Genomic DNA, 225,285 nt, shown 5'->3' with positions numbered 1-225,285 from the left:
TGACACCGAGGCGCCGGTAGCACGAACCTAGAACAGCCCTGGGTGTGCACGGCGCGGGGCGCGGCCTGCCGACAAGGGGGTTACCTGTGGAAGACCTGCATTTCGACAGCACGGACCTGGCAGAGACCGAGGAATTTCTGATCAAGGCCTATACCACCATGCGGATCGGTGGGCGCAGTGACCACGCTCGCACCAGGATTGACCGCAAGTGGCTCGGGCCTGTCAGCATGGACACCCTGTCGTTCGGCTTCGACATGCAGTTCAACGTCCGGCCGCTGAGAAAGGTCACCATCGGGCGGGTGCACTCCGGCAGGATCGAGTCGCGGTTCGCACAGGTTCGCGACGTGTTCGGTCCCGGTGACACCATACTGATTGCTCCGCCGGATGAGCCCTATGCCGGTCAGGTTTGCCACGCGACCTACGACGCCACCATGTTCGACACCGAACACCTCAATCGCGCCGCCTCACCCGCTGCCGGCGCCGAAGGCACGAACGTGTTACTCACAGGGCACCGGCCGGTGTCGAAAGAGGCCGGCGAGCGGCTGAGCGGACTGATCGGTTATCTGCGCGACAGCGTGCTGGCCAACCCGGACCGCCACCGCTCACCTCTCGTCGCCTCGACTGCCACAATGCATTTGGCGAGCGTGGTACTGGAGACCTTCCCCAACAATGCCCAGCTCGACACCACGGCCGCAGATCGCCAAGGCGTCAAGGCCGCCGTGCTGCGCAGGGCCATCGCGTTCATCGACGACAACGCCCACACCGACGTCTCGATCGTCGACATCGCCCGGCACGTGAACATGACACCGCGCGGGGTGCAGTACATGTTCCGCCGCGAACTCGACTGCACGCCCATGGAGTACACCCGGCGGGTTCGCCTCGGCCATGCCCACCGCGAACTGACGGCCGCCAGCGCCGACACCAGCACGGTGGCTCAGATCGCCACCCGCTGGGGCTTCGCCCACAAGGGTCGATTCGCCCGGAGCTACCGTCAGGCCTACGGGAGATCGCCGCACGAGACACTGCTGGGCTGACACCTCACCGCGGAACATCCGGCGGGGTGATCGATCGCGGTGAGAGTCCGAGCCCACGAACGTGTTCGGCGATCTCGCCCAGGTTCGTCACCCAGACCTCGTCGTGCTCGAGGACGTAGCGCATCAGGTCGTCGAGCTCGGCGGCCCGGGAGGGGCGGCCCGACAGGAACGGATGGTTGGTCAGCACCCAGCAGCCGCCGGCGCGGCGCAGCCCGTCGAACTCCAGCTGCCACAGCTCGCGTGCCTTGCGCGGACTCTCGATCAGTCCGCTACCGCTGATATCGGGCAGGAAGCAGTACTGCTCCCAGTCGTCGAGCGCCCACTGGATCGGAATCTCCACCAGAGATACGCCCGGCGTCACCGCCAGTTCGTAGGGCGCATCGGCGTCCATCAGGCTGGAGTCGTAGAGGAATCCACGGTCGGCCAGCAATGCCGGGGTGCGCCACGACAGGTCCCACATCGGCGCGCGATATCCCACGGGCCGTACCCCGGCGACCTCCGCCAACGCCGCCAGCCCGCGGTCGATGACGTCGATCTCCTGCTCGAGGGTCAGCTGGGTGGGCTGTTCGTGCAGATAGCCGTGATGGGCGATTTCGTGGCCGGCCGCCACCACGCTGCGGATCGCCTCCGGATAGCGGTCCGCGGTGTGCCCGGGCACGAAGAACGTCGAACGGATCTGGTGACGCTCGAGCAGATCGAGGATCCGCGGAATCCCCACCAACGGACCGTAGGCCTGATGGCTCATCACACTCATCCGGGCGCCGACGCTCTCGTTGCCCCAGAGGACCGCCGATTCGGCATCGACGTCGAAGGTGAAGGCGGCGGCCGCGGTTTTCCCGGCGGGCCAGCTGAATTGGCTCATCACCCGACCATAAGGGTGATCAGCTCGTAGGCGATGTTCGCGCCGGCGACGGCGGTGACCTCGGCATGGTCGTAGGCCGGAGCCACCTCCACCACATCGGCTCCCACGATGTTGAGCCCACGCATGGCCCGGAGCACCGCGATCAACTCCCGACTGGTCATCCCGCCGATCTCCGGAGTACCGGTGCCCGGCGCGAAAGCCGGGTCCAGCACGTCGATGTCGATGGACACGTACACCGGGTGCGCACCGACCCGTTCCAAGACCCGCTCGATCACCCCGTCCACCCCGATACGGTCGATGTCGCGGCAATGCACCACGGTGAAGCCGAGTTCGGCGTCGTCGAGCAAGTCCGCCCGGTCATAGAGCGAGCCCCGGATGCCGACGTGCGCGGAGTGGTCCTTGACCAGCAGCCCCTGCTCGGCGGCGCGCCGGAACGGGGTGCCGTGTGTACACGGCGCGCCGAAGTAGGTGTCCCAGGTGTCCAGGTGCGCATCAAAATGGACCAGCGCCACCGGGCCGTGGATCTCGTTGGCCGCCTGCAACGCCGGAAGCGCAATGGTGTGGTCACCACCGAGGAGCACGAATCGCTGGGCGGGACGGCCGATCACGCCCAGTATCCCGGTGCGGATCTGATCGACGGCCTCGCCGATGTCGAAGGGGTTGGCCACGATATCGCCGGCGTCTACCACCTGGGCGGCCGCAAACGGTGCCACATCGAGCGCGGGGTGGTACGGCTTGAGCAGGCGCGACGCCTGCCTGATGGCCGACGGGCCGAACCTGGCACCTGGCCGGTAGGTCACTCCGCTGTCGAACGGGACTCCGACGACGGCGACGTCGTAGTCGCCGACGTCGTGGCGTTGCGGTAGACGCGCGAACGTGCCCAGGCCCGCGTACCGCGGAACCTGTTGCGCATCAACCTGTCCGAGAACACCGGATTCCGACCGCACGTAGGGTTCGCTGGGCAACACAATCTCCTTCTCTAGACCCGGCTGCGGGTGGATCCGCCGTTGCACGAGATCACCTGACCCACCACAGCCTCGAGCTCGAAATCCGAGAGCATCTCGACGGCGGCGGAGATCTCGTCCGCGATGCCGATGCGACCCAACGGGATCGCTGCCGAGTAACGCTGGTGGATGACGTCGAGTCCGACACCGGCGGCGTCGGCGTCGATCTGCAGTTGCGGGGTGTCCACCACACCGGGCGCCACCGCGTTGACGATGATGTGCTCCGGCGCCAACTCCCGGCCCAGCGTCTTGACCAGAGAGATCAACCCCGACTTGGCTGCTGCGTACGCGGTGGCCTCAGGCCAGCCCGTCACCCCCCACTCACTGGCGATGACGACGATGCGCCCGGCACCGACGGTACGCATGTAGGGCAGCACCGCCTGCACCAGATGAAAGGTACCGCCGAGGTTGGTGTCGACCACCTTCCACCAATCGGTGTCGTCGTGCTCGAGCAGGGGCCCCATGGTCATGTACGCATGGTTGGCGACGAGGATGTCCATCCGGCCGGTGATGGATCCCACTTCGCCTGCGATGCGGCGACATTCGTCCGGATCGGAAACGTCCCCTGCCGCGGTCACGCCGCCGACCTCGGCGGCCAGTGCGTCCAGTTCGGCCGTGTCGCGCAGGTCGTTGACGGCGACGGTGGCGCCGGCGGCGGCCAGCCTTTTGGCGTGCGCCGCGCCCATCCCCTGCGCCGCTCCGGTGACGAGCGCGACCCGGCCGTGCAGATCGGTACTCATATCACCGCTCCCGAGTTGACGTTGACCACGTCGCCGACGCTGAAAGTGGCATCGCAGACCAGGTATTCGACACAGCGCGCCACTTCACCCGGCTTCGTGAGCCGCCGCAGCGGTAGCGTCGCCAGGTAGTCGGGCGCCCGCCAGGGTGAGTCGGCCGCCAGCAGCGGCGTATCGGTGGGGCCGGGCGCCACGGCGTTGACCCGCACTCCCCTGTCGGCCACCTCGGCGGCGAGGCTGCGAACGAACCCCAGGATGGCGCCTTTGGCCGCGGCGTAGTGGGCGTCCTGGTCGCCTCCGCCGACGGCCAACTCACTGGCCACCGCAACCAGGCTGCCCCGGCTGCCGATGAGATCGGGCAGCGTCGCCCGCGCGACGTTCACCAGTCCACCCAGGTGCACCCGCAGCATCCGCCGCCAGGCCGCTGTGCTGATCTCGGCGACCGGGGCCATCTCGTAGTAGCCCGCCGAGGTCACCACCGCACTGACCGGGCCCAGGCTGTCCCGCAACTGGGCCACGGCGTCGGCCACCGCGGCGGCATCGGAAACATCCACTGCCCAACCATTTTCAGAATCCCGGGGGTCGAGGTCCAGACAGCCGACGGTGAACCCGCGCGATGTCAGCGCGTCGACTACGGCGGCGCCGATGCCGCTGGCCCCACCGGTGACCAGCGCGACGCGGCGCTCAGTCACCGGCCACGGCCCGTTGCTCGTCATAGTCGTCGGTGGGCGCGGCGATCCGCGACCGCACACTGGCCAGGATCAGGGTTCCCAGCACCGCCAGCGCTGCGACACCGATCCACACCGACCAGTCCAGGAAACGCTGCTCGAAAGCGGCTCTGGGCCAGGCGATGTTGAGGAACTGCAGCACCGCCCACACCACCGCCACCACGGCCACCGGCACGGTGAGCCGTCGCAGGTTGAACGCGGCGGGCTGCCAGGCGCGGCGGAGCACCACCACCAGGAAGCCGATGAGCGGGAACAAGAAGGCGAGATAGAAACCGCCCGCGGTGAAGTTGACCATCAGCGAGTAGACGTCACCGGCGACGATGCTCAGCAGGAACAGTCCCGCCCCGATGACGGTGGTGACCAGGATGGCCACCACGGGGATCCGGGCCCGGCCGCGCAGCTGCACCAGGGTGCCGGCCGCCGGCAGTGCGCCGTCGCGGGCGTAGGCCCAGATGACCCGCGACGCCGAGGTCTGCAGCGCCAGGAAGCTGGCCAGGAAGCCGATGACGAACAGGACCTCGACGGGTTTGGCGATGCCATGCCCCAACGCGGTGGTCAGTGTCTCGTACACCGGGTCGGCCACCGCGCCTTCGGCCACGGCGTCGAGATCCGGGATGGCCAGGATGATCGCGAGGCTGGAGTAGCCCACCACCAGGGCGATGAACGCCAGGGAGAACAGCACCGCCTTGGGGAGGTCGCGGCGGGGTTCGTGGACCTCTTCGGCAATGGAGCCGGCACTTTCGAAGCCGACGAAGGACCAGCCGATGAACGCCACCGCCATCAGGAACGGACCACCCAGGTAGCTCCACGTGTCTGATGAGACTCCGGGGCCGGACCCCCCAAATTCGAACAGCACCGACAGAGAGTTCTGCCGGTGGAACAGCAGCAGCCAGGTGCCCAGCACCACCGAGCCGATCACCTCGGCGATGATGCTGCCGATCATGAAGACCTTCAGCGCGCCACGGCCGATCAGGTTGACGGCCGTGCCGGCCAGCAGGATGGCCAGTGCGATCAGGGCGAGCGTGCCGCCCGATGGTTCCTCGACGCCGGCGATGTTGGCCACGAACCCGGCCGCTCCGAGCGCGACCGTGGCCATGGCGATCACCAGCGTCCACATGTAGACCCACCCCGCGAACCAGCCGTAGGTGGTGCCCAGCAGCCGGCGCGACCACTGGTAGATCGAGCCTTCCAGGGGCCAGCGCGACACCAGGGTGGCGAACACCAGCGCCACCAGGAACTGACCGGCGAACACCAGCGCGAAACCCCACCAGAAGCTGGGGCCCGCGGACGCGATCGCCAAACCGAAGATCCCGTACAGGGCGACGATCGGCGAGATGAAGGCGAACGCGAAGGCGAACGCCGACCACAACGAGAACTCACGGCGCAGCTGCTGGGGCTGCTCGAGGGGGCTGACCGCTGACGACATGGCAGGAACTATCACGCTCGACGTGCGCAGACGCCAGGGCATCGGGCGAATACGCAGAGATCGCACCGTGGCGGGGTGCCGGTATTGCACGATCGCACAACGACGCGGCCCGTTGATGTGACGCTGACGTTACGCTCGCCTGATGTCCGACGCCCGCCCGGAGCAGGCTGCGCCGACGCTGCGCGACCTGCTCGATGCGCCCGGACTGGGGCTGTCGGTGCCCGACGGCGAGACCCAGGATCTGGACCGGGCCATCAGCTGGGCCCACACCACCGAGATGCGGGATCCTTCCCGCTATCTCCGGGGCGGCGAATTGGTGTGCACCGTCGGGCTCAGTCTGCAGACGCCGCAGGACTGTGCGGTGTTCGCCGAATCATTGGGCCGGGCGGGTGCCTCGGGGGTGTGCTTCGGCATCGGGGACGGCCACGACGACGTGCCGGCCGCGCTGTTGCTCGAGTGCCGGCGCCACGGCTTGCCGATTCTGGTGGCCCCGCCCAGTGTGCCGTTCAGTCAGGTCAACCGGTTCGTCGCCGAATTCTGGTTGGGCTCCGAGATCGCCGTGGCACGGGCCACCAATGCCCTTGTGCCCGAACTGCTGTCGTCGCTGCGGCGTCACGAGTCTGCGCGGCAGCTGCTCGACGGCGCCGGCCAGATCCTGGGGTGTTACTTCCTGCTCGAGCCTCCGGGAACCGGCGACGGCGAAGGCGTGGAGGTCGACGTGCCGGGCGTCGGCACCCTGGTGTGGGTGGGCCGCGGCGACCGCCCGGAACCGGCCCTGCTGAACCTCATCGCCCGGTTCGTCCGTGCTGCCCAGGGTGAACGCGATATCGAGGCCGCCCTTGCCCGTGAGCGGGTAGGCCAGCTGTTGTCGCTGGTGGAGCGGCGCATGCTGCTGCCGGATGCGTTGAGTCAACTGTTGTCCTGGGCCGGGTTCACCGCCGGGGAGCTGAGTTGCTCGGCGTGGCCCGCGGGCGCCGGTGCGCTGTTGTCCATGGCGTTTCCCGAGGCGTTGATCGGCGACGCTCCTGATCTGTGTCTGATGCTGACCGTCGGTGCGCTCGAGACCTCCGAAGAACTCGCGCTACCGTCCGGTCATTCGGCCGCGGTACCGCTGACCGATATCGGGTCGGCCATCGCCCAGGCCCGGATTGCGCTCGATCTGGCGCAGCACCGCGGGGGCCGCGTCGGCCCGGATCAGCTCAGCACGCTCGAGAGCCTGCTCGAGCAACTGCCGAACGCGGCGCTGGCTCCTTTCCGTCAGCAACTGGTCGATCCGCTGGCCGACCTGGATGCCCACCGCGACACCCAGCACATCCGCACCCTGCGGGTGTTTCTCGCGGCCAACGGGTCGCTGAGCGAAACCGCCAAAGAGCTGTACCTGCACACCAACACCGTTCGGCACCGGCTGGCTAGGATTCAGGAGATCACTGGCCGAGATCCTTTGCAGCACAACGACTTGACTGCATTCGCCATCGGGCTGAAGGCTCACGACCGCGACCCCGAACGGCAGTCCTGACCGCGAAATGTGAACGGCGAATTCCACGTCGTCTGATCGTTCACCAACGGTGTGTATAACGGATGGTTATTCGGGAATGACTAACCGGTGAACAGCTGGCGGAATCGGTGAGGCGGGAGTGGCGATGAATCCTTTTACAGTGGCCGTTCGAGGGGTGACGAAAGCGGCAGACGCCACCACCGCAGCGGCCGGCGCCATCAGTGGCGCCGCCATCAACGGCGCAGTCGGCGGAGTGCGCGGCGTGGCGAGCGGGGTCCGCTCCGGACTCAGCAGCGGTAGCCAGTCCTCAGCTGCGGCGGCGCTGACCATCGGCGCCATCGGCGCGGCCGGACTCGTCGAGTGGCCACTGCTGGTCGCCGTCGGCGGTGCGGTTCTGGTGGTGCATCAACTGAGCCACCGCGTGGACGGCGGTGCTCCGGCGAGCTCACCGGCCCCGACCCCCGCTGCGGCGCCCACCTTGTCGTCCGTGCCCACCGCTGCCCCGACCGCTCCGCGTAAAACCGCCCCGCGCCCAACGGCATCCACCCGTAAGCCCGCAAGCGGGGCCCGCAAGTCCACCGCTGCCCGGCGCTCCTCCACCACTAAGTGAGGGCACTGCTCGGGCGCCTGTTCGACACCGCGGTGACGGTTGCCGCCGCCCCTGTCGTGCTGACGGCTGCCTGCGCCAGCACCGGTCTCAAGCTCACGTCCTCCGCGGCAGGCACTCTCAGTGACACCTTCTCACCGAGCCTGAGGAACGGTGCACGTGCCGTCGTCAGCGAACTCGTCGGCGGGACACCCGCACGCCGTCGGTGGAGTAACAACAGCCGCTGCTGGATAGAGGTGCACGGACTGTCCGACGTACCGGCACTGGCCGACGCACTCGTCGAAGCGGTGCTGGCGCAGCCGGGTGTCTCCTCGGCGCAGGTCAACCATGCAGTCTCCCGGCTGATCGCCACCGTCGACGAGACCGCCCCCACGCTCGAGGAGCTCACCCAACTCGTCGCCGATGTCGAAGAGTCGATACTGCAACCGGATTCCAGCACCGGCCGTCGATATCCCACCGACCTCCCCGGGGACGGGGTGGTGCTGGCGGGGCGAATGCTCGCCACCGCGGCCAACGGCGTGGGGTTGTGCGCGGCGACCGCCGGTCGCCTCCTGTTGTGGCCCACCCTGCCCAGTGGCGTGGCCGCCGCCCTGACCGTGATCGATTACCAGCCCCGGCTGCGGGCCATCGTCGAGCACCGGCTCGGGGACACCGCTGCGGATACCGTCATGGGACTGGCCGCGGCAACGGTCTACACGCTGACTCAGGCACCCGCGTCGTTGGCCGTCGAATTCGTCCGCCACCTCAGTCAGGTCGGGGAACTCGTCGCGGGTGCCCAAGTGTGGCAGGAACACGAGCCCGCGCTCGCTGAGAATGCCGCCGCGCCTCACGTCGACGTCCCGCCCCGCCCGCGCCCGATGCCGCCCGGTCCGGTGGAGCGCCACGCCGACCGCAGCAGCGTCGCGCAAGGCGTCGCTGCCTCGGCCGTGGGGCTGGTGACCGGAGACCTCAACGCCGCGGCCACCGCCGCCGTGGTGACCGCTCCGAAAGCGGCTGGCAACGCTCGCGAAGGCTTCGCGACGACGCTCGGGCGAGGCCTGGCACACCGGCACAGCTTGCTCACGCTGCGTCCCGATGCGCTGCGCCGACTCGATCGCATCGATGCTGTGGTGCTCGATCCCCGAGTGCTGTTCACCGACGAACTGCGAGTCGGCCGGCTGCGGAATGTTCCGGAACGGGCACGCGCCGATGCGTGGCAGTGGGCGCAGCAGCAGGTGCGGCTGGGAGCCCTGGACGTCGGCTGGCATCACACGCCGACCAATGGCCGTAGCAATGGAAACGGTCGCGCGGCAGGCGAAGTGTTCGTCCGTCACTCTCACCACCCGCTGGCGGCGGGACTGGTCGGCGAAATCCGGCGCGCCGATATCGAGGTGGTCTCGGTGTCCAGCGACGAACTCGGCGATCTGCGTTCGTCGTTCGACGAGCTGTACGCAGCCGAGGACTCCTTGGATGCCGCGCTGCTGACCGCGGTGCAGACACAACAAGGTGACGGACGCACCGTCGCCGTGGTGTCCACTCACGCCGCCCAGGCGCTGGCGGCGGCCGACTTGTCGATCGGCGTACTCTCCGCCGGGGCCGCGCCGTGGCGGGCCGATGCGCTGGCTCCGGACCTGACCGCGGTGTGGCGGATCGTGCGGGCCATCCCGGCCGCCCGGAAGGCCAGCAGCCGCGGAGTCGAGCTCGCCACCAGCGCGTCGATGCTCGGCGGTCTGTTGATGATTCCCGGAGTCTCCGGCGTCGGGCCCGGGCCGGTGACCGCAGGCGCGGCTGCCGGCCTGGTCACGGGCATGCAGCTGGCGCGCAAGGTGCTCGCCGAAGAGCCGCCCGCGCCCACCCCGATCCAGGAATGGCACGCGATGACGGTGGAGCAGGTGCGCCAGGCGCTGCCCACCTGCGACCGCCGGCCTCCGCAGGACCGCTCACGCCTCGCGGTGTCCGCGGGCTTAGCCGGACGGGTCGCCGGCCCCACCCTGGGGTTGATCGGCGAGATGGCCAGATCGGTACGTTCGGAGCTGTCAGACCCGCTGACGCCGGTGCTCGCGGTCGGCTCGGCAGCCAGCGCGCTGTTGGGCTCGCCGATCGACGCCATTCTCGTCGGTTCCGTTCTGACCGGGAACGCGGTGCTGGCCGCTGGGCAGCAGGTACGCGCCGAGCGGCTGCTACGCCGGCTGCTGGCCGTGCAGGATCCGCCGGCACGCCGGATCGTGGGGGACGACTACGCCAGTGTCGGCGCCGACCGCCTGCTTCCCGGTGACCTGATCGAGGTGCGCCCCGGCGAGGTCGTCCCCGCCGACTGCCGTCTCATCCAAGCCGATGATCTCGAGGTCGACGAGTCGGCACTGACCGGGGAATCGCTGCCGGTGGCCAAACAGGTCGAACCCACTCCTGGCGCCGTCGTCGCCGAACGCAGCTGCATGTTGTTCGCCACCACGACAATCGTCAGTGGTACCGCAGTGGGCGTGGTGACCACGGTCGGCGCGCAGACCCAGGTGCGCCGCGCCGCCGCAGTGGCCCCGTCACAGGGCTCGGCAGTGGGTCTGCAGACACAGTTGCGTGAGTTGACCAATCGCGCACTGCCTTTCAGCTTGGCCGGAGGTGCGCTCGTCAGCGGCTTGGCGGTACTGCGCCTTACACCATTGCGCCAAGCCGTCGCCAGCGGTGTCGCGGTCGCGGTGGCGGCCGTTCCGGAGGGTCTGCCGCTGGTCGCCACGCTGGCGCAGCAGGCGTCCGCCCGCCGCCTGACCCGCTCCGGCGCGCTGGTGCGCACGCCCAAGTCGGTGGAGGCGCTGGGCCGCGTCGACGTGGTGTGTTTCGACAAGACCGGCACCCTGAGTGAGAACCGCCTGCGGGTGTCGCGGGTGGAGCCCGCCGATGGTTTCGGCGAGGACGACGTCCTCCGCCTCGCCGCCGGCGCCACTCAACCCAAGAACGGCGGCCGTCACGAACACGCCACCGACGCGGCGGTCATCGAGGCGGCGCAGGCCGACCCCCCCGACATCGGTGGTGTGACGGCACATCTGCCTTTCCGTTCGGGACGGCCGTTCTCGGCCACCCTGATCGATGACGAGCTGGTCCTCAAGGGCGCTCCGGAAGTGGTGCTGGCCGCGTGCGCCACGCGCGAGCGATCCGTCGAGAACACCGTGCACCAGATGGCCGAATCGGGTCTGCGCGTCATTGCGGTGGCGCGGCGGTCGGTCACCGCACAGCAGGTGAAAGCGGCCCGCCGTGACGATGACGCCTTCGCCGACCTGTGCGGTTCCGGCCTGCAGGTGGCCGGCCTGCTCGGGCTGTCGGACACTCCGCGCGCCGAATCGGCCGCCTTGCTCGCCGCGCTGCAGGAACAGGGCATCGGCGTGCGGCTGATCACCGGCGATCACCCGGTGACCGCCACCGCGATTGCCGGTGAACTGGGGCTGCCGGTATCCGCGGAGCAGGTCATCAGCGGTTCGGAATGGGAGTCGCTACCGCGACGCGCCCAGGAGAGGGCGGTCCGCGACAAGGTGGTGTTCGCGCGGATGACACCCGAGCACAAGGTGCAGGTGGTGCAGACGCTGGAGCACGCCGGCCTCGTGTGCGCCATGGTCGGCGACGGCGCCAACGACGCCGCGGCCATCCGTTCGGCCACCGTCGGAATCGGGGTGGCCTCTCGCGGCAGCGACCCCGCCCGCACCGCGGCCGACGTCATGTTGCTCGACGGGCGCATCGGCGCGCTGCTGGATGCGCTCGAAGAGGGGCGGCAGCTGTGGCGCCGGGTTCAGGCCGCGGTGTCGGTGCTCCTCGGCGGCAATGCCGGCGAGGTGGCGTTCGCCGTCATTGGTTCGGCGCTCACCGGTACCTCACCGTTGAACACCCGACAGTTACTGCTGGTGAACATGATGACCGACGCGCTGCCCGCCGCCGCGTTGGCGGTGAGCCCGACGATCGACACCAGCGGCGGCGGACACGGTCCGGATCAGCCGGCGTTGTGGCGAACGGTGGCCATCCGCGGTACCACTACCGCCGCCGCGGCCACCACCGCCTGGCTGCTGTCCGGATTCAGTCTGCGACCACGGCACGCCTCGACCGTTGCACTGGTCGCGCTGGTGTCCACCCAGCTGGGGCAGACGCTCTTGGACTCGCACAGCCCGCTGGTGGTGGCGACAGCGGGCGGTTCGTTGGCGACGCTGGGCGTGCTGATCAGCACCCCGGGCGTCAGCCAGTTGCTGGGCTGCACGCCTCTTGGGCCGCTCGGATGGGCTCAGGCTTTGGGCACCGCGGGGACGGCGACCGCCGCGGCGTGGGTGGCACCCCGGGTGCTCTCGCGCGTGCAGTCGTCGATGTCGACGACTCCGAGCCGCCACAATGCGGCGTACAGCTCGCGCAACGGGATTGCGATGAACCTGGCCACTACGGACACTGGATCGGACGAGCCGCTCGCGACGGATGTGGTGGACACGTCCTCCACGGTCCGGACACCGGGCGTCCTGACGCCCAACACGCCATGACCGAAAGGCAACAAATGGCCGAATCCTCGTCGAAGACGTCGCACCGCGAGGCGGTGCAGAAGGTCCGCGACGCGCAGTCCTTCGCAGTGGATCTACCGGTCGTGGGCCGGGTGCGCCTGCCGCGTCCGGAGCAACTGGCGTTCTACGGGGCGCTCGGTGTGCTGGCCGCCGTGGAGATCATCGAATGGCCGGTTGCGCTGGTGCTGGCGACGGGCCATCTGCTGCTGCACGACGAGCACAGCCGCGTCGCTCAAGAAATCGGTGAGGCTCTCGAAGACGCCTAAGCGGGCTCGCTGACCGCCTCCGGGAACCGCCGCGTCAGTGCGGCGAGCATCCGGTCGAGTTGCTGGATGTCGTTCTCCAGCTGACGGATCGTCCGCTTGATCTGATGGGCATCCGGCTGGCCGGTGGAACTCGCTGCGGTGAGTCGCCTCACCAGTGCGGCGATCTTCGCTCCGGTTGCCCGGCGTTCCTCACTCAGGAGCCGGCGCATCGACTGCGCCTGCAGCACATCGGCCTGAGCATCGGAGTCCTCGCTGAGCATCTGGTCACGATAACGGCGAATCGGTACGCCTGCGTAATCAAACGGCGTCGGCGTCGCCGGCCGTCGCCGTGAAGCAGTTCCGGTAGTCACTGGGTGTGGTCCGGAGCTGTCGGGTGAAGTGGTGCCGGAAGGTCACCGGCGACTCGAATCCCACCCGCGTGGCGATCTGCTCGATCGACAGCTCTGATGATTCCAGCAACGGCAGGCTGGCCTGGATGCGCTGCTCGATCAGCCATTTGATGGGTGTGGTGCCGGTGGCTTTCGCGAACTGCCGCAGATAGCTGCGCCGCGACAGCGCCGACCGGGCGGCCAGGTCGTCCAGCGCGATGGGTGAATCGAGGTTCTCGAGCGCCCAGGCCATTCCCGCGGCGATACGCCCGTCGGTGGACGGCTCGGGCACCGGTGTCTCGATGTACTGCGCCTGTCCCCCGGCCCGGTGCGGTGCGACCACCAGCCGCCGCGCCACATCGTTGGCGACCTTGACCCCGTGGTCACTGCGCACGATGTGCAGGCACAGGTCTATCCCCGCGGCGCAGCCCGCACTGGTGAGCACGCCGCCGGCGTCGACATACAGCGGTGACGGGTCGACTTCGACCTGGGGGTAGGACTGCTGCAACAGGTCCACGTAGATCCAGTGCGTGGTGGCTCGTTGCCCATCGAGCACACCGGCCGCGGCCAGCGCGAACGCTCCCGAACAGATGGACACCAGCCGGGCGTTGCGCTGCTGGGCGGCGGTGATCGCCTCGATGAGTCCCGGCGAGGGAGTCTCAGTGGCGTCGCGCACGCTCGGGATGATCACGGTGTCGGCGTCGGCCAGGTCGTCCAGACCGTACGGCGTACGTACCGTCGCGCCGCCGAGCATGCGCACCTCGGGCGCTTCGGCGCAGAGCTTGACGGAGTACCAGGGGCGCGTGATGCCGGCGGAGAAGCGCTCGGACAGCTCGGTGATCCCGAAGATCTCGGCGGGCGCCCCGGATTCGAAACCGGACATGCCGTCGTACGCGAGGATCGCCACGGAGTGCATGTCACTATGTTAACGAACAACGGCGCTAGTGCCACTGTTGGCCGACGCGGATCTCCACGAACATCGGAGACATGTTCTACAAGAAACCGACAAACTGGCAGAAGCTCCGCCGTCGCCGGGGCATGCGAACCGTCGCCGCCTTCCTCGCGGGCATTCACGCCGCCAACGGCATCGCCCACGGGGTGACACCCCCGCCCGACTCGGCGGCGCGTCACCCGTGACCGTGGAGAAGATGCACGCGTAGGCGGCGCCGGCGTGGATCAACTCCACACTCGCGGCGCAGGTGCCTACCAGGTCCAGACGGTCGGGTCCACCGGCGGGTAGGTCATGCAGACATCGGTGCCGTGGGCGACGACGCCCTTGTTGTTGAAGAACAGCTTGGCCCAGTTGGGCCAGTTCCACGCCAGCGTCTCGTAGAAGGCATTGGTGGCGGTTTCTTCCGAATATGCCCGGCGCCCCGCGTAATCCATGGAGAAGAACCAGGTGATGCGGTCGCGGGCCCACTTCTGCACATCGGGGGACTTGTTGTTGTAGTCGATGATGTAGCGCTCGTAGTACACCGGGTTGGTGTCGCGTACCGCGGCCATGTACTGGTCGACGGTGCAGGTGGTCTTGAGCATCCGGCTGGGGATGGGGTACTCGTCGGTGGCATCGGCGGCCGCCGGCGCTGCTGTGGTCACGAAGCCAACGGCCAAGGCCGCCAACAGGAAACGCTTCATCGCTGACTCCGTTGCTCGGCGGCGCGCTGCAGGACGGGCAGCTGGTCGGGGCAGTAGATGGGGATGCCGGCGCCGACGAACTGCCAGGCCTGATCAGTGGTGGTGCCCTTGATCAGCTGGTCGTGGACGAACTTGGCCGAGGCGAAGGCATCCGCGTCGTGGCCGTTGCGCAGCCGCTTGCACATCAGCTTGCCGATCCAGGCGTTGAAATCCTTCTGCCCGTAGATCCCGAACGTGTGCAACTGCTCGGCGAACGCCTCATCGGGATCGGCCTGCGCCACCGGTGCAGCACCCATCAACAACACCACGGACGCCGCAACGGCCACCGAGAACCTGCGAATCATCATGAACTCTGCACCAACTCGCGCTCGGGCCACGGCTCGGGTCTCGGCCGCATCCGGACGTTCTGCGGCCACCAGAACCACCGCCCGAGCAGGGCCGCGATCGAGGGGGTCATGAAGGAACGAATCACGAAGGTGTCGAACAGAAGTCCGAGACCGATGGTGGTGCCCACCTGGCCCATGATGGTCAGGTCGCTGACCGCCATCGTCATCATCGTGAAGCCGAACACCATACCCGCGGCCGTCACCGTCGAACCGCTGCCACCCATGGTGCGGATCATGCCGGTGTTCAGGCCGGCGTGTATCTCCTCTTTGAGCCGGGCCACCACCAACAGGTTGTAGTCCGCGCCGACGGCCAGCAGGATGATCACCGCCATCGGTAGCACCATCCAGTGCAATTCGATACCGATCAGGTGCTGCCAGATCAACACCGAGATACCGAACGAGGCACCGAGCGACAGGATCACCGTGCCCACGATCACCGCCGCCGCGACTACCGCCCGCGTCAGGATCAACATGATGATGAAGATCAGACAGATGGCGGCGATCCCGGCGATCAGCAGGTCGAAGGCGGTGCCGTCGGCCATGTCCTTGAACGTGGCCGCAGTGCCACCGAGGTAGATCGTCGAACCCTCCAGCGGGGTGCCCTTGATGGCCTCCTTGGCGGCCTTCTTGATCTGGTCGATCTTGGCGATGCCCTCGGCGGTCATCGGGTCACCCTCGTGGGCGATGATGAACCGCACCGCATTGCCGTTGGGAGAGATGAACTGCTCCAACCCCTTTGCGAAGTCCGGGTTGTCGAGAGCCTCCTGCGGCAGGTAGAACGAGTCGTCGTTGCGGGCGGCGTTGAACGCGTCACCCATCTCGGTGCCGTTCTCCTGCATGATCTTCTGCTGTTCCTGCATGCCGGCCTGGGTCTGCTGCATCGTCAGCATCATCGTTTTCATCGACCGCATGGTGTCGATCATCGACGGCATGATGGCCAGCATCTGCGGCATCAGCGCATCCAGGCGCCGCATCTGCGGCATCAACTGCTCCATGTCGTTGGTCATGACGTCGGTGGCGTCGATGACGTCGAACACCGAGCGCAGCGCCCAGCAGATCGGGATGTCGTAGCAGTGCGGTTCCCAGTAGAAGTAATTGCGCATCGGCCGGAAGAAATCGTCGAAGTTGGCGATGTTGTCACGCAGCTGCTGGATGTCGCCCACCGTGACCTCCATGAGCGACACCATTTTGTGAGTGGTGTCGGCCATCTCGGTGGTGATGCGCTGCATCTCGGTCATCGTGTCGATGTTGGTCTGCATGGTGTCGGCCTGCTTGAGCATGTCGGCCATCATGTCGTCCATGTACTTCTGGTTCAGGGTCTGCAGTGTGCCCTGCTGGCTCATCAGATACGGGATCGACGTGTTCTCGATCGGCTTGCCATCCGGACGCGTGATGGTCTGCACCCGCCCGATGCCCTGTACGCCGAACACCGCCTTGGCGATCTTCTCGATCACCAGCATGTCGGCAGGATTACGCAAATCCCGGTCGGTTTCGATCATCAGCATCTCGGGGTTCAACCGCGCCGGCGAGAAGTGGCGTTCGGCGGCGGCATAACCCAGGTTGGTGTTGATGTCGGACGGTAGGTACTGCCGGTCGTTGTAGCTGGTCTGGTAGCCGGGCAGCGCCAGCAGACCGATGAGCGAGGCGGCCACCGAGGTGATCAGGATGGGCCCGGGCCAGCGCACCACGGCGGCACCGATCTTGCGCCAACCCCGTTTGCGCATCGAGCGTTTGGGCTCCAGCAGGCCGAAGCGGCTGGCGATGGTGATGAGTGCGGGGCCGAAGGTCATGGCGGTGAAGATCAGCACCAGCATGCCGACGGCCAACGGCACGCCCAGGGTCTGGAAGTAGGGCAGGCGGGTGAAGCTCAGACAGAACGTCGCGCCGGCGATGGTCAGGCCCGAACCCACGATCACGTGCGCCGTGCCGCCGAACATGTTGAGGTAGGCCGTTTCCCGGTCCTCCCCGTTGCCTCGGCCCTCCTGGTAGCGGCCGATCAGGAAGATCGCGTAGTCCACCGCGATCGCGATCGCCAGGGTGGACAACAGCCCGGTGGCGAACACCGACAGCCCGATGACGTCGTGATAGCCCAGGAAGGCGACCGTTCCCCGCACCGTGGCGATGCTGATGCCCACCATCACCAGCATCAGCACCGTGGTGATGACGGAGCGGTAGATGATCAGCAGCATGACGATGATGACGGCGAACGTCAGCATCTCCACGGTGCGCAGGCTGTTGTGGCTGGCTTCCTGCTGATCGGCCGACAGTGCCGCGGCACCGGTGATGTAGGTCGAGACACCCTCGGGTGCCGGTGTGCTGTCGACGACGTCGCGCACGGCTTGGACCGACTCGTTGGCCAGCGCCTCGCCCTGATTGCCGGCGATGTTGGCCTGCACGTAGACGGCCTTGCCGTCATTGCTCTGCACACCTGAGGCGGTCAGCGGATCGCTCCACAGATCCTGCACGTGTTCAACGTGTTTGGTGTCGGCCTGGAGTTTGCGGATGATCTCGGAGTAGTACTGGCGGGAGTCGTCGCCCAGTGGCTCCTGGCCCTCCAGCACGATCATCACCGAGCTGTTGGACTTGTACTCGTCGAACACCTGACCGGCACGCTGCATCGCGATCACCGCGGGCGCCTCGTCCGGGCTCATCGACACGGACCGCTCTTCACCGACTTGCTCGAGCTGCGGTACCGAGATGTTGAGGAAGGCCGCGATGGCGATCCAGATCAGGATGATCGGGACGGACAGCTTGCGGAACAGCCGGGCCGGCTTCTCGAAGTGGAAGTGCCGCTGCTCGGCCACGCGAACCGGGCCGGTGGGCGCCTCGCTGGAGTGCGCGCTCATGCGGACTTGTCGATGCAGAAGGTCTGGGCACTCACGCCGTCGACGGTCCTCTCTTCTTTCAACTCACCGTCGACGATGATCCGGCAGGTCAGGCTGCTGCCCGTACCTTGAGCCACCACATGCGCCATCGCCGATGGGTTGGTTGTCTCCAGCCGGACCCGCCACGGCAGCGCCGCGCCGTCAACGCGCTGGGGCTTGCCCTCCAGATCCATGTAGTTCACATCGGCGGTTCCGCCGGCGCCGTTGATCTCGTATTCGACGACTTTGGGCTCGAAGGGCTCGGGATCGTCGGCGAAGTTCACGGGGGTGACCATGGGCGGTTCGGAGGCGAAGAATCCGCGGACCCGGTCGACGGTGAATCCGGCGATGAGAACCACCACCACGATGAGCAACGGCAGCCATGCTCGCCTGACCACCTGCATACCCGCGCCCCTTTGCGGCCGAACGATCGTTACGACTTGTCCTTAGTGGGGCTAAACGCTATCCACACGGCTATCTTTTTACAAGCCGAGCGGCTAAGTGTGCGTGGTCACACCGCGCCCGGGGTACAGTCGCGCAGATTGACTTCTGCGGCTGAGGGTGACGGCAGCAGGAAGGGGGTAGCGCATGACCAAGACGGCAGCCAACCGCGGTTTCGCCCGTGAAAGGGTGCTCGACGCCGCCCTCGAGCTGTTTGCCAAATACGGGGTGCACGGGACGTCGCTGCAGATGATCGCCGACCGCTTGGGCGTCGGCAAGGGTGCGGTGTACTACCAGTTCCAATCCAAGGATGAGATCGCCCTGGCGGTGGTGCTACCGATCTTCGAGGACATCGAGCACCTGATCCGCATCGCCGAGTTGCTGCCCACCCAGGACGCGCAGCGCGATGTGGCGATCAGCGGTCTGGTCGAACTCGCGATCCGGCACCGGCGCATCTCGTCGCTGTTCTACGGCGACCCGACGATCCATCAGATCGTGGAATCGCATGAGGAGTTCCAGCTCATCATCGACCGCTTTTCCGCTCTGCTGCTCGGCCCGGCTCCCGATATCAGCGCCCGTGTTGCGATGTCCATGACCACCGCCGGAATCTATGCCTGCGCAACGGATCCCGCCCTGGCTGACGTCGGCGACGCCGAGTTGCGCCAGATACTGCTGGAGTGCTCGAAGCGCTGCGCAGGACCCTAGCGCTCAGCCCCGGGTCTCGATCACCTGCTGGGCGACCTGCACCAGCGGGGTGTTGCTGTCTTGCGACAACTTGCGCAGCAACTCGAAGGCACGGACATCGTCCACCCGGAACCGCTCCATGATGATGCCTTTGGCCTGGCCGATCCGGTCCCGGGACGCCAGCGCCGAATTCAGGTGCTCGCCCTGCCTGTGCGCCATCACCGCTGCCGCGGCGTGCGCGGCGAGGACGGCCCCGGTGGTCACCGAGTCCATGCTCCATTCGGTCGGCTCGAATCCGAACAGGTTCAGCGCCCCGGCAGTGCGCTGCGAGGTGTACAGCCGGAACGACAATCCGCTGAGCACACCCAGTTTCGCCACCGCGGCCGAATACGCCGGCCACCGCGACTCCTCCCGGAAATCGTCGGTGCGCACCACCACGTCGTCCAGGGCCGCGGACATACACGGACCCTCCTGGAGAAGGTGCTGCAGTTCGTCGAGTTCGCGAGGCAGGTCGGTGGTGGTCGCGTGGGATTCGAACGTGCCGCCCTTGCCGATGAGCAGGATCCCGGCGGTGTCCACCCCGGGGATCAGCTCAACTGCGGCCGACGTCACCTCGGCGAAGATGTCCTCGGCGCTCTGGGGAACCGCGACGGCGCGCGCCAGTTCGGCCATCCGGACTGCCAGATCGTGGCGTGCGTTTTCGACCACGGTCACCAGGCTGCCCAACCCAACCAGGTTCCAAACGACCTCAGGGCAGGCGCCTGGTGGTCATCAAGCCTTTGGTGAGGTCGCGGTAGAGCTGCTCGACCATGGACCGCCGCCGAAGCGGTGGGCTGTCGGTGTGCGCCTCCTCGGCGACACCTTTGATGACGTCGGCGAGCGCTTCCGTGGACGACCACTGCGGAATCCAGCCGAGCTCGCGGCGTGCGCGCGAACTGTCCAGCAGGGGGACGGTGAACGCCAGGTCGAGCCAGCCTCGGTCGATCGGCTGCAGCCGCGCGCGCCAGCTGAGGTCGACCACTGTTCCCAGAATCCCCGAGGGCACTTGAACGGCTTTGGCCCCGAGCAGCTTCGCGACCGTGTCCCGGGTCACGGGCGGATCCGCGGCCAGGTTGAACGGCCCGCCCGCGCGACGCTCGATGGCGCTGACGAATGCGCTGGCCACGTCGTCGGCGTGGATGAGGGGGATGCACAGGCCACGATCCAGGGGCAGCACGGGCAGCAGCGGGATCAGGCGCATGGGCACCCATCCGGGTAGGGCATACCGCATCAGGCCGCTGGCCGCCGCGCGCTGGACGATGAATCCCGGGCGCATCCTGGTGATCAACACAGCGGTATCACCATGCTCGCGCTCGTAATCGTCCAGCTTCGCCTCGGCCGCGGCTTTGTCGCGGCTGTACGGTGAGGTCCGGATCCCGGTGGTGGGCCAGGTCTCGTCCACCCGCTCGCCGTAACGACCCGCGGCGTACGTCCCGACCGAGGACATGTGCAGGAGGTGGGGCACCCGGACCGCGTGGGCCGCCTCCAGCACCGCGGTGGTCCCGCCGACGCCCAGCCGCGTCAGGTAGTCGGTGTTCCGGGTGGGCTGGAAGCCCCAGGCCAGATGCACCACCGCGTCGGCGCCCTCGAACACCTCCCGCAGATGGCCGGCCACCCCGTCGCCGGCAAGATCCAAGGCATACCAACGCGCTTCGCCGTAGATCTCGTCAGTAGGTCCACGTGACTCAGGGGGCCGCCGCACCACCCCTACCAATTCATGGCTCTGGTCGGATGTTCGCAACGCCCGCAGCAGCGCCGTCCCGACGTTGCCGGACGCTCCGGTGATGACGATCCGCATGGCTTCGTTTCCCGTCTACTGATTCCCCGAGGCGGGTTGCCACGACGCCGGCGTTCAAACGCCGTTTCAGCGGTCGCGCTGTGGGTAACTCCTGTCAATGACGAAGCTGCGCAACGATCCCCACCACCACGGCGTCGACACCGCCGGTCCCTTCCCGCCGGTGACCCACGACCATCCGGTGTCCGCTGCGGGCCGGCGACTGGTGGCCGTCGACCAGCTCGGCAAACGGCGTGTCATCGAAGTGCGCACCGAGCACAAGGGGGTCCTGGCGGTCGGGATGACACCCGACGGCCGCCCGTTCGCGGTGAGCAATCTGTGCCGCCATCAGTTCGCCAAACTGGGGCGCGGTCGTGTCACCGACGATGGCCGCCTCGAATGCCCTTGGCACCGAGCCGATTACGATGTCGACACCGGCGCCATGTACTCAGGCCCCAAGGGACGTGTCTTCGGATTCAAGCCCTATTCGGCAGCTGTCTGCGCATTCGGCAGGATCGCCGGACTGCGAACCTTCCCCGTGGAACTCCGCCACGGAGCCATCTGGTTGAGCGAATGAAACCCGACATCCACTGGGAATGCGTGGTGGTGGGCGGAGGCGCAGCAGGGCTGAGCGCCGCCCTGGTACTGGGCCGAGCGCGGCGCCGGACCCTGGTGCTCGACGCCGACGAGCAGAGCAACCGGGCCGCCTCCGCGATAGGTGGACTGCTCGGACACGACGGCCGCCCGCCCGAGCAGCTCTACGCGATGGGCCGCGACGAACTGTCCCGCTACCCCACGGTCGAGTACCGCCGGGCATGGGCCCGCGAAGGCGCGCCCGCCGACGGCGGCTACTCACTGACCCTGGACACCGGCGAGACGGTGTATGCCCGTCGTGTGCTGCTGGCCACCGGGATGGATTACGAGCCGCCCAACATCCCCGGGCTGCGTGAGCTCTGGGGGACCTCGGTCTTCCAGTGCCCCTTCTGCCACGGCTGGGAGATGCGGGACCGGCGCCTGGCCGCACTGGCCAACGGCGACGAGGGCGTGCACGCGGCGCTCATGCTGCGCGGATGGAGCAATGACGTGGTGCTTCTCACCGACGACGCGGCCCAGCTCAGTTCGCAGCAGATGCAACTGCTGAACTCCGCCTCCGTCCGGATCGAACGGAGGCGGATCGCGTCGCTGCTCGGTGCCGGCGGGAGACTCACCGACGTCGTGTTCGTCGACGGAGATCGCTTGCCCCGTGACGGGCTGCTGGTCGAAGCCCCCCTGCGCCAGCGGTCCAAACTCGCCGAACAGCTGGGTGCGGTCTGCACACCGGGCCCGTTGGCCGCCGACTCCTTGGGTGTGGACCCGCTGTACCGGACGAGCGCGCCGACGGTGTTCGCCGCAGGCGACGTGTGCACGGAGCAACCGCACGTCGCGGGCGCGGTCGCCGCGGGCTCGCAGGCCGCGATGATCATCGTCCAGAGCCTGCTGGCCGACGAATTCGGCCTGCCGTACCCGCCGTCCTGACTCCTCAGAGGCGGCCCACCGCGTACGCCGCGCCCTGGCTGACCTGACCGTTGAGCGGGTAGAGCGCGTGCGACACCGTGGGTCCGCCACCGAAGACGCCCTCGCAGATGGTGTCGCCGGGTGCGCACAGGTCCAGCGTCTTGTCGGTGTAGGCGGGCCCGATCTCGATGGTCGGGGCGTTGAAGCTGCGCAGGAATTCATTGGAGGGTTTGCCGAAGAGCACCACGGCGGCCACGTTGTCGGCGACGTCCCCGGGCAGCGGCGGCGGCACCAGGTCGGCGGGGACATCTGCGGGCACAGCCGAGGAGGTGGTGAAGCCGGTCACCGCCCCGCCTTGTGAGTAGCCACCCAGAATGAGCCTGGTGTCGGGGCAGTTGGCCGCCATGTACTCGATCCGGGCTCCTTCGTCCCGCACCCCGGCGGTAACGCTGCGGACGATGTCGAAGCGGTCGTTGAAATTGCCGCTGGCCGGGTAGTTCACGGCATAGACACCTACCGAGCGGCCGCCGGCCTGGTTGCGCACGGAATCCACGAACGCCTGCCCGATACCACCGACTCCCGGGGCCTCCCCGGTGCCGCGGGCGAAGATCACCTCGGCATCAGGGCACGCCGGTTCGGCGGCGGCCACCGGCGCCGACAACCCCGCGACGGCCCCCGAAAAGCCCAGCGCTGCAGCCGCAACGGCACGCGTCACAACCCGACTCTTCATGGGACAACTCCTTCTAGCGGCAACGTCAGCGACGTTTGCCGCTAGAGCCATCAATACCCGCGGGAAGGGGGTCTTAACCGATAGTGTCACAACGGTGTCCGCCCGGGAGCTGATCGTGCTCGGTACCGCCAGCCAGGTGCCGACGCGACACCGCAACCACAACGGCTACCTGCTGATGTGGGACGGCGAGGGACTGCTGTTCGACCCCGGGGAAGGCACCCAACGGCAGTTTCTCTTCGCCGGAGTGCCCGTCAGCCGGGTAACCCGCTTGTGCCTCACCCACTTTCACGGCGATCACTGCCTGGGCGTGCCCGGCGTCATCCAGCGACTGTCCCTCGACGGGGCACGGCACCAGGTGCCGGTGCACTTTCCCGGTTCCGGGCAGGAGTACTTCTCCCGGCTGCGTCACGCCAGCCAGTTCCACGACACGGTGGACACCCCCGCCGTGCCGGTCTTCTCCGACGGCCCGGTGGCGACCGGGGAGTTCGGTGTGCTGGAGGCCCGCGCGCTCGATCACGTCGTCGACACCATCGGCTACCGGTTGACCGAACCCGACGGCCGCAGGTTCGACCCCCTGGCGCTGGCCCGGGCCGGGGTGTCCGGACCGGCTGTGGGCGAACTCCAGCGCCGCGGTTCGGTGCAGATCCAGGACCGCACAGTGGAATTGGCCGATGTCACTGAGCCGCGGCACGGCCAGCGGTTCGCGTTCGTGATGGACACCCGGTTGTGTGATGCCGTGTACGCCCTCGCCGACGGGGTGGACCTGCTGGTGATCGAGTCGACCTTCCTGCACGCCGAGGCCGACCTGGCGGTGCGCTACGGGCACCTGACAGCACGCCAAGCGGCCCAGGTGGCCCAGGCCTGTGGTGTCCGGCGGCTGGTGCTCACCCATTTCTCCCAGCGTCACCCCGACAGCCGCGCCTACCGGGACGAGGCCGCGGAGGTTTACGACGGCGACCTCGTCATTGCCGACGACTTGTCCAGAATCGCTGTCCCGCAACGGAACTGATGCTGCTCAGAGCCGGCTGACCGCGTACGCCGCGCCCTGGCCCACCATGCCGTTGACCGGGTAGAGCCGGTGAGCGGCTCGAGGTCCGGCGAGCACCCCTTCGCAGACGGCGTCACCTGGTGCACACAGCTCCAGTGCCTTGGAGGCGTACCCCGGTCCGACGGCCACCGAGCTGACGCTGTATCTGCTGACCAGCTCACCGGCCGGTTTGCCGAAGAACACCACCGCGGCGACGTGTTCGGCGACGTCGGCCGGCAGCGGCGCGGGCGCTCCGGTGGGCACCACTGAGGACGTGAGCATCCCGGTCAACGCGGCGCCTTGGGAGTAGCCGCCCAGGATCAGTCGCGTGTCCGGGCACGCCGCGACGATGGACCTCAAGTGCGCGGCTTCGTCCCGGATACCGTCGGCAACGGTGGCCGCGATCTCCGGTCGGTTCGAAAAGTTGCTGCTGGCAGCGTAATTCACCGCATACACGTCGACGGAGCGGCCCGCGGCACGGGCGCGGACGGCGTCGACGAAGACCTGCCCCACACCCCCGACGCCCGGCGGCTCACCACTGCCGCGGGCGAAGACGATCTCGATGTCCGGGCACGGGCCTGCCGACGCCGGTTGAGATGCCGGACCCAGCAGCACCGCACCGGCACCGGCCATCGCGGCGACGAGCGCTCGACCTCTCACGCACACCCTCCCCCGGTGACAGAAGGCGACGACTCCGTTTGCCCCTTTCAGGATAAGTGAGGACCCTGGACTTGCGGCAAGACCGGGGTGGTGAGAGACACTCGCTGGTCGGCGTCAACCGCCGAGGATCTAGGAGTCAGGTGTCAGACCACCAATACGAAAACGAGCTGCAGGCCGAGCAGAGCTATGTGACCGAGCTCTACACCCGGCTGGACACCGAGCGCGCCCGCCTGAAGGAGAGGTATCGCACGGCACTTCGCGGGCCCGGCGACGACCGGGAGGGCGCCACCCTGCTGGAGCGCGACGTCGAGGTGCGCGCCCTGGCCAAACAACAGCAGCGCCTCGAGGTGGCCGATCACGGGTTGTGCTTCGGGCGGCTCGACACTGTGGCCGGTGAACGGCTCTACATCGGCAGGCTCGGCATCCTCGACGAGCGCACCGACCACGATCCTCTACTGCTCGACTGGCGTGCACCCGCGGCGCGGGCGTTCTACGTGGCTACGGCCGCGAACCCGGAGGGCATGCGCCGCCGCCGGCAGTTCCACTCGCGTGGTCGCCGCATCGTGGACTTCACCGACGAGGTGCTCGGCCGCCCCGACGCCGGAGACGGCAGCCGCGACAGCGACGCCGCGCTGCTGGCCGCCGTCAACGCACCCCGCGGCGAGGGGATGCGCGACATCGTGGCCACCATCCAGGCCGAACAGGACGAGATCATCCGGCTCGACCATCCCGGTGTCCTGGTGATCGAAGGCGGTCCGGGAACGGGTAAGACCGTGGTGGCCCTGCACCGGGTGGCGTATCTGCTCTACACCCAGCGGGCCCGCTTCGAGCGCCACGGGGTGCTGGTGGTGGGTCCCAACGAGGCGTTCCTGAACCACATCAGCCGGGTGCTGCCGTCGCTCGGCGAGTCGGACGCGGTGTTCATGACCCCCGGTGATCTGGTGCCCGGTCTGCACGTATCCGCCGAAGACCACCCGGACGTCGCGCGGATCAAGGGTGGGTTGCCGATCCTGGACGTGCTCGCCGCGGCGATCGCCGACCGCCAGGAGCTTCCGGCCGACCCGATCCCGATCGAGCTGACCGACACCGAAGTGCGGATCGATGCCGCGACCGCCGAGTGGGCCCGGCAGGAGGCCCGCGACAGCGGGTTGCCGCACAACGATGCGCGGGCCAAATTCCGCGAGATCATCGTCTACGTGCTCACCGAGCGGGCGACCAGCCGGATCGCCCGGGGCTGGTTGAGCCGCGAGGACAAGAACGCCTGGGAGGATCTGCGGTCGGATCTGACCGAGGAACTCGACGACCATGAGCAGGTGAGCAAGGCGATCGACGAACTGTGGCCGATCCTGACCCCCGAGTCGCTGCTGGCCGGGCTGTACTCCTCACCTGAACGGCTGGCCGCGGCCGGCGGCGATCCGGCGCTGTTCCGCGCCGACGGGCACGCGTGGACGATCTCGGACGTCCCGCTGCTCGACGAGCTGGTCGATCTCCTGGGCCGCGACCGCCGGGCCGAGGCCGCCGCCGAGAAGGAGCGCGAAGAGGAGGAGGCCTACGCCGCGGGTGTGCTGGACCTGATGATCGACCGCGAGGATCTGATGGACGACGAGGACCACCTGCTGGCCTCTGATGTCATCGACGCCGAGAAGCTGGCGGAGCGGTTCACCGAGCGCGACAACCGGGAGTTGTCCGAACGTGCTGCCGCCGACCGGGATTGGACCTACCGGCACGTGGTGGTCGATGAGGCCCAGGAGCTGTCCGCCATGGACTGGCGGGTGCTGATGCGGCGCTGCCCGAGCCGGTCGTTCACCGTGGTCGGCGATCTCGCGCAGCGCCGGTCTGCCGCGGGGTCCACCTCGTGGGCCACCACCATGGAGCCGTACGTGGCGGACCGCTGGGTCTACAAGACGTTGACGGTGAACTATCGCACCCCGGCGGAGATCATGGCCGTCGCCGCGGCGCTGCTCGCCGAGATCGCGCCGGACGTCGCTCCCCCGGAGTCGGTCCGCGCCTCGGGCGCGCAACCATGGTCCCAACAGGTCGACGCCGACCAATTGGTCTCCGCCATCGAGGACTTCACCCGGGACGAAGCCGAGCGCGACGGCACCAGCGTGGTGATCGGCCCGCACGGTCTGCCCGGTACGGTGCCGGCCGCAGAGACCAAGGGGTTGGAGTTCGACGCGGTTCTGGTGGTGGAACCGGACGCGATCCTGGCCGAGGGCGCGCGCGGTGCGGCCGAACTCTACGTCGCTCTCACCCGGGCCACCCAACGACTCGGGGTGTTGCACACCGGTGCGCTGCCGTCCTCGCTGAGCGGGCTGGCTACTTCCAGGCGAACACCGGCTGCTCGAGGTCACTGACCGGGTCGGCGCGGCCCTCGAGGCCGAGCCAGCGCAACTGCAGCAGCACCGCTCCCGTCGGGGCGTGGATCAGGTCGCCTCCCAGGGGGATCTGCACCACCGGCCGGGGACTCTCCGGGATGTCGATGAACCGCGGGGAATCCTCGCGCTGCAGTTGATGCAAACCCACCCGGTACACCGCCACCACCTCCGCGGGTGACGGTTTCGGGTCCAGCCGGCCGCCACCCCAGAGGACCACCGGGGTGATGACGTAGCCGGACCGGGTCGGATAGTCGTCGAGCAACCCGAGCACCGTCGACTCGGGCAGCCGGACGCCGACTTCCTCGTCGAGTTCCCGCAGCGCGGCGTCCACGACGGTCTCCCCGGGGTCCAGCCGGCCGCCGGGCAGCGCCCATTGTGCGGCATGTGAACTCAGCCGAGACGCCCTGCGGCACAGAAAGAACGCCGCTCCGCCGGAGACATCCACCATGCGTCCGTCCAGATTGGCATCCGGCATCGGTCGCCCGGCGATCCAGTCGTCGACGGGCGCGGGATCCACCCGGTCCTCACCGACCTCGGAATCGACCAGGACGACCGCCACCGCGGCATGGCGTTTCGTCGGATCCGTCACCACACGGCGTTGGTGCCCGTCGAGATGGCCCCGGATCCGCTCCCGCAGTGCGTCGTCGTAGGTGATCGTCACCCATCGACCATAAGCGGGCCGATTTCACCGCTGGTCGTTGAGGCGGGCAATCCACCGCTGCAGGCTCCGGACGAAGGAGCGCGGAACGCGGTCGGGATCCATCAGGTCGTTCTCGGCCAACAGGCTGCCCTCGCCGGCGACCGTGCGCTCGGTGAAGCGGCTCAGCGTCCTGCCCCTGCCCTTGAGCGCCTCGATGGCCTTCAGCAGCGAGCCCTGCTCCGCCACGGCACGTTCGAACTCCTCGAGCGGAACGTCCAGGTGTTCGGCCACCAGGCCGTTGCGTACCGCGGCGATCGCGGCGCTGACGTTCTCGTGCCCGTCGTTCCCCGGGTGGGCCTCGAATGCCACATCGCATTCGCTGTCGAAGCCCAGGGAGCGATTGTTGAGGTTGGACGAGCCGATCCGGAGCAGCTGGTCGTCGATCACCATGACCTTGGAGTGCACGTAGATCGACTCACCGTGGGTGGTCACCGGCCAGTACACACCCAGACGCTCGTGCTTGTCGGCCGACCACAGCACATGCAGCATGCGGAAGCGGGCGCTGTCCATGGCCTGCTCTTCGAGCCGGCTCTCGGAGTGCCGTGGCATGACGATGACGACCTCGGGGCCGTCGGGCTCCTGCAGCCGGACCGCGAGTACGTCGACGATCTTGCGGGAGGCCAGATACTGGTTCTCCAGATAGATCGCCCGGTCGGCGACCGCCAGCGCCGCCAGGTTGAGAGCTTCCACCTCGCGCGCCTCGGACTGGCCTTCGAGCTCCGGCTTGGTGCGGGCGATGCCCACCTCGATGTCGCGCATCGTCGGTGGCAGATTGTCCGGCCAGACCGTGTGCGTGGCGTCCACCGGTTCGAGGGCCACCCCCGTCGCCGCATGCCAGCGTTCGCGGGCGTGCTCGGCCAGGGCCCGTGCGGCGGCACCGTCCACCGCTGCCACCACATCGTGGCGGGGACCGTACGCATGACCGACGTTCCTACGGAAGACGTTGTGGTGCAAGTGCTCCCGGGTGTCCCAGCGGTCGACGGTCAGATCGATACCGCCGCAGAACGCGATCGCGTCATCCACCACCACGATCTTCTGGTGCGGCACGGCACCTGTCGGGTGGACACCGTCGACGGCGAACTGCAGCCGGTCGCTGCTGAGTCGGTTCATCAGCGCCACCGGGGTCACCGCACCCCACATGGCCTCGAACGCCGAGATCAGCCGCACGTTGGAGCGCAGCAGGTGGATCTCCAGGTCGGGTCGGATCCGGACCAGGTAACGCAGCAACGTGCCCAGCGGGTTGGGCCCGGGCAGCGTCTTGCCGCCACGTTCGAGCAGCATCCTGGTGTCGAAATCCCAGCCGATGAGCAGAATGCGGCGCTGTGCCTGCAACATGGCCGCTTTCACGTGCCGGAAGTAGTCCTGCGCGTCGATGATGCACGCCACACGGTCGGCGTGTTCCACGCGCCAGCACGTCTGGCCTGCGACCAGCAGGCGACCGTCACGCATCTCGTGTATCTACCACAACGAAGGGTCGTCGAGAGCGCGGCGGAAGGCGCCGGCGGATGTCACGGTCGCTCCCGCCGCGCGCACGCGGTCGGCCAGGGTGCTGTCGGAGGTCACGACGGTCGATTCGCGGGGATCGTCTTGGGCCTGCACCAGCCGCACGATTTCGTCGTCGGCGGAGTTGGGAGCGGCTCGAGGCGCGTAGGTGACCTCGATGGTCGTCGACACGATGGCGGACGCGGGTGGGCGCTCGAACACCACGGTGACGGGGCCGGATCGCGCGGCCGCCCACCGGTCGAGCAGTGCGACAAGGTTCACCATGGCGCCGTGGCGGTCCTTCCACCAGCCGTCCGGCCTGCTGCCGATCACGTTCATGCCGTCGACGATCCAGCGCACGATGCGACGCTACCGGGGCCGGATTGCGTGAGGGCGGCGAATCTGAGGCAGGCTGGTACGCGAGATGAGTACTCCCCTGCTCGGCGATCCGAGCGACCTGTCCGCCCTGCGCGCCTTGGGCACCGACGCCGACGAGCTGTTCACCACGTTCGCGGCCTGGGCCGAGGGGAACGGCACCACGCTGTACCCGGCGCAGGAGGAGGCGCTGATCGAGCTGGTCAGCGGCGCCAACGTGGTGCTGGCGACGCCCACCGGCTCCGGTAAATCACTGGTCGCCACCGGTGCGCAGTACGCCGCACTCGCGGCCGGGCAGCGCAGTTTCTACACCGCCCCCATCAAAGCGCTGGTCAGTGAGAAGTTCTTCGCGTTGTGCGACGTGTTCGGCGCCGCCAACGTCGGCATGCTCACCGGGGATGCGGCGGTCAATGCCGACGCCCCGATCATCGCCTGCACCGCCGAGATCCTGGCCAATATCGCGCTGCGCGAGGGGGCCGATGCGCCGATCGGCCTGGTGGTGATGGATGAGTTCCACTTCTACGGCGACCCCGACCGCGGCTGGGCCTGGCAGGTGCCCCTACTGGAACTGCCGCACGCGCAGTTCCTGCTGATGTCGGCCACGCTGGGTGATGTCACCTTTCTTCGTGAGGACCTGACCCGCCGCACCGGACGCCCGACGGCGCTGGTGGCCGGGGCCGAGCGGCCGGTGCCGCTGTTCTTCTCCTATGCCACCACCCCGATGCACGAGACGATCCAGGATCTCCTCGACACCCAGCAGGCGCCGGTCTACGTCGTGCACTTCACCCAGGCCTCAGCGCTGGAACGGGCGCAGGCGCTGATGAGCGTCAACGTCAGTACCAAGGAGGAAAAGGCGGCCATCGCCGAGCACATCGGTGGGTTCCGCTTTTCCTCGGCGTTCGGCACCACGCTGTCGCGTCTGGTGCGCCACGGGATCGGTGTCCACCACGCCGGGATGCTGCCGAAGTATCGCCGTCTGGTGGAACAGCTGGCCCAGGCCGGCCTGCTGAAGGTCATCTGCGGTACCGACACCTTGGGCGTGGGCATCAACGTGCCGATCCGCACGGTGGTTTTCTCGGCGCTGTCGAAGTACGACGGCACGCGCACCCGGTTGCTCAATGCCCGCGAGTTCCATCAGATCGCCGGCCGCGCCGGGAGGGCCGGTTTCGACACCGCGGGCACCGTCGTGGTGCAGGCGCCCGATCACGAAGTGGAGAATCTCAAACAGTTCGCGAAGGTGGCCGACGACCCGAAGAAACGCCGAAAGCTGGTTCGCCGCAAGGCTCCTGAAGGCATGGTGCCGTGGGGCGAGTCGACGATGACCCGGTTGGTGGCGGCCAGCCCGGAGCCGTTGACCAGCAACATGCGCGTCTCCACCGCCATGATCCTCGATGTGGTGGACCGTCCGGGTGACCCGTTCGTGGCCATGCGCCGGTTGCTCACCGACAACCACGAGCCGCGCAAACGCCAACTCCGGCACATCCGGGAAGCCGTCGGCATCGCGCGTTCGTTACTGCAAGCCGGCGTGCTGGAGAGGTTGGCCGAACCACTTCCGGATGGCCGGCGGTACCGGCTCACGGTGGACCTGCCGCCCGATTTCGCCTTGAACCAGCCGCTGTCGACCTTTGCTCTCGCCGCGATCGATGTACTGGATTCCACCTCGGAAACCTTTGCGCTGGATGTGGTTTCGGTGATCGAAGCCACCTTGGAGAATCCCCGGCAGATCCTGGCGGCCCAGCTGAACAAAGCCAGGGGCGAAGCGGTGGCGGCCATGAAGGCCGAGGGCATCGAGTACGACGAGCGCATCGAACTGCTCGACGAGGTCACCTACCCCAAGCCGCTCGAAGAGCTCCTCGGGCACGTCTTCGATGTGTACCTGCAGACCAATCCGTGGGCGGCTGACGCTCCGCTGTCGCCGAAATCGGTGGTGCGGGAGATGTGGGAGCGGGTCTTCACCTTCAAGGAGTTCGTGAGCGTCTACGGGCTCACCCGTTCCGAGGGCGCAGTGCTGCGGTACCTGTCCGACGTTTTCAAGGCGCTGCGCTCCGGTGTGCCCGCGGCCGCGCGCACCGAGGAGGTCACCGATATCGTCGAGTGGCTCGGTGAGCTGGTCCGCCAGGTCGACTCCAGCCTGCTCGACGAATGGGAGCAACTCACCGACCCGGATCAACCAGTTGATGCACCGGTGGCGATACCGGCCCGCCCACGCCCACTCACCGGAAACGAACGGGCCTTCACCGCGATGGTGCGCAACACGTTGTTCCGCCGGGTCGAGCTGTTCGCGCGGCAGCGCTGGGACGAGCTGGGTGCTCTCGACGGCAACAAGGGGTGGCCGGCTGAGAGCTGGGAAGCGTTGGGCAACAGCTACTTCGATGAGCACGAGTTCGTCGGCACCGGCGCCGATGCGCGCGGCCCGGCGCTGCTGATCTTCGACCGTCAGCCGGGCCACTGGCGGGTGCGCCAGATTCTCGACGACCCCGCCGGTGACCACGACTGGGGCTTCGAAGTGCGCGTGGATCTGGAAGCCTCCGATGAAGCGGGCGAACCCGTGATCGAACTGGTGGATGCGGGCCGTTTGGATTGACCCTCCGCCTACCATCGACTACATGGCTGATGACCTCGCGATCTCCGACGTCCCGTTCACACACGACCCCTGGGTGGCCGCGCGGAACCGCTACGACGCCATGCCCTACCGCAGAGTCGGCACCTCCGGTCTGCTTCTGCCGGCGATCTCGCTGGGCCTCTGGTACAACTTCGGCGACAACAGGCCGTTTGATGTGCAGCGGGAGATCCTGAGGCACGCGTTCGACCGCGGGATCACCCACTTCGATCTGGCCAACAACTACGGCCCGCCGTACGGTTCGGCCGAGGAGAACTTCGGCCGGATGCTGCGGCGCGACTTCAAGCCCTACCGCAACGAACTGATCATCTCCACCAAAGCGGGCTGGGACATGTGGCCGGGTCCGTACGGTCAGCTCGGCGGCCGGGCCTACGTGCTCGCGAGCCTCGACGAGTCCCTCGACCGGCTCGGCCTCGATTACGTCGACATCTTCTACTCACACCGGATCGATCCGGTGACCCCGCTCGAGGAGACCATCGGGGCACTCGATACCGCTGTGCGCGCGGGAAAGGCGCGCTACGTTGGCGTTTCGTCGTACTCGCCGGGCAAGACAGCCGAAGCCGCGGCCATCGCACACCGGCTCGGAACTCCGCTGGTGATCCATCAGCCGTCGTACTCCTTGCTCAATCGGTGGATCGAAGGCGGGTTGACCACCGAACTCGCCCACGCCGGGATGGGGGCCATCGCGTTCACGGCGCTGGCGCAAGGGCTGCTGACGGACCGTTATCTGGACAAGCCCGCCGGTGACATCGACCGGGCCACGGCGCGTCCGACTTTCGACGACGGTCTGGTCACCGATCAGGTTCGCGAACAACTGCGCGGCCTGGCCGCGGTCGCCCGGCGTCGCGGCCAGTCCCTGGCGCAGCTGGCGCTGGCGTGGGTGCTGCGCGACCCTGCCGTATCGTCGACGCTCGTCGGCGCCTCCAGCGTCGCCCAGCTCGACGAAAACCTGGGCGCTCTCGACAATCTGGAATTCACTGCCGACGAGCTGGCCGAAATCGACCGCTATGCTTCGGATTCCGGTATCGACCTGTGGCGGGAGAGCTCGGACATCTGATCTGCGGTGAACTCCTCTCGACTCAAGGTCCTCGTTCCCGACCAGCTGGGCATGCGTGTGCTGGGCTCGGCTGCCACGATCGAGCCGGTGCGGTACGACGCCGGTGAGCCGTGGCCCGCCGACCACCTCGACGCGACGGTGGTGGTGGTCGGCTTGGACCACGCGGCTACCACCGGCGCACGCTTTGCCGATCTGCCGCAGCTGCGGCTGGTCCAGACGCTGCACGCCGGTTACGAACTGTGGCGGCCATACGTCCCTGACGGGGTGATGCTGTCGAATGGTCGTGGCGCACATGGCGGTTCGACTGCCGAGTGGGTGGTGGCGGTGCTGCTGGCCATCTACCGCGAGCTCCCGCTGTTCCGGGAGCAGCAGTCCGCAGGTGTCTGGCAGCCGAAGTACACCGACACGCTGCTCGGCAAGCGCGCCGTGATTCTCGGAGCCGGGGACCTGGCGACAAACCTCGCCGCGCGGCTGGCGCCGTTCGAGACCGAGGTGGTGCTCGTCGGCCGGACGGCCAGACCCGGCGTGCACGCTCTCAGTGAGGTCGACCGGCTGCTACCCGAGGCTGACATCGTGGTGTCGATGCTCCCCGACGACGCCTCGACCCGTCACCTGATCGGCGCCCGGTTCCTGTCCACGCTGCGGGACGGCGCCGTCGTGGTGAACGCGGGCCGGGGCAGTGCCGTGGACACCGACGCACTGATCCCCGAGCTGCGTTCGGGGCGGTTGCGTGCCGCCCTGGATGTCACCGATCCCGAGCCCTTGCCCGCCGGGCACCCGTTGTGGTCGGCGCCCGGTCTGCTGTTGACCCCGCATGTGGCCGGCAGCACCGCCGGCGCCGCAGAACGCGGGTACTCGGTGGCACTCGAACAGATCAGCGCCTACGCCGCTGGCGACCCGCCGCCGAATCTCGTCAGCACCTGAGGATCACAATTCCTGCGCCAGCACGACGGTGTTGCCGTCGGGGTCGCGCAGGGTCGCGATGCGGAACTGCTGGGTGGGTACCGTCTGTGCCTGCGGGACGTCGAGACCGCGATCGGCGATCTCGGTGAGCTCGGCATCCACGTCGTCGACACCGAGTGTGACGCTGCCCGCTCCGGCGTGCCCGGCGTCCTCGATCAGCTGGAGTCCACCGCCGCCGGGGAAATGCCACTCCACGTCATTGGGCATCGGCACCCGGTCCGGTTCCCGTCCCAGCAGAGCGGTCCACCAGACCCGCGCCGCGGCGAGATCAGCCGACGGCACAACGGCGTACGCAGTGGTGACAGCCACGGTTACCTCCCTCCGATTGGCGGCGCCCAGGCCGCTCCGTCACAGGGATAGACCCGGGCCCGCTGCGGTTCTCATCGCGGGCCGGTTTTCGCCCGGCGCGTGCGCCAGTCCGCATCGGGCCGCGCCGCGGCGGGCTTGAGGTTGCCGGTCAACTTCCGGATCGTGTGGATCTCCTCCTCGCGGTAGGGCCGGCCACCCGGGTACACCAGATCGTGGAACCACTCGCGCGGCGGCGTCGTATACGGGCGGTCCCAGGAGTCCCACGGCAGATTGGTCTGTGTCTTCCCGGTGATGAATCCCCAGTTGTAGGCGGCGATGTGGTGACGCTGCATGATCGGCAGAATTGTCTGCACCGTGCTGCCCAATGACCGGGCCATGTACTCCGTGCACAGGATCGGCCGCCCCAACGGCGCGAGTTCGGCGATTCGTCGTTCGAATCCCTCGGGTTCGGCATAACTGTGGAAAGAAATGACGTCGGAATTGTCGAGCTGAATCCGGACGATCGGCGTGCGGCGCCTGGCGTCTGCCCATTCACCGTCCCAGACACCGCTGGTCAACGGCTGAGCGGCATTGACCGAGCGCGCCCATCGAAAGACCTGCGGCAGCAATTCGGCGACCAATTCCAATTTGTCCCGGCGCTCCACCTGACGGTACTGGTCGGCGGGATTGTCGGGTTCATTCCACACGTCCCACCCGAGAACCCGTTTGTCATCCCGGAATTGCGTCATGACGCCCACCACGTAATCGCGCATCGTGTCGATGTAGCGGCGGTCGTCCAATCGTTCCGCTCCGGGGCTCTGCACCCAGCCGGAGTTGTGCACACCGGGCCGGGGCGCGCGTTGCGGCCCCAGTTTCGGAATCGGATCCCAGCACGAATCGAACAGGACGAAAAGAGGTTTGATGCCGCGGCGGTCTGCGAGGCGGACGAATTGCGCCAACCGGCGCGCAAAACCCTGACGGTCCTGCGTCCACAGCTGATCGTGCAGGAAGACACGAACGGTGTTGAGACCGATCAGCCGCGCCAGGCGCAACTCCGCGTCGATGCGACGGGGGTCATAGGTCTCGGGCTGGAACATCTCGAGCTGATTGATCGCCGTCGACGTGATGTAGTTCGCACCGACCAACCAGCCTTGAGCGCGATACCACCCGTGTGCGCGTTCCGGCGGCCAGGGGCCCGGGTCGGCCGCCGCCCTGGGGGCAAGCGCCAGGGCGGCGGGGACGGTTGCGACGAGCGGCAACTTGAGCAGGGTCCGGCGGCGCAGCTGGTTGACGTGACCGTCTCCGGTGATGTGCGTGAGCTCGCCTACCAAGTTGGCACCCTTCGAGATTCGTCGTTATCCGACCTTTTCCGAGCACGACGAACCCTCCTGCCATACGCACGTCGACGTGCAACGAGGAGGATCGTCACGTCCGATCCCGGACAAGTCGTGGCATACCGTCAAGCGGGTGTCGCCACTGCGACTTCGCGTACCCCCGCGCCGCAATCCCTACACGGGACCCGGACGCCACCCCCCGACGGTCATCTTAATGTCGCCACGCCCGCACGGTTCGTTACGCCCGCCGGCCAGTTGCGAGGATTCGCGATTTCCGGTAATGGGCCCAGTTGAGTTGTCCTACCTGGCTTTTCGCGAGACGACCAGCACTTTGACGACACCGTCAAGGCGTTTGCGAGGCCCGGGCGCGTTCCCTCACCGAAGCCACCACACCGCCGTCGTTCACGATGTCGGTGCCCGTCAAGTAGCCTGCCCTGGCGCTCGCGCAAAAGGCCAGCAGGTCGGCCATCTCCTCGGCGGTACCCCAGCGCGGCACCGAAGCATCGGCCACCATCGCGCCGGCGCCGGCCTGCTCTTCGAGCCGACCCATCTCGGTGTCTATCGAGCCCGGCGACACCGAGACGATGCGCAGCCCCCGCCGGGTGAAGCGCTCGGCCTGCGAACTGGAGTACCACTTCACGAAGCTCTTGCTCAGCGCGTACGCGAGGCCGGACCGCGCCTCTTGCGGCACGACGGCGCATGCCGACGCCATCGCGTCCAGGAACCGGCCCTCGTCGTCGAAGGCCAGCGGGAACTGCGCCGTGGGGACCAGGCTCTCCGGGATCAGGTGTGCGGCCATCGAAGCCACGTTGACGATGGCGGCGCCCTCGGCCGCGATGTCCCGGAACGCCTCGTTGACATTGAGCGTGCCGACCGCGTTCGTGCGCAGTACGTACCCGGCGTCGCCCATGCTGGGACTCACCCCGGCCGCATGGATCACCGACACCAGCGGGCCGAGCCGGGCCGCGCTCTCGAGAAGGCCGGTGACCGCCGCGCGGTCGACCACATCGCAGTTGATGATGGTCGACGCCACTCCCTGTCGCGTCAGTTCGGCGAGGGCACTGTCGAGCCGGTCCTGCCGCACATCGCACAGCACCACATGGTGATCGCGCCCGATGACCTTCGCCGTCGCCAGGCCCATCCCGCCCGCACCGCCAGTGATGACCGACACCTGTTGCATGACCCGACCGTATCGACCCCCGGGTTTCGCCCGCGGGGAAACGCGGTACGTGTCTAGCCAGCGGAACACCGACAAAGGAAGACTGTCGATCATGAAGGCACCTGTCACCCCGGAAGCCGAGAAAGCCGTCGCCGACATCGCCCGCCGGCACGGCCTGTCACCGGATTCGGTGTTGGCCATGCTGGTCGCGGTCCAAGCCGGCGGCGGCACCATGGCCCAGTTCTCCATACCCGAGCTCGGCGGGTCCGGGCAGTGGATGCGTGGTGGGATGACGATGGTGGGCGACATGTTCGACCACGCACTCAAGGCGCGGGTCGACGCGTTGTGCAACGAGCTGGCCCAGCTGCTGGCCACCACCACGGTGTTCGCGGCCTTCCCGGCCGGTGCGGGCACCTGGTGGCCCGCCGAGCTGGGGGTGCCCAGCTCCTCAGGTGGCCAGAACGATGCCCGGTATGCGGTGTTCCCCAGCACCCGCCGCCTGGCGATCCAGTTCAACGGCGTCACAAGGGTTTTTGACACCGGGGACCATCAGATCGGTGGCGTGCAGCAACAACAGGGCAGCGGCCCCGGGACGCTGAGCTTCACCAGCCAGTTCGGCACCTTCGATGTGTCCAGCCTGCGCGAACTCGGCCCTGCGCAGAGTTCTGGACCTCCCCCGGCGCAAGCTCCGGCGGCGGCCCCACCTCGGGCCGGGGGGCAAGGAGACTCGGCGACCATCATCGCGGCCATCGAATCGCTGGCCGACCTGCATCAGCGAGGCATCCTCACCGACCAGGAGTTCGCCGCGAAGAAGGCCGATCTACTCGACAGACTCTGAAAGGGCTGGAACTCGGCGGCCACGAGGCAGCGGGCTAGCTGCCCCTACAACTAGCCCGACGCGCTCGATGACGGCGACCCCTCAACGCCGAATCCGCCGCCGAGAATGATAAACGATGACGTACACAAAGGCATCCGAAGCAGCAAATCCCGGCGGGTACTCTTCCTGAGACAGTGACGAGGGAGGATGACAAGGGAGGATGCGGTGCCCAGCAAGTTGCCCCCGGGGCGGCACCGATTGACCCGCGAAGAGGTTGTCACCGATCAACGTCGGCGTATCGTCGCCGCGCTGGGCGAGGTGATGGCGGTGAAGGGCTACGCCGGCACCACAGTCGCCGACATCATCGAGCACGCCAAGGTGTCCAAGCAGACCTTCTACGAGCAGTACGACAGTAAGCAAGCGTGTTTCCTCGACGCTTTCGCCCGCATCCACGACCTGTTGTCGGAGTCGTCGTCTGCCGTGCCGGGATCGGCCACCGCGCTCGAAGTGTTCGACGCCGTGCTGCGCGAATATCTCGACACCATCGCCCGTAACGCGCCGATGGCGCGGCTCTACCTGATCGAGGTCTATGCAGCGGGGCCAGAGGCGTTGCGGGTGCGAATGGCGTTACAGCAGAACACCGTTGACGCCCTGGCGGCATTGGCCGGGGCCGAGTCCCGGGAAGGTAAGTTCGCCTGCCGGGCGTTGATCGCCGCGATATCGTCTCTGGTCACCCATGAGCTGGCCTCGAACGGGCCCGCCGGGGTCCGCGATCTGCACGCGCCTCTGATGGGCTTCGCCGAACGGCTGCTGGGCAGCTGAGGGTTCAGACCCTCGGCGTTCAGGAACGCAGCCGTGTCGTCGTAGGTCCTGAAGGCACCGGTGGTCACAGCCGGCCCTTGAGGATCAGATTCCAGTAGATCTGCGGCAGACCGAAGCGGTCGAAAGCCCACGCGGTGCGACGCGGTTTGAGCGGGTCCAGTGCCCGCGGCAGCGCCGACACGATGCCGGCCCGGTTGAATTCCGCGGCAATCAGGCGATGCGCATCGGTGGCCACCGGCGCGACCGTGTACCCGTCGTACTCGTCGAGCCGTGCACCGCGACGCGCGGCCGCGATGTTGTCGACGAGGATCGCCACCTGGCGGCGAAGCGCGCCGCCGGAAGGGTCGGTCTCCACCGATGCGCAGTCACCCACCGCCCAGACTGCTGCGTGCGCCCGATGCCGGAACGTCTTGGGGTCGACATCGACCAGCCCGTCGTCCCGCGCGGAGAGCCCGGATTCGGTGACCCATCGCGGCCCACGGAACGGGGGAACCAGGTGCAGCATGTCGTAGGGCATCTGCTCGGTACTGTTGTCCGCACGGGTCAACGTCAGCTCCCGCTGCTGCGGGTGCACCGCCGACACGGCCGTGTCCCACTCCACGTGCACGCCCAGTTCGCGCAGGAGATCACGCAGTCGCGCGTCGAGGTCCGGGACTCCGAGCAGCTGTGGGCGGTCGACGATCAACGAGATGGTGATCCCCCGCGGTCTGCGCTTCCAGTGCGCGGCCGCGAGGAACAACGGTTTGAGGGTGGTGCCGGTGCAACTGACCGGGGGTCGGGGCACCGTGAACACCGCGTGCCCGGACGCCGGAACCGTCCGCACCAGCTCCCAGGTCTTCTCCGCGCGGTTGAGGTAGTTGCTCGCCACGAACGGTGTGTCGAGTGCGGTGTCGATGCCGGGCAGCGCTTCATCGTCGGGCACCAGGCCCGCGCCGAGGACAAGATCGCGGTACTGATAGCTCTTCCCGCCCGCACACCGCACCGTGCCGCGTGCGGCGTCGACGCCGACCACCGAATCTCGGATCCAGGTGCACCCGCGCGGCGTCACCGACCGCTGCGTGCGCTCGGCGCTGCGCATCGAGGCCTGACCTCCGCCGACGTAGGACAGCAGCGGCCGGTAGGTGTGCACACTCTGCGGTTCGATGACACCCACGGCGCCGAAACCCTTCCGGAGCAATCGTGCCGCCGCACTGATTCCGGCGTTGCCGCCACCGATGATCAACACGTCGAAGGATTCATCGGTGGGGTGCATCACTGAGCTCTACCCGCTATCGAAGGGCCTCACCCGCGCGGCCGGGCGCTGGTGCAGTGCGGCGGCCCGCATCGTGAGGTGGTTTCGCTCCGCGACGTTCTGCGCTCGGGCGGCGGCCTCGGTGTAGAGCCGGGCCGCGAGCTCGATGTCCCCGGCTTTCTCGTGCAGATACGCCGCCGACGCGGTGTGCCGCGGCAGCGTCGGGTCGAGGTCGGCGAGCGCGGCCAGGCCCGCCCGGGGTCCGTCGGCCTCCCCCACCGCGACTGCGCGATTGAGCCGCACCACCGGGCTGTCGGTGAGCCGGCTCAGTTCGTCATACCACTCGACGATCTGCACCCAATCCGTCTGGTCGGCGGTCTGGGCATCGGCGTGGAGGGCGGCGATCGCCGCTTGGGCCTGGTATTCGCCGAGCCGGTCCCGCGCCAGGGCAGCCTGCAGAACGGCGACTCCTTCGGCGATGAGATCGGTGCGCCATCGACTGCGGTCCTGCTCGGCCAGTGGGATCAGGCTGCCGTCAGCGCGGGTGCGGGTCGGGCGCCGGGCATGGTGCAGCAGGAACAATGCGAGAAGCCCGGCGACCTCCTCGTCGTCGGTGCGCGCGGCGAGCTGGCGGGCCAGCCGGATCGCTTCCGCGGCCAGGTCCACATCGCCGCTGTAGCCCTCGTTGAACACGAGGTACAGCACTCTCAGCACGGTACGCAGGTCACCGGGTCGATCCAGCCGGACCGCGCTGACGGTCCGCTTGGCCCGGCTGATCCGCTGGGCCATCGTGGCTTCCGGCACCAGGTACGCCTGCGCGATCTGGCGGGTGGTGAGCCCGCCGACGGCGCGCAGTGTCAGCGCGATCGCCGACGAGGAGCTCAAACTCGGGTGAGCGCACAGGAAGTACAGCTGCAAGGTGTCATCGGCAGCCGCGGCCGGACCCGGCGCAGGCTCCTCGGCGACGTGCTGTTCACGGCGACGCCTGGCGACGTCGGAGCGGGTCACATCGAGGAAGCGCCGCCACGCGGTGGTGACCAGCCAGCCTTTCGGATCGTCAGGCACCCGCGTCGGCCATGTCTGGACCGCGTTGAGCAACGCTTCCTGAACGGCGTCTTCGGCGGTCGCGAAATCGGCCCCGCGGTGGACGAGGGCCGCCAGCACGCCGGGTATCAGGTCGCGCAGCGCAGCCTCGTCCACCGCAGTGTCGGCCATCTACTCGCTGACGGTCGGGGCGGCGGTCATGAACGGGCGGACCTCGAGCCACTCGTGGATCGGCTTACCGCCCGCCCCTGGCGCGGCGGAGAGTTCGCCGGCAAGCTCGAACGCCCGTTCCTGGGAGTCGACGTCGACGATCATGAAGCCCGCGATCAGGTCTTTCGTCTCGGCGAAGGGGCCGTCGGTCACGGGGGGCTTTCCTTGCCCGTCGTGACGGACCCACGCTCCTTCGGCCGAAAGGGCCTGGCTGTCCACATATTCACCGGTGCCCTTGAGGCGATCCGCGAAATCCTCCATGTACTGGATGTGCGCCGCGATCTCCTCGGGTGTCCACTGGTCCATCGGCACATCGTTGACCGATGCCGGCGCCCCGCGGTAGTGCTTGAGGAACAGGTACTTCGCCATGGATGTCTCCCTTTCGGTGTCGTGACCGCTTGTCGGTCACATACCCCTGGGACGGAGCGGCCATGACGATATCGACATCGGTGAAGCCGATTCTCGCGTTTTGCCCACTGAGCAAGGCGGGTTGAATTCTCACGAGTCCGTGTCCCACCCTTGCTGACATGACGGACTCACCGCCGCCGCACACCGGCCTCGCAGAACGGGACGTGCTGCTGGGGTTCCTCGACTACCTGCGCTCGTGCGTCATCGGCAAGGTCGAGGGTGCACCGGAGCCTCAGGTCCGGACCCCGGCTGTGGATTCCGGCACGAATCTGCTCGGACTGCTCAAGCATCTGGGCTACGTCGAGCGCTTCACCTTCTTGGGCGAAGCGGTGTCGGATTGGCCCTCGACCTTCCACGCCCGGGACGACGACACCGTCGACAGCCTGATCGAGGCATACCGGACGGCCATCTCCGCGGCCAATCACGTCATCGCCCGCTGCGACGACCTCGAAGCCCCGGCCGCGCGCCCCTCCCGAGGCAAGACGCCACCGTCGATGCGGTGGGCGTTGGTGCACATGGTCGAAGAAACAGGTCGGCACGCCGGCCACATGGACATCCTGCGGGAACTGATCGACGGCACCACCGGGCGGTAGGTCACCCGGTTGCGCCGTCGACACGTCCCCGCTCGCCTGTCCCGCAGAGGCGCTGTGCCGCAGCGGTTTTGAACCGTCAGCTGCGGCGCGACACGGCCAGCGCACCCGGACCGGTGAAAACCAGGAGCAGGAACACGAAGCAGAACAGCACCGCGGTCTCGCCGCCGTTGACGATCGGCCAGAAGCCTTCGGGGAAGTGCCGCCAGAAGTAGGCCACCGCCATCATGCCGGAGGCGACGAAAGCCGCTGCGCGGGTGAACAGGCCCAGGGCGATCAAAGCGCCCAGCACGATCTCGAGCGCGCCGGCCCACCACATGGGCCACGCACCGAACGCGGCCGGCGAGCCCTGCGGCCACCCGAACAGTTTGGCCGTGCCGTGCATCGCGAACAGCAGGGCCACCAGGATCCGGAAGACTCCGAGAGCCACCGGGGATTGTGACCGCAATCGGGCATCGAGCGTGGTGGCTGTGCCGGTGGTGTCGACGGACATGCGTGTTCTCCCCTTGGGTGTGCGTGTGAGCAGACGAAAGGTCCGGCATCACAGTTCGTTCTGCGGTCGCCGCGATGCGACCGAACTGCCGTCCTCCGACAATCGTCAGCAGCGCACACTCCGGTGTCACTGCTCTCATAGACGATTCACATGTCGACAGACCCGCACGTCACGTGGATTCGGTTGATGTGAAACAGCTCTCACACCGGCGCCGTTCGTGATCGCCGAGCCGGGGTCGCGGCACCGGTCCGGCGGCCTATGAAATGTCTATGAGGCCGGAGTCGAGCGGCCCGGCACGCGCGACAATGGCAGCGTGACGTCTGCGCCGGTGAACGAACAGGGCCCCCGCCGCGCCATCCTCGGGCAGTTGCCCCGGATGTACCGCGCCGACGGGTCGGCGATCCGCGTGCTGCTCGTCGACGACGAACGTGCCCTGACCAACCTGATCCGGATGGCTCTGCAGTACGAAGGCTGGGATATCGACGTCGCCCATGACGCGGCCGAAGCCGTCGAGAAATACCACGCCAACACGCCCGATGTCCTGGTGCTGGACATCATGCTGCCCGACACCGATGGGCTGGGCGTGCTGGCGCAGATCCGGGACTCGGGCACCTACACACCCACCCTGTTCCTGACGGCACGCGATTCGGTGTCCGACCGTGTCACCGGTCTGACCGCGGGCGGCGATGACTACATGACAAAGCCGTTCTCACTCGAGGAACTCGTCGCCCGGCTGCGCGGACTGCTGCGCCGGACCGCCTACCTGACTCCGAGCAATGAGGAATCACTCAAAGTGGGTGATCTGTCGCTCGATGCCGCGAGCCATCAGGTGACCCGCGGCGGCGAACCGATCGCTCTCACCTCCACCGAGTTCGATCTGCTGCGCTTCCTGATGCGCAATCCCCGGCGGGCGCTGAGCCGGCGCGAGATCCTGCAGCGGGTGTGGGAGTACGACTTCGGTGGCAGATCCAGCATCGTCGATCTGTACGTGTCCTACCTCCGCAAGAAGATCGACACGGGCCGCGAACCGATGATCCACACCGTGCGCGGCGTCGGCTACATGTTGCGGCCGCCTCAATGATGCGTATCTGGCGCAATTGGACTCTGCTCCGGCAGCTCGTCGTCGGTGTGTCCGTGGTGGTGATGCTCGCCCTGGTCACCGTCGGCACGATGTCGGTGGTGAGCCTGCGCGCATCGGTGCTGGGCATCATCGACAGCCAACTGGCCGGGGCGGCCGATGGCTGCAGTCAGTCGGTGGCCAAGTACCGGAGCACCCCCGGGCCCACGGGCGAACTCCCCGCTCCTGGCACCATGAAGCCCCTCACCAACCTCGTCGGGCAGGCGCCCGGCAACGTTGTCGCGCGCATTCAGGACGGCAGGGTGGTGGATTCGGCGTACTTCTCCGACGGCGAGGCCGAGCCCGCACCACCGTCGGCCGTCGCACAGATCGCGGAGATGTCGTGGACCGGTGAGCCGCCGCGCAGCGTCGAACTGCCCGGCCTGGGTTGGTACCGCATGGTCGGACGGCCCGGCGACGGTAACGAGATCCTGGTGACCGGGGTGTCCCGCACACCCGCGTGGGAGGCGATGGTCCGCGAGACCGCGATCGTTTCCGGGCTGACCGCGCTGGCGGTGGTGATCACCGCGTTGAGCACCGTCGCGATCGTCCGGTTCGCACTGCGCCCGCTGCGGCGGGTCGCCGCGACGGCCGCGGAGGTGGCCTCGCTGCCCCTCGATCGCGACAACCACGCGATCACCCCCCGGGTTCCGGCCGTCGACACCGATCCCCGGACCGAAGTGGGGCTCGTCGGCGACACGCTCAACCGGCTGCTCGACCACGTCGAGCGGGCACTGTCGGATGTGGCCGCGTCGGACCGGCGCATGCGCCAGTTCATCACCGACGCCAGCCACGAACTGCGCACTCCCCTGGCCGCCATCCACGGCTACGCCGAGCTGACCCGCCAGGACAGCTCGGTGCTGCCCGAGATGACGGAGTACTCACTGGCGCGCATCGAGGCCGAGACCCGCCGGATGAGTTCGCTGGTCGCGGATCTGCTGCTGCTGGCGCGGCTCGACGAGGGCCAGGATCTGGACGCAGGCGAAGTCGACCTCGCCGAGCTGGTGGTCGACGCGGTGAACGACGCGGCGGTCTCGGCGCCGGCACATCAGTGGTCGACCCAGGTGCCCGATGCGGCGGTCTGGGTGCGCGGCGACCGGGCGCGGCTGCACCAGACCCTGGCCAACCTGTTGTCCAACGCGCGGGTGCACACCCCGGCGGGCACCGCCGTGCGAACCACCGTGGCGACCGGGCGAGCCGACGACGGTGTCGCCTATGTCGAGGTGACGGTGACCGACGACGGGCCCGGGATCAACGAGGACCTGTTGCCGCATCTGTTCGAGCGGTTCGTCCGTGCCGACAAGTCACGCTCGCGGGAGGCGGGAAACTTCGGCCTGGGTCTGTCGATCGCCGCGTCCATCGTCGAAGCGCACGGCGGAACCATCGAGGCACAGTCCGGGGCCGGCATGACCACCTTCAGCATCCGGTTGCCCACGGTCGCCGTGGAGGAGACCGCGCCCGTGGCCGCGGCGCGGTGACCGGTACCCAATTCTCGCGATATCACACATTCGCCTTGATGCCGGTATCTTCAACGCCAACGAACGGCAGAGAAGGTAACGATGTCATTTTCAATTCCGGCGGGCGGCGCCGTCGGCGTGCTGCTCATGACAGTTTTCCTCGTAGTGGCCATCGCGTTCGCCACTGCCGTGTGGGTGTATCGCGACGCCCACGCCTCCGCCAAGCGGGGCCGGCCGGTGACGTCGAGGGTGGGCTCGTTCCACCTCAAGAAGCCGGTGGCCTGGTTCGTCGCCTGCCTGCTGCTGTGGGAGATGGCCTTCCCTCTCTACATGGACAGCCGCCACCCCGCCTGAATCTTCAGACGAAGACCTTCCCGGGGTTCAGAATCCCGTGCGGGTCGAGGGCGTGCTTGACGGCACGGTGCATGCCCAGCACCACGGGGTCCAGTTCCCTGCTCAAGCCGCCCATCTTCAGCAAGCCCACGCCATGCTCGCCGGTGACCGTTCCACCGAATTCCAGCGCAGCGTCGATGATCTCGGTGAAAGCCTCCTGGGCGCGGACGCGAGCCTCGTCGTCGCCACGCGGGGTGATGAGCAGCGGATGCAGGTTGCCGTCGCCGGCGTGCGCGATGTTGGCGATGGTCACACCGAAGCGCTGCCCGATTCCCTCGATCCGCGCCAACATCTCGGCGACGTGGCGCTTCGGCACACAGACATCCTCGGTGAGGACAGGACCCAGCCGCTCCATCGCCGGATACGCCAGCCGTCGGGCCGCGAACAGGTCGTCGGCCTCCTGCTGATCGGTGGACACCGCCGACCAGGTGGCACCGGCCGCGTCGAAACACGCCAGCATGGTGTTCGCCTCCTGCTCGCCCGCCGGGTCCGGACTGTCCACGCGTCCGAGCAGCACCGCATTCGCCTCGACGGACAAACCCATGTTCTTCCACGCGTCGACCGCGAGAAGACACTGCCGGTCGACCAGTTCCAACGCTGAGGGCGTCAGTCCCGCCGCGGCAACAGCGCTGACCGCCCGTCCCGCATCGACGATGGAGTCGAAGTAACCGGCGATGGTGCGCTGCGGCCCCTGCAGCGGCCGCAGTCTCACGGTCACCTCCGTGATGATCCCGAGCGTCCCCTCAGAACCCACCATCAGTCCGGCGAAGTCGTAGCCGGCCACCCCTTTGGCGGTCTTGCGTCCCAGGCGCACGATCTCGCCGGTACCGGTCACCACCTGCATCCCCAGCACGTAATCGCGGGTCACCCCGTATTTCACACAGCACAGCCCGCCGGCGTTGGTGGCCACGTTTCCGCCGATCGTCGACCACGGCGAGCTCGCTGGATCGGGTGGGTACCACAGACCGTGTGTCGCGCTGGCAGCGCGCAGGTGGTCGTTGACGACGCCGGGTTCCACCACCGCGTACCGCTCGAGTTCGTCGATCTCCTTGATCGCGGTCATTGCCTCCAGGGAGACGACCACGCACCCGTCGGTCGAGTTGGCGCCGCCCGACAGGCCGGTTCCCGCACCTCGGGTCACCACCGCGGTGCGGTGATCGATGCAGGCGCGCACCACGGCTTGGACCTCTTGGGTGCACGTCGGGCGCACCACCGCGACCGGCGTCCCGTGTGGGGCCCATTCGGCTTCGTCGTGTTGATAGGTGGCCATGACGTCCGGGTCGAGCAACAGCCGGTCGGCCGGGACACTTCGCCGCAGGGCGTCGATCAGGGGGTGGTCAGCGGACACTCACCGACCGTAGTCCGACGCCGAAGCAGGGCCGCCACGCGTTCCGTACGACTCGGGAACAGTTCAAACCGCCATGGTGAAAAGTCGTGACGGTTTCGCTCTCCTGACCCAGCATCGAGGTGCACCTGGCACATGATCATCTGGCTGGAGTTCCCGTATGCCCGCGAGTACCCCGGTCCTGGATGCGCGGGTTGCCCATCAGGCGTTCTCGGTCTCCCTCGACGGTCTCGGGCGGGCGTTCACCCAAGGCAAAGGTGCGTCGCGTCCGGTTCTGCGCGACGTGACCCTGGAGATCGAGCCACGCGAAATCGTCGCCATCCTCGGAACGAGCGGCTGCGGTAAGTCGACCCTGCTGCGGATCATCGCCGGGTTGGACACCCCGACGGCGGGTGCAGTGCGCATCAACGGGACACCGGTCACGTCCTACGACCCGCGGTGCGCCGTCGGTTTCCAGGAACCACGACTGCTGCCGTGGCGCACCATCGCGGCAAATGTCGCGCTGGGACTGCCCAGGAACACCCCCGCGGCCGCCGGCCGGCAGACGGTGGCCACCCTGCTCGAGCTGGTCGGCCTCGCCGAGTTCGCCGGCCATCGCCCGCGCGAGATCTCAGGCGGTATGGCGCAACGCACCTCACTCGCCCGCGCGCTGGCCCGCAACCCGGGGGTGCTGCTGCTCGACGAACCGTTCGGTGCGCTCGACGCGCTGACCCGGCTGAAGATGCAGGACCTTCTCCTTGATGTCCACGCGGCCGCCCCCGCGACGGTGCTGCTGGTCACCCACGATGTCGACGAGGCACTGCAGCTCGCCGACAGGGTTCTGCTGATCGGCCATCAGGACGGCACGGCCGGGGCGTCGATCCGCCAGACGATCGTCGTTCCCGGCGATCGTCCACGAGACCGCGGGTCGGCCGAACTCGCCGAACTCCGCGGCCGGCTTCTCGACGGCCTCGGCATCGACCGACACACCGCCCACTGACGAAAGCAGCGCATGAAGATCTCAGCATTCGCCTCGACACTCGCGACCCTGGCCCTGCTTGTCAGCGGGTGCGTCTCCGGCGAGAACCAGAACACCCCCGAAACCGGGGACGACGCAGCCTCTCTCGAGGGTCAGGAACTCAACATCGACTTCGCCACCTACAACCCGCTCAGCCTCATCATCAAAGACCAAGGCTGGCTGGAGGCACAGGGCGTCGACGTCAACTGGGTACAGTCGGCCGGTTCCAACAAGGCCAACGAAGCCCTGCGGGCCGGCGCGATCGACGTGGGCTCCACCGCCGGCTCAGCAGCACTGCTGGCGCGTTCGAACGGCTCGCCCATCCAGGTGATCGCCATCTACTCGCAGCCCGAATGGGCCGCACTTGTCGCTCCCCCGGGCAGCGACATCACCAGCGTCGAGCAGTTGGCGGGCAAGAACGTCGCCGCCACCAAGGGCACGGACCCGTATTTCTTTCTCCTGCAGTCCCTGGAGGCACACGGATTGAGCGCCGACGACGTGACGGTGCAGAACTTGCAGCACGCAGACGGTTGGGCAGCGCTGCAGAACGGTTCGGTGGACGCGTGGGCCGGGCTCGACCCCATCATGGCCGGCGCCGAGGAAACCGGCGCCACGTTGTTCTACCGCGATATCGACTTCAACAGCTACGGCTTCTTGAACGCCCGGGAGGACTTCCTCGAGAACAAGCCCGAATTGGCCCAGCTGGTGGTCGACGCTTATGCCGCCGCGGCTGATTGGGCGGCGGCCAACCCAGAGCAGACGGCACAGATTCTCGCCGACGTCGCCGGCCTCGACCTGCCGGTTGCGCAGAAGGTGATCAACGAACGCTCGAACCTGGACGTCGATCCCGTACCCGGTGAGACGCAGCTGGCCGTGCTCGAGAAGATCGGCCCGATCTTCGTGGACCTCGGTGACGTTCCGAATCAGCAGCAGGTCGACGACGCACTGGGTTCGATCGTCAATGACAGCTTCGTGAAGCAGGCCGACCCGGCCCGCGTCCAGCACGCCTCGTGACCCAGGCCACCTCCGCTTCAGTCGAGCCGGCCGGCAGGGCGCAGGGTTCGGCGGTGTTGTCCCGGTGGCTCCGCGTTGTGGGCGGCTCTCTGCTGCCAGTGGTCATTCTGGTTGTCTGGCAGGTTGTTTCGACGAGTGGGCTGGTGCCGCTGTCGATGCTGCCCTCCCCGTCGATGGTGTGGCTGGCCGCCGTGGACCTCAGTGAGCGCGGCCTCTACGGGCACTACATCGCCATCTCCACGCAACGCGTTCTGCTGGGATTTGCCATCGGGGCCGCGGTCGGGCTGGCTGCAGGCGCGCTGGTGGGGCTGTCTCGGCTGGCCAATATCCTGCTGGCACCGTCGTTCGGCGGGATCCGTGCCGTGCCGTCACTGGCCTGGGTGCCGTTGCTGATCCTGTGGTTCGGTATCGGCGAGGAATCCAAGATCATCCTGATCGCCATCGGCGCGTTCTTCCCGGTGTACACGATCGTCGGGTCGGCGCTGCGGCACGTCGACAACCACCTCCTCGAAGCCGGCCGGGCGTTCGGCCTGCACGGCCTGCGCCTGTTCGCCACCGTGCAGCTGCCCGCGGTGGTGCCCTCGACCGTCTCCGCGCTGCGCCTGGCGTTGGCACAGTCCTGGCTGTTCCTGGTGGCCGCCGAACTGATCGCCAGTTCGATGGGCCTGGGTTTCCTGTTGCTGGACTCCGGCCAGAACGGGCGGATCGACCGCATCTTCCTGGCGATCATCTCGCTGGCTCTTCTGGGAAAGCTGACGGACTCGATTCTCGGTCTCTTCGAGAAGTGGGCCATCACGAAGTGGGCGTGACCCGCCTTTCGCCTTAATGTGATCTTATTTTGTCCTTATGTTTCTTAGATTCTGATGTACGGTGGGGTTCCCGAGCCGATTGCCTCAGCAATGACGGAAGGAACTCGACATGCGAAACGAACCCGCACGGATCGTTCTGGTGACCGGCGCCTCCCGGGGCATCGGCGGCTCGGTGGCGCGGCGCCTGGCCGACGCGGACACCCACGTCATCGTCAACTACCGCCGAAACGCCCGGCGCGCGGAAGCCATCGCGGCGATGATTCGCGATGCGGGTGGCCGTGCCTCGACTCTGGCGGCCGACATCTCCGACGAAGCCGACACCACCGCGATGATCGGCGACATCGCGGCCCGCTTCGGGCGGCTGGACGCGGTGATTCTCAACGCCTCGGGCGGCCTGGAACTGGAGGCAAATCCGGGCTACGCCTTGCTCGACCGTGATGCCCAGCGCCGCCTGGCCTTGTGCGCCATGTCGGTGATGCCGGCCGGCGGACGGATCGTCTTCGCGACCAGCCATCAGGCCCACTTCTTCCCCAACAAGGCCGTGCCGAAGGGCTACGCGCCGGTGGCCGCGAGCATGCGCGCGGGCGAAACAGCCCTGTATGCAATACGTTCCGTTTTTGCCCGAGCCGGTGTGCACTTCACCGTGGTGTCCGGAGATATCGCCGACGGCGACGACTTCGCCGCTGCGATCGTCAACTGCGTCACCACCGCGAACCCGCCCGGCGTTGTCTACGTGGGCGGGGCCAACTACCTCATGACCGCTTGACCGGACCCTTTCCCGGCAAGCGGTGCGTCAGCGCCTCTGATGGGGAGTCGACACCGCGCTGACGCCGGGTTCTTCGGCGAAACTCGGGGGTGAGCGCAGTACGAATGCGTTGTCCGACAGTCACTTCCACTCAGCGAGACCGAGCCGCCGGTCCGGGCTTTCTGAGCTACGCCCCTGAACGCTCCAAAGCACGGCGGAATTCGCTCGGGTTGACACCCCGGACCCGTTTGAACGCTGCGCTGAACCCGAACGGATCGGCGTATCCGACTGAGCCGGCCACGTCAGCGATGGTGGCGGTGCCCTGCTCGAGCAGGAGATCCGAGGCGAGCGTCATCCGCCAGCGGGTGAGGTAGGTCAGCGGGGGTTCGCCCACCAATTCGGTGAATCTCTTCGCCAAGGTGGACCGGGAGACCCCGGTGCGGTCGGCCAGCGACGAGACCGTCCATTGCGCGGCCGGATCGGCATGCAACAGGCGCAGCGCATCGCCGACCACCGGATCCCGCTGCGCCGCCCACCAGGCCGGTGGTTGCCCGCCGGGCCGGTCGAACCATTCGCGCAGCGTGCACACCAGCATCCAGTCCAGCAGTCGGTCCAGCACCACCTGCTGACCGGGGATGTCCAGCGCCACCTCCGCGGCCAGGTGATCGAGTACCGCATCCCCGGTGCCCCCGGCACCGACCCGGAGGACGGTAGGCAGGGCGTCCAGGAGCGGCCGGCTGATCTCGCCGCGCACCGGGTAGGCGCCGACGATGAGAGTGGTTGCACCGCTGATTTTTTGAGCGTCATCGGCCCAGCCCAGGCGGTGCCGGGTCCCGCCCTGCTCGGGGGTGGCGCAGAACTCACCGCACGCGATGGGCTCCGCCGGGGTACCGAGTTCGTCGACGAACATGAACGTCGTCGGCCCGCGCACCACCACGGTCTCGCGCTCGCCGAGGGGTTCCGGCGGCCCCTGCTCGGGCACGATCCAGCCCGTGCCGCCCAGGACGGTGCACAGCGTCAGCGGTGCACCGTCCACGAAGTGCAGCGCCCACGGCGCCGTCAGGGTGGTGCTGCCGAACAGCGAGCCATGCGCGCGAACCCCACGGCACAAGTCATCGAACACGTCCATACCAACCTAGGTTAGACGAATGGACAGGCAATCCGGCCTTTCACCTATGGAAGAGTCCGAGAACTGTGGGTTCAATGGGGGTCATGACCAACAACACCACCCTCGTCCTCGGCGCCACCGGCAAAACCGGCCGTCGGCTCGCACCGCGGTTACGGCTGCGCGGCACGGCCGTGCGCGCCGCCTCCAGATCCAGCCAGACCTCCTTCGACTGGTCGGACCCGGGCGGCTGGGACGCCGCACTGCAGGGCGTTCGTGCGGTGTACATGGTGGCTCCGCGCGATCCCGGCCCGGCGCACCAGTTCGTGGCACGCGCCGAGGCCGCCGGTGTGCAGCAGTTGGTCCTGCTGTCCGGGCGCGGTGCCGACACCTGGGGCGATTCCTCGTTCGGATTGGACATGCGTGGCGCCGAGGAGGCGGTGCGTGCCTCCGCACTCGACTGGACCATTGTGCGGCTCAACAACTTCAACCAGAACTTCGACGAGGAGAACTTTCACGCCCCGCTGCTTCGCGGGGAACTCGCCCTGCCGGCCGGCGAGGTGCCGGAGCCGTTCATCGACATCGAGGACGTTGCCGATGTCGCTGCCGCGGTCCTGACCGAGCCGGGCCGGCACAGCGGCCAGGTCTACGAGCTGAGCGGTCCGCGAGCGCTCACCTTCGCCGAGGCCGTCGAGCTGATCTCACGGGCGTCGGGGCTGTCGATGACCTACAAGCAGGTCTCCCCTGCCGAATACACCGAGCTCCTGGCCGAGGACGGCGCAAGTGAGGAGGACGCCCACCACGTCGCCGAGATGTTCGTGTTGATGGAACAGGGGCTGATCGCCGCGCCGACGGACGGTGTGGCCACCGTGCTGGGCCGCCCGCCGCGGACTTTCGAGGATTACGTCGTGCGGGCCGCGGCGGCGGGAGCGTGGTCACGGTGACCGACACTTCGCTGACCACCCAGGATCTCGAGTTCCTGAGGCGCCCGCTCTACGGTTTCCTGACCGTGGCGCAGGGGCCACGCCCACCGCAGCCTCGTCCGGTGTGGTTCGAAGCCACCGAGGCTGGCACCGTCCAGCTGTTCACCGGTCCCGAGACCGTCAAAATCCGTCGGCTACAGGAAGATCCGCGTGCCTCACTCGTCGTTGCCGCCCCCGTCGGCGAGCGGGAACGGTGGGTGTCGGTGGCCGGGCGCACAGAAGTGGAACCCGCGGGCGCCCACGAGTTGGCCGCCCGCCTTGCCGCGCGCTACTGGGACCTCGACGACCCGGGCCGGGCCGAGGACCTCGCCGAGATCCTGGCACAGGATCAGGTGCGCCTGATCATCCACCCGGACAAGGTGAGTCGCTACGCCATGTAGGGGCGGCTGGAAACGGTGCTGTCGACGGGCCCGGTGCGATATGGCAGTGGGCATGCCGGAACCCTGCGCCCCACCGACCGCATTCTGATTCCCCCGGCAACCGGGCGACACGCGTCGCCGGTGTGGGATTCGGTGGTTGCAATGGCAATCCGCGGGTACGGCCACGGCCTTCGACGCCGCCGTACCGTTGCGGCGCTGAGTTTCGCCGGCGGGCAGGATGGCAATCATTGCGCATGGCCATCACCGAATCCCGCGAGACCGTCATCGAGGCGACCCCCGACGAGATCCTGGACGTGCTGTTCGACCTCGAGTCGTTGACCGAGTGGTCGTCGGCCCACCAACAGGTCGAGATCCTCGAACGCGACGCCGACGGCCGCCCCAAACGGTCGCGGCAAGTGGTCAAGATCGTCGGGGTCACCGACGAACAGGTGCTCGACTACTCCGTGCACGACGACGGCGTGAGCTGGACACTGGTCAGCTCGAAACAGCAGAAGGCGCAGGAAGGCCGGTACACGCTGTCCGCCGACGGGAACGCGACGCGGGTGCGGTTCGACCTGACCGTCGACCCGATCGTTCCCCTGCCGGGTTTTCTGGTGAAGAAGGGCGCCAAAGGCCTGATGGAAACCGCCACCGACGGCCTTCGGGACCGCGTGCTCGCTGTCCGGCGCGGCTGAGGAGCGACCCCCGGCAGGGTCCCCGTCCTTCGTCGCCACTGCTGGCGGTGTGTCAACAGCTACACAAGAAGCGCACGCAAAGTGTCTTTCGAGACATTGAATGCGCTACCCCGGTGTGTCGACACTCATAAAGGCGTCCTCGAGCAGAGCGCCTCACGCCAGGAAGGACAGACCCATGACCCAAGTCGCCAGCGAGGTCGACACCACCACCCCGGTGGCACACCGCGGCATCGTCAACCCGGCCACCGGTTCGGTCATCGACACCGTGCCAGAGCTCGGCGCCGAGGCCATCGATGCCGCGGTGGCCACCGCCAAGACCGCCTTCGAGACGGGGCCGTGGCCGGCCATGACCCGTAGCGCCAGGGGCCGTCTGCTGTTGAAGATCGCCGACGCCATCGAAGCCCATTCCGAACGGCTCTACACCCTCGAGGCGCTCAACAACGGGCGGCCGATCACCGAGACTCGCGCACAACTGTCCCGGGTGCCGGAGTGGTTCCGCTACAACGCGGGTCTGCTGGCAGCACAACGTCCTGCCGTGTTGCCCGGCGACGGACCCTATCTGACCTACCAGCAGCGGCTGCCACTCGGCGTCTGCGGCATCATCACCCCTTTCAATCACCCCCTGCTGATACTGGGGCGCAGCGTGTCCGCGGCGCTGGCCAACGGCAACACCGTGGTGGTCAAACCTTCGGAGCTGACACCGCTGACCACCTTGGCGCTGGCCGACATCATGACCGGCGCGGGATTGCCCGAGGGGGTGCTCACCGTGGTCACCGGCGCGCGGGAGGCCGGTGTCCGACTCACCGAGCATCCCGACGTCGCCAAGATCACACTGACCGGAAGCACCGAGGCCGGCCGCTCGGCAGCACTGGCCACCGCGGCCCGATTCGCCCGTGTGACAGCCGAACTCGGCGGTAAGACCCCCGTGGTGGTCTTCGACGACGTGGATCCGGTGGCAGCCGCCGAAGGTGCCGCGTTCGCCGCCTTCGTCGCCGCCGGCCAGTCCTGCGTCGCAGGCTCCCGGTTTCTGGTGCACCGGGGCATCTACGATGCCTTCGTCGCTGCCCTGACCGAACGGGCCCGCGCCATCCGGGTGGGCGACCCCACCCTGCCGGACACCCAGATGGGTCCGCTGATCAGTGCTCGCCAGCGGGACAAGGTGCGGGATCTCATCAACATCGGGGTGGAGGAGGGCGCGCGGCTGGCCGCGGGCGGGCGCGTTCCGGAGCTGCCGGATACGTTGCGGGACGGTTTCTTCCTGCAGCCGACCGTCCTGGCCGATGCCTCCATCGACATGACCGTCGCGCTGGACGAGATCTTCGGACCGGTGGCCGTGGTCATTCCCTTCGACGAGGAGGACGACGCCGTTCGGATGGCCAACGACAACCGGTTCGGCCTCGGTGCGGGCGTATGGACCCGCGACATCGGCCGTGGGCACCGGGTCGCCGCACGCATCGTCGCAGGCATGGTGTGGATCAACGACCACCACCGACTCGAACCGTCGCTGCCCTGGGGTGGGGTCAAAGAGTCCGGCACCGGTAAAGATGCCGGATCGGAGTCCTTCGACGACTTCTCGTGGATCAAGACCATCGTGGTGCGGACCGCAGCCGAACCCGTCGACTGGTACGGCGGCCGCGAGCAGGGACGGTTGAACTGATGAACTCCCCGACAACCAACACCGGGTGGCGCACCGAGATCACCCGAATCCAGTGGCTGGTACTGGCCGGCACCACCTTGGGCTGGGGCCTCGACGGTTTCGCCGCCAGCCTCTACATCCTGGTGCTCGGACCCACCATGGGAGAACTGTTGCCCAACAGCGGCATCGAGGTCGATCCGGCGGCCATCGGCTACTACGGTGGTCTGACCGTCGCACTGTTCCTGTTCGGCTGGGCGGTGGGCGGGATCATGTTCGGCGTACTCGCCGACTACTTCGGCCGTACCCGGGTGCTCTCCGTCGGCATCTTGACCTACGCCGTCTTCAGCGCCCTGGCCGCGTTCTCCGAAACATGGTGGCAGCTCGGGCTTCTGCGGTTCATCGCCGGTGTGGGCTCGGGTGTCGAGGCACCCGTGGGCGCCGCCCTGATCGCCGAGACCTGGCGCAACCGCTACCGCGCCCGGGCCGGCGGCATCATGATGGCGGGCTACGCCGGTGGGTTCTTCGCGGCGGCCGCCGCCTACGCCCTGCTGGGGCACTACGGGTGGCGTCCGATGCTACTGCTGGCCGGCCTGCCGGCGCTGCTGGTGTGGTTCATCCGCCGCTACGTTCCGGAACCACCGGAGGTGGCGGCGAGCATGCAGGCGCGCAAGAACCGGAAACGCGCCGGTGCCAACACGTCTCACGATCGCTTTGTCCTCCGCCGCCTGTTCGCCCCGCCGCTGCTTCACCCGATGCTGGTGTGCACCACGCTGGCCACCGGTGCGTTGATCGCGTTCTGGAGTGTCAGCACCTGGTACCCACAGGTCATTCGCGGTGTCACCGCAGCCGAGGACCTGGCCCGTGATGTGGCCGATCACCGCGTGGCGATGGCGGCCATGCTGTTCAACGCCGGCGGCATCCTGGGCTACGCCTCGTGGGGGTTCCTCGCCGACGCGATCGGGCGCCGCAAGTGCTTCATGGTGAGCTTCATCGTCGCCGCGGTCTCCGTCGCGTGGGCCTTCCCGTTCGACCGTAGCTACACCGAATTGCTGATCGCCATGCCGTTCCTCGGCTTCGGCCTGTTCGGGGCGCTGTCGGGAACCTTCATCTACGGACCCGAGGTGTTTCCGCCCAGCGTCCGTGCCACCGCCATAGCCACGTGCAACAGCGTCGGCCGCTTCGTGACGGCCCTGGGCCCGCTGACCGCCGGCGCCATCGCCACCTCATGGTTCGGCGGCAACCTCGGCCTGGCCACCGCATCGGTGGCAGCTCTGGGACTGGTCGCCGTCATCGGGCTGGCCTTCGCCCGAGAGACGCAGGGGCAACCACTTCCGACCGATCCCGAGTCGGCCACCACTTCGCACAACGAGAAGAGCTCATCGTGAGTCATTACGCCAACGCCTCCGCCATCGTCATCGGTGGGTCGATCGGCGGCCTGACCACCGCGCTGCTGCTGCGGGATCTCGGATTCACCGTCGATGTCTACGAGCGCACCCCCACCGCGCTCGACGGTCGAGGCAGCGGCATCGTCCTGCAGCCGGCCACCGTACGGTGGTTCACCGAACGCAGCACCCAGAGCCTCGATGACCTGAGCACAGCGACGAATGTCGTTCAGTACCTGGATCGCACCGGTGAGGTGGTGTTCCGCGAACCGTGCACCTGGACCTACACGTCGTGGGGCACCTTCTACCGGGCCCTGCTCGCCGATTTCGGCACCGAGCGCTACCACTACGGTGAGTACGCGTGCGGGTTCGATCAGGACGACACCACTGTGACGGTCCGATTCGTCAGCGGCACAACGGCGTCCGCAGACCTCGTGGTCTTCGCCGACGGCGTGACCTCTGTGGCCCGGGAGCGGTTCGACCCCGAGGCGCGACTGCGTTACGCCGGTTACATCGGATGGCGCGGCACCGTCCCGCTGCGGGAGCTCACCCCGTCGGCCCGGGATGTGCTCTCCGACGCGATCACCTACGACGTGGTTCCGCACTCCCACATCACGATGTATCCCATCCCGGGCGAGGACAGCCTGGCCCTGGAGGACCGGCTGATGAACTACGTCTGGTACCGCAACGTGCCCGCCGGTGCCCAGCTGACCGAGATGCTGCTCGACAAACGGGGGTTTGCCGGATCGGTATCCGTGCACCCGGGGCAGGTGCAGGACCGCTACGTCACCCAGATGAAGGCGGACGCGGCCGACCTGTTCGCCCCCGCGGTCGCCGAAGTGGTGCAGTCCACCGAACAGCCCTATCTGCAGGTGCTCTCGGACGTGCGCTCGTCCCGGATGGCGCTGGGACGGGTTGCGCTCATCGGTGACGCGGCCTGCGCCTCCCGGCCTCACGCCGCCGCCGGTACCGCGAAGGCTGCCGCGGACGGCTGGACCCTGGCGGCGGCACTGCAGGAATCCGGCGGTGACATCGCCGCGGCCCTGACCAAGTGGGAGCCCGCCCAGCTGCAGCTCAGCGACTCGCTACTGCGGCGGGTCGTCGCGATGGGCGACCGGTCCCAGGTCAGCAACACCTGGACCCCCGGTGATCCCGACCTGCGATTCGGCCTCTACGGCCCAGGACTGTGACCATGACGCATCTGTTCACTCCGCTGACCCTGCGGGAGATCACCTTCGCCCACCGGGCCTGGATGTCGCCGATGATGCAGTTCGCCGCCGTGTCCGCCGGACCCGCAGAAGGCAGCCCGACAGACTGGCATCTGCAACATCTGGGATCCCGGGCGGTGGCGGGCGCGGCACTGGTGATGGTGGAAGCCACCGCGGTCCAACCCGTGGGACGCAGCAGCATCTACGACCTGGGGCTGTGGAATGACGTTCAAGCGAACGCTTTTCGCCGGATCACCGACTTCGTGGCCGCGGCGGGGTCGGTGCCCGGCATCCAGTTGGTGCACGCCGGGCGCAAAGGATCCACCGGACGACCATGGCCGGACGAGCACGGCGCCGATGATCACCGCTGGCCCACCGTCGGACCCAGCGCAGTCCCCTTCGGACGCTTGCCCAGTCCCGCGGAACTGGATGTCACCGAAATCGCCGAGATTGTCGACGGTTTCGCCGCAGCAGCCCGCCGTGCCGCCGGGGCAGGATTCAAAGTGCTCGAACTGCACGGCGCCCACGGCTATTTGATCCATCAATTTCTCTCGCCATACTCCAACACCAGAACCGACGCCTACGGCGGCGTCCTGGCCAACCGGCTCCGGTTCGCGCTGGAGGTCGTCACCGCGGTGCGCCGCAACTGGCCCGAAGAACTACCGTTGTTCTTCCGTGTCTCGGCCACCGACTGGCTGGGCGGCGACACCGATGACCATCGGCCGGGCTGGACTGTCGCCGACACCATCGAACTCGCCGGACAGCTCAAGGACCTGGGGGTAGATCTGATCGACGTGTCCTCGGGTGGATCGGCGCCGGATGCACGGATCCCGGTGACGCCTGGCTACCAAGTCCCGTTTGCCGCGCGCATCCGCAAGGAGATCGAAATCCCCACCACCGCAGTGGGTCTGATCACGGAAGCAGACCAGGCCGACGCCATCATCACCGGAGAACAGGCCGACGCGGTGTTCCTGGCCCGAGTTTTGCTGCGCAACCCGGCGTGGATCCGTCAGACCGCCGACCACCTCGGCGCCGCTCTGCACTACCCGCCCCAGTACAGCCGCGCGTACGGGTAGCCGCGCTGCGGTATGGATACATCCCCTTACTTTGGCGGCTTTGCATTTGGCCGATCCGCCAACACAATTCGCTTCGGCCGCTAGCATCATCCCCGCGGGTGAGGCGGTCAAAGGGGGGACTCATGGCGCAGACCTCGGTGTGGTGGGGTGCCGGTGTGCTGACCGCGGGAGTGTCCGCGGCCCTCCTGACCGGCGCGGGCGCGGCGACCGCGGACACCGGGGTCGGCGCAGACGCCGGCACCGCGAACGTCTCCGCACCGGAACACACCCGCGACGGCGCTGCCGACGCACCGGAGGCGGACCGAGGAAGGGATCCGGAACGCCGCACCGCCCGACGCGGCGACACAGGTCAGCGCAGTGACACAACACAGCGCAATGACACAAGAGAGCCTCGGGATACTCCGAACCCGACCCGCGCGCATCGCGAGAAGAACTCGGAGGCAACCGCTTCCCGCGACGGCAAGGTGAAAGCCAAGACCTCCCGTCGGCCGGCCGCGGAAGCCGACCCGGTACGGAACCACCAGCCCACTGCCCCCGTCCCCGGCGTCGGCGACCCTGCGTCGGTGCCGACCATCCCCGTCGTCGCTGACATCCTGGGCCCCTTTCAGCCCGACTACCCGCCGCTGGTCCGCACCGTCGGGTCGGCAGTCTTCAACGTTCTGGGCGCGGTGGTGCAGGCGGCCGACGGTGCGCCGGTGGTGCCACCGTCTTTGCGGGATTCGGTCCGGGTCAGTAGCTCCACCCTGGCGCTCACACCCGGTGACGAACTGGATGCCGACTGGTACTTCCCTACCCAGGGCGCGCAGCCAGAGCGCCTCATCTACCTGCAGCACGGCATTCTGGCCACCGCCCCGATGTACAGCTACACCGCGGCCTATCTCGCCGAGCGCACCAACAGCGTCGTCGTGGCCACCACTGTCACCTCCAACCCGTTCGCCGACGGCGGTATGTGGCTGGGCGGCGACACGATGCACCAGGCGGTGGCGCAGCTGTTCCTCGACGATGACCGCGCAGCACTGGCCGCGAGCCTGGCCAGCGCAGCGCTCGAGGTCGGCGCGCCGATCCTGACTGTTCCGAAAGACGTTGTGATCGTGGGTCATTCGCTGGGCGGCGGGTTCGCCCCCGGCGTCGCCGGCCACTACGCCGAAGCCCTGGCGGCTCGCAGGGCAGACGGCCGGAACGACGAGGACACGGCCAACCACCTGGCCGGGGTGGTGTTGCTCGACGCCGTCCCGTTCGTCCCGATCCTGCCGGACGCGATGGACCGCTTGGCGAGGTTGGAATACAGCCACAACGGCGACCCCGCCGACTACGTGCCGGTCTATGAGATCGGCGCTCCGCAGAACTTCCTGAACGCGCTCAGCGCGGTCAACGATCAACTCTCGGAGGCGCGGCCCGGGAAGTTCAATGGCGTCGTCATCAACGGTGGCGTCCACATGGACGGCATGCTCGGCGGCAACCCGCTGATCCAGGCCGCCGCTTACCTCGTCGCGGGCATTCCGCAGCGCCAGAACCCGTCGGCAGTGCAGTTGCTCATGGCCGGCTGGATCAACGACATGTTCGACGGCGGCATCGACCCCGCCACCGGCCGGTGCCTGGGCGCCGACTGCCGGGGGGAGTACGGCGAACCGGGTGACACCCTCGTCCTCCCGTCTGAGCACGGATCGGCAACGGCCCTGGCGATCGGCTCCGGTACGCCGTCCGGCCTTCGGGTTCTGCGGTCAGCGGTGTGACGCCCACCGCTGCCGCGGGGAATAAAACCGTCGTCGCCGTTGTTGGGCACCGCGTGACTGACAAAGCTGAACTGAGCCCCACCGACTGGGTCCGCGAGCAGACCAAACGCATTCTGGAGCAGGGCACCACCGACGGCGTCGAGGTGCTGGACCGGCCCATCGTGCTGTTCACCACCACCGGCGCAAAGTCCGGTAAGCAGCGTTACGTGCCGCTGATGCGAGTCGAGGAGAACGGCCGCTACGCCATGGTGGCTTCCAAGGGCGGCGACCCCGCGCACCCGTCCTGGTACTGGAACGTCAAGGCCAACCCGTCGGTCACGGTCCAGGACGGTGACAAAGTGACCAGCGGAACCGCGCGGGAGATCGAGGGCGCCGAGCGTGAGCACTGGTGGGCGCTGGCCGTCGAGGCCTACCCGCCCTACGCCGAATACCAGACCAAGACCGACCGGTTGATCCCGGTCTTCGTGGTCGAATAGGCCGTCTACAACCGCTCGGCGACCTCCGCGAGCCGATCGAGCGACCCCTTGAGCTTGTCGCCGGTGGTGGCGCGGGCTCGTTCCATGCGCGCCTCGTCGGTCAGCCTCGACCAGTCATAGGTGTGGGTGACCCGGGTGCTCTGGTCGCTGAGCGGTTCCAACTCCCATCGCCACAGATGCCCCGGCGGCGGGCTGTCCGGCTCTGAGGGCTGCCACGCGATCCGCCGGCCTTCCTCGAACTCCACCACGTGGTTGTGCCGTTGGGCGCCCGTGGTGATGGTCGTGACGAAGACGTCCCCGGTGGCAGTGACCCGTTGCCCCGGGGCGGCCTCGTCGAGGTTGTCGTTGGCGTCCCACTCCGGTTGCCGCGCGGGATCGGCGATCAGGTCGAATATGGCTGCGGCCGGTGCGTTGACATCGCGGCCGACGCTGACGACCCGCGTGAAATCACCCATGGACAAAACCGTACGGCGTCGTCGGCGACCGCCCCCGGCCGGCACACCCAAGTCGGATCTCCCTTGACCTCGGTGTCACTTAGTGACACAGTGTGGTTGTCATCAAGTGACAGGGAGGAGGCATCGTCATCTCTACCAGCGACCGGCAGGCGCAGGCACGGCTGGAAGTGTCGCGGCATGCCTGCGCACTGTTCTGGGAACGTGGGGTTTCGGCCACGAGCGGCGACGACATCGCTGCCGCCGCGGGACTTTCCACCCGCACCATCTGGCGCTACTTCCGTTCGAAAGAAAGCTGCGTCGAGCCCGTGCTGGCACTGTCGGCGCAACGCTTCATCACATTGGCACAGCTTTGGCCCCCGCAGTTGTCGCTTGCCGAACACATGGCCGCCAACATGGCCGACCACCCGTTGACACCGCAGGAACTGGCCGATGAAGTCAGCGCGTTGCGCATCGCGGTGATGTCCCCGGAGGAACCCGCGCTGCGTACCGCCTACCTGATGGTGCACGACGAAATGGAGCGAGCCTTCGTTCCCGTGATCGCCCAGCGGTTGAAGCTGCCCGAAGACCACCTCACCGCCCGGCTGTGCGCGGCCGCGGTCACGGGCGCCTTCCGCGTCGTGGACGAAGACGTCGGCCGCCGGGTCATCGTCAACAAGGAGAAGGTGTCCCAGCAAGAGGCACTGGACCTGGTCGACCGGGCCATCCGCGACGCCACCAACGGCAGGCTCGGCGGACCCGTCGAAATCTGACCAGACAACCGACAGCACAAGCCCATCACACACTGACCACGATCCGGCGAGAGAGCACGACCTCGCCGGCGGGGTTAACCCTGCCCCCGACCAGTTAGGACTTCCATGAACCTGCCCCCGCACATACCCGGCGAAGATCTCTTCAACCCGCCCACCCGCACCGGAGCGGTGATCTCCCCCATCACGAAAGTGGACCAGATCCGCACACCGCTGCTGGTGATCCAGGGCGCCGATGACGCGCACGTGGTCCACGCCGAATCCGACAACCTGGTCAATACGTTGCGTGCCCGAGATGTCAACCCGGAGAACGTGATCGAGCGGCGCGCCATGGCCCGATTCCTCGGCAAGCAGCTGGGAGGGCGCGTATGAACATCGAGGACAGTCAGCCGAAACCGACACTGCTGCAACAGATGGGCGGCGTGTCCGGCCTGATCTACGCCAGTGTCCCGAGCCTGGTTTTCGTCGCTGCGGACGCGGTGGCCGGACTGCACGTTGCGGTCGCGTTGGCCGTGGGCGCCGGCGCCGCCACAGCGCTGCTGCGGCTGGTGCGCAAGGAGCCGTTACAGCCTGCCCTGTCAGGGTTGCTCGGCGTCGCGCTCGCTGCCTTCATCGCCTACCAGACAGGTTCCGCGAAAGACTATTTCCTGGTGGGCATCTGGATGAGCTTCGCACTCATGGTGGTGTTCCTGGTATCCATCGTGGCGCGCCGGCCGCTGGTCGGTGTCATCTGGGGCGCACTGAGCGGTCATGGTCAGGGGTGGCGCGCTCACGGCCCGTCCCGGCTGGGCTACGACATCGCCACGCTGGTCCTGGCGGCCGTGTTCGCGTCCCGGTTCGTGGTGCAGAACTGGCTCTACGACGCGGACGCCACCGGCTGGCTGGCCTTCGCCCGAATTGCCATGGGCTACCCGTTGACAGCCGCGGCACTGGTGGTCGTGGTCTGGGCGATCCGCCGCTCCGAGCGACACGCCCAGGCCCTGGCCTGACACCTGTTGCCCCGCGGGCGGCCTACCGCGCTGCCTGTGACAGCACGTCGTCGAGTTCGACCAACAGCCGGTCGGCGTGCGCGGTGGTGAACGGCAGCGGCGGGCGGATCTTGAGTACGTTCTCGTGCGGACCTGACGCGCTGATCAGAATGCGACGCTCACGCAGTTCGTTGACAACCCATGCGGCTGTCGCGGAATCGGGTGCGCCGCCATCGACGAACTCCACCGCGGTGAACAGACCGGCGCCTCGAACACCGCCGATACCCGGGTACCGGCCCGCGAGTTCTCCGAGGCCCTCCAGCAGACGCCGGCCCGAGCGCTGCACGTTGGCGAGCAGGTCTTCATCGTCGATGACGTCCAGTACCGCCGTGGCTGCGGCGATACTCACCGGGTTACCGCCGAAAGTGTTGAAATAGCGGATGTCGCGGCCGAATCGACTCATCACCTCGTCGCGGCCCACCACGGCGCCGATCGGGACGCCGTTGCCCATCGGTTTACCGAGTACCACCAGGTCGGGTTCCAGACCGTGGCGCTCGAATCCCCACCACACTGAGCCGAGGCGACCGAAGCCCGGCTGCACTTCATCGGCGATCCACAATCCGCCCGCCTCCCGGACTGCGCGTTGCGCAGGCGCCAGAAGCCCGGCGGGGTCGGACTGCACTCCATCGCTGGACAGGATGGAGTCCACGATCATCCCAGCGAATCCGACGCCGCGGGAGTGCAATTGGACGATCGCGGTGCGCACCCGGTCAGCGAATGCCTGGGCCACCGTCGCGGGATCGTCTCGCTGTGTGTCGGGGGCGGCCACCAGGGCAACGTGATCACCGATGCGGTTGTTGGGGCCCAAACTGGGAGAGATCTCCGCGGCCGCGCTCGTGGTGCCGTGGTATGCGTGTGATGTGCAGATGATGCCCTGCGCCCCGGTCTCGTAACGGGCGATCCGCAGGGCCAGATCCACCGCCTCACTGCCGGTGCAGGTGTAGACCACTTTCGACAGCGGGTCGGGAAAAAGCGCGAGAAGCCGTTCGGAGTAGGCGATCACGGGTTCGGTCAGGTAGCGGGTGTGAGTGTTGAGGACCCCGAGTTGCGCATCGACCAAGCGCCGCACGTGCGGGTGGCTGTGTCCGACAGCCGGCACGTTGTTGTACGCGTCCAGATATTCTTTGCCGTCTTCGTCGTAGAGGAACACCCCTGCGCCACGGGCCGCCACCACCGGATGCCGGTAGAACAACCGGTAGCTGGGCGCCAGTACCGCCTCCCGTCGGCGGATGAGCTGCTGGGCAGCGCGGTCCAGGTGGTCGAAATCGGACCCGTCGAAGGCGTTCGCCATGTGTTGGGTCTTCGCGGTCACGTTTCTCCTAGGTGTTGTGTCGCTGGGTCAGGTGAGCTGTGCGGACTGATACACAGAGGCGATGGTGGAGTCGCGGAGCCGGCGGGCAGCGACTGCGGCGTCGATGTCGACCTCGACCAGGCGCACGGTGTTGGGTGCCTGCATCTGCGCCAGGACGTCGATATCGACACCGATGACCGTTCCTATGGTGGCGTACCCACCGCCGGTGACTCCGTCTCGTAAGAGGCAGATCAGTTCCTGCCCGCTGGGGACCTGGATCGACCCCACCGGATAACCGAGATCGACGACATTGCTGGGATCATCGCCTGCCCCGAATGGTGCCTCGCGCTCGACGAACTCCAAAGGCGTTCCGCTGAGCCGGTATCCGACGCGGTTTGCCTCGGTACCGATGGTGAAATCCGTTGACAACATCTTCTCGACACTGATGTCGGTGAACCGGTACCTGCACAACCCCAGGACAACACGGATCTCCTGGTGATCGGCCAGTGCCGGGCGGGCGGCCGGGTCCACCGAATACCCGAGGCGCGGGTGAGGGCCGTACTCGTCGGCACACCTGAGCACGTCACCAGCGCGCAGCTCGCGTCCGTCCACTCCACCGATACCGGACGGCAGGTAGGTGGATCTGCTTCCCATCACCTTCGGCGTGCCGATGCCACCGCGCACGGCGATGTAACTGCGGGTGCCGTTCAGTGTCGGACCGACGGTGAGTGTCTGGCCCGCCCGCACTGGAAGCGTCGTCCACGTGGGCATCGGTGCGTCATCGACCCGCAGGTCCACTTCAGCACCGGTCACCGCAACAACGGTGTCCCGGCGGAAATGCAGTGCCGGACCGGTGAACACCGATTCCAGGGTGGCCGCTCCCGGATCATTGCCCACCAGAGCGTTGGCCACGTGATGAGAGAAGTAGTCCATGGGTCCTGACGGAGGCAGGCCGATGGCGAAATAACCCTTACGGCCCTGGTCTTGGACCAGCGTCTGCAGGCCGGGGGCGACAACCTCAAGCATGTGCCAGCTCATCGAGCAGGGAGCCGTTGTAGGACAGCGGATCGTCGAAGAAGTGGGCGAGGGCGAATTCCACCGGTGTCCGCCGGTAGCGATAGGTGCCTTCCTCCACGTCCGCGCGGATCGCGTCGTACTCTTCCGGCCCGATGGGCCGATACTTGACGATCATTCCCGCTTTGGCGAGCACCGGATCGTCGACGAAATCGGGTAGCTTCTGCGCCAAGTCGAACACCGGTGTAGCCGCGCGCCCCAGCAACTGGTAGCCGCCCGCACCGCGGGCCGGGTAGATGGTGGCGAATGCACCGCCATGTCCGAGGGCGCGTTCCGGGGTGTCGGTACGTGGGCGGACGTACTTGGGGGCCTGCAATTGCATGTCATCCGGCACCAACTGCATGGACTCCGCGTTGCCCGGCACGAAGCACATGAAGGTGACGATGAACGGATTTCCCGAGTGCGCGGCGATGAAATCGTCCGTCGAGCCGAAACCATTGATCCGACTGATGTATTCGAGATCCGTTTCGGTGGCGGATTGGTGCCGGTCACGGAAACGCATCAGCGTCTCGGTACTCCACGGATCGTTGTAGAAGATCGGAACCTCGAGGATCTCGGTGTTGAGCACGACATCCGTCGTGTCACCCAGACTGCGGTGTAGCTCGAGAATCGGTTCGCGCAACGATCGCGGGTCGCACAGGTCGGGGTCCACCCGCACCATGTAACTGGCATTCGACGGGCAGATGTCGACGATACCGTCGATCGCGAGGTCAGCCAGGGCATCGGTGATCGCCTGAATCCGCAACGCGCCCGACAATGACATGTGTTCGGTGAGTTCGACGAAGACGAACTCTTCACCACCGAAGCTCAACCGTGATCCGTCAGGCAGATCGCTCATTGCCGGTCCTCGAATGCGGAGCGCACGTCAATGTCGTTCTCGGCCAACACCCGACGGATCGCGGTGGCAACGGCCACCACGTTCGGCCGGTCGCCGTGTACACACACCGTTTGAACCGGCATCGGAATCTCGCGCCCGGACACGGTGAGCACCGTTCCGCGTGCCATGCGAAGCGCTTGCTGCGCAACGACTTCCGGATCCCTTGGCCCGGGTCGAGGCTCGATGATGTTGCGGCCTTCCTCGCTGAAATCCAGGTCGGCAGCGTTGTCGGCGATCACCGGCAACCCTGCGATACGCAATGCGTCGGTGCCGGGGCCGGGCGCCAGCAACAGCGGAATGCCCTTCTGCAAGCCCTGCAACGCCTCGCCGATGGCCACTGCCCGCTCTGCGCTGGTGACGATCGAACCGTAGAACGCGCCGTGCGGTTTGACGTGGCTCAGCGTCACCCCGAAGCGACTGGCGATCCCCATCAGCGCACCGACCTGGTAGAGCACATAGTCGACGGCGTCGGTGTCGTCGATGACGATCGGCCTGCGCCCGAAGCCCAGCAAGTCGGGGAAGCCGGGATGCGCGCCGATGTTCACTCCGGCCTCGACCGCCATTTCCACCGCACGGTTCATGGTCGATGGATCACCGGCATGCCACCCGCACGCGACGTTGACGGTGGTGACGAGCCGGACCAGTTCACGATCCTCACCGAGGCTCCACCGGCCGAAGCTCTCGGCGATGTCGGCGTTGATGTCGATGGTGGTCACGGTGGTGTCCTCTCCTGCCGTCATTGCTGTTCCTGAACGCACCCGGGCAGCCCGGACGGCTCTTGCACTTCAGTGACATCGCCTTCACGCCAGCCGCTGTCACAATCGCCGCGGGTGTAGCTGCGCCTCCATTCGGGCTGGGCAAAGGCCGAGACATCACCCAACGGTGTCAGTCCCGTCATCGGTTGCCCGGTCTTGGCCGCTTCGAGTGAACTCTGCGGAAGCAGATCCTTCTGGAAGATCTCGGTGACGAACGTGTCGGACTCGTTCGGGAAGAAATTACAGCCGTCGACGAATTCGACTCCGGGACAGGGCTTCGCGGTCTCGGTGGTCACCCACGGCAGCGGCATCTCGATGTTGTGCGGCACCGAGTCCGGGCCCTCCTCCAGGATTCGCAAGCCGATGCGCATCGCCACGCCGGCCTGGGCCGGCGGTGACCCCGAGGACACTCCCGGCCAGCCCTGGCTGAGCATCTTGCGGAAGTAGTTGCCGTTCTCACCGGTCACCGGCACCTGTTTGCCGACGGCCTGCAACGCCTTGATGACACCCACTTCCCCATCCTGCGACCAGACCCCGTCGACGTCGGGATGGGCGGCCAGTGCCTTGGCGGTCTCCTGCTGGCTCACCGCCGAGTCCCACTTGCCGTAATACTCGGAGACCACGGTGATACCCGGGTGTCGATCGAAGACCGCCTTGGCGGTGTCGTAGTGCACCTGATCCGTCGACGTCCCCGCAACTCCCCGGTTCATGAAGATCTTGCCCTCACCGCCCAGCATCTCGACCAGCGCTTCGGCCGTCTGGGCTCCGAAGAAGGCCGCACGCGGATCGTCGGCCTTGGCTCCGGTGATGAATGCGACGTTGTAGGCGCAGGGTTCACGCACGGTCGCGTCGTAGGCGATGAAGGTCACGCCACGCTCACAACCCTGCCTGATCGTCGGATTCAATGCCGTCGGCGACAGCGGATACAGCACCACCAGTTTGGCCTGGGCGGCGATCATCGACTGCAGGTCGGAGATCTGCTTGGCGATATCAGTGCCCGAAATCTGCTTCTTGACCACGTACTTGCCGGCGTACTCCGGCGAATCAACCACTGCCAGCGCCAGATTGGCGGCTTCGTCCTGCCAATTGTTACCGCTGTAGGACAGATCGAGGAAGATCTTGTCCCGGCCGGCGTCGGGGTCGGCGCAGGAGGCCAACGCCAGCGCCGTCACCGCCGCCATCGTCGCGGCCGCGCATCTGACGAATGTGCGCTTGATCATGCTGGTTCCTTCCCCATCATCTCGAACTCGCGTGGCCACGTCAGTCCCGCCTACCCGCCAGGCGGGAGCCCAACAGAGCCACAACGATGACGGCGCCGTACACGATCTGCTTGTATCCCTCGGCCAGACCCGTCGCACTGATGTCGATGCCGAGCAGTGTCAGCAGCAGCACACCGGCCAGAGTGCCGCCGTAACTTCCCGAGCCACCGCGGATGGACGCACCGCCCACGACGACGGCCGCGATGCTGGGCAGCAGCCACGGTTCGCCCACATTGAGGTCGGCCCCCGAGGCGTAGCCGAGCAACATCACGCCTGCCAGCCCGTACGCCCCACCGGCGACCGCGTACACCGCCACGGTGGTACGCCCCACGTCGACCCGCGCGTTCCGGGCCGCCGCGACGCTGTTGCCCAGGGCGTAGGCGCGCAACCCCAGGGTGGTCTTGTGCTGGATGAACAGACCGGCCAGGGCCACCACGATGAACAGCCACACCGCGACAGGTACTCCGATGACCGTCGTGTCCTGACGGAACAACGCCGACAGCATCTCTGGCGAACGCTGCGCCGGGGCGCCCTGGGCCACACCGAGCAACACCGACCCCAGGATGGTGCCCACCGCGAGCGTGACGATGAAGGCCGGGAATCCGAATGTGCTGATGATCAGCCCGTTGACGGCACCCACAGCTGCACACGCAACGACGGCGATCAGCACCGCGGCCGGCACCGGCAGGCCGGCCCCCCACAACGAACCCGTGAGAAAGGCGCCCAGGGCCACCGCGGAGGCCACTGAGAGGTCGATACCGCCGGTGAGCACCACCAGTCCCTGGCCGAACGCAACGACGGCGAGAAACACACCGAGGATGACAACGTTGACCACCAAGGACATCGATGGAAAATTCTCGTTGGCCAGGCGCGACAGTGGCAGGCACAGCAGAAGCAGGGCCCACACCACCACCACCTGGCTGCGCCACCACTGCCGGCGCGGCGCACGGGCCGTCGTGCCGGTGCCGAGTTCGGCGGACGACGCCGCGGATTCAGTGATTCCAGACGTCATCGTGTCAGTCCTTCCAGGACGCCGGCGGAAGCGCGCTTGGTGGCCACCCGCATGGTGACCAGGGGGATGGCCAGTGCGAGCAGGATCACGGTGCCCTGCAACGCCCCCGACCAGAAGTCTTCGACCCCGGCGGCGAAGAGCAGCTTGGGCAAGGCGATCAGGCTGCCGGCCCCGAGCATCGCGGCCACTGCGCTGCCCGATCCACCTCGGAATCCGACCAGGCCGACGGCCATGGCCGCAAAGCACGTGAGCAGGAACGGGCGCCCTGAGTTGGGGTCTCCGGACGCGGTGATCGCGGTCAGGTAGAGACCGGCGCCCGCGTAGAGTCCGCCGGCCAGGGTGTAACACACGATCTCCACCCGCCCCGTCGGTACGCCCGACATCCGGGCGGCCTGACGATCTGCTCCGAGGGCGAACGCCGCGACACCGACCGGCGATGTGCTGAAGACCCACCAGGCCGCGGCGAGTGCGAGCAGGACAATCGACGCCACCGGCACGGGTCCGAGAGGATCGGTGAGCGCGAGCGCGAAGGACTCGGGCACCTCACCCCCGGGGGCCGGTAACACCACCAGAGCGATACCGGTCAGCACGATGAAGGTGCCCAGGGTCACGGCCAGCGATTGCAACCCTGCCCGCACCACCAGCAGTCCGTTGATCAGCCCCACGAGCAGGCCCACCGCGATGACGCCGAGGATGATCAGCCAGATGGCGTCTGGATGGTCGGCCATGGTGGTGGCAGCGATGACATTGGCCAAGCTGATGGTGCCCGCGACCGACAGATCGAAACCACCGGTGATCAGGACCAGTGTGGTGCCCACCGCGGCGATCGCCAGTGGTGCCATCAGCACCACAAAATTGTTGAAGGCGTAGCTGTTTCGTTCGAAGGGTGTGACGAACAGGACCGCCCCGTAGCAGACCGCGAAAACCATTGCCGCGATCAGCGTTTCGCGGTTGGTGGCCACACTGCGCCGCGTCAGGGTCTCGACGATGCTCATCGTGCCACCTCGGCACCACGTCCGAGGATGCTGCGCATCACGGAACTCTCGGTGAGGTCGTCACCCGCGTGTTCGGCCACGATCCTGCCGCCGTACACCGCGCATACCCGGTCACACAGCCCGACCAACTCCGGGATCTCTGTCGAATAAACCAGTACGGCATGTCCTTTGGCCGCGAAGTCTCGTGTCATCTTGTAGATCTCCAGTTTCGTCGCGGCGTCGACACCGCGGGTGGGATCGAACAGCAGCAGGCACTTCGGTGCCTGCGCGATCGCTCGCCCGAACACCACCTTCTGCTGGTTGCCTCCGGACAGGTCGGCGATGCGCCGAGCCAGCATGGGCTGCGGCAAATTGACCTCGCGCGCCACCTGACCGGCCAGTTGCTGCTCGCGTCGTCGGGACAACACCGCGGCCCGGGAGAACTTCGAGGTCAGCGGTAACGTGAGATTGAAGTCCGACCGCATCTGCAAGAACAAGGCCTCGCTCTTGCGTTCCTCGGGTACCAGGGCGAAGTCCACATTCCCGGAACCTGATGTCACGGAGACAGATCCGCGTCGCGCCTGCATCTCGCCGGCCAGTGCGTAGAACAACTCTCGCTGGCCCTGGCCTTCCAGTCCTGCGACGCCCACGATCTCACCGGCGCGCACTTGTAGCGAGACACCATCGAGTCTGGTTCCGGCACTGAGATCGGACACGTCCAGCACGACCTCACCGGTGCGCTCGCACGGCTTGTCGGGGAACGCATGGTTGAACGATCGGCCGATCATCTGCTCGACGAGTTGATCCTCGGACAGTTCACCTTTGGTGAACACGGCGACGGTTCGGCCGTTGCGCAGTACGGTCCCGGTGTCACAGATCTCGGTGATCTCGGTGAGTTTGTGGCTGATGTAGATGACAGCCGCACCCCGGCCGGTGATTCGACTGATCTGACGGAACAGCCAGGCCGGATCGGGTAGGGCTGCGGTGGGTTCGTCGAGCACCAGCAGCGCCGGCGAAGTCGACAGTGCAGCAATGATTTCCACCTCCTGGCGGGCAGCGAGGCTCAACTCACTGATGAGTGCCAGCGGTGAGATGTGCGAGGCCTCCCACTCTTCGAGGCGTTCGGTTGCCGTGTCGATCAACGCGCGTTGGGACACCATCCCGAACCGCGTCGGCAGATTGGGCAGGCACAATTTGGTGGCAACGGTGATGTTCGGCGGTGCGCTCAGTTCCTGGTAGGCCATCGCCAGGCCGATCTCACGCGATGCTGCCGGCGAGCCCAACTGCAGCGGACGGCCCGCGACCATCACCCGGCCCCGGTCGGGTTCGACGATGCCCGACAGGACCTTCATCAGCGTCGACTTTCCGGCACCGTTCTCACCCAGCAACCCGTGCACCTCACCCGCCTGCACTGACAGCGAGACGTCCGACAGGGCGGCCGTGGCGCCGAATCGCTTGCTGATGCCCTCAATTTCGACATGCGCCATGTCAGTTTCTCGTCTCTTGTCGCGAATCGTCACGTCGGCCGCACACCGCGTGCAGATGTTCCGACGCGGTGTGCGGATCGATCTGGACCACACGATGCAGGGCCGGCAGGGTGTGTTGCATCCGCATCGCCCCGTAGGCGGTCGGATCTGTCTGGCCGCGCAATCCCCAGGTAAGGGCTTGCACGGCAAGGCGGGCTGCGGCCAGCGGGTACGCGACCGTCAGCTCGTCGTCGGTCAGCGGTGTCACGCTGTGGTAACCGGCGATCACCAGTCCCATCGCCCACAACGGATCGTCCTTGCGGAGCATCGCGTACGCGCCGGCGATGGCGGGTTCGGCCACCCGCACGGTGTAGAGCGCGTCGTTGAAGTCGAGAATGCCCACCACGCGCTGCGCGCCGTCGGCGTGATCCACCAGTACGTTGTTGTCGTTCAGATCGTTGTGGACCGTGGCCGCGGGCAGACTGCGCAGCAGTGGCTGCACGCGCGTGAACCAGCTCAGTGCGATCCGCGCATCGCGTGCCCCGGCCAGCGTGGGGTCCACGCTCAGGCACTCCTCGATCACCTCGGCGGAGCGCGTGACATCCCAATGGTGGGTGACGTGCATCGACGGGGATTCGAAACCGTCCAGTGCCTTCGTGATTCGGGCCGCGGTGGCGCCGATGTCGCGCAGCAGTTCCTCGGAGTGCTCTTGCACGCGCACCATATCGGTACCCGCCACCCAGTTCAGCACCGTGAGCAACCACCGATCGGTGCCGACGTCGATGCCGACGTCGAGATGGCCATCGACGGTTCGCACCAATGTCGGTACCGCGATTCCGATCTGGCGGTCCGCGATATGGAGCAGGATGTCCTTCTGCCACTGCAGCTGACCGTCGCGGTCGGCTTTGGTGCGCAGCTTCGCCAGGAACTCGCGGCCGTCGGCGCTCGACACACGGTAATTCCGGTCCAGTTCACCGCCGAGGAAGGCCAAGTCCGTGTTCGGCAGGCCGTACGAATCGGACAGCGCAGCTGTGACGATCTCCGCTGCCGCGACGTCGATGTCGGCGGGCTGAACGCTGGGCTTGGGCATCGATCTCCTTTGTGGCTGCGCCTACGGAACTCACGGTGGGCGGCACTGCAACGTGTCCTGTCCCACAATTCAAAAGTGTCACTATGCTGGCGTCAATACGCGGATCGGCGCTGGATAGTGCAGGATCGAGTGCATATTGCACAATTTGGCGCATTCGAGCCGCTTCGTGTTTCTCGCTCGTTACAGGCGCGTGAGGACGACATCTCGGAGAGGAAGCTGCGTGACCGCGGAGGATCAGACCACCCTGTTGATTCGGTCCACTGCACGACGGCTGTTGAACATCCGGCTGTCGTCGATCGTCGAACGCGCAGTGGAACAGACCATCCACGACGAGCCCACCTATTCCGGTGGACCCGTCAGCCGAGACGATCTCGGATACCACATGGACCGCACCATGCGTTTGGCGCTGACCCGACTGGTCGGTGACGACATACCTGGTCCGCTGCAGTCGGCGGCTCTGGAGGTGGGACGCATCCGGGCGCACCAGAATGTGCCACTTTCCAGCGTCCTTCACGCGTTTCGCATCGACCTGAAGATGCTGTGGGAAGCCCTCATTGCCGAGGGACGCGACCTCGGCGTGGATACCCGGGCCGACTTCCTGGAACGTTCATCACTGATGGTCTGGGAAGCCATCGAAGCCAACACCGAAGAGGTCGTGCGCGGCTACCAAGTGGCACAGGGCAATCGCGAGGAGATCCGCTCGGCAGCATTCGAGCAACTGCTTCTCGACGGCGACCTCCACCAGTCGGCGGTCGAAGATGCCGCCCGCCTGCTCGGAGTTCCCGCCGCAGGGCGCTACGTTTGCCTTGTCGGGGCGTTCTCGATACCACGCCCCGAACTCGTCGCCGAATGCTCCGAGCGACTCGAAGCCGGCGGCACCGAGTTCTACTTCAACTGGTTCGCCCAGGAGCTACGCGGCATCATCCATGTCACTGATCGGCACCCCGACGTCAGTTCCGACCTGGGTCCACTGGACGAACACGTCTGTGCCGTGATCGATGCCGACGGCCTCGCCGCGGTACCCAGAGCCGTTCGCCTGGCAAGGATGACGGTCGAAGGTCGCACCGATCCGGGAGTGCGGCGGGTTCGCGACAATTGGCTGCACGCTGTCACCGCCGCCAATCGGGAGCTCTCGGATGCACTGCGCGAAGCCGCTTTTCGTCCTCTCGACCGGCTCACCCACCATGAACGCACCGGCATCCTGGAAACCGTCGGAGACCTGGTGGCCCACGGGGGCACCATCGCCGACATCGCGGCGCGCACATATCGTCACCGCAACACCGTGCGCAAGCGGCTGCACGTGTTCACCTCGCTGACAGGCTTCGACCTGGCGGAGACCACCGATCTCGCGACGGTGGCCCTGGCCTTCACCATCGAGAACTCAGAATCCGGCACCGGCCGCACGAGGAGACCCTGAGCCCCCGCAGCTTCAGGCCCGCAGATACGTCAGTACCGCCAGTACCCGGCGGTGTTGTGCCCCGTCGGGCGGCAGCCCGAGTTTGGCGAAGATGCTGCTGATGTGTTTCTCCACGGCACCGTCGCTCACCACCAGCGTGCGGGCGATGTTCGTGTTCGACCGGCCCTCGGCCATCAGCGCGAGTACCTCCTGCTCGCGCGCGGTCATCTGGCGCAGCGGGTCGTCGCGGCGCCGCCGCACCAGCAGCTGGGCCACCACGTCGGGGTCGAGCACCGTGCCGCCCGAGGCCACTCGCTGCACGGCGTCGAGAAAATCCGCGATCGCCGCCACCCGATCCTTGAGCAGATAACCCACGGCACCGGCACCGTCGGCCAGTAAGTCGTCGGCGTAGGACACTTCGACGTACTGCGAGAGCACCAGCACCGGCGAACGAGGAACGCGGCGGCGCGCTTCGACCGCGGCACGCAGCCCCTCATCGGTGTGCGACGGCGGCATCCGGACGTCCACCACCGAGACGTCGGGCCGGTGCGCCTCGATGGCCTGCACCAGTGCCGGGCCGTCACCGACGGCGGCCACCACGTCGTGGCCATTCTCGGTCAACAGCCGGATCAGGCCCTCCCTCAGCAGCACGGCGTCGTCGGCGACCACCACTTTCAGCACGGCAGCTCCACCCCGATGGTCGTCGGTCCGCCGGTCGGACTCGTCACGGTCAGCGTGCCACCGCCCGCCCACACGCGGTCGGTCAGGCCCGACAGGCCGTGACCCTTGGCCACATGTGCGCCACCGTTGCCGTCGTCGACGATCTCGACGCCCACGCGGCCGGGCCCGTGCGCCACGGTGACCCAGCAGTTCGCCGCCCCGCTGTGCTTGGCCACGTTGGTCAGCGCCTCGGCGACAGCGAAGTACACGGTGGCCTCCACCGAGGCGTCGAGCCGGCCGGAAGGCGTGCCGAGTTCGGGATCGACCACCAGCTCCACCGGCACGGTGGATCGAACAGCCAGTGCCGCAAGCGCACTCGGCAGGCCGCGATCGGTGAGCACCGGCGGGGCGATACCGCGCGACAGTGCCCGCAGCTCGTCCAACGTCTCCCGGGTCTGGGTGATCGCCTCGTCCAGGGTGTCGCGCAGTGCACCGGGGGTACCGTCCAGGTGCTGACGGGCCCGGCCCAGATCCATTGCCAATCGGACCAGCCGCTGCTGGGGTCCGTCGTGGATGTCGCGTTCCAGCCTGCGCAGCGCCGTCGCTTCGGCGGAGGCCGCCGCCGCCTTCTGCTCGGCCAGCACGGTGATGGTCTGACGCATCTCGGCCACTCCGGTGAGCAGGACACGGCTGAAGGCCGCCGACAGCACGGCGCAACCGCGCACCACGAGCGGCAGGGTGAGCAGGCAGAGCAGGCCGACAGCAGTCTGGAAACCGATCCGGGCGATCGCACTGTCCCCCAGTCCGATCAGCTGCGCAAGCGAGGTGTTGTCCGGGCCGCGCGGGATGCTCCAGTCCCACGCGACGGTCAGCGTGCCCGCGACCGCCACCGCCCACCAGCTGATGACCACGCAGAAGGTGGCGACCGCGAGCGGGAAGTGCAGGATGCCGTGTGTCAGGTCCAGCCAGAACTGGCCCTGGGTCAGCGGGGTGACGAGCCGTTTCCAGAAACCGGCACCTCGTGGGGCCGGCTGGTAGACGGGCCGGGTCCTCGGCCGGCGCAGGACGGCCGGGAAGCGCAACCGTTCGATGTCGGCGAAGAGCCGGGCGACGAACAACGTGGCGACCAGCACCGGCAGCCCGATGACCACCACCAGCATGCCCAAACCCGCCGACAACCCGGTCACCAGGACACTGAAACTGATTGTGGCCAGCGGAAATCCGAGCAGAACGTAACCGGTGTCGATCCCGAGCTGGCGGAGTATGCCGACTCGCTGCGGTTGCGCGGTCAGCTCGGCGACGTTGCTCATGCTCTCGACGCTAGGCATCCGTCGGCTCCACCCCCATCCCGTACGCCTGCGTCTTCAGGGTAGGGCGGTCCCTACCGTCTCGCACCGACTTGGCGCCGTCCGCCCTACAGTTCGACGACGCGCCCGCTCTCGACCAGCCACCGGCGATCCAGCCGGACGTTCTGCAGCATCCGGCGGTCATGGGTCACCAGCAGCAGCGCACCGTCGTAGGTCTCCAGCGCTTGCTCCAGTTGTTCGATGGCCGGCAGGTCGAGGTGGTTGGTCGGTTCATCGAGCACCAGGACATTGGTGCCACACGCCTGCAGCAGTGCCAGGCCCGCGCGGGTGCGCTCACCGGGTGAGAGCTCGCCGACCGGGCGTTCCACATGGTCGGCACGCAACCCGAACTTGGCCAGCAGAGTGCGTACGTCGGCGGTCGTCCACGTCGGAACCCGCTTCTCGAAGGTGTCGACCAGCCGCGCGTTGCCCGTGAAAGCGCTTCGCGCCTGGTCGATCTCACCGATCGCGACGTTGGCACCCAAACTGGCGCGACCCTCGTCGGGGCGCTCGCGCCCGAGCAGCAGGCGCAGCAGCGTCGACTTGCCCGCTCCGTTCGGGCCCGTGATACCGATCCTCGCACCGGCATCGACCTGCACCGACACCGGACCCAACGTGAAATCGCCGTGGCGTACCACCGCATTGTCCAGCGTCGCCACCACCGCACTCGACCGGTCCGCGGCCCCGATGGTGAACTGCAGTGTCCATTCTTTGCGGGGCTCGTCGACCTCCTCCAGGCGCGCGATGCGACTCTCCATCTGACGCACCTTCTGCGCCTGTTTCTCGCTGGACTCGGTGGCGGCGCGCCGCCGGATCTTGTCGTTGTCGGGAGCCTTGCGGATGGCGTTGCGTACACCGTGGCTGGACCATTCCCGCTGTTTCCTGGCGCGCGCCACCAGGTCGGCCTTCTTCTCGGCGAACTCCTCGTACTGCTCGCGGCGGTGGCGCCGGCCGACCTCGCGCTCCTCCAGGTAGCTGTCGTAACCGCCGCCGAACACGGTGGTGGTGTTCTGCGCCAGATCGAGTTCCAGGACTCGAGTGACGCTGCGCGCCAAAAACTCCCGATCGTGGCTCACCAACACCACCCCACCCCGGAGTTCCCGGACCAGACGCTCCAGGCGATCCAGTCCGTCGAGGTCGAGATCGTTGGTGGGCTCATCGAGCAGTACGACGTCGAACCGCGACAGGATCAGCGCCGCCAGTCCCACCCGCGCCGCCTGCCCGCCCGACAAGGCGGTCATCGGAGTGGACGCCATCGCAACGTCCAAGCCCAGGTCGGCCAGCACCGCGGGCATCCGTTCGTCGAGGTCGGCGGCCCCGGCGGCCAGCCAGTGATCCAGGGCAGCGGCGTAGGCGTCCGTGGCCGCGGCATCGTCGTCCGCCAGTGCCGCGGCTGCATCCTCCATCGCCTGCGTCGCTGCGGCGCATCCCGAGCGGCGTGCGATGTAGGCGGCGACGGTCTCCCCGGCCACCCGTTCGTGCTCCTGCGGTAACCACCCGACGAACGCGTCGGCCGGGGCGATGCTGACCGAGCCGTCCAGCGGCTCCAACGCGCCGGCCAGGATCTTCAGCAGGGTGCTCTTGCCTGCACCGTTGGCGCCGACGACGCCGATCACGTCGCCCGGGGACACGGTCACGTCGAGCCCTTCGAACAGGGTGCGGTGGGCGAATCCGCCGGCCACGTTCTTCGCGACGAGCGTTGCAGTCATGGACCAATGGTCTCATCGCCGGGCCGGGCGGAAATCCATGTGTGACGGAACCCTGACCGCGGTGCCCGCCGTGGCGCGCGGTGAGCCTGAACGGGTACAGGAACCGCATGGAGTCTGCACACGCTGTCATCTCCGGCGCCGGGATCGCCGGACCCGCACTGGCTCACCAACTCACCGCTCGCGGTTGGCGATGCACCGTCATCGAGCGCTTCCCGGAGCGTCGCGACGAGGGCCAGAACGTCGACATCCGGGGCGCTGCCCGCGAGGTGGCCCGCCGGATGGGCGTCCTCGATGACATCCGCGCCGCCAACACCGGTGAGATCGGCACCCGGTTCGTCAGATCCGACGGCACGGCGGCGGCCTCGTTTCCCGTCTCCGGGCCCGGCGGGAACGACGGTCCGACAGCAGATCTGGAGATCCTGCGCGGCGAGCTGTCGCGGATCCTGATCCAGCAGACCACCGGCGCCGCCGACTATCTGTTCGACAGCCAGATCGCCGACGTCACCGATCACGGCGACCGCGTGACCGTCGCCTTGTGGGACGGCACCGCCCTGGACGCTGACCTGCTGGTGATCGCCGAGGGCCTGCACTCACGCTCACGCCGATTCGTCGACTCCGTGGACGTCAACGACCTGGGCATGTACTTCGCGTATGTCACCATTCCGCGGCGCCACACCGACGACCGCTGGTGGAACTGGCAGCACGCCGACCGGTCTCGCTCTGTCCACCTCCGGCCAGACAACCTGGGCACCACCCGTGCGATCCTGACGTTCTTCTCCGACGTCCGCGGGTTGGAGGACCTGCAGCGCACCGACCTGATCACGCTTCTGCAACGCACTTTCGCCGGAGTCGGCGGTGCCGCGCCACGTGTGCTGGCCGAACTCGAGGCCGGCGCGCCGATGTACTTCTCCGCAGTCGGCCAGGTACGCACGACGTCCTGGAGCAAGGGCCGGATCACCCTCTTGGGCGATGCCGCCTTCTGCAACGCGACGTTCGGCGGCGCCGGCACCAGCTTGGCCCTCATCGGCGCGTACGTCCTGGCGGGGGAACTCAGTGCCGACAACAACATTCACGACGCACTCGGGCGGTATCAACGCGCAATGACGCCCTTTGTCGATACCACCCGATTCGTCAGTCCCCGGCTGCTGCGACTTGCCAACCCACGCACCCACACCGGCATCGGGTTGCTGCACGGCGGCGCCTGGCTGGCAGCCAGCCGCTTCGGCAAAGCTGTCGCCGCGCTGACCGGCACCGGGTTGGCGAACCTCGGCGGCGACGGAATTCCGTTGCCCGACTACCCTATTGCGGCCGCGTCATCCTGAACACCGACTCCGGCGCGATCTCGGAGTAGTTGGCGGGGCCGCCACCCCGCAGGATCGGCCGGGGTCCCGCGGTGTCATAGATCCCGTCGACGATCCACTCCCGGTCGATGTGCACGGCGACCACCTGGCCGAACACCATCCAGGTATCGATGGCCGCGCCCTCGGTGTCCTGGAGCTGGATGAGTTGCGTGAGTCGGCATTCGAAGTTGACCGGGCTTTCCAGCACGCGCGGAGCGCCGATCAGTGTCGACGCCACCGGCGTCAGCCCCCCGCGGAGGAACTCGTCGTCGCCGGGCGCGAGTGTGGCCGACGTCTCGTTCATGGCCACCGCCAGCTCTCGAGTGGCCAGGTTCCAGACGAACTCACCCGTGGCATCGATGTTGGCCACACTGTCCTTCCACCCCACCGAGGCGAAGCCCACGATGGGCGGGCGGTAGTTGAACCCGTTGAAGAAGCTGTAAGGAGCCAGGTTTCGCACACCGTCGGTATCGTGCGTGGAGATCCAGCCGATCGGACGGGGCCCGACGATCGCGTTGAACGGATCGTGGGGCAGCCCCGGCCCGTCGGCGGTTCGATAGAAATGGGCATCGGAGCCGGCCATCACACCTCTTGACTGTCGCGGTGAACAGGGGCCGAAACTACCACCGTCGGACAGGTACTGCTACGACGCCAGACCCGCGCAGGATTCCAGCGCCGGGGGTCCGGACGGGGCTTGCGTGGCGCAGACCCGGCGGTCTCGCCGGCGCCGGACGATATCGGTCAACGTGCCGACACCGATGGCCGCCCAGATGAAGTTGGAGGCCGCACTCGGCCACGCGCCGTACAGCGTTGCGGCGATGCCACCGAGCGTGCCGCCGACTGCGTTCAAGGTCGCATAACGCCAGGAATGTCCGGCCAGCCAGCCACGGCTCACCGCCAGGTATGCAACGAAAGTGCCTACCGTCCCAACCCATCCCAGAGCTGCCGCAATCATCCGTCCGCCTTCGAGCCGTTCCCGTTCGACGAAAGTATCGCTAGCAACTGGGTTAAACACAATTGAATACTTCTGCAGTGGCAGTTTAGCCTTTGTGAATGGAGATCGATCCGCGCCGACTTCGTTACCTCCTGGCCGTCGCCCGGACAGGAGGCGTTCTCGCGGCGGCCGACGAGCTGCACATGACCCCTTCGGCGGTATCCCAACAGATCACCCGCCTCGAGAAGGAAACCGATCGGGTTCTGATGACGAGAATGGCCGACGGTTCAGCTCTGACCCGGGAGGGCCATCTGCTTGCCGAGGCCGCCCTCGAGGTCGAGCGGACGCTGGCGTCGGTCCAGCTTCGGCTGGAACAAGGAGATGCCGAGATCCACGGTTCTCTGCGTCTCGGCGGGTTCCAGAGTTTCCTCTCGGTGGTGGTCGCACCGGCCTTGTCGGAATGGAGGAGTGCGCTTCCGGGTGTCCGGATCGAGGTCTTCGAGTCCGAACGTGACCCTTTGATGCGGGCGATGAAGGACGGCGAATTGGACGCTGCCATCATCGAATTGGACGCGGGCGACTCCCCCATCCGGCTTCCGGCGGGGATGACGGAAGTGCCGTTGTTGGACGAACCCTGGAAGTTGGTGGTGCCCGCCGGCACCCTCGCATCCGATGTCGCCGAACTCGGCCGGCTGACCTTGCCGTGGTTGGGAGTGGATGCGTCCGGCGCCAGTGCCCGCGCTGTCAGGCGGCTGCGCCGCGCCGTCGGCATGGACCAGGCGGTGGTACATCGGTACTTCTCCATACAGACGGCGCTGGCGCTGGCGGCCGCCGGCGAAGGCATGGCACTGGTGCCCCTGCTCGCCCTGCACGGCATGCCGTTGCAGGGGGTCGAGACCCTGGACGTCCCCGGCTTGGGCACCCGGCGGATCGTGCTCCGCAGCTATTCCCGCGGCACGCAGTTCGACAACCTGGTCACTGCGGTGACGGCGTTGATCCAGGAAGCTGTGACCAACATCATCGAGGGATAGCTGCGCCGCCGGCCGCTACCAGCCCGCGTTCTGCGCCAGATCGATGGCGTACTGGTTGACGAAGGTGCCCGCACCTGGGGCGCCGCGGCACGAGCCGTCCGATTCACCGGGACGTTTGACCCACAGGAAGGCATCGATCTGAGGATTCCCGGTGGCCGTCGTCGGCGCGACGCCGAGAGCACGGCCACTCGGGTTGCACCAGTACAGGGGGTCGCCCTCCACGGGGCCGGCGCCGTTTCGCGAGGTGTCGATCACGAAGGGCTTTCCGCCCGTCATTCCGGAGATGGCCGCACCGTAGCCGGCCGATTCCTCGGTGGTGAAGAAGTTCGCGGTGTTGAGGCTGAAACCGCGTGCCTTCTGGATGCCCACCTGGTTGAGTCGGCCGGCCATGACGTCGGCGGCCACCCAGCGGGAGTGACCGGCGTCGATGTACACGGCGGTGCCTGGGTTGCGGGTCAAGCTGTCGACGGCATAGCGGATCAGGTCGTAGCGCTCCTGCTGCTGAGCGGGCGACAGGCAGTCGGCCATGGCCAGCGCATCGGGTTCGAGGATAACCGCGGCCGGCCCGCCGCCAATCGCGCCCGCGACGCCGTCGATCCACCCTCGGTAGGCGTCGGCTGATCCGAAGCCGCCTGCGGCATAGCTCCCGCAGTCACGGTTGGGGATTCCATAGAGCGCAAGGATGGGCATGGTGCCGGCGGCTTGCGCGTCGGCGATGTACTTCGCGTCCACCGACGGTGTGGAGAGGTGGTCCATCCAGTACGCCGTCGGGGTGTTGACCACCGCGGCCAGCTGCGGGCTCGGATTACCCTGTGCGGCGCGGATGCCCTTCGAGTTGGGGTTGACGTAGAAAGGACGCCCGATCAGCGGGTTCGCGTCGCTGACCAGGCGGATGGCCGGACCCGCGCCGACGTCCGCGGGTTCGGGGGCGACACTTTCGGGAACGAGGCCGAGGCCGGCAACCGCCGCGGCGGTCAGGAAGGGGGCCACCCATCGGGCCACTGCGCTGACAGTTGAAGGCATCACGCCATCGAAACTTAGCGGCGCTTTGCATCGAGCGCCAACTGCCGGGTCTGCGCTACCGCCTGGCCCTGCGCCACGTCCACACCGACGCCCCCGCGATCGACACGGCGAGCATGAGCACCCACGGCCACCACCCGTGCCGATGCACCCATCCGGCGATGGCACCCTGCAGCCGCCCGGCGGCAGCGATCACCGGATCCAGGGGATCACCACCGGCGGTGAACAACTGCACCTCGTAATAGCCGTAGTAGGCGACATAGAGGCCGACCAGGATCAGCACCACTCCGCCGACGCGGTTGACGAACGGCAGGATGGTCTTGATGCGGTCCGTCAGTGCCGTGCCTGCGAGGGCGACGGCGACGGCCAGCGTGCCGACCACCAGCGCGAAGCCGGCGGCGTACACCGCATAGATCCCGACTCTGGACAGCACCGACGCTCCGCCCACTGCGGCTCCTGTCACCGCGAGAAAGGGCCCCACGGTGCACGACAGCGACGCCAGCGCGTAGCCGATGCCGTAACCGAACATCGAGCCCAGCCGCGACGTCGGCGCCCCTGACGCCCGCCCGGTCACCCGGCTCGGTATCAGCAAGGCCAACTCACGTCCGCTGACCAGCCAGATGCCCAGTGCCACAAGGACGATGCCGATACCGACGGTGACGAACGGCACGTACCGCTGCACCGTCGAAGCCAGGGAGACGGTCAGCAACCCGAAGACTCCGAACACCGCGAGAAATCCGAGCGTCATCGCCGCCGTTGCCGCCAGGGCGCGGGCAAGCGCGCCGGGGACGTTGCGTCCGGTACCCCGCACGACAAGGGTGAGGTAGGCGGGCAGCATGGCGAAACCGCACGGATTGAGCGCGGCCACCAGTCCGGCGGCGAACGCCAGCCCGATCAGATCCTGCTGCACTCGGCGCCGCTGCTACGCGGTGAGCGCGGCCACCCGCTGCTGCAGTTCCTGCTGTGGCATCGCTGCGGTCGGGTTGTTGACGAAGGTCGAGGAACCATCGGGCCGGTAGAACACATACGCCGGCTGCCACGGCACGTTGTAACGGGCCCAGATCGATCCGTTGGCGTCGTTGAGGTTCGTGAAGTTCAGGTTGTATTTCGACACGAAGTCCTGCATGGCCCCGACATCGGAGCGCGCGGCCACGCCAATGAAGGTCACGTCGGGGTTGGCGGCAGCAACGCTGCTCACCGACGGCGCCTCGGCGTTGCAGAACGGGCACCACGGCGTCCAGAACCACAGCACGGCCGGTTTACCCTGCAGCGACGCTCCGTCGAACGGGGCACCGGACAGCGTCGTCCCGGCGAAGTCGAGGCGATCGTCAGCAATCGCTGCCGGCGGGCTGACCAACGCCAGCATGAGCACCGCGGCGACCGCACCGACGAAGAAAGACCTGCTCAGGCGCAGTAGTTGATGGATCATGACGGCTCCTCCGCATTCGGGCTGTGGCACGGATAGCCCGCTGAGGCGCTGTTCAAAAGCCGCGTCACACGGTTCCTCGAGCGGCCCATGCCGCCGCGGTCACGGTGAACGGCCCAGGACCCAGGTGCCGGTGCGCCGCAGCCTTCAGGCGGGCGCGCCCGTCGTCATCGAGTCGCGCAACGTATTCACCTGCCGGGCCCACACCGTAGGTATACGGTTCCCACCACTGCTCGAAGGTCGGATGCACGACCTCGACCGTGATGAGTTCTTCTCGCACAGTGTGCAGGCCGGCCGCGTCGAACAGTTGCCCCAGATGACCCATCCGTGCCCCGGCCAGCAGCGCCTCGTCCTCGGCTTCCGGGTCCAGCGTGTGCACCGCGGTCCAGAACGGCGCCAGCGCGCCGGTCGGCCCATCCCATACGCAGGCGGCAACGACGCCGCCGGGTCGCGTCACGCGGGCCATCTGCCGGATGCCTTGTAGCGGATCGGTCATGAAATGCACCACCAGCTGCGCGAGGGAAGCATCAAAAGCCGCAGTGTCGTAAGGCAATTCCTCGGCGGTGCCTCGTCGCACGTCGAGGTCGGCGAAACGCGCCCGGATCGCGTCGACAAACGGCGGAGAAGGGTCGATCGCCGATACCCGGGCGCCCACCGAGAGCAGATACGCCGTCAGCGCGCCGGGCCCGCAGCCCACATCGAGCACGTCGTCGCCCTCGCCGACACCGGCGAACGCCCCGAAGACTTCCGCCAGTGGTTCTGCATACCGGCCCATGAAACGCCCATAGGCCTCCGGCGGGACGAGGAAGCTCATTTCGGGATGCTACGTCGCCGGCCGCGGCCTCGATCTCGATCGGCGCAACCCTCGTCGATTCCGAGGCCCTGGGAACCTCGCGTTAGGGTGCTGGGGTCGGCCGCAGCGAACAAGCCGATAGAAAAGATGAGCACAACCATGACTGCACCACCAGAATCGTCACCGCTCGAAGCGCGGGTCGGCCACTACTACCAGATGGACGGCACCTACCTGGTCGGCCGCGAGAAGGTGCGCGAGTATGCCCGTGCGGTGCAGGACTACCACCCCGCGCACTGGGACCTCGCCGCAGCTGCTGAGCTGGGGTATTCGGGCCTGGTGGCGCCGCTGACGTTCACCTCGACGCCGGGTATGGCCTGCAATCGCCGCATGTTCGAATCGGTGGTCGTCGGTTACGACACCTACCTGCAGACCGAAGAGGTCTTCGAACAGCACCGTCCCATCGTGGACGGCGATGAACTGCACATTGACGTCGAGCTGACGTCGGTCCGCAGGGTGGCCGGCCGGGACCTCATCACTGTCACCAACACGTTCACCGACGCAGCCGGCGAGGTGGTGCACACGCTGCACACCACCGTCGTGGGCGTCACGGCCGACGACATCAATCCGGCGACCATGACCGCCGTGCACAACGCGATGATGCATGACGTGGACATCATGGCCGTGGCCGATTCCGATGCCGCCTACCACAAGACGGTGCGCCCGGCGGGCGAGGTCCGCATCGCCGAGGGAGGCATGACCCGTACCCCGGGGACACCCTCGTTCGAGGATGTCAAGGTCGGCGACGAGCTACCGGTGCATCACACCCGCCTGTCCCGCGGTGACCTGGTGAACTATGCCGGCGTCGCCGGTGATGCCAACCCGATCCACTGGGATGAGGACATCGCCAAGCTGGCGGGTCTGCCCGATGTGATCGCTCACGGAATGCTCACCATGGGGCTGGGCGCCGGCTTCACCTCCGCGTGGTCCGGGGATCCTGGTGCGGTCACCCGCTATGCGGTGCGGCTGTCGCAGCCCGCGATCGTGTCGGCCAAGGAAGGCTGTGACATCGAGTTCAGCGGTCGCATCAAGTCATTGGACCCACAGACCCGGTCCGGGGTGGTGATCGTGGCCGCGAAGTCCGCCGGCCGCAAGATCTTCGGCCTCGCGACGATGAACGTCCGTTTCCGCTGAGAGGACGGCTTCACACCGCTCAGTTGCGCACACTCGTGTCGACGTGCGGCACCTTGACATTCGGAACCAGAAGGTCCCGCCAGGGGTTGTTGCCGTCTCCGTCGTAGTAGCTGGAATCACGGTCCCGCCCGCTGTATCCGTTGTCGTGATCGTCGGCCTGCGCCGGTCCCGCGAAGCCGATCACGGCTGCGGAGAACGCGCCGGCGATGACTCCCATCAATCCGATCTTCTTCATCGATCTCGCCTCTTCCCGCTTCACCTCAGTCACGGGCAAAAGTCCCGCAATACTTGGTGAAACAGGAGGCCGGACGGGTTGATTCCACCTGCCATGGTGATCCAGCGCATCCCGCGCCCCGAGGCCGCCTGCGGCGATGAGTTCGCCGATGTGCCCGGGTCTGTACTTCCGACAGCGTCACCTCGACGGGAGGAAAGAACATGACGGCCAGCTATACCTTCGACGTCTTCTCCAGCCTCGACGGCTACGGCAGCATCAGCGGAGGCGACTGGGGCGGTTACTGGGGCAAGCAGGGTCCCGAGCTACTCGCCCGCCGTCTCGAGCTGTACAGCACCGAGCAGCGAATGGTGTTCGGAGCGAACACCATTCGTGAGTTCATCGACATGCTGGCGTCGAGCACCGAGGAGTCCGAGGTGCACGACCCATGGGTCTCCCGCATGCGGAACATGCCCGCGACGGTGGTCTCGACGACGTTGCAAGGGCCGCTGGACTGGCCGGAGGCCACGGTGATCGGTGGCGACGCGGCAGACGTCGTGGCCCGCCTCAAAGCCGAGTCCGACGTGCCGTTGCGCTCGCATGGAAGCCTGGCGATGAACCGGGCCTTGATGGCCGCCGGCCTGGTCGATCAGCTACAGGTGACGATCTTCCCCGTCATCACCGGCCAGACCGGGGACAGCCCCATCTTCGCGGGTGCGGCGGACTTCGACCTCGAACTCCTCGAACACCGCACACTCGACGATCACATCCAGGAGCTGATCTACCGGCCGACCCTCCACCCAGCGTCCTCGACCTGATGGTTGCGCGCTCTGCATACTTTCGGTGCGAAGTGGGTATCTGCCCGCTGTGCCTCACGTCCGCTGTCGCCGATGACCGCCCCCGAGCGAGACGCCGGCGGACTGTTCGCGCTATCGCCGTCTCCGCCGGCGACACTGCCCCTGGAGTTCGAATTCCCGGCGCAGGCACAGCATCTGGCATACGTGCGGCACACCGTGACCGAGTGGCTCGACGGTATCGGAGTCAGCGAACAACTGGCCGCTGACATCCTTCTGGTGGTCGTCGAGGCGTGCAGCAACAGCATCGAACACGCCTACCGCAACCAGGACCCCGGAATCGTGCGGGTGTCAGCCCAACGCGAGGGCAACGCCGTCTGCATCACCATCGACGACCACGGCCACTGGAAAGCCGAGCTGATCCAAGAACGCAACCGCGGGCGCGGTATGCCGCTGATGCGGGCGATGAGCACGCGATTCGAGCTGAGCACCGGCCCGAGCGGAACGACGGTATCCATGGCGTTCGACGTGCCCCCGCCACTGCGGAGGTAGACCTCGCAGCGCAGAGCGTCAACCCAGGCGTTCCAACGCCGCCGTCACCGTCGGCGCGAAATCCAGCACCTCACCCAAACCCACGATCTCCATGGGTCGACGGGTCACCGGTCCGTCGGCGACCACCACGAACCGCCCCGCCGAACCGAGAGCCAGCTGGGTTTCGACCAGGATCTGCATGCCGTTCGAGGCGAAGAACGTCACCTCGGTCAGGTCGATGATCAGGGCGGCGGGTCGTTGAGCCAGCGCCTCATCGACTCGGCGTTGCAATCCTGGGGCGGTCAGGATGTCGACGTCACCGGTGCATGCCACCACAGTCGCACCGTCGGCACGGTGCAGCGTGAACGAACTGTCCGAAGCCACTCAAACCCCACTAATCCCCGCAACCCAGATGTAGACGCGACGTGTGAGGCTGGAGCTGAACCCGAACGATTTTTGCGCTTGATGGATAGTACCCCGCATGGCCGATCGATTTGACGCGGGCGAAACGCGTCCGTCAGGCACCTTGGAAAGGTGGCACCAGCAGCGCAAACCTGCTCTGTGACAACGTGATCCGCGACAGCACGGCCGGCAGCACGAGGAGTTGCTCTCGGCATCAGATGCCAACCCGCCCCAGGCCCGTGTAAAGCGGGCCGTGGCGGGTAGCAAACGTGCAGGCACTGTGGCGGTCCGGACCGCTCACACTGCTCAGTCCCCGGCAGTCAGGACGGCGGCTGCCGGGGACGCCCCAGACCTGTACACAACCGACTTCCCGCGTCTCGGCGTTCCGGCGGAGGCTACGATCTCCGTTACGCGGGTACGTGCAGACATCGAGCCAGGTCAGGAGGCAGAAATGGACCTTCGCGAGGGTCGCCCCGACGAGTTGGACCGGTTGGACAGCATCTCCGAGGCCATCGCCTCGCTGAACTCCGTGCTCGACGCCGCCGAACCCCTCGACGTAGCGCTCGATCAAGTCGCCCGACTCGCTGCCGAGGCCATACCCGATGCCGACGCCGTGTCCATCAGCGTGCTCGACGACCCGGCGCCGCGCACCGCGGCGTTCACCACCGAGGACAGCCTGCATCTCGACCGCGCCCAGTACGGCAGCGGCTACGGACCGTGTCTGGATGCTGCCGAGACCCAGCAGCCGGTGCGGCTTCGCCTCGACACCCTGGAGCCCGATCGTTACCCCGACTTCCACGCGGCCGCCAGCGCCGCCGGGATCAACGCCAGTCTCAGCGTGCCGTTGATCGTGGAACAAGTCGGCCGGCAACCCGAGCTGGTCGGATCGCTGAACATCTACAGCCATTCCGCCACCGCATTCGACCCGTTCGACGAGCGGCTCGTCGGGCTCTACACCACGACTGCGGGTCAGGCCATCACCCAAGCGCGCCGCTGGCAGGCGCTGCGCGCCGAAGTCGACCAACTCTCCCGCGCCCTGATCTCTCGTGCGGACATCGATCAGGCCAAAGGCGCGTTGCGCGCCATCCACGGCTACTCCGAGGACGAGGCCTTTCAGCAGCTGGTCACCCAGTCTCAGCACCGCAACATCAAGGTGCATGCGTTGGCCCGCGAGTTCTTGCAGTCGCTGCGCACCAGCGACACGGCGCAGTGACGTCCGACAGACGCCTCGCCGATCCGCGTCAGGCCTGCGCGTCGGCCTCCTCGGTGCGCCCGGCCATCATGGTGTAGTCCTCCTGCACCGTTTCGCCTTGCTGGTTCGTGATCCGGCTTCGGATGGTCAGCACATCCGCCCCGAAGGCCTGCCGAAGCGAGTCGAGCCGGATGTGGCAGTACAACCTGTCACCGGCCTTGATCGGCCGGTGAATCGTCAGGCCCTGCTCGACCTGGACCAGCTTCTCCTCCGTGATCGGAATGCTGGCGTGTTCGAAGAAGGCCATCTGCGCCTTCAACCCGAAGATCGCGATGAACGTGAGAGGCGCCAGGATCGCGTCGTGCCCCAGCGCGCGAGCGGCGTCGGCGTCGAAGTAGGCGGCGTCGTCGTTCTTGACGGCTTTTGCGTACTCACGGACCTGGTCGCGGCCCACCTCGTAGTAGTCGGGGTACGTGTAGGTCAGGCCGACGATGTCCGGTGAGAGGGCCATACCCCCGAAGCTACGCGGGCCGGGGTCCGGCGGCGTGGTTATGCGCAGCGTGCCGCTCGACATCGGCGGCTCTTACACTCTCGGGCATGCCAGTCGCGCTGGACCCTGGGGCCAGGCCGCACGCGGAGGAGATCATCAAGAAGTCGCGCTTCGTCGCTCGGCTGCGCTACGTCGATGACACGACGGCGGCTGACGAGTTCCTGGCTCTCGCCCGGGAGACAGATCGCGGCGCCGGGCATCACTGTTTCGCCTACATCATCGGCGACGAGCCCGAGAGTCGGGTCGAGCGGTACAGCGACGACGGCGAGCCGGGCGGGACAGCGGGTGCGCCGATTCTGAATGCCTTGAAGGGCCGGGACCTTCTCAACGTCGTCGCCGTGGTGTCGCGGTACTACGGGGGAATCAAACTCGGTACCGGCGGGCTGGCGCGGGCATACTCCGGGGCTGTCAACTCGGCGCTGGAAGGCGCGGTCCTGCGGCCGCGGGTGCGGTCGCAGGTATTCCGCGTCGCTGTTGACCACGCAACAGCCGGCCTGGTGGAAGCGGAACTTCGAGGACGCGGATTCGAAGTGGCCGATGTCCGGTACGGGGGTCAGGCGGAGATCACCGTTGTCTGTGCCGAGGGGTCGAAACTCGAAGCGGCGCTGGGTCAGCTCACCTCCGGAACCGCCGAACCGGCTCATGTCGGTGACGTGTGGCGGTGATGGCGCCCACGGAGGGGAAGCCGAGGTCTGGGTGGTCTCTGTCTCAGTATTGGTGCACTCCGCAGGCGCAGTACATGTTTCGGCACGTGAAGCACGCGGGCATCGCGCTGCAGCGCGGGCAGTCGCAGCTGACCGGTTCGGTGTGGCGCGCGGTGTCGACCGCCGGGTAGGACTCGCCGCAGTGATAACACGGCGGCCGGGCGTCGTCGAGGTCCGAGCCCTCGGTCATGCGCGGACCACCATCAGCACTGCCATCCCCAACAGCACCAGGCCGCCGAACAGGTCCGTGCGGATCCGCACGGTGCTGGCCATCACCCGGCCCGCGGCCAGTCCCACCATCGACATGATCAACGTGGCGCACCCGCAGACCACGGCCACCGTCACCGGCGAGGCACCCACCACACCCAGGCTCGCGCCCGCGAACAGGTTGTCGAGGCTCAACGGCAGGGGCAGCCCCAGAATGGCCAGCGGGTGGTCCAGTTCACCGGACTCCTCCGTGCGCATGGCGTGCACCACCAGGTAGAGGGCGTAAGCACCCAGGGCGGCGGCCCCGGCGTACTCCGCCACCTCCCCGATGTAGTCGCCCACGACGTTGCCGACCCAGACACCGATCAACGGTGCCAGTGCATCGCACGCACTGAACACCAAGGCGGCCTGGATGATTCGTCGCCATGGCGGCTTCGTGGTACCCAGTCCGAGGGAGGACTGGAAGTTGTCCAGGCTCAGGACGAACGCAACCGGGATCAGCGCGAGAAGTGAATTCACGCTCCCACCTCCAAAGACCTAATACGGTGCGGGTGCGGCCGCGGAATAAGTTCACCGGGGTGCCCCGTCGCGTCGTTGGCCGCAGCCACCGCCGCGGTGATGAGCCCGTGGTCGGTGGAGAGGTGACAGACCGGATCGGTGCGCGCGGCATCGCCGGTGAGCGCAAAAGCCTGACAACGACATCCACCGAAGTCGATGCCCTTGCGGTCGCAACTGCGGCACGGCTCCGGCATCCACCCGTCACCGCGGAACCGGGTGAACAATGGTGATTCGGTCCAGATCCAGTCGAGCGGATGCTCGCGCACGCTGGCGCGAGGCAGGCGGCGGCTTCGGGTGAGTTCCTGGGCGGCCGGGCACGGCAGCGCATCCCCATTGGGCACCACCGTGAGCTGACGGCGGGCCCAGCCGTCCATACACGGTTTGGGGTACCGGCTGTAGTAATCCGGGATGACGTAGATGACCTCCATCCGGTCGCCCACCCGTTCCCGCGCTGCCCCGACGACCGCGCGCGCACGTTCCAGCTGGTCCCAGCTCGGCAGCAGTGCAGTACGATTGCGTCCCGCCCAGCCGTAGTACTGCGTGTTGGCGAGCTCGATCCGGTTGGCCCCCAACTCTTCTGCCAGGTCGAGGATTCGCCCGATGCGGTCGATGTTGTGGCGGTGCAGCACCACGTTCAGCGTCAGCGGCCAGCCCAGTTGTTTCACCAGCCGCGCGGCGGCGAGCTTGCGGTGAAAGGACGTGGTGCCGGCGATCCGGTCGGACAGCGCCTGCTCGTCGGCCTGGATACTGATCTGGACGTGCTCCAGGCCCGCGTCACGCAACTGCCCCGCCCGGCGCTCGGAGAAGCCGAGCCCACTGGTGATCAGATTCGTGTACAGGCCAAGCTGATTGGCGCAACGCACCAACTCCACGATGTCGTGGCGCTGCATGGGCTCGCCGCCGGAGAGGTGCACCTGCAGCACTCCCAGCGCCGCGGCCTCGGCGAACACCCGTCGCCACTCCTCGGTGGTCAACTCCTGCCGGAACTCGTCGAGCGCAAGAGGATTCGAGCAGTAGGGGCAGTGCAGCGGGCAGGCGTAGGTCAGCTCGGCGAGCAGGGCGAACGGTCTATCCACAGGAAACCTCCAACCCGTGTTTGGCGATGAGATCGGCCAGGAACCCGTGGATGTGCGCCTCGGTGACGTCGGCGTACCGGCTCTGCAGCTCGGCCCGGATCTCGCCGACGGTTCGCCGGCCGTCGCACAACTCGACGATCGCGGCGCCGGTGTCGTTGATGACCCAGACGGTCTCGGGCGAGAGCAGCGCGTGTTGTCCGCGTGTGCCGTCGAACCTCAGCCGGACGTGCGGCGCCAGCCGGGGCCGCGCGGCGTCGTCAATGCTTGCCATAGGCCTGATCGATCGCGTCGAGCATGCTCCACAGCACGTCGCACTTGAACGACAGTGCCTCGAGCGCCGCCGCCTGCGTCTGCGGGGTGCGGCAGTGCGTGCGCACCACCTGCAGACCGTGTTCGGAATCGCGGGGCGCCTGCACGAGCCGGGACCGGAAGTAAGCGAGCCCGCGGGGATCGATCCAGGTGTAATGGCGCTCGAACGCGGCGAGCCGCTCCGCCATCAGGTCGGGGGCGAACAGCTCGGTCAAGGACGAGGCCACCGCCTCGACCCACGGCCGGGTCCGCGCGAAGGTGACGTAGGCGTCGACGGCGAATCGCACGCCGGGGAGCAGGTGTCGCTGGTCTTCGATCTCCTCCCGGGTCAGGCCGACGGCCTCGCCGAGGTGTAGCCAGGCTTCGATCCCACCCGACCCCTCGCCCGCCCCGTCGTGATCGATGATGCGCTGGACCCAACGGCGTCGGACCTCGCGGTCAGGGCAATTGCTGAGGATCGCCGCATCCTTGCGAGGAATGTTCACCTGGTAGTAGAAGCGGTTGGCCACCCAGCCGCGGATCTCCTCGCGGCTCGACTGTCCGTCGTTCATCCGGCGATGGAAGGGATGCTGGTGGTGGTAGTGCTCGGCGCGGGCGCGCAGCGCCTCCTCGAAGTCCTCGGGTGCCGCCACTGCCGTCATCATCGCTCCTCAGATGTCCAGCTCGAGGCCGTCCACGGCGACCTCCATGCCGTGCCGGTCGAGGATCCGTCGTTGTGGCGAGTCCTCGAGCAGGATCGGGTTGGTGTTGTTGATGTGGAGGTAGACCTTCCGGCGGATGGGCAACGGCGACAGCAGTTCCAGGCTGCCACCCACACCGTCGATCGGCACGTGGCCCATGGCGCGAGAAGTCTTGCGGGCCAGCCCGAGCCGGGGCATCTCGTCATCACGCCAGCAGGTCCCGTCGATCAGGAGGCCGTGACAGCCGGTCAGTTCCCCGAGGATCGCCGGGGTGAGCTGCTGTACGCACGGCAGGTAGACCAGGCTCCGGCCGGTGTGGGTGTCGGTGATGCGGTAACCGACCACGCGGCCGTACGTCGCGGCACCTGGGAACCGCACCGGCTTGTCGGTGGGAACGTCGAATGCGCGGTAGGACAACCCGTTTCCCAGTGACACCTCGGCGCCGGGCAGTACCGGTTGCCACTTGACCGGACAGTACGCCTCGAGCGTCTTGAGCACTCCGGTGCCCGACATCAGCGTCTCGTGCACCGACTCGGTGGCGTGCACCTCCAGTCCTCGACCCTCCCGCATCAGGAGAAGGCCCAGCGTGTGGTCCAACTCGGCATCGGTGAGCAGCACTGCCTGCAGCCGGACCACCCGGCCGTCGTCGGGATGTAGCTCGGCGAAGTTCTCGATCTGGGACTGGATGTCCGGTGACGCGTTGAACAGGTACCAACGCAGTCGATCTGACGTGACCGCGATCGACGATTGGGAACGGCGTCGGGCCGGCCTGGAGCCGGCCCGCACCGCACGACACGGAGGGCAGGTGCAGTTCCACTGTGGAAATCCGCCGCCGGCCGCCGATCCCAACACGCGCACCCACACGACTGGGCCTGCCGCCCCGCGCCCGCAGCGACTAGTCGGCGCCGCGCCAGATGCCCGCGTATGCGGTCACCTCGGCGGACACCCTGATCTCGGTGACCGTGGGCGGCTCCCACTTCTGCAGAGTGCTGTCTTGCTCCATTGCTGTTCTCTCTCTTTCGTGTTGGTGGGATCAGTCGGGGAGGGCGAAGGCGATCAACGCGCTGCCGTGGCCTGCGCCGAGCATTCCGGGGAGGATGCCCTCGAGCCAGCCACCCCAGCCCACCGGCACCACGACATACTGCTTTCCGTTGACGCTGTAGGTGGAGCAGCTTCCATGATGTCCGCTGCCACAGTTGAATTCCCACAGCTTCTCCCCGGTGTTCGCATCCAGCGCGGCGAACTCACCGGTCGGGGTGCCCGCGAACACCAGGTTGCCCGCAGTGGCCAGCACCGACGCGGCCATCGGGTGCTTCAGCCGCCAACGCCACTTCTCCTCTCCGTGTGTGTCGAAGGCACTGACCGAACCCGCCATGTCGTCGATGTCGACCTGTACGGCCGCGCCCCAGTACGGGATGCTCTCTTTGAACTCACGCCGCCGACGGGTGGCCGTGGCGCCGACGTCGGCGACTGGGACGTAGAACATTTCGGTCCTCGGGCTGTATGCCGCGTGCGTCCACTCCTTCGCCCCGGCCGGACCGGGATAGAAATGAACGGGCTCGCCCTCCTTGTCCGGGTACCTACGCGGGGTCACCTTGCCGTCGCGGGTGATCACACCCCAGTCGATCCGGTCTACGAACGGAGTGACGTGCTGCAACTCGCCGTTGGTGCGGTCCAGCACGAAGAAGTAGCCGTTCTTGTCGAAGTGGGCGAGCAGCTTCTTACCGTCGCGCTCGAAGAGGATCATCTCCATCGTGGAGTCGTAGTCCCACAGGTCGTGCGGGGTGAACTGGTAGTGCCACTTGATCTCACCGCTGTCGACATCGAGTGCGACCACGCTGTCGGTGAAGAGGTTGTCGCCCTCACGCACGGCACCGTCGAAATCAGGAGCCGGATTGCCGGTGCCCGCGTAGTACAGATTGGTCTCGGGGTCGAAGCTGCCGGTGACCCAGTGGTTCGCCCCGCCGCGCGCCCACGCCTCGCCGTCGGCCGGCCAGGTCTCCGAGCCCGGCTCACCCGGCTTCGGCACGGTATAGGTGCGCCAAAGGTGCTCGCCGGTCTTGAGGTCCCAGCAGTCGATGTGCCCACGCACCCCGAATTCACCGCCCGAGCTGCCGGTGATGACGGTGTTCTTGACCACCAGCGGTGCGAGCGTGGCGCTTTCACCGGCACGGACATCGCCGATCGTCTTCTGCCAGATGGTGTGTCCATTCGTGGCGTCCAAGGCGATCAGGTGGGCGTTCGGGGTCACGAAGAACACCTTGCCGTCGGCCACCGCGCAGCCGCGGTTGACGTTCCCGCAACAGAGTGAGACGTCAAAAGGTGTGGCGTGCTTGTAGCGCCATAGCTGTTGGCCCGAGGTCGCGTCGAGCGCCCAGAACCACCCGTCCCAGCCGGTGACGTACATGACTCCATCCACGACAAGCGGGCACGTCTCGAACGCATAGGTCGAAGCGCCTGCCATGTGACCGGAGGCGCCGGCCTGGAACATCCAGACGGGCCCGATGCGCTTGACGTTGTCGGTGTTGATCTGGTCCAGCAGGCTGTACCGCTGGCCGTCATAGGCGCCGTAGTAGGTGAGCCAGTTGTGCGACTCCGAACGAGCGTTGAGTAGCCGCTCATAGTTGACGCTGGTCGCCACCGCGGGAGCGGATCCGGGGATGGGGCTCAGCGCTGACTGCTGGATCGCCTCTCCGGCGTCCACGTAGTCGACGGTCATGGTTGTTCCTTCCTAGGGACGCGGCTGATCGGGACGGTCGAGACGGGCCTCGGGCGGTACCTCGCCGAGAACGACGATGGCGGCGGTCAGTCCCCGTCCCTCGTCGTTGCCTCCCGGTGAGCTGTACCAGTAGTAACCAGGACCATCGAGGTTCAGCTTCGCCTTGCCCTTCGAGTGATTCAGCAGCCAGATGAACTTCCTGTCACCGTTGCACGGGAACAACGCCGCGTGGGTGTTCTTGTCATCGTTGATGACCGTGAGCTCGATGTCACCGCCATGGGGCATGACCAGAATCATTGGATCCCAGACGAGTTCGTCCTCTTTGATCCGGATGGTGGCTTCCATGATGCCGTCGGCACGTTCGGTGGCTTGGCCTATGGAACCGGTACCCAGGACCCGGCCCAGAGCGGCGTGATTCTGCCTGTCCAAGCCGAGCTCATGCAACAGGTCAGGGTGTTCTTGAGCGATCGTCATCGGATCTGACCTCCTTGTGGTCACGCTGTCGGTTGGGCTGCGAATTTTATTGGCGCAGCGCAGGATTGCCGCCCGCGCACGTGGTGGGGCCTGCAACACCCGGTACTGTATTCCGGTTCGTACCCGGCGTACAGGCATGACCGCCGAGGCGTCACACCGCGCCGTTCGCACGGCGGATCGTGCCGTTCGTGGTCAGGCCGGGCCGAACAGGTCGAGAGTCATCACCTTGTCCCACGCGGACACGAAGTCGCGGACGAACTTCTCCCGCGCGTCTTGGCAGGCGTAGACCTCCGACAGCGCGCGCAACTCGGAGTCGGCGCCGAACACGAGGTCGACACGACTGGCTGTCCACCTGAGCTCGCCGGTGTGGCGGTCGCGACCGTCGTAATCGCCGGTGGTGCGGGGTACCCATTCGGTATTCATGTCGAGGAGATTGACGAAGAAGTCACTGTTCAGCTCACCCGGTGTCGAGGTCAACACACCCAACGGCGATCGGCCGTGGTTGGCGCCGAGCACCCGCAGGCCACCGATCAGCACTGTCATTTCACGTGCGGTCAAGGTCAGCTGGCTCGCACGATCGACGAGTAGATGTTCTGCCGGCAGCCGGGTGTGGGCGTCGACGTAGTTGCGGAAGGCGTCTGCGGTCGGTTCGAGCGCCGCGAACCACTCGACATCGGTCCACTCCTGTGTGGCGTCGGTACGTCCCGGCCGGAACGGGACCTCGATGTGGTGACCGGCGCTGGCGGCGGCCGCCTCGACCGCTGCGCAGCCGCCGAGGACGATCAGATCCGCCAGCGAGACCCTCCGGTCACCCTGTTGAGAGTTGTTGAAGCGCTGTTGGATTCCCTCCAGCGTGGCGAGCACGGGGCCCAGGCTGTCGGGATCGTTGACCGCCCAGCTGCGTTGCGGTTCCAGGCGGATGCGGGCGCCGTTGGCGCCACCGCGTTTGTCGCTGTTGCGGTAGGTCGAGGCCGACGCCCACGCCGTGCCGACGAGCTGCGATACCGACAGCCCGGAATCGAGGAGCTCCGTCTTGAGCACGTCGATGTCGTGGGCGTCGACGAGTTCGTGATCGACCTCCGGCACCGGGTCCTGCCAGATCAGCCGCTCTGACGGGACCAGCGGCCCCAGGTAGCGCTGGATGGGCCCCATGTCGATGTGGGTTAGCTTGAACCAGACGCGTGCGAAGGCGTCCGCGAGCTGGTCCGGGTTCTCCAGGAAGCGCCGCGCGATCGCCTCGTAGCGCGGGTCCTCCTGCAGCGCCAGGTCGGTGGTGAGCATCGTCGGGGCATGGGTCTTGGCCGGGTCGTGGGGGTCCGGCACGGTCCCGGCCCCGGCACCGTTGCGCGGCACCCACTGCCAGAGCCCGGCGGGGCTCAGTGCCACCTCCCACTGGTAGCGGAACAGGGTCTCGAGGAAGCTGTTGTCCCACGACGTCGGGGTGGGTGTCCAGATCCCTTCGAGCCCACTGGTGATGGTGTCGGCGGCGTTGCCGGTACCGAAACGGTTCACCCAGCCCAGGCCTTGTGCCTCCAGCGGTGCGTCCTCGGGCTCGGGACCGAGCCAGGTGCCCGCATCGGCCACCCCGTGCGATTTGCCGAACGTGTGGCCACCCGCGATCAGTGCGACGGTCTCCTCGTCGTCGAGTCCCATCCGCCGGAACGTCTGCCGCATGTCACGGGCGGCGGCCCTCGGGTCCGGCGACGTGCCCGGGCCCTGGGGATTGACGTAGATCAGTCCCATCTCCGCGGCCGCCAGCGGTTCCTCGAGATCCCGGACGCCACTGTGCCGTTCGTCGGCGCACCAGGTGTCCTCGGGACCCCAGTAGGTCTCGTCGGCCGCCCAGACGTCCACCCGGCCACCGGCGAAGCCGAATGTCTTGAACCCCATCGATTCCAGTGCGCGGTTGCCCGCGAAGACCATAAGGTCGGCCCAGGAGATCTTCCGGCCGTGTTTCTGCTTGACCGGCCAAAGGAGTCGCCGCGCCTTGTCCAGGTTCCGGTTGTCCGGCCAGCTGTTCAGCGGCGCAAACCGCTGCATTCCGGCACTCGATCCGCCACGTCCGTCACCCACGCGGTAGGTGCCGGCGCAATGCCAGGCCATCCGCAGCACCAGCGGTCCGTAGTGACCGAAGTCGGCGGGCCACCAGTCCTGTGTGGTGGTCAGCACCCGGTCCACGTCACGGGCCAGTTCATCGAGATCCAGTGCCGCGAAAGCCTTGGCGTAGTCGAAGTCCTCGCCCCACGGATCAGGTGCGCGGGTCAGGATGCTCAGGTCTACGCGGCCGGGCCACCGGCCGGGCTGACCGGCCGGAGTGCCGCGCCGCCGCAGCGCGACGACGGTCTGGTCGTAGGTCCTGTCGACGTAACTGTCAGGGTTCCCAGGCATGGGACTCCTTTCCGAATCTCACACGCCCAGCACGTGCCGTACCCCGCGAGCGTTGCGCCGCGACACCGGCACCACCGTGTTGGCACTGTCGTCCATGACCAGGACCAACTCACCCCGGTCCCGGCGTTCGACCTCCCGGACACGGCTGAGGTTCACGACGTACTGGCGGTGTACCCGCATGAATCCCGAGTTGGCCAGTTCATCGTCGAGTTTGTCCAGGCCCGACGCGGCTGCCCGCAGCCGGCCCTGATCCGTGGACAGCCACACCTCGTTGCCGTCCGATTCGGCCAGGGTGACCTCCGCCAGCCGCAGCAACACCATCCGGCTGTCGCGGATGCCCACCACTCGGCGCGGCGGGCCTTGAACATGCGGGCCCACCTCGGTATCCGGTAGTGCCTCGCCGTCGGCAGCTCCGAAGGTGATCAGGTGTCCGATCAGGTTGCCGTACTGGAAGACCGGCCGGATTCGGATCGGCGACGGCTCGTCGGCGAGGTGAGTGAAGATCTGGGTGCTGCCGACCCAATCCGGGTGCTGGCCGGCCTGCTTGCTGGCATACCGGGCGGCGTCGACGAACGCGGGTAACCGTGGATTCCACCGCACCGCCGGATTCACCGCCGCGGCGTTGCCGGGCACGCCCAGGAGCACACTCGCCGTGTCGTCGGCGATCACCACCTTGCCCGCGGTGTCGACCACGGCCAGCGGCTCCGTGGACCGCATCCGGGCGTGGTTGTACGCGGCGAGCAGTTGCGTTCCACTGTCGCGGGCGCGCATGCGCAGACCGCTCTGGGTGTGAGCGGCGGCATTGGACAGCCACCCCCGCGCCGACGCCGGCAGCTCACTGCGCCAGCAGGAGATGTTCAAGACCGCGATCGGTTCCTTGTTCACCACGTCGCGCACCGCGACGGCGACGCACGTCCAGTCGTGAAAAGCCCGGCACCAGTGTTCTTCCCGCCGGATCACCACGGGGTGCTGCGTTCCGAGCGCGGTGCCCATGGCGTTGGTGCCCACCGCGCTCTCGGACCAACAGAACCACGGCGCCAGGCTGGCCTCGGCGGCGATGGAGCAGGTGGTCTTGTCACCCCACTCGGCCAGGATCCTGCCGGTCGCGTCGGCGACGGTCACGATGCCACCGAAACTGGCCACCTCGTGGACCATGGCGGCGGCACGGAAACCGAGCTCGGTGAAGATGACATCGTGTTCGATCGAGTGGGCGACTTCCGCAACCGCCGCCGGTGCTTCGGACAGATACGGGTCCACGCGATACAGATCGCGGCAGCGATGCCAGGAGATCGCGACTTCGGGCCGCACGCCGCGGATATCGTCTTCCCCTTGCACAAAGCGTTCCCACGCACCGTAGATCGCAGCCGCGTCCGCACTGCGGGACACCGGTTCGAGTCGTTGCACACCTGTCATGGAGAACCGCCTTCGGCCGGCTGGACACTGCGGGGGCACCTCACCGACCACTCGTCACGTTCGCCTCGATCTTCACATATCTTTGCGCACTCCAAGGCTTTTCGGGGAGCTGCCTCGGCACCGGAGGTGCCGCACGCCGACAGGCCTGAACCGTGACGGCGGCGTGACACCTTTGCCGCGAATTCGGCTCGCGCGCTGGAGAATATGCTCACGCGCGCACGCGTTGTTGCCGCGAACAGCGACGGCCGCCGGCGGGCAACTTCTCCAAGCGCCCGGACCGCGCCATCGATGGGCAGTTGTGCACCAGGCGATGGCTTCGGCGAACGCCTGAGCCCGGCAGACCGTCACCGGCACGGTTAGCGGTTGCCTCACGCCCCTGCTGTTCCTCTCCGCACTGCCCGCGCGGGGGGGTGCCATGCGTTTGCACAACGCGGGCGTCGGGCCACGCACGCCACTTCCCTGCCGGCGAGGGGATTCCCGGTGCACTCGCAACGGTTGTGCGTGCCGAGCCCGCCGGCGCACACTCGATTCCGATGCTGATCGACGGTCACAACGATCTGGCCTGGGCGATGCGCCAGTTGTACGGCAACAACCTCGATGCCGTTGACCTGACGTCGTTGGTGCCCGATCTGCACACCGACCTCGAGCGGCTCCGGGCCGGCGGGGTCGGCGGGCAGTTCTGGTCGGTCTACGTCTCGCCGGAGCTCTTCGACGGGCCGGCGGCGGTGACCGCAACACTCGAACAGATCGACTTCGTGCGGCGCCTCGTGACCCGCTACCCGGGCCGACTGGTGCTGGCGACCACCGCGGACGAGGTGCAGGCTTCCGGAGACCGCATCGCTTCGCTGTTGGGGATGGAAGGCGGCCATTGCATCGACGGGTCACTAGGGGTGCTGCGCGCGATGCGCGCCTTGGGCGTGCGGTACCTGACGCTGACCCACAACAAGAACGTGCCGTGGGCCGACTCTGCGACCGATTGTCCTGTGCTGCACGGACTCTCGCCCTTCGGGGAGGCCGTGGTACGCGAGATGAACCGGCTCGGGATGCTCGTCGACCTGTCGCACGCGTCTGCCGACGTGATGCGGCACGCACTGCGCGTGACCGCGGCGCCGGCGATCTTCAGCCACTCCTGCGCCCGTGCGGTCTGCGACCACCCGCGCAACGTGCCCGACGATGTGCTCACGGCCCTGGCCGCGAACGCCGGCGTCTGCATGGTGACATTCCTGCCCGCCTTCCTCTCTCCGGCGGTCGCGCAGTGGCATGCCGAAGCCAACGCCGAGGCTCGGCGCCGCGGGCTGCACAAACACGACCCCGCCTACGACGCCCTGATGACACAGCTGGCCAGACAGTCGCCACCGCCGGTCGCCACGGTGGCCGACGTCGTCACGCACATCGAGCACGTTCGCGAGGTCGCCGGCATCGACCACGTGGGTGTCGGCGGCGACTACATGGGCGGCGAGGCCATGCCCGAAGGGCTGGAGGACGTGTCGGGGTATCCGAGGCTGTTCGCTGCCCTCACCGACCGGGGATGGTCGCGCGCCGACCTGGACAAGCTGGCCGGCGACAACATCCTGCGCGTGCTCCGGGCGGCCGAACAGGTGGCCGACGACCTCACCCGCCGAGCCCCCGCGCCGATGTTCTCCTGAGCAGGTGTTGTTCCACGATGTCGGCGCCGCGGCGTACTCCGCCGGTCGCGGCGAAACCTTCCGCCACCGCGGACGCCCCGTCGGTCATCGTCATCGCGTCGTTGATCGCGGCGCGCAGCCGCGGCGTCGTGAGCCGGCGCGCCGGTAGCCGAATACCGCAGCCCGCGACCTCCACCCGCCGCGCGACCTCGAACTGGTCGCGTCCGAAAGGAACCACGCAGACCGGGATTCCGCGGCTCAGGGCTTTCTGAGTGATTCCCATACCGCCGTGGGTGACGACACAGACCGCGCGTTCCAGCAGCAACGAGTGCGGCACGAACTGCGTCAGGGTGGCCCCGGGCCGGCGCCAGGCGGCGCCGACCGGCCGCGTCGGGGACGTGGCCACCAGGTGTAGCGGCTCGCCGTCGAGCGCTTCGAGGGCGGTGTTGACCAGCCTCTCGTCGGCTTGCGGCACCGACGACGTGGTGACCAATACGATCGGGTCGTCGATCTCGTCGAGCCACGCCGGCGCTTCGGCCCCCACCGGATCGAAGGACGCCGGACCGATCAGTTCCACCGACGGACCCCAGTCGGTGTGCGGGTACTCGAACGGCTTGCCGGTGGCAACCAGCACAGCGGGTGCCCGGCGCAGCAGCGCGTCGGCGGACCGCACCGCCGGCACACCGAGGGCGGCCCGGACCGGGTCCATTCCGTCACGGAAGGGCTTGTCGAACACCCTGCGGGTGACCAGCCCGACGCCCCAGTCGCGAATCCGTCCCAGCGGACCCGGCCACGGCCTGGCCCCGGCGCCGAACGGCGGCGAGCCCGGTGAGCGCAGGTACGGCATGAACGGCGAAAGGACCACCGATGGAATCCCTTTGGCCTCGGTGAAGGACATCGCCCCCCAGCAGTTGGAATCCACCACCACCAGGTCCGGGGAGACATCGGCCATCGCCCGTGCGAGATCGCCGACCTCAACGGCGGCGCGCCGGGCGAGAACCCGGACGGTCTCGGTGGCCGCCCGGAGCACACCACCCTCGGTGGCGTCGTTGTGCAGCGCTTCGATCCGCGGATCGACCGGCTCGGCGGTGAACCCTTGCTGGCGGCACAGGTCTACACCGCCGGCCAGGGTGCGCAGGTGGATGTCGTGGCCTCGGTCCGACAGCTCGGCGAGCAGAGCACAGAACGGGTACAGGTGGCCCAGTGCGGGCGAGGTGTAGGCCAGGATCACCGACACTGCGCACCCACTTCATTCGTGCTTGGTTCAGTGGCGGTACCAATCCGGGCGGGCGCCGGCCCCGAATACGGCAGTGATACCTGCCCACAGGGGCGTTCGGATTTCGATGAGCGGTGGTGGACATGCGCGTGGCCGACAGCCCGGAATTGGTGGTACTCCTCGATGACGAGGGTCAGGACATCGGTTCGGCTCCCAAGTCCGAGGTGCACCACAGCTCGACCCCGCTGCATCTGGCGTTCTCCTGCTATCTGTTCGACGACTCCGGGCGGGTGCTGCTGACCCGGCGGGCACTGCACAAGCGCGCGTTCGCCGGGGTCTGGACGAACTCCTGCTGCGGGCACCCCGGCCCGGGCGAGTCCCTGCCCGACGCCGTGCACCGGCGGGTGCGCGAGGAGCTGGGCGTCGGCGTCGACCGGTTGCGCTGTGTGCTGCCCGACTTCAGGTACTACGCGGTGGCAGCCGATGGCGTGGTGGAGAACGAGGTCTGCCCGGTGTTCACTGCGCTGGCGGTGGGGCCGGTTCGCCCGGCCGCCGCCGAGGTGATGGACCACGCCTGGGTGCCGTGGGAAGAGCTGTGCACCGCGGCCGCCCTGGGCTGGGCCATCAGCCCGTGGGCGGCACTGCAGGTTCCGCTGCTCGACAAGGCAGGGGCGGGGCGCCGCCGGTGAGCGCCCGAGGCCGACAAGCGTCATCGAGTCACCCCGCCTCGCGCCGGAGCCGGGCTGCCCACGCCTTACCGAAACCCACGGCGGCCACCGCCACACGCCGGCGCCGTCCCACCCGCGCCCGGCGACCGAAGATCTCGAAGTCGATCGCTTCGATCCGGGCCAGGATGTCGGAGTACAGGGTCAACGCCGCCGAGACACACGCGCGTGAACGCGGCGCCAGGGTGTTGATGCCGGGACGGGCCTGGGCGTAAACCGCCCGGGTGATCGCGTGCTGGTCGGCCAGCGCGGCGCGGACGCGGCGGTCGGTGCGCTGGTGCCGCTGACACCACGTCAGGAGTTCCCGGTCGACGCCGTGGGCAGCCAACTCGTCGGCGGGCAGGTACACCCGCCCCCGGCGCAGGTCTTCGTCGACGTCGCGCAGGAAGTTGGTCAGCTGGAAGGCCTTGCCGAGCGCCGCGGCGTACGGCGCGGCGTCTTCGCGGGGACCCACGCTGCCCAGCACCGGCAACAGCTGCAAGCCGATCACCTCTGCCGATCCGTACATGTACCGCTCCAGCGCGGCCCGGTCCGGATAGTCGGTCACCGTCAGATCCATCCGCATCGACGTCAGGAAGTCGTCGAACAGCTCCCAGCCGATGTCGTAGGTATGCGCGGTATGTGCGACGGCGGCCAGCGCCAGATCGTCGGCGCCGAGGGCTCCGCCCGCCAGGACAGCGCCCAGCCGGTTGGACAGGTGTTGCAGCTGCTGGCCGCGTTGGGCCGTGTCGAGATCGCTGTCGAAATCGTCGAGGATGTCGTCGGCGCTTCGGGCGAACCCGTACAGGGCGTGCACCGCAGGACGCTGTTCCGGCGCCAGCAGCCGGGTGGCCAGGAAGAACGTCTTGCCGTGCTGGGCGTTGAGGGTGCGGCAGTACTGATAGGCCTCACGCAGGTCGGGTGCCCGGATACCCGCCGCGTCCAGTTCGGAGCTCATCATGGGCGCAGCCTCGGCTCACCCGGCTGCACGTCGACCTGCTCACTGATCCTCACACCCCGACTCCTCGTCTTTGTCGACTCCGTCAATGAGCATTCGGAACCCGTGCCGGATCGGATCGGTTCAGGGCTCTACAGAGTTCTCCGCGACGGGCGGCCCAAACTCATTCCGGGCGGGCAAACCGCCGCAACGGCCTCGGTGACCACCAGTTCCACCTGCCCAGCAGATGCATGAATGCCGGCAGCAGCACCATCCGCACCAACGTGGCGTCGACCAGGACCGCCAACACCAGGCCCACCCCGAACATCCGCATGAACGACACCTGGGCGGCGATCAGGCCGGCGAAGGAGATCGCCATGATCAGCGCCGCCGCGGTGACAACCCGTCCCGTGTAGGCCAGACCGAGGATCACGCTGCGGTCTTGATCGGCGACCGCGCCGGCACTTTTCGACCAGAACTCGCGGATACGGGCCAACAGGAACACCTCGTAATCCATGGACAGCCCGAACGCGATGCCGAACAACAAGACCGGAATGGTGGCCACCAATGTGCCGGTGGGTGTCGTCCCGAACGCGCCGAGGTGGCCCTCCTGGAAGACCCAGACCAGGGCACCGAAAGCCGCGGTCAGCGAAAGGGTGTTCAAGACAAGCGCTTTCAGGGGCAGGACAACGCTGCCCGTGAGCACGAACAGCACCACGAAGATCACCACCGCCATGAGGGCCAGCACCAAGGGCAACCGTGAGGCGATGGCTAGCACGCTGTCACGGTTGGTCGCGGCCGCACCCGTGATGGCGACGTCACGCCCCCCGGGGCCGGTCAGCGCGCGCAGAGTGTCCAATTGCGTCTCCGACGCCTCCGAGAACAGCGGCGCCGAACCGGCCACCGTCAGGTAGGCACTGCCGTCCCGGACGTCGGTGCCACCGGCCCGAGGACCGACCTGGCGCCCTTGCGCGAACGTCCCGGTGGGCGCATACACCGCCACGACCCCGGGCACCCGCGACGCCGCGGCCGCGTAGCGCTCCCACTCCGCCGGAGTCAGTCCCCGCGCATCCGCCACGACGGCGACGCTCTCGGTCCCCGACTGGCCGGGGAACTGCGCCCGCAGCACGTCACCCACCTGGTGTGCGGACGCCGAGGCAGGCAGCACACGGTCGTCGGGATTGCCCCAGTTGGCGCTCAGGAACGGCAGGCCTGCAACAACGAGAAGCGCGGCGCCCGCCAGGCCCAGGACCCCCGCATGGCGGATGACGAACGCGGTGCTCCGGTGCCAGAAATTCTGCTCGGGGCGCCGGCCGCGGTGGCGGCCCCGCGGGGTGCCGATGCGGGCGCCCAGGACAACGATCAGCGCCGGCGTCAGCACCAATGCCGCCAGCGCGCACAACATCACCGTCGCGACGCCGGCGTAGGCGAACGACCGCAGAAACGGTATGGGGAACACCACCATCGTTGCCATCGACAGGGTGACGATCAGCGCCGAGAACACGATGGTGCGTCCCGCCGTACCCATCGTGGTCCGCACCGCCTGGTCACGATCGGCGCCGCCGGCGATTTCGTCGCGATAGCGACTGAGGATCAGCAGGGTGTAGTCGACTGCCAACGCGAATCCCAATGCGGTGGTCAGATTCAGCGCGAAGATGGACACATCGGCAAACACGGTGATGCCACGCAGTACCGCCAACGAACCCGCTATCGCGGCGGCGGCCACCACCACCGGCAACGTCGCCGCGAGCAATCCGCCGAATACCCACACCAGCACCAGCAGGCTGAGCGGCACGGCGATGGATTCCATGATCAGCACGTCGTGCAACGTCTGGTCGGTGATCTGGGCGAACACCATTGCCGATCCCCCGGCCTGAACCGTCACCTCGGGAAAGTCAGGCAGCACGTCGGCGTTGACGGCCTCGACGAGACCCTGCCCGTATCCGGGCGCTCGGCTCTCACCCCCGCGCAGGTCGGCGACGATCAGTCCGGTCCGGCCGTCGGCGCTGTAGAGAGCGTCGGCCACGGGTGGCGGCGAGGTCCACGGGGAGATCACGCCGATGACGTTCTGGCTGTCCTCGATCAGTTCCACCATCCGTCGCCCCGCGGATTGGGCGTCGACGCTTCGAGGTCCATCGCCATGGCTGACGACCAGTACCAGCTGCACATCGCCTTTGCCGAAGACCTCTGACAGGAGGTGATTGGCGCGCGCGGATTCCGCCGCCGGGTCCTGGAAACCACCTGCGGTCAGATGCGCGACGACGGGCACACCGAGGACTGCGGCGGCCACCGCCGCCAGGGCGGCGACGACCAACACGCGTCGGGGCACATGGAGAGCCCACCGCGCGAAGTCCTGCACCCTCACTGCGCGCGGACCGCCTGAACCACCTGGCTCTGGTTGAACCGCCATTCGTGGACGACTCGAAGACCGAGTTGCGGCGGCTCCCTGTGGTAGTCGGTGACAATCCACACCACCGAGCAGCTGCGCAGCGCGTTCACCTGATCATCGGCCGGAAGTCTCGAGCTGAACAGCGAATCATTGTCTGTGGCCTCCTTTTTCGACCCGACGTCGACCAGGCCATCGCGGTGCTGCAGCCGGGTGCCGTCGATGCCATCGGCCGCCGACGCACTCATGGCGCCGTCGAGCAGCAGGCAGTCGCCGGGGGCGGCACGCTCCGCCAGCAGGTCGGCAACCTGGCTGTAGTCCGATCCGTACTTGGCGAACGGTGAGCGCTGGGCAAGGTAGTTCGGCACCGCCGCCACCCCGATCAGCACGAGAAGCGCACCGACGCGCCAACCGTCGCGGCCCACCACCACGACACAGAGCCCGATCAGCAGTGCCGCGGCCGGGGTGGTGAACGCCAGATAGTGGGGCTGATAGATCGGCCGCACCACCACCGAGTATCCGACGAGCACCGCAGTGGGCAGCACAATCCAGGCCGCTGACACCTTCACCAGAAGCCGCGGATCCGGGCCGATATCCGCCGCACGGCGTCGCTTCCACACCGCCAGCGCAGCGAGGATGACGATGACGCTGATCAAGGGAACCACCCGCGCCCACGCCTGCATGGCCACCGCCAGCTGCTCGGCGGTGAACGCACGCTGGTCAGGGCCCACCGCGCGCACTCTGTCCGAGTACACCGAGGGGAAGTACTGCTCGGCGAAGATCTGCCCGGCCGTCGCTGCGCTGATCGGCCAGATCCAGCTGACCTGCGACTGCTGAGGTAGCAGCGCGATCATCAGGGGCACGACGGCCAGCACCGCCGCGGCCGTGGAGGCCACCCACGCGAGCAGCGTCCGGCGCGGCGGCGCCATTCCCGCCACCGCAACGGCGTGCGCCACCAGCAACAGCACCACCACCACATTGGCGATGATGGACAACGCGAGTGCCAGACCGTAAGCAACCCAGAGCCCTCTGGCGCGGCCGCGGACCGCGGCGACGAGCAGCACCGTCAACCACACCGCACATGCCATGGTGAGGGCATAGGGCCGGGCTTCGACACCCGCCCAGGTGGTGCGCGGCAACAACACGAAAACCACACCGGCGCAGATACTTACGGACCGACCGGAGAGTTGCCTGCCCAGCACCACCACCCCGGCGGCTGCCGCGCCCACCATCACCGCGCTGGGCAACCGCAACCACGCCTCACCCGGCGGCGTCAGCAACAACCAGCCGTGCATCGTCAGGTAGTACAGGGCGTGCACGGCATCGACGTGCTGCACCAGCGCCCAGAGTTCGGCCAGCGGGCGGCTGGAGGCGGTCACGGTTGCCGCCTCGTCGACCCACAGCGACGGGCGCCCCACCCCCACCACACTCACGACGAACGCGAGGACCCCGATCAGTAGGGCGTCGGCTCCTCGTGCTGCAGCGCCGCCGATCGGTTCTCCCCCATCCGGCCGCACCTCATCAGCATTACAGACCGGCATCGTCGCTTCCGTCGGACCCGCAGGCTCACGTCCTGAGCGCGCCGCCGTTCAAGGTGCGGCGTGGCGACATGCCGTAGGTCAGCCGGTAGTAGTGGGCAAAGCGACTCTGGTGCGCAAAACCCCACCGGTTGGCTATCTCGGCGACGGTGCACCCCTCGGGGCTGGCCCGCTGCAGATCCCGGTGGGCGTGATCGAGGCGCACTTTGCGCAGGTACTGCATGGGGGTGCAGTCGAGGTGGCGCCGGAACAGGTACTGCACACCGCGTGGGGTCATGTGCACATGAGCAGCGATATCGGCCAACGACATCGGCAGGTGGGCGTTGTCGTCGACGAAGGTGATGGCCCGGCGCAGGGCGGCGGTGGAGGCGTCGTGGCGGTCGCAGTGGCTTGGTTCGGTCTGAGCGGTGCTGGGGAATGCAGCCAGGACCAGGCTCGCCAGCATCTGCGCGCCCGTGTCGGCGACCAGCCCGAACTCGTCGACGCCGGCGCCGGCGAGGGCGTGCTTGCGGAGATAGTCGATGAAGGCGCTCAGGCGCGTCCCCGCTTCGGGTGAGAGGGGTCGGTGGCTGGTCAGTCGCACCGAGCGCTCGACCGGCCCCGCCGACGGAGCTGCGATGCGGTCGAGTTGCCCGGGCTCGAGCATGGTGGCGTCGTAGCGGGTGTGGTGCAGTTGTCCGCTGTAGGGGCTGTCCGGCGGGGCCAGCAAGGCGATGTCACCCGGGGTCAAGACGTCCTCGACCCGGTCGAAGCGGGTGTCGAGGCTTCCGGAATGGATTCGGCACACGCAGATCCGCCCCAGCGGCTCGACGTAGAAATCCATGTCGAAGTTGAAATCGAGTTCGTCGACATTCACCGGTCCCATCCAGTGCCGTCGTATCCGCGTTTGCGGCGCCGGGTGGTGCCCGCCGATCTTCAGCCGGGTGTATGCCTTGACGAGGAAGTCCTGGGTCTCGGACAGATCGGTACTGTCGAAGCTGAGATCATCCACAACTGCACCCTTCTCGCAGTCTGCGTCCACGCCGAGCATCCCCCTCGAGGCGCACCAGGTCCACCATCCCGCCAGACTCTTAGGGAAATGTCATCACCGGCGCGCGAATGACTGCAGATGAATCGAAGTGGTTGCGCTGCAGGCAAACCGTGATGATGCTGGTCGCCATGCTCGCGATGGCGCGGCCTCATCGTGCCCGCAACTCAGCGGTGCGGGTCGCCCGCAGGCAGCCACACTCCGGGTTCGGTCAGTCCCGGTACGTCGACACCCGCCGTGAAGGCCTCGATCACGGCATGTACCAAGGGGTTCGGCTCACCTTGGCGCCACACCAGGGACCACGTCCACATCGGGCTCGGGTGCTGCACCGGCCGCCGGGTCAGGTCCGGCGGCGTTGCGTCGTTCTGGCCCTTGGGGTTGTTGAGTAGCGGACGTCGGAGGCGCCGGACGTGGTCGAAGAAGGTCGAGCCCGTCACTCCCCCGTCCTCGACCCGAACCACCTGCGCACCCGATGCCGCGGCGAACTGCTCGGCGAATCTGTTCCACGACGACCAGCTCGACTGGTCGGAATCCACCAACACCGTCAGATCCCGTGCGTCAACGGGTGAAGAATCCGGCCCGGCACTCAGCGCGTAGAGCCGGTCGGCGCCGGCCAGTCGCGCCTCGAGTGCCAAGGCCTGCAGGTCCGCATGCTCGACCCAGCAGATCGCGAGGTCCAGGCTGCCGTCCGCGACGCGGGCGGCTTGGGCATGCGAGGGCATGACCCAGGTGTCCACCCGCAACTGCGCCACACCCGCGGCCCGCTCGGCCCAGTCCGTGGGGCACCACTGTACGCACCCGATGCGGACGGGCTCCGACGTCGCCAGACCCTGGGCCTGGCGCCGCAGCTCGTCGGCCTGGCCGATGAGGGCCCGCGCCCGCGGCAGCAGCGCCGAGCCGGCGGCCGTCAGCGCCACCGAGCGCCGGTCGCGGTCGAACAGCTGCACCTTGAGGTCGCGCTCGAGCGCCTTGATCTGTTGTGAGAGTGACGGTCCCGCGATGCGCAGCCGTTCGGCCGCGCGCCCGAAGTTCAGCTCGTCGGCCACCGTGACGAAGTAGCGCAGCTGTCGCAGCTCCACACCGGTCAGCGTAGTGCAGTAGGAGCTTGTGCCTACCAGTAGCGAGGTGATTGGTCCCTGGGCCGGGGATTGCCGGCCGGCTGACGGCGCGTTCTGCGGTGCAACACCAACTGAAAGGAACACGGACATGACATCTGCACCCCGCGTCGCACTCATCACCGGCGCCTCACAAGGAATCGGCGCCGGTCTGGTGGCCGGCTACCGCAAGCTCGGCTACGCCGTCGTGGCGAACTCCCGCACCATCGCGGCCGCTGACGACCCGATGGTCCTGGCCGTACCGGGTGACATCGGGCAACCCGGTGTCGGCGGGCGGATCGTCGACGCGGCGATCGAACGCTTCGGGCGGATCGACACCCTGGTCAACAATGCGGGCATCTTCATCGCCAAACCGTTTGTCGACTACAGCGACGACGACTATGACGCCATCACCGGAGTGAACCTCCGTGGGTTCTTCGAGCTCTCCCGTGCCGCTGTGGCCCGGATGCTCGAGCAGGGACCCGATCCCCGGGGTGGCCACCTGGTCACCATTTCGACCACTCTGGTCGAACATGCCAACTCAGCGGTGCCGTCGGCGCTGGCCTCGTTGACCAAGGGTGGTCTGAACGCGGCGACCCGTGCGCTGGCCGTCGAATACGCCACGCGCGGAATCCGTTCCAACGCAGTGGCTCTCGGAGTCATCAAGACACCGATGCACCAGCCGTCGGAATACCAGGCCCTGGCGGCACTGCACCCGGTGGGCCACCTCGGCGAGGTAGCCGATGTCGTCGACGCGGTGCTCTACCTGGAGAACGCGCCGTTCGTGACCGGCGAGATCCTGCACGTCGACGGCGGCCAGAGCGCGGGGCATTGACATGTCCGCCGCGGAGATCCTCGTCAGCGTCCTGGACGAGTGGAAGGCCGGGATCGACACCCACGATCCCGGCCGGGTGGCCGCCGCGTTCACCGAGGACGTGGTGTTCCAAGGCCTGCGCCCCTACGGCGTGGGCAGACACGCGGTCGCCCAGTACTACGGTTCTCAACCCGACGGGATGACGGTCGCCTACCGGGTCCTCGAAAGCCGTAGTCCGGCAGATGATGTCGTATTCGGTTATCTGGCCGCGACGTTCAGTTACCCGGACCGGCCCGCAGTGGAGCTGGCCATCGGCGTGGTGCTCACCCGGGTTGGCGGCCGGTGGCAGGTGGCCCAGTACCAGGCGTCGCGGGTGGTGTAGAGGTGACAACCCTCCTTCGGGCCCTCCGTCAGCCTTGATCGTGCGGCAGTTCCCGGAACGGCCGGTCATGGTAGGGATCGGGCTCCCTGGGCAGACCGAGCACCTTCTCGCCGATGATGTTGCGCTGGATCTGGTCGGTGCCCCCGCCGATCGAGGTGAAGTAGGCGTTGAGAGCGCGGAAGGTGGTGGCGTCGCCCAGTGGGTGCTCGGGGCCTTCCAGCATGGATTCCGGACCTGCCAGGTCGGTGTACACCCGTGCTGATTCATGCAGGATGCGTGACATCGCGATCTTGCTGAGTGACAGCACCGACAGGCGCTCGGCTTGGCTGGCGGTCGACTTCGACCGGGCGAGGTTCCAGCGATTGACCGCCTGCAGCGCTTCGATACGGGCGATCGCCTGGCGCAGAACCGGATCGTCGAAGCGGCCCAACCGGATTGCCAGATCGCGAAGGCTCACCTTGCGTACGTCGTCTTCGGTGGTCGCCCTGCCGCGGTCGGTGCGGGCCGAGCCGCCCATGATCGCGCGCTCCAGGCCCAAGGCGAGTTGCAGCGTCGCCCACCCCGCATTGACATCGCCGATGCGGTCGCTGTCGGCGACTCTGGCGTTGTCGAGGAAAACTTCGTTGAACTCGGACTCACCGGTGATCTGGTGTATCGGATGCACGGTCACACCGGGTTGTTTCATCGGCAACAGGAAGAAGGTCAGTCCGCGATGTTTGGGTACATCGACATCGGTTCGGGCAACCAGCATGCCGTAGTCGGCCTTCTGCGCAAATGAGGTCCAGACCTTCTGGCCGTTGACAATCCACTGGTCGCCGTCGCGCACAGCGCGGGTGCGCAACCCGGCCAGGTCCGAACCCGCGCCGGGCTCGCTGTAGAGCAGGCACCCGCGCAGCTGTCCACGTAGGAAACCACCCAACAGCCGGGTTTTCAGATCCTCGGATCCCGCCGCGTGCACGGTGGCCGCCCACAGGTTCATCCGGTCCTGTCCCGATCCCGGTGCGCCCACTCTCTCGAACTCGGCTCGTACGGCGCGTGATTCGTCCTGACCGAGTCCGCGGCCGAACCACCTCGGTTCCCAGCTCGGAGCAGCCCAGCCCGCCGTGACCACCCGGTCCAGCCAGTCGGCCCTGTCGAGCGCGGGGTCCCAGTTCTGCTGCAGCCAGGCACGTACCTCGGCGATCACGCCAGAGGTATCAGGGTCGGACATGCGGGCCTCCTGTGCTGCTTCGCTGCAGATAGGTTTCACGGTGCAGCGCCGGATCGCCCAGCAGTTGGGCATCGGTGCGCGCGCGGCGCAGGTACAGATGTGCGGGATGCTCCCAGGTGAACCCGATCCCGCCGTGCACCTGAATGCCCGTGGCGGCAACGCTGAGGTATGCCTCGGCGCAGTACGCCTGTGCCAGAGCAAGATCCGCACCCGCGCCCGGGCGCTGCCGGTCGAACGACTCGGCGACGTGCCGGGCTGCGGATATCGCCGATTCGGCTTCCAACAGCATGTCCGCACACATGTGCTTGACGGCTTGGAAACTGCCGATCGCCCGGCCGAACTGGAAGCGGGTCCTGGCGTGGTCGACGGCCAATTGCATGGCCCGGCGCGTGCCGCCGGCCTGTTCGCTGATCAGCGCCACCGCTGTCAGATCCAGGGCCGCAGCCAGGACCGAGGTCCCTGTTCCCGGCGCCCCCACCGACCGAGCGGGAGTGTCTTCGAGAACGATCGAATACTGTCGCCGGGTTTGGTCGACTGTCTGCAGCGGCGTCACCGTCAGTCCGGGTGCGTCTGCGTCGACTCGGAAAACCCCTGGCCCGTCCGGGCTTTGCGCCAGCACGTAGATGACGTCGGCACTACCTGCGTCCAGCACATAGGACTTCTGACCCGTCAGCTGCCAGCCGGGGTCACCGGTGCGGACCGCTCTGGTGCCGATGCAGTTGGGCCGGGCGGATGCCGGTAGGACGGTCTCGGCGAACGCAACGGTCGCGATCACCTCCCCTGAGGCGATGCCGGGCAACACGGACTGCCGCTCCCGGTCGTCGGTGCTGCAGTTCAGCACGTGGGTGCTCAGCACGGCGGTGGCCAGGAAGGGGCCGCCCATCAGGGCAGCACCCATCTCCTCCATGACCACACCCATGGCGACGTGCCCCGCGCCGCCACCGCCGAACTGCTCATCAATCAGCAGGCCCGGTAGTCCCATCTCGGCCAGATGCCGCCACAGCTCGCGGTCGTGTCCGGTGTCGGTGGCCATGGCGGCGCGGACCTGCGCCTCTGAGCAGTGCTTGGCCAGCAGCTCGCGCGTCGTCACCCGCAGTGCATGCAGTTCTGCGTCCAGAGCAGCCGTCATGATCTTCTCCTCGGATGGCTCGACACGAGATTAACAGACGGAATCCGGCTGATATCCGCGGAAGCCGGTCGTCACTGCAGCGGGGTGGCGGCACCGGCCATTGCCGCGCGGACCAGGTGGTCGCGGAATTGTGGTAGCCGCGAACGCATCTGGGCCCGTAGCTCCCGCGGCGTCGTGACGATGTGGTTCTGGATACCGCCGATCACCATGTCGATCATCAACGTCGCGGCGGCGGTGGACGGAACGTCACCGCGTTTCAGCGCGCGCCGGCCGATCCGCCGGCCTGCCAGGACGAGGGTGCGGTAGTAGTCATCCGAGGCCTCGCGGACCTCGGGGTGATGCAACCGGTCGACGAGCACCTGATGCAGCAGATTGCCGTACGGGCCGGTCAAGTGCGCGATGTACAGGTCCGCCATCGCCTCGAGGTCTCGCCGCGTGTCACCGGTGTTGATGTCCTCGAAGTACAGCGAGCGTGCCACCAGGACCTGCGCCAGCAAGTGCACCCGGGTCGGCCAGCGCCGGTAGATGGCGGCCTTGCCGACCCCGGACTGACGGGCCAGCGCATCGACCCGGAAGCCATTCCAGCCTGCCTGCGAATACAGCGCAGCCGCCGCGTCATAGACGCGGTTCTCGATCTCCGGGTCGCGGGGGCGGCCCCGGCGACCGCTCTCCGATGTCACAGCCATCAACGCATCGTGGCACTTGCTCCGGTGATGCCGCAGAACAACCCCTGCCCACGAGCCGCCCGCACTTCGCCTCGAAGGAGGGCGCGCCGTCGTAGGGTCAGCATGGCCGTACCACCACCACGCAGACGGGAGTGTCACCACCATGAGCGCACCGGACGACTGGAACACGCAGATAATCAACGAGTTCCGGGCCAATGGCGGACGCGTCGGCGGGAACTTCGAGGGTGCCCCGATGGTCCTGGTGCACCACACGGGCCGCAAGACGGGTAAACAGACCGTCACGCCGATGATGTACCTGCCGGATGACGACAACCCGGACGTGATCTACGTGTTCGCTTCCAAGGCCGGGGCGCCCACCCACCCCGCCTGGTACCACAACCTCACCGCGACGGGCAGCGGTGAGATCGAACTCGGTACCAGCACCCACACCGTGGCCGTCACCGAGATCACCGGTAGCGACCGTGACCGCATCTACGGTGAACAGGCCCGCCGCTACCCGGGCTTCGCCGAGTACGAGAAGAAGACCGCCGGGGTACGCACCATCCCGGTGCTGGCACTCACCAAGACCTGAACGCAGGCACACCGCCGGTCGCGCTTCCTGGCCCCGGTCACACGGATTGCGGGTGCACTCCCAGGGCGTCGTAGATCCCGGGTAGTTCGGCCTGCGCCTCCGGCAGGAAGTAGAAGACCACCCAATCGTGGATCAGGCCCTTGCGCAGGACAAACGTGACATTGCTGTCACCGGCGGCCTTCTGCTGCAACCTCAGGGTCTGGAACGTGATCTGGTCCAACGAACTCGAATACACCGTGGTGGGCGGAAGACCGTCGAGGGAGCCGAAGACCGGGCTTGCCAGCGGATCGGTGGGATCGAGGCCGGCGAGCCAGGCGACGCGGTTCTTTTTGCTGACCTCCGGGTCCAGGAGCGGGTCGTCGAACGGCAACTCGGTGTACGGGTCGTTGCTGTCCAGTGACGGCGACAGGAGCACGAGCCGACTGGGCATCGAGTCGGACTCCGCCTCCCCCTTCCTGATTCGCGCGGCCTGGAGTTGCAGGGCCGCCAGCGAGATGCTGCCCCCGGCGGAGTCACCCAGCACACTCACATTCGGGGCGCCGTACGCGCGAACTTCCGAGGCGATGCGGTTGGCCATCACCGGGACGACGGTCGCGGCGGTGCCGCCCTTGCCGATGACGGGATACACCGGCACGACGACGGTGGCGCCGGTGTCCCGCGCCAACTGGTGATAGGTGAGGTAGGTGAAAATGTTCGCCTCCGAGGTGAAGCCACCGCCGTGTACGGCGATCACCCGCTCGCCTGTCGGCGCCTCCGGTGTGATGACCCACTCGTCCCACGTGGCCCCGCTCGGCTCATCGACATACTGCCGTTTCGTGACATCCGTGCCCGGCATCAAGAACGTCGGCGGCGTTCCGTCGGTGAGGAAGGGAATCTGGAAGGACGGGGATGCGAGATTGAAGGGAATGCCCAGCGCCTCCGTCACCGCAGTCACGACCCGCAAGCCTGTGACCAGAACCTGATGAGCAAACGAGGGCTGCCCTGTATAGGCGTCTTCCCAGTCGGGGGCAATGTCGTAACCCGGGGTGGGCGTCTGTGGAATGGTTGCGGCGTCAACGGCACCACTGGCCACCTCCGATGCGGAGATCCGCTGCGCAGCAGGCGCATTGCGGTCAACAGCCTCCCGGCGGGCATGAGCCAGCATGCTCAATTCGACCACCTCGCGCAGAGGTGCGGGGTCTGGAGCTGGGTCGGTCAGCGCAACTGGCACCTCATCCACCTGCTCGAGAACAACCTCCGTGCCCGGTTTCGGCGACGGCAGGTCACGGCTGCTCTCACGGTCTGAGCGACGGTTCTCCGAGGCCGTTGGGCGCTTGGCGCTCTCGGACGACGTCGACGTATCGTCGTCCGGGCGGTTTGCACCCGAACGCACCGTCTTCCCGGAGTGCTCACCACCGTCGTCTTCTGCAGAAGAGCGCTTCACCGGTCCCGCACCGTTGCGCGGCTTGGATTCATCTGAACGCGAAGACGTTTCGCGTTCAGATGCAGATTCTTTGGTCGAGGAATCGGAGTCCGCCCAGGAAACGGCGGTCGCGGTGTAACCGCCCACTACGGCAGTACCGATGCCCAAGAACACCGCGAGGGCACCCACGCGGCCGACGTGTAACACCTTCTGAGCCGACTCCCCCAAGACCTTCCGGTGGCCGGTCCGGTTCTTCTTCAATGCACTGGTCACTTCGCCCCCACTGGCTTCTGATCCATGACACTGCCGGACGCTCAACGCGTCAATGGGTATTTCGGACTATGTTCTGGCCAGTGCAAGCACCCAGGATCTCGCCGAATTCGAGCTCTGGTCACTCCGGCGTGGTGCCATGGCCGTCGAGCTTGCGCAGCACATTGTCGGCGATGGTGGGGTCCATCCCGTGCTCGGTGCGCGCCGAGAGGATGACATCGCGGGCGGCGGTCAGGACTTCGGCTTCCAGTTCGGCGGCTTGTGCCCGGCACCCGGCGTCTTCGTCGCTGTGCGCGGCGTCGGGTTCCTCGAAACCCATCCGCCGCCACACCTTGTTCATGTTGTCCGCGGCTTCCCGGGCGACCCGCTGGTCGACATCGCCGCGACGCGTGAGGTCGTCCAGTCGCTGCATTCCGGCCCGGCGGGCCCGAGCCGTCAGCTCGCGCTGCACGTCGGCCGTTTCCTCGGGCGGCACCTGAACGCCGAGGCGGCGGACGATCCACGGCAAGGTCGTGCCCTGCAATGCCAACGTCACCACGATCACCACGAACGCGATGAAGATCAGCCGGTCCCGCTCGGGGAAGTCCATCGGAAGGGCCAGCACCGCTGCCAAGGTGACAACGCCGCGCATCCCGGCCCAGGAGGCGATCAGGCGTTCCTGCCACCCGGCCGGCTCGGCTTCCGGGTTCGACCGCGCGTGTAACCGTTGATCGATGGTGCCGACGACGAAGATCCAGACGAACCTGATGACGATGACGACAGCGGTGACCAGCAGGGCTTGTTTGACCAGATCGCTGAGATCGCCCGGAACGGCAGCCGCCACCGCTCGCAACTCGAGACCCACGAACGCGAACGCCGCCCCAGTCACCAGTAATTCGAGGATGTCCCAGGCGGTTTCCGAGACCAGCCGGGTCTGCGCGGACTCGGCATCAGGGTGCCTACTCAGTGCCAACGCCAGCGTCACCACAGCCAACACCCCACTGCCGTGCGCCACATCAGCAATCCCGTACGCCGCGAACGGCATCAGCAGCACCAGGGAGGTGCCGACCGGATGAGCGGGCAGTTTTCCGAGCAACCAGCGCACACCCACAGCGAGAATCAGCCCTGTGGCGACGCCCACCGCCACCGAAAGTGTCAGGCTGCCCGCCGCGCCCCATGGTGACAACGCACCCGTGACCACTCCGGTGACCGCCACCTCGTACAGCACCAGCGCCGTCGCATCATTGGACAGACCCTCGCCTTCCAATGTGGTCCGCAAACGACGTGGCAGACGCAGTTCGCGGACCGCCGACGTGGCGGCCACCGGATCCGGCGGCGCCGCGGCCGCGCCCAACGCCACCGCCGCCATCAGCGAGGCGCCGGGAACCAACGCATGCACCAGGACACCGACGGCGAAGGCCGTCACCAAGACCAGGGCGACAGCAAGCAGGCCGATCGCCCGGCGGTTGTCGAGGAATTCCCGCCACGACGTGCGCCGTGCGGCCGCGAACAGCAACGGCGGCAGCACCAGCGGGAGAATCAGATCCGGACTGATCGACGGCGCCGGCATACCCGGGACGAACGCCACCGCCAGTCCCGCGACCAGCAACACAACTGGATACGGCAACTTCAAGCGCGTCGCCAGCGGTGCCAGGAACACCGTCGCGACGAAGAGCGCCAGAAGAAGCGTCAGTTGCTCCATGAGCACCTCAGCACCCCTCGCAGATACCCGCCGCGGCGAACGACAAACGGAACCTGGGCAGGGCCGTCAGCTCAGGGAAGTGTCGTTGATCGTGTCGAAGACCGCCTCGAGCAGCCTCTCGAGGTGCTGGGTGTTCTTCGCGTTGAGCGCGCGAGTGCCTACCACCCGCCGCATCAGGAGCACCCCACTGATCACCGACAGCACCAGATCGGTGCGAACATGGCGCCCCGGGGTGGGAAGCTGGCGCGCCAATCGCCGCCCGACGTGCCGCTCGATGGCGTCGCGGACGATCTCCGCCGCGCGTGGATTCGATGCCGATCTCAGCATGATCAGGAACGGTGCGAGGTCATCGGTTCCGGGGTCGGAACGGCTGACCAGCGCACTGGCGGCCGCCCGGCCTGGCGACTGACCGCCTTCGGGGACGATCGTCGGCGGCGCGAAGGCGGTCTCCACAGCCTCGGCGAACAACTTCTCCTTGGACCCGAAGTATCTGTTCACCAGCATGGCGGTGACACCGGCATCGCCGGCGATTTCGCGTACACCGACGCCGTCGAAGCCCGCCCGGGCGAAATTACGGACAGCCGAGTCCAGGATCGCCTCCCGGGTGGCGGCAGCGTTACGTGGTCGAGACGGGCCGGCAGCCATTCCTCGAGGCTAGGGGAATATCGCGTGCGAAGTCTACGTCTGTAGACGTATCCGAAGTCTACAAGCGTATACAAGGAGTTTCGCCATGGACATGGGTTTGACCGGCAAGCGCGCGCTGATCAGTGGTTCCAGCACAGGGCTCGGTCAGGCGATAGCCGAAATGCTGGCAGCAGAAGGCGCTTCCGTTGTTGTTCACGGACGAGACGAGGCGCGAACACACGCTGTTGCCGACCGGATTCGAGCGCGCGGTGGCAGCGCCGTTCCGGTTCTCGGCGATCTGGCCTCGGCCACTGAGGCCGCCGCGGTCTGCGAAGCCGCCGGCGATGTCGACATCCTGGTCAACAACGCCGGCTACTACGACGGACTTTCGTGGTCGGAGTTGTCCGATGAACAGTGGGCGGGCATCTATCAGGCCAACGTCATGTCGGCAATCCGCCTGATCCGCCACCTGGCGCCCGGCATGCGCAGACGCGGGTGGGGCCGCATCATCCAGATCGGCGGCGGGCTGGCGCTACAACCCGCCGCAATGCAACCGCACTACAACGCCACACTGGCCGCCCGGCACAACCTGACGGTGTCCCTGGCGCGGGAACTGGCCGGCACAGGCGTCACCGCCAACATCGTCGCCCCGGGGGCGATCCTCACCGAGCCAACCCGCGAGATGACGATGCGGGTCGCCGCTGACCATGGCTGGGGCCCGAGCTGGGACGACATCGAGGCGGCCGCCTCCGCCGCATGGTTTCCCAACGACATCGGCCGGTTCGGCCGACCCGAGGAGGTGGCCGCCGCCGTGACCTTCCTTGCCGGCACGCATGCCGACTACATCAGCGGCGCCGATATCCGCGTCGACGGCGGTGTCGTACGGACGGTCTCCTGAGGAACACCATCGGCAGCAGCGGCTGGTCGTGCGGGCGATTCTCGCGGTACAGGGCACGATTGGACGAATGGACGTTCTGGTGGTCGGAGCCGGCCCCGCGGGCATGGCGTTGGCGGGGGCGTGTGGGCGGCTCGGATTGGTCACCGGATTGGTCGACCCTTCCCCGGAACGTCCCTGGCTGGCCACCTACGGGATGTGGAGCCGGGAGCTGCCGACCGATCTGCCGGCTGCGGTGGTCGCGGCCCGAGCCGCAGGCCGGGCGATCGCGCTGACGGAGCACCACTTGGGTTGGGAGTACGCCGTCCTGGATGTGCCCGCTCTCCAGGCGCACCTCGCCGATCAGCTCACCGGCGTGCACCTCCACGCGGGCCGCGCGGTCGGGTCACCGGAGCGTGGCGTGGTTGCGTTGGCCGACGGGTCGCATCTGAGGGCCTCGGTCGTCGTGGACGCCGGAGGCCGGGCGCGCCCGCTGGACCCGACGCCGTCGCGCCGAATACCCGCTGAACAAACTGCCTACGGTTTGATTCTCGACGAACACGCCGCCGCACCACTGATATCCGCCGGCGAGGCACTGTTCATGGACTGGCGCGCCGATCACGGGGAGACCGGGTGGCCGACGTTCCTCTATGTGGTTCCGCTGGGCGGAGGCCACGTGCTGGTGGAAGAGACGTCACTGGCTCGACGGCCGGGGCTGCCACTGCCGGCGCTGCGCCAACGCTTGCACGCCCGGCTGGCCCACCACGGTGTTCCGGTCCCGAAAGACGCACGAACCGAGCGGGTTTCGTTCCGGGTTGATCACCCACGGCACCATGGTCGCGGGGTTCTCGGGTTCGGTGCGGCCGCCCCGTTGATCCACCCGGCGACCGGCTTCAGCCTGGCCGCGTCCCTGCGGCTCGCCCCGCAGGTTGCGGATGCGCTCGCCGCACACCTGCCGGGCGAGCCGGACCGGGCGCTGGCCGCGGCCCAGGCATCCGTCTGGCCGCCCGCCGCGCAGGTCATCCACCGCTTCCGCCGGATCGGCTTGGAAGCACTCCTGCGGATGCCTCCGGCCGATGTCCCTGGATTCTTCGAACAGTTCTTCGCCCTGCCCGACTCGGACCGGTGGACCTACCTCACCGCCCGCGACGACGTCCGCGGCACCGCCGCGGCCATGAACTCGCTCTTCCGTTCATCGAGCGGCCGATTACGTCGCCACCTCGTCACCTCGGCCGTGCGCCGCCCGGTGCGCAGCAATGACGGATGAAGGTCCGGGCTCAGCGATGGAAGCGGGTGGTCGCCGACAACTCGGCCCGGGGAACAACAAGACCGTTCACGGGCGCGCTGTCGTCGGCGTAGCCGAAGGATATGCCCAGCAACAACTTCCGGTTCTCCTCGACACCGAGTTCGGCCCGGACGGTATCGGCGTAGAAAGACAGCAGACCCTGAGGGCACGACGCGATCCCGTGCGCTGTCATCGCCAACAGCAGCGTCTGGGTGTAGATACCCACATCGGCGGCGATGCGGACCTCCGCGGTATCCGGTGCGAAGATCATCGCGACGTGCGGCGCGTCGTAGAACCGCAGGCTCTTCTTGTTGTAGAAGTCCAGTAGCTCGGTGTCTTCTCGCGCGATACCCAAGGTTTCGTAGAGTTTGGCGCCGAATTCCTTGCGACGACTCTGGTGCTCCCCCTGGTACATCTGGTCGTTGTACGGGAAATCCAACGAGGCCTTGTTCGCCTTGTCGGCAGCCACGATGGCGTCGGCGAGGCGCTCTCGGGCGGCGCCGCTGACCACCTCGACGTGCCACGGTTGGGTATTCGAGTTCGACGGCGCATGGCTCGCCAGCTCGAAGACCGTCCGGATGGTGTCGGCAGGAACCTCGTCGGGCCGGAATGCCCGGGTGGCGCGGCGGCTGCGGATCACCTGACCGACGGACTGGCCCAGGGTGGGGGTGTCGACCATCTCCAGCCTTTCTTATGTAGACGTTTACGTTTACTTCTGAGCCACACTATCGGGTGTGCCCGAGAAAGTAAACGTCGGCGTGTACTTTGTCTGTATGACCGAGACCAGGGGCCGTGGCGGGCGCGAGCGCATCGTGGCCGCGGCCACGCGACTGTTCGAGGCGCAGGGCATCAACGCGACGACCATGGAGCAGATCGCCGCGACAGCGCCGGTCTCCAAGCGCACGCTCTATGCGCACTTCCCGGTCAAGGACGACCTCGTGGTGGCCTACCTCCGGCACCTGGCCGACGCCGGACTCACCATGGAGGGCCTACTCGACCGTGCGGACGTCCCGCCCCGTGAGCGCATCCTGGCGCTGTTCCGGATTCCGCCGTCCGACGGCCCGGTGCGCGGTTGCCCCTTCACGGCAGCCGCAACCGAGTTTCCCGACCCAGCGAGTCCAGCGCACGCTTACACGCGTGATCGCAAACGTGACTTCACCTCACGGATTGCCGACCTCCTGGTGGAACTGGGCGCGCGCGATCCCGCGCAGCTGGCCGAACAACTGGCCATCCTGGCCGACGGCGTGGCAGGCAGGGCCATGGTGTTCAACGACCCGGGTCGCGGCGACTTCGCGCGGGCGGCGGCCGAGACGCTGCTCGAAGCCGCGCTCACGCCGTAAGGGTCCTGAAGAGCCGGGTCGCACCGCTCCGGCGACGGCATCGAGTGCGACTCTCACGCCGATCTCTGGGTGTCCAGTGACTCCTCAGGGAAATCCGTTCCGCGCGAGAGCATTTCGTTTGCCCGGATGTCGCCGAGGGTCTGCTCGAGTGCGGAGGTGGCGGCGACTCCTGGGACATGGCCGCGATCACCGCGCGGACACCGCGCCGCGGGTCTCCCGGTTGCGCACCGTCCTGCCGGATCATCGCTTCGTGGACCTGCCTGAGCATGGGGGGGCGTGCGCAGCCAGATACGTCGTGATCGTCTGCGGGAGTGCATCCCATTCGGTGGGCACGTCCACTCTGTTGTGCGGTGTCATGACCCCACGGTGAGGTCTCCCGCAGGGGGAGAGTCAAGCTGACATTGTGAGAGCGCCGCCGACGCGGGTATACGCGCACGATGATGATTTCGGGCGACGACGTTGCTCAGCTGCTCGACGCAGGACCCAGCGCGGTCCTGGTGCTCATCGAGGGGCGAGCCGAGGTGATCGGCAGCGACGAACTCGACACCAGCGACTACCTGGGTGCGCTCGAGGTCATCTCCCGGAGTGCACTGCTCGACCGCACCGGCGGAACGGACCTCACCGAGCACGAGCTCAGTGAGCAGGCCGCTGTTCTCGATGCGGCAGTGTCCGAACTCGGCGGCTGACCGGTCAGGCCAGACCGAGTTTGGCGGCCAGGTCCAGGACCGCTTCGGCCCGGGCCCGGGTGGGACCGACGCTGCCGTCGTACGCGCCGGCGGGTGCGTCCAGCCGCGCCAGAGTGCGGCGCGCCTCGTCGATTTCCAGCGGCGAGGGACTCAACAGATTGTTGACCGTCTCGGCGTGCGCGGGATCCAGGCACAGCCGTGCGGTCATCCCGGCGGCTTTGGCGACAGCCGTATCACGGGCCAGGTGGTTGGCGGCGGTACGCAGGGTCGGTCCGTCGATCGGGGCGGGCAGCCGGGCAGCGCGGCTGGCGATCACCAGCCTGGCCCGCGCGTAGGCCAGCACCGCCGGGTCACCGCTCATCCCGGTATCGCGGCGGAAATCACCGACCCCGAAGGCGATCCGGCAGCATGCCTGAGTCCGTGCGATATCGAATGCCGACTCGATGCCGAGTGCCGATTCGATCAGAGCCACCACCGGCGTGCCGACAGGTAACCGGGCGGTGGTCGCGGCGATGTCGTCGACCGATTCGGTCTTGGCCAGCATCACACCGGCGAGCCCAGGTGCGTCTGCCACGGCGTCCAGATCCGCGGCCCAAGCGGGCGTACTCACGCTGTTGATGCGCACCCACCCGCGCCCGCCGGCGTGCAGCCATTCGGTCACCGAGGCGCGACCCGCCGTCTTCTGGGAATCAGGCAGGCCGTCTTCGATGTCGAGGACCAGGGCGTCGGTGTTGCCCGCGGCTGCGGCGTCGAACGCGTCGGCGCCATCTGGGACACCCGGTTGCAGCAGCCACGTCCGGGCCAGCGACCAGTGCGGCTTACGGATGCGCTCCGCTACCTGCGGTGAAACCACGCTCACGACCTCTCGCTCGACATTCGTGGTGTCCATCGTCCGGTCGCGGCAGTGGGATCGCCAGGTTGTGCACATTATGTTCACGACAACTGCCCTCGTATGGTTTGACGATGACCGACGGACAGCAGCTGCGCGTCGCAAGCCTGCACCGCTACCCGGTGAAGTCGATGCTCGGTGAGACGGTCGCCGCGTTGAACGTCGGCTTCGGCGGAGCCGAAGGAGATCGGCGCCTGGCGTTGATCGACCAGGAGACCGGGCGGGTGGCCAGCGCCAAACAGGCTCGCCTCTGGCGCCAGCTTCTCAAGTGCACCGCCAGCATCGACGGCGGACGCGTGCGAGTCCGGCTGCCCGACGGGACCGACGTGGCGCCCGACGAGGACGGTTTCGCCGAGGCGGTCTCCGAGCTGGTGTCGCGGCCGGTGCGGGTGGCCACCAGCCGCCCCCCGGGTGTGAGCCTGGAACGCGCCGACCCCGAGCAGGTTCTCGATCAGGGACTGGACGCGGTGGTGGACGCTCCGCTACTGGAACTGGCCGAGGGCACACCGGGCGATTCATTCGTCGACCTCGCGCCACTGCACGTGATCACCACCGCAACGCTGGACCGGATCGGCACCGAGGCAGCGCGCTACCGGCCCAACATCGTGATCGCGACACCCCCGGGATTTCCCCCGTACACCGAAAACGATTGGACTGAGCGCACTTTCGCTGTCGGTTCCGTGGAGCTCAAAGGTATGGGGCCCACCCCTCGATGCGTGATACCCACCCTCGAACACGGCGAGCTCGACCGTGCGACACATGCGCTTCGCACCCCGGCGGCGGAGAACCTCGTCGACTCCTTCGGCTTGGGACGGCTGCCCTGCGCCGGCGCGTACCTCGAGGTGGTCACCGAGGGCACGATCAGTGTCGGAGATCGGTTTTCGCAGCACTGATCGACCGCCGAGCGGCGTCCCGGTCTCACAGCAGCGAGAAGGCCAGGATCAGGCCCAGTGAGACCACCGAACAAATCGAGGGGCCGGATTTGAAGAGCCAGGCACTGATTCTGCAGAGCCTGCTGCGGTTCAGCGTCGGCCAGATGCGGTAGCCGCCAGAACAGTACGCTGGATCGGCATGGCGACCTTCGGCTCATGGCCCACACCCATCACCTCTGAGCTCGTGGTGCGCGCCGCGGCCGGGCTCGGCGGCGTGAGCCTGCGCGGTGACACCGTCATCTGGTCCGAGCAACGGCCCGAAGAGGGTGGCCGCACGCAGCTGGTCCAGCGGACGCGCGACGCAGCGCCAGTCGACTTGCTGCCTGCGGGAGCCAACGCCCGCACTGCCGTCCACGAGTACGGCGGTGGCGCGTGGTGGGTCGGAGGTGACACGTTGTGGTACACCGACTGGGCCGACCAGCGCCTGTACACGATCACCGGGGCGGCGGATCCGGTGCCGGTGACCCCCGAGCCCGAGGTGCCCCGCGGTGAGCGCTGGGCCGACGGGTGCGTCACTGCGGACGGGCGCTGGGCGCTGGTGGTGCGCGAGCATCATCCCGCCGGTGGCGGCCCAGCCGAGGTGGTCAATGAGATCGTCGTAGTCGATGCCTCGGGCCGGCTCGCCCCGAGGGTCCTGGTGACCGGTCCCGACTTCGTGTCCGACCCCCGGATTTCCGCCGATGCCGGCCGACTGTGCTGGTTGCAGTGGTCACACCCCGACATGCCCTGGGACGGCACCGAGCTGTGCGTGGCGGAGCTGCGCGACAGTGACACCGGTCCGCTGCTGAGTCCCCCTCGGGTGGTGGCGGGGCGCCCGGCCGGCGAATCGGTGAGCCAGCCCCGCTGGGCCGACGACGGTTCGCTCTGGTTCATCTCCGACCGGTCCGATTGGTGGAACCTCTACCGGTGGGTGCCCAACGCGGACCGGGTCGAGGCCATGGTGACGATGGACGCCGAGATCGGCGCACCTCAATGGGTTTTCGGTCAGTCCCGCTACGCCTTCCTCTCAGAGGGGCGCACCGTCTTCGCCTTCTCGCGCAACGGGCTCGAGCACCTGGCGATTCGCCTTGCCGACGGTGCCGTGGTGGACCTCGACGTGCCCTGCACCTCGATTGCCTCCGTCCAGGCCGAGGGTGACCGGGTTGTCTTCGTCGGTGCGTCGGCCGTCACCGAACCGGCTGTGATGTCGGTGGTCGTCGACCCCACGGGCGAGGTCACGGCCGGCGAGATCCTGCGTCCACCACGCGATCTGGGGCTCAGCCAGGATTGGTTCTCGGTGCCGGAATCGATCTCGTTCCCGACCAGTGGCGGCCGCACCGCCCATGCTCTTTTCTACCCACCGACAAATCCCGACGTCGAGGCCGAAGCTGGGGAGCTTCCGCCGCTGCTCGTGCTGATCCACGGTGGTCCGACCAGCGCGGCCCGGCCGATGCTGCAGCTGGGGGCGCAGTACTGGACCAGCCGGGGTTTCGCGGTGGTCGACGTCAACTATGGCGGGTCCACCGGGTACGGCCGTGCCTATCGTGATCAGCTCCGCGGCCAGTGGGGAGTCGTCGATCTCGACGATTGCGAGGCGGCGGCCCGGTGGCTGGGCGAGCAGGGCCGCGTCGATCCGGCCAGGCTCTGTATTCGAGGCGGCTCGGCGGGTGGGTACACGACGCTGGCAGCCCTTGCCTTCCGCGACACTTTCGCAGCGGGCGCAAGCCATTACGGCGTCGCCGATCTCGAAGCGCTGGCCACCGAGACCCACAAGTTCGAGAGCCGCTATCTCGACGGCTTGATCGGACCGTACCCTGCACAACGCGATCTCTACGTCGAGCGTTCACCTATCCACCACGTCGACGGCTTCGACCGGCCGCTGATCGTGCTGCAGGGCCTCGAGGACGAGGTGGTGCCACCCAACCAGGCCGAGATGATCGTCGACGCTCTGCGCACCAAAGGTGTGCCCGTGGCGTACGTCGCGTTCGAGGGCGAACAGCACGGGTTTCGCCAGGCGGCCAACATCCGCCGAGCTCTTGACTCCGAGTTATCCTTCTACGCGCAGATATTCGGCTTCACGCTCCCCGACTCCGAGCGCATCGAACCCGTACCCGTGCAGAACCTGTGACCGCTTGCCGGCTGGGCCTTGGGGGTGCTCACGCCGCGAGGACGAACGAGAGAAAGAAGCCTCCGGCGGTGGCGAACGCGTTCAACGGCCGCCCATGCTCGAACGCCTCCGGCATCAGGGTGTCAGCCAGCGAAGCGAGCACTGCGCCGCCGGCAAAGGCGAGCGCAACGGCCAGGACGTGCTCGCTCAAAGCGCCCGCGGTCGCGCGCCCCGCGACCACAGCACCGGCCAGCAATACCGCACACGCCACCCAGGTCAATACGATTGTGCGCGTGCGGGTCCCGGCCTCCCGCATCGCGACGGCACTGACCAATGCCTCGGGCAGGTTGGAGAAGAAGATGGCGGCCAGCAGCGACAGCGATGCACCGCCGACCAGCGACACACCCAGCGCCACGTTCTCCGGCACACCATCCAGTGTCACCGCAGCCAGCAACGCCAGCCCGACCCCGTTGCGCGCCCCGGATGCAGCGACCTCCCGCTCGTCGGGGCCGGATTGGCCACTGATGTAACGGTCCAGCGCGGTGTCCACCACGACGAATGTCGCAGCCCCGGCAAGTAGACCGAGCCCCGAGGGGACAGCACCACCCAACGTGAAAGCCTCTTCGAACAGCTCGAACGCCAGTGCCGAGATCAGCGCCCCGCTGGCGAATGCCAACAACACTGCTGTGACCCTCTTCGGCGCGTCCCACCGCACCCCGACCACAGCACCGATGATCAACGCGCTGGATGCAGCCAACCCGTACAGCAGTGCCAACCCCACGATGGTCTCCTCCGCCCGTCCCTTCTCACGGCGCCGGTCCGGAAGCCGTCGTCATCGCGCTTCCTGGGTCAAAGCCGTTGTAGATCCTGATTTCTCGTGACGTGCGGCCAGCAGTGGTCAGCTCTGGCGGTCGCGCACGTTCTGCGTGGCGTGCTGGGCATGACCTTGGACGTCCTGCGCCGCGGACGTGCCCTCCTCTTTGACGGTGCCTGCAGCCTCGGTGGCGGTTTCCTTCACGGCTTGCGCCGCTTGCTGGGCGGGCTCTTTCAAGTGGTCGACCGCCTCTTTGGCGACGTCGGTGATCTCCTGCTGCAGGGGCTGGGCCTTTTCCTTGACGGCCACCGCGGCCTGCTGCTCCTTCTCACTGGCCGGGAAGAGCGCGGCCACCAGGAGTCCGGCGCCGAACGCCACCAGCCCCGCCGCCATGGGGTTGCCCTGCGCTTGCCGGCGCACGGCGCTGGGCGCCGACTGTGCGGTTTCGCCGGCCGACGCCAGCGCCGACTGCGCAGAATCGGTCATCGACGACGTGTTGTCCTGAACGGAACCCATCACCCTCTCCCGCAGGCCGCCGACCGCGCCGGTGACCTTGCCCACCTTGCGTTTGGCCATCGTGCTGGGCTTCGCTTCGTACGCCAGGGTGTCCACGTCGGCGCTCAATCGTGAACGCGTGCGCTCGATTTCAGCGCGGATCTGGTCGGGGTCATTGCTGGTGGTCATCGGGTCTCCTCAGGTCGGGGGGTGAGTGCATCGGGGATGCGTTTGACGGTGTCGGTGGTCTGCGGCAGTCCCTTGGCGGCAGCCAGGGCAGACCGTCCCATGACGGCCAGGACGGCGGCGATCACAGCCCACACGAGCATGACCACCAACGCTGACCAGCCGTGTCCGATGAGATTGCCGAGACTCCACCATGCGGCGACCGACAGGAACAGCAGGGCGAAGTAACCGCCAAGGGCGGCACCGGCGTACATGCCGACGCCTTTCCCGGCACGGGAGGCGGTCTGCGTCGCTTCGGCTTTGGCCAGCGCCAGCTCTTGGCGCACCAACTCCGAGAGGTCGCTGCTCACCTCACCCAGTAGTTCCCCCAGTGACGGCGCGGGCGCGTTGGGATCGTGCGGATCGCGGTAGGGCGCACTCATGGTGCCAGGTTCCGGCCGCTGGATTCTTCGCGATATCCCGGTGCCGGCGGCGGATAGTTCGTCGGCGGCGCCACGCGGGGCGTCGGATCAGGCCGCCGATACCCGCTCGTGTCGTAAGCCGGTGCCGGCGGATAGGCCGGAGCCGGGGGGACCGCGGTGGGGGCGACGGGTGCCTGACGGTTGAGGTCATACGGCTGAGGGCGGGTGGTGTACTCCGCCGGGCTCGAGGTCAATTCGCGGCTTTGTGAAGACGGCGCGTCGTTGGCTGCTTTCAAACCTCGGCCCAGCCGGCCCACCAGGAAGCCGGCGGCTGCCGCCGCGGCCAGGAACGCCCCGGGCCGTTGGCGGGCAAAACGGGTGACCTCGTCCAGGACATGCCCTGGTTCGCGATCCTCCAGCCAGGACGCCACCGCCTCGGTGCGCTGGCCGGCCTGCTGCACGATCTCGGCTGCCATGCCCGATTGGTCGGAACCCCGGACCATGGCAGTGAGTTCCTCGCTGAGCCCGCGGAGCCCGCTCGCCACCCGTTTCTGCTGCTCGGAGGCTTGCTGAGTGAGTTCGCTGCGGGTCTGGTGCACCAGCTGCTTGACCTGTTGCGTCGCTTCGGAGGCTACTTGGGTGGCCTGCTCGCCCGCTACAGCGGCGACATGTTGTCCCGCGTCGCGAGCGGTGTTGGCGACCTTGCCTGCCTGATCCTGGGCCACCTCCGCGGTGGACGGCTCGGCGGCCGGGGCCCTGTGCTGAGGATTGCCCGTCGGGTACCTGCCGGCCAGCGGGTCAGCCCCGCTCGATGCGGGTCGATCACTGGGGTGAGACATAACACTTCCTTCATGTTCAGATGCAGATCGGGGGTGCCCGTCCGGGCACCGCCGCTTGAGTTCGGCGTGCTGCGGCCTGAGCTCGACGCCCGTGGCACACCTGAACTGTTGGCAGGACTACCCCCGCGATGCGGGAGGAAACGAATGCGATTGAGCGAACACAAAACTGCGCTTTCCAGCGGCGTCACCCGGCTGTGAGCAGTTCGAATTCAAACGCGTCTCGGTGTCATCTCGGGGGTTGGCAGTTCTGGCGGCTCGACGGCGGCTGAGCCGTCGGGCGGCCAGGCGGCGGTTGATCAGGCGTCACGCTGGGCACTTAGTTCGCATGAGTGATACGGAACGCAACCCCGGTCCCGACGATCGGGAGTTGTTCATCGTCGATACCCTGGTCGAGGCCTTCTCCGATCTGATGGCCGCCGACCCCGACGCGTTTCGGACCAAGTTCCGCAAGATGGCGGCCGACCCGTTCGCCTTCTACCGCGGCAGCGCCTGCCTGTTCTACGCCGACGTGTCGGTGCGCGAGGACAGGTGGGCAGACGAGCACACCAGCCGGGTCTGGATCCAAGGGGATCTGCACGCGCAGAACTTCGGCACCTACATGGACGGCTCCGGAGTGTTGATCTTCGATGTGAACGACTTCGATGAGGCCTACGTCGGGCACTTCACCTGGGACCTGATGCGATTCGCCGCGAGTATCGCGCTGATGTGTTGGCAGAAGGCACTTTCCGATCAGTCGATCACCATGTTGATCGAGACGTTCGTGCGTTCCTATGTGCGCCAGGTGCGGTGGTTCGTCGACGTCGAGGATGACTCCACCTTTTCGCTCAACCTCCTCACCGCCCGTGGCGCCGTGCTGTCGGCTCTGCAAACCGCCCGGCTCTCCACGCGCGCCGAGATGCTCAACTACCTGACCGTGGTCGACGAGTTCGACCGCCGTTTCCGCGAGCTGCCGGGTGTGGTCCGACTCGTCGACGACGAGCGGGGGAAGGTGGAGGCGGCATTCAGCCGCTACCTCGAGACCATCCCGGAGGCCCACCGGTTCCGTGGAATCGCCTACGACATCAAAGATGTCATCGCCAAGACCGGGTTCGGCATCGGCAGCGCCGGCTTGCCGGCCTACACCGTGCTGATCGAGGGATTCAACCAGGCGCTCGACAATGACGTCGTGCTGTCGATGAAACAGGGCAACGTGGCCGCCCCGAGCCGCGTCGTCGACGACGCGGAGGTGCACGACTACTTCGAGCACCAGGGCCACCGCACCGCGGTCTCCCAGCGCGCGCTGCAGGCACACGCCGATCCGCTGCTCGGGTACACCGACATCGACGGAGTGGGCTTCGTGGTCAGCGAACTCTCACCGTATGAGGCCGATCTGGATTGGAGTGAGCTGACCGAACCCGACGAATTGGCCGAAGTCATCGGCCAACTCGGCCAGGCCGTGGCCAAGGTGCACTGCGTGAGCGATACCGACAGCGACCAATCGCTGGTCGACTTCCAGACCGAGAACGCGATCATCTCGGTGATCGGCGACGACGAAGCCGGATTCATCGCCGACATGGTCGAATTCGGGCTGACGTACGCCGCTGTGGTGCGGGATGATCATCGTCACTTCGTGGAGGCGTTCCGGGAAGGCCGGATCCCCGGCGTCACCGCCACGTGATCCCTGTCAGGGCCGACTGACTATCGCTGGACCTCGATGGTCACGTCGAACCCGTCGGGCTGCGCCCGGATGACATCGGCGCCGGCGGCGTCGAAGCGGCCGATCCACACAGCCGCGGGAGGGCAGCGCAGCCTTTGCCGGTCTCGTTTGAGCCACCGATACTCTGGGGTAACCGGTGGGCTCAGCGTTGACCCCGCTCGCCCGGTTCAAATCCGACTCGAGGAGACTTATGCGCCTGCGGTTGCCGAATCGGGCCAGGACAAGCACGGCGATCGTCTGTGTGGCGCTGCTGTTGAGTGGCTGTGAGGCTCAGGTCTGGGGTACGCCGCCCACCGCGGGCAACACCCCGCAGGCACCAGTCACCCCCCAGGCTTCCCTTTCAGCGCTGCCGGCAGCCCCACCCGCCCAACCGACGGCGTCCTTTGACGGACTCGACGCCCGCGTCCGTCAGGCCACCGCCGACGCAGCCCGGTCCGGTGCCGATATCGAGATCGTGGTGTTGGACCGCGACACCGGCCAGATGGTCTCCAACGGAGCTGATCAGCCGTTCCCCATCGCGTCCGTGGTGAAGCTCTTCATCGCCGATGACCTGCTGCTGCAGGAGTCGGAGGGCAAGACGAAGCTGTCCGATGCCGACCGTAAGTCACTCGACATCATGCTGCGCTCCTCCGACGACAGCGCAGCCCAGAACTTCTGGGACCGCAGCGGTCAGAACGCCGTCATCGCGCGCATCAAGGCCCGGTACGGGTTGGCCGGCACCACGGCACCCTACAACGGGCACTGGGACGTCACCCAAAGCACTGCAAGTGATCTCGTCCGCTACTACGACATGCTGCTGGACGGAACCGGTGGACTGCCCCCCGAACAGGCCGACGTCATCGTCAGCAACCTCGGGCAATCCACCCCGACGGGGACCGACGGTTATCCGCAGCGGTTCGGCATCCCCGAGGGGCTCTATGCCGAGCCGGTTGCGGTCAAGCAGGGCTGGTTCTGCTGCTGGAACGGCGGCAACCAGTTGCACGTGTCGACCGGCGCGATCGGACCCGAACGGCGCTACGTGATGGCGATCAGCTCCCTCGATCCCACCGACGCCGCCACTGCCCGCCAGAACATCACTCAGGCCGTCCGGACGATGTTCCCCGGCGGGACGATCTGACGCCGTCGGCCTTCCGAGTTGCCTCCGCCCATCCTCTGCAGCTCAGGGGACGTCGGCCGCGGCCGACGAGCCGAGGTGCAGCGGCGTGGCGAAGGTGTTCTGATGGCTTCCGGCCACCAGCACGTCCTTGGCCACCGCTTGCCATGCCGCGTAGTGAGGCGCACCACGGTGACCGACCGTGAACGCGTCCTCGTCGGTGTAGATCTCGTAGAAGTAGAACCGCGTCGGGGTCTCGATGTCGCGGTGCACGTCGAACGCCAGGCAACCGGGTTCGTCCCGCAACGACGCCTCGGCGTTGACGGTGATGGCCGCCAGGAATTCGTCGACCTTGTCTGGTTTCACGTCCACGGTCACGAACAGGGTGTACATCGATCACTCCTCGATCAGGGGTGCGACACCGGCTTCGGCGGCCAGGGCGCTGAGTTCGGCGATGGTGGCATCGGGCAGCGTGATGCTGCCCGCGGCGCGCTGCACCGCCCGGTTCTCCAGTTCGCCGGGCACCAGGATCTCCGCGCCGGGCGCCGTCGGGCACGCCTTGACCGTGTCGATCAACTCGTCCATCCGGGACTCGAACTGCTCGCGCGGCATGATCGCCTTGATGTCGATGGCCATCACCAGATGGCCGCAGCCACTGCGCTTGTCGGGAACATAGGGGCCGACGACATCGGTGGCAGACGAGCTGCCGGTGAGGACTCCGGACAGCACATCCATCATGAACGAGATCGCATACCCCTTGTGGCCGGCCATCGGCAGGATGACACCGTCGATAGCCGCCTGGGGGTCGGTGGTGGGGATGCCGGAGGCGTCGATGGCCCAACCCTCGGGCAGCCGCTGGCCACGTTCCTTGGCCGCGTAGATCTTTCCGCGGGCCACCCCGGTGTTGGCGATGTCCAGGACGACGGTGCCGTGCCGGCCCGACGGCACCGCGATGGACCACGGATTGGCGCCGATCATCTTCTGGGTGCCGCCCCACGGCGCCATCGCCGGGCTGCCGTTGGTGGTCAGGATGGCCACGCAGCCCCGCTCGGCGAGCAGCCGCGTCCAGTAGGCCGCGGTCCCGAAGTGGTTGCTGTTGCGCACCGCAACCACTCCGACGCCGAATTCGGTGGCCGCGTCGGCGGCCAGCCCGATGGCGTGGTTGGTGACCACCTGCCCGATTCCGTCGGCGCCGTCGAGCACCGTGACAGCCGCGAACGTGTTGAGCATCCTGGGCTGGGTGAGCGCCTTCATCGCACCCGAGCGCACCCGGGCGACGTACCAGGGCAGGCGCAGCATGCCGTGCGACGGGTGACCCCAGATGTCGGAGGTCACCAGCGATTCGGCAACCAGCTCCGCGTCACCCCGGGGTACACCGTGCGCCTCCAGGATGTCCGCGCCGTGGTTCATCACATGCTCGGCGTTGAATTGACGCGCCGCGAGTTGAACGTTCACCGGTAGAGCTCCTCCAGTCGTTGTACTTCGCGGTCCGCGACGGGGACCACGGCTTGCCCGCGCAGCAGTAGCTGCAGCTTCGCGGTTTCCTCGATCTCCTCCAGCGCGTCGGCCGCCGAGGCCAGGTCGGCCCCCGCCACGATCGGGCCGTGGTTGGCCAGCAGCAGCGCGTGGCTTCTGGTCGCGGCCAACTCGGCGACCTCACCGAGGCGCTGGTCGCCGGGTGCGTGGTAGGGCAACAGCGGCAGCCGGCCCACCCGCATGGCGTAATACGCTGTCAGCGGCGGCAATACGTTGTCCCGGTCCACCTCGGCCAGACACGACACGGCCACCGAGTGGGTGCTGTGGGTGTGCACCACCGCGCCGGCATCCGGCCTGGCGCGGTAGAGCGCCAGATGCAGGAACGCCTCCTTGGTGGGCTTCGGTCCGCCGAGGTGGTTGCCGTCGCGGTCGACCCGCGACAGTTCACCGGCCCGCAGCTTGTCCAACGCCACTCCCGTGGGGGTCATCAGGATGGTGCCGTCGGAATCGGCAGCGCTGAGGTTGCCGGTCCGGCCGAAGGTCAGTCCGCGCTGGAAGAACGACGCACCCAGTGCGACGATTTCGACGTCGACGGCGCTCATGCCAACACCTCGCTGGTGGCAGCGCGGACCAACAGATCGGTGGCTCCGAAGTTACCCGACTTGAGCAACAGTGACACCCCGTGATCGGCGGTGCTGCACCAGGGCACACCGCGGTCGGCTTCGGCGTCCACCACGACCGAGCGCAGGCCCAGGGCGTCCACCACTGCACCGGAGGTCTCGCCGCCGGCGACGACGATGCGCCGCGCCCCGGCATCGACGGCCGCTCTGGCCAGCGCGCCCATGGTCGACTCCAGTTGATCGGCGACCGCGGGGTCGGCCGGGCCGCGTTCCTCCGCCGGCGCCGAGGAGTAGATCAACACCGGTTGCTCACCGAGGTTGCCGCGCAGCCAGTCCAGCGCCGGCGCCAGCAACTCGCCGGGCGAGGCCACCGTGCGGGGGTCCAACCGGTACGACGCGAAATGTCGGCGGGCGTGGGCGACCTGGCCGAGCGTGGCTTTCGAGCAACTGCCCGCGAACACCACAGTGGGCGCGTCAGGTGCACGCACCGGGGCGGTCGGGGCGTGTGCGCCGTCGTTCTCCACAAGCACCCGGCCCAGAGCACCTGCCAGACCGGCGCCACCGGTGACCACCGCGAAACCCGACACGGCATGGGCAACGACATCGAGGTCGGCGTCGTCGAGGGCGTCGACGACGACATGGCGCCGCCCGGCTTGCGCCAACGCGGACTGCACCGCATCGACGCCCCGTCTGAGCTGTTGCCACTCAATCGATCCCACCGAATGCGGGGTCTGGGCCGCCATCAACCGGACCACATTGGAGTCGGTCATCGGGGTCAGCGGGTGATGGCGCATCGACGATTCCGCCAGCGGGACGTCGCCGACGAACAGGTTGCCTTGATACACCGTGCGGCCGTGCTCCGGGGTGGCCGGGCACAGCACGGTGGTGGACTCCCCCGCGGCATCCAGCAGCGCGTCGGTGACGGGTCCGATGTTGCCGGCCGGTGTGGAGTCGAAGGTGGAGCAGTACTTGAAATACACGGTGTCGACACCCGCCTCGGCGATCAGCCACTCCCGGGCGGCCAGCGACATCTTCACCGCGGCCTCGGCGTCCAGGGCCCGGGTCTTGAGCGCCACCACCACCGCGTCGCAGGGCTCGATGGCCATGTCGTCGGCCGGCGGTCCGAACAGCAGCACTGTCCGCAGACCCTGCCGCCTCAGCGCCGCGGCCACGTCGGTGCCGCCGGTGTAATCGTCGGCGATGCAGCCGATCTTGGGCGTGGTCATGACTGTGCCAATCGTCGGGCAATGGCCCGGGCCGCGTACTGCGGCGGGCTCACCACCGGCAGACCCGTCTTGGCGGCGAGTTCCTCGGCGGCCGGGCTCAGTGAATACTGCGCGATACAGAGCATGTCGAAAGACCCCTCCGCGGCGTCCACACCTTCACTCAGCGCGTTGACCAACCCCGCCAGGTCACCGGCCGAGGCCGCCTGCGCGGCGCCGTCACAGAACACCGGAACCACCTCGACGTCCGCGCCGTGCACCGCGTCACCCAGCCGGGTGGTGGTGTCGGTGGCGGCGGCCCGCAGCGAGGCCAGTACCGCCACCCGGCGCGGGGCGCGGGCGGCGATCTCGGCCATCATGTCAGCATCGGAGGTGAACACCGGTGTGGTGAAGAGCTTTTCCGCAACCGGCTGGGTGTCGCCGTACATCGAGCAGACCATCAGCACCGCGTCTGCCCCACCGTCGACACCATGGCGGACCAGGTTCAGCATCCGGTCCCGCAGGGCTGCGCTCATCGATCCGAGTTCGTCGGCGTCGGAACCGAGACGGTCGTCCAGCAGGTTCCAGACGCGGGCGCCGGGGATCTCGGTCTGCAACGCCGACGCGGTCGGGGTGATGGATGCGGGCGTGGTGTGTACGACCGCGATCAACGGGGGCTGCACGTCAGCGTTCGCCGATGGTGCGTGCGACGGCGGCTCCGAACTCCTTGGTGCCGGTGTCACCGCCCATGTCGGGGGTCATGGTGCCGGCCTTGATGGTGGCTTCGACGCCACCTTCGACCAGTTCGGCGGCTTTGAGCAGCGTGGCGTCGTTGTGCCGGGCGCCCAACCACTGCAACAGCATTCCCGACGACAGGATCATCGCGACCGGGTTGGCGATGTTGCGCCCGGCGATGTCCGGTGCCGAACCGTGCGCGGCCTGGGCCATCGCCTGGTCCAGCGACGCGTTGATCGACGGCGCCAGACCCAGTGATCCGGCCAGTTCACCGGCGAGGTCGGACAGGATGTCGCCGAACATGTTCTCGGTGACGATCACGTCGAACTCGTTGGCGCGGCGCACCAGATGCACTGTCATGGCATCGATGTGGTAGTCGTCGACCTCGACGTCGGGGTAGTCCACGGCGATCTCGCGGCACACGTCGCGGAACAGGCCGGTGGTCAGGCGCAGCACGTTGGCCTTGTGCACGATGGTCAGTTTGTGCCGGCGCGCTTGCGCCAGATCGAAGGCCACCTTGGCGATGTTCTCCACCGCGGAGCGGGTGATGATGCCCATCGCGATCGCGGTGTTCTCGTCGGGCATGAACTCGCCGGTGCCGGCGAAGGTGTTGCGGTCGGCGTAGAAGCCCTGGGTGTTCTCGCGCACGATCACCAGATCGGTACCGGGCACCACGGCCTTGGCGCCCTCGAAGGACTTCGCCGGCCGGATGTTGGCGAACAGGCCGAAGTGCTTGCGGATGGTGCCGCTGGGGTTGAGCTGCGACTTGAACGGCTCGGGGTAGGCGGCGCTGTCATGCGGGCCCAGCAGCCAGGCGTCCATCTTGGCCAGCGCATCGAGCGTCTCGGCCGGGGTGTGGCTGTTGTGGGTGTCGATGGCGCTGCGGCCCAAGGGCAGGGTCACCCATTCCGCCCGCGGCGCACCAGCGGCGGCCAGCGCCGCGTCGATCACCTCGACAGAGGCGGGCACGATCTCCGGGCCGATGCCGTCACCCTCGAGCAGGCCCAGGCGCAGTGTCTTGTCGGTCATGTCGATCTCCTCGTGTCGGTCGGCGTCAGCCGACGTTGGTTCCGTGTTCTTCGTCGATACGTGTGGTGACGCCGGTCGCGACGATGGTGCGGTCGGCGTCGATGGAGGCATATGTCCAGAAGATGTGCAATTCCTCGGTGTCCGAGTCGTTCTGGAAGAAGTGCGGGATGCCCGCGGGGATGAACGAGGTGTCGCCGGTGCCGACCGGGTACAGCTCCCCGTCGATGTGGGCCACGGCGCTGCCCCGCAGGATCAGCACCGACTCGTCGCAGTTGTGGAAGTGTTCCGGGATGGCCGCGCCGGGCGGGAACATGGTGATGCCGTTGAGGAAATCCCTGGCGCCCACGCTCTGGGTCACCATGGGCAGGGTGCGGGCACCGCCTACGCGCTGGCGCGGGGTGATCTCGGAGGGCCGCAGGATGGCGGCGGTACGTACGGAAGCGTCGGTCATGAACTGTCCTTCTTTCACTCAGAGGCCGGCGCCTGGGCAGCTGGGGCGTTGCACGCCCACCAGGTGCGGACGTTGACGAACTCCCGGATACCCGGTGCCGCGAGTTCACGACCGTATCCGCTGCGTTTGGTTCCGCCGAACGGCATTCGCGCATCGGAGGCCACGATGGAGTTGATGAAACACGCCCCGGACATGATCCGCCGCCCCACCTCGATGGCCGCATCGACATCGCGGCTCCACACGCTGGCGCCGAGCCCGAACGGGGTGTCGTTGGCCACCGTGACGGCCTCGTCGGCGTCGGCGACCGCGATGATGGTCGCCACCGGTCCGAACACCTCCTGGGCATACACCGACATGCCCGGCCGCACCCCGGCGAGAACCGTTGGCCGGTAATAGAACCCGTTGCTGTCCTCGACCGGCCCACCACCGCAGAGCAATTCGGCGCCCGCGTCGAGCGCCGCCTCGACCTGCGCCGCCACACCGTCGCGTAGATCGCGCCGGGCCATCGGTCCCACATCGGTGCCCGGCGCCTCGGGATCACCGAGCACCAGGCTCTCGGTCTTCTCGACCACCAGGCGGGTGAACTCCGCGGCGACGGCCTGTTCGACGATGAACCGTTTCGGGGAGATGCAGCTTTGCCCGGCGTTGAGGAACCGGCCCTTCACGGCCAGGTGGGCCACTTTCTCCAGGTCGGCGTCGGCGAGCACCACAAACGGATCGGATCCACCGAGTTCGAGCACCGACTTCTTGATCTCACGTCCGGCGATGGAACCGACTGCGCTGCCCGCCCTTTCACTGCCGGTGATGGTGACCGCACCCACCCGCGGATCGGCGATCAGCCGCTCCGTGGTGGCGGGCACGTCGGCTTCGGCGACCAGCAGGGCGGTGAACAGGCCCTCCGGTAGCCCGGCGGCAATCAGGATCTCCTGGCAGGCCAGTGCGGCACCGGTGGTGTTCGGGGAGTGTTTGAGCAGCGCGGCGTTACCGGCCATCAGAGCCGGTGCGGCGAAGCGGAACACCTGCCACAGCGGGAAGTTCCACGGCATCACCGCCAGCACCACGCCCACCGGTTCGTAGGACACCCAGGACCGGTCGGCGGAGGTCTCGTACACCTCGTCGGCCAGGAAGGTCGCGGCGTTGTCGGCGTAGAACTCCAACCCGGTGGCGCACTTGTGCACCTCGGCGACCGACTCCACCAATGGTTTGCCCATCTCGCGGGTGACCAGCAACGCCAGCTCGTCGGCACGCTCGCGCAGCACCGTCGCCGCCGCGCGCAGCACCTCACCTCGGGCTTTGAAATCTTCAGCTGCCCACGCGACTTGAGCTGCCGCGGCAGTATCGAGCGCGGTGTCGATGTCGGTATCCGACATCACCGGGTAGCTGGACAGCGGCGCCCCGGTGGCCGGGTTGACGGTTTCGATCATGCCGGTGCCAACTGCTTCTGGGGGTACAGGAAGATGTTCTCGGGATCGATGAGCAGGTCCACCTCACCCTGGTGTCCAGGCTTGAGGCAATCGGCGGCGATGGTCGATTCGCCCACCGAGAGCAGGTACTCGTATTTGGACCCGACGTACTGCACGCTGTTGACGTTGGCGCGCACCACGTTGAGGCCGTCACCCGGGATATGGCCGGCGGCGGCGATGTTGACCCGTTCCGGGCGCACAGCGACGGTCACGGCGTCACCGGAGCGCACGTCCATCCGCCCGGTGGCGTGGACCAACTGCCCGGTGGCATCGAGTTTCACCTTGGCGTCGCCCGGGCTGACCTCGATGACGTGTGCGTCGAGGAAGTTGCAGTTGCCGACGAACGCGGCCACCTCCTGGGCGGCGGGCTGCTCGTAGATCTCTGTGGGCGTGGCGATCTGGACCATCCGGCCCTTGGCCATCACTGCGATCCGGTCACTCATGGCCAGGGCTTCCTCCTGGTCGTGAGTGACGTAGATGGTGGTGATGCCGACCTCGGACTGCAACGCCTTGAGCCAGGCGCGGGCCTGCTCACGCAGTTTGGCATCGAGGTTGGACAGCGGCTCGTCGAGCAGCAGCAGCCGCGGCGAGTAGACCAGCGCCCGGGCCAGCGCGACACGCTGCTGCTGGCCGCCGGACATCTCGTGCGGGTACCGGTTGCGCAGATGCAGCAGGTCCACCTTCTCCAGCGCATCGTCGATGAGCTCGTTGCGGCGCTCCTTGGTGACCTTGCGCAATTTCAGTGGCAGAGCCAGGTTGTCGGCGATGGTCATGTGCGGCCACAGAGCGTACGACTGGAACACCATGCCCAGATTGCGGCCCTCCGGCGCGACGAACGTGTTGTTCTTGGAGCTGAAGAACACCGTGTCATCCAGTTCGATGCTGCCCTCGTCCGGGGACTCCAGGCCGGCGATGCAGGCCAAGGTGGTGGATTTTCCACAACCGCTTGGTCCGAGCAGGGTGAAGAACTCCCCGTCGTGGACCTCGAAGTTGATGTCCTGCAGGACTTTGTTTCCGTTGAACGTCTTGTTGACGTTCTTCACGCGCAGATCAGGCATTGGAGGTGTGACCTTTCAGGAGGCGGGTGGCAATGGCGACGAACACGAGGGTGATGGCGATCTGGATGGTGGCCAGAGCCGCGACGGACCCCGCGTTGCCTTCCGCCCAGAGTTGAAGTGCCGTCGTTCCGATCACGCTGGTCTGCGAATTCGCCAGGAAGACGGCCGGTGAATACTCCTTGATCATCGTGACGAACACGAGGATCAGGGCGCCGGCGAAGGCCGGCAGGATCAGCTTGCCGAGCACCCGGGTGAAGGTGCGGAACCAGTCGGCCCCGCTGACCCGGGCGGCGTTGTCCAGTTCCTCGCCGATCTGCATGAGCAGCGGGGAGATGTTGCCGTAGGCCGTGGGCAGCGCACGCAAACCGAAGGCGATGACGAGGATCCAGATGGTGCCGCTCAGCAGGCCCGAGAGCCAGCCGGGTGAGTACGCCAGGGCCCAGAAGAAGCCGATACCGACGATCAGGCCGGGCATGGCCTGCGGAGCCAGGGCAAAGTACTCGACGAGCTTGCCCGCCTTCATCTTCGAGCGCCGGGCAACCAGTACCGCCAGGGTGCCCAGGAGGCTGATGACCACCGCGCCCACCAGGGCGATGACCACACTGTTGACGATCGACATGTAGTAGGAGGTGTAGCTGAAGATCGGCTTGTAGTTGTCGAACGTCAGCGTGGAGAACGGCGACTTCAGCGGGGTGAGCACCAGCGTGAACGACCGGAAGATCAGCACCGCGATGGGCAGCAGGGCCCCGAAGAACAGGTAGACCGAGATGAACACGAACGCGACCCACTTGATCCAGCCCAGGTCGAACGTCCGTGGCCGGGTGGCTTTACCGCGCACCGAGACGAACCGCTGCGAGTTCTTCAGCAGCTTGGACTGCACCGCCACCAGCAGCACCGTGACGAGCAGGATCAACACCGAGGCCGCGCCGAGTACGCCGTAGTCCGGATCGATGGACTGCAGACCGTTGGTGTAGAGGAAGGTGGAGAACACGGTGATGTCGGCGGGCTGACCGTAGAGCAGTGGGACCGAGAGGGTTTCGATGGACATGCTGACGATCAGCACGGAGCTGTAGACGATCGGCGGGCGCAGCATCGGCACCACCACCGACCACAGGATGCGCAGCGGTCCGGCACCGCAGACCCGGGCGGCGGACTCCAGCGAGTTGTCGGACTGGTTGAGCGCCCCGACGCAGAACGTGAAGGCGATGGGCGCCAAGGCAACTGCCTCGGTGAGCGCCATACCGGGAATCGAGTACAGGTTCCACGGGACGAAGCCGAGCAGCTCGCGCATCTGCACGCTTGCGAAGCCGGCCGGGCCGTAGAGCATGATCCAGCCGAAACCGAGCAGCAACGACGAGATATAGAACGGCCAGCGCATCGAACCGCCGACCAGACGGCCCAACGGTAGCTTGGTCCTGGTTACCACGATGGCCATCGGCACGGCGAAAAGCTGCGCCAGGATCACCGTCAGGCCGGCGAACAGGATGGTGTCCAAAATTACCGTGCCGAAGTCGGCTTCGGTGAACAGCCGCACGTAGTTCTCGAGGGTAAGCAGGCCGCCGACCTCGTAGAGCGGGCGGTCCACCACCGACTGGTAGACCGTCGGGATCACCGGCGCCAGCACGAACACCGCGAGGATGATCAGCACCGCATACTGGATGAAATTGTCGCGGCCGATGTTCCGGAACCGCCGGTAGCGTGGGCTACCGAGCTCTCCTGGGGTGGGACGGACGAACCCGGTGTCCCGAGATGTGGTGAGTGTCATGGTAAGTCGCTATCTCGGCTCAGCCGGCTTGCAGGGAGTCCCAGCGGGCGGAGAAATCGTCGATCTCCTCGTCACTGGCCTTGGTGTAGGGAACGAAGATCATCCGGTCCGCGCCTGCGGACTCGAGCACGTCGTAATACGTCGCCACGCCGTCCTCGGCACGCTCAACGCCCTCGCGGTAGGACGTGAGTCCGCCCCGGGACACGGCGGTCTGCCCTTCCTCCGAGAGCACGAAGTCGAGGAACAGCTTGGACGTCGCCTCGTGCGGGGCGCCCGCGGCGATACCGATGCCGCGCCGCAGCAGCGGGGTGCCGTCGGTGGGAAACACCACCTTGATCAGGCCGGCGGTGCGCTTCTCGGCGGTCAACGCCGGTGAGCCCATGAAGAATCCGAAAGAGTACTCGCCGGAGGTGACCTTTTCGACCATGCCGCCGGTCGAGGTCTCGTTCTTGGCGTAGGGCAGGATCTTCGCGAAGTCCGCCCACGCCGCCTCGGGATCGTTCTCGACGAACGCACGGGTGACGGTGAAACCGAAGGCGCCGGACGGGTTTCGCACCGCGATCATGCCGTTGAACTCGTCGGGGTCGGCCTCGATCTTGCTGGCGAGGTCCGCGATGCTCGTCGGCGCATCTTCTTCGGAGATCAGCGCGGAGTTGTAGACCAGCGAGATCGGGTCCACCGACAGCGAGTACACGTTGGGCATCGGCTGCGCGAAGTCCGGCAGCGAGCTCAGCTCCGGTGACACATAGGGCACCAATGTGCCTGGGCGGTCTGCGAAGTCGGCCCAGGCGTCGGCGGCGTTGCTCACCACGATGTCGGCGGAATCCTGTCCGGTGGCCTGCTCGGAAAGCACCCGCTGGAACACCTCATCGGAGTCGAGGTTGGTGGCGTTGATACTGCCCACCCACGGGAACTTCTCCTGGAACGCGTCGATGATCGGCGCCCAGCTCTGCTGGTCGGTGTTGGAGTAGATGGTCAGAGAGCCGCCCTCCTGTTTGGAGGCCTCGACCAGTTCGGAGTAGCCGGCGGGGTAGTAGTCCGGCAGCTCCGGTTGGACGTCGGAGTAGTCCGCTGCCACGCCGCACGACGTCACCAGGCACGCGGTTGCGGCGGCCGCGACCAGCGCGGTGATCCGGCCGGTCCGCGAACGCTGGCGACGCGCTCTGAGGTTGATGGACACGATTGAAACTGCCTCCCTGCTCTGGCTCACATCGCTGTGAACTGGCTCACGAATCCGGGTGTGAGTGAAGTCTGCGCCAAAATTGGTCGCCCTGTCAACCTGTTGACCAAAACATCGGTTGGAGCAGCCTCTGTACTGTTTTGCGAATCAGTACAATATGGCTCACGTCACAGCATCCGTCAAGATGCGACGTGGGGCCCGGATCCGACGTGCCGCGGCTGGGCTCCGCGCGCTTGTACGATCAGCGCAAACAGATCACTCCGGCCGTCGAACAGGGAGGTGGCGTGGCCCAACCGGCACATTCATCCGGCGGTCTGCTGTCGACCCGCGTGTCCCCCACCGCGCTGGCGATGCGGGTGATCGACCTGATCCGCCGCCAGGAGCTGGAGCAGGGCGCCCACCTCACCGAGCAGTGGGTGGCCGACGCGCTGGACATTTCCCGTACCCCCGCGCGCCGCGCGCTGACCTTTCTGACCGACATCGGGCTGGTCGAACGCACGCCCCGCCGGGGATTCCATCTGGCCATGTCGGCGGCCGATCTGGCCAACGTCAATCTGTCGGGTGACGGCGACAGCGATGAGCAGCTCTACTTCCGCATCATCGATGACCATCTCGGCGGCCGGTTCACCGAAGACTTCACCACCACGGAGCTGTGTCAGCGCTACGGGCTGACCACCCGCCAGGCCAATCTGGTGCTGGCCCGCATGGAGTCAGAAGATCTGATCCGGCGCCGTGCCGGGCGCGGCTGGGAGTTCGTCCGAACCCTGTCGACCACCGAGGCCCACGACCAGAGCTACCGGTTCCGGCTGATCATCGAACCGGCCGGGATCCGAGAACCGAGTTTCAGGGTGGACCCCGAGGCGTTCGCCCTGCATCGCCGACAACAGGAGTCGCTGCTGCACGGCAATATCGTGCTGCTGTCCCGCAGTGAACTCTTCCGCTACAACGCGAGCTTTCACGAGATGGTGGCGGAATGCTCGGGCAACGCCTACCTGGCCGATGCGGTCAAGCGCGTCAATCGGATGCGCCGAATGATCGAGTACAACCACCAGGCCGACCGCAGCCGCCTGGTCAACCAGGCGCGGGAACACCTACAGCTGCTGGACCTGCTCGAAGCCGGCGATCAGGACAAGGCCGCCGAGTTCATGTACACCCACCTCGACGTGGTTCGCGAACTCAAGACCGGGATCCCCCACCAGCACTGAGCGCGAGTGTGGACTTGCTCCACGGTCCGCCGCCATCCGCGTGACTTAAGTCCACACTCGAACTCAAGACCGGGATTCCCCACCAGCACTGAGCGCGAGTGTGGTCTTCCGCCACGGTCCGCCGCCATCCGCGTGACTTCAGTCCACACTCACACCTCGGCCACACAAGTGAGTGGTTGTACTTTTACGCCTATTAGTACAAACTGGGCTGCATGAGCTCGGTCGCCGCACTACACCCCGGTATCGCGGAATTGGTTCTCGGTGGCCAGCGGTATCGCTACGTCCCCTTGAACCGGGTCCTCGATCCTGCCGAGTTGACCAGCACGCCCTATGCCATCCGGGTGCTGCTGGAGAATGTGGCGCGACGGTCACCCGCCTCGCTCCCCGCGATGCTCGAACGGCTCCGCGACCGCACCCGGGCGTGCGAAGTTCCCCTGCAACCGAACCGAATCATGTTGCACGACACCACGTGTCTGCCTGCCCTGGCCGACTTCGCCGGGATGCGGGACGCGGTGGCCGAACTGGGCGGCGACCCCGCAGCGCTGCAGCCCGCGATTCCGGTGGACCTGACCGTGGACCACTCGGTGATCGCCGAACACCACGGCAGCAACGACGCCGTGGAGCTGAACCTCGCCATCGACTTCCGCCGCAACGAAGAGCGGTACCGCTTCATCAAGTGGGCGCAGAACACCCTCGACCACTTCGGTGTGATTCCCCCGGGCACCGGCATCATCCACCAGGTCAACATGGAATCGCTGGCCACTGCCGTCTGGATCGACGACAGCACCGAGATCCCGACCCTGCACCCGGACACCATGGTGGCCACCGACAGTCACACCCCGATGATCAACTCGATCGGGATCGTCGGCTGGGGCGTGGGCGGCCTGCAGGGCCAGGCCGCCATGCTGGGAGAACCGGTCACCATCGGCTACCCCAACGTGGTCGGGGTGCGCTTGACGGGCCGACTCTCCGCGGGGGTCACCGGCACCGATCTGGCGCTGACGCTCACCCAGATGCTGCGCGCACACGGAGTCATCGACAAGTTCGTCGAGTTCTACGGACCGGGGGTGCAGGCCCTGACATGGGCCGAACGCGCCGCCGTGTCGAACATGGCACCCGAGTACGGCGCCACCGTCGCCCTGTTTCCCTCCGACGAGGAGACGCTGACCTTCCTGGCCGCGACGGGCCGCACCGCCGAGCACTGCGAACTGGTACGCCGCTACCTGAGCGCCAATCACCTGTTCTGCGAGCCTGATTCACCCGAACCGGAGTACGACGAGCACCTGGCTCTCGACCTGGACACCGTGGAAACCACCCTGGCCGGTCCCCGGATGCCGCATGAGCGCGTCACCCTCGCCGCCGTGCCCGACTCCTTCCGGTCGGCCGTCGACACTTCCGCGGAGATCTCTGACATCGCCGATCCCGTTTTCGGAGAGCCGGTGCCGCCGGGTCCGGTGGCCGTCGCGGCGATCACCAGTTGCACCAACACCGCCAACCCCGCGCTGATGCTTGCCGCGGGAGTGATGGCGCGCAACGCGATATCGCGCGGTCTTCGCGCCAAACCCTGGGTGAAGGGCACCCTGTCCCCGGGTTCGCGGGTGGTCACCGAATACCTGACCGAAGCAGGGCTCCTGGACGCGCTGGAGAAGCTGGGGTTCAACACCGTCGGCTACGGCTGCATGACGTGCATCGGCAACTCCGGTCCGTTGTTGCCCCGCATGGAGGAACTGCTGGACGTGGGCGTCACCCCCGTGGCGGTACTCTCGGGCAACCGCAACTTCCCCGGCCGGGTCCATCCCCGGCTGCAGCACGGATACCTGGCCTCCCCACCGCTGGTGGTGGCCTATGCACTAGCCGGCACGGTGCTGCACGATTTCGCCCGCGACCCGCTGGGATTCGACGGCGGGGGCCAGCCGGTGTATCTGCGCGACATCTGGCCCGGCGACACCGAGATCGCCGAGCTGATCACTCGATCGCTGGACCCAGAAGCGTTCGCGCGCAACACTGCAGCCATCCGCCATGGCACCGAGGCGTGGCGGGAGCTCACCGGGCAGGACCAGTTGCGCTATCACTGGGACCCCGCCAGCACCTACATTCGCCGGCCGAGTTACCTGGACGCGATCACCCCGGACCCCGCGCCCATCCCCCCGGTGCTGGAGACCCGGGCGCTGCTTCAGCTCGGCGATGACGTCACCACCGACCACATCTCCCCCGCCGGAGCCATTCCCCGTGTCAGTGCTGCGGCCGACTACCTGCGTGCGGCGGGCACCGCACCGGGCGACTTCAACCAATACTCCACGCGGAGAAGCAACTACGAGGTGATGGTGCGCGGCGCCTACACCAACGCAGCAGTGCACAACCGGCTGCTGCCCGCCGGCACCGGGGGTAGCGGAGCGTGGGCGTACACCGAAGACCGTACCGAGATCCTGCCCGTGTACGACGCGGCCAAGACCTATCTGACGGCCGGAACACCGGTCGTCATCGTGGCGGGCAACAACTACGGCGCCGGCTCCAGCCGCGACTGGGCAGCGAAAGCCCCTGCGCTGCTCGGGGTTCGAGCGGTGATCGCTGGCGGCTTCGAACGGATCCACCGCAGCAACCTCATCGGGATGGGCATCTTCCCGCTGCAGTTCACTCCCGGTCAGCAGGCTCCTGAGCTGGACGGTTCGGAGACGCTGCGAATCCACGGCCTGGACCGGCTGCAGGTGGGGACGACGGCGGTGACACTCGACATCGACGGCCGCCGCACCATACCGCTGCAACTACGCATCGACACCGACAACGAAATCGAGTACCTGCGCCACGGCGGGACGCTTCCCTACGTCATTCGCAAGGTCCTCGGCGCCGCCACTCAGGAGACCTGATGAGATACGTCCGGGTGCACCACGCGGGCGCACCATGGTGGGCGACGTTGCAGGACAACACCGTAACGCTCCTCGACCGCGCGCCCTACGACGGGGCCGTCGCCACCGGAGTCGAACTCGACACCAAGGCCGTCGAGTTCCTGCCGCCGGTCACGCCGTCGAAGATCTACTGCCTGGGCCGCAACTACGCCGACCACCGCTCGGAGATGGGCTACCGGCACGACGGTTCTCCGTCGGTGTTCATGAAGGGCCCGTCGACGATCATCGGGCCTGGCGCCAGCGTCGTGCTTCCGCCCCGCAGCGTGAGCACCCACGTGGAACACGAAGCCGAACTCGCCGTGATCATCGGCAAGACCGCGCGATTCGTCAGCGCGGCCGATGCCGCCGAGCACATCCTCGGGTACACCTGCGCCAACGATGTCAGCGCCCGCGATCTGCAACGCAGCGATCCTCATCCGACCCGCGCGAAAGGGTTCGACACGTTCTGCCCCGTCGGCCCCTGGATCGAGACCGACTTGTCCCCCACGTCGACACTTCGGTTGCGCTGCACGGTCAACGGTGTCCTGCGCCAGGACGGGACCACCGCGCAGATGACCTACGACATCCCGTTCCTCATCGAATACCTCAGCGGTTTCGCCACATTGCACCCAGGTGACCTCATTCTCACCGGGTCGCCGGGCGGCACCGAACCGCTGCACCCCGGCGACCAGATCGACATCGAGATCGAGGGCATCGGCACGCTGACCAACCACGTCGCTGCCGGCGATCGCCCGTGACTGGTCGGGACTCCGGCGGGTAACGGTACGGCATCGAACCGATGGTGGCTGGTGAGTCACTTCGATCACATCTGCCACATTGTTAACATCGCTTCGTGTCGATCTCCCGACGTGACGCCCTGCGCTGCGCCACCGCAGTGTCGGCGCTGGCCGGGCTCGGTGCGGCAACGGGTGCCCGCACGCCGCCAGCGGCGGCCGCCGCTCCCACGCTGATCGATTACGCGATGCGCCAGATCCCGGCACAGGACATCCGAGCAGCCGGGCACGTCGGGGTGATCAACTACGTCTCCACCTCGCGACCGGGCTCGTCCTTCGGCGCCAAGCCGATCACCCTGCCCTACGCGCAGTCGCTGACCGCCGCCGGTTTGGTGATTGTCAGCAACTACCAATACGGCAAACCGGGCGGGACGGCGCCGTCGGACTTCACCCGCGGGTACCCCGGCGGCGTCGTCGACGCCAACACCGCTTGGCAACTGCACACCGCCGCCGGTGGCGGCCGGAGTGCACCGATCTTCTTCAGCGTCGACGACGACATCGACCGCGAGACATGGAACAACGTTGCGTTGCAATGGTTCCGCGGAATCAATTCGGTGCTCGGAGTGCAGCGCACCGGGATCTACGGGGGCATCAAGGCGTGCCAGTGGGCGGCGGCCGACGGTGTCATCGGCAGATCGCGTTCGCCCGGCCACGTGTGGGCCTGGCAGACCCGGTCCTGGTCCGGTGATCAGATATACCCCGCCGCAGTCCTCTACCAGCGCATCGTTGCCACTGCGTCGAATCCGGGGCCGGTGGTCGGTGGGATCGAAGTCGACGTCAATGATGTGCTGGCCCAGGATTGCGGCCAGTGGAATTTCCATCCCTGACTGCGAACCGCGCTGAGCTGCTCAGCGGCGCGGCGTCGTGGTGATGTGCACGTGATCGAAGTGGCCGTAACCCGATGCTTGCGGACCGGCCGGCGTGTAATAGGTGCCCCGCCAGATCACATCCTGCAGCCCGAACCGGGCGGCATTGCTCATCGCGAAAGCAAGGATCTCGTTTCCGAGCGCGATGCCCTCGGGGCTTTCGGGGTTGGGAATCATGATGTCGATCGCCAGGCCGCTGGGATGCCACGGTTTCGAGTCCGGCCGGACCCCATCGATGGCGGAGATCTGGGGAAACCGTGCGCTGACGGCTCGGGCGGCGAGGACGGTGTTGGGCTGCAATCCCGCCTCTGACGCGACGCCGACAGGCAAGGCCTCCGGGTTCTCCGCGAGCGGTGGGGCGACGTCGCCGGGCGGCACGCCGGGTCTGGCGGCGATTGGCGGCGGAGGTGCATTGTCGATCAGCGCTTGCTGCTGCGGTGTCAACGCCGCGTACTGCGCCTCCGCGGCGGCGATCTGACGCAGTAGTTCATTCAGCTTGGCTTGCAGTTCGGCGCGCACCCCGGCGGCCCGCTCGGCAGCGGCGCGGGCGTCGGCGGCCGATTTCTCCGACGCCCGGGCGGCAGCGGCCGCGCGCGCATGTGCTGATCGAAAGCCCTCCAACTGCGCGGCGGCCTCAGCGGCTACCGCCCGCTGCAGCGATAGCTGATCGATCAACTGTTGCGGCGAGGCTGCGGTCAGCACGGCGGCGAACTGACCGTCGCGCCCACTCGTGTAGTTCATCGCCGCCACCCGGTCGACAGCGGCCTGATAGGGCTCCAGCTGTGAGTTGGCGACGTCCAGGGCAGCCAGGTCGGCGCGGTGGCGGTCCGCGGCCGCCTCCTGCTCAGCCAGTTTGGCGTCGGCATCGCCCTGAGCGGCTGTGACGGCCTCCCGGCTCTCCAACGCCTGCTGGGACAACTCGTTGAGCTTGGACAGTGCGTCGGCCGCGGGATCCGCCTTGACGTCGCCCATCGCCACGGCGACCACCAACACTGCGGTCGCCAAAACGCACAACGTTCGCTCAAGGAAGTGGCGCACCCCGGTCACGCGGATTGTCACGATCCTTCGTTTGAGGACCGACCCTGGCCCGGCTGTTGATGTCCCGGGCAAGGCTACGAACTGACACCGACGATGTCCACTCCATGTCTGGCCCTGACCCGTCTGGTGCGGTAGTGGCCGAAGCAGACGCCGGCAGCGTCCGCACCCCACCGACTTTGCCGCCGACTCGCGACTATCCAGGGCGCCAATGTGACCCGTGGCCTAGCCGAAAGGTTACGCGAGTCAGCCATCAGGCCAGCGCGCCTCTGCGGCAGCGGCTGCTACCTCGCTTCGGGCTCGCGGTCGGCCCGCTCCGCAATACTTCGAGGGGCAAGGAAGCTCCCGGGCCCCGCCAGCGCCACGTCGACCACGGCGTCCAGCCTCGCTTGCGGCACTCCCCCCGCGGCATCCACGGCAAGCCCCTGCCCAATCGTCACGGCGTAGCCCGCCAAGGCCGCGGTGTCGATGCCTTCCACCGACCGGGATGCATCCACTGTCTTGGCCAGTGCGTTCGCCACAGCGTCTCCGATGCCATGGCGATAATCGGCAAGCAGTTTGCGGTATGCGCGCGTTGCTCGGCCCGCAGGCAAGCCCGCCATGGATGGACAGACACCCCGGCTCGTTCCCTGCACGGACGGCCTTCACGGTCGAGCGCAGATACGACTCGAGCACCTCGTAGACGATGGGATACGCCAGCACTGCATCCAAATGCTCGTGGTACGAGCGCACGTACCGCTCCAGCGCACGGATGAAGAGTTCCTCTTTGCTGCCGACGACGTGGTACGGGCTCGGTTTGTTGATCCCCATCGCCGGGTCGGAGATCTACGTCGACGGTGGCGGCAGTCAGTTCTGAGGCCCTGGGGTAGCCGCCGGCCGTCAGGCCAATGCCCCATTGTCACCGTGGACGAGACTGCTCAGCTCACTTCGTGTGGTGCAGTCCCGTCGCCGGATCGCGATCGGTGACGCAATACGGGACAACACCATCGAGTACGGTCCAGATCGGGTTCACCTGGACCACCCGCGCCCCGGCGGCGACATGCCGCTCGGTTTCCACCGCGCGATCCGAATCCGACACGGCCCAGTCGAGGTGGGCGCGCACCGTACCCGTGGGCTCGCCGAGGCGCTGCAAGATGATCCGCAGTGGGGCACCGGACGGGCGGGTCAGGAAGGCGTACTCGGACAAACCGGGCAGTGTCACCGATTCCCACCCGGTCAGAGCGGTCCAGAACGCCGACTCGGCCACCCAATGCTCCTGCGGGATGTCGATCGAGACCTGATCGACCAGGCTGGTGTGCCCGCCCGGCCATTGACTCGGCAAGGTGGGGTTCAGGGTTGAATCACCGATGAGCCGGAACGCCAGGCCGCCGGGAGAGCGGCCCACGACCGGCTCACCGCCCTCGGCGACGGTGGCGCCCAACTCTCGGATTTGTTCGGTGGCGGCACGGACGTCCGGGACATGCACGTCCAGCCGCAGACCGCTCGGTCCGGAGTCCACTCGTCCCGCGCTCAAGAAGCCGCCGTTCGGCGACAACGAGTATCCGGTCAGTTCACGCCACAACGCCACTCCGGCGTCGTGGTCGGTGTCGTCGAAACCGAGGAACGCACTCACCCAAATCATGCTCGGGGTCCTTCGTCGCTGTCAGCCACGACTGCAGATCTTCAGCGGCGACGCCGAACTTGGCCATCAAAAGAATCACGCTGCGCCTTTCCGCCGATGCCGGAGAATCGGCATCCGCACCGGCGCTCCGATCACTGCTGTAGTTGTAGGTCCTTATCTCATGCCGCGCTGGTTGCTGATCCCGATCCAGAGGTGCCGCACCTCGGCGTCCGAGCACACCACTTCGTGGAGCGCGAGATGCGCGGAGGGGATCTGTCATCGTTCGACCGGCCCTCGACCGTCAGCGCCCACGCCCCGCTTGGTGCGCCGCGTTGAGGAATGCCGCGGTGTCGTGGTTTGCCGTGCGCCGGGGCGCTTACCCCATGGGTAATTGCGGGAACGGCGCGATCGACGGACGCTGGCCACATGACCGAATCCGTACCCGCCTACGCCGTGGCCTGCCTGCGCGCCGTCAACTTCGGTGACGACATCATCCGCTATATGCGCGAAATCGATTCCACGATGGCCCCTTTCGGTGGCGAGTTCATCATCCACGGCGGCGATGCCGACGTACGAGAAGGCAACTGGGGTGACGGCACCCTGGTCGTGCTCCGCTTCCCCGACATGGAGTCCGCAGCGCGGTGGTACGACTCCGAGGAGTACCAACGCATCCTTCCACTGCGGACGGAGAACGCCGAGTCGATCACCGCCTTGGTGCAGGGCGTGGCCCCGGGACATACAGGCGCCAAGCGCGTCGCGGAGCTGCTCGAGGCGACGCCGCAGTCGTGAGCTCGGTCAGAAAGCTACACAACAGACAAGCATTCAATTCGACAGCGCCGCCACAAGACTCTCCAGGCTGCAAATGCTCAGCTGCCCTTGCGCCGCGGCACCGAAAGATACTTGTACTCGAGGAACTCGTCGATACCGATCTTGCCGCCTTCACGCCCCAGACCAGACTGCTTCACCCCGCCGAAGGGCGCAGCAGGATTGGAAACGACTCCGGTGTTCACACCCACCATGCCGACTTCGAGGCGCTCACTCAGGTCGAATGCACGATCGATGTCCTGGGTGAACACGTATCCGACCAAACCCCAGTCGGTGTCGTTGGCGTGGTTGACCACTTCATCTTCATCGTCGAACGGAATGACCGGAGCCACCGGGCCAAACACCTCTGTCGTCATCAGGTCGGAGTCGGCGGACACGTCCGCAAGGACGGTGGGCGGGTAGAAGTAACCCGGGCCCTGCGGCAGCTGACCGCCGGTCAGCGCCGTGGCGCCACGCCCGAGCGCATCATCAACGAGTCGTTGCACTTTGGCGCGGCCGGCCGAGTCGATCAACGGTCCCACCTCGACACCCTCGTCGAGTCCATTGCCCACCTTCAGTGCCGCCATCCGTGCTGCGAGGCGCTCGGAGAATGCCGCGGCGATGTCGCGGTGCACGTACATGCGGTTTGCCGCCGTGCAGGCTTCACCCATGTTGCGCATTTTGGCGGCCATCGCACCATCGACGGCGGTATCGATGTCAGCGTCGGCGCAGACAATGAAGGGCGCGTTTCCTCCGAGTTCCATCGACGATCGCATCACCGTGTCGGCCGCTTGCCGCAGCAGCAGCTTGCCCACCTCGGTGGAGCCGGTGAAACTCACCTTGCGGGCTTTGCCACTGGCCATCCAGCGTTGCACGACGGTTGCCGCATCGGTGGTGTTGACGACGTTGAGAACGCCCGCCGGAAGCCCGCTTTCCTGGAGGATTGCGGCCAAAGCCAGTGAGGTCAAGGGAGTCTGGGGCGCCGGTTTGAGCACCATGGTGCATCCGGCGGCGACTGCAGGTGCGATCTTGCGTGTTCCCATGGCCAGTGGGAAGTTCCATGGCGTGATGAGGACGCAAGGTCCGACAGGCTCCCGGGTGACGATGATTCGGTTCGCCCCGTCCCCGGTGGTGGTGTGGTCACCGGAGATGCGGACTGCTTCCTCGGAGAACCATCGCAGGAACTCGGCGGCGTAGGCCACTTCGCCTTTGGCCTCAACAAACGGTTTGCCCATTTCCGACGTCATCACTTGCGCAAGCCAGTCCTGCCGGGCCATCACCAGATCGTAGGCTCGGCGCAAGATTTCGCTGCGGTACCGCGGTGCAGTACGCGCCCAGGATGCTTGCGCAGCGACTGCGGCTGACAGCGCGTCGTCACCATCGGCCGGGCCGGCGTCGGACACAGCTGCGAGCACTTCGCCGGTGGCCGGGTTCTCCACGTCGAAGACATTTCCGCCGGCGGCTTCTCGCCAGTGGCCCCCAATCAGCAGTCCGGTGGGGATGGAAGAGACGGTGTTCATTGTCGTCGGTGCGGTCATGGGTGGGGCTCCTGTCGGCGACGGGGGTCAAGGATCTGCGCAAGGTGGGACGAGGCGCTCGGCGAGAAATTGTTGGTGAGTTGCCGGACTTGCATGTGGCAGCTGAATCCGTCGGTCAGCACCGCGGCGTTCGGGTCAGCCCTCAGTGCCGGCGCAAGCGCCTGTTCGGCAACGGCCATGCTGACGTCGAAGTGTTGGCGCTCGAAACCGAAGTTACCGGCGACGCCGCAGCATCCGGTTGCCTCACGGATGCGCGTGATGCCTACGGCTTCCAGCGCCCGGTGTTGCGTTGTGGCACCGAATACGGCGTACTCGTGGCAGTGAGTTTGGACGGTGACCGTGGACGGCAACGCCACACTCGGTATCCAGCCTCGGTGACTTTGCGTGGTGACTTGTTCGGCGAAGCTGCGCACGCGCCGCGCGACCCGGCGCGCGGCAGGCGTGTCGACCAGCTCGGGCAGGTCTTTACGCAGCGCCGCTGCACAGCTCGGCTCGGTGACAACGATCGGACGGTCTGTCCCGTCATCGAGAGCAGTGGCAGTGTGCAGGAGGAGTTTTCGCGCCTGCCGCAGCTGTCCGGTCGAGATCCAGGTCAAACCGCAACAGACATCCGTGCGAACCTCGGCACAATGTCCGGCGTCCTCGACGACCCGAAGCGCCGCTCCGGCAACCTCGGGCCGGAATCCCTTGGTGAAGGAATCCACCACCAGCACCACATCGCCGTTCTCCGTGCGGTAGGACTTGAGCTCGTCTTGGAGCTGACGCTTGGATGTGAAGCGCGGAAGAGGCCGTTCGGAGGTCAGCCCGCCGAGGCGCAGTCCGATCGAGCGCAGCGGACTGGCCAGAACACCGTTGACGAACGGCGCCGCCCGTGATGTCAGAGCCAGCCAGCGAGGCAGCCAACCCAACGAGTAGTGCGCCAGAGGGCGTAACCGCCCCCGGTAATAATGGTCGAAGAACTCCGCCTTGTACGTCGCCATGTCCACGCCGGTCGGGCAGTCCGACGAACAGGCTTTACAGGACAAACACAGGTCCAGTGCCTCGCGTACGTCCTCAGACGCCCATCCCTGCTCGACACTGCGCGCGCCGCGAACCATGTCCTGCAGCACCCTGGCGCGTCCACGGGTGGAGTCTTTTTCGTCGCCGGTAGCGCGGTAGCTCGGGCACATGACGCCACTGCCATGGGAACGACACCGTCCCACGCCGATGCAGCGCTGGACCGCTTCGGCGAATGCTCCTGCGCCAGAACCATTCACGTCGTGCAGGGCGAACGATGTCTGCCATGGCAGGTCAGGAATTTGCGCCAACGCCAGGTGCTCGGTGACCGGCTCCGGATCGACAATCATCCCGGGATTCAGGATGTTCGTGGGGTCGAAGAGATGCTTGAACCTGGCGAAGGCCTCCATGATGGCCGGGGAATACATCTCCGGCAGAAGGCCCGACCGTGCCCTGCCGTCACCGTGTTCACCCGACAGGGTTCCGCCGTGCTTGACCACCAGGCGTGCAGCCGCGGTGAGGAAGGTGGACATCACCTCCCGCCCCTCGGATGTGCGGGGGTCAAACGTGATGCGGATATGCATGCAGCCGGCCCCGAAGTGTCCGTACATCACACCGATCAGGTGGTGCTGGGCGAGCAGGAGCCGGAAGTCGGCAAGGTAATCGGCCAGGTTCTCCGGAGCGACCGCAGAGTCCTCCCATCCCGGCCACGAGGTGACGCTGGATCCGTCGGGCAACTCCAGGCGCGATGACAGGCCGGCCCCGTCCTCGCGAACGCGCCACAGCTTCTGCCGCTCCGTGGGGTCGCGGACTTCGCGGCAATCGAGAGCTCGCGCATTCGCGCGCAGGTCAGCTCGGAGGTTCTCTGCCTGGGCCCAGACCGTCGCTTCATCGTCCCCGTCGAGGTCGATGTAGAGCCAGGCGCGTCCGGTGGGCAGCGCGGAGACCGCATTCTGTCCGCGCCGCGCTTTCATCGTCGCCACGATCTGCTCGTCGATACCCTCGATCGCAGCCGGCGAATACTGCAGGATCGTCGTGACGTCGCGCGCGGCATCCACGATGTCGTCATAAGCCACGATCAGCAGCAACGCCGACGGCGGCATATCCACCAGCCGCATGGTGGCACCCACCACGATCGCGCAGCTTCCTTCGCTGCCTACGAGTGCGCGGGCGACATCGAAACCGTTCTCCGGCAGCAAGTTCGCCAGTTGATAGCCCGACACCTGCCGTGGGATGCGCGCCAACTCGAGGCGGAACTGCGGCATGTACCCAGCGGCAAGCGATCTCAGGTCGGCAGACAACTCACTGGCCCGCTCAACGGCGCCTGCATCATCGGGGTCGGTGGCCTGCAGTCCAGTTCGGGTCGCGGTGAGTCGTGTTCCATCAGCGAGCACCAGGTCCAGGGACACTACGTGGTCGCTGGTGCGGCCGTGGCGAACTGAGTGATTGCCGCAGGCGTCATTGCCGATCGAGCCGCCTACGGTGGCGCGATTCTTGCTAGATGGATCCGGAGCGAAGGTCAGTTGGTTCGCCGTCCTGCGCTGAACAGCTTCGGTGAGATCAGCAAGGATGACTCCCGGCTCGACGACCGTGGTTCGGCTCGTGTCGTCGACGGAGACGATTCGGTTCATGTGCCGCGAGAAATCGACTACGACTCCCCTGCCGATGGCGTTACCGGCCATCGACGTGCCACCACCTCGCGCGATGATGGGAACACCGGCACGATGGCACACCGCGACAAGACGGCTGACCTCACTGGGGTCGCGGGGAAACGCAACCGCCAGTGGCGCGACGCGGTAGTTCGATGCGTCGTAACTGTACTCGGCGAGACGCCTGCTGGCGGTGTCTATTTCGACGCCACTGGTAGCCAACAATTCGACGATCTCGGCGTGGTCTTGTAGCGCTGTCATCAGCGACGCCATCCAAGCGAGCAGCGCTGCGCCCGGCGTTCTTCGCTCAATGAAGCTCCTCGGCGAGAACGAACGCGAGATTCTCCAGCATGCGGTCAGCATCACTGATCGAGAACGGCAGCGGCGGACGCACTTTGAGGACACTGCCGCGTGGGCCCGATGCAGAGATCAGAATACGGCGCCGGCGCATGTGATTGACCACGCGCAAGGTCGCTTCTCCGTCTGGGGTGTTGGACTCACGGTCGGCCACGATGTCCACACCGATGAACAGCCCGGCTCCGCGCACCTCGGCGATCTGTTCGTAGTCGTTTGCCAGCCTGGCGATCTCGGTCTGGATATAGGCGCCGACTTTCTCCGCGTTGCTAATGAGGCCTTCGTCGTTGATCACGTCCAACACCGCCTGGGCAGCTGCGATGGACACCGAGTTGCCGCCGAAAGTGTTGAAATAGCGGATATTGCGGCCGAACTCCACGAGAAGCTCGGGGCGGAAGGCGGCGGCGGCGATAGGGATCCCGTTGCCCATCGGCTTGCCGGTGGTCATGATGTCAGGTACCAAACCATGCCGCTGGAATCCCCACCAGTGCTGACCGGTACGCCCGAAACCGGGTTGTACTTCGTCGGCAATGAACAGGCCGCCGGCATTGTGGATCTCGTCGACAACGGGCTGCAAGAAGCCCGCGGGGTCTGCGTAGATGCCGTCGGATGAGAAGATCATGTCGGCTATGAATGCCGCAACGCCGAAACCATGGCGTTCCAGATCGGCGATGGCTTCGGTGATTTCACGGTGCATGGCGGCGATCAGGTTGCCGTCTCCGCCGGCGCGGAGTCGGTCGGGTGCGCTGATGGTGCGCACGTGGGGCCCCAGCGGGACGCCGACGCCCAGCGATGGCGAGAAGGCCGACACGTCGGCGGTGAGCCCGTGGTAGGCGCCGGAGGTGACGATGATGCCCTGGTTTCCGGTGTAGTACCGGGCCACGCGCATGGCGAGATCGTTGGCCTCGGATCCGGTGCAGGTGTACATGACGTGAGCCAGTTCGGCAGGCATGGTGTCCAGGAACTGCTTGCTGAAACTGAGAATGGACTGCTGGATGTACCGCGTGTTGGTGTTCAGCGTGGACAGCTGCCGGTGCACGGCATCGACGACGTAAGGGTGGCAGTGGCCGACGCTTGCCACGTTGTTGTAGACGTCGAGGTAGTCATTGCCGTCGGCGTCATAGAGCAACGTACCCGCGCCGCGCACGATTTCGACCGGATCTTCGTAGAAGAGTCGGTAGCCGGGTCCGAGAAGACGGTCGCGGGCATCAACCTGTTCGCGGGTGTGCGGTGGCAGCTCGTCGATGCGTGACCTGTCGAACCCGTTCACCATCGGCTCGGACGCTTTGGGGGTGAAGGCCTTGGTCATCGTCATTCCTTTCCTGTCGGAGCAGCTGCTGCACCTGTAGATGTCAGCAGTGTCTCGACGGTGGGTGTGGCTACCGAGAGCGCGCAACGGAGCCTGGTCCAGTCGAGTGCCGAATGCGACAGTCCGTAGTCACGACTGTCGGGATGAACGGCTGCGCGCCAACTGAAGATCAACGCGCGCAGAAGAAGCCGCGCTGGACCGGCAATCGCCAACAAGGCAACGTCATGGTCTGCCAGTTGCCGCACAGAGCGGTATCCGCGCACGATGTCGAGAGCGCTGTCCCAGGGCCGTTTCTGGTCTACCCCGATCTGGTTGGCCACCGCGACGCTGAGCTCGAAGATCAAGGGGCTGCGCACCACGTCACCGAAATCGATTATCCCCGTGACAAATTGACTGGATGCCGGGTCGACTACGACATTGAAGGGACTGAAATCGCCGTGAATGACCTGCGTTTCCAAGGTTCGCAGCCTGGGCGCGACGACGGCCTCGAACTGGTCGAAGATCCACGTCGCCATGGCCACATCGTCGTGGTCGGTGACCATTTCCAGCAGCGGACGCATGTGCACGAAGTTCTTCAGATCCCAGATCAGTAGCCGGCTGTCTTCCGGGTGGCGAAAGTCGGTCAGTGCGGAATCCAGCCGGGCCAACATCGCACCGACGCTTGCGAACTGGGTAGGAGTGGGTTTCGCCGTGGCAAGAAGATCGCCTTCGAGGTAGCTCAATACTCGTAGGATGCGGTCCTGGCCGTTCGGATCGACGACCGTGGACTCGCGTTGGCTGTAAATGCCGCGAACAAGCCGCTGGGCCGGGATGGCTGGCGCGGAATCCTCGAGGTGCTGCATGACGGCAGACTGGAGATCGACGATATGGGCGGCCTCCGTAGCCGGAGCGATCTTGACCAGAAATTGCCCGCGTGCGGTGGCGAGGCGGAACGTGTCATCCTTCTCGGTGGGAATGCGGTTCAGCTGGCCCGTCAGCTTGTACAGACGGCGGAGTTCGGCTGCGACCTGCTCTTCGGGGAACTTCTCGGCGCTGGACTCCAGCGCGCTCTCCCGGGCGATCTGCGCGAGTTCATCCGAACCGGCGATCACGGCGTCGCTTCCTGCGTCAGTCCGGACTGTGTGGAATAACGCATCAGTGTTGGACAGCTGTCGACGGCGTTCGGCATCCGAGATCTGTTCCTTTGCGATCGGGGGGATACGTCAATCGCGATCGACGTGTGTGTCGAGCTGTGTTCGATCGATCTGCACCGACACTCGGCGCGGCCGTGTCAACTGTAGAACATTAGGGCAGGCGTGTCCAGGCCAAGGACACCGCTGACTCCGCGAGCGCTGAGCCATCTGCGTTGTTGAACAGTTGTACGCTGACGCTATGTCTGTGGCAGATCGCATCCAAATCGTCGGACGCAGCAGCGCACAACAGATTGCCGACGGCCTGATGGACATGATTCTCGAAGGTGAGCTCAAGCCCGGCGAGCGCATCAGGGAAAGTGTGATCGCCGATGACCTGGGAATTTCGCGTAACACGGTTCGCGAAGCCGTGCGACTCCTGCAGGGGACGGGCCTGGTTCGCTACGTTTTCAACCGTGGCCTCGCGGTCTGGGACCCTTCCGACGAAGAGGTTCTCGATATTTACCGCGCGAGACTTCATCTGGAGACTGCGGCCGCGGCGTCAATAGGGCCCGACACCGACCTCACCCCCTTGACTGCCGCGATGGATGCGCTGAAGGCTGCGATGTCGACGGAGGATCCGCGCACCATCGTCGAGAAGGATCTCGATATCCACCGCGCAATTGTCGGGTTGATGAACAGCCCGCGCTTGGACAAGTTCTATGGCGAGCTTCTCGGCGATCTCCGGTACTTCCTTCTTGTCTTGTCGTTGGATCACCATGAGTACGAGAGTGATTCAGCCCTGGAAGAGGAGCATCAGCGGATCGTCACGGCGTTCGCCTCCCGCGATCCAGAGCTGGCTCGCAGCACAATCGCCGATATCATCACGGAAAACCGCGATGAGGTACGCAAGATATTGGCCAAGCGTACGGCCGGCTGACACGCCAACCCGGGTTCGCGGCCCGCCCGCTATCCACCTTTGGTTCGACGCCCTCCGCGGGTTTCCTGGTGCCTGCGCCGCGCTTGGGCGCGGAATCGCGGGCATCAACTGTTCTCACGAGTGCGGTAACGGCCGTGGCCGTCGCCCATTTTCACTTTGTTTGTCTTGCGGACACCGGTCACCTGTGCTTAAGTTCTCCATGTCAACTGTTCAACAATAGGGCACGAGCCGCTCTCCGGTCGTGGGCCCCAGTTTGGAGAAACCTCACATGGCAGACGGCCAGCTCATGTTCGTCGCAGGCGAGCATGTTTCCGCCGCCAGCGGCGCGACCGAAGCGGTGATCAATCCTGCCAACGGCGAACAGATCGCCACGGTCCCCGTCGGCGATTCGTCTGACGTGGATCGTGCAGTGGCCGCCGCAGAACAGGCCTTCGACGGCTGGGCAGCCACCACCCCGGGCCAGCGGGCTGAGCTGTTACTGAAGCTGGCCGACCGGCTGGATTCGCACGCTGAAGAATTCGCACAGCTGGAGTCCCAGAACGTCGGTAAACCCATTGCGGTAGCCCGTGATGAGATTCCATTCGGCGTCGACAACATGCGCTTTTTCGCGGGCGCAGCCCGCGTGCTGGAAGGCCGGGCCGCCGGTGAGTACTCCCCCACCCACACGAGCATCATCCGCCGCGATCCGCTGGGGGTTGTGGGCAGTGTCGCACCGTGGAACTTCCCTCTGGTCATGGCAATCTGGAAGATCTGCCCTGCCCTGATGACCGGAAATACGTTGGTACTCAAGCCCAGTGAGCAAACCCCGCTGAGCACGCTACGGCTGGCCGAACTCGCTGCCGACCTGTTCCCGCCCGGCGTCTTCAACGTCGTCACCGGCCACGGCGACACCGTGGGCGCGGCGCTGACCTCCCATCCTCGGGTGAGAATGAGCTCGCTGACCGGTGACACCGCCACCGGCAAGGTCGTCGCCCGCGCCGGCGCCGACAATCTCAAGCGTCTTCACCTCGAATTAGGCGGCAAAGCACCGGTTTTGGTGTTCGACGACTGCGATGCCGATCTGGCTATCACCAAGATCTGCGAGGGCGGCTACGGCAACTCGGGGCAGGACTGTATGGCGGCCTCAAGGGTATACATCGCCGACGGGATCTACGACGAATTCGTCGCCGAGCTCACCCGAGCGGTTTCCAAGGTGGCCATGGGTCAGCCCGAGCTCGAATCCACTGAGATGGGCCCCGTCATCTCCGAACGACAGCGCGACCGCATCGCGGGCTTCGTGGACCGGGCGATCAGCTCCGGGCCCGCGGCACTGGCCGTCGGCGGGCTGGGCAGCGGCCCTGGCTTCTGGTACAGGCCGACTCTGGTGATCGATGCCGTGCAGGACTCCGAGATCGTGCAGAAAGAAGTCTTCGGTCCGGTGGTCACGACCACTCGCTTCACCAGCGAGGAGCAGGCCTTCGCCTGGGCCAACGACGTCGAATACGGCCTGGCAGCCTCGGTGTTCACCAGGGACGTAGGTCGTGCGATGCGGGCGGCCCGCAAGCTCCAGTTCGGCACAGTGTGGATCAACGATCACCTGCCGATCGTGTCCGAAATGCCCCACGGCGGCTTCAAGCAGTCCGGTCATGGCAACGACATGTCGATCTATTCCGTCGAGGAATACACCGAGATCAAGCACATCATGATCAACCTCGCATCCTGATCAGAACCGCCTCTCAGCACAAAGATGGAGTCCCCGCGATGACTGTCCCCAGCCGTTCCGTAATAGCGGTCAATCTGTTCTCGATGCTGCCCGGGGTGGACCCGGCGGACTTCGAGCGGTTCTCCACCGAGGTGGACCGGCCTACATGCCTGGCCCACAGCGACATCGTGCTGCGGTTTGAAGCGTTCCGCGTCGACGAAGCGCCTGATGGGGCGCCAGCGGACATCCTGGAGGTCATGGAGGTCAGCGACTGGGCGGCGTGGGAGCAGCTGCGAGACACCCACCCCACGTTGAAACCGGTCATCGACGGCTTCGACAAACTCGTCGACCCGGCCACCGTACGCACCTACTTCACCCACGCCATCTCTGGAGAACTTCAATGAGCAACAGCACCACCTACGATGCGATCATCGTCGGCGCCGGACACAACGGGCTGATCACCGCCGGATACCTCGCCCGGGCAGGCAAGAAGGTTCTTGTCCTCGAGGCCCGCGACGTCGTTGGCGGCGCGTGTACCAGTGAGGAACTGATTTCCGGCGCCACCTGGTCCTCATGCGCGTTCATCGCAAGTCTGCTGCGGCCCGAGATCATTGCCGATCTCGAACTCGAGCGCTACGGCCTCGAGATGTACCAGACCGAGGCCAATGAGGTCAGCATCTTCCCCGATGGCAGCCACCTGTTCATGTGGAAAGACATGGACAAGACCCTCAAGGAGATCGAGAAGTTCTCCAAGCGCGATGCCGGCGCTTTCCTGGACTTCGGCCTGCGGGTCAAGAAGTTCGCGTCCATCCTGACGCCGTTCCTGATGTCGCCTGCCCCCAGTCGCTCCCAGGTGCTGGCCGCGTTCGAAGCTGCCGGCGCCGAAGATCTGTTCAATGAAATGGTTCTGCTTTCGACAAAGGACTTGTTGGACCGATACTTCGAAAACGAACACATCAAGGGGCTTTTCACCTTCTTCGGAATGATCTCAGTCTGGGGTGGACCGTCCACCCCGGGTACCGGCTACGTCTACGGACACCACTCTGTTGGCGAGTTCAAGGGCACGCTCGGCCAGTGGGGCTTCGTCAAGGGCGGCATGGGTGGCATCACCCAGGCGATGGCCCGCAGCGCCGAGGCGCACGGCGCCGAGATCCGGCTGAAGTCGCCGGTGAAGCAGGTCGTGGTCACCAAGGGTCAGGCCACCGGTGTCAAGCTCACCAACGGTGAAACCATCTCGGCACGCACAGTCGTCTCCAACGCCGATCCCCAGCGCTCCATGCTGCAACTGCTGCCGGCCGGCGCCATCGATGCCAAGCTCACCGCAAAACTCCAGGAATACGACGCCCGCGGCTCGATGGCCCGTATCCACCTTCTGATCGACGAGTTGCCCGATTACATTGGTTTCCCTGCAGGCGAATTCGGTCCGCAGCACCAGGCCCAAGCGATCCTCGGCGCCTCCATCGAGAACTTCGAGCGGGCCTGGGAGGCCGAACGCCGCGGAGAGATACCCGACGATTTCGTGATCGAAGCCGTCATCCAATCCACCCACGACGATACGCTGGCGCCCAAGGGAAAACACACCATGACCCTTGGCGTGCAACAACTTCCGTTTGAATTGTCCAGCACCGACTGGGACTCGTTCCGCGACGAATGGGCCGACCGCGTGCTCGAGGTGCTGTTCCGCTATGCCCCCAACCTACGCGGACACATCCTCGAGCGGGTCATCATCACGCCGAAGGACCTCGAACGTGACTATGGCCTGACCGGCGGCAACATCTTCCACGGCGCGATGTTCTTCGACCAGCTGTTCAACAACCGCCCCACGCCGGAGCTGGCCGACTACCGCACCACCGTCGGCAACTACTACCTGTGCGGCTCGGGAACCCACCCCGGCGGCGGGGTGATGGGCGCCAACGGCCACAACGCGGCCCAGGTCGTCATCGCCGATCTCAACGGCACCCCCGCCCCCAGCGCCCGACGCGTCGGCCCAGCCCCCAAGGCCGGCGTCATCGACCGGGCCATGGAGACCGTGATGGACACCAAAGCCGGCAAGAAGCTCGGCTACACCGTCGCGACCAGCCCAGCGCTGCGCAAGGTCGTCAAGTTTGCCGCTCGAAGCAAGACCACCCGCTAACCTCACCGCAAAGGACCTGCGATGCTGCATCAGGATGACCCTCAACCGCTGGCCACCGTGAAAGACGCGCCAGACGGCCCAGCAGGCTTGGCCCGCAACCAGATCGGCGTGCTCGGCATCGTATTCTTCGTCGTCGCCGCCGCAGCGCCGTTGACCGTGGTGGTGGCGCTGTTCCCGGTCATCATCGGCGCCGGCAACGGTGTCGGCATCGCTGGCGCCTTCGTGCTGGTGGCCGTCGTGCTGACAATCTTCGCCGTCGGTTACGTCGCAATGAGCAAACACATCACCAACGCGGGCGCGTTCTACGCCTTTATCACCCGAGGCCTCGGCCGACCACTCGGACTCGGGTCAGCCTCGCTGGCGATCTTCGCTTACAACGCCATCCAGCTTGGCGTTATCGGCGGCTTCGGTTACTACGCAGCAGAATTCGTTTCGAAACACAGCGGCGTACCGGTTCCGTGGTGGGTGTTCTCGTTCATTGCCATGGGGGCGTCGCTGTTCCTGGGTGTCCGCCAGATCCACGCCGGTGCGCGCGTTCTCGCCGTACTACTGACCTTGGAGACCGCGATCATCCTGATCCTCAACATCGGTATCCTCTTCAACTCACCGACACCGATCAGCGACTACTCGTTCGAACCATTTGCACCGTCGGCGGTGTTCGCCGGCGCCATAGGGGTCGCGCTGATGTTCGCCCACGCGTCCTTCATCGGGTTCGAAGGTACCGCGATCTACGGCGAGGAAGCCAAGGACCCCAAGCGCACCGTGCCCCGCGCCACCTATGCTTCCGTGATCTTCATGGGCGTGTTCTACGCGGTTACCGCGTTCCTGATCGTCAACGCCGTCGGGGTGAGCAACGTTGTCGACCTGGCCGGAACCGAGGGCGGCAACCTGGTTTTCGCAGTCAGCGACAGCGTGCTTGGGCGCGTCGGCACCGAAGCCTTCCAGCTGTTGGTCATCACCAGCTTGTTCGCTGCCATCCTCACCTTCCACAACAACGTCGCCCGGTACCTGTATTCGCTGGGCCGACAAGGGGTCATCTGGTCCAAGCTCGGCACTACACATGCCACCCGGCAGTCTCCCGCGTTGGCGTGTTACGTCCAGATCGGCATGGTCGCGGTCGTAGTCGCGATCTTCGCAGTCCTCGGCTTGGATCCCTACACCACATTGTTCACCTGGTGGACAGGCGTCGGCGCAGCGGCGATCATCCTGTTACAGACCATCGCCAGCATCGCGATCTTCGTCTTCTTCCGCCGCTCCGATGTCGACAAGCGGCCCTGGAACACTTTCATTGCACCACTGCTCGGTATCGCCGGTCTGCTGCCGTTCCTCTGGTACGCGGTCACAGGGATGGACGTGCTGCTCGGCGGCGGCGGCTGGCTGCAGATCACCTTCACCGCAATGCTGTTCGCCTCATTGGCTATCGGCGTTATCGGCGCATACATCATCAAAGCCCGGTCGCCACAACGCTACGCGCAGCTCAACTCCACACTCGGCGACCGCGTTTGATGCAGTTGTCAGTACTGGCCTGTGAGTCGTCAATCAGGCCGGGTCGTCTCGCAGCACCTCTCGATTGAGTCTCGGCGCAGGCGTTTCTCAAGCACCAGAACGTCCGGCTGTCGCACGCTCCGCTGTCTGCCGCCAGTTTGGAGGAAATGGCCAATCATGGTGCTTTGCCGAGACTCGGTGGCCTCCGGGCCACATGACGGCGACTAACCGCTGCCTCCCGCACAACAGTCCGGCAGCATCACCGGCTGTCAGCGCAGCAGTGCGCGGCTCGCCACCACACGCTGGATCTGGTTGGTGCCCTCATAGATCTGGGTGATCTTGGCATCACGCATCATCCGCTCCACCGGCAAGTCCGCGGTGCACCCGGCCCCGCCGAACAACTGCACCGCATCGGTGGTGACCTCCATGGCGATATCAGAGGCAAAACACTTCGACGCCGCCGAGATGAACCCCAGATTGCCCTCACCACGCTCGGCCCGCGCCGCCGCCGAGTAGACCATCAGCTCCTCCGGCCCGGTAAACAGATCAGCTGACCAATTGCTATTCATCACTGCCCTCCAGTTGCGGTCAACGACTGCGCCCTCACTCGCCCCAGAACTTCCTCGGCCTGCGCCACAATTGATTTCACAAGCTGACTGACGGGCAGTACGTCACGTATCAACCCCTGTGCCTGACCGGCCCACCACATCCCGCCCTCCATGTCACCGGCACCCAGAACAGCCCGCCGGCCCCGCGCGCCCGACGCCAGTTCCGCAACATCACTGAACGTCGACTCCGGGTCGCGTCCGATGCGGTTGATCTCCTCGGAGATCGCGTTGCGAGCCACCCGAGCGGTATTGCGCAGGTTCCTGAAGACCAGCACGGTGTCCAACTCGTTGTTGCGAACCAGTTGCTGTTTCACGTGGTCGTGAATCGGAGCCTCGACCGTTGCCATGAACCGGGTGCCCATATTGACTGCGCACGCGCCCAAGCACAGCGCAGCGGCGAGCCCCCGCCCATCAGCAATACCGCCGCTCGCAATCACCGGTACGTCCAGCGCGTCCGCAGCCGCGGGCACCAGCACCAGTCCTGGAACGTCGTCCTCCCCAGGATGGCCCGCACACTCGAATCCGTCGATGCTGATGATGTCGACGCCCATCCGCTGCGCCGTCAGTCCGTGCCGGACGCTGGTCGCCTTGTGGATGACGGTGACACCGGCGGCCTTCAGATCGGCGATGTGATCCTTGGGATTCGATCCGGCGGTCTCCACGAATCGAACGCCGGCATCGATGATGACGCCGCGGTATTCGTCGTACGGCACTGGAGAGATGGTCGGCAGGAGCGTCAGGTTAACCCCGAACGGCTGGTCGGTGAGACCACGGGTTCGCGCAATTTCGCGCGCCAACGCCTCCGGTGTGGGTTGGGTGAGCGCGGTGAGGAAACCCAGGGCCCCGGCGTTCGCAACAGCCGCAATCAACTCGGCAGTGCCGAGCCCCGTCATTCCGCCGCACAGGATGGGATGCCTGATGCCTGTGCGTTCGGTGAATGCTGTGCTGATCACCGGTGGCTCACCTCTGCCTCGTTCTCGAGAATATGTATGGTGCAGACACCACCGACGCCCACCATATGGACCAGTGCGGTGGCGGCATCTGCATGCTGGCGGCCGATCGCTTCACCGCGGAGCTGACGCACCGACTCGCAGACCTGACCAATTCCGGTCGGGCCGACGGGATGTCCCATCGCGAGCAACCCGCCGGATGGGCTGACCGCCACCCTCCCGCCTATGTCGAGCGCGCCGTGCGCGAGATCATGCAGCGCCTTGCCCTCTGCACAAACCCCCATGGCTTCCAGGTACATCGGTTCCTCTACCGAGAACGCGTCGTGCAATTCCACGATGTCGAGCCCGTCCGGGCCGATGCCAGACTGTTCGTAGGCTTCCCGCGCCGCTTCGCGCGTCACGGCCTCCTCTTCGTTCCCCACCGCGTTGTCACGATTGGGCTGTGTCTGATGCACCGCCGCGCGCACCCTGACACAACGGCGACGTTCAATACCCAACCGGGTCAACCCTTCCGCGGAGGCCACGATCGCAGCGGCGGCACCTTCTCCCACAGGTGTGCACTGCAGGCGGGTCAGGGTGCCCGAGATGTATGGCGGTTCGAGCACTTCTTCGAGCGTCCGCGCCTTGCGCCGCTGCGCATACGGGTTGAGCGCCCCATTGCGGTGGTTCTTGACGGCTACCTCGCCGAGCCGCCGGGGATCTGCTGCGCGCTGCTCCAACCAGTGCTCGGTGCGCAACGCGAACATGGTGTGGAACTCCATGCGACCGTCGACCAGTCCGGGAATTCCCGACTTGCTCACCGCGTCTGGAGGGAATTCAGCCTTGTCGACGCCTACTGAGAGACTCACATCACATCGCCCGCTGGCCACATCAAGAACCGCCTGGCGGAAAGCCACCGACCCGGACGCTGACGCACTTTCGACCTGCACGACGGGGAGGCCGGTGCGGCCCAGGTATCGCGTCAGGGTGGGTGCAGCAGCCATCCCGATCTTTGCCGACCCGACGAACGCGCTGTCCACGTTCTCCCACACGATCGCGGCATCGCTGAGCGCGTCCCGGACCGCCGCCAGACCCATGGTCAGATAGGTCGTCGCCGAGGGCCTTTGATAGCCATACATTCCGATGCCGACTACGTAGACGGGCATGTCCTTCAACAAGTTCCTACCCATCAGGCTGACTCCCCATCGGCGGTGAAGACCACCAACTCGTCGCTTCGGTCTGTTTCCAGGTGGCCCACGACGCGCTCCCCCGCCGGAAATGGAGTAGCCAGAATCGCCTGCACAACAACCGATTTCTGATCAAGCACGATGTCGCCCACAGTGAAGGGCGTTGTCAAATACGGATGCGCGCCGACGGTCACCGCAGCGGTCAGCGTCCCCGTCGCGGGTACCGTCAGAGTCGTCAGGCCTTCTGCCCCAGAACCGCACGATTCACAGCCGTGCAGCTGAGGCGGGAAGAAGGTGTGGTGGCAAACGGTGCAGCGTCCGAGAACCAGCCGGAGAACACCTGCGCCGGCCACCCACGGTTTCTCGTTCACGGTGTTGTTCCTTCCTGTCGTTCCACAACGCCGAGCACGAGCTTGCCGAAGTGCTGATTGCGTTCCATCCGGGCGAATGCTTCATCCACCTGATCAAGCCGATACACACCTGCGACCGGCATCATGATGCGGCGGGCACCGATGGCCTCGTTGAGATCCCGAGTGGCTGCCGCGACGACGTCGCTGACCTCCTTCGGACCCCTTGTGCGAAAGGTTGTTCCCACGTACTGGATCCGCCGCAACGAGTGCAGATCGAAGTCGACAGCGCCTTGTTCGCCTCCCACCCGTCCGATATTGACCACCCGGCCGCCCACCTTGGTGGCCTGCATAGCAGGGATCACCAACGGGCCGGCAACGAGATCCAAAAGAATATCGACGCCCTCGTCACCGGTAGCGGAGAGGACGGCGGCTACCCAGTCGTCGGCGCGCGAGTCCACAGCAAGATCCGCTCCGAACTTGCCGAGTCGCCGGCGTCTATCGGCGTCGGTGGACGTGCCGATGACCAAGCCCGCGCCGAGCTCCCGCGCGATCTGTAACCCCATCAATCCCATGCCCGAACTTGCGCCCTGGATCAGTACACTCTGTCCGACCCGGAACCGTGCCTGCGTGACCAGCGCGTCGTGCATTGTCTGCAACCCGACGGGTAGCGTCGCGGCCTCGTGGTAGGACAGTGCCTCTGGGATTTCGAGGATCACACCGGGGTCCGCGGTGAGGAACTCTGCGAATGCGCCTGCGACGGCACCCATCACGCGCTGCCCGGCGGCCCAGCCGGTCACATCGGAGCCGACCTCGACGATCTCGCCAGCCCATTCCATGCCGCAGGCCTTACCCAACCCGCCCGACGCGCCATGGACAAGACCTCGAGCCATCCTGAGATCAATGCGATTGAGCGCGGCAGCGTAGACCCTCACCAGTACCGCATCTCGGGCCAACATAGGAATGGTGACCTCGGCGAGTGCCGGCCCCTGCTCAGTTGCGATGACGGCACGCATCAGTTGTTGCCGGGGGTCGCGGTGGTGGCCGCCAGGTCCAGCGCTTCTGCCCACGGTCGGATCGGGACGCGGCCGTCCCACCCGACCGCAGCGTTCCTGATGGCGCCGAAGACCGCACGCTTGGCGGGACTGCGCTCGGAGAGCTCGACAGCGTAACCGTCCGGGTCATCGGTCTCGAAATAGACGAAACGCCCTCCGCTGAGGACCCCTCCATGGGCAAGCCGATAGCCGGCATTCTGCGCCGCCTGGAACTCCGTGTCGAAATCGTCCGTCCAGTAGGCCACATGTTGCAGCCCTTGCCTGCCCGATGCTGCGAACTCGTGCCACAGACTCGGGGAGTCGCCGAGTGGCTGGATCAGCTCGATCTGCATGTTGCCCGTGTTGGCCAACGCGGCGGCAAAGGCTGCGTCCGAGGCGTGGCCACGATGTGCGAACAGTTCCGGCTTGATCTCGTCGGCCACGAAGAAGGGCCCGACCTTCAAAAACTCAACCCAGTGCTTCACCGCCTTGTCCAAATCTGTCACGACGAAGCCGAGTTGGGCGATGGCGCCCGTGCTGGTGATCATCAGGTGTCCTCTCGATGTAGTTATCTGGTGAGCTCGAAGCTCGAGGTGTCGCGGTCCCAGGTACGTGCCGTTCGCCCCTCAGCACGCAGGCGATACTTCTCAACACGATGAGTCGGGGTTTTCGGAAGCTCGTCACGGAACTCGACGAATCGCGGTACGGCGAAGTACGGCATGCGGCTGTCGCAGTGTTCGATCAGTCTCAGCTCGTCAAGCTGTGATTGCGGGCGGCGAACAACGAAGATCATCACCTCGTCTTCGCCGACGTCGGAAGATACCGCAATCGCGGCGGATTCGATGACGTCGGGATGAGCGTTGATCACGAGCTCGACTTCGAACGCCGAGATGTTCTCACCCCGGCGTCGAATGGCGTCCTTCTTGCGGTCGACGTAGTAGAAGTAGCCGTCGTCGTCGCTTCGGAGTAGATCTCCGCTGTGGAACCACAAGTTCCTGCTGGCTTCCAGCGTAGCGTCAGGCATCCCGTGATAGCCCGTCATCATGATGTCCGGAAAACGCGGCCGGAACACCAACTCACCGATCTCGCCCACCGACACCGGCTCATCATGATCGTCGACCAAAGCGACGTCGTAACCGCAGATGGCCCTGCCCACCGAACCCACCCGTCGACCGTCGATCGGGTTCGCCAATGCCACACAGTTCTCCGTCTGGCCGTAGCTCTCCAACAAGGTGACGCCGAATCTCTCTTCGAACAAACGGAATTGATCGGCGGGCGCAGCCGCGCCCAAGGCGAGTTCCACGTAGTGTGACCGATCGAGATCAGACGGCGGGTTCTTGAGAAGAATCGGGATCATTCCGCCGATGTAGTTGAATCGGGTAGCCCGCCACTGACGTAGCCGGTCCCAGAATCTCGAGGCCGAGAATCGAGAGTCGAGAATCACCGACGCGCCAGACACCAAGCCGGTCATCAGGGTCAGGCATTGCGCGTTGGCGTGAAACAGAGGCAGGCAGGTGTACAACCGATCGCTCTCGGTGACTCGCCCATGGTCCGCGCAACGGACACCACTGAACCAGAAGTAGTTGTGGCTGAGCAGGATTCCTTTGGATCTACCGGTAGTACCGGAGGAGTAGAGGATTGCCATCTGGTCCGTTGACCTCACCACAGGCCGAACCGGTTCCCGGTCTGACTCGAGGACCGACCAGTCACGTAGCCGTGGGTCGACGTACGCCGACGGCACTGAGCCGTGTGCGATGAGATGGCGCAGACCCGCGAATGCTTTCTCACCGGGAACGAAGCGCGGCAGGTACTCCGCCGCGACCACGGCGACCTTCGCACCGCTGTCAGCGACGATGTGTTCCAAGGACATTCCCTTATAGGCGGTGTTGACCGGCACTTCCACAGCGCCGATTTGCGCACACGCGAACCACACCGCAACGAATTCGGCGCAGTTGGGCAGCATTACGAGCACCCTGTCCCCATGCTCGATTCCAAGGTTTTGGAGGCCGGCGGCGATTCGGTTGGTCCACTGTTCGAACTGCCCGTACGTCCAGCCGTGGTCATCCGTGACCAGGAATTCGGCGTCCGGATGCGCAGCGGCCTGTCGTTGCAAGATTCTGCCCAGCGTGCGGTGCTCCCGTTCGGTGCGGAAGAGGTGATCCATCAGAAACTCCTTGTGGTTCGTGTCGCCCGCGGTCAGCGGACGAGTCGGCTGCCGCCATCGACGGTGATTTCCGCTCCCGTGACATAGCTGGCGGCGTCGGAGACCAGGAAGGCCACCACCTCGGCTACTTCTTCAGCGGTGCCCTGCCTACCGAGTGGGACCCTGCGCACGAAATCGGTGTCCGAGGAGGCCCCCGAGGTCGTCAGGATCCGATCGACCATCGGCGTCGCGATGACCCCTGGGTGGACAGAATTGCACCGCACACGCGGAGCGCCCAGGGCGGCAATTGTTTTGGATAGCTGCGCGACGCCGCCCTTACTGGCACCGTAAGCCACGTTGTATGCGGTGGGATAGTACGAGGCGATGGAGGCGATGTTCACTATCGATCCGTGATCACGCATCAGCGGCAGAATGTTCTGGCATGCCAGGAACGTTCCGGACAGATTGACGCCGAGAACGTGGTTCCAGTTCTCCATCGAACACTCCGCGAGAGTGGATCGGCCGAGCTCACCCTGGACACCTGCGGCGTTGACCAACACGTCGAGCCCATCGCCGCTTTCCTTGAGAGTGCTGGCGAATCGCTGCCAATCTGCCACTGAGCCGACGTCGAGGTACTGGAAGGCGATACCGGCCGGTCTGTTCAGAGGTTCCATCACGTCGATGGCAGTCACGAGATAACCCTGGGCACGCAGCTTGGTTGCAGCGGCGAAGCCAATTCCGCTGGCGCCGCCCGTGACGACAGCTGATCGAACAGGTTGGGTAACGGTCATGGATCCTCCGTACGGTCATGCGCTGTCGCGTTCAGTTTGTTTGTCAACAAGCCAATAACTTCGAGACCTGCATCCGGTGGTTGTGTGTGCCGGCGCCGCCCTCGAGGAAAGACGGCCTCGTTAGGGTCTAGATCGATTCTTCTTGAGGTCGACGCGAGAGTCGACCGTCAACGAATGCCAGCGTCTCGGCTGCCGCCCGGTCGAGGTCAACCGAGTTGTCGAGCAGCAGTTGCACAGCCACCCCGCGCAGCATTGCGATGAGTACTGTGGTGAATCCTTCTGTATCGAGGTCGCGCGGAAGTTGCTCGGTATGAATACCTTTGGTGATCCGGGTACGGATCTCATCCTTGAACCGCTCCTCTGCGGCAGCGACATGCGAGCGATCGATCTCTGACCCCTCCACTGCCGCCGCGGCCCACAGCGCCACCCGAGCACGAATCATCGGATCACTTTTGCCGAGCCCGCGATAGTAGGCAAGGACGATCTCACGAATTCCGTCCCGGACGTCGGCATCCGGATCGTGCGCGGCGAGGTCTCGATGAAAATCCTCGGTAACCGTGTCCATGATGCGGCGAATGAGGGCGTTCTTGGACCCGAAATGATGACTGGCGAGTCCCCGGCTGTATCCGGCGCGGGTGCCAATGTCGTTGAACGTCATACGCGTCGGGCCGACTTCACCAATGAGCTCGGCGGCGGCGACCAGCAGTTTGTTCTCAGCCTCGAGTCGCCGTTCGGTCTGGCGTCCGCGCGGGCGCTTGTGCTCCTGCGTCATGGGATCGATCTCCATTCCTCTACGGTCTGCTAGACAGTGGTCTTTCGACAAACATTAATTTCACCGTGATGGTGCGCTCTTCTCAGTTTGATGGATTGGCGTGTTCCCGACGTGAGCGAGGTCCGCACCGTTTCGTTCGGGCATGAGCCACGCCGTCAAACCTGTGACCAGAGCTGCGCCGATCACCCATGCCGGGGCGAGCCAACTGTATCCGTGAGCATGCAGATATTCGTTGAGATACGGTGTCGCACCGCCGAACACGGCGACCGACACCGAGAAGGCCAACCCGATTCCCATCGTGCGCTGACGGGTACTGAACTGTTCAGCAAGCGCAGCGGCCTGCAGTGCGCCCGTTGCGGTAGCAAGCACCCAAGCGATTGTGCAGGCCACGAACAGCGACCAGGCACTCGCTCCAGCCAGAGTCAACAACGGTATCTGCAGGACTATCACGAGCAGAGCCCACCCGATGAAGACTGGTCGTCTCCCGATCTTGTCGCTGAGGCGCCCCCACAACGGAAGACAACCGAGAGCTATCAATTGCGCACCTGCGAGGGCGAGGTAGGCCGACTGCGCAGATACACCCTGGTGCACGATCGCGTAACTCGGAATGTATGTGAGCCAGGTGTACTGAAATACAGTCAGACCGCAGATCAATCCGATACAGATGAGCACGGGGCGCAGCAGACCCGTCGAGGACGTGTTCACTGCGGTGGCCGAAAGCTGCGACTGTTGGGTGAACACCTCCGACTCCTGCATCTTCCTCCGCAGGAGCAGCACGCAGAAGGATCCGACCGCCCCGACGATGAACGGCACTCGCCAAGCCCATTCGGCGACAGCCTCCTGCCCCAGGAGAACGGTGAGCGCAACCCCGAGGACGAACGCGAACACAGTTCCGATGAGCACCGCCACGTACGCGAAACTGCTCCAGGCTCCACGCTTTTGCGGCGGCGCGAGTTCGGCGATGTACGAATACGACGTGGCGCTTTCGCCACCATGGGCGAAGCCCTGCAGCATCCGAGCCAACAGCAAGAGCAGCGAAGCCCACACGCCGAGACTGTCGTAGTCGGGCAAGAGGCCAATGAGCAGACTTCCAGCTCCCATCACCAGCAAGGTGATGACCAGCACGAACTTGCGACCCCGACAGTCGGCAATCCGACCGAAGACAATGCCTCCGATCGGACGCATGAAGAAGCCGACCGCGAAGACGGCGAAAGTAGACAACAACGCCGATACAGGATCTGAATTGTCGAACATCGCCGCCGCGATGAACGGCGCGAAGATGCCGTAAATCGCCCACTCGTACCACTCGAACGAGTTCCCGACTGTGATCGCGGCCAGAGTACGTATCTTGCGGTTCATCCGCACCGAATCGCTGTTGAGTTCGCCCATGAGGACAAGCACCTCTCCGTGAATAAACATGCCCGAGCGTTTGCGTCGACGGTGTGTGAACGGCGGCCCTGAGCACCTAGGGGTAACCTAGCTCACATGTTGGTTGGCTGACAAGCAAATTTTGTATCGACTTTTAAATCGTGGCGTCCGGTGCGGGAGATCGCGGCGGCGGAACCCACCCGGCGAGGCTTCCCGATCAACACCCGCCTCATCGTTAACATCGGCCCGTGCAGGACTCACCGGAGAATCGTGGCCTTCGTCCGCCACGCCCGGTATCGAGGCGCGACGCGCTGCGATACGCCGCCGCTGCGTCGACGCTGGCGGGGCTGAGCGCGGCGTCCGCTGGCCTCGGCAGTCCCACGGCGGCAGCCGCCGCTCCGATGCTGATCGATTACGCCGCGCACCAGATTCCGGCCGAACACATCAAAGCCGCCGGGTACGCCGGAGTGGTCAACTATGTTTCACTCTCGCGTCCCGGCACCAACTTCGGCGCCAAGCCGATCACCCGGCCCTACGCCGAATCACTGGCCAGAGCCGGGCTGGTGATCATCAGCAACTACCAGTACGGAAAGCCGGGCGGCAGCGCACCGTCGGACTTCACCCGCGGGTACGCCGGCGGTGTCGCCGACGCCCGGGCAGCCTGGCAGCTGCACACCGCGGCCGGTGGCGCCCGCAACGCTCCGATCTTCTTCTCCGTCGACGAGGACATCAGCCTCGATACATGGAACAGCGTTGCACTGCAATGGTTCTACGGGATCAACTCCGTGCTGGGCGTGCAGCGCACCGGAGTGTACGGGGGCATCGATGTGTGCCACTGGGCGGCAGTCTCCGGCGTCATCGGGAACTCCCGCACCCCCGGACGCGTGTGGGCTTGGCAGACCAAGGCCTGGTCGGGCAATCGGGTTCACCCCAACGCCGTTCTTTACCAACGCATCGTGGCCACCAAGTCGAATCCGGGCCCGCTGGTCGGGGGCTACGAAGTCGACGTCAACGACGTCCTGGCCCAGGATTGCGGCCAGTGGAATCTGCATACGTGAGGTGACCGCCGAGGCCGGTCAGAGCGCCACCTTTTTCGCGGACGTGGAAGAAATCGCGCACCGACCGCGTAGATACCTAACATGACGACCTTTCACATCGGCTCCTACACCGTCAAGCGCGTTGGCTTCGGTGCAATGCAGCTTCCCGGCCCCGGTGTGTTCGGGCCGCCGCGCGATCACGACCAGGCGATCGCGGTGCTCAAGCGGGCGGTGGAACTGGGCGTCGACCACATCGACACCGCGCAGTTCTACGGCCCCAACGTCTCCAACGAGCTGATCCGCGAGGCGCTGTACCCCTACCCCGAGGGCCTCGCGCTGGTGTCCAAAGTGGGCGCCCGGCGCGATGGCGACGGCAACTGGATCGCCGCGCAAGAACCCGATGAGCTGCGAGCTGACATCGAGGAGAACCTGCACACCCTGCAGACCGACCGCCTCGCCGCGGTCAACCTGCGCATCCATTCCGGGGATCCCAACACCGTCGGACCCGTCGACCGCGAACTGTTCGACCGGCAGCTGACCGCCATGATCGCCGCCCGCGACGAAGGCCTCATCGGAGGCATCGGTCTGTCCGGCGTCTCCGTGGACCACCTGCGGATCGCACTCGACCGCACCGACATCGTCACTGTGCAGAACGCGTACAACCTTGTCGACAGGTCGTCGCAACCGGTGCTCGACCTCGCCGCCGAACACGACATCTCATTCGTCCCCTTCTTTCCACTGGGTTCGGGCTTCACCGCAGACAACCCGGTGCTGGGTAACCCCGCTGTGAAGCGAGCCGCAGCCGACCTCGGCCGCACTCCTGCACAGATCGCTCTGGCGTGGACGCTGTCGGTGGCTCCCAACGTGCTGCTGATCCCCGGCACGTCGTCGGTGGCACACCTCGAGGAGAACCTCGCCGTCGACGACATCGAACTACCGGAAGGGTTCGCTCCGTAGCCGCGAGGTGCCGACAAGCATCGGGTGTGTCGTCACACCGCCTGCCTCACAATGCAATTGGCTGTGCCAACCGTGCATCAGGAACAGCGCAAAGTCACGGGCCGAGCGCGTCTGCTGCGTCGTCGCGGCACAATGAGGTGATGCGAGTAACCGTTCTCGGTACGGGCGCCATGGGCGCGGGTATGGCGCGATCACTCCTGCGCGAGGGGATCGCGGTCACGGTGTGGAACCGTACGGCAGAGCGGTCGGCGCCGTTGTCAGACGATGGTGCCGTTGTCGCGCTCGATCCGGTTGAGGCCGTCACCGGCGCCGACGTCGTGGTGTCGATGCTCTTCGACACGACAGCGACGCTGGAGGTGATGGCGTCGGTGTTGCCGACAATGGAGGACAACGCGGTATTCGTCCAGTGCGCGACGGTCGGTGTCGAAGGTGCTTCACGAACTGCGTCGCTTGCTGCCGAGCAAGGCGTCGCCTTCCTGGACAGCCCGGTGCTCGGGACCAAGGCGCCCGCGGAGCAGGGCAAGCTCGTGATACTGGCCTCGGGCGACCCCGCCTTGCATGACCGGGTGATGCCGGCGTTCGACGCGATTGGGGCCAAGACGATATGGGTGGGCGATCAGCCCGGTCTCGGCTCGAGGCTGAAGCTGGTCTGCAACGCGTGGATCAGCGCTCTGGCCGCGGCCGTCGGCCAGTCTTTTGCTCTCGCCGAGAGCCTTGGCGTGGACCAGCAGCTGATGCTCGACGCGTTGGACGGAGCTGCGGCGGACTCGCCGTTCCTGCAGGCGAAGGGCAAGGCCATCTTGGAGTCGTCCTACGCCCCGCAGTTCAGCGTCGACGGGGTCCGCAAGGACACGGGACTGATCATGGACGCACTTGCTGCATCCGGGCTTTCGACAGTACTGGTCGACGGCGTCCGCGCGGCTTTCGACGCTGCCAGCGAGGCCGGCCACGGCGACGATGACATGGCCGCGGTCTATTTCGGATTCTGATGTGATGCTCTCGACAACCGATCATGGGTCGGTAGAGTCGAGAACAACCATGGTGAACAAGCACAGTGTTCAGCGATTCGCGCTGATGCTCGTTGTTTTGGTGACGAGCTCTGTCCTCGGATCAGCTACGGCCATGGCCTCCGAGCTCAGCGACTACCGCTGGGAGCGTCGTCCATTAGTTCTGTTCGCGCCTTCGGACAGCGATCCGAGGCTCGGCGAAACGCTGAGCCGCATCGAGGCCACCCGGTGCGACTTCGATGGTCGTGACATGGTGCTCGGCTCGGTGGTGGCCGACGGCACCAGCACGCTCGATGGTCAGCTCATCGACGCCGATGAGTCCCGACGGCTGGTGAACCAATATGCGATTGATGGCAATGCGTTCACCGTGCTGCTGATCGGAAAAGACGGCGGCGAGAAACTGCGCATCAACGGGGTACCGAACCTGCGAACAATTTATGCCGTGATCGATGGCATGCCCATGCGAAGCCGTGAGATGGATGCCGACCCGAATCGCTGTTGATGTCGGCGACGGTACGGTGACGTGCCGAAGCCAATACCTTGACCTGATGGGCAGGTGCCGGCCCCACACGTTCAGAGGTCATCGGTTCCGGCGGGGCCTTGTCGGCATCTCACTCGCATGCTCGGCGCTTCTCGCGGCGTCATGCGGAAGCCCCGAGCCATCCCCCACCGCAGAGTCAGGCGCCGCCAGTTCAAACGTCGTTCTCGTCAACCTCGACGATGCCCAAGAGGTGACCACCTGGACCACGGTCAACGACCCCGTCATGGGCGGTATGTCCACCTCGAAGATCACGTTCGGCGATGGTGGCCTCGTGTTCTCCGGCACCATCTCGCTGGAGAACAAGGGCGGGTTCGCTTCGGCCCGCAGTCCGCAGGACCCCGGTATCGGGCGACGAGCAGCCGGCGCGAAATCGCTCCGCGTGCACGCCCTGGGCGACGGTAAGACCTACCTGTTGAAGGTGGGCGCTGCAGGACAGCCCTGGTCCTACATCCAGCGTTTCCCCACCGAGGCCGCCGTCCAGCGGACCTACGAACTGCCCATCGAGGGCTTCGAGCCGGTTGGTATGCGCCTCGATCCCGCGCCCGACGCGCCACAGACCCTGGACCCTTCGAGCATCAGCCAGGTGGCGATCTACATTCTCGACAAACAGCAGGGCCCCTTCGAAATCACTGTCAGCGCAATCGACGCCACAGCCTGAGGCCCAAGTGACGAAGATCGCCGCTCCTGTGATGAAGTCCTGGCCTCCAAATCAAAGAGCTCAAACGTCGTCGACCTCGATCGGCATTCACGTCGCCTTGATCAAGGCTTTGGCGGCGAGGTCCGCGGTGCCCGGCCCGGGTATTTGCCATCCACTCTGTCCCACAACGATTTCAGGGAGAACAGAGCTGTATGAGCAAAGGCCGCACGATCATCTGGCGCTGCGCTCCATTTTCCCGTCGCGCGCTTCTCCAGGATCAGTGGTCGATTCCGAGGGCCCGGTAGATGGCCGTCGTGTACGCCGCTGCCCGCGGTGAGCCGCGGATGTTGCGGCCAATGTTGTTCATGACGGAGCTGATGGTCAGGCGGCGGTCGAGGTCGATGATCGCCATGGAACCGCCCCAGCCTCCCTAGAATGCGATGCGGCCGTTGGGGATCCACGCAAGCGTGTGGGAGTCGGGCAGGGCGTACCCGATCCCACAGCGAAGATGAAGCCCGTTGACCAGATCGGTGCCGCTGGATTGTTCGTCGAAGACGAGGTCAACCGTGCTGGACTTCAACAGACTTCTCCCGGACAGCGCCGCACCTCCACGAGACAGGGGGCCAAGACCTCAGTCACCGAGCGCGCGTTGCCGTGTCCGTTGGCCGCCCCCAATTCGGCTGCGCGCCAACGCGTGTGTTGGCGACATCTGCGACCAAGGCGGGCGTAGACAACGTCTTGTAGGCAACGCTGTCAGGATTCAGGGCAGTCAGATCGACGCGCCCAGGGGGTGCGATGACGTCAGCAACCCGGCCGAGGTCCTCCTCGCGCACACCCAGCTGGAAGTCGGCGCCAACCGGACCGGTCAGGTTGTCGCGGACGAAGTCGCGCAGCGACGAACCGGTCACCCTGTAGACGAGTTCGCCGATCAGGTGACCATAGGTGAGCAGGTGATAGCCCGACACAGACCCGGGGGTCCACCAGGGCGCTTGGTTGGCCAACCTGGCGGCAGCCTCGCGCACGTCGTAGAGATCCTCGAGTCGCACCGGCGGATTCCAGCCCGAGACTCCCGAGGTGTGGGACAACAGGTGTCGAACCTCGACGTGCTGTTTTCCCCGAGCGTCGAATTCAGGCCAGTACCGAGCCACCGGTGCCACCTAATTGTCAAGGATTCGGACGTGGGCGCGACCGAGTACACCGGGGATGGCGTCGTCTTCAACCTCGACGGACCCAACGGGCGGAACCGGTTGCAGCGCGGACACGAGTTCGCCATCCGGGCGCTATCCACCACCGCCGACGTCGCGTTGACCGATCACCCGAGTCACTTCTGACGACATTCGCTCCTGGTGATGCGGGCACCGTTTCGACATCGAAGTATGTTGTCGTCAAGCATATTAAAGGACTGACACACCTGCAGGCGGCGGCCCCTGCCATGTGCGAGTCGTCCGCCGGCTGGTCGTCGACATCCTCGATTCCGATCGGCAACACGCGATGCGAGACGCTCTCGACGGCTAGTGCGATCCGGGGTCGGTCATGATCTCCACCATGGCCGGTCCGGGGTGACCGAGTGCCTCTGCGATGACGGACCCGAGGTCGGCCGGATCGGTGACACGCTTGCCGTAGGCGCCGCAGTCACGGGCCAGCGCCGCAAAGTTGGGATTCAGCAGCGACGTCTGCCAGACCGCATACTCGGCGCTGCGCTGTTCTTCGCTGATCTTGGCGAGTTCGCCGTTGTTGAGCAAAATGTGGGTGATGTTCATGCCGTACTTGACAGCTGTGGTGAATTCGGCGAGGTACTGGCCAAACCCACCGTCGCCGGTGACGGCGACGACCGGACGGTCCGGGGCAGCCGCCCACGCTCCCAAGGCAGCCGGGAAGCCGAAGCCGATCGAACCGAGATAGCCCGACATGAGAACCGCCTGTGACGTAGGTTCGAAATACCGCCCGAAGGAGTAGGCGTGGTTGCCCACGTCGACTGTCATGACGGCGTTTTCGGGTGCCAGCCCATTCAGCTCGTGGAAGACCGTCGCGGCGGACACCCGCCCGCTGCCCGGTGCTACAGCCGCACGTCGGGCCTTCTCTGTGCGCCACACTGCCCAGCGTTCGGCGATCTCCGGGCGTTGGTCGACGATCGCCGGGTGAACGCGCAGATACTCCGCCAACGCGTGGGCGGTGACACCCACATCCCCGAGTACCGGCACTGTTACGGGCCGGAACCGGCCGAGCATCAGAGGATCGGTGTCGACCTGAACCGTCGGCTTGTAGGGGGAGATACCGCTGTGATTGGAGAACGATGCGCCGAACACCAGCAACAGGTCGGCCTTGTTCATCATCCAGGACGCCACCGGTGTTCCGGAACGGCCGAGGACACCGCAGGCCAGTGGATGCCGGTCCGAGATCTGCCCCTTGGCTTTGAAGGTGGTCAGAACCGGGGCGTTCACCCGTTCGGCGAGTGAGATAACCTGTGCCATAGCTTGTTTCGCACCCGCGCCCACCACGATGACTGGCCGGGCGGCAGTCTCGATGACAGCGAGTGCCTCGGCGAGCGCCTGTGCGGGCGGGCCCACCCGCAGGTCGGGAATCCGCCCAGTGGGGCCGGAGGCGGGCTGTTGCGGTGCCGCGAGCACCTGCACCTCGTCGGGCAGCACGAGGTGTCCGACTCCGCGCCCGAGTACCGCGTGCTTGAGTGCCATCGTCATCAGTTCGGCGTGGTCGGATCCCGAGCGGACCATGGCCGAATAGGTGGAAACGTCCCCTAACGCGGCGAGTAGGTCGATGTCCTGGAAGGCGCCTTTGCCGGCAACGGACGAGTCCACGTTGCCCGAGAGGGCCAGTACCGGTGCGCGGTCGGCCTTCGCGTCGTACAGACCGGTCAGCAGGTTCGTCGAACCGGGCCCCGCGATGCCGAAGCAGGCGGCGGGTCTGCCGGTCAGCTTGCCGTAGGCCGATGCCGCGAAGGCGGCCGCCCCCTCGTGACGAATGCCGAAGTAGCGGAGCTTGCCCTCGGCCTCCGCGCGGTGCATCGCCTCCGCCATGCCCAGATTCGAGTGCCCGACCATCCCGAATACCGTGTCGACTCCCCAGTTGGTCATCGTCTCGACCAGCACGTCGCTGACCGTACGCACGTGTGCTGCAGGCGCGGGCGTGCCTATGTAGACCCCGTCCGTGCGAACCTCGACAGGGTAAGTCGGGACGTCGAAATCGGGCCCTCCCGCAGCTTCACCGGTGAACGGGTCGAAATCGAAGCCGTGCCAGGGGCACCGGATCTTTCCGTTCTCCACGGTGCCCTGCCCCAGCGGCCCGCCTTGATGAGGGCACCGGTTGTCAATGGCGCCGAACTCGCCGCGCAGTTTGGTCAGCGCGACGGACTTCAGGCCAACGGTGCACACCGTCACCTCGCCCTCGTCGAGCGAGTCGGAATTGATCGCTCTGTGCCACTGGACGTTCGGGCTGTAGCCGTCGGAACTCACAGCGGCACCACTCCCGCGTAGGGGACTCCGCTGAGATAGGCGAAGTCGCGATCGAACGTGACGAGGTCGTCGAGTTCAAAGTCGGCGAGGCGTCGGTGACCACATGCCCTGGCGAGAATCACCATCAGCTCGACGGTGGATTGCAGAAAGCGATGCAGGCGCTGCGCGGCCAGTTGCACGGGCAACCGGTCGCGCAGATGAGGCTGCTGAGTGGCGATCCCCACCGGACAGGCGTTGCTATTGCACGCGCGCATGCCGACGCATCCGATGGCCTGAAGCGCCGAATTGGATAATCCGATGGCATCTGCGCCCAGTGCCAGTGCCTTGACCATATCCGCCGCAGTACGAATTCCGCCGGTGACGGCCAGCGTGATGTCGTGGGCTGCACACGCTGTCAGGTGCCGCCGCGCCCTGGCCAGTGCCGGAATCGTCGGCACGGAGATGTTGTCGCGGAACAGAGTTGGTGCCGCGCCTGTTCCACCGCCGCGCCCATCGAGGATGATGTAATCGACACCGATCGCCAGAGCCGCGTCGATATCACGTTCGATCTGCTGCGCACTCATCTTGTACCCGACGGGAATCCCCCCGGACACCTCTCGCACCTGCGCGGCGAAATCGCGGAGCTGATCGAGCGAGGTCCAATCGGGAAACCGGGCGGGAGAGATCGCAGCGGCGCCCTCCGGCAGGCCCCGCACCTCGGCGATCTTGCCGGTCACCTTGCTTCCGGGTAGATGGCCCCCGGTTCCGGTCTTGGCGCCCTGACCGCCCTTGAAGTGAAACGCCTGCACCTTCTGCAGATGCTCGACATCCCACCCGAAACGGGCGGAGGCGAGCTCATAGAAGTATCGCGAGTTGTGCTGTTGCTCTTCGGGAAGCATGCCGCCTTCACCGGAACAGATTCCGGTACCGGCCAGCTGCGCCCCCGCGGACAAGGCGACCTTGGCCTCCTCCGAGAGCGCTCCAAAGCTCATATCGCTGACGAAAAGCGGAATATCCAGCACCAGCGGACGTTTGGCTGCCGGCCCGATCACGGTCTCGGTAACGACCGGCTCGTCCTCCAGCAGCGGCAACCGCGCCAGTTGCCCGGTCACCAGCTGGATCGAGTCCCACTTCGGCAACTGATCCCTGGGCACGCCCATGGCCGCCATCGGTCCGTGGTGCCCAACCCTGTCCAGACCGTGCTCGGCCAGCTCGTGGATGTGTGTGACGAACGGCTCGTCGGCGGAGTCGGCCGGCTTGATCCAGCGGCCCTGGTAGCCGTCATCCTCGTATGCCACCGGATTGGCGCGCTTGAATTCCGCCACCGACGACTCGTCCAGGTACACGGCGCCGTCGGACACCCAGGCGGGAAACTTGGTGAGTGCCACCGCCGGGTTCACGGGCGACACGCCCGTCTCGGAGTCGTAACGCCAACCGTGCACCCCGCACACAATCAGGTCACCGTCGACACGCCCGTCACCCAGCAGTGCACCGCGATGTGGGCACCGTCCGGTGAGCGCAGACACGCTCTCGCCTCGGCGGATGAGGACGATGTCCACACCACCAACCGAGACGGGATGCGGTCGGTCGGGTGCCAGGTCGTCCAAGGACGCCACCCGTAGTGCATTCGCTGTACCGATCTTCACAACACTCCTCGCCGGGGCTGGGCAACGGGATTGGCAGCCGGTCCCGAAACCCCAGCGAGGCTGCTCGGGTGTCTGTGCTCGCGTCTGTGCATGGTCAGGTCGCCGCCCACGGTACCGAGCATCACTTGGACGTTCTTGTAGATGGTCACTCACCTTTCTCGGAACCGCTCTGCAAGAGCAGTTTTCGACCCACTCACGTCAGAGCGGTGGCAGCTGTTTGAGTTGTCGGCGCGAAGTTATGCCGAGTTTGCGGAAGATGTTTCGTAGGTGGGTCTCGATCGTGCGCGGGCTCAGGAAGAGTTGCGCGCCGACCTCACGGGAGGTCGCTCCGGTCGCGACGAGTCGCGCGATGGTCAGTTCTTGGGCGGTGAGCGCGCCGTTGGGTTGGGCGTTCCGTTTGCGTGGATGCTCGCCGGTGGCACGTAGCTCGCGGGCGGCGCGTGCGGCGAAGGGCTCTGCACCCATATCGGACAGGAGCGCGTGCGCGGTGCGCAGTTGTTCGCGTGCGTCGCTGCGGCGACCTTCGCGTCGTAGCCACTCGCCGAAGACGAGGTGGGTACGGGCGAGGAAGGCACCCATTCGGCAATTCTGCAGTCGCTCTATCGCTTCGCGGTAGCGCTCTTCTGCTTCAGATCCGGTGCAGGTCAACGCTTGGGAGCGCGCAGCAACACCAAGCGCCCATTCGGTGCCACAGGCGCGGGCTCTGGTGCTGAGCTCTTCCATTGCGAGAGAGGCGGATTCAGGATCGCCGGCGCGGACGGCCGCCTCGACGAGCTCGTGCAGCGCCTGCCACCTCACCGCCAGTTCGTACGAATCACTGGCGTAGGCAGCGGCCTTCTGCGCTCCCGGGTAGTCACCGCGGCCATTGTGGAGCACCGCCCTCGCCAGCATTGCTATCGTGGCGTCGGCACCCCCCGAGCGTTGCGTCGCGTCGGCGACACTGGTGGCGCATGCCTCGGTGGTCTCCGAATCAGTGCCACGCCAGGCATCCAGCAAGGTTTTCGCGTAGCTCAGCGGCATCGCGCCGGACACGGACGCTATCGCGGCAGCCTCGTCCGCAAACTCGGCGGCGCGGGACAGCTCTCCAGCGTAGATCCGTGTACACGTCGCAGTGACCAGCGCCCCGGGCAGTGTGGCGAGGGCACCGGCTTCGCGTGCGAGTTGCACGTAGCGGTCGGCCAATACGATGAGCAGCTCGTCCTCGAACAGTGCTGACGCGGTTCGCGTAGCGAGCCACAGCCAGTTGCCGGCATCGCCGGCCCGGACGGTCGCGACCGGGAACATATGTTCGCGGAACGCCTCCACCGCCTGCCTGAGGATGGGCGCACCGGATTCGAATCCACTGGTGTGTACGGCCACCAGCCCGCTGAGCAGCAGATCCGCCGGTCCTGGCGCCCCAGGCGGCGCCAACGCGGCCCTGGCGGCTTCGGCAACCTCACGTAGGCCGGGTTCGACACCCGGGCTCCCGGTGATGGTCGCCGCCTCGAAGGCCTGCAGGTAGGTCTCCCGAGCGAGCGAGGGATCCAGGGGGGCCAACATCCGTGCGGTGCTCAGCAGCATCCCCGGCACCTCGCTGCCTTGGGTGAGGTGAAATGTGATTTGGGCGCGAAGCAGTTCCAGACGGGCGCGTTGCAGCGCATCCAGGTGCCCGGCGTCCACACTCTCGAGCAATTTCAAGGCGGATTCGGGCGCACCGGCACAGTGTTTGGCGTTGGCAGCATCCAGTGCGCGTCTCGCCCGGTGAGCAGGATCCGGCGTCAAATCGGTCGACCGCTGAAGAAAGGCAGCCGCGGCGCAGAACCCACCCCGGGCCAGCGCGCGGTCGGCCGAGCGCTCCAGGTCCGCGGCGGCTTTTTCGTCGGTGCCCAGCACCGACTGCGCGAGGTGCCACGCGCGGCGGTCCGGGTCGGCCTGCGGGTCGGTGGCGGCCGCCAGTGCGGAGTGGGCCCGACGGTGCTCCGGTGCCGTGGCAGCTCGGTAAACCGCGGAGCGCACCAGCGGATGACGAAACCGGACTCGGGTGTCGATCTCCAGTAGCCCTGCGGTTTCCGCAGGCGCGGCTGCCTCGCGGTCGATCCCCAGGTGATCAGCCGCGCGCCACAACAGCGCCGCGTTGCCGGTGGGCTCGGAAGCAGCCACCAACAACAGCTGCTGCGTCTGCGCCGGGAGGCTGTTCGAGCGCCGCTGGAAGTTGGCCTCGATTCGGCGCGGGACGCTCATGGCGTCGGGGAGTCCGAAGCCACCAGCCAACTGCAGGCTGCTGGGCAGCTCCAGCAGCGCCAATGGGTTACCGCGCGCCTCGGCGACGATGCGGTCGCGGACCCTTCCATCGAGCGGTGCGCAAACCGCCGTGGTCAGCAACGCCCGAGCATCGGGCTCCCCCAGCCCGTCCAGGCGCAGTTCGGGCAACCCGGCCAACGGGTCTGCGTCGCTTTCGCAGGGGTCGCGCACCGCGAACACCAGCACCAGCCGTTCGGCCACCACCCGCCGCGCAACAAACGCAAGAACCTGGACTGACGCCAGGTCCAGCCACTGTGCATCGTCGAACAGGCACAGCATCGGCCCCGCCTCTTCAAGGAGGTTGAGAACGGCGAGCCCAACCAGGAACCGGTCGGGCGCAGCGCCGGCCTGGCGGCCCAACGCGATGCCGAGGGCGGTCTGCTGCGGTTCCGGCAGTGTCGCTATGCGGTCGAATAGCGGCGCGCACAGCTGATGCAAGCCGGCAAACGCGAACTGCGTCTCTGACTCGACGCCGACCGACAGTTCCACCCGCATCCCCGAGGCGACCGCGGTGTCGCGGGCGTCCTGCAGCAGCGCAGATTTTCCGATGCCCGCTTCCCCGCGCACCACGAGGACCCCGCTGCGACCCGCCGGCGCCTCGGCCAGGAGCTGGCCGATCGCGTCACGTTCTGCGCGTCGACCCAGCAGGCCTCCGCCTCTCCGCTCGGTCCGGGCTCGGCCCAGTCGGTCCTCCCCGCGCACCGGCGGTTGCTCCACCATCGTCACCGCAGTGCACTCTGTGTAGAGGGGCGAATCTCGAGGAGCGTCCGGGTCAGGCCCGGCGACGCGCCGAGCCCGATGAAGATCTGCCGCTCGGGCGGTGTCTCTGCGCGTGAATCGATCAGTTCGACGGACACGGCTGGCTTCCTTCTTGCAGTGGCGCCTATCCGTGCTGATCAGTGGGATTTAGGCCTTTGGCCGGCAGCGCCGCGCCGGTTACCGAAACGATACGAGACGGTCTGCTTGCCGTCAATACGGACCGAACCGTATCGCATCAAAAAGTCGCCTCCTTTCGCTTACGGTTTGCGGTATGCCTGCGAACCGCAACGAGCAATCTCGTCGTGCCATCCTCGACGCGACCATCTCGATGATCGGCGAGCTCGGCTACGACAACATCTCGATCGAAGCCATCGCCAGGCAGGCAGGCGTGAGCAAGCAGACGATCTACCGTTGGTGGCCATCTAAAGGTGCGGTGATACTCGAGGCTGCAACCGAGAGCCTGAGCACGGTTGTTGCGCTCAACGACACCGGCGACGTCGTCGCCGACATCCGGAGCCAACTGACCGCAATCCTGGAGTTGATCACGACCACCGGCTTCGGACCCGCATATCGGTGTCTGATCGCCGCCGGCCAATCCGACCCCAACCTCCTGCGCGCCCTCTTCGACCAGATCATCGCACCCAACATCGAGGACTTCCGCGCCCGCGCCACCCTGGCACAGCAGCGCGGCGAGATACGCGCCGATGCCGACTGGCAGACCCTGCGCGACCTGCTGTACGGGGTCGTCGAGTACCGGCTGATTCATGCGATGCCACTCGAACCCGCATATATCGACGGCGTTCTGGAGATTGTGTTCGCGGGAATGCGCTGACGGATAGTCCGCTCGGCGAGCGGACAACGTGATCCGTTCCGCCGACGCCGCTTCATGAGCACACCGATGGGACCTCCGCGACGGTCCGGCGACTATCTAAGGGATTGTCACCGACGCGAAGGGGGCGCCGGCGCTGCTTACCTGATGGCACGGAAAAGGTCGGCGCTGCCGACTCGATCCCCAGCACACATACATGCAGCGAGACGCTGGAGACAACGGAAGCCAATCACCATGGATGAGATTCCAGCAGGACTATCGGCATTCTTGGCGGCTCTGCAAACACGCGATGCCACAAGCGCAACGGCTCAACTCGCTGAGTACGTGATATTCGAGAACCCGTTCGACGTCGAGCCTTTCGTCGGTCGCGAACAGGTCGCGAAGGTGGTGTCTCAGATCCTCGATGCCATCGATGAGTTCACTGTCACCGAGATCATCTCGGGTGACGGATATTTCGCGGTCGTGACCAATATCAAGACCGGCACCACGGAGATCGACGGTGTCGATCTGATCGGCATCAACGCCGAGGGCAGGGTCGCCTCGCTGTCAATCCACCTACGACCGTTGCGAGCCATTGTCGCACTTCAGAATCGCCTCGCACCTGCCATCGGAATGCCGATGCTCACACTGACCGAAGAGCAGTAGGAGATCGTCATGACCGACTTCGAACCGGCCGTACCTCCGGACATCGAAGGCCACCTTGCCCCCGCCCCGGACGAGACCGACGCCCAACTGGCGGCGCGGTTCGCGCGTGACGTGATCCCGCTCTTGGGCACGCTCTTTGGTGGGGCCATGCGAATGACCCTGCAGCGCGCTGACGCCGAAGACCTGGTGCAGGAGACCCTGGTGCTGGCGTTCGCGGGTTTCAGGACCTTTCAGCAAGGAACGAATCTCAAGGGGTGGCTCCTTCGCATCCAAGCCAACGCCCACATCAGTGGTCACCGCAAGCGGATGCGCCGGCCCACCGAGCTGCCCGTCGACACGATCTACGACTGGCAGCTGGTGGCCGGCGCCGAGCGTTCGCCGAAAGCACTTCGCTCCACGGAGGTGGAGGTATTGGAGTTGTTGCCCGACGACGACGTCAGGAATGCACTGGATGCCTTGCCCGTCGAGTTTCGGCTGGCGGTGTACTACGCCGACGTCGAGGGCCTTGCTTACAGGGAGATCAGCGCGATCATGTGCACGCCGCTGGGAACCGTCATGTCACGAATCCACCGCGGCCGATCCCAGCTGCGCGTCCTGCTGGCTGCCCTGGCCGCCGACCGCGGATACGCCCGAGTTCACCAGCAATCGGGGACACAGTCAGCATGAAGAGAAGGACACCGTCGAAATCGCCTGCAGTGCAATTGAATAATCGCCTGACGCGTCTACCGCTCTACGCGATGGCCATCGGCGCGGTGGTAGCCGCACTGTTCATGGGCACCGCCCCGGGACAGGCCAACGGGGAGCAGACGGCTTTCTCGATCGCCGGCTGTGCCGATGTCGAGGTCGTGTTTGCTCGCGGTACTTTCGAGGGCCCGGGCGTGGGCGAGGTCGGTGAGCCTTTCATCGAAGCACTGCGCCAACGGCTACTCGACCGCACCGTCGGCGTCCATGCCGTGAACTATCCGGCATCCTTACAGTTCAATCGCGCCGTCGAAGGCATCCTGGATGCCGGCAACCGCCTGAGCGATGTCACGGCCAACTGCCCCTCCACCGAGATCATCGTCGGCGGCTACTCTCAGGGCGCGGCTGTCAGCGGTTACGTCATCAGCGAGTCCGTTCCCGCCGGATACGCCCTGACCCCTCTACCTCTGAACGTCGCCGAGAACATCACGGCGGTTGTCCTTTTCGGTAAACCCGCACCGGAAATCCTGAGACTGCTGCAGCATGACGCGCCCCCCATCGAGATCGGCCCCTCCTTCAAGGACAGGACCATCGACCTCTGCGCCCCAGGGGATCCGGTCTGCGATTCGGGCGGCCTTGACCGCGGCGCCCACAGCGCGTATGCCGTCAACGGCATGGCCGCCCAGGCCGCCGAATTCGTCGTCGACCGCCTGCGAGGCCCCTGACGGAAACCCACCACGCCCGCCGCCTGCGTTTTCGATTCCCACGCCTTTCGCACACCGATAGGAGAACAAGCTATGCCAGCCATCACTGCGGACACGCTCACCTTGCCCCGCGTCCCCGTCCCTGGTCCCGCCACCGGCACGCTGCGGCCGGTGCGATCGGTCACCACCGCACCGGTCGGATTCGAGGGAGACGGGTTCCCCGTGCGACGCGCATTCGCCGGGGTGTCGCACACCGACCTGGACCCATTCATCCACATGGACCAGATAGGCGAGATCGAGTGGGCACCAGGCGAACCCATGGGCACCCCATGGCATCCACACCGGGGCTTCGAGACCGTCACCTACATCATCGACGGCACGTTCGAGCACACTGACTCCCACGGCGGCGGCGGAACGATCACCAATGGCGACACCCAGTGGATGACCGCCGGCAGCGGAATCCTGCACATCGAGAAGCCGCCGGAGCACCTGGTCCTCTCCGGCGGGATGTTCCACGGTGTCCAGCTGTGGGTGAACCTGCCGCGCGCCAGCAAGTTCGTCACACCGCGTTACCAGGACATCCGCGCCAAGCAAGCCCGGCTGCTGTCCTCCGCAGATGGCGGCGCACTGTTGCGAGTCATCGCAGGCGACATCGCCGGTTACAACGGGCCGGGGTCGACCTACACGCCGATCACCGTCGTGCACGCGACCATAAGCGCCGGTGCGCGGTTGGAAATGCCGTGGCCGGCCGACTTCAACGCGCTGGCCTACGTGCTCGCCGGCATCGGAACCGTCGGTACTGCGGCACAACCCATCCACAAGGGCCAACTGACCGTGTTCGGCGCCGGCAACGCGCTGACCCTGGCCGCACAGCAGAGCCAACCCGCCGCCGAGCCGAACCTGGAGGTCCTGCTACTCGGTGGCCGGCCGATCCGAGAACCCGTGGTTCAGTCCGGGCCCTTCGTGATGAACACCCGCGAAGAGATCGTCCGAGCCTATGAGGACTACCAGGCCGGCCGATTCGGCGTCATCCCCACCGAACACGTACCCCACACCGGGTAATGGTCACAGCGGATGGGCACTCCGCGAACGCGGCACCACCACGACCTCGCGGAGCGCGAGCACGTCATGCACGAGACACCGATCGGCAACCAAACGTTCAGACCCGAAGCGAACCCCCGAGGGGTTTTCACCTAGAGAACAGAGGACCGCATATGGCATCAAATCGTTTGGGGCGTCGCATCTCCGTAGCGATTGGCGGTGGCGCCGTCATTGTGATGATCGGCTTCACCGCGTCGTGTAGCAGTGACAGTGACACCCCCCAAGAGTCGACCACTACTACTACCACCACTACGACGACGCCTCCGCCGCTTTCCCCCACCGAGAAGGCGCCCAACCCCAACGCGCCGGATGATCCTTTCACTCCTCCGGTCAAGGCGCCTCAGCCGACGGTGAAACACCCTGACGGTGACGGTCATTAGTCGTCATTGTCGATGAGACGAGGCGGGTTCGGCCGCTGTTCGGACTCGCACTGGGTTCGTACCGAAACCATGAAGGCGGCGCTCTTACAGAGCCACTATCGAACAGTGAGATGACACCCGTTCGGGCGCGATCGCGCCGGACACTCCAGATGAGGAATCCCGCCATTACTGACACCATGAAGGCTGTCGTCCTTGCCCGTTTCGGCGGTGCCGACGCTTTTGAATTGCGCGCCGTCCCCGTCCCGAAGGTCCAACCCCGCCAGGTGCGGGTGCGCGTCCATGCGACCGCCGTCAACCCGCTCGACTTTCAGATCCGTCGCGGAGACTACGCAGACTACGTCCCTCTCCCTGCGATCATCGGACACGACATCTCCGGCGTGATCGAGGAAGTCGGATCCCACGTGACCGAGTTCCGCGCAGGTGACGAGGTCTACTACACACCCCGGATCTTCGGCGGCCCCGGCTCGTACGCCGAGCAGCACGTCGCTGACGTCGATCTCGTCGGCCGGAAGCCGCAGAATCTCAGCCACCTCGAGGCGGCGAGCCTGACCCTCGTCGGCGGAACGGTCTGGGAATCCCTGGTAACGCGAGCTCAGCTCACCGTGGGTGAGACGATCCTCATCCATGGCGGCGCGGGCGGTGTCGGCACGATCGCTATCCAGGTCGCGAAAGCGATGGGCGCACAGGCGATCACGACCGCGAAGGCAGGCGACCATGGGTTCGTGCGGTCTCTCGGAGCGGACGCAGTGGTCGACTACGCGTCGACGGACTACGTCGATGCCGTGGCCGAGCTGACGGGGGGCAAGGGAGTCGACGTCGTCTTCGACACCATCGGTGGCGACGCGCTCGCCCGCAGCCCGCTGACGCTCGCGGACTCCGGGCGCGTTGTCAGCATCGTCGACATCGCGCAGCCGCAGAACCTCATCGAGGCTTGGGGCAAGAACGCCGCCTATCACTTCGTCTTCACCCGGCAGAACCGAGGAAAGCTGGACGCGCTCACCAATCTGATCGAGCGCGGTCTGGTGAAACCGGTCATCGGCGCGACCCTGCCGCTCGCGCGAATGGGTGAGGCTCATGAGCTCTTGGAGAACAGACGGTCGTATGCACTTCACGGCAAGGTCGCGATCGACGTGGCCGGCGGCACAGTCGCCCTGCCCACTCGCGTCTAGCGGCCCTGCTGCAAGGGCAATCCCCAACCGCACACGCGTTGCCAGGTTGACCCACAGCCCCGCCGCGGCATTCGATCCTGCCAGTTCATATCTAGTGCTATTATTTGACGCATCATGAATTTGCGCGCCAAAGATCCCGATGCGTCTTCGCCATCAGGCTCAAGAAACGCCCTGGGTGAGCAACTGTCGTTTGCGCTCTACGGTGCGGCGAACCGGATGGTTCGCCTGCACAAGCCGTTCCTGGAGCCGCTGGGGCTGACTTTCCCTCAGTACCTGGTCATCTTGGCCCTACTCGACGGCGCACCCCGAACTGTCGGCTCCCTCGGCGCTCGCTTGGACATGGACGCGGGCATGATCACGCCGCTGGTCAAGCGCCTGGAAGCCGCCGGGTTGGTGTCGCGTGAGCGCGATCGCACCGACGAGCGGCGGGTCCTGGTCGACTTGACCGCTGCGGGCCGTGAGCTCGAGTCAGAGGTACGCGGCGTCACCGACAAAATCAAGACAGCGTGCCAGCTCGACGACGCCGGCCTCCAGGACCTTCGCCGCACGCTCGAAGGCCTCGCACACCCGGCTGTCGACTGACAAACACCCAAGACAAAGGAGCAAGTATGAAAATCGGCATTGTTGGCGCCGGCAACATCGGCAGGACGTTGAGCCGCCAGCTGAGCGCGGCGGGTCATGAGGTCAAGATCGCCAACTCCCGCGGCCCGGAGACGATCGACCCCGAAGCGCTGTCCACCGGCGCCCGCGCGGTCGAAGCGGCCGACGCAGTGCGCGACGTCGAGGTCGTCATCTTGTCGATACCCCTGAATCGGATGTCGGCGTTCGCATCTACGCTGGCCGCGGCGCCGCCGGACGCCGTCGTCATCGACACCTCGAACTACTACCCCCTTCGCGACGGGCGGATCGAGGCCCTCGAGGACGGCCAGGTCGAGAGCGTGTGGTTGACCGAGCAGATCGGACGGCCAATCGTCAAAGCATGGAACGCCATTGGGTCAGCGTCACTGGCCGAGAAGGGCGCGCCCGCGGGAACCTCCGGCCGCATCGCCATTCCGGTCGCCGCCGACGACGCTGAGGCACGCAAGCTGGGAATGACGTTGGTCGATCAGACCGGGTTCGACGGCTTCGACGCCGGCACACTGTCGGAGTCGTGGCGCCAACAACCGGGCGCCCCGTGCTACTGCACAGACCTCACCAGCAGCGAAATGGGAGAGGCGCTCGCCAGGGCCGAGAAGGATCGGCTGCCCAAGCGCCGCGACATCTCCATCGCGGCCATCGCCGAACGCGTTGGCGACGGCACGACCAATCCTGATTCGGAGTACGCCGTCCGACTGACGCGCGCGATCTTCCTGTGAGCGTGCACGTAAACCACGAACAGAGGTACCGACAATGACTGATAAGCCTGGCAACGTTGAATTTTCGTCCAAGGTCGGGGTGTTCTGGAACAGCGAGCCCTGGCCGATCCGCGATGCGCAGAACATGGTCCGCGAGATCGAGGCGCTCGGCTACGGGTCGGTGTTCATGCCCGAGGGCGGCGGCAAGGACGCCCTCGTGGAGTCCGCGGCCTTCCTGGGTGCCACCGAGCGCCTGGTGGTCGGTACCGGCATCGCCAACATCCACGTGCGGTTGCCCATGATGGCAGAAAGTGGCGCCCGGATGCTCACCGCTCTGTACCCGGGACGGTTCGTCCTCGGCCTGGGCGTCAGCCACGCCCCCTTCGTCGAAGGCTCCCTCGGCGGTGCTTACCGCAAGCCGCTGGCCATGATGCGCAACTACCTCGACGCCATGAACACGGTGCCGGCAGAGCTCGAGGCCGGCGCTCGGCCAACGCGTCTGCTGGCTGCGCTGGGACCCAAGATGATCGAACTCTCCGGCGAGCTCGCCGACGGCGCACATCCCTATCTGGTGCTGCCGGAACAGACGCGCACCACCCGCGCGATCCTCGGCGAAGCACCCTGGATCGTCACCGAGCAAGCGATCGCCATCGGCGGGAGCACCGACGACCAACTGCGGCGCGCCCACAAGCACTTGGAGCTCTACTCACAGCTGGACAATTACCGGAACTCTTGGCTGCGACAGGGATTCGACGAGACGGACCTGGTGATCGGTGGGTCGGAACGGCTGGCTCGCGCGCTGGTCGGTGTGGGATCCGCCGAGGAGGCTGCCGCGTCGGTCACCGCACATCTGGACGCGGGCGCCGACCACGTGGTTGTGCAGGTCGCCGTCGAGGCACCAACCGATGACCCGCTGCCCAATCTGCGGGCACTCGCCACAGCATTGAGTTTGTGATGCGCGTTGGAGTGACCTACCCACACACCGAACTGGGCGGAGACCCCGGGGCGGTACGCGCCTACGGCCGGCAGGTCGAGGAACTCGGGTATAGCCACATCCTGGCCTACGACCACCGCTGATAGAGCCGGGACCCAAACTCGACGACGCGCGCGCCGTCGTCGCTCAGGCCGCCCTCGATGCCGGCCGCGACCCCGCGGCGATCAGAATGGAAGACCGCATCGTCGACACCGGCTACGTCGACACCACCCGTCTCATTGAGGTCCTTGCCGATCGGTCCCGCCAAATGGGCCGGTAGCGCTGCGCCGTCGACGAAGGCTCCAAGGCTTCCGAGTTGTGATGCGTCGCAGCGAACAGCCATCCACGTTGTGCGGGGCACATTCTCGGCAAGCAGCCGCATCCACACCAAGAAGTCCTCGACCCCTGTCTAGGACGGAGTTGTGAATTACGTTGACAGAGCCGGAATCCCGTTAACTGGAGTACTGGAATAGTGTCGACGCTGCCGCGCCACCACAACGAATTAGAGCCATCATCATCGCCACCTGGAATGTGGTGGAAACTATGACGAATCCTCAGCCGCAATATTCATTCATCGCAGCACGTTGCGCTACCGGTTGGCGTGCACAGCTGAGCTCACTGGCTACGACCTTCGCAATGTTGATACCCGGTTCAACCTCCACGCCGCGACTCGGGCGTGGCGATTCCTCAGTGAGGGTGACCGTCAGCCCGGCGTCGTGGTTGGGGCATCGCTCGACTCACTCACCGGGATCTTGCGTGTCTTGGAGCTTTCCGCTTTCGGCACGTAAACTCTGAGCACGCCGTACGCCAACGACGCCTCGACCTCGTCGTCCCGAAGGGGGCCTGGCAACGTGGCGCGGAACTCGAACTCACCGACCTTTCGTGTACGACGGCGGAACAAACCCTCGCGTTTCCGCTCCTTCACCTCGCCGGCCACCACCAACTCATTGCCGTTCAGCGAGACATCGACGTCTTTGTGCCATACTCCCGGAAGCTCGACCTCGACGATGTAGGCGCTATCGGCCTCGATGATATCCGCCTCGGGTAACCAGGCGCCCTCACCCTTGACTCCGCCGAACACCGACTGTGCAAGCCGATCCATCTCCGCGTAGAGATTCTCGAATTCGCGCAACGGTCGCCATCTCTCCGCCTGGGCAGCGGAACGCTGCAGTGACTGAGTCATGTTGTTGTCCCTCTACGTTCGTCTGTGGTAGCCGAAGAATGCCCCAACGGTGCGGCCCGACGCTTCGCGCTGCCGGGACGATTTTGGGTGCGTCGTCTCACTCTCCCGGGTCAGTCACGACAGGTGCGGGACCGCCGGACATCAAAACACCAGTCGAAACATGGTGAGCACTCGATTCCAATGCTCCATCGAAGGGGTGGACACAGTCGGATCCACCAATCGAAATGAGCGTGCCAGCGCGATACTCAACCCGCCGTACAACTCTGGCAGCAGCCGTTCGGTGTCAGCGTCGAAGTGGTTGGTCCCGCCAGGGACCACCTCGACGGAACGCGCTGCTTTGCGAAGCCGGAGCTGAATCTCAATGTGTTGCTGCGTAAACCGTGATCTTCGAAAGGCGGCTCTAACTAGGGGCGCGCTCTGCAACCAGGACCGCGATGTCTTCGGTCTTGGCTGCGCGGAGCACGGACAACTGGACCCGGTCGCCCGGTCTGGTGCTACGAAGCTCGGCTATGAGCTCCTCTGCCGTCGCGGTTTCCTCACCGTTCAAAGCGATGATGATGTCGCCAGGTCGAATGCCGGCCTCCGCAGCGGGACTTGGTGTCAAAACCTGCATGGCGACCACACCACTGGTGCGGCCGATTCCCAGTGTCCGCGCAATTTCCGGCGTCAGGGTAGCGGGCTGGATACCGATGAAGGAGTGGCGGGCGGTCCCGGTGGTCAGCAGCTGGTCCGTGACGTCGACGACAGTCGCGGCGGGAATGGCGAAACCCAGGGCTACCGCGCCCTCCGTCGGTGGAATGTAGGCCACGCTCATACCTACAACTTCTCCTTGCGCATCGAGTACCGCGCCCCCAGAATTACCCGGCGAGATGGCGGCGTCGGTCTGAATGAGATCTACCAGCGGTGCGCCGGTCGAAGCCGACCCGGGGATCTGGCGGTGTAGTCCTGAGATGATGCCGGATGTGACGGTGGCCGCGAATCCCAGCGGGCTGCCTATGACTACGGCGAGCTCACCGACGTGGGGCAGCGGCTCCTGAAACGTCGCTGCAGGCAGGCCTGTGCGGTCGACTTGGATGACGGCGAGGTCGGAAACCTCGTCGACGCCACGGACAGTTCCCGCGATCCGCCGCCCGTCGGCGAGGGCTACGGTGACCCCCCGCACGCCGTCGACTACGTGGGCGTTGGTGACGATCGTGCCGTCGGCCCTATAGACAATGCCGCTGCCCACGCCCTTCTCGGTGAGCACTGTGACGACCGAGGGTTCGACCCGCCGGACCAGTGCCGGTAGATCAGGGCCGGCCGCAGCCAACGGCGCCGTCGATACGGGGTGTGCCGCGGAGGGGGTGGTCGACCCGGAGTCCGTCGAGCCGGAGTCGGTCGAGCCACTGCATGCGGTGAGGAAAATGACCGTGCCAACGAGCAGCCGCGGTATCCAAACCGCGGGTCGTACGGTCGACGTTGGATGCATCAGCTCAGAGCCTCCCTATCGCTGCTGACTTCAGTGCCGGTCACCATGTGCCACTACTCCAGTGATCGCACTGCACCCCAATCAATTCTGATCTGTGCGCCATGGTGGTCACATCACGAGACAAACGTTGCACCCTACTGCCGCTTCCGACACGGTCCTGTGGGTCCCAAACCCGACGCCTGTACCTAGCTCCCCAGGCCGAAGAGCCCCGAACTGCGGCTCGGAGTCGCAGGAACCGGATGAGCGGCCGGTGGGCTTTCTGGAGCTGTTCTTCGACCTCACGTTCGTGTTCGCGATGTCACAGGTCACCCATCTGATGCTCCACGACATCTCCTGGCAGGGCTTCGGCCACGGTGTACTCGCCCTACTCGCCCTCTGGTGGGCCTGGGTGTGCTACGCCTGGCTGACCAACATGTTCGAAATCGCGCACGTGATCCCAACGACTCTGATGATCCTCGCGATGGCGGCGATGCTCATCGCGGTGATTGCACTGCCGACCGCATTCACCAGCGGGGCCGTCGTTTTCGCGCTCGCATTGTTCGCCGTACGCCTCATCAACGCCGGCATGTTCATCGCCTCGGCATCCCGAGGCGAGGCTGAAGTGGCGTCGACGATCCGCCGACTGGTGCCCGGCCTGCTCGTCGGGCCGGGCCTGATCGTTGCCGGTGCATTTGTCGCCTCCCCCTACCGTGAGTTGCTGTGGGTCGCCGCGGCGGCGGCCGACTTCGGCAGTCCCTTGATAGCGGGTATCAACGGACTTCAGGTCGTGCCTTCGTATTTCATCCACCGCCACGGTTTGGTCATCATCATCGCGCTGGGCGAGACGATCATCTCGCTGGGAGCGGGCGCGTCCGAAAGCCTGCACCATCCAGGCGTCGTCGCCGCTGTGGTTCTCGGGGTGCTGATCACGGGCACCCTATGGTGGACCTACTTCGGCCTCACCACCGGCGCCGAAGAGCGTCTGCGGCTAACACCCGCTGCCGATCGGGCACGGTTGGCGCGCGACGCCTACAGCTACCTGCACCTGCCGCTCGTTGCCGGCCTTGTCTTTTTCGCCCTCGGGGCAAGGGTTTCGGTGGAACACATCAGCGAGCCGTTGGCGCCGCTGGCCGCCCTCGCCCTCACCGGTGGGGTGGCACTGTTCTACGCCGGGGAGGTGGCCTACCGATGGCGTGACCACCATCAGCTCACCGTCGATCGGCTCCTCGCTGCCGCCGCGTCTCTCCTGGTATTTCCGGTGGCGATAACTGTTCCGGCCGTGTCATCGCTGGCCGTTCTCACCGCGATCGGAGTCTGGCGTCTCGCATGGGAGCTGTGGCGGCGACCTCAGATTGGCACCGGTAGAGCGGGAACGTTGCGGTAAGGCAGGACAATCCGCATTGACGTCGTGAAAAGCTCCTCCTTTGTGAGGTCGTAAGACGGGAGCGAATGGGGATTCATTCGGTATCCATCATCGCAGCCAGTGCATCCCGAGATCGAACGGCATCGCCGGTCCGACTGGGACGGCCAGGTCGATGTCGATGATAGCCGGTGGGGGTGGGCGTTCTCGCTGCGTCACCGACGAAGGATCAAACCCAGCTGCCGACCACCCTGGCTGCGGTGCCCCCACTACGTGGTGGTCATGCAAAGTGTCGGTCGCACCGACAAGACGCTCCGCAGTCCTTCGTGGACGCCCGTCGGGCCATGAGCATCCGCCTGCGCTCAGTCAGCCCGCACGGCGCAGCGGCGTTCGACGAACTCAGTTTCTATCGCCTCATCGACGCCGCCCACGGTGATGGCGAGGTCGAGAGCTTTGTGCGCGAATGGCTGGGCACACTCCTGGATTACGACCAAAACAAGAACTCCGGCCTGGTGATGACCCTGAGCGATTACCTTGAGTGCGGTGGCTAGGGTGCGCTGTCGCTCGGCTCGACTGACGGTGATCCGGTTCGCCGTGGTGTCGTCGGCCTTCGGCACGTAGAGCGCACCCGCGCTGCCGGGACTCAGAACACCAGACGGAACAGATTGAACGCCCGGTCCCAGTGTTCGGGCGAGGGGTTGGAGACAGTCGGGTCCACTAGGCGGATCGACTTGGCCAGCGCAATACTCAACCCGCCGAACAACTCTGGTAGCAGCTCCTCGATCTCGTCGGCGAAGGTCACGTCTGCCGGCGGTTGCCGCACCGCCTGCCGCAGCAACTCTCTAATCTCTTGTGCCTCTTCGAGCTCGTCGAATTCCCGCATTCGTTCCTGTATGCCCCTGGTAATCGGAAGGTCCTGTGCCACAATGATGTCTCGTCCATTCCACCTGGCCGAGTTGCGTCCGGAGATGGCGATGTCATCGATCTCCTCGTCGATGAACGCCCGAAAGCGCTTTACGTCGTTTTTGTCGATCTTGATGCTGGCGGCGGAGCGGAAGAAACGTTGGAACACGGGAATTCCCGACGGATGGGTCACGCGCTACCTCCGGTCCACAGGATCAAACTGGTTCGACCCGCACTGATGTCAAATGCTGGCACTCTGTCGACGATCCCGAACCGGACCAGCAGATGCAATACCGTTGGGCCGATTCAGCCTCGCAGGTCATTGAGAACCCGCGCGAGGTTTGCCGGAGGCCGGCATCCACGGGCCGGGTAGCCGGTCTCGGAGCCGCCCGCACCAGCCAGTCGGCGAGGGCATCGGGTTCGAGTTGTGTCGGGAGCCAGGAGGCACGATCAGACCGCTGCCGGGCCGGCCCCTTGGGCCCGCAATAACCTAATGCGTCGCACAGTTGTGCACTCTCGGGCCGAAGTGCTCTGCGCGGTGCCGCCTGCAGAATCAGTTCGATCCGGTGGACAGGGGTGATCTGCCCGTTCAACCGGGAACTACGAAAGGCGGCCGGAGAATGAACCCAGCTCGGTCTATACAGTTGCCCTCCGGTGAGAAAATCGCCGCACTCGGCCAGGGCACGTGGCACCTTGCCGAAGCCCCTGGCCGGCGGGCGGATGAAATCGCCTCGATCCAGCTCGGTATCGACTTGGGATTGACCGTGATGGACACGGCCGAGATGTACGGCAACGGCGCGGCGGAAGTCCTTGTCGGCGAGGCGATCGCAGGACGGCGCGACGAGGTGTTCCTTGTCGACAAAGTGCTCCCGGACCACGCAACCCGAGAGGGTACGCTCCGTGCGTGCGAGGCAAGCCTAGGCAGGCTGGGTGTTGACTACATTGATCTCTACCTTCTGCACTGGCGGGGTCGCATCCCGTTGGCCGAGACAATTGCAGGCTTCGCCGAATTGAAGCGACACGGGATGATTCGCCATTCGGGTGTAAGTAACTTCGATATCGACGACATGATCGAATTGTCCGCCCTCCCAGGCGGTGACGAGGTCCAGACGAACCAGGTCCTCTATAACTTGACTCGCCGCGGGCCGGAGTACGCGTTGCTACCGTGGCTGTCCCAACATGGGATACCGGCCATGGCCTATTCGCCAATCGAGCAGGGGCGGCTGCTCGACAACCCGGCGCTGCGGCCGATTGCGCAACGGTATGACGCCACTCCGGCACAGATCGCCCTTGCGTGGGTGCTTCAACACGACGGGGTCGCCGCTATCCCACGCGCCCGAACCCTATCCCACGTTCGGCAGAACGCCGCTGCGCGAGACATTGAGCTGACCCGCAGGGACCTCCACGAGCTCGATCGAGCGTTCCCGCCGCCTACCCGTTCGCGCCCACTCGAAGTTCTGTGAACGAATCCGGCATGGCCAGTGTGAAAGTCGTCGGCACCGAGAGGGTTTGAGCGGCCTGTTCCGCGACGTCGCCGTTACCCAAGTCTTCCTCGGAGCCCACCGCCGGACGCGAAACGGATGACATCGGGCACTCGGTGGATGTCGCAGGCTCCTGCGCTGGACTTGACTGACTTCCGATTACAGCCGGAGGAGACGAAGTTAGCCAGAAGGGCCAAAGTAGGCGAGCCCAGTGATCGGTGACGCTGCTGTTGTGATGCAATAAACCCTCGTCGACCAACTGGCAGTGGCACCAACACGATTGATAGTGAACCTGTCGGAGGTCAGCGGTATCGACGCCGGTGGGCGTCGATAGCTTAGCTGCGCCGCCGCGGTCGCTGGCGAGGCGGACCACGCCTTCTGCTTGGTAGACGGGGAAGCAGGCCGCGTCCGCACTGCTCTCGCCGCGAAACAGGTAACCGATCTGTTCGAGCTCGTCTGGTCGGTCAGTGAGGCGTTACAGAACTCGGGCTGAACAATGTGTACTTCTACGGCGGACTCGCACGCCGATGCTCGTCCCGAATGGTCCGCCTGGTTGGCGTTGTTGCGCTCTGCAGGGTCCCGGCTCAGGTCGCACAGTGTGCCAGCAGGAACCGATGCACTTTTCGCATGCGCGCTCCACATCGGTGAGCAGCATGCCGGCGCCTATCTGGGCGATGACCTTGGACACGAATCAGGGTCTGGCGGTCCCAATCATCCTGTTCCACAACCCCTGTCGTGACGCCAGTCAGGGTCCTGGGGCCTGACGTCGCTGTTGGGCCTAGACCCCTTTCTCTTCCGGTAGCAGCGGCGCCCTTGTGATGCGGACAATTCGGGTCGCTAGGTGCAAGTTCAATCGCTCCTCGACATCCTGCCGGTCGCGGCCCGAGGTGTCGCGAATGCGGCCAATCCGATAGCGCCGAGCGCTTCTGCGGATGTTGAACGCCTCGTGAGCGTGATGACCAAGTCGGTCCTCTCGCGGACGTAGCTCAGAAGTGGACCCAACCACTCCATTACGGCGGCGACAGACCCGGCGCGATTTCAGCGCCGAACACCACGACGCCGAGCATCGGCGAAAGGCCCCGAATCCTGACCACCAGACATTGCGACGCTGGATGCATTCCGTTAACCCGCAGTTCGAAGCACTCATCTAGACATGTAGACACCACAGGAGCCTTGGGAAAGGGAACCATCGATGTCCGGACGAATTGTCACAGGAATCGTCGCCGTGTTGTCCGCGGCAGCGGTGACCGTGGGCTGCAGCAGCGGCCAGTCCACCGACTCCGCGCAGCCCGGCACCGTACGGCTGGCGGTCACCGATCTGCAGGGTCTCGAGGAGCTGCAGCGGGAGTTCGGCGCGTTCCAGGCAAAACTGGAGGAGACCTCCGGCCTGAATGTCGAGTTCTTCGCTGTCAACGATCGCACCGCCGCTGCGGCAGCGTTGCAGGCCAACCGGGTAGACGTCGTGTTCACCGGTCCCGCCGAGTATGTCGTGATCCACGAACAGACCGGCGCCGAGCCGATCATCGCGATCGAACGCGACCGCTACCGGTCCTGCCTCTACACCACCACCGCCAGCGGGATCACTGACATCCAGGACCTGCGCGGCAAGAAGATCGCCATGTCCGACGTCGGCTCCACCAGTGGCCACCTCGGCCCGTCGCAGATGCTGGCCGACGGCGGACTCGACCCCATGAACGACGTGGAGATCCTCACCGTCGGCGACCTGGTGCACCAGTCGCTCAAGCGCGGCGACGTGGACGCTGCCGGAATCGGCTGCCACGACTACGAGGCGTCCATGGCGGAGGACGCCGACCCCGGCGCCTACCGCGTCATCGCCGAAGGACCCGTCCTACCACCAGATCTCCTGATGGGCCGTGCGGGACTGGATCCCGAGACCGTGACCGCCATCCAGGACGCCTTCAACAACAACTTCGACGCCCTGCTGGCGGCCATGCTGGAAGGCAAGGACAACGCCAAGTACGACGGCGCCACGCTGGTTCAGGTGACCGACCAGGACTACGACCGGGTGCGTTCGATGTACCAGTCGGTGGGCGTCAACGACTTCACCGAGTTCCTCGGCGACTGACATGGCATTCGCTACCTCCCACTCCGGGCCGGCGGAGGCGCAGGCCTGCGGCGCCGCCGCCATCGACGTGACGGGACTGCGGGTGCGGCACCGGCGCAGTGCCACAGACGCGCTGAACGGGCTCGACCTGCACATCAGTCCCGGCGAGAAGGTCGCACTGATCGGGACCAGCGGCGCCGGCAAGTCGACGTTGTTGCGCTGCCTGCTGCGGCTCATCGAGCCCGTGGCAGGTCGCATCACGATCGGCGGCACCGAGGTCACCGGGGCGCCGCGCCGTACGCTGGCCGCCGTGCGCCGCGACGTCGGCTTCGTGTTCCAGCGCTTCCATCTACAGCCGCGACTGACCGCATTCCACAACGTGATCCAGGGTGGCATGGGCCAGCACGGGTCATGGTGCGCATGGCCGTCGACCAGCCCCCGCGAGGTCCGCGACGAGGCGATGCAGAGCCTGGACCGCGTGGGCCTGGCCGCCTTCGCCGACCGGAGGGTCGACATGCTCAGCGGTGGACAGCAGCAGCGGGTGGCCATCGCCCGGATGCTGATGCAGCGGCCGCGGATCATTCTGGCCGACGAACCCGTCGCAAGTCTGGACCCCCGGTCGGCCACCGCGGTGCTGGACCTGATGGATTCGATAGCGCAGGAGCGCAAGGTCACCGTCGTCATGGCCCTGCACCAGGTCGAGCTGGCGCTGAGCCACACCGACCGGATCATCGGCCTGCGCAACGGCACGCTCGAGTTCGATCGACCCGCCCGCGATTGCGATGCGGCACAACTCAATCCGATCTTCGCCGAGCCCATCTCGTGAGCCCCGCTACCCTCCCCAAACACCAGGAACCGCCGGGCCGGTTCCGCCGGCCCAGCCTGCTGTCGCTGGTCATCATCCTGGTGGTCGGCGGCCTGCTGGTGCACGGCTGGTCCCAGGGCGCCGCGATCCGTCCGGATTCCCTGGCCACCGGGGTGTTCCGGCTCGGCGAGTTCGTCGACGACGCCATCCCGCCGGACGTCAGCCGGATCCGTCCCATCCTGGCCGCACTGCTCGTCACGGTCGAAATGGCCCTGCTCGGAACGATTGTGGGTGTTGTGCTCAGCTTGCCGCTGGCCGTGCTCGCCGCGCGCAACACCACCCCGCACTGGTCGCTGTACGCAGTCAGCCGCGGCATCATCACCGTCAGTCGCACCATTCCCGACCTGGTCTGGGGATTGATCTTCGTGATCGCAGTCGGCCTGGGACCAGAGGCCGGCGTCCTGGCAATCACGGTCGACGTGATGGGCTTCTGCGGCCGGTTCTTCGCCGAGAGCATCGAGGATCTGGATCCCGGACAGCTGGAGAGCCTGCGCGCATTGGCGGCTCCACGCTTCGGCGTGCTCATCGGCGGTGTACTACCGGGCTGCCTGCCCTCCTTCGTCACCACATCGATGTTCGCACTCGAATCGTCAGCCCGGTCATCGGTGGTGCTCGGCCTGGTGGGCGCAGGTGGTATCGGGATCGAACTGGCCACTTCGATGACTCTGCTGCGGTACGACGAGGCGGCCACCATCATCGGCTCAATCCTCGTGGTTGTTGTTGTGTTCGAACGGGTTTCCGCCGTGATCCGTCGGCGCGTCCTGGGTGGATAGGAGTAGCGATGAGCAATAGTCTGGAAATGATCAACCGGCACGCAGATCGCCCTGTCTATCGTCAGCTCAGTGACCTGCTGGCAGCGAGGTTGGCCGAAGAGTTCCGCCCCGGTGATCGGCTGCCCAGCGAGGCGGTGCTGTCGCAGGAGTTCGATGTCAACCGGTTGACAGTACGGCGCGCACTGGAGGAACTGAACCAGCTCGGGCTGATCGAAACCGTGCACGGCAAAGGATCTTTCGTCGCTTCGCCGCCGGTTCGTTATGACGTCTCGGCCGGCCGCGACGCCAGCTTCACCCGCAGCATGAGCGAGCTGGGCCACCGGGTGGCCATCGTGGTGCTGTCCAGCGAGACCGTCGCCGAACACCCCACGCAGACCGAGCTGCAGACCACCGGCCCTGTACTGGTGACAACCACCCTGCGCCTCGTCGACGACGAACCGTATTCGCTGTCGGTGACCGCACTCGGAATCGAACGGTTCCCGCAGATCGCACAGCAGTGGGCAGGAGAAGCATCGCTGTTCGACTTCCTGCTGGACACCTACGGCGTCCGGATGCACCGCGCCAACCGCACCTTCGCCGCCACGCTGGCCGAACCCGCCGAAGCCGAGTACCTGCGGCTGCGCATCGGCGGTGCGTTGTTGGAGATGGGCGGTCTCAACATCGACCAGGATGGCCGCCCAGTGGCTGTGGTGAAGCATCGTTATCGCGGGGACCGCGTCCAGTTCACGGTGGACCTCGGATGACCCCGGATGCACGTATGGAGGCCCTGGCCGTCGCCGACCCAATGGCCCTCGAACTGCTTGCCGACGACATCCTGGCTGCCGGCGCGGTGGTGTCGGTGACCACGGGCCCCGAATCGGTCACCACGCCGGTGCGGGTTCCGCTGCCCGGTTCGGTGTCCACCACCACTGTTCTCGGCCATGTCGCGTTGACTCGCTGCACCGTAGACATGGCGGGCACCCGCGGCGACGGTATCCGCGGCGGCTACGACATGGTTGGTGCGGTGGCTGCGGCCATCTGTGATGCCGAATGCGAACGCGGGGGGCCGATGTCGGCGCGGGTGGAAGCCCTGTGCGCCGGCGCCTTCGACCAGAAGGCTGATCGGGCGCGGGCACGCGCGACTCTGGTGGCGGCAACCCGGTTGGAGCAGGCGTGACGTGGCATGTGGTCCATGACGGGCGCAGCACCTTCATGGCGTGTATGCGAGCCTTCTGCACACCGGGCGCCGCGATCGAACTCCCTCCGGTCCCGCAGTTCAGCGCCTGCCGTGAACTCGACGGCGCCGCAGCCGTTCTGCTCGCGCTGCTGGATCCGGGCCTCGCCCTGGCCGTGGCAGGGAACTCCGAAGCGCGGCGGGTGGCCACCAGGGCTGCTGAACAGACTGGCGCTGCGGAGTCTGACATCGAGTGCGCAGATTGGGTTCTGGTGCACGGCCCGGTAGCCGACACCCTCACCCGCGCTCGCCGCGGTGAACGGCTGACCCCCGAGCAGGGCGCCACGGTGATCGTGGCAACCGCGGGCCCGGCAGTGCCGATGGTGCTGTCAGGACCGGGTATCGACGGCAGCACCACCGCCCACGTGCCGCTGGACGCTCTCTCGACGCACGCCTTCACCACCGCGAACACGTCGCCGCCCTGCGGGGTGGATGTGCTGATCGTGACGCCGCAGTACTTGATCGGCCTGCCGCGTAGCGTGTCGATCAGGTTGGGAGACAACTGATGTACGCGAGTATGCAGGAGAACGGCGCGCTTGCCGCCGCCCGGGAGATCGCGCGGGAGCAGTCGTCGGCGCAGGGCGCCACCAACACCGCGGTACTCGAACAACAGGTGTGCGCCGAGGCCGGCATCTGGGAGACCGCCGCAGCCCGTCGCGCGCTCAACCAGGCCGGCGGTGATCCCGCGCACGCCGTGTCGATGCTGCGCGTGTGGGCGGCCACGCAGCCGCACATCCCCTCGGTGACTGTCCAGCCCGGCGACACCGCCGTGGTCCGGCGGTTGTCGTCGGCATATCCGGCCGTCCCGGGCGGTCAGTGGCTGGGTCTGGCGCCCGATCTGATTCCGCGCAGGCTCGACTGGAACGATGGGCCCGCCGTCGACACCACCGAGCAGGCGGAGCGCCCGACGGTCACCGACGACGACGCACCGACGCGCTCGGCGACGCCGCGGGTGCGGGACCTCATCAGCGGTGTACGCCAACCCACAGGCCCCGAGGAGGGACCCGGGCAGGACCCAGCCGACAGCGTGCTGGTGCCGCCGCTGTGCCGCGCCGACCGGCTGGCATTGCTGGCCCGGGGAGAAACCGGTGCCATGGTGGCCCTGGCCGCGCTGATGCTCGGGCGCCGGCAGGAAGCCGTTCTGGTGGAGCTCACCGTCTCGGTGGTGGCGATCCGAATTCCTCACCCCCGCACCGGGGTACCGTGTGCGGCGGCCGAGGTGCCCATCACCGAGGTGGAGGTGGTGCTCGACGCTGACGTCGACGGTATCCCAGGGCTGGCGATGGGATTCGGAGCGTCATTGGGCACCGTCGAGCGGCGGGCCATCTCCATGGCGCTGCTCGACGGCGCCATGCAAGCCGATGGGGATCTGCACCAACCACTGCTGCTGGACGACCAGACCGTCATCGGCGCCACCGACGGCCCGGCCACCAACGGGTTCGTCGAACACCTGCGGCTGCCCCACTACGCCAGCTTCACCGCATACCTGTCCGCCGTGGCAACGAACGAGGCGACGTGACCGACACTGCTCCGCAGACCGTGGCAGCACTGGCCGCTGCCCATGCCCACCCGGAGGCGTATGCCTACCTCGACGAGAACTCCAAACGCAATGTGCGCCGGGCGATCCTGAAAGCGTTGGCGATCCCAGGCTGGCAAGTGCCGTTCGCGTCACGCGAGATGCCGGTGGCTCGCGGCTGGGGCAGCGGCGGCCTGCAGCTGACGCTGTCACTGGTCGGGCCCACCGACGTCGTCAAGGTCATCGACCAGGGTGACGACCAGTCGGTGAACGCCACCGGCATGCGCAATCTGATCAGCGCGTCGGCACAGTGCCGCGCCACGACGCACACCACGGAGGCGACCATCATCCAAAGTCGACACCGGATACCCGAATTGGAGCTCCGGCCAGACCAGGTGCTCGTGCTGCAGGTGCCTCACCCTGAACCGCTACGGCGGGTGGTGCCCGACGAGGCGGCTGCCGTCGAGCACCATGCCCAACAGGACTACACCCCCGCATGGCTGGACCTCTACGACGGCCAGGCCCGCCTCGGCGGGCCCCGGACGGGCGCCGACCACCCGGTGCTGGTCGACGGCGGCAGGCTGATGAGCCCGAGCCCGATCCCCCGCCACGACGTCCTGCGCCTGGACCGGCGTCCCCACCCGATCCTGTTGGGCGCCGGGCGCCGTGCCCGACTGACTGCCCTGCCGCCCTACACCAGCGTCCAGGCGTTGGCGTTCGACGACATCCCCTTGCACGCCGAGCAGGCCGGAGAAGCGTGCGCGCGGTGTGCCAGCACGACCTCCTACCGGGTGCCCAGCGACGGGGCATGGCAGTGCACCGACATCGATGCCTGTCAGGTCCGGCGCGCAGCAGGCCGGCCGTGACCGCCGGCGCCGCCACCACGTGGCCACAGCAGACCACGCTGCTTCCGCCCGAGCCGGTGCTGTCGGTTCGCGGAATCTCGCACCGCTTCGGTCCGGGCTGCCCCCGTTGTGTCGAACTCACCGGGGAACTGGCCGGCACCAACCGGTGCTCGGCATGCGGATCGGTGACTGCCGTGCACGACGCGAACCTGGACGTCGGGCCCCAGGAAGTGCTGGGCATCGTCGGCGAATCCGGTTCAGGCAAGACGACATTGCTGCGCTGCCTGAACCTGGACCTGACACCGGATTCCGGCACGATGACGTTGACGGGTTACGGCGATCTCTACACCACAGCCGTCAACCGAACCGAGATCCGGCGTTCTGCGGTGGTGATGGTGCACCAGAACGCACTGGCCGCCGGGTTGTATCCGGGTCTGGCCGCGGAATCCAATGTGGCCGAACGCCTTCTGGCCGGTCACGGCCGGGTGTTCGCCGACGTGCACGCCAAGGCGACTGCCCTGCTGGTCGAGCTGGGCCTGCGGCCCGAACGCCACACCGACGCGCTGCGTACCTTCTCCGGTGGTATGCAGCAGCGGGTGCAGCTGGCGCGGGCGTTGGTGGCGCCGCCGCAGCTACTGCTGCTCGACGAGCCGACCACCGGGCTGGACCCGTCCGTGCAGGCCGACCTGCTGGAGGTGGTACAGCGGGTGGCCCGGGCCCTCGGCTCGGCCACCATCGTGGTGTCCCACGACCTGGGCGCGGTCCGAGTGCTGGCCTCGCGGGTGCTGGTGTTGCATCACGGCCGGATCGTCGAACACGGGCTGACCGAACAGGTGCTCGAGGATCCACAACACCCTTATACCCAGCTGCTGGTCTCGTCGAGGCTGATATGACCGCTGCGATGACCACCGGGATCACCGCGCGCGGCCTCACCAAGAAGTTCGACGGTGCCGCTGTCCTGGACTCAGTTCATTTCGACTGTGCGGCAGGCACACTGACTGTCGTCATCGGTCAGCGCGGTTCCGGCCGCTCGACGCTGCTTCGTTGCCTCACCGGGGTCTATCGCCCCGACGCCGGTGCGGTCACCTACCGGCTCGCCGGCGACACTGTGGATCTGTCCACCGCCGACCCCCGAACGGCCGCATGGGTGCGGATGCATCACATCGCGACGTTCGACGGCGCTTTGGCCGCGCCGCCGCAACTGCCTGCCGCGGTCACGGTGGCGCGCGTGACCGGTTGCACCCGTGCGGCGGCGGCCGGGGCACTGGACCGCCTCGGCGCCGGCGCAGTCGCCCCGGTGGCCGTGGGACGGCTGCGGTTGCGCGATCGCCACACTGTGGCGCTGGCCGCGGCACTGGTGGCCGAACGCCAGTTCGTGGTTCTCGACGAGCCTGAGAACCACGTAGCACCAGAGGTTTTGGTGGATTGGCTACCACGTCTGCGCGACGCCGGAGCCACCGTTGTCGTCACGGCTGCACCCGAGAGTGCACTCACATCGATCGCGACCACCGTCGGTGAGTTGCGGGAAGGAAGGTTGACATGACAGAAACCGTGCTCGAAGGGGTCACCGTGGTCCCAGGCGATGGACGACCCGTGGTGGACGACGCGGTGGTGGTGATCGACAACGGTCACGTCACCGAGATCGCCGCGGGTGCAGCCACCGCCACCAATCTGGTTCTCGTGCCCGCCGCCGTGGACCTACACCTGGACAACCTCAACGAGCGGCGACACCCGCGCGCCACGGTGTCCCTGGATCCCGCGGCGGTGCTCACCGTCCTGGACGCCGAGTGCGCGGCGGCCGGGATCGCGACGGTGTGCGTGGCCGCGCGCTGTGAGGACTCGCCACGCAAGGGCATCGCGATTGCCGATGCGGCCGCGCTCGCGGCCGTACTGGAGGACCTGGGCCCACATCTGAGCTGCGACTGGCGTATTCACGCGCGGGTGGAGCTCACCGACGACCGAGCGATCGACGCACTGCAGGCGGTACTGGCAGCGTCGTCGCGGGTGGCGCTGATGTCGATGATCGAGACCTCGGTGCAGCGCAGCCGGTTCTCCTCGCTGGCCGAGACGCGCGCGTTCTACGCCAAGGACTGGGGCGTCAGTGAAGCCGAGGTCGAAGCGGTCTTCACCGTCGATGCCGGCCGACTGGCCGCCATCACCGACCGGCGTCAGGAGGTCAGCGCGCTGGCCCGCGCACATCAGATCGTGCTCGCCAGCCACGACGATCGCACTCCCGAACACATCGAAGAGGGACACGCCGCCGGTGCGTCAGTGGCGGAGTTCCCGCTGACCCTTGCCGCCGCCGCGCGGGCCAAGGAGCTTGGGATGACTGTGGTCCTGGGCGCGCCGAACGCGATGCGGAGCCGCTCGACGTCCACCGGCAACGTGCTGGCCGCCGACGCCATTGCCGCGGGAGTCTGCGACGTGCTGTGCTCGGACTACCTGCCGTCGTCACTGCAGGCCGCGCCCCAGGTGCTGGCCCAGCGCGGCGTGGTGGGGCTGTCCGACGCAGTGGACCTGGTGTCATCGAAACCGGCTGCGGTTTTGGGCGCACCCGCCACCACCATCGAGGTCGGCCGTCCTCTCACGGCGTCACTGCGGCGCTTGCAACCTGGCGGCGCGCACCTCGGGACGGCCCTGTGGCGCAACGGCCAGCAGGTATTCGGCCGTGGCGTACAGATGATCTCGGCCTGACCCGCTGCTGCGGCGGCCCCATCTCTGTGGCTTCTCAAACTCATGTCCACTGGCGGTTCACATCAGCGTGCTGTCGTAGCAGTCGGCAGCCGAGGCGACGTCGCCACCTGGCCGGCGTGGGCGTCGCACTCCAGCACGCTGAACCCTGGTTCACCGCCGCCACTTTCATACCGTTCGTCGGCCATGGCTGGGGGTGCGGGCTCACTACGACCTTGGTCGGGGCGCCGCGAGCTCTCGCAGTGACGACAAGAACAATTCGTCCATCCGGGGACTCAGTTCAGCCAAGGTCGCGGCGCTGGCATAACTCGCCGAGCCGAACACCCGCTCCAGTACGTCCGCCTCGGTTGCGGCGCCGATCGACAGGCACAGGCACCCTACGCCGTCGGCGCGCAACTCCTCGAGCGCCTTGCGGGAATCGGCTTCGGCATAACGTCCTTCGTAACCGTCGTCGTAAGGGAAGCCGTCCGACAGCACGAGCAGCAACCGATGCGGTGTGCCCGCCTGCGTCTTCAATATCTCACCGGCGCCGCGGATACCGGCGCCTAGTCGCGTATAACCCGACGGCTGCAGCTGGTTGAGGCGGGCCGGACCGCCTGCGCCGAACCGCTGCCCGAAACTCTTGATCACGGGCAGATGCACCGCGCTTCGCCCGTGTGAGCGGAAGCCGTACACCGCGACGCGATCGCCGAGGTCTTCGAGCGTCACGGTGAGCGTGGCTGCTGCACAGCGTTGATGTTCGTGGACGGCCCGCCCGTCGCCGTCGGCGTCGATTGCCGACCCCGAGACATCGACGAGTATGAGCACACCGAGGTTGCGGTCGAGTTTGCGGCGCGCGGTGTAGACATGTTCTGGGGGTGAATGTCCAGAGCGCAGGTCGACGAACAGGTCGATCAGGGCCTCGACGTCGACGTCGTCACCGTCGGCGCGGGCACGCAGCACTTTCGGACCCAAGCCGACTCGGGCCAGCCTGCGCCGCAGCACGGCGTCACGCGCGGGACCGGCCATGCCTGACCCGATCGTCGCCGTGACCGGGAAGTCGATGACGCGGCACCAATCCTCCCGATACCGGTTACCGAAGACGTCCCATTCCGGATACCGGGCGCCACCGACTCCCATTGCGGCACCCGGGGTCTCGTCGCCGGTGAAGCGTATCGGGGTGGGCAAGGGCCGAGCGTTCACTCCGGCGCGCGACGTCCGCTTGATCGAACCCACACCCAACTCGCCGCCGGCGCCCTCGCTCCCGGAAGAGCGAGAGGTGCCAAACAGTGTGTGCAGAAAGTTCGCGGGCGCCTGCGCGCCGAGCGGAACCTCGAACAGCTTCAGGATCCAGCTCTTCTCGGGCGGTGCCTCGTCGTCGCCTTCCTCCGTCTCGGACAGGTGGGCGTGCTCGACAGTCATCCGGACGTCGGCTTCTGCCGCTTGCGACCCCGCTTCGATCCGGGCGCGGATCAGTTTCGACGCCTTGATTGTGCCGTACCAGTCCGGCGCGACGTCGAGTTTTGCTCTGCTAGCAGCGATTTCGAGCGATTCTTCGGAACTGGCCGACCACGGCGGGTATCCCGGCCCGACGGCTGCCGCCAGCGGAACACTCCTGCCGAGTTCGGCGAGAACACGGTGGCCTTCGAGCGCCAGGTAGCGGCGTGCGAGCGACGGGCGCACGCGCAGTCGCCTGACGTACCGGTCGTCGAGGCTGCCGGCACCGAGAAGAGCGCTCTGGAGCAGCACTTCGCGCCTCTGCCGATCCACGTCAGCGCTTGTAGATACGAAAATGACCTGCCCGTCGGTGTACGCGAACTCACCACCGGGGACCACGGCGATGTTGACGGGCCGTCCTGCGAGAAATGCGGCGAGGAGCCCGAAGTGTTGCAGTGCACTGTGTTCGGTGTTCACCGCCGCGGCAGGACCGCTTCGACGAGTTCGCCCAGGGCCCGGATCACGTCGGGATCGTCGGAGAGCACCTCGACCACGGCGGACTGGACGGCGTCGCGCAAACCGAGTCCTTCGGCGACGAGGCCGCCCGCAAGAATCAGCATGCGGGTCGACGCCACCTCGCTCAGCGCCGAGCTGTCCAGGTTCCGGATGGCGTTTCCGAGGACGACCAGCGACGCGGCGGTAGACGCATCGATTCCTGCTTCGCGGGCCACCACCTCGGTTTCGATCTCGGCAGCCGGGAAATCGAGGCTGATCGCGACGAAACGCTGGCGGGTCGAGTCTTTCAGGCTTTTCAGGATGCTCTGGTAACCGGGGTTGTAGGAGATCACGAGCTGAAAGCCGGGCGCCGCGGACAAGGTGGTGCCGAGCCGGTCGATGGCTAGCTCGCGACGGTGGTCGGCGAGCGGATGGATCACCACCGTCGTGTCTTGGCGCGCCTCCACGATCTCGTCGAGGTAACAGATGGCGCCGTCGCGCACCGCTGTGGTCAACGGCCCGTCCACCCAGACGGTTTCGCCGCCCTTGAGCAGGAAGCGACCGACCAGATCCGCCGAGGTCATGTCCTCGTGGCCGGCGACGGTGATGAGCTCACGGCCGAGTTCGTGGGCCATCGCCTCGACGAAACGAGTTTTTCCGCACCCGGTGGGTCCTTTGAGCAGCACCGGGGAACCCCGGCGCGCCGCCGCCCGGAAGATGTCGACCTCCATACCGGCGGCGCGGTAGAACGGCGCCTGCGAACCCGTCTCGGCGGTCGGCCGAAACTTACTGGCCGTCATCGCTGTTCGGGCGCTGAATCGGTACGACGGGCGGCATCTGCACCCCTTGCGGCAGCACGAGCTCCCCGTCGTGGTTGATGTATCCCGAATGCTTGGTCGGTAGTGGCAGATCAGGATTGGGGCACGGTCGATCAGTGCCCTCGCCGCAGATCCCCGGGTTGAAGTACGAGCGCTTCTGCACATCCTCCGGCCACGGATCGCCCTGCATGCCGAGCCACGTCGCGGGGACGTTGTAGAAGAGGAAGAAGCAGGCGCTGACCCCTCCGAAAATGGCCAGGAAGCGGATGAACTGTTGTTTGACCACCCCGCCACGAAGGCTGTCGAGCCCGCGTTCGACCACCGTCCGGCCCCGGTCATCGGTGAAGAAACGCAGGCAGCACAGCGCCGCCTGAACGCCGCCCCACATCAAGCCCTCGTAAATCGGCCATTGGTAGTACGTGCCCGCGTTGAACGACAACGACTGGATGGCGCCGGGGTAGGAATAGAAGCCGATCGGCAGCATGACCAAGGCCTCCATGACGAAGTCGAAGACAAAGGCGATCGCATAGGTGACCAGGATCAGCCTCAGATTGCTGATTGCGGGCCAACGGTTCTTGATCTTTCGCATGAGCCAACACCCGACGATGGTGATCAGCAGTACGCCGTACATGTAGCCGGGGATGTTGGTCAGCAGCGGCTCGGGCACGGTATGGCCCGGTTCCTCGTGTGCCACCCAGCCCGGAATGTGTGGTGCCCACGAGCCCTGGTTCCAGAGCCATGCGTTGTAGGTGCACCAGGTGCTGTAGTAGTTGAGCATCGGATCCTGGAACATCATCAGGCCCATCGACACCAGCAGCATGCCGTCGAGGGTGATGCGTTTCTCCCGCACCCAGGGCCGGATGAGGAAGAACCACAAGGCGAACGGCAGGCCGATCCAGAGCACGATGGCGTTGGCCATCAGCGGTATTTGCATGTACATCGGTGGTTCGCTCGGACCTCCCTCCACTGGCTCGAAGAAGGGGCCGGTGACCCACCGGATGAACACATAGACCGTGTACGCCAAGAATACGGTGCCGACCGTCGCCCAGAACTTGAAGGCGGCCGAGGACGACGGCCGCGGCCTCCCCAGGTCGGCGGTCGCGCCGACGGATTCGGTGATCGCAGACCTCTTGGATAGTTCACTCATGATCGGTTTCCCCTTGGCGATCGTGGCGGTGGTCGGCGGCGCGAGGCCATCCAACTGATGCGAATATACTCGTCGGTATCTCAGAGTCCAATAGGTTACTCAGATTCTGTGGCAGAATATCGCCATGGCGGAGCGCTGGACGCGAGAGCGCAGACTCGAACACACACGCTCGGTACTGCTGGATGCCGCCGAAGAGGTCTTCGCTGAAAAGGGTTTCACCTCAGCCACTCTCGATGACATCGCGAAGGCTGCCGGATATACGAAGGGTGCGATCTACAAGCACTTCGCAGCCAAGGAGGATCTCTTCCTGGCGGTCAGCGATCGCTACTGGCGCCGGTACTTCGACAACTTCGCCGAGGTGATGTCGGCCTCGACTGTCGTCGGTGAGCGTGAACTCGACGAGATTGCCCAGCGCTGGTGCCAGCTGAGCCGCGACCGCGGCGCCGAACATGCCGCCTTGGGGCTGGAGTTCACGCTCTATCTGCTGCGCAATCCGGAAGCACGGGACCGGGTCGCGGCCAAGAGATCCGAAGTCGTCGAAGCACTCGCGAAGTTCATCGTCGAGGGTATGGAGCGGCTGGGCGCAACGCTGCTCATCCCGCCGCTGACTTTCGCGCAGACGCTGGTGGCCACCAGCGACTCCGTCGTCTTGGGCAGCGTGCTAGACGGGGTGGACCTGTACCGGCCGATCGTGGAGATGTACACATCGGTCATCAAGCTGCCCAGCTGAGTGCCACCGCTATCCCTCGAGATGTCGACGACCCGAGCCGGGCACCCGTCGTGGTCTACGTTGAATCACTGCGCCAGGTAAGTGGATTGTCCCGCAGCAATGTTGAGCGGCCCGTGTAACCGCATCGTTGTCCGTGTCAATGGGCGTTGGCTCGCCTGAGCGTGGCGGGGGCGGCGCGAATGCAGAGCGCTCGACCGGCCGGCGAGGATCTGCGCAACCCGCCACGGTCGGACGAAGAGCCACTGAGCAGGGTGCGGCCTTGCCAGCTGCAGGGATGTCCGTTATGGATAGAGCTATGGCAGATCAGTCGGCGGAGCTCGGCTCGTTCTTACGAGCGAGGCGTCAAGCGGTGACGCCGCAGGACGCCGGCCTCGTGCCTGGCGACGGTCGGCGGGTTCGGGGCCTTCGTCGAGAAGAGCTGGCTCTGCTTGCCGGGTTGAGCACCGACTACTACCGACGGCTTGAACAGGGTCGGGAGCACCGGCCGTCGCTGCAAGTGCTTCGTGCGCTCGCACGCGCGCTGCGGCTCGATGCGCACGCGACTGCCTACCTCATCTCGCTTGTCCATCCCCTCCCCCTCGCGATGCCGGCTCATGCCACCACGGTCTCCGCGGGAGTCCGACTTCTCCTCGATTCCGGCTTGCGCGTACCGGCAATCGTCGTCGATCTGGGCCTCAACATCCTTGCGATCAACGCGGCTGGTCGTGCGATGTACAGCGGCTTTGGCGACACTGACAACCTTGCCCGCATGGTGTTCCTCGACCCTGCCGCCAGAGATTTCTACACGGATTGGCACCAGGTGGCCACCCAGGTCGTCGGCAACCTCCGTTCAGGCCTGACCCGATTCCCGAATGACGACCGCGTCGCCGAGGTGGTCGATGAGATCTCCGCTCGCAGTTCATTGTTCGCGGAACTGTGGGCGACCCACGACGTACGTCCGCGCGCCAGCGAGGACAAAGTGTTCCATCACCCGCAAGTCGGCGAGCTACACCTACACTTCGAGGCGCTCGAGGTAGCGGACGCGCCCGACCAGCGGCTGTTCGTTTACTGTCCGCGCGAGAACGGGCCGTCTCCAGACGCCGTCGCTTTGCTGGAATCGCTTACGACGGTGACCGCGCCGGCGTAGCCGCGCTGAGCTCGTCGATCTGTTCCGGTGTCAACTGCACTTCAGCGGCAGCCACATTCTCTTCCAGATGCGTGCGGCGCGATGTGCCAGGGATGGGAAGCATCGCCGGTGAGACGTGCAACAACCAGGCGATCGCCACCTGGCCCACAGTGCACTGGTGTGCCCGCGCGATGTCGGTGAGCGCTTGGTGGGCCGCGGCGAGCCCGCCCTGCGCCACCGGCGCCCAGGGAATGAACGCGAGCCCATCGCGTTCGCACACCTCCAGAATGTCCTTGGCGCTCCGGTCGATGACGTTGAATCGACTTTGGACACTGACGATATCGGCGATCTGCCGCGCCTCGTCGAGCTGCTCCACCGTGCATTGCGACATGCCGATCTCGCGGATCTTGCCTTCATCCTGGAGCGCCTTGAGCTCACCAATCTGGTCTGCCAGCGGCACTTTGGGGTCCACCCGGTGCAGCTGCAACAGATCGATCTGATCGACCCCCAAGCGGCGCATGCTCATCAATACCTGCTGCCGCAGGTATTCGGGTCGTCCGACCGGCGGCCACGCCGCCGGCCCGAGGCGTTTCGGCCCACTGTCAGTGTCGATGACATCAGGTCCGTTTCGGGTCAAGCCCGCCTTCGTCGCGATTATCACGTCATCGGGGTACGGGTGCAGCGCCTCATACAAAATCTGTTCGGCGACATGCGGGCCGTAGGAGTCGGCGGTGTCGATGAACTGCACGCCGAGGTCGACCGCCCGACGGGCCACGGCGATACATTCGTCCCGGTCCTGGGGCTCACCCCAGATCCCGCGGCCCGTGAATCTCATTGAACCGAAACCCAAGCGCGACACTGTCTTACCAGCAATAGTGATCGTCTGCGGATTCATGTTTTACCTCCACTTCACTGCGTTTCCATTGTGGTTCTCGGGCCCTCGTACTGCCGGTACGACCAGCCCCACCGCGACCACGGTAGGTGCCCTCCCGTGGGCTTGAGGGGGTAGTGATACACCCCCCCACTTCAGGAATAAGCTGACTGCCGCGAGCGATCAGGTAGCGAAACGACACCCGGTGGCCCCGCCGCTTTCGCTATTCAGTCACGCCCCGAGCGGCCGCGTCGAATTCACAGAACATCCTGGTGAAGTACTCGGGCTGCTCCTCGGCCACCCAGTGGCCGCAGTCCGGGACAAGCTGATCTGTCACCGAATCAGCGACCTCTTCACACATTGCCCGGAAGTTGATGGCGAGAGGCCCGGAAGCACCTCCCGAAGCCAACACCGGGATGGTGAGCTTGCCGTGTTGTTGCAGCGCGGTGCGATTGTCGTCGGCGTCGCGGTCGAGTTCCCGGTAGATCTCACACATTGCGCGCATGGCTCCCGGGGCTTCGAACGCGCGGGTGTACACGTCAAGGTCATCATTGGAGATCGCATCCGGTTGGTAGGTCAGTTCGTCGAAGAATCGGTTGATGTACCAACGTTCACGTCCGTGCGTGAGGTAGACCGCGATGTCCGGGTTGGCATGAAAGGAGAACTGCCACGCTGACTTCTGAGCCACTCGCCATTCGTAGTAGGCAGTGCCCGGCAGCGGAGCCTCCATGAAGGTGGCGCTCACGACATCGTCGCGGTACCGCAGCGCGAAACCCAGAGCCAGTGTCGACCCGAGATCATGGCCGACAAGCGAGATGGGCTCCGCCACGTTCAGGGTCTCGCGGACAAGACTGTGAATATCACCGGCCATGGTCCACTTGTCGTACCCGTCACGAGGTTTGTCAGACGCGCCTGCGCCGCGATAGTCGGGCATGATCACCCGATAGCCGGCGGCGGCCAGCGGAATCATGACCTTCCGCCACTCGTATCGCGTTTGGGGCGCGCCGTGGAGAAGCACGACGGTCTTGGTGGGTTCAGGCGGAGTGGCAACCGTATAGCCGATACGAACCGTCTTATCCGGGTCGACCCAGGCCCGACCGTGGTGGACATCGACATCGTGCCCTGTGGTCATGTTCTTTCGCCTCTCTTTGTGCATGCCCTGTCGGCGGCCAGTGTCGCCCCGGCGTCCCCGCGAAGGGGGGGAACAAGTCGGCCCCCCGGCACGCCCGACTCACCGCTAGGGCCAACCACGATCCGACGGCGCCACCATGACATGCCGCTCTCTTATGCCGACCACCGCCAACGGGTGCGACCACCGGTAACCCCGACCCGACAGCGACGATAAGGCCCAGCATCAGCGTGATGTCGTCGGTGGTCCGGAAACCACGCGGGCGGCGCAGTATTCCAGGTATCACTCACGGTTGAAGGTGCGCTTCTTAAGACCGCCTCAGACCGACAAACTGCGTTTCCCGACGCTTTGCGCGCGAACACATCTACCGCGGCGCGCGCGGCGTTGCTCCAACTTCACCAGCTCGACAGGCTGGCTCATCACCGGACTCTGTGCCTCCGCGGCGCCCACTTCAAGCCCAGTTCGTTGAGCAGCGAAGGTTTATCGGTGTGTCCAGAGCACCGAGCATTTCCTGCCCGTCCCGCAACGCCATCGTTTCCTCAACTCATGTTGAAGGGGTCGAGCGGTCAGATATGCGGGCAAGCCCGGGATGAGATCCTCAGGCCGGCGAGCGGTCTGCATGACGGTGCGGTCGGGTCTGATCACCGCGGCCGCGCATCGACCTCGGTTGAGCCACCGAGCAAGTACGGTGCCTGGCTCGGCGACGTACACGGACGCACCACGCAGCTCGATCGTTGCGCGGTGGGCAGGGTCCAGGTGGGCGGTAGTGACGACGGCAAAGCCAATCCCGAGGACATCGTCAAGCCGACGACCGGACGGCTCTATAGTGTTCGGGCACAACGTGCCCGCGAGGCGCCGTGGCCGGCCGGCAGCTTGCACGAACGCCGATTTGCGCAGAGTGGGCGTTGTGGAGTCGACGACCCTGTCACGCACGCCGGGGATCACGCTCAGGCGCGGTAGCACGAAGCGGCGCAGAATATCTCCGATTTCACCGCCTGCGGTCATGAACTGCCCGACCATCTTCGCCAGGCGAATCATTCCCCGCACGTGCGGTTTTCGTTCCTGCTCGTAGGTGTCGAGAGCACCACCGGGTAGATCGCCGGACAGCACGCCAGCCAGTTTCCAGGCCAGGTTCATCGCGTCGCGCAACCCGGCGCCCATCCCCTGACCGATGAACGGCGGCGAGAGGTGGGCGGCGTCGCCGAGCAGAAACACATTCCCCTGCCGCCACCGGTCGGCAATCTGGGCGCGGAACGTGTACTCGGCGACGCGGATGAGTTCCAGTTGGTCGTCACGCACTGTCCCAGTCCAGGGAGCGATCAAGGGCTTGAGAGTGGCCGCGTCGGAGAAATCACTTGCCGTCTCGTCACTGAGGAGCTGAAACTCCCAGCGGTAGCGGGTGTCCCCGATTCGCATGTACGTCGCTGCTCGCGCAGGATCGCAAACCTGATGTACGCCGTCCCACTGACCCAGGTCTGCGGTGGTATGGACGTCGACCACCACCCAGCGCTGTTGGAAGTGCAGATCGGTCATAGTCGACCCGATCGCTGAGCGCACAAAGCTGTTGGCGCCATCGCAGCCGAGGACGAAGTCGGTGTCGATGTATATCTTCGTGCCGTCGATACGGTCGCTGCACGTGAGTCGGAGACGGCCGTCACCGAGTTGCTCGAGGCCGGTCACTTCGGTATTGCCGCGCAGTTCAATCTCCGGATAGCGTGAGAGATTCTCGCGCAGTAGGGTTTCCAGTTCTGGCTGGTCAAACATGCTCGCCTGCGGGAAGCCGTGAACGCTCGGTTCGATGTCGCGACGGAACTCAGCCAGGACGCGGTGGCTGCGGTCGCGGAACTGCAGTCCCAGCGCCGGACGGGAGATGGCTGCAAACTGCTCGGCGACGCCCATCCGGGCGAGCACGCGAAAAACCTCGTCATCCAGGTGCACCGCACGCGGTTGTGGGTACACCCCACCCCAGCGGTCAAGGACCAGGTTGTCGATGCCGTACTGAGCCAGGAGTGTAGCGGCACAGGCGCCGGTGGGTCCCGCACCGACGATGACGACCTGTGCAGAACGAATAGCATTGTGTTGCTGTGGCTTTGATGCTGACGTAGGCGAGTGTGTCATCGGGTGCCCGGTTACTCTGCGGTGGTGATCCGGTAGGTCACCGCGTATCGAGAGAGCTCGCGGTCGACGTCCAAACGTTGTGACGGAGCGTTGAGGGTGACGGTGAGGACGGGCTCACCGTTGTCGATAACAGCATCGACGCTGACGCCGCGGTGCCCGGCGAGAGCAGCGGTGATGGCGCGGCGGGCGGCGTCCATACGCAGCGGTGGTTTATAGGGCTTGCCGATCGCGGTGACCGGGAGCGCATCCAGGACGGTGACCGTCCTGGGTGCGGCGGCGCGCTCGCCGACGTGCGCAGACGCCCACTGTTGCAGCGCATCACCGCTGGTATCGCACCCGGGGTGCAGCGTGACGTAAGCGACCGGGACTTCGCCGGCATGCGCGTCGGGCGCGCCGACTGCTGCCGCAGATGCCACTGCGGAGTGCGAGAGCAGGGCGTCCTCGATCTGTGAGGGGTCGATGTTGTGACCGCCCCGGATGATGAGGTCCTTGGCGCGCCCGGTGAGGTAGACGAATCCGTCGTCGTCGACCCAGCCCAGGTCACCGGTGTTCAGGCGCCCCGAGACCAGACTGCCCAGCCCGTCGACCTGCAGACCTCGTTCGTCACGGCCCACGACGTAACCTGCGAACACCGTCGGCCCATCGATGACCAGGGTCCCGGTTTCACCAGCCGGCAACTCCTCCAGGTGCCCCTGACCGTTGCAGTTGGCGGCGGCGATTCGTTGGTAGGGCAGACGTTGGCCCACCGAGCCTGAACGCGGATGATCTGGGAAGTTACGCGCGCTGGCGCAGGTGGCCTCGGTGAGCCCGTAACCTTCGACAAGTGTTATCCCGGTGTGAGATTCGAAATCCTTGCGCACGGCCGGCGGCAGTGCCGACGCGCCGACGATCGCCATCTTCATGCTCGAGATGTCGGCGTCAACCGGGCAGTGGGACAGGGCGGCGTACACGGTGGGGACTGCGCTCATGGCGGTGATCTGGTAGCGCTGGACGATCTTCCACAAATTTGCAAACAGGGCGGGGTCCCGGTATCCCAATGGTCCCGCCCACACCACCTGCTGGCCGCGCAGCAGCGGTGCGAGCAGGGTCACCATCAGGGCATTGACGTGAAACAGGGGCAGCGCCGCCAAAGTCACGAAGTGCTGATCGCTGAGGGTGTCGGCGGCGGCGACCATCCAGGCATCGGCGACCTCGTTTGCGTGGGTGTGTGCGGCCAGCTTGGGCGTGCCGGTGGTGCCGCCGGTGTGGAACACGGCCGCAAGGTCACCCGGTTGAGGCTCGACACCGTGAAACGCTTCCCCGTCGTGACCGGCTGCCAGAGTGGTCAAGTACCCGACAGTGGCGCCCCTCAATGCCGGCGCAGGTTCACGGACGGCTGTCCCGGTGGGCGCAAGTAACAGCACGGTATCGATCAGCCCGCCTGTGGCCAGCTCCTCGGCCAAGGCCCAACTGGTGCCATCGAGTTGGGGAGCTGCAGTGATCAGGGTTCGAGCGCCGGTGCGCTTGACCAGCTCGCTGACATGCTCAACGCTCAGGCCGCTGTTGATGGGCGCGGCGATCCCGGCGAGTTGCGCGCCCAGCGTCGCACTGATCAATTCGTGGCAGTTCGGGGAGAGTAGTGCGACGACACTGTCACGGTCAACTCCGTTGGCGTGCAACAGGTTGGCGGTGCGGCGAACGTCGGCAGCCAGCTGAGCAAACGTCCGCGACACCCCGTCCTTCCAGCGGGTCGCGTCCGGGAGGATGGTGACCGCGGCAGAATCCGGCCACAAAGTTGCCGCGCGTTCCAGGATTTCAAAGGTCGTACCCGGCAGGCCGCGTTGGCTCAACGGCACACTTTCCACAGCGGCAAGATCCCCGGGGCCGGTGTAGCGGGGCCACAACAGATCTCCGGTCATGCGTAGATGACCTTCATGCGCTGAGTACCGAGGTCGAGTGCACCATCGTCGGTGCCGATCGTCGCCTCAACCACATCGTCGTGCTGCAGGTACTTCTTGTTTCCGGCCTGTCGTTTGAAGAACGCCTTCCATTTCACCGCCGGCGGGAGCACAGCACCGATCACCTCGATGGGCTTGGGCGGGGCACTCAATGCGGTGCCGGCCGGCGTTCCGGTGAGCACCAGGTCGCCGGCCGCGAGATCCTGGAACCGGCTCAGCGACTGCAACGCCTGTAGGGGGCGGTAAAGCATGTCGCCCTCAACCAGTGCGTCCTGTCGCACCTCGCCGCTGACACTGAGCTGCAGCCGCAGATCGCCGAACCGCGTGAGTTCCTGGGCATCGAGCAACACGAGTTCAGGACCGACCGGGGTGAACGTGGGGTAGGACTTGGCTTCGTAGAACTGGGTTTGCGGCAGTTGGATGTCACGGGCCGACACGTCGTTGGTGACAACAAGCCCCGCGACGTAGTCGCTGAGGTTCGACTCGGTCACGGTGGTGCCGACTGGCATGTCGCGCCCGATGACAAGGCCGATCTCGACTTCGTAGTCGAGGAACCGGACGTGTTCGGGCTTGATGATGTCGTCGAACGGACCGCTGATCGATGCCGAGGCCTTCCGGAAGAAGGTCAGCGGCACAGTCTTGGGGTCCATGCCGGAATCCTTGACGTGGGATTCGAAGTTGGTCATCTGCGCAACAACTCGGCACGGCCGGGTCACCGGCGAGATCAGGTCAAGGGAGCCGACGTCGACGGTGGTACCGGTGTCGGCGCCGTTCGCGGCGGTCGTGATGGCCGTGCGGTCGGCCAGCAGCGCTGCGGTGGTGAGGGCTGTGGTGCGGATCTTGACGGCACGGTCGTTGGTCTTGACCCACCAGCTGTCGGTGGTGCGGAGGATGGAAATGCTCATGAGCGTGCCACTTTCAGTAGGCCGAGGAGGCGGTGGAGGTCGAATTCGTTGGTGCGTGGCAGTGCGGTCAATATGGACAGGGCCTCATGGCGTGCCGCCCGGGGACTCGTCCCGAGGAAGTCGCTGGTGACCGGCGGTCCCCATTGAGACAGACCGCTGGCGGTGAAGGGCGCCCATCCCGGTTCGAGGGTGTGGTCGAACATGTCGCCATCGGCGAAGTGCTCTACGAGAAAACCGTCGGGGTCGCGCCAGTAGTCGAAGAGCTGGCTGCCCTGGATATGTCTTCCGATGCCCCATGAGCGGAAGTAGCCGCGTTCGCGGAGGTACTCACCGCCGGCGGCGAGCGC

At 66.5% G+C, this 225,285-nt stretch carries 223 protein-coding genes and 4 pseudogenes (1 of these 227 running past the window's edge); 100 read left to right on the top strand and 127 right to left on the bottom strand.

Translation table 11 applies throughout. The annotated features are described in order from the left end of the window. The first annotated feature begins 86 nt into the window (after positions 1–86). Complete coding sequence (locus tag AC3A6P_RS07335; RefSeq protein ID WP_487690208.1) at positions 87–1,034, top strand: AraC family transcriptional regulator; 948 nt, start codon at positions 87–89, stop codon at positions 1,032–1,034. Between the two features lie 4 nt (positions 1,035–1,038). On the opposite strand, the gene AC3A6P_RS07330 is transcribed toward AC3A6P_RS07335, so the two are convergent. From AC3A6P_RS07330 to AC3A6P_RS07310, 5 genes are read right to left on the bottom strand one after another with little or no spacing between them, the layout of a single operon-like run. After that, positions 1,039–1,896 (bottom strand): polysaccharide deacetylase family protein, encoded by an 858-nt coding sequence (locus AC3A6P_RS07330; RefSeq protein WP_487690206.1) that lies wholly within the window; start codon positions 1,894–1,896, stop codon positions 1,039–1,041. After that, the gene (gene speB, locus AC3A6P_RS07325) at positions 1,896–2,861 is read right to left on the bottom strand and encodes an agmatinase (RefSeq protein WP_487690203.1); all 966 of its coding nucleotides are present in this window, start codon (positions 2,859–2,861) and stop codon (positions 1,896–1,898) included. Before speB ends, AC3A6P_RS07330 begins: the two co-directional genes overlap by 1 nt. A 14-nt stretch (positions 2,862–2,875) precedes the next feature. After that, positions 2,876–3,640: an SDR family NAD(P)-dependent oxidoreductase gene (locus AC3A6P_RS07320; RefSeq protein ID WP_487690201.1), complete on the bottom strand. Its 765-nt coding sequence runs from the start codon at positions 3,638–3,640 to the stop codon at positions 2,876–2,878. Further along, a complete protein-coding gene (locus AC3A6P_RS07315; RefSeq protein WP_487690199.1) occupies positions 3,637–4,353 on the bottom strand; it encodes an SDR family NAD(P)-dependent oxidoreductase in 717 nt (238 codons plus the stop codon). The genes AC3A6P_RS07320 and AC3A6P_RS07315 overlap by 4 nt, the downstream gene beginning before the upstream one ends. Continuing rightward, positions 4,322–5,791 (bottom strand): APC family permease, encoded by a 1,470-nt coding sequence (locus AC3A6P_RS07310; protein WP_487690197.1) that lies wholly within the window; start codon positions 5,789–5,791, stop codon positions 4,322–4,324. The genes AC3A6P_RS07315 and AC3A6P_RS07310 overlap by 32 nt, the downstream gene beginning before the upstream one ends. 142 nt (positions 5,792–5,933) lie before the next feature. Here AC3A6P_RS07310 and AC3A6P_RS07305 point away from each other — a divergent pair, with 142 nt between their 5' ends. From AC3A6P_RS07305 to AC3A6P_RS07295, 3 genes and pseudogenes are all read left to right on the top strand, one after another. After that, positions 5,934–7,307 carry a PucR family transcriptional regulator ligand-binding domain-containing protein gene (locus AC3A6P_RS07305; protein ID WP_487690195.1) on the top strand — a complete coding sequence of 458 codons (1,374 nt, stop codon included), beginning with the start codon at positions 5,934–5,936 and terminating at the stop codon, positions 7,305–7,307. Positions 7,308–7,431: 124 nt separating this feature from the next. Further along, a complete protein-coding gene (locus tag AC3A6P_RS07300) occupies positions 7,432–7,896 on the top strand; it encodes a hypothetical protein (protein ID WP_487690193.1) in 465 nt (154 codons plus the stop codon). Positions 7,897–8,387: 491 nt separating this feature from the next. Then, a pseudogene (locus AC3A6P_RS07295) lies at positions 8,388–12,158 on the top strand (HAD-IC family P-type ATPase); the annotation flags it as partial. On the opposite strand, the gene AC3A6P_RS07290 reads toward AC3A6P_RS07295, so the two are convergent. Next, on the bottom strand, positions 12,131–12,280 hold the full coding sequence (locus tag AC3A6P_RS07290; protein WP_487690611.1) for an Rv1535 domain-containing protein: 150 nt from the start codon (positions 12,278–12,280) through the stop codon (positions 12,131–12,133). The pseudogene AC3A6P_RS07295 and the gene AC3A6P_RS07290 overlap by 28 nt on opposite strands. Positions 12,281–12,391: 111 nt before the next feature. Between AC3A6P_RS07290 and AC3A6P_RS07285 the strand changes: the two genes are divergently transcribed. Next, on the top strand, positions 12,392–12,661 hold the full coding sequence (locus AC3A6P_RS07285; protein WP_487690191.1) for a hypothetical protein: 270 nt from the start codon (positions 12,392–12,394) through the stop codon (positions 12,659–12,661). On the opposite strand, the gene AC3A6P_RS07280 is transcribed toward AC3A6P_RS07285, so the two are convergent. Beyond that, positions 12,658–12,921, bottom strand: coding sequence for a hypothetical protein (locus AC3A6P_RS07280; protein WP_487690190.1), 264 nt, complete (start codon positions 12,919–12,921; stop codon positions 12,658–12,660). The two genes, AC3A6P_RS07285 and AC3A6P_RS07280, sit on opposite strands and share 4 nt — an antisense overlap. A 37-nt stretch (positions 12,922–12,958) precedes the next feature. After that, positions 12,959–13,945 (bottom strand): helix-turn-helix domain-containing protein, encoded by a 987-nt coding sequence (locus AC3A6P_RS07275; RefSeq protein ID WP_487690188.1) that lies wholly within the window; start codon positions 13,943–13,945, stop codon positions 12,959–12,961. 71 nt (positions 13,946–14,016) lie between these two features. Between AC3A6P_RS07275 and AC3A6P_RS07270 the strand changes: the two genes are divergently transcribed. Beyond that, the gene (locus tag AC3A6P_RS07270; protein WP_487690186.1) at positions 14,017–14,166 is read left to right on the top strand and encodes a hypothetical protein; all 150 of its coding nucleotides are present in this window, start codon (positions 14,017–14,019) and stop codon (positions 14,164–14,166) included. Between the two features lie 66 nt (positions 14,167–14,232). Here the strand turns inward: AC3A6P_RS07270 and AC3A6P_RS07265 are convergent, their stop codons facing one another. Genes AC3A6P_RS07265 through AC3A6P_RS07250 form a run of 4 tightly spaced genes read right to left on the bottom strand, consistent with a single transcriptional unit; the run spans position 14,233 to position 18,318 of the window. Beyond that, complete coding sequence (locus AC3A6P_RS07265) at positions 14,233–14,664, bottom strand: DUF5078 domain-containing protein (protein WP_487690183.1); 432 nt, start codon at positions 14,662–14,664, stop codon at positions 14,233–14,235. Beyond that, positions 14,661–15,008, bottom strand: a complete 348-nt coding sequence (locus AC3A6P_RS07260; protein ID WP_487690609.1) for a DUF732 domain-containing protein — start codon at positions 15,006–15,008, stop codon at positions 14,661–14,663. Before AC3A6P_RS07260 ends, AC3A6P_RS07265 begins: the two co-directional genes overlap by 4 nt. Further along, a complete protein-coding gene (locus tag AC3A6P_RS07255) occupies positions 15,008–17,896 on the bottom strand; it encodes an MMPL/RND family transporter (RefSeq protein ID WP_487690181.1) in 2,889 nt (962 codons plus the stop codon). Before AC3A6P_RS07255 ends, AC3A6P_RS07260 begins: the two co-directional genes overlap by 1 nt. Then, positions 17,893–18,318, bottom strand: a complete 426-nt coding sequence (locus AC3A6P_RS07250; RefSeq protein ID WP_487690179.1) for an MmpS family transport accessory protein — start codon at positions 18,316–18,318, stop codon at positions 17,893–17,895. The genes AC3A6P_RS07255 and AC3A6P_RS07250 overlap by 4 nt, the downstream gene beginning before the upstream one ends. 184 nt (positions 18,319–18,502) lie before the next feature. Here AC3A6P_RS07250 and AC3A6P_RS07245 point away from each other — a divergent pair, with 184 nt between their 5' ends. Next, on the top strand, positions 18,503–19,060 hold the full coding sequence (locus AC3A6P_RS07245) for a TetR/AcrR family transcriptional regulator (RefSeq protein WP_487690176.1): 558 nt from the start codon (positions 18,503–18,505) through the stop codon (positions 19,058–19,060). A gap of 3 nt (positions 19,061–19,063) precedes the next feature. On the opposite strand, the gene AC3A6P_RS07240 is transcribed toward AC3A6P_RS07245, so the two are convergent. Both AC3A6P_RS07240 and AC3A6P_RS07235 read right to left on the bottom strand, forming a co-directional pair. Then, complete coding sequence (locus AC3A6P_RS07240) at positions 19,064–19,711, bottom strand: ANTAR domain-containing protein (RefSeq protein ID WP_487690608.1); 648 nt, start codon at positions 19,709–19,711, stop codon at positions 19,064–19,066. Between the two features lie 76 nt (positions 19,712–19,787). After that, positions 19,788–20,876: an NAD-dependent epimerase/dehydratase family protein gene (locus tag AC3A6P_RS07235; RefSeq protein WP_487690173.1), complete on the bottom strand. Its 1,089-nt coding sequence runs from the start codon at positions 20,874–20,876 to the stop codon at positions 19,788–19,790. 97 nt (positions 20,877–20,973) lie between these two features. On the opposite strand from AC3A6P_RS07235, the gene AC3A6P_RS07230 reads away from it, so the two are divergent. Together AC3A6P_RS07230 and AC3A6P_RS07225 are read left to right on the top strand one after the other, a co-directional pair. After that, on the top strand, positions 20,974–21,429 hold the full coding sequence (locus AC3A6P_RS07230) for a Rieske (2Fe-2S) protein (RefSeq protein ID WP_487690170.1): 456 nt from the start codon (positions 20,974–20,976) through the stop codon (positions 21,427–21,429). After that, entirely contained in the window at positions 21,426–22,367 is a 942-nt protein-coding gene (locus AC3A6P_RS07225; protein ID WP_487690167.1) for an NAD(P)/FAD-dependent oxidoreductase, read from the top strand. Before AC3A6P_RS07230 ends, AC3A6P_RS07225 begins: the two co-directional genes overlap by 4 nt. Before the next feature lie 4 nt (positions 22,368–22,371). Here the strand turns inward: AC3A6P_RS07225 and AC3A6P_RS07220 are convergent, their stop codons facing one another. Next, complete coding sequence (locus AC3A6P_RS07220; protein WP_487690165.1) at positions 22,372–23,076, bottom strand: cutinase family protein; 705 nt, start codon at positions 23,074–23,076, stop codon at positions 22,372–22,374. A gap of 94 nt (positions 23,077–23,170) precedes the next feature. On the opposite strand from AC3A6P_RS07220, the gene AC3A6P_RS07215 reads away from it, so the two are divergent. Continuing rightward, positions 23,171–24,085, top strand: a complete 915-nt coding sequence (locus AC3A6P_RS07215; protein WP_487690163.1) for a ribonuclease Z — start codon at positions 23,171–23,173, stop codon at positions 24,083–24,085. A 6-nt stretch (positions 24,086–24,091) separates the two neighbouring features. Here the strand turns inward: AC3A6P_RS07215 and AC3A6P_RS07210 are convergent, their stop codons facing one another. Further along, positions 24,092–24,736 carry a cutinase family protein gene (locus AC3A6P_RS07210; protein ID WP_487690606.1) on the bottom strand — a complete coding sequence of 215 codons (645 nt, stop codon included), beginning with the start codon at positions 24,734–24,736 and terminating at the stop codon, positions 24,092–24,094. 167 nt (positions 24,737–24,903) lie between these two features. Between AC3A6P_RS07210 and helR the strand changes: the two genes are divergently transcribed. Continuing rightward, a complete protein-coding gene (helR, locus tag AC3A6P_RS07205; RefSeq protein ID WP_487690160.1) occupies positions 24,904–27,120 on the top strand; it encodes an RNA polymerase recycling motor ATPase HelR in 2,217 nt (738 codons plus the stop codon). Here the strand turns inward: helR and AC3A6P_RS07200 are convergent. The 3 genes from AC3A6P_RS07200 to AC3A6P_RS07190 are packed head-to-tail and all read right to left on the bottom strand — an operon-like array spanning position 27,083 to position 29,683. Continuing rightward, a complete protein-coding gene (locus AC3A6P_RS07200; protein WP_487690157.1) occupies positions 27,083–27,802 on the bottom strand; it encodes an NUDIX hydrolase in 720 nt (239 codons plus the stop codon). The two genes, helR and AC3A6P_RS07200, sit on opposite strands and share 38 nt — an antisense overlap. A 24-nt stretch (positions 27,803–27,826) precedes the next feature. After that, positions 27,827–29,290, bottom strand: a complete 1,464-nt coding sequence (locus AC3A6P_RS07195) for a phospholipase D-like domain-containing protein (RefSeq protein WP_487690155.1) — start codon at positions 29,288–29,290, stop codon at positions 27,827–27,829. Positions 29,291–29,299: 9 nt separating this feature from the next. Further along, positions 29,300–29,683: an NYN domain-containing protein gene (locus AC3A6P_RS07190; protein ID WP_487690152.1), complete on the bottom strand. Its 384-nt coding sequence runs from the start codon at positions 29,681–29,683 to the stop codon at positions 29,300–29,302. A 64-nt stretch (positions 29,684–29,747) separates the two neighbouring features. Between AC3A6P_RS07190 and AC3A6P_RS07185 the strand changes: the two genes are divergently transcribed. From AC3A6P_RS07185 to AC3A6P_RS07175, 3 genes are read left to right on the top strand one after another with little or no spacing between them, the layout of a single operon-like run. Beyond that, entirely contained in the window at positions 29,748–32,282 is a 2,535-nt protein-coding gene (locus tag AC3A6P_RS07185; protein ID WP_487690149.1) for a DEAD/DEAH box helicase, read from the top strand. A 22-nt stretch (positions 32,283–32,304) separates the two neighbouring features. After that, entirely contained in the window at positions 32,305–33,375 is a 1,071-nt protein-coding gene (locus AC3A6P_RS07180; RefSeq protein ID WP_487690146.1) for an aldo/keto reductase, read from the top strand. A gap of 6 nt (positions 33,376–33,381) precedes the next feature. Then, on the top strand, positions 33,382–34,299 hold the full coding sequence (locus AC3A6P_RS07175) for a 2-hydroxyacid dehydrogenase (protein ID WP_487690143.1): 918 nt from the start codon (positions 33,382–33,384) through the stop codon (positions 34,297–34,299). 3 nt (positions 34,300–34,302) lie between these two features. Here the strand turns inward: AC3A6P_RS07175 and AC3A6P_RS07170 are convergent, their stop codons facing one another. From AC3A6P_RS07170 to AC3A6P_RS07160, 3 genes are all read right to left on the bottom strand, one after another. Continuing rightward, the gene (locus AC3A6P_RS07170) at positions 34,303–34,647 is read right to left on the bottom strand and encodes a VOC family protein (protein ID WP_487690140.1); all 345 of its coding nucleotides are present in this window, start codon (positions 34,645–34,647) and stop codon (positions 34,303–34,305) included. Between the two features lie 71 nt (positions 34,648–34,718). Further along, positions 34,719–35,909: a cellulase family glycosylhydrolase gene (locus AC3A6P_RS07165; RefSeq protein ID WP_487690604.1), complete on the bottom strand. Its 1,191-nt coding sequence runs from the start codon at positions 35,907–35,909 to the stop codon at positions 34,719–34,721. A 394-nt stretch (positions 35,910–36,303) separates the two neighbouring features. Continuing rightward, the gene (locus AC3A6P_RS07160) at positions 36,304–37,140 is read right to left on the bottom strand and encodes an SDR family oxidoreductase (protein WP_487690137.1); all 837 of its coding nucleotides are present in this window, start codon (positions 37,138–37,140) and stop codon (positions 36,304–36,306) included. Positions 37,141–37,231: 91 nt separating this feature from the next. Here AC3A6P_RS07160 and AC3A6P_RS07155 point away from each other — a divergent pair, with 91 nt between their 5' ends. Then, positions 37,232–37,957, top strand: coding sequence for an SHOCT domain-containing protein (locus AC3A6P_RS07155; protein WP_487690134.1), 726 nt, complete (start codon positions 37,232–37,234; stop codon positions 37,955–37,957). A gap of 204 nt (positions 37,958–38,161) precedes the next feature. Continuing rightward, positions 38,162–38,758 carry a TetR/AcrR family transcriptional regulator gene (locus tag AC3A6P_RS07150; protein ID WP_487690130.1) on the top strand — a complete coding sequence of 199 codons (597 nt, stop codon included), beginning with the start codon at positions 38,162–38,164 and terminating at the stop codon, positions 38,756–38,758. Positions 38,759–38,822: 64 nt separating this feature from the next. Here AC3A6P_RS07150 and AC3A6P_RS07145 read toward each other — a convergent pair whose 3' ends face one another. The 3 genes from AC3A6P_RS07145 to AC3A6P_RS07135 are packed head-to-tail and all read right to left on the bottom strand — an operon-like array spanning position 38,823 to position 41,612. Further along, positions 38,823–40,010, bottom strand: coding sequence for an NAD(P)/FAD-dependent oxidoreductase (locus AC3A6P_RS07145; RefSeq protein WP_487690128.1), 1,188 nt, complete (start codon positions 40,008–40,010; stop codon positions 38,823–38,825). A gap of 9 nt (positions 40,011–40,019) precedes the next feature. Beyond that, the gene (locus AC3A6P_RS07140; protein WP_487690126.1) at positions 40,020–41,204 is read right to left on the bottom strand and encodes an RNA polymerase sigma factor; all 1,185 of its coding nucleotides are present in this window, start codon (positions 41,202–41,204) and stop codon (positions 40,020–40,022) included. Beyond that, on the bottom strand, positions 41,205–41,612 hold the full coding sequence (locus AC3A6P_RS07135; RefSeq protein WP_487690123.1) for a YciI family protein: 408 nt from the start codon (positions 41,610–41,612) through the stop codon (positions 41,205–41,207). Positions 41,613–41,770: 158 nt separating this feature from the next. Here AC3A6P_RS07135 and AC3A6P_RS07130 point away from each other — a divergent pair, with 158 nt between their 5' ends. Next, positions 41,771–42,244 carry a DinB family protein gene (locus tag AC3A6P_RS07130; protein WP_487690120.1) on the top strand — a complete coding sequence of 158 codons (474 nt, stop codon included), beginning with the start codon at positions 41,771–41,773 and terminating at the stop codon, positions 42,242–42,244. A 76-nt stretch (positions 42,245–42,320) separates the two neighbouring features. On the opposite strand, the gene AC3A6P_RS07125 is transcribed toward AC3A6P_RS07130, so the two are convergent. Beyond that, a complete protein-coding gene (locus AC3A6P_RS07125; protein ID WP_487690117.1) occupies positions 42,321–42,734 on the bottom strand; it encodes a DoxX family protein in 414 nt (137 codons plus the stop codon). A gap of 376 nt (positions 42,735–43,110) precedes the next feature. Between AC3A6P_RS07125 and AC3A6P_RS07120 the strand changes: the two genes are divergently transcribed. The 3 genes from AC3A6P_RS07120 (at position 43,111) to AC3A6P_RS07110 (ending at position 45,662) form a co-directional block, all read left to right on the top strand. Continuing rightward, positions 43,111–43,815: a response regulator transcription factor gene (locus AC3A6P_RS07120; RefSeq protein WP_487690602.1), complete on the top strand. Its 705-nt coding sequence runs from the start codon at positions 43,111–43,113 to the stop codon at positions 43,813–43,815. After that, the gene (locus AC3A6P_RS07115) at positions 43,815–45,329 is read left to right on the top strand and encodes a sensor histidine kinase (RefSeq protein WP_487690600.1); all 1,515 of its coding nucleotides are present in this window, start codon (positions 43,815–43,817) and stop codon (positions 45,327–45,329) included. Before AC3A6P_RS07120 ends, AC3A6P_RS07115 begins: the two co-directional genes overlap by 1 nt. An 81-nt stretch (positions 45,330–45,410) precedes the next feature. Then, a complete protein-coding gene (locus AC3A6P_RS07110) occupies positions 45,411–45,662 on the top strand; it encodes a hypothetical protein (protein WP_487690114.1) in 252 nt (83 codons plus the stop codon). Between the two features lie 4 nt (positions 45,663–45,666). Here the strand turns inward: AC3A6P_RS07110 and AC3A6P_RS07105 are convergent, their stop codons facing one another. After that, the gene (locus AC3A6P_RS07105; RefSeq protein WP_487690111.1) at positions 45,667–47,049 is read right to left on the bottom strand and encodes an FAD-binding oxidoreductase; all 1,383 of its coding nucleotides are present in this window, start codon (positions 47,047–47,049) and stop codon (positions 45,667–45,669) included. 157 nt (positions 47,050–47,206) lie between these two features. Here AC3A6P_RS07105 and AC3A6P_RS07100 point away from each other — a divergent pair, with 157 nt between their 5' ends. The 4 genes from AC3A6P_RS07100 to AC3A6P_RS07085 all read left to right on the top strand — a co-directional run bounded on the left by AC3A6P_RS07100 (position 47,207) and on the right by AC3A6P_RS07085 (position 50,632). Further along, positions 47,207–48,025 carry an ABC transporter ATP-binding protein gene (locus tag AC3A6P_RS07100; protein WP_487690107.1) on the top strand — a complete coding sequence of 273 codons (819 nt, stop codon included), beginning with the start codon at positions 47,207–47,209 and terminating at the stop codon, positions 48,023–48,025. 12 nt (positions 48,026–48,037) lie between these two features. Next, complete coding sequence (locus AC3A6P_RS07095) at positions 48,038–49,057, top strand: aliphatic sulfonate ABC transporter substrate-binding protein (RefSeq protein ID WP_487690105.1); 1,020 nt, start codon at positions 48,038–48,040, stop codon at positions 49,055–49,057. Between the two features lie 155 nt (positions 49,058–49,212). After that, entirely contained in the window at positions 49,213–49,866 is a 654-nt protein-coding gene (locus AC3A6P_RS07090; protein ID WP_487690598.1) for an ABC transporter permease, read from the top strand. A 109-nt stretch (positions 49,867–49,975) separates the two neighbouring features. Continuing rightward, a complete protein-coding gene (locus tag AC3A6P_RS07085) occupies positions 49,976–50,632 on the top strand; it encodes an SDR family oxidoreductase (protein WP_487690102.1) in 657 nt (218 codons plus the stop codon). Positions 50,633–50,798: 166 nt separating this feature from the next. On the opposite strand, the gene AC3A6P_RS07080 is transcribed toward AC3A6P_RS07085, so the two are convergent. Further along, positions 50,799–51,740 (bottom strand): cupin domain-containing protein, encoded by a 942-nt coding sequence (locus tag AC3A6P_RS07080; RefSeq protein WP_487690100.1) that lies wholly within the window; start codon positions 51,738–51,740, stop codon positions 50,799–50,801. 83 nt (positions 51,741–51,823) lie between these two features. Here AC3A6P_RS07080 and AC3A6P_RS07075 point away from each other — a divergent pair, with 83 nt between their 5' ends. The 9 genes from AC3A6P_RS07075 (at position 51,824) to AC3A6P_RS07035 (ending at position 61,264) form a co-directional block, all read left to right on the top strand. Next, positions 51,824–52,660 (top strand): NAD(P)H-binding protein, encoded by an 837-nt coding sequence (locus tag AC3A6P_RS07075; RefSeq protein WP_487690097.1) that lies wholly within the window; start codon positions 51,824–51,826, stop codon positions 52,658–52,660. Continuing rightward, entirely contained in the window at positions 52,657–53,079 is a 423-nt protein-coding gene (locus tag AC3A6P_RS07070) for a pyridoxamine 5'-phosphate oxidase family protein (protein ID WP_487690094.1), read from the top strand. Before AC3A6P_RS07075 ends, AC3A6P_RS07070 begins: the two co-directional genes overlap by 4 nt. 233 nt (positions 53,080–53,312) lie before the next feature. Next, positions 53,313–53,753 (top strand): SRPBCC family protein, encoded by a 441-nt coding sequence (locus tag AC3A6P_RS07065; protein WP_487690092.1) that lies wholly within the window; start codon positions 53,313–53,315, stop codon positions 53,751–53,753. Between the two features lie 175 nt (positions 53,754–53,928). Beyond that, complete coding sequence (locus AC3A6P_RS07060) at positions 53,929–55,410, top strand: aldehyde dehydrogenase family protein (RefSeq protein WP_487690089.1); 1,482 nt, start codon at positions 53,929–53,931, stop codon at positions 55,408–55,410. Next, positions 55,410–56,774 (top strand): MFS transporter, encoded by a 1,365-nt coding sequence (locus AC3A6P_RS07055; protein WP_487690086.1) that lies wholly within the window; start codon positions 55,410–55,412, stop codon positions 56,772–56,774. The genes AC3A6P_RS07060 and AC3A6P_RS07055 overlap by 1 nt, the downstream gene beginning before the upstream one ends. Beyond that, positions 56,771–57,961, top strand: coding sequence for an FAD binding domain-containing protein (locus AC3A6P_RS07050; protein WP_487690083.1), 1,191 nt, complete (start codon positions 56,771–56,773; stop codon positions 57,959–57,961). Before AC3A6P_RS07055 ends, AC3A6P_RS07050 begins: the two co-directional genes overlap by 4 nt. A gap of 2 nt (positions 57,962–57,963) precedes the next feature. Further along, the gene (locus AC3A6P_RS07045; RefSeq protein WP_487690080.1) at positions 57,964–59,055 is read left to right on the top strand and encodes an NADH:flavin oxidoreductase/NADH oxidase; all 1,092 of its coding nucleotides are present in this window, start codon (positions 57,964–57,966) and stop codon (positions 59,053–59,055) included. A gap of 122 nt (positions 59,056–59,177) precedes the next feature. Beyond that, positions 59,178–60,788: an alpha/beta hydrolase gene (locus tag AC3A6P_RS07040; protein WP_487690077.1), complete on the top strand. Its 1,611-nt coding sequence runs from the start codon at positions 59,178–59,180 to the stop codon at positions 60,786–60,788. 53 nt (positions 60,789–60,841) lie between these two features. After that, on the top strand, positions 60,842–61,264 hold the full coding sequence (locus AC3A6P_RS07035) for a nitroreductase family deazaflavin-dependent oxidoreductase (RefSeq protein WP_487690075.1): 423 nt from the start codon (positions 60,842–60,844) through the stop codon (positions 61,262–61,264). A 5-nt stretch (positions 61,265–61,269) separates the two neighbouring features. Here the strand turns inward: AC3A6P_RS07035 and AC3A6P_RS07030 are convergent, their stop codons facing one another. After that, a complete protein-coding gene (locus AC3A6P_RS07030) occupies positions 61,270–61,719 on the bottom strand; it encodes an SRPBCC family protein (protein ID WP_487690072.1) in 450 nt (149 codons plus the stop codon). A 167-nt stretch (positions 61,720–61,886) separates the two neighbouring features. Between AC3A6P_RS07030 and AC3A6P_RS07025 the strand changes: the two genes are divergently transcribed. The 3 genes and pseudogenes from AC3A6P_RS07025 (at position 61,887) to AC3A6P_RS07015 (ending at position 63,454) form a co-directional block, all read left to right on the top strand. Then, positions 61,887–62,468 carry a TetR/AcrR family transcriptional regulator gene (locus AC3A6P_RS07025; protein WP_487690069.1) on the top strand — a complete coding sequence of 194 codons (582 nt, stop codon included), beginning with the start codon at positions 61,887–61,889 and terminating at the stop codon, positions 62,466–62,468. Positions 62,469–62,642: 174 nt separating this feature from the next. After that, positions 62,643–62,837 (top strand): annotated as a pseudogene (locus AC3A6P_RS07020) (alpha/beta hydrolase family protein); the annotation flags it as partial. After that, positions 62,834–63,454 carry a DUF3159 domain-containing protein gene (locus tag AC3A6P_RS07015; protein WP_487690066.1) on the top strand — a complete coding sequence of 207 codons (621 nt, stop codon included), beginning with the start codon at positions 62,834–62,836 and terminating at the stop codon, positions 63,452–63,454. The pseudogene AC3A6P_RS07020 and the gene AC3A6P_RS07015, both read left to right, overlap by 4 nt. A 22-nt stretch (positions 63,455–63,476) precedes the next feature. On the opposite strand, the gene AC3A6P_RS07010 is transcribed toward AC3A6P_RS07015, so the two are convergent. The 9 genes from AC3A6P_RS07010 to AC3A6P_RS06970 are packed head-to-tail and all read right to left on the bottom strand — an operon-like array spanning position 63,477 to position 73,291. After that, on the bottom strand, positions 63,477–64,784 hold the full coding sequence (locus tag AC3A6P_RS07010) for an aspartate aminotransferase family protein (protein WP_487690596.1): 1,308 nt from the start codon (positions 64,782–64,784) through the stop codon (positions 63,477–63,479). Positions 64,785–64,832: 48 nt separating this feature from the next. After that, positions 64,833–65,810, bottom strand: coding sequence for a 5-oxoprolinase subunit C family protein (locus tag AC3A6P_RS07005; protein ID WP_487690064.1), 978 nt, complete (start codon positions 65,808–65,810; stop codon positions 64,833–64,835). After that, positions 65,803–66,696 carry a 5-oxoprolinase subunit B family protein gene (locus AC3A6P_RS07000; protein ID WP_487690061.1) on the bottom strand — a complete coding sequence of 298 codons (894 nt, stop codon included), beginning with the start codon at positions 66,694–66,696 and terminating at the stop codon, positions 65,803–65,805. Before AC3A6P_RS07000 ends, AC3A6P_RS07005 begins: the two co-directional genes overlap by 8 nt. Then, positions 66,693–67,475: a 5-oxoprolinase subunit PxpA gene (locus AC3A6P_RS06995; RefSeq protein ID WP_487690058.1), complete on the bottom strand. Its 783-nt coding sequence runs from the start codon at positions 67,473–67,475 to the stop codon at positions 66,693–66,695. Before AC3A6P_RS06995 ends, AC3A6P_RS07000 begins: the two co-directional genes overlap by 4 nt. Continuing rightward, on the bottom strand, positions 67,472–68,710 hold the full coding sequence (locus AC3A6P_RS06990) for a sugar ABC transporter substrate-binding protein (RefSeq protein WP_487690056.1): 1,239 nt from the start codon (positions 68,708–68,710) through the stop codon (positions 67,472–67,474). Before AC3A6P_RS06990 ends, AC3A6P_RS06995 begins: the two co-directional genes overlap by 4 nt. Positions 68,711–68,750: 40 nt before the next feature. Next, entirely contained in the window at positions 68,751–69,761 is a 1,011-nt protein-coding gene (locus AC3A6P_RS06985; protein ID WP_487690053.1) for an ABC transporter permease, read from the bottom strand. Continuing rightward, entirely contained in the window at positions 69,758–70,756 is a 999-nt protein-coding gene (locus tag AC3A6P_RS06980) for an ABC transporter permease (protein ID WP_487690051.1), read from the bottom strand. The genes AC3A6P_RS06985 and AC3A6P_RS06980 overlap by 4 nt, the downstream gene beginning before the upstream one ends. Further along, complete coding sequence (locus AC3A6P_RS06975) at positions 70,753–72,222, bottom strand: sugar ABC transporter ATP-binding protein (protein WP_487690049.1); 1,470 nt, start codon at positions 72,220–72,222, stop codon at positions 70,753–70,755. Before AC3A6P_RS06975 ends, AC3A6P_RS06980 begins: the two co-directional genes overlap by 4 nt. A 1-nt stretch (position 72,223) precedes the next feature. After that, positions 72,224–73,291, bottom strand: coding sequence for a phosphotransferase (locus AC3A6P_RS06970; protein WP_487690046.1), 1,068 nt, complete (start codon positions 73,289–73,291; stop codon positions 72,224–72,226). Between the two features lie 220 nt (positions 73,292–73,511). Between AC3A6P_RS06970 and AC3A6P_RS06965 the strand changes: the two genes are divergently transcribed. Then, positions 73,512–74,708 (top strand): RsbRD N-terminal domain-containing protein, encoded by a 1,197-nt coding sequence (locus AC3A6P_RS06965; protein ID WP_487690044.1) that lies wholly within the window; start codon positions 73,512–73,514, stop codon positions 74,706–74,708. Between the two features lie 12 nt (positions 74,709–74,720). Here the strand turns inward: AC3A6P_RS06965 and AC3A6P_RS06960 are convergent, their stop codons facing one another. From AC3A6P_RS06960 to abc-f, 3 genes are all read right to left on the bottom strand, one after another. After that, the gene (locus AC3A6P_RS06960; RefSeq protein ID WP_487690594.1) at positions 74,721–75,365 is read right to left on the bottom strand and encodes a response regulator; all 645 of its coding nucleotides are present in this window, start codon (positions 75,363–75,365) and stop codon (positions 74,721–74,723) included. Continuing rightward, on the bottom strand, positions 75,362–76,657 hold the full coding sequence (locus AC3A6P_RS06955) for a sensor histidine kinase (RefSeq protein ID WP_487690041.1): 1,296 nt from the start codon (positions 76,655–76,657) through the stop codon (positions 75,362–75,364). The genes AC3A6P_RS06960 and AC3A6P_RS06955 overlap by 4 nt, the downstream gene beginning before the upstream one ends. A 104-nt stretch (positions 76,658–76,761) precedes the next feature. Next, positions 76,762–78,402: a ribosomal protection-like ABC-F family protein gene (gene abc-f / locus AC3A6P_RS06950; protein WP_487690039.1), complete on the bottom strand. Its 1,641-nt coding sequence runs from the start codon at positions 78,400–78,402 to the stop codon at positions 76,762–76,764. Between the two features lie 107 nt (positions 78,403–78,509). Between abc-f and AC3A6P_RS06945 the strand changes: the two genes are divergently transcribed. Continuing rightward, on the top strand, positions 78,510–79,724 hold the full coding sequence (locus AC3A6P_RS06945) for an FAD-dependent monooxygenase (RefSeq protein WP_487690036.1): 1,215 nt from the start codon (positions 78,510–78,512) through the stop codon (positions 79,722–79,724). On the opposite strand, the gene AC3A6P_RS06940 is transcribed toward AC3A6P_RS06945, so the two are convergent. After that, entirely contained in the window at positions 79,702–80,325 is a 624-nt protein-coding gene (locus tag AC3A6P_RS06940; RefSeq protein WP_487690033.1) for a flavin reductase family protein, read from the bottom strand. The two genes, AC3A6P_RS06945 and AC3A6P_RS06940, sit on opposite strands and share 23 nt — an antisense overlap. Positions 80,326–80,385: 60 nt before the next feature. After that, the gene (locus tag AC3A6P_RS06935; protein ID WP_487690030.1) at positions 80,386–80,697 is read right to left on the bottom strand and encodes a CBU_0592 family membrane protein; all 312 of its coding nucleotides are present in this window, start codon (positions 80,695–80,697) and stop codon (positions 80,386–80,388) included. Positions 80,698–80,795: 98 nt separating this feature from the next. On the opposite strand from AC3A6P_RS06935, the gene AC3A6P_RS06930 reads away from it, so the two are divergent. Then, the gene (locus AC3A6P_RS06930) at positions 80,796–81,707 is read left to right on the top strand and encodes a LysR family transcriptional regulator (protein WP_487690027.1); all 912 of its coding nucleotides are present in this window, start codon (positions 80,796–80,798) and stop codon (positions 81,705–81,707) included. Positions 81,708–81,722: 15 nt separating this feature from the next. On the opposite strand, the gene AC3A6P_RS06925 is transcribed toward AC3A6P_RS06930, so the two are convergent. The 4 genes from AC3A6P_RS06925 to AC3A6P_RS06910 form a co-directional block, all read right to left on the bottom strand. Then, positions 81,723–82,730, bottom strand: a complete 1,008-nt coding sequence (locus AC3A6P_RS06925) for a glycoside hydrolase family 6 protein (RefSeq protein WP_487690024.1) — start codon at positions 82,728–82,730, stop codon at positions 81,723–81,725. Positions 82,731–82,785: 55 nt separating this feature from the next. After that, positions 82,786–83,637 carry a cytochrome c biogenesis CcdA family protein gene (locus AC3A6P_RS06920; protein WP_487690021.1) on the bottom strand — a complete coding sequence of 284 codons (852 nt, stop codon included), beginning with the start codon at positions 83,635–83,637 and terminating at the stop codon, positions 82,786–82,788. Positions 83,638–83,649: 12 nt separating this feature from the next. Then, positions 83,650–84,156, bottom strand: a complete 507-nt coding sequence (locus AC3A6P_RS06915) for a protein disulfide oxidoreductase (RefSeq protein ID WP_487690018.1) — start codon at positions 84,154–84,156, stop codon at positions 83,650–83,652. Between the two features lie 64 nt (positions 84,157–84,220). Then, positions 84,221–84,967 (bottom strand): class I SAM-dependent methyltransferase, encoded by a 747-nt coding sequence (locus AC3A6P_RS06910; protein WP_487690015.1) that lies wholly within the window; start codon positions 84,965–84,967, stop codon positions 84,221–84,223. Between the two features lie 138 nt (positions 84,968–85,105). Between AC3A6P_RS06910 and AC3A6P_RS06905 the strand changes: the two genes are divergently transcribed. Next, positions 85,106–86,137, top strand: coding sequence for a fused (3R)-hydroxyacyl-ACP dehydratase subunits HadA/HadB (locus AC3A6P_RS06905; protein ID WP_487690012.1), 1,032 nt, complete (start codon positions 85,106–85,108; stop codon positions 86,135–86,137). A gap of 19 nt (positions 86,138–86,156) precedes the next feature. Here the strand turns inward: AC3A6P_RS06905 and AC3A6P_RS06900 are convergent, their stop codons facing one another. Beyond that, positions 86,157–86,405: a hypothetical protein gene (locus AC3A6P_RS06900; RefSeq protein ID WP_487690009.1), complete on the bottom strand. Its 249-nt coding sequence runs from the start codon at positions 86,403–86,405 to the stop codon at positions 86,157–86,159. Positions 86,406–86,572: 167 nt separating this feature from the next. Here AC3A6P_RS06900 and AC3A6P_RS06895 point away from each other — a divergent pair, with 167 nt between their 5' ends. Both AC3A6P_RS06895 and AC3A6P_RS06890 read left to right on the top strand, forming a co-directional pair. Then, positions 86,573–87,166 carry a dihydrofolate reductase family protein gene (locus AC3A6P_RS06895; protein WP_487690006.1) on the top strand — a complete coding sequence of 198 codons (594 nt, stop codon included), beginning with the start codon at positions 86,573–86,575 and terminating at the stop codon, positions 87,164–87,166. 72 nt (positions 87,167–87,238) lie between these two features. Further along, the gene (locus AC3A6P_RS06890; RefSeq protein WP_487690003.1) at positions 87,239–87,694 is read left to right on the top strand and encodes an ATP-binding protein; all 456 of its coding nucleotides are present in this window, start codon (positions 87,239–87,241) and stop codon (positions 87,692–87,694) included. An 18-nt stretch (positions 87,695–87,712) separates the two neighbouring features. Here the strand turns inward: AC3A6P_RS06890 and AC3A6P_RS06885 are convergent, their stop codons facing one another. Then, a complete protein-coding gene (locus AC3A6P_RS06885) occupies positions 87,713–88,057 on the bottom strand; it encodes an STAS domain-containing protein (RefSeq protein ID WP_487690000.1) in 345 nt (114 codons plus the stop codon). A gap of 469 nt (positions 88,058–88,526) precedes the next feature. On the opposite strand from AC3A6P_RS06885, the gene AC3A6P_RS06880 reads away from it, so the two are divergent. Further along, a complete protein-coding gene (locus tag AC3A6P_RS06880) occupies positions 88,527–89,288 on the top strand; it encodes an ANTAR domain-containing response regulator (protein WP_487689997.1) in 762 nt (253 codons plus the stop codon). Positions 89,289–89,316: 28 nt separating this feature from the next. Here AC3A6P_RS06880 and hadA read toward each other — a convergent pair whose 3' ends face one another. Then, on the bottom strand, positions 89,317–89,778 hold the full coding sequence (gene hadA, locus AC3A6P_RS06875; protein WP_487689994.1) for a (3R)-hydroxyacyl-ACP dehydratase subunit HadA: 462 nt from the start codon (positions 89,776–89,778) through the stop codon (positions 89,317–89,319). 86 nt (positions 89,779–89,864) lie between these two features. Here hadA and AC3A6P_RS06870 point away from each other — a divergent pair, with 86 nt between their 5' ends. Continuing rightward, complete coding sequence (locus tag AC3A6P_RS06870; RefSeq protein WP_487689992.1) at positions 89,865–90,482, top strand: IMPACT family protein; 618 nt, start codon at positions 89,865–89,867, stop codon at positions 90,480–90,482. Positions 90,483–90,707: 225 nt separating this feature from the next. On the opposite strand, the gene AC3A6P_RS06865 is transcribed toward AC3A6P_RS06870, so the two are convergent. The 10 genes from AC3A6P_RS06865 to AC3A6P_RS06820 all read right to left on the bottom strand — a co-directional run bounded on the left by AC3A6P_RS06865 (position 90,708) and on the right by AC3A6P_RS06820 (position 100,345). After that, positions 90,708–91,247: a manganese efflux pump MntP gene (locus tag AC3A6P_RS06865; protein ID WP_487689990.1), complete on the bottom strand. Its 540-nt coding sequence runs from the start codon at positions 91,245–91,247 to the stop codon at positions 90,708–90,710. Beyond that, positions 91,244–92,362, bottom strand: coding sequence for a pyrroloquinoline quinone biosynthesis protein PqqE (pqqE, locus tag AC3A6P_RS06860; protein WP_487689987.1), 1,119 nt, complete (start codon positions 92,360–92,362; stop codon positions 91,244–91,246). Before pqqE ends, AC3A6P_RS06865 begins: the two co-directional genes overlap by 4 nt. Then, positions 92,355–92,633, bottom strand: a complete 279-nt coding sequence (gene pqqD, locus AC3A6P_RS06855; protein WP_487689984.1) for a pyrroloquinoline quinone biosynthesis peptide chaperone PqqD — start codon at positions 92,631–92,633, stop codon at positions 92,355–92,357. The genes pqqE and pqqD overlap by 8 nt, the downstream gene beginning before the upstream one ends. Beyond that, complete coding sequence (gene pqqC, locus AC3A6P_RS06850) at positions 92,620–93,303, bottom strand: pyrroloquinoline-quinone synthase PqqC (RefSeq protein ID WP_487689981.1); 684 nt, start codon at positions 93,301–93,303, stop codon at positions 92,620–92,622. Before pqqC ends, pqqD begins: the two co-directional genes overlap by 14 nt. Before the next feature lie 18 nt (positions 93,304–93,321). Beyond that, entirely contained in the window at positions 93,322–94,203 is an 882-nt protein-coding gene (gene pqqB, locus AC3A6P_RS06845; RefSeq protein WP_487690593.1) for a pyrroloquinoline quinone biosynthesis protein PqqB, read from the bottom strand. Positions 94,204–94,246: 43 nt separating this feature from the next. Next, entirely contained in the window at positions 94,247–94,354 is a 108-nt protein-coding gene (gene pqqA, locus AC3A6P_RS06840; protein ID WP_487689978.1) for a pyrroloquinoline quinone precursor peptide PqqA, read from the bottom strand. 30 nt (positions 94,355–94,384) lie between these two features. Next, on the bottom strand, positions 94,385–96,070 hold the full coding sequence (locus AC3A6P_RS06835; RefSeq protein ID WP_487689975.1) for a PQQ-dependent dehydrogenase, methanol/ethanol family: 1,686 nt from the start codon (positions 96,068–96,070) through the stop codon (positions 94,385–94,387). Positions 96,071–96,082: 12 nt separating this feature from the next. Further along, positions 96,083–96,544 carry an MSMEG_3727 family PQQ-associated protein gene (locus tag AC3A6P_RS06830; protein WP_487689973.1) on the bottom strand — a complete coding sequence of 154 codons (462 nt, stop codon included), beginning with the start codon at positions 96,542–96,544 and terminating at the stop codon, positions 96,083–96,085. 192 nt (positions 96,545–96,736) lie between these two features. Continuing rightward, positions 96,737–98,932 (bottom strand): catalase/peroxidase HPI, encoded by a 2,196-nt coding sequence (gene katG / locus AC3A6P_RS06825; RefSeq protein ID WP_487689970.1) that lies wholly within the window; start codon positions 98,930–98,932, stop codon positions 96,737–96,739. An 18-nt stretch (positions 98,933–98,950) separates the two neighbouring features. Continuing rightward, positions 98,951–100,345 carry a LytTR family transcriptional regulator DNA-binding domain-containing protein gene (locus AC3A6P_RS06820; protein WP_487689968.1) on the bottom strand — a complete coding sequence of 465 codons (1,395 nt, stop codon included), beginning with the start codon at positions 100,343–100,345 and terminating at the stop codon, positions 98,951–98,953. 533 nt (positions 100,346–100,878) lie between these two features. Here AC3A6P_RS06820 and AC3A6P_RS06815 point away from each other — a divergent pair. Next, entirely contained in the window at positions 100,879–101,991 is a 1,113-nt protein-coding gene (locus AC3A6P_RS06815; protein ID WP_487689965.1) for a dipeptidase, read from the top strand. Here the strand turns inward: AC3A6P_RS06815 and AC3A6P_RS06810 are convergent. Beyond that, positions 101,957–103,207: a glycosyltransferase gene (locus AC3A6P_RS06810; protein ID WP_487689962.1), complete on the bottom strand. Its 1,251-nt coding sequence runs from the start codon at positions 103,205–103,207 to the stop codon at positions 101,957–101,959. The two genes, AC3A6P_RS06815 and AC3A6P_RS06810, sit on opposite strands and share 35 nt — an antisense overlap. 122 nt (positions 103,208–103,329) lie before the next feature. Between AC3A6P_RS06810 and idi the strand changes: the two genes are divergently transcribed. Continuing rightward, positions 103,330–103,875, top strand: a complete 546-nt coding sequence (gene idi, locus AC3A6P_RS06805) for an isopentenyl-diphosphate Delta-isomerase (protein ID WP_487689960.1) — start codon at positions 103,330–103,332, stop codon at positions 103,873–103,875. 28 nt (positions 103,876–103,903) lie between these two features. Here idi and AC3A6P_RS06800 read toward each other — a convergent pair whose 3' ends face one another. The 5 genes from AC3A6P_RS06800 to AC3A6P_RS06780 all read right to left on the bottom strand — a co-directional run bounded on the left by AC3A6P_RS06800 (position 103,904) and on the right by AC3A6P_RS06780 (position 110,857). Next, the gene (locus AC3A6P_RS06800; RefSeq protein WP_487689957.1) at positions 103,904–104,851 is read right to left on the bottom strand and encodes a phytoene/squalene synthase family protein; all 948 of its coding nucleotides are present in this window, start codon (positions 104,849–104,851) and stop codon (positions 103,904–103,906) included. 160 nt (positions 104,852–105,011) lie between these two features. Next, positions 105,012–107,237, bottom strand: a complete 2,226-nt coding sequence (locus AC3A6P_RS06795; protein WP_487689954.1) for an MMPL family transporter — start codon at positions 107,235–107,237, stop codon at positions 105,012–105,014. Next, on the bottom strand, positions 107,189–108,754 hold the full coding sequence (locus AC3A6P_RS06790; protein ID WP_487689951.1) for a glycosyltransferase family 39 protein: 1,566 nt from the start codon (positions 108,752–108,754) through the stop codon (positions 107,189–107,191). Before AC3A6P_RS06790 ends, AC3A6P_RS06795 begins: the two co-directional genes overlap by 49 nt. 25 nt (positions 108,755–108,779) lie before the next feature. Beyond that, a complete protein-coding gene (locus AC3A6P_RS06785) occupies positions 108,780–109,742 on the bottom strand; it encodes a helix-turn-helix transcriptional regulator (protein ID WP_487689948.1) in 963 nt (320 codons plus the stop codon). A 203-nt stretch (positions 109,743–109,945) separates the two neighbouring features. Then, complete coding sequence (locus AC3A6P_RS06780) at positions 109,946–110,857, bottom strand: LysR family transcriptional regulator (RefSeq protein WP_487689945.1); 912 nt, start codon at positions 110,855–110,857, stop codon at positions 109,946–109,948. 127 nt (positions 110,858–110,984) lie between these two features. Here AC3A6P_RS06780 and AC3A6P_RS06775 point away from each other — a divergent pair, with 127 nt between their 5' ends. Beyond that, the gene (locus tag AC3A6P_RS06775; RefSeq protein ID WP_487689942.1) at positions 110,985–111,707 is read left to right on the top strand and encodes an SDR family NAD(P)-dependent oxidoreductase; all 723 of its coding nucleotides are present in this window, start codon (positions 110,985–110,987) and stop codon (positions 111,705–111,707) included. Between the two features lies 1 nt (position 111,708). Continuing rightward, positions 111,709–112,068 carry a Cif family virulence factor gene (locus AC3A6P_RS06770; RefSeq protein ID WP_487689940.1) on the top strand — a complete coding sequence of 120 codons (360 nt, stop codon included), beginning with the start codon at positions 111,709–111,711 and terminating at the stop codon, positions 112,066–112,068. Between the two features lie 28 nt (positions 112,069–112,096). Here AC3A6P_RS06770 and AC3A6P_RS06765 read toward each other — a convergent pair whose 3' ends face one another. The 3 genes from AC3A6P_RS06765 to AC3A6P_RS06755 form a co-directional block, all read right to left on the bottom strand. Further along, positions 112,097–113,278, bottom strand: coding sequence for an acyl-CoA dehydrogenase family protein (locus AC3A6P_RS06765; RefSeq protein WP_487689938.1), 1,182 nt, complete (start codon positions 113,276–113,278; stop codon positions 112,097–112,099). Further along, positions 113,265–114,407: an acyl-CoA dehydrogenase family protein gene (locus AC3A6P_RS06760; RefSeq protein WP_487689935.1), complete on the bottom strand. Its 1,143-nt coding sequence runs from the start codon at positions 114,405–114,407 to the stop codon at positions 113,265–113,267. The genes AC3A6P_RS06765 and AC3A6P_RS06760 overlap by 14 nt, the downstream gene beginning before the upstream one ends. 71 nt (positions 114,408–114,478) lie before the next feature. After that, positions 114,479–115,093: a TetR/AcrR family transcriptional regulator gene (locus AC3A6P_RS06755; RefSeq protein ID WP_487689933.1), complete on the bottom strand. Its 615-nt coding sequence runs from the start codon at positions 115,091–115,093 to the stop codon at positions 114,479–114,481. Between the two features lie 142 nt (positions 115,094–115,235). On the opposite strand from AC3A6P_RS06755, the gene AC3A6P_RS06750 reads away from it, so the two are divergent. Continuing rightward, positions 115,236–115,664, top strand: coding sequence for a nitroreductase/quinone reductase family protein (locus AC3A6P_RS06750; protein WP_487689931.1), 429 nt, complete (start codon positions 115,236–115,238; stop codon positions 115,662–115,664). A 37-nt stretch (positions 115,665–115,701) separates the two neighbouring features. On the opposite strand, the gene AC3A6P_RS06745 is transcribed toward AC3A6P_RS06750, so the two are convergent. The 3 genes from AC3A6P_RS06745 to AC3A6P_RS06735 all read right to left on the bottom strand — a co-directional run bounded on the left by AC3A6P_RS06745 (position 115,702) and on the right by AC3A6P_RS06735 (position 119,662). Continuing rightward, positions 115,702–117,087, bottom strand: coding sequence for an alpha/beta hydrolase (locus AC3A6P_RS06745; RefSeq protein WP_487689929.1), 1,386 nt, complete (start codon positions 117,085–117,087; stop codon positions 115,702–115,704). A 370-nt stretch (positions 117,088–117,457) separates the two neighbouring features. Continuing rightward, complete coding sequence (locus tag AC3A6P_RS06740; protein WP_487689927.1) at positions 117,458–119,017, bottom strand: cation:proton antiporter; 1,560 nt, start codon at positions 119,015–119,017, stop codon at positions 117,458–117,460. 66 nt (positions 119,018–119,083) lie between these two features. Further along, positions 119,084–119,662, bottom strand: a complete 579-nt coding sequence (locus AC3A6P_RS06735) for a TetR/AcrR family transcriptional regulator (RefSeq protein WP_487689924.1) — start codon at positions 119,660–119,662, stop codon at positions 119,084–119,086. An 85-nt stretch (positions 119,663–119,747) separates the two neighbouring features. On the opposite strand from AC3A6P_RS06735, the gene AC3A6P_RS06730 reads away from it, so the two are divergent. Both AC3A6P_RS06730 and AC3A6P_RS06725 read left to right on the top strand, forming a co-directional pair. Further along, positions 119,748–120,539 (top strand): SDR family NAD(P)-dependent oxidoreductase, encoded by a 792-nt coding sequence (locus AC3A6P_RS06730; protein WP_487689921.1) that lies wholly within the window; start codon positions 119,748–119,750, stop codon positions 120,537–120,539. Positions 120,540–120,606: 67 nt separating this feature from the next. Beyond that, positions 120,607–121,782, top strand: a complete 1,176-nt coding sequence (locus tag AC3A6P_RS06725; RefSeq protein WP_487689919.1) for a lycopene cyclase family protein — start codon at positions 120,607–120,609, stop codon at positions 121,780–121,782. 10 nt (positions 121,783–121,792) lie between these two features. On the opposite strand, the gene AC3A6P_RS06720 is transcribed toward AC3A6P_RS06725, so the two are convergent. Next, a complete protein-coding gene (locus tag AC3A6P_RS06720) occupies positions 121,793–122,479 on the bottom strand; it encodes a nitroreductase (RefSeq protein WP_487689916.1) in 687 nt (228 codons plus the stop codon). A 94-nt stretch (positions 122,480–122,573) separates the two neighbouring features. Here AC3A6P_RS06720 and AC3A6P_RS06715 point away from each other — a divergent pair, with 94 nt between their 5' ends. Together AC3A6P_RS06715 and AC3A6P_RS06710 are read left to right on the top strand one after the other, a co-directional pair. Beyond that, on the top strand, positions 122,574–123,140 hold the full coding sequence (locus tag AC3A6P_RS06715) for a TetR/AcrR family transcriptional regulator (RefSeq protein ID WP_487689913.1): 567 nt from the start codon (positions 122,574–122,576) through the stop codon (positions 123,138–123,140). Between the two features lie 437 nt (positions 123,141–123,577). Next, on the top strand, positions 123,578–123,826 hold the full coding sequence (locus tag AC3A6P_RS06710) for a hypothetical protein (RefSeq protein ID WP_487689912.1): 249 nt from the start codon (positions 123,578–123,580) through the stop codon (positions 123,824–123,826). A 4-nt stretch (positions 123,827–123,830) separates the two neighbouring features. Here the strand turns inward: AC3A6P_RS06710 and AC3A6P_RS06705 are convergent, their stop codons facing one another. Next, the gene (locus tag AC3A6P_RS06705; RefSeq protein WP_487689910.1) at positions 123,831–124,685 is read right to left on the bottom strand and encodes an HpcH/HpaI aldolase/citrate lyase family protein; all 855 of its coding nucleotides are present in this window, start codon (positions 124,683–124,685) and stop codon (positions 123,831–123,833) included. 104 nt (positions 124,686–124,789) lie between these two features. Here AC3A6P_RS06705 and AC3A6P_RS06700 point away from each other — a divergent pair, with 104 nt between their 5' ends. Beyond that, entirely contained in the window at positions 124,790–125,608 is an 819-nt protein-coding gene (locus AC3A6P_RS06700; protein WP_487689907.1) for an MOSC domain-containing protein, read from the top strand. A 178-nt stretch (positions 125,609–125,786) separates the two neighbouring features. Further along, entirely contained in the window at positions 125,787–127,754 is a 1,968-nt protein-coding gene (locus tag AC3A6P_RS06695) for a S9 family peptidase (protein WP_487689904.1), read from the top strand. A gap of 28 nt (positions 127,755–127,782) precedes the next feature. Here the strand turns inward: AC3A6P_RS06695 and AC3A6P_RS06690 are convergent, their stop codons facing one another. The 4 genes from AC3A6P_RS06690 to AC3A6P_RS06675 all read right to left on the bottom strand — a co-directional run bounded on the left by AC3A6P_RS06690 (position 127,783) and on the right by AC3A6P_RS06675 (position 130,468). Then, positions 127,783–128,514, bottom strand: coding sequence for a ZIP family metal transporter (locus tag AC3A6P_RS06690; RefSeq protein ID WP_487689901.1), 732 nt, complete (start codon positions 128,512–128,514; stop codon positions 127,783–127,785). Positions 128,515–128,631: 117 nt separating this feature from the next. Then, a complete protein-coding gene (locus tag AC3A6P_RS06685; protein ID WP_487689898.1) occupies positions 128,632–129,231 on the bottom strand; it encodes a DUF3618 domain-containing protein in 600 nt (199 codons plus the stop codon). Continuing rightward, the gene (locus AC3A6P_RS06680; RefSeq protein ID WP_487689896.1) at positions 129,228–129,650 is read right to left on the bottom strand and encodes a phage holin family protein; all 423 of its coding nucleotides are present in this window, start codon (positions 129,648–129,650) and stop codon (positions 129,228–129,230) included. Before AC3A6P_RS06680 ends, AC3A6P_RS06685 begins: the two co-directional genes overlap by 4 nt. Beyond that, positions 129,647–130,468: a hypothetical protein gene (locus AC3A6P_RS06675; RefSeq protein WP_487689892.1), complete on the bottom strand. Its 822-nt coding sequence runs from the start codon at positions 130,466–130,468 to the stop codon at positions 129,647–129,649. The genes AC3A6P_RS06680 and AC3A6P_RS06675 overlap by 4 nt, the downstream gene beginning before the upstream one ends. A gap of 325 nt (positions 130,469–130,793) precedes the next feature. Between AC3A6P_RS06675 and AC3A6P_RS06670 the strand changes: the two genes are divergently transcribed. Further along, the gene (locus AC3A6P_RS06670) at positions 130,794–132,125 is read left to right on the top strand and encodes a DUF2252 domain-containing protein (RefSeq protein WP_487689889.1); all 1,332 of its coding nucleotides are present in this window, start codon (positions 130,794–130,796) and stop codon (positions 132,123–132,125) included. A 229-nt stretch (positions 132,126–132,354) separates the two neighbouring features. Next, positions 132,355–133,281: a serine hydrolase gene (locus AC3A6P_RS06665; protein WP_487689886.1), complete on the top strand. Its 927-nt coding sequence runs from the start codon at positions 132,355–132,357 to the stop codon at positions 133,279–133,281. A 42-nt stretch (positions 133,282–133,323) separates the two neighbouring features. On the opposite strand, the gene AC3A6P_RS06660 is transcribed toward AC3A6P_RS06665, so the two are convergent. The 11 genes from AC3A6P_RS06660 to AC3A6P_RS06610 are packed head-to-tail and all read right to left on the bottom strand — an operon-like array spanning position 133,324 to position 144,236. Beyond that, positions 133,324–133,650 (bottom strand): putative quinol monooxygenase, encoded by a 327-nt coding sequence (locus tag AC3A6P_RS06660; RefSeq protein WP_487689883.1) that lies wholly within the window; start codon positions 133,648–133,650, stop codon positions 133,324–133,326. Positions 133,651–133,653: 3 nt separating this feature from the next. Then, complete coding sequence (locus tag AC3A6P_RS06655; RefSeq protein WP_487689881.1) at positions 133,654–134,712, bottom strand: Ldh family oxidoreductase; 1,059 nt, start codon at positions 134,710–134,712, stop codon at positions 133,654–133,656. Beyond that, positions 134,709–135,335 (bottom strand): 3-oxo-tetronate 4-phosphate decarboxylase, encoded by a 627-nt coding sequence (otnC, locus tag AC3A6P_RS06650; RefSeq protein ID WP_487689878.1) that lies wholly within the window; start codon positions 135,333–135,335, stop codon positions 134,709–134,711. Before otnC ends, AC3A6P_RS06655 begins: the two co-directional genes overlap by 4 nt. Beyond that, complete coding sequence (gene otnK, locus AC3A6P_RS06645) at positions 135,332–136,579, bottom strand: 3-oxo-tetronate kinase (RefSeq protein ID WP_487689875.1); 1,248 nt, start codon at positions 136,577–136,579, stop codon at positions 135,332–135,334. Before otnK ends, otnC begins: the two co-directional genes overlap by 4 nt. After that, entirely contained in the window at positions 136,576–137,226 is a 651-nt protein-coding gene (locus AC3A6P_RS06640) for an aspartate/glutamate racemase family protein (RefSeq protein WP_487689872.1), read from the bottom strand. Before AC3A6P_RS06640 ends, otnK begins: the two co-directional genes overlap by 4 nt. Positions 137,227–137,239: 13 nt before the next feature. Next, a complete protein-coding gene (locus AC3A6P_RS06635) occupies positions 137,240–138,319 on the bottom strand; it encodes an isocitrate/isopropylmalate dehydrogenase family protein (protein WP_487689869.1) in 1,080 nt (359 codons plus the stop codon). Between the two features lie 25 nt (positions 138,320–138,344). Then, positions 138,345–138,770: a cupin domain-containing protein gene (locus tag AC3A6P_RS06630; RefSeq protein ID WP_487689867.1), complete on the bottom strand. Its 426-nt coding sequence runs from the start codon at positions 138,768–138,770 to the stop codon at positions 138,345–138,347. A gap of 14 nt (positions 138,771–138,784) precedes the next feature. Next, complete coding sequence (locus tag AC3A6P_RS06625; RefSeq protein ID WP_487689864.1) at positions 138,785–140,194, bottom strand: NAD-dependent succinate-semialdehyde dehydrogenase; 1,410 nt, start codon at positions 140,192–140,194, stop codon at positions 138,785–138,787. Further along, positions 140,191–141,291 carry an ABC transporter ATP-binding protein gene (locus AC3A6P_RS06620; protein ID WP_487689862.1) on the bottom strand — a complete coding sequence of 367 codons (1,101 nt, stop codon included), beginning with the start codon at positions 141,289–141,291 and terminating at the stop codon, positions 140,191–140,193. The genes AC3A6P_RS06625 and AC3A6P_RS06620 overlap by 4 nt, the downstream gene beginning before the upstream one ends. After that, the gene (locus AC3A6P_RS06615) at positions 141,284–143,056 is read right to left on the bottom strand and encodes an ABC transporter permease (protein WP_487689859.1); all 1,773 of its coding nucleotides are present in this window, start codon (positions 143,054–143,056) and stop codon (positions 141,284–141,286) included. Before AC3A6P_RS06615 ends, AC3A6P_RS06620 begins: the two co-directional genes overlap by 8 nt. Positions 143,057–143,075: 19 nt before the next feature. Next, positions 143,076–144,236, bottom strand: a complete 1,161-nt coding sequence (locus tag AC3A6P_RS06610; protein ID WP_487689856.1) for an ABC transporter substrate-binding protein — start codon at positions 144,234–144,236, stop codon at positions 143,076–143,078. 284 nt (positions 144,237–144,520) lie between these two features. On the opposite strand from AC3A6P_RS06610, the gene AC3A6P_RS06605 reads away from it, so the two are divergent. The 4 genes from AC3A6P_RS06605 to AC3A6P_RS06590 all read left to right on the top strand — a co-directional run bounded on the left by AC3A6P_RS06605 (position 144,521) and on the right by AC3A6P_RS06590 (position 149,944). Beyond that, positions 144,521–145,441, top strand: coding sequence for an FCD domain-containing protein (locus AC3A6P_RS06605; RefSeq protein WP_487689854.1), 921 nt, complete (start codon positions 144,521–144,523; stop codon positions 145,439–145,441). A 212-nt stretch (positions 145,442–145,653) separates the two neighbouring features. After that, positions 145,654–148,305: an aconitate hydratase AcnA gene (gene acnA, locus AC3A6P_RS06600; RefSeq protein ID WP_487689852.1), complete on the top strand. Its 2,652-nt coding sequence runs from the start codon at positions 145,654–145,656 to the stop codon at positions 148,303–148,305. Further along, on the top strand, positions 148,305–149,081 hold the full coding sequence (locus AC3A6P_RS06595) for a fumarylacetoacetate hydrolase family protein (RefSeq protein WP_487689850.1): 777 nt from the start codon (positions 148,305–148,307) through the stop codon (positions 149,079–149,081). Before acnA ends, AC3A6P_RS06595 begins: the two co-directional genes overlap by 1 nt. Before the next feature lie 101 nt (positions 149,082–149,182). Next, positions 149,183–149,944: a DUF1906 domain-containing protein gene (locus tag AC3A6P_RS06590; RefSeq protein WP_487690591.1), complete on the top strand. Its 762-nt coding sequence runs from the start codon at positions 149,183–149,185 to the stop codon at positions 149,942–149,944. Positions 149,945–149,965: 21 nt separating this feature from the next. On the opposite strand, the gene AC3A6P_RS06585 is transcribed toward AC3A6P_RS06590, so the two are convergent. From AC3A6P_RS06585 to AC3A6P_RS06575, 3 genes are all read right to left on the bottom strand, one after another. Continuing rightward, positions 149,966–151,030: a coiled-coil domain-containing protein gene (locus AC3A6P_RS06585; RefSeq protein WP_487690589.1), complete on the bottom strand. Its 1,065-nt coding sequence runs from the start codon at positions 151,028–151,030 to the stop codon at positions 149,966–149,968. 272 nt (positions 151,031–151,302) lie between these two features. Then, complete coding sequence (locus AC3A6P_RS06580; RefSeq protein WP_487689847.1) at positions 151,303–151,539, bottom strand: hypothetical protein; 237 nt, start codon at positions 151,537–151,539, stop codon at positions 151,303–151,305. Between the two features lie 401 nt (positions 151,540–151,940). Next, positions 151,941–152,630: a VOC family protein gene (locus AC3A6P_RS06575; RefSeq protein WP_487689844.1), complete on the bottom strand. Its 690-nt coding sequence runs from the start codon at positions 152,628–152,630 to the stop codon at positions 151,941–151,943. A 414-nt stretch (positions 152,631–153,044) separates the two neighbouring features. On the opposite strand from AC3A6P_RS06575, the gene AC3A6P_RS06570 reads away from it, so the two are divergent. Continuing rightward, positions 153,045–153,407 (top strand): DUF1330 domain-containing protein, encoded by a 363-nt coding sequence (locus AC3A6P_RS06570; RefSeq protein WP_487689841.1) that lies wholly within the window; start codon positions 153,045–153,047, stop codon positions 153,405–153,407. A gap of 77 nt (positions 153,408–153,484) precedes the next feature. On the opposite strand, the gene AC3A6P_RS06565 is transcribed toward AC3A6P_RS06570, so the two are convergent. Genes AC3A6P_RS06565 through AC3A6P_RS06550 form a run of 4 tightly spaced genes read right to left on the bottom strand, consistent with a single transcriptional unit; the run spans position 153,485 to position 160,359 of the window. Next, positions 153,485–154,960: an NAD-dependent succinate-semialdehyde dehydrogenase gene (locus AC3A6P_RS06565; RefSeq protein ID WP_487689839.1), complete on the bottom strand. Its 1,476-nt coding sequence runs from the start codon at positions 154,958–154,960 to the stop codon at positions 153,485–153,487. Continuing rightward, complete coding sequence (locus AC3A6P_RS06560; RefSeq protein WP_487690587.1) at positions 154,957–157,878, bottom strand: FAD-binding and (Fe-S)-binding domain-containing protein; 2,922 nt, start codon at positions 157,876–157,878, stop codon at positions 154,957–154,959. Before AC3A6P_RS06560 ends, AC3A6P_RS06565 begins: the two co-directional genes overlap by 4 nt. Before the next feature lie 34 nt (positions 157,879–157,912). Beyond that, positions 157,913–159,232 carry an aspartate aminotransferase family protein gene (locus AC3A6P_RS06555; protein ID WP_487690586.1) on the bottom strand — a complete coding sequence of 440 codons (1,320 nt, stop codon included), beginning with the start codon at positions 159,230–159,232 and terminating at the stop codon, positions 157,913–157,915. 38 nt (positions 159,233–159,270) lie between these two features. Further along, positions 159,271–160,359 (bottom strand): phosphotransferase, encoded by a 1,089-nt coding sequence (locus tag AC3A6P_RS06550; RefSeq protein WP_487689837.1) that lies wholly within the window; start codon positions 160,357–160,359, stop codon positions 159,271–159,273. A 280-nt stretch (positions 160,360–160,639) separates the two neighbouring features. Between AC3A6P_RS06550 and AC3A6P_RS06545 the strand changes: the two genes are divergently transcribed. From AC3A6P_RS06545 to AC3A6P_RS06525, 5 genes are all read left to right on the top strand, one after another. Next, entirely contained in the window at positions 160,640–161,317 is a 678-nt protein-coding gene (locus AC3A6P_RS06545; protein WP_487689834.1) for a GntR family transcriptional regulator, read from the top strand. A gap of 268 nt (positions 161,318–161,585) precedes the next feature. Beyond that, a complete protein-coding gene (locus AC3A6P_RS06540) occupies positions 161,586–163,019 on the top strand; it encodes a gamma-aminobutyraldehyde dehydrogenase (protein ID WP_487689831.1) in 1,434 nt (477 codons plus the stop codon). A 38-nt stretch (positions 163,020–163,057) separates the two neighbouring features. Beyond that, on the top strand, positions 163,058–163,402 hold the full coding sequence (locus AC3A6P_RS06535) for a hypothetical protein (protein ID WP_487689829.1): 345 nt from the start codon (positions 163,058–163,060) through the stop codon (positions 163,400–163,402). Beyond that, entirely contained in the window at positions 163,399–165,132 is a 1,734-nt protein-coding gene (locus tag AC3A6P_RS06530; RefSeq protein ID WP_487689826.1) for a phytoene desaturase family protein, read from the top strand. Before AC3A6P_RS06535 ends, AC3A6P_RS06530 begins: the two co-directional genes overlap by 4 nt. Before the next feature lie 21 nt (positions 165,133–165,153). Beyond that, positions 165,154–166,638: an APC family permease gene (locus tag AC3A6P_RS06525; RefSeq protein WP_487689824.1), complete on the top strand. Its 1,485-nt coding sequence runs from the start codon at positions 165,154–165,156 to the stop codon at positions 166,636–166,638. Positions 166,639–166,886: 248 nt separating this feature from the next. On the opposite strand, the pseudogene AC3A6P_RS06520 reads toward AC3A6P_RS06525, so the two are convergent. The 10 genes and pseudogenes from AC3A6P_RS06520 to AC3A6P_RS06475 all read right to left on the bottom strand — a co-directional run. Further along, positions 166,887–167,141: pseudogene (locus tag AC3A6P_RS06520) on the bottom strand (acyl-CoA dehydrogenase family protein); the annotation flags it as partial. Positions 167,142–167,185: 44 nt separating this feature from the next. Next, a complete protein-coding gene (locus AC3A6P_RS06515) occupies positions 167,186–168,178 on the bottom strand; it encodes an NAD(P)H-dependent flavin oxidoreductase (protein WP_487689821.1) in 993 nt (330 codons plus the stop codon). Then, positions 168,175–169,320 (bottom strand): thiolase family protein, encoded by a 1,146-nt coding sequence (locus AC3A6P_RS06510; protein ID WP_487689819.1) that lies wholly within the window; start codon positions 169,318–169,320, stop codon positions 168,175–168,177. The genes AC3A6P_RS06515 and AC3A6P_RS06510 overlap by 4 nt, the downstream gene beginning before the upstream one ends. A 23-nt stretch (positions 169,321–169,343) precedes the next feature. Further along, positions 169,344–169,712 carry a zinc ribbon domain-containing protein gene (locus tag AC3A6P_RS06505; RefSeq protein ID WP_487689816.1) on the bottom strand — a complete coding sequence of 123 codons (369 nt, stop codon included), beginning with the start codon at positions 169,710–169,712 and terminating at the stop codon, positions 169,344–169,346. Continuing rightward, the gene (locus AC3A6P_RS06500) at positions 169,709–170,704 is read right to left on the bottom strand and encodes a quinone oxidoreductase family protein (protein WP_487689813.1); all 996 of its coding nucleotides are present in this window, start codon (positions 170,702–170,704) and stop codon (positions 169,709–169,711) included. The genes AC3A6P_RS06505 and AC3A6P_RS06500 overlap by 4 nt, the downstream gene beginning before the upstream one ends. Next, complete coding sequence (locus tag AC3A6P_RS06495; protein ID WP_487689810.1) at positions 170,704–171,270, bottom strand: VOC family protein; 567 nt, start codon at positions 171,268–171,270, stop codon at positions 170,704–170,706. Before AC3A6P_RS06495 ends, AC3A6P_RS06500 begins: the two co-directional genes overlap by 1 nt. A 20-nt stretch (positions 171,271–171,290) precedes the next feature. Next, positions 171,291–172,886, bottom strand: a complete 1,596-nt coding sequence (locus tag AC3A6P_RS06490; protein WP_487689806.1) for an AMP-binding protein — start codon at positions 172,884–172,886, stop codon at positions 171,291–171,293. Between the two features lie 32 nt (positions 172,887–172,918). Then, the gene (locus AC3A6P_RS06485; protein WP_487689803.1) at positions 172,919–173,656 is read right to left on the bottom strand and encodes an SDR family NAD(P)-dependent oxidoreductase; all 738 of its coding nucleotides are present in this window, start codon (positions 173,654–173,656) and stop codon (positions 172,919–172,921) included. Positions 173,657–173,783: 127 nt separating this feature from the next. Next, positions 173,784–174,443, bottom strand: a complete 660-nt coding sequence (locus tag AC3A6P_RS06480) for a TetR/AcrR family transcriptional regulator (RefSeq protein ID WP_487689800.1) — start codon at positions 174,441–174,443, stop codon at positions 173,784–173,786. Positions 174,444–174,488: 45 nt separating this feature from the next. Further along, positions 174,489–175,817, bottom strand: coding sequence for an MFS transporter (locus tag AC3A6P_RS06475; RefSeq protein WP_487689797.1), 1,329 nt, complete (start codon positions 175,815–175,817; stop codon positions 174,489–174,491). A 227-nt stretch (positions 175,818–176,044) separates the two neighbouring features. Between AC3A6P_RS06475 and AC3A6P_RS06470 the strand changes: the two genes are divergently transcribed. From AC3A6P_RS06470 to AC3A6P_RS06450, 5 genes are all read left to right on the top strand, one after another. Then, a complete protein-coding gene (locus tag AC3A6P_RS06470) occupies positions 176,045–176,854 on the top strand; it encodes a DUF1906 domain-containing protein (RefSeq protein ID WP_487689795.1) in 810 nt (269 codons plus the stop codon). An 81-nt stretch (positions 176,855–176,935) separates the two neighbouring features. Beyond that, positions 176,936–177,790 carry an oxidoreductase gene (locus AC3A6P_RS06465; RefSeq protein WP_487689792.1) on the top strand — a complete coding sequence of 285 codons (855 nt, stop codon included), beginning with the start codon at positions 176,936–176,938 and terminating at the stop codon, positions 177,788–177,790. Then, a complete protein-coding gene (locus AC3A6P_RS06460) occupies positions 177,673–178,779 on the top strand; it encodes an NAD(P)-dependent oxidoreductase (protein ID WP_487689789.1) in 1,107 nt (368 codons plus the stop codon). Before AC3A6P_RS06465 ends, AC3A6P_RS06460 begins: the two co-directional genes overlap by 118 nt. 133 nt (positions 178,780–178,912) lie before the next feature. Beyond that, a complete protein-coding gene (locus tag AC3A6P_RS06455; RefSeq protein ID WP_487689787.1) occupies positions 178,913–179,299 on the top strand; it encodes a DUF4174 domain-containing protein in 387 nt (128 codons plus the stop codon). Continuing rightward, a complete protein-coding gene (locus AC3A6P_RS06450; protein ID WP_487689785.1) occupies positions 179,247–179,996 on the top strand; it encodes a CIA30 family protein in 750 nt (249 codons plus the stop codon). The genes AC3A6P_RS06455 and AC3A6P_RS06450 overlap by 53 nt, the downstream gene beginning before the upstream one ends. 256 nt (positions 179,997–180,252) lie before the next feature. Here the strand turns inward: AC3A6P_RS06450 and AC3A6P_RS06445 are convergent, their stop codons facing one another. The 3 genes from AC3A6P_RS06445 to AC3A6P_RS06435 are packed head-to-tail and all read right to left on the bottom strand — an operon-like array spanning position 180,253 to position 181,123. Further along, positions 180,253–180,387, bottom strand: coding sequence for a hypothetical protein (locus AC3A6P_RS06445; RefSeq protein ID WP_487689782.1), 135 nt, complete (start codon positions 180,385–180,387; stop codon positions 180,253–180,255). A gap of 18 nt (positions 180,388–180,405) precedes the next feature. Next, positions 180,406–180,555: a hypothetical protein gene (locus tag AC3A6P_RS06440; protein ID WP_487689780.1), complete on the bottom strand. Its 150-nt coding sequence runs from the start codon at positions 180,553–180,555 to the stop codon at positions 180,406–180,408. A gap of 55 nt (positions 180,556–180,610) precedes the next feature. Then, positions 180,611–181,123 carry a serine hydrolase domain-containing protein gene (locus AC3A6P_RS06435; protein ID WP_487689778.1) on the bottom strand — a complete coding sequence of 171 codons (513 nt, stop codon included), beginning with the start codon at positions 181,121–181,123 and terminating at the stop codon, positions 180,611–180,613. Between the two features lie 30 nt (positions 181,124–181,153). Between AC3A6P_RS06435 and AC3A6P_RS06430 the strand changes: the two genes are divergently transcribed. Next, positions 181,154–181,306: a hypothetical protein gene (locus tag AC3A6P_RS06430; protein WP_487689775.1), complete on the top strand. Its 153-nt coding sequence runs from the start codon at positions 181,154–181,156 to the stop codon at positions 181,304–181,306. 180 nt (positions 181,307–181,486) lie between these two features. Here AC3A6P_RS06430 and AC3A6P_RS06425 read toward each other — a convergent pair whose 3' ends face one another. From AC3A6P_RS06425 to AC3A6P_RS06410, 4 genes are all read right to left on the bottom strand, one after another. After that, the gene (locus AC3A6P_RS06425) at positions 181,487–183,445 is read right to left on the bottom strand and encodes a thiamine pyrophosphate-dependent enzyme (RefSeq protein ID WP_487689773.1); all 1,959 of its coding nucleotides are present in this window, start codon (positions 183,443–183,445) and stop codon (positions 181,487–181,489) included. Next, complete coding sequence (locus tag AC3A6P_RS06420; protein ID WP_487689770.1) at positions 183,442–185,070, bottom strand: glutamate synthase-related protein; 1,629 nt, start codon at positions 185,068–185,070, stop codon at positions 183,442–183,444. Before AC3A6P_RS06420 ends, AC3A6P_RS06425 begins: the two co-directional genes overlap by 4 nt. A 198-nt stretch (positions 185,071–185,268) precedes the next feature. Continuing rightward, positions 185,269–188,070 carry an ATP-binding protein gene (locus tag AC3A6P_RS06415; RefSeq protein WP_487690585.1) on the bottom strand — a complete coding sequence of 934 codons (2,802 nt, stop codon included), beginning with the start codon at positions 188,068–188,070 and terminating at the stop codon, positions 185,269–185,271. 2 nt (positions 188,071–188,072) lie between these two features. Then, positions 188,073–188,207, bottom strand: coding sequence for a hypothetical protein (locus AC3A6P_RS06410; RefSeq protein WP_487689767.1), 135 nt, complete (start codon positions 188,205–188,207; stop codon positions 188,073–188,075). Between the two features lie 173 nt (positions 188,208–188,380). On the opposite strand from AC3A6P_RS06410, the gene AC3A6P_RS06405 reads away from it, so the two are divergent. From AC3A6P_RS06405 to AC3A6P_RS06360, 10 genes and pseudogenes are all read left to right on the top strand, one after another. Next, positions 188,381–188,941, top strand: coding sequence for a TetR/AcrR family transcriptional regulator (locus AC3A6P_RS06405; RefSeq protein WP_487689764.1), 561 nt, complete (start codon positions 188,381–188,383; stop codon positions 188,939–188,941). A 54-nt stretch (positions 188,942–188,995) separates the two neighbouring features. Further along, on the top strand, positions 188,996–189,583 hold the full coding sequence (locus AC3A6P_RS06400; RefSeq protein ID WP_487689762.1) for a nuclear transport factor 2 family protein: 588 nt from the start codon (positions 188,996–188,998) through the stop codon (positions 189,581–189,583). Between the two features lie 9 nt (positions 189,584–189,592). Then, positions 189,593–190,249 (top strand): sigma-70 family RNA polymerase sigma factor, encoded by a 657-nt coding sequence (locus AC3A6P_RS06395; protein ID WP_487689759.1) that lies wholly within the window; start codon positions 189,593–189,595, stop codon positions 190,247–190,249. 71 nt (positions 190,250–190,320) lie between these two features. Next, positions 190,321–190,989: a cutinase family protein gene (locus tag AC3A6P_RS06390; RefSeq protein ID WP_487689758.1), complete on the top strand. Its 669-nt coding sequence runs from the start codon at positions 190,321–190,323 to the stop codon at positions 190,987–190,989. Positions 190,990–191,061: 72 nt separating this feature from the next. Beyond that, on the top strand, positions 191,062–192,030 hold the full coding sequence (locus AC3A6P_RS06385; protein ID WP_487689755.1) for a pirin family protein: 969 nt from the start codon (positions 191,062–191,064) through the stop codon (positions 192,028–192,030). A gap of 595 nt (positions 192,031–192,625) precedes the next feature. Continuing rightward, complete coding sequence (locus AC3A6P_RS06380; RefSeq protein ID WP_487689752.1) at positions 192,626–193,618, top strand: zinc-dependent alcohol dehydrogenase family protein; 993 nt, start codon at positions 192,626–192,628, stop codon at positions 193,616–193,618. A gap of 216 nt (positions 193,619–193,834) precedes the next feature. Next, entirely contained in the window at positions 193,835–194,200 is a 366-nt protein-coding gene (locus AC3A6P_RS06375; protein WP_487689750.1) for a MarR family winged helix-turn-helix transcriptional regulator, read from the top strand. After that, a complete protein-coding gene (locus AC3A6P_RS06370) occupies positions 194,125–194,973 on the top strand; it encodes an NADPH-dependent F420 reductase (protein ID WP_487689747.1) in 849 nt (282 codons plus the stop codon). The genes AC3A6P_RS06375 and AC3A6P_RS06370 overlap by 76 nt, the downstream gene beginning before the upstream one ends. A 34-nt stretch (positions 194,974–195,007) precedes the next feature. Beyond that, positions 195,008–195,907, top strand: coding sequence for a TIGR03620 family F420-dependent LLM class oxidoreductase (locus AC3A6P_RS06365; RefSeq protein ID WP_487689745.1), 900 nt, complete (start codon positions 195,008–195,010; stop codon positions 195,905–195,907). Then, positions 195,907–196,023: pseudogene (locus tag AC3A6P_RS06360) on the top strand (LLM class F420-dependent oxidoreductase); the annotation flags it as partial. The gene AC3A6P_RS06365 and the pseudogene AC3A6P_RS06360, both read left to right, overlap by 1 nt. Here AC3A6P_RS06360 and AC3A6P_RS06355 read toward each other — a convergent pair. Continuing rightward, positions 196,014–196,313: a hypothetical protein gene (locus tag AC3A6P_RS06355; protein ID WP_487689743.1), complete on the bottom strand. Its 300-nt coding sequence runs from the start codon at positions 196,311–196,313 to the stop codon at positions 196,014–196,016. The pseudogene AC3A6P_RS06360 and the gene AC3A6P_RS06355 sit on opposite strands and share 10 nt — an antisense overlap. Before the next feature lie 136 nt (positions 196,314–196,449). Here AC3A6P_RS06355 and AC3A6P_RS06350 point away from each other — a divergent pair, with 136 nt between their 5' ends. Continuing rightward, positions 196,450–196,713, top strand: coding sequence for a helix-turn-helix domain-containing protein (locus AC3A6P_RS06350; RefSeq protein ID WP_487690583.1), 264 nt, complete (start codon positions 196,450–196,452; stop codon positions 196,711–196,713). Here AC3A6P_RS06350 and AC3A6P_RS06345 read toward each other — a convergent pair. From AC3A6P_RS06345 to AC3A6P_RS06335, 3 genes are all read right to left on the bottom strand, one after another. Then, on the bottom strand, positions 196,629–197,057 hold the full coding sequence (locus tag AC3A6P_RS06345) for an Hsp20/alpha crystallin family protein (protein ID WP_487689740.1): 429 nt from the start codon (positions 197,055–197,057) through the stop codon (positions 196,629–196,631). The genes AC3A6P_RS06350 and AC3A6P_RS06345 overlap by 85 nt on opposite strands. A gap of 192 nt (positions 197,058–197,249) precedes the next feature. Then, positions 197,250–197,531, bottom strand: a complete 282-nt coding sequence (locus AC3A6P_RS06340) for a DUF1931 family protein (RefSeq protein ID WP_487689737.1) — start codon at positions 197,529–197,531, stop codon at positions 197,250–197,252. Further along, entirely contained in the window at positions 197,509–198,354 is an 846-nt protein-coding gene (locus tag AC3A6P_RS06335) for a S1C family serine protease (RefSeq protein WP_487689735.1), read from the bottom strand. The genes AC3A6P_RS06340 and AC3A6P_RS06335 overlap by 23 nt, the downstream gene beginning before the upstream one ends. A gap of 472 nt (positions 198,355–198,826) precedes the next feature. Between AC3A6P_RS06335 and AC3A6P_RS06330 the strand changes: the two genes are divergently transcribed. Continuing rightward, a complete protein-coding gene (locus AC3A6P_RS06330) occupies positions 198,827–199,939 on the top strand; it encodes a low temperature requirement protein A (RefSeq protein ID WP_487689733.1) in 1,113 nt (370 codons plus the stop codon). Positions 199,940–200,259: 320 nt separating this feature from the next. Then, the gene (locus tag AC3A6P_RS06325; RefSeq protein ID WP_487689730.1) at positions 200,260–200,466 is read left to right on the top strand and encodes a hypothetical protein; all 207 of its coding nucleotides are present in this window, start codon (positions 200,260–200,262) and stop codon (positions 200,464–200,466) included. 92 nt (positions 200,467–200,558) lie between these two features. Here AC3A6P_RS06325 and AC3A6P_RS06320 read toward each other — a convergent pair whose 3' ends face one another. Beyond that, the gene (locus tag AC3A6P_RS06320; RefSeq protein ID WP_487689729.1) at positions 200,559–201,011 is read right to left on the bottom strand and encodes a DUF1931 family protein; all 453 of its coding nucleotides are present in this window, start codon (positions 201,009–201,011) and stop codon (positions 200,559–200,561) included. 451 nt (positions 201,012–201,462) lie between these two features. Between AC3A6P_RS06320 and AC3A6P_RS06315 the strand changes: the two genes are divergently transcribed. From AC3A6P_RS06315 to AC3A6P_RS06260, 12 genes are all read left to right on the top strand, one after another. After that, a complete protein-coding gene (locus AC3A6P_RS06315; protein ID WP_487689726.1) occupies positions 201,463–202,281 on the top strand; it encodes an aldo/keto reductase in 819 nt (272 codons plus the stop codon). A gap of 1,210 nt (positions 202,282–203,491) precedes the next feature. Next, positions 203,492–204,385, top strand: coding sequence for a phosphate/phosphite/phosphonate ABC transporter substrate-binding protein (locus AC3A6P_RS06310; protein WP_487689724.1), 894 nt, complete (start codon positions 203,492–203,494; stop codon positions 204,383–204,385). 1 nt (position 204,386) lies between these two features. Further along, the gene (locus tag AC3A6P_RS06305; RefSeq protein ID WP_487689722.1) at positions 204,387–205,190 is read left to right on the top strand and encodes a phosphonate ABC transporter ATP-binding protein; all 804 of its coding nucleotides are present in this window, start codon (positions 204,387–204,389) and stop codon (positions 205,188–205,190) included. Next, entirely contained in the window at positions 205,187–206,002 is an 816-nt protein-coding gene (phnE, locus tag AC3A6P_RS06300; protein WP_487689719.1) for a phosphonate ABC transporter, permease protein PhnE, read from the top strand. The genes AC3A6P_RS06305 and phnE overlap by 4 nt, the downstream gene beginning before the upstream one ends. 8 nt (positions 206,003–206,010) lie before the next feature. Beyond that, entirely contained in the window at positions 206,011–206,745 is a 735-nt protein-coding gene (locus AC3A6P_RS06295; RefSeq protein ID WP_487689717.1) for a GntR family transcriptional regulator, read from the top strand. Continuing rightward, complete coding sequence (locus tag AC3A6P_RS06290) at positions 206,742–207,158, top strand: phosphonate C-P lyase system protein PhnG (protein WP_487689714.1); 417 nt, start codon at positions 206,742–206,744, stop codon at positions 207,156–207,158. The genes AC3A6P_RS06295 and AC3A6P_RS06290 overlap by 4 nt, the downstream gene beginning before the upstream one ends. Further along, on the top strand, positions 207,155–207,721 hold the full coding sequence (locus tag AC3A6P_RS06285) for a phosphonate C-P lyase system protein PhnH (protein ID WP_487689712.1): 567 nt from the start codon (positions 207,155–207,157) through the stop codon (positions 207,719–207,721). The genes AC3A6P_RS06290 and AC3A6P_RS06285 overlap by 4 nt, the downstream gene beginning before the upstream one ends. Next, the gene (locus AC3A6P_RS06280) at positions 207,721–208,734 is read left to right on the top strand and encodes a carbon-phosphorus lyase complex subunit PhnI (protein ID WP_487689710.1); all 1,014 of its coding nucleotides are present in this window, start codon (positions 207,721–207,723) and stop codon (positions 208,732–208,734) included. Before AC3A6P_RS06285 ends, AC3A6P_RS06280 begins: the two co-directional genes overlap by 1 nt. Next, complete coding sequence (locus tag AC3A6P_RS06275; RefSeq protein WP_487689708.1) at positions 208,731–209,597, top strand: alpha-D-ribose 1-methylphosphonate 5-phosphate C-P-lyase PhnJ; 867 nt, start codon at positions 208,731–208,733, stop codon at positions 209,595–209,597. Before AC3A6P_RS06280 ends, AC3A6P_RS06275 begins: the two co-directional genes overlap by 4 nt. After that, entirely contained in the window at positions 209,594–210,469 is an 876-nt protein-coding gene (locus tag AC3A6P_RS06270; protein WP_487689705.1) for an ATP-binding cassette domain-containing protein, read from the top strand. The genes AC3A6P_RS06275 and AC3A6P_RS06270 overlap by 4 nt, the downstream gene beginning before the upstream one ends. Next, entirely contained in the window at positions 210,466–211,119 is a 654-nt protein-coding gene (locus tag AC3A6P_RS06265; RefSeq protein ID WP_487689703.1) for an ATP-binding cassette domain-containing protein, read from the top strand. Before AC3A6P_RS06270 ends, AC3A6P_RS06265 begins: the two co-directional genes overlap by 4 nt. Further along, positions 211,116–212,270, top strand: a complete 1,155-nt coding sequence (locus tag AC3A6P_RS06260; RefSeq protein WP_487689700.1) for an alpha-D-ribose 1-methylphosphonate 5-triphosphate diphosphatase — start codon at positions 211,116–211,118, stop codon at positions 212,268–212,270. The genes AC3A6P_RS06265 and AC3A6P_RS06260 overlap by 4 nt, the downstream gene beginning before the upstream one ends. A gap of 204 nt (positions 212,271–212,474) precedes the next feature. Here AC3A6P_RS06260 and AC3A6P_RS06255 read toward each other — a convergent pair whose 3' ends face one another. Genes AC3A6P_RS06255 through AC3A6P_RS06245 form a run of 3 tightly spaced genes read right to left on the bottom strand, consistent with a single transcriptional unit; the run spans position 212,475 to position 216,143 of the window. Beyond that, on the bottom strand, positions 212,475–214,160 hold the full coding sequence (locus AC3A6P_RS06255) for a nitric oxide reductase activation protein NorD (protein ID WP_487689698.1): 1,686 nt from the start codon (positions 214,158–214,160) through the stop codon (positions 212,475–212,477). Beyond that, complete coding sequence (locus tag AC3A6P_RS06250) at positions 214,157–214,978, bottom strand: AAA family ATPase (protein ID WP_487689695.1); 822 nt, start codon at positions 214,976–214,978, stop codon at positions 214,157–214,159. The genes AC3A6P_RS06255 and AC3A6P_RS06250 overlap by 4 nt, the downstream gene beginning before the upstream one ends. Further along, positions 214,965–216,143, bottom strand: coding sequence for a spirocyclase AveC family protein (locus AC3A6P_RS06245; protein WP_487689692.1), 1,179 nt, complete (start codon positions 216,141–216,143; stop codon positions 214,965–214,967). Before AC3A6P_RS06245 ends, AC3A6P_RS06250 begins: the two co-directional genes overlap by 14 nt. Positions 216,144–216,267: 124 nt before the next feature. Here AC3A6P_RS06245 and AC3A6P_RS06240 point away from each other — a divergent pair, with 124 nt between their 5' ends. Both AC3A6P_RS06240 and AC3A6P_RS06235 read left to right on the top strand, forming a co-directional pair. Then, on the top strand, positions 216,268–216,873 hold the full coding sequence (locus AC3A6P_RS06240; protein WP_487689689.1) for a TetR/AcrR family transcriptional regulator: 606 nt from the start codon (positions 216,268–216,270) through the stop codon (positions 216,871–216,873). Between the two features lie 295 nt (positions 216,874–217,168). After that, positions 217,169–217,999, top strand: coding sequence for a helix-turn-helix domain-containing protein (locus AC3A6P_RS06235; protein WP_487689687.1), 831 nt, complete (start codon positions 217,169–217,171; stop codon positions 217,997–217,999). Here AC3A6P_RS06235 and AC3A6P_RS06230 read toward each other — a convergent pair. From AC3A6P_RS06230 to AC3A6P_RS06205, 6 genes are all read right to left on the bottom strand, one after another. Beyond that, positions 217,974–218,873: an aldo/keto reductase gene (locus AC3A6P_RS06230; protein WP_487689684.1), complete on the bottom strand. Its 900-nt coding sequence runs from the start codon at positions 218,871–218,873 to the stop codon at positions 217,974–217,976. The genes AC3A6P_RS06235 and AC3A6P_RS06230 overlap by 26 nt on opposite strands. Positions 218,874–219,072: 199 nt before the next feature. Further along, positions 219,073–219,981 carry an alpha/beta fold hydrolase gene (locus tag AC3A6P_RS06225; protein WP_487689682.1) on the bottom strand — a complete coding sequence of 303 codons (909 nt, stop codon included), beginning with the start codon at positions 219,979–219,981 and terminating at the stop codon, positions 219,073–219,075. A gap of 477 nt (positions 219,982–220,458) precedes the next feature. Continuing rightward, the gene (mhpA, locus tag AC3A6P_RS06220) at positions 220,459–222,096 is read right to left on the bottom strand and encodes a bifunctional 3-(3-hydroxy-phenyl)propionate/3-hydroxycinnamic acid hydroxylase MhpA (RefSeq protein ID WP_487689679.1); all 1,638 of its coding nucleotides are present in this window, start codon (positions 222,094–222,096) and stop codon (positions 220,459–220,461) included. An 11-nt stretch (positions 222,097–222,107) separates the two neighbouring features. Further along, the gene (locus tag AC3A6P_RS06215; protein WP_487689676.1) at positions 222,108–223,994 is read right to left on the bottom strand and encodes an acyl-CoA synthetase; all 1,887 of its coding nucleotides are present in this window, start codon (positions 223,992–223,994) and stop codon (positions 222,108–222,110) included. Then, on the bottom strand, positions 223,991–224,938 hold the full coding sequence (locus AC3A6P_RS06210; RefSeq protein ID WP_487689672.1) for a fumarylacetoacetate hydrolase family protein: 948 nt from the start codon (positions 224,936–224,938) through the stop codon (positions 223,991–223,993). The genes AC3A6P_RS06215 and AC3A6P_RS06210 overlap by 4 nt, the downstream gene beginning before the upstream one ends. Beyond that, on the bottom strand, positions 224,935–225,285 hold the 3' portion of the coding sequence (locus AC3A6P_RS06205; RefSeq protein ID WP_487689669.1) for a VOC family protein. The gene runs 768 nt beyond the window's last position; only the last 351 of its 1,119 coding nucleotides appear in the window; its start codon lies beyond the right edge, outside the window; it ends in the stop codon at positions 224,935–224,937. The genes AC3A6P_RS06210 and AC3A6P_RS06205 overlap by 4 nt, the downstream gene beginning before the upstream one ends.

It is taken from the genome of Mycobacterium sp. Soil_C_30 (assembly GCF_057656995.1).
The sequence above is the reverse complement of the archived record's forward strand: the minus strand, read 5'-3'. Positions and strand labels throughout refer to the sequence as shown.

What these genes read in the sequence shown, in the direction of transcription:
- AC3A6P_RS06970 (WP_487690046.1), bottom strand. Translation starts at nt 73,291, where the DNA reads ATGCCCAAGCCCAGCGTTCAGCCCGCCGACATCGACGTCGCGGCAGCG.
- AC3A6P_RS06250 (WP_487689695.1), bottom strand. Translation starts at nt 214,978, where the DNA reads ATGACGGCCAGTAAGTTTCGGCCGACCGCCGAGACGGGTTCGCAGGCG.
- AC3A6P_RS07030 (WP_487690072.1), bottom strand. Translation starts at nt 61,719, where the DNA reads ATGGGTGATTTCACGCGGGTCGTCAGCGTCGGCCGCGATGTCAACGCA.
- AC3A6P_RS06665 (WP_487689886.1), top strand. Translation starts at nt 132,355, where the DNA reads ATGCGCCTGCGGTTGCCGAATCGGGCCAGGACAAGCACGGCGATCGTC.
- AC3A6P_RS07220 (WP_487690165.1), bottom strand. Translation starts at nt 23,076, where the DNA reads ATGAAGAGTCGGGTTGTGACGCGTGCCGTTGCGGCTGCAGCGCTGGGC.
- AC3A6P_RS06380 (WP_487689752.1), top strand. Translation starts at nt 192,626, where the DNA reads ATGAAGGCTGTCGTCCTTGCCCGTTTCGGCGGTGCCGACGCTTTTGAA.
- AC3A6P_RS07095 (WP_487690105.1), top strand. Translation starts at nt 48,038, where the DNA reads ATGAAGATCTCAGCATTCGCCTCGACACTCGCGACCCTGGCCCTGCTT.
- AC3A6P_RS07055 (WP_487690086.1), top strand. Translation starts at nt 55,410, where the DNA reads ATGAACTCCCCGACAACCAACACCGGGTGGCGCACCGAGATCACCCGA.
- AC3A6P_RS06495 (WP_487689810.1), bottom strand. Translation starts at nt 171,270, where the DNA reads ATGATCACCAGCACGGGCGCCATCGCCCAACTCGGCTTCGTCGTGACA.
- AC3A6P_RS06475 (WP_487689797.1), bottom strand. Translation starts at nt 175,817, where the DNA reads ATGGGCGAACTCAACAGCGATTCGGTGCGGATGAACCGCAAGATACGT.
- AC3A6P_RS07185 (WP_487690149.1), top strand. Translation starts at nt 29,748, where the DNA reads ATGAGTACTCCCCTGCTCGGCGATCCGAGCGACCTGTCCGCCCTGCGC.
- AC3A6P_RS07285 (WP_487690191.1), top strand. Translation starts at nt 12,392, where the DNA reads ATGGCCGAATCCTCGTCGAAGACGTCGCACCGCGAGGCGGTGCAGAAG.
- AC3A6P_RS06415 (WP_487690585.1), bottom strand. Translation starts at nt 188,070, where the DNA reads ATGGTGGAGCAACCGCCGGTGCGCGGGGAGGACCGACTGGGCCGAGCC.
- AC3A6P_RS06595 (WP_487689850.1), top strand. Translation starts at nt 148,305, where the DNA reads ATGAGATACGTCCGGGTGCACCACGCGGGCGCACCATGGTGGGCGACG.
- AC3A6P_RS06700 (WP_487689907.1), top strand. Translation starts at nt 124,790, where the DNA reads ATGACCGACGGACAGCAGCTGCGCGTCGCAAGCCTGCACCGCTACCCG.
- AC3A6P_RS07180 (WP_487690146.1), top strand. Translation starts at nt 32,305, where the DNA reads ATGGCTGATGACCTCGCGATCTCCGACGTCCCGTTCACACACGACCCC.
- AC3A6P_RS06570 (WP_487689841.1), top strand. Translation starts at nt 153,045, where the DNA reads ATGACCGAATCCGTACCCGCCTACGCCGTGGCCTGCCTGCGCGCCGTC.
- AC3A6P_RS06450 (WP_487689785.1), top strand. Translation starts at nt 179,247, where the DNA reads ATGGCATGCCCATGCGAAGCCGTGAGATGGATGCCGACCCGAATCGCT.
- AC3A6P_RS07160 (WP_487690137.1), bottom strand. Translation starts at nt 37,140, where the DNA reads ATGCAACAGGTGTCGGTCATCACTGGCGGTGCGGGCGGGATGGGCCTG.
- AC3A6P_RS06395 (WP_487689759.1), top strand. Translation starts at nt 189,593, where the DNA reads ATGACCGACTTCGAACCGGCCGTACCTCCGGACATCGAAGGCCACCTT.
- pqqA (WP_487689978.1), bottom strand. Translation starts at nt 94,354, where the DNA reads ATGGAGCAAGACAGCACTCTGCAGAAGTGGGAGCCGCCCACGGTCACC.
- AC3A6P_RS06635 (WP_487689869.1), bottom strand. Translation starts at nt 138,319, where the DNA reads ATGACCGACAAGACACTGCGCCTGGGCCTGCTCGAGGGTGACGGCATC.
- AC3A6P_RS06325 (WP_487689730.1), top strand. Translation starts at nt 200,260, where the DNA reads ATGAGCATCCGCCTGCGCTCAGTCAGCCCGCACGGCGCAGCGGCGTTC.
- AC3A6P_RS07330 (WP_487690206.1), bottom strand. Translation starts at nt 1,896, where the DNA reads ATGAGCCAATTCAGCTGGCCCGCCGGGAAAACCGCGGCCGCCGCCTTC.
- AC3A6P_RS07155 (WP_487690134.1), top strand. Translation starts at nt 37,232, where the DNA reads ATGAAGGCACCTGTCACCCCGGAAGCCGAGAAAGCCGTCGCCGACATC.
- hadA (WP_487689994.1), bottom strand. Translation starts at nt 89,778, where the DNA reads ATGGCCCTCTCACCGGACATCGTCGGCCTGACCTACACGTACCCCGAC.
- AC3A6P_RS06525 (WP_487689824.1), top strand. Translation starts at nt 165,154, where the DNA reads ATGCTGCATCAGGATGACCCTCAACCGCTGGCCACCGTGAAAGACGCG.
- AC3A6P_RS06280 (WP_487689710.1), top strand. Translation starts at nt 207,721, where the DNA reads ATGTACGCGAGTATGCAGGAGAACGGCGCGCTTGCCGCCGCCCGGGAG.
- AC3A6P_RS06735 (WP_487689924.1), bottom strand. Translation starts at nt 119,662, where the DNA reads ATGGCTGCCGGCCCGTCTCGACCACGTAACGCTGCCGCCACCCGGGAG.
- AC3A6P_RS06240 (WP_487689689.1), top strand. Translation starts at nt 216,268, where the DNA reads ATGGCGGAGCGCTGGACGCGAGAGCGCAGACTCGAACACACACGCTCG.
- AC3A6P_RS06980 (WP_487690051.1), bottom strand. Translation starts at nt 70,756, where the DNA reads ATGAGCATCGTCGAGACCCTGACGCGGCGCAGTGTGGCCACCAACCGC.
- AC3A6P_RS07210 (WP_487690606.1), bottom strand. Translation starts at nt 24,736, where the DNA reads ATGGCCGGTGCCGGTGCGGTGCTGCTGGGTCCGGCATCTCAACCGGCG.
- AC3A6P_RS07125 (WP_487690117.1), bottom strand. Translation starts at nt 42,734, where the DNA reads ATGTCCGTCGACACCACCGGCACAGCCACCACGCTCGATGCCCGATTG.
- AC3A6P_RS06995 (WP_487690058.1), bottom strand. Translation starts at nt 67,475, where the DNA reads ATGACGGCAGGAGAGGACACCACCGTGACCACCATCGACATCAACGCC.
- AC3A6P_RS06940 (WP_487690033.1), bottom strand. Translation starts at nt 80,325, where the DNA reads ATGGCCGGCTCCGATGCCCATTTCTATCGAACCGCCGACGGGCCGGGG.
- AC3A6P_RS06820 (WP_487689968.1), bottom strand. Translation starts at nt 100,345, where the DNA reads ATGACAGGTGTGCAACGACTCGAACCGGTGTCCCGCAGTGCGGACGCG.
- otnC (WP_487689878.1), bottom strand. Translation starts at nt 135,335, where the DNA reads ATGAGCGCCGTCGACGTCGAAATCGTCGCACTGGGTGCGTCGTTCTTC.
- AC3A6P_RS06870 (WP_487689992.1), top strand. Translation starts at nt 89,865, where the DNA reads ATGCCAGTCGCGCTGGACCCTGGGGCCAGGCCGCACGCGGAGGAGATC.
- AC3A6P_RS07225 (WP_487690167.1), top strand. Translation starts at nt 21,426, where the DNA reads ATGAAACCCGACATCCACTGGGAATGCGTGGTGGTGGGCGGAGGCGCA.
- AC3A6P_RS06405 (WP_487689764.1), top strand. Translation starts at nt 188,381, where the DNA reads ATGCCTGCGAACCGCAACGAGCAATCTCGTCGTGCCATCCTCGACGCG.
- AC3A6P_RS06400 (WP_487689762.1), top strand. Translation starts at nt 188,996, where the DNA reads ATGAGCACACCGATGGGACCTCCGCGACGGTCCGGCGACTATCTAAGG.
- AC3A6P_RS06955 (WP_487690041.1), bottom strand. Translation starts at nt 76,657, where the DNA reads ATGAGCAACGTCGCCGAGCTGACCGCGCAACCGCAGCGAGTCGGCATA.
- AC3A6P_RS07005 (WP_487690064.1), bottom strand. Translation starts at nt 65,810, where the DNA reads ATGCTTGAGGTTGTCGCCCCCGGCCTGCAGACGCTGGTCCAAGACCAG.
- AC3A6P_RS06715 (WP_487689913.1), top strand. Translation starts at nt 122,574, where the DNA reads ATGACCGAGACCAGGGGCCGTGGCGGGCGCGAGCGCATCGTGGCCGCG.
- AC3A6P_RS06945 (WP_487690036.1), top strand. Translation starts at nt 78,510, where the DNA reads ATGGAGTCTGCACACGCTGTCATCTCCGGCGCCGGGATCGCCGGACCC.
- AC3A6P_RS07065 (WP_487690092.1), top strand. Translation starts at nt 53,313, where the DNA reads ATGGCCATCACCGAATCCCGCGAGACCGTCATCGAGGCGACCCCCGAC.
- AC3A6P_RS07240 (WP_487690608.1), bottom strand. Translation starts at nt 19,711, where the DNA reads ATGGCCGAACTGGCGCGCGCCGTCGCGGTTCCCCAGAGCGCCGAGGAC.
- AC3A6P_RS06795 (WP_487689954.1), bottom strand. Translation starts at nt 107,237, where the DNA reads ATGGCGGTTCAACCAGAGCCAGGTGGTTCAGGCGGTCCGCGCGCAGTG.
- AC3A6P_RS06530 (WP_487689826.1), top strand. Translation starts at nt 163,399, where the DNA reads ATGAGCAACAGCACCACCTACGATGCGATCATCGTCGGCGCCGGACAC.
- AC3A6P_RS06365 (WP_487689745.1), top strand. Translation starts at nt 195,008, where the DNA reads ATGACTGATAAGCCTGGCAACGTTGAATTTTCGTCCAAGGTCGGGGTG.
- AC3A6P_RS06910 (WP_487690015.1), bottom strand. Translation starts at nt 84,967, where the DNA reads ATGAGCTTCCTCGTCCCGCCGGAGGCCTATGGGCGTTTCATGGGCCGG.
- katG (WP_487689970.1), bottom strand. Translation starts at nt 98,932, where the DNA reads ATGCCTGGGAACCCTGACAGTTACGTCGACAGGACCTACGACCAGACC.
- AC3A6P_RS07075 (WP_487690097.1), top strand. Translation starts at nt 51,824, where the DNA reads ATGACCAACAACACCACCCTCGTCCTCGGCGCCACCGGCAAAACCGGC.
- AC3A6P_RS06295 (WP_487689717.1), top strand. Translation starts at nt 206,011, where the DNA reads ATGAGCAATAGTCTGGAAATGATCAACCGGCACGCAGATCGCCCTGTC.
- AC3A6P_RS07245 (WP_487690176.1), top strand. Translation starts at nt 18,503, where the DNA reads ATGACCAAGACGGCAGCCAACCGCGGTTTCGCCCGTGAAAGGGTGCTC.
- AC3A6P_RS06445 (WP_487689782.1), bottom strand. Translation starts at nt 180,387, where the DNA reads ATGGCGATCATCGACCTCGACCGCCGCCTGACCATCAGCTCCGTCATG.
- AC3A6P_RS07195 (WP_487690155.1), bottom strand. Translation starts at nt 29,290, where the DNA reads ATGCGTGACGGTCGCCTGCTGGTCGCAGGCCAGACGTGCTGGCGCGTG.
- AC3A6P_RS06770 (WP_487689940.1), top strand. Translation starts at nt 111,709, where the DNA reads ATGTCCGCCGCGGAGATCCTCGTCAGCGTCCTGGACGAGTGGAAGGCC.
- mhpA (WP_487689679.1), bottom strand. Translation starts at nt 222,096, where the DNA reads ATGACACACTCGCCTACGTCAGCATCAAAGCCACAGCAACACAATGCT.
- AC3A6P_RS06235 (WP_487689687.1), top strand. Translation starts at nt 217,169, where the DNA reads ATGGCAGATCAGTCGGCGGAGCTCGGCTCGTTCTTACGAGCGAGGCGT.
- AC3A6P_RS06685 (WP_487689898.1), bottom strand. Translation starts at nt 129,231, where the DNA reads ATGACCACCAGCAATGACCCCGACCAGATCCGCGCTGAAATCGAGCGC.
- AC3A6P_RS06500 (WP_487689813.1), bottom strand. Translation starts at nt 170,704, where the DNA reads ATGCGTGCCGTCATCGCAACTGAGCAGGGGCCGGCACTCGCCGAGGTC.
- AC3A6P_RS06390 (WP_487689758.1), top strand. Translation starts at nt 190,321, where the DNA reads ATGGCCATCGGCGCGGTGGTAGCCGCACTGTTCATGGGCACCGCCCCG.
- AC3A6P_RS06990 (WP_487690056.1), bottom strand. Translation starts at nt 68,710, where the DNA reads ATGATCAAGCGCACATTCGTCAGATGCGCGGCCGCGACGATGGCGGCG.
- AC3A6P_RS06725 (WP_487689919.1), top strand. Translation starts at nt 120,607, where the DNA reads ATGGACGTTCTGGTGGTCGGAGCCGGCCCCGCGGGCATGGCGTTGGCG.
- AC3A6P_RS06895 (WP_487690006.1), top strand. Translation starts at nt 86,573, where the DNA reads ATGACGGCCAGCTATACCTTCGACGTCTTCTCCAGCCTCGACGGCTAC.
- AC3A6P_RS07115 (WP_487690600.1), top strand. Translation starts at nt 43,815, where the DNA reads ATGCGTATCTGGCGCAATTGGACTCTGCTCCGGCAGCTCGTCGTCGGT.
- AC3A6P_RS07010 (WP_487690596.1), bottom strand. Translation starts at nt 64,784, where the DNA reads ATGGCGAACGCCTTCGACGGGTCCGATTTCGACCACCTGGACCGCGCT.
- AC3A6P_RS06830 (WP_487689973.1), bottom strand. Translation starts at nt 96,544, where the DNA reads ATGACGATCGCTCAAGAACACCCTGACCTGTTGCATGAGCTCGGCTTG.
- acnA (WP_487689852.1), top strand. Translation starts at nt 145,654, where the DNA reads ATGAGCTCGGTCGCCGCACTACACCCCGGTATCGCGGAATTGGTTCTC.
- AC3A6P_RS07250 (WP_487690179.1), bottom strand. Translation starts at nt 18,318, where the DNA reads ATGCAGGTGGTCAGGCGAGCATGGCTGCCGTTGCTCATCGTGGTGGTG.
- AC3A6P_RS06260 (WP_487689700.1), top strand. Translation starts at nt 211,116, where the DNA reads ATGACAGAAACCGTGCTCGAAGGGGTCACCGTGGTCCCAGGCGATGGA.
- AC3A6P_RS07100 (WP_487690107.1), top strand. Translation starts at nt 47,207, where the DNA reads ATGCCCGCGAGTACCCCGGTCCTGGATGCGCGGGTTGCCCATCAGGCG.
- AC3A6P_RS06880 (WP_487689997.1), top strand. Translation starts at nt 88,527, where the DNA reads ATGGACCTTCGCGAGGGTCGCCCCGACGAGTTGGACCGGTTGGACAGC.
- AC3A6P_RS06755 (WP_487689933.1), bottom strand. Translation starts at nt 115,093, where the DNA reads ATGGCTGTGACATCGGAGAGCGGTCGCCGGGGCCGCCCCCGCGACCCG.
- AC3A6P_RS06720 (WP_487689916.1), bottom strand. Translation starts at nt 122,479, where the DNA reads ATGGTCGACACCCCCACCCTGGGCCAGTCCGTCGGTCAGGTGATCCGC.
- AC3A6P_RS07130 (WP_487690120.1), top strand. Translation starts at nt 41,771, where the DNA reads ATGACGGACTCACCGCCGCCGCACACCGGCCTCGCAGAACGGGACGTG.
- AC3A6P_RS07260 (WP_487690609.1), bottom strand. Translation starts at nt 15,008, where the DNA reads ATGATTCGCAGGTTCTCGGTGGCCGTTGCGGCGTCCGTGGTGTTGTTG.
- abc-f (WP_487690039.1), bottom strand. Translation starts at nt 78,402, where the DNA reads ATGACTGCAACGCTCGTCGCGAAGAACGTGGCCGGCGGATTCGCCCAC.
- AC3A6P_RS06455 (WP_487689787.1), top strand. Translation starts at nt 178,913, where the DNA reads ATGGCCTCCGAGCTCAGCGACTACCGCTGGGAGCGTCGTCCATTAGTT.
- AC3A6P_RS06490 (WP_487689806.1), bottom strand. Translation starts at nt 172,886, where the DNA reads ATGGATCACCTCTTCCGCACCGAACGGGAGCACCGCACGCTGGGCAGA.
- AC3A6P_RS07080 (WP_487690100.1), bottom strand. Translation starts at nt 51,740, where the DNA reads ATGGACGTGTTCGATGACTTGTGCCGTGGGGTTCGCGCGCATGGCTCG.
- AC3A6P_RS07320 (WP_487690201.1), bottom strand. Translation starts at nt 3,640, where the DNA reads ATGAGTACCGATCTGCACGGCCGGGTCGCGCTCGTCACCGGAGCGGCG.
- AC3A6P_RS07230 (WP_487690170.1), top strand. Translation starts at nt 20,974, where the DNA reads ATGACGAAGCTGCGCAACGATCCCCACCACCACGGCGTCGACACCGCC.
- AC3A6P_RS06245 (WP_487689692.1), bottom strand. Translation starts at nt 216,143, where the DNA reads ATGAGTGAACTATCCAAGAGGTCTGCGATCACCGAATCCGTCGGCGCG.
- AC3A6P_RS06695 (WP_487689904.1), top strand. Translation starts at nt 125,787, where the DNA reads ATGGCGACCTTCGGCTCATGGCCCACACCCATCACCTCTGAGCTCGTG.
- AC3A6P_RS06730 (WP_487689921.1), top strand. Translation starts at nt 119,748, where the DNA reads ATGGACATGGGTTTGACCGGCAAGCGCGCGCTGATCAGTGGTTCCAGC.
- AC3A6P_RS07060 (WP_487690089.1), top strand. Translation starts at nt 53,929, where the DNA reads ATGACCCAAGTCGCCAGCGAGGTCGACACCACCACCCCGGTGGCACAC.
- AC3A6P_RS06835 (WP_487689975.1), bottom strand. Translation starts at nt 96,070, where the DNA reads ATGACCGTCGACTACGTGGACGCCGGAGAGGCGATCCAGCAGTCAGCG.
- AC3A6P_RS06485 (WP_487689803.1), bottom strand. Translation starts at nt 173,656, where the DNA reads ATGACCGTTACCCAACCTGTTCGATCAGCTGTCGTCACGGGCGGCGCC.
- AC3A6P_RS06925 (WP_487690024.1), bottom strand. Translation starts at nt 82,730, where the DNA reads ATGCCTTCAACTGTCAGCGCAGTGGCCCGATGGGTGGCCCCCTTCCTG.
- AC3A6P_RS07255 (WP_487690181.1), bottom strand. Translation starts at nt 17,896, where the DNA reads ATGAGCGCGCACTCCAGCGAGGCGCCCACCGGCCCGGTTCGCGTGGCC.
- AC3A6P_RS06710 (WP_487689912.1), top strand. Translation starts at nt 123,578, where the DNA reads ATGATGATTTCGGGCGACGACGTTGCTCAGCTGCTCGACGCAGGACCC.
- AC3A6P_RS06775 (WP_487689942.1), top strand. Translation starts at nt 110,985, where the DNA reads ATGACATCTGCACCCCGCGTCGCACTCATCACCGGCGCCTCACAAGGA.
- AC3A6P_RS07045 (WP_487690080.1), top strand. Translation starts at nt 57,964, where the DNA reads ATGACGCATCTGTTCACTCCGCTGACCCTGCGGGAGATCACCTTCGCC.
- AC3A6P_RS06555 (WP_487690586.1), bottom strand. Translation starts at nt 159,232, where the DNA reads ATGGTGAACGGGTTCGACAGGTCACGCATCGACGAGCTGCCACCGCAC.
- AC3A6P_RS06565 (WP_487689839.1), bottom strand. Translation starts at nt 154,960, where the DNA reads ATGACCGCACCGACGACAATGAACACCGTCTCTTCCATCCCCACCGGA.
- AC3A6P_RS06915 (WP_487690018.1), bottom strand. Translation starts at nt 84,156, where the DNA reads ATGATCCATCAACTACTGCGCCTGAGCAGGTCTTTCTTCGTCGGTGCG.
- AC3A6P_RS06305 (WP_487689722.1), top strand. Translation starts at nt 204,387, where the DNA reads ATGGCATTCGCTACCTCCCACTCCGGGCCGGCGGAGGCGCAGGCCTGC.
- AC3A6P_RS06630 (WP_487689867.1), bottom strand. Translation starts at nt 138,770, where the DNA reads ATGACCGACGCTTCCGTACGTACCGCCGCCATCCTGCGGCCCTCCGAG.
- AC3A6P_RS06760 (WP_487689935.1), bottom strand. Translation starts at nt 114,407, where the DNA reads ATGACGGCTGCTCTGGACGCAGAACTGCATGCACTGCGGGTGACGACG.
- AC3A6P_RS06680 (WP_487689896.1), bottom strand. Translation starts at nt 129,650, where the DNA reads ATGAGTGCGCCCTACCGCGATCCGCACGATCCCAACGCGCCCGCGCCG.
- AC3A6P_RS07265 (WP_487690183.1), bottom strand. Translation starts at nt 14,664, where the DNA reads ATGAAGCGTTTCCTGTTGGCGGCCTTGGCCGTTGGCTTCGTGACCACA.
- AC3A6P_RS07280 (WP_487690190.1), bottom strand. Translation starts at nt 12,921, where the DNA reads ATGCTCAGCGAGGACTCCGATGCTCAGGCCGATGTGCTGCAGGCGCAG.
- AC3A6P_RS06750 (WP_487689931.1), top strand. Translation starts at nt 115,236, where the DNA reads ATGAGCGCACCGGACGACTGGAACACGCAGATAATCAACGAGTTCCGG.
- AC3A6P_RS06265 (WP_487689703.1), top strand. Translation starts at nt 210,466, where the DNA reads ATGACCGCTGCGATGACCACCGGGATCACCGCGCGCGGCCTCACCAAG.
- AC3A6P_RS06890 (WP_487690003.1), top strand. Translation starts at nt 87,239, where the DNA reads ATGACCGCCCCCGAGCGAGACGCCGGCGGACTGTTCGCGCTATCGCCG.
- AC3A6P_RS06670 (WP_487689889.1), top strand. Translation starts at nt 130,794, where the DNA reads ATGAGTGATACGGAACGCAACCCCGGTCCCGACGATCGGGAGTTGTTC.
- AC3A6P_RS06310 (WP_487689724.1), top strand. Translation starts at nt 203,492, where the DNA reads ATGTCCGGACGAATTGTCACAGGAATCGTCGCCGTGTTGTCCGCGGCA.
- AC3A6P_RS06620 (WP_487689862.1), bottom strand. Translation starts at nt 141,291, where the DNA reads ATGCCTGATCTGCGCGTGAAGAACGTCAACAAGACGTTCAACGGAAAC.
- AC3A6P_RS06230 (WP_487689684.1), bottom strand. Translation starts at nt 218,873, where the DNA reads ATGAATCCGCAGACGATCACTATTGCTGGTAAGACAGTGTCGCGCTTG.
- AC3A6P_RS06985 (WP_487690053.1), bottom strand. Translation starts at nt 69,761, where the DNA reads ATGACGTCTGGAATCACTGAATCCGCGGCGTCGTCCGCCGAACTCGGC.
- idi (WP_487689960.1), top strand. Translation starts at nt 103,330, where the DNA reads ATGCGCGTGGCCGACAGCCCGGAATTGGTGGTACTCCTCGATGACGAG.
- AC3A6P_RS06560 (WP_487690587.1), bottom strand. Translation starts at nt 157,878, where the DNA reads ATGGCGTCGCTGATGACAGCGCTACAAGACCACGCCGAGATCGTCGAA.
- AC3A6P_RS07310 (WP_487690197.1), bottom strand. Translation starts at nt 5,791, where the DNA reads ATGTCGTCAGCGGTCAGCCCCCTCGAGCAGCCCCAGCAGCTGCGCCGT.
- AC3A6P_RS07135 (WP_487690123.1), bottom strand. Translation starts at nt 41,612, where the DNA reads ATGGCGAAGTACCTGTTCCTCAAGCACTACCGCGGGGCGCCGGCATCG.
- AC3A6P_RS07040 (WP_487690077.1), top strand. Translation starts at nt 59,178, where the DNA reads ATGGCGCAGACCTCGGTGTGGTGGGGTGCCGGTGTGCTGACCGCGGGA.
- AC3A6P_RS07140 (WP_487690126.1), bottom strand. Translation starts at nt 41,204, where the DNA reads ATGGCCGACACTGCGGTGGACGAGGCTGCGCTGCGCGACCTGATACCC.
- AC3A6P_RS07000 (WP_487690061.1), bottom strand. Translation starts at nt 66,696, where the DNA reads ATGAGCGATCTGCCTGACGGATCACGGTTGAGCTTCGGTGGTGAAGAG.
- AC3A6P_RS06385 (WP_487689755.1), top strand. Translation starts at nt 191,062, where the DNA reads ATGCCAGCCATCACTGCGGACACGCTCACCTTGCCCCGCGTCCCCGTC.
- AC3A6P_RS07120 (WP_487690602.1), top strand. Translation starts at nt 43,111, where the DNA reads ATGTACCGCGCCGACGGGTCGGCGATCCGCGTGCTGCTCGTCGACGAC.
- AC3A6P_RS06800 (WP_487689957.1), bottom strand. Translation starts at nt 104,851, where the DNA reads ATGATGAGCTCCGAACTGGACGCGGCGGGTATCCGGGCACCCGACCTG.
- AC3A6P_RS06215 (WP_487689676.1), bottom strand. Translation starts at nt 223,994, where the DNA reads ATGACCGGAGATCTGTTGTGGCCCCGCTACACCGGCCCCGGGGATCTT.
- AC3A6P_RS07315 (WP_487690199.1), bottom strand. Translation starts at nt 4,353, where the DNA reads ATGACGAGCAACGGGCCGTGGCCGGTGACTGAGCGCCGCGTCGCGCTG.
- AC3A6P_RS07235 (WP_487690173.1), bottom strand. Translation starts at nt 20,876, where the DNA reads ATGCGGATCGTCATCACCGGAGCGTCCGGCAACGTCGGGACGGCGCTG.
- AC3A6P_RS06615 (WP_487689859.1), bottom strand. Translation starts at nt 143,056, where the DNA reads ATGACACTCACCACATCTCGGGACACCGGGTTCGTCCGTCCCACCCCA.
- AC3A6P_RS06740 (WP_487689927.1), bottom strand. Translation starts at nt 119,017, where the DNA reads ATGGAGCAACTGACGCTTCTTCTGGCGCTCTTCGTCGCGACGGTGTTC.
- AC3A6P_RS07145 (WP_487690128.1), bottom strand. Translation starts at nt 40,010, where the DNA reads ATGCACCCCACCGATGAATCCTTCGACGTGTTGATCATCGGTGGCGGC.
- AC3A6P_RS06905 (WP_487690012.1), top strand. Translation starts at nt 85,106, where the DNA reads ATGACTGCACCACCAGAATCGTCACCGCTCGAAGCGCGGGTCGGCCAC.
- AC3A6P_RS06545 (WP_487689834.1), top strand. Translation starts at nt 160,640, where the DNA reads ATGTCTGTGGCAGATCGCATCCAAATCGTCGGACGCAGCAGCGCACAA.
- AC3A6P_RS06765 (WP_487689938.1), bottom strand. Translation starts at nt 113,278, where the DNA reads ATGTCCGACCCTGATACCTCTGGCGTGATCGCCGAGGTACGTGCCTGG.
- AC3A6P_RS06930 (WP_487690027.1), top strand. Translation starts at nt 80,796, where the DNA reads ATGGAGATCGATCCGCGCCGACTTCGTTACCTCCTGGCCGTCGCCCGG.
- AC3A6P_RS06790 (WP_487689951.1), bottom strand. Translation starts at nt 108,754, where the DNA reads ATGCCGGTCTGTAATGCTGATGAGGTGCGGCCGGATGGGGGAGAACCG.
- AC3A6P_RS06290 (WP_487689714.1), top strand. Translation starts at nt 206,742, where the DNA reads ATGACCCCGGATGCACGTATGGAGGCCCTGGCCGTCGCCGACCCAATG.
- AC3A6P_RS07275 (WP_487690188.1), bottom strand. Translation starts at nt 13,945, where the DNA reads ATGCACTCCGTGGCGATCCTCGCGTACGACGGCATGTCCGGTTTCGAA.
- AC3A6P_RS07015 (WP_487690066.1), top strand. Translation starts at nt 62,834, where the DNA reads ATGAACATCGAGGACAGTCAGCCGAAACCGACACTGCTGCAACAGATG.
- AC3A6P_RS06935 (WP_487690030.1), bottom strand. Translation starts at nt 80,697, where the DNA reads ATGATTGCGGCAGCTCTGGGATGGGTTGGGACGGTAGGCACTTTCGTT.
- AC3A6P_RS07085 (WP_487690102.1), top strand. Translation starts at nt 49,976, where the DNA reads ATGCGAAACGAACCCGCACGGATCGTTCTGGTGACCGGCGCCTCCCGG.
- AC3A6P_RS06510 (WP_487689819.1), bottom strand. Translation starts at nt 169,320, where the DNA reads ATGCCCGTCTACGTAGTCGGCATCGGAATGTATGGCTATCAAAGGCCC.
- AC3A6P_RS07270 (WP_487690186.1), top strand. Translation starts at nt 14,017, where the DNA reads ATGTTCTACAAGAAACCGACAAACTGGCAGAAGCTCCGCCGTCGCCGG.
- AC3A6P_RS06625 (WP_487689864.1), bottom strand. Translation starts at nt 140,194, where the DNA reads ATGATCGAAACCGTCAACCCGGCCACCGGGGCGCCGCTGTCCAGCTAC.
- AC3A6P_RS06535 (WP_487689829.1), top strand. Translation starts at nt 163,058, where the DNA reads ATGACTGTCCCCAGCCGTTCCGTAATAGCGGTCAATCTGTTCTCGATG.
- AC3A6P_RS06210 (WP_487689672.1), bottom strand. Translation starts at nt 224,938, where the DNA reads ATGAGCATTTCCATCCTCCGCACCACCGACAGCTGGTGGGTCAAGACC.
- AC3A6P_RS07110 (WP_487690114.1), top strand. Translation starts at nt 45,411, where the DNA reads ATGTCATTTTCAATTCCGGCGGGCGGCGCCGTCGGCGTGCTGCTCATG.
- AC3A6P_RS06540 (WP_487689831.1), top strand. Translation starts at nt 161,586, where the DNA reads ATGGCAGACGGCCAGCTCATGTTCGTCGCAGGCGAGCATGTTTCCGCC.
- AC3A6P_RS06480 (WP_487689800.1), bottom strand. Translation starts at nt 174,443, where the DNA reads ATGGAGATCGATCCCATGACGCAGGAGCACAAGCGCCCGCGCGGACGC.
- AC3A6P_RS06375 (WP_487689750.1), top strand. Translation starts at nt 193,835, where the DNA reads ATGGTTCGCCTGCACAAGCCGTTCCTGGAGCCGCTGGGGCTGACTTTC.
- AC3A6P_RS06225 (WP_487689682.1), bottom strand. Translation starts at nt 219,981, where the DNA reads ATGACCACAGGGCACGATGTCGATGTCCACCACGGTCGGGCCTGGGTC.
- AC3A6P_RS07300 (WP_487690193.1), top strand. Translation starts at nt 7,432, where the DNA reads ATGAATCCTTTTACAGTGGCCGTTCGAGGGGTGACGAAAGCGGCAGAC.
- pqqD (WP_487689984.1), bottom strand. Translation starts at nt 92,633, where the DNA reads ATGGCAAGCATTGACGACGCCGCGCGGCCCCGGCTGGCGCCGCACGTC.
- AC3A6P_RS06815 (WP_487689965.1), top strand. Translation starts at nt 100,879, where the DNA reads ATGCTGATCGACGGTCACAACGATCTGGCCTGGGCGATGCGCCAGTTG.
- AC3A6P_RS07305 (WP_487690195.1), top strand. Translation starts at nt 5,934, where the DNA reads ATGTCCGACGCCCGCCCGGAGCAGGCTGCGCCGACGCTGCGCGACCTG.
- AC3A6P_RS06975 (WP_487690049.1), bottom strand. Translation starts at nt 72,222, where the DNA reads ATGGCGCATGTCGAAATTGAGGGCATCAGCAAGCGATTCGGCGCCACG.
- otnK (WP_487689875.1), bottom strand. Translation starts at nt 136,579, where the DNA reads ATGACCACGCCCAAGATCGGCTGCATCGCCGACGATTACACCGGCGGC.
- AC3A6P_RS06465 (WP_487689792.1), top strand. Translation starts at nt 176,936, where the DNA reads ATGACGACCTTTCACATCGGCTCCTACACCGTCAAGCGCGTTGGCTTC.
- AC3A6P_RS07090 (WP_487690598.1), top strand. Translation starts at nt 49,213, where the DNA reads ATGCTGCCCTCCCCGTCGATGGTGTGGCTGGCCGCCGTGGACCTCAGT.
- AC3A6P_RS06660 (WP_487689883.1), bottom strand. Translation starts at nt 133,650, where the DNA reads ATGTACACCCTGTTCGTGACCGTGGACGTGAAACCAGACAAGGTCGAC.
- AC3A6P_RS06675 (WP_487689892.1), bottom strand. Translation starts at nt 130,468, where the DNA reads ATGTCTCACCCCAGTGATCGACCCGCATCGAGCGGGGCTGACCCGCTG.